This window comes from Pseudomonas sp. Irchel s3a18 (genome assembly GCF_900187535.1).
Lineage (GTDB): Bacteria > Pseudomonadota > Gammaproteobacteria > Pseudomonadales > Pseudomonadaceae > Aquipseudomonas.
In genome coordinates this window covers 168709-395275 of record NZ_FYDV01000002.1, presented here as the reverse complement: position 1 = coordinate 395275, position 226567 = coordinate 168709, and the positions used below count along the sequence as shown (strand labels likewise).

General features: G+C 60.5%; 213 protein-coding genes, 1 tRNA gene and 3 pseudogenes. 120 read left to right on the top strand and 97 right to left on the bottom strand.

All coding sequences use genetic code 11. The features are described from left to right. Positions 1-33 precede the first annotated feature (33 nt). Positions 34-1674 carry a chaperonin GroEL gene (gene groL / locus CKW29_RS04985; protein WP_095145184.1) on the top strand — a complete coding sequence of 547 codons (1641 nt, stop codon included), beginning with the start codon at positions 34-36 and terminating at the stop codon, positions 1672-1674. A gap of 98 nt (positions 1675-1772) precedes the next feature. On the opposite strand, the gene CKW29_RS04980 is transcribed toward groL, so the two are convergent. Next, positions 1773-2516, bottom strand: coding sequence for a phosphatase PAP2 family protein (locus CKW29_RS04980; RefSeq protein ID WP_095145185.1), 744 nt, complete (start codon positions 2514-2516; stop codon positions 1773-1775). A gap of 232 nt (positions 2517-2748) precedes the next feature. On the opposite strand from CKW29_RS04980, the gene colR reads away from it, so the two are divergent. From colR to CKW29_RS04955, 5 genes are all read left to right on the top strand, one after another. After that, a complete protein-coding gene (gene colR, locus CKW29_RS04975; RefSeq protein WP_095145186.1) occupies positions 2749-3432 on the top strand; it encodes a two-component system response regulator ColR in 684 nt (227 codons plus the stop codon). Next, a complete protein-coding gene (locus CKW29_RS04970) occupies positions 3422-4708 on the top strand; it encodes a HAMP domain-containing sensor histidine kinase (RefSeq protein WP_095148007.1) in 1287 nt (428 codons plus the stop codon). Before colR ends, CKW29_RS04970 begins: the two co-directional genes overlap by 11 nt. Before the next feature lie 175 nt (positions 4709-4883). After that, the gene (locus tag CKW29_RS04965; RefSeq protein WP_095145188.1) at positions 4884-5552 is read left to right on the top strand and encodes a class I SAM-dependent methyltransferase; all 669 of its coding nucleotides are present in this window, start codon (positions 4884-4886) and stop codon (positions 5550-5552) included. A 4-nt stretch (positions 5553-5556) separates the two neighbouring features. Then, complete coding sequence (locus CKW29_RS04960; protein ID WP_095145189.1) at positions 5557-6270, top strand: lipopolysaccharide kinase InaA family protein; 714 nt, start codon at positions 5557-5559, stop codon at positions 6268-6270. 2 nt (positions 6271-6272) lie between these two features. Next, on the top strand, positions 6273-6500 hold the full coding sequence (locus tag CKW29_RS04955) for a hypothetical protein (protein ID WP_095145190.1): 228 nt from the start codon (positions 6273-6275) through the stop codon (positions 6498-6500). Positions 6501-6606: 106 nt separating this feature from the next. On the opposite strand, the gene CKW29_RS04950 is transcribed toward CKW29_RS04955, so the two are convergent. The 10 genes from CKW29_RS04950 to CKW29_RS04905 form a co-directional block, all read right to left on the bottom strand. Then, a complete protein-coding gene (locus CKW29_RS04950) occupies positions 6607-9633 on the bottom strand; it encodes a multidrug efflux RND transporter permease subunit (protein ID WP_095145191.1) in 3027 nt (1008 codons plus the stop codon). Between the two features lie 13 nt (positions 9634-9646). Continuing rightward, a complete protein-coding gene (locus CKW29_RS04945) occupies positions 9647-10798 on the bottom strand; it encodes an efflux RND transporter periplasmic adaptor subunit (protein ID WP_095145192.1) in 1152 nt (383 codons plus the stop codon). Between the two features lie 268 nt (positions 10799-11066). After that, the gene (locus tag CKW29_RS04940; protein WP_095145193.1) at positions 11067-12164 is read right to left on the bottom strand and encodes a DUF1513 domain-containing protein; all 1098 of its coding nucleotides are present in this window, start codon (positions 12162-12164) and stop codon (positions 11067-11069) included. A gap of 14 nt (positions 12165-12178) precedes the next feature. Further along, positions 12179-13243, bottom strand: coding sequence for an imelysin family protein (locus CKW29_RS04935; protein ID WP_095145194.1), 1065 nt, complete (start codon positions 13241-13243; stop codon positions 12179-12181). A 45-nt stretch (positions 13244-13288) separates the two neighbouring features. Beyond that, a complete protein-coding gene (locus CKW29_RS04930) occupies positions 13289-14716 on the bottom strand; it encodes a di-heme oxidoredictase family protein (protein WP_095145195.1) in 1428 nt (475 codons plus the stop codon). A gap of 182 nt (positions 14717-14898) precedes the next feature. Beyond that, complete coding sequence (locus tag CKW29_RS04925) at positions 14899-16239, bottom strand: imelysin family protein (RefSeq protein ID WP_095078616.1); 1341 nt, start codon at positions 16237-16239, stop codon at positions 14899-14901. Between the two features lie 149 nt (positions 16240-16388). Continuing rightward, positions 16389-18440: a bifunctional diguanylate cyclase/phosphodiesterase gene (locus CKW29_RS04920; RefSeq protein ID WP_095145196.1), complete on the bottom strand. Its 2052-nt coding sequence runs from the start codon at positions 18438-18440 to the stop codon at positions 16389-16391. Between the two features lie 329 nt (positions 18441-18769). Further along, positions 18770-19366, bottom strand: a complete 597-nt coding sequence (locus CKW29_RS04915; RefSeq protein WP_095078614.1) for a superoxide dismutase — start codon at positions 19364-19366, stop codon at positions 18770-18772. Between the two features lie 175 nt (positions 19367-19541). Beyond that, a complete protein-coding gene (locus CKW29_RS04910; RefSeq protein ID WP_095145197.1) occupies positions 19542-20144 on the bottom strand; it encodes a LysE/ArgO family amino acid transporter in 603 nt (200 codons plus the stop codon). Positions 20145-20149: 5 nt separating this feature from the next. Beyond that, complete coding sequence (locus tag CKW29_RS04905) at positions 20150-20551, bottom strand: ACT domain-containing protein (protein WP_095145198.1); 402 nt, start codon at positions 20549-20551, stop codon at positions 20150-20152. A gap of 96 nt (positions 20552-20647) precedes the next feature. On the opposite strand from CKW29_RS04905, the gene CKW29_RS04900 reads away from it, so the two are divergent. The 4 genes from CKW29_RS04900 to CKW29_RS04885 all read left to right on the top strand — a co-directional run bounded on the left by CKW29_RS04900 (position 20648) and on the right by CKW29_RS04885 (position 24522). After that, positions 20648-21547 (top strand): LysR family transcriptional regulator ArgP, encoded by a 900-nt coding sequence (locus tag CKW29_RS04900; protein WP_095145199.1) that lies wholly within the window; start codon positions 20648-20650, stop codon positions 21545-21547. Positions 21548-21642: 95 nt separating this feature from the next. After that, complete coding sequence (locus CKW29_RS04895; RefSeq protein ID WP_095145200.1) at positions 21643-22647, top strand: NAD(P)-dependent oxidoreductase; 1005 nt, start codon at positions 21643-21645, stop codon at positions 22645-22647. Between the two features lie 93 nt (positions 22648-22740). Further along, on the top strand, positions 22741-23577 hold the full coding sequence (locus tag CKW29_RS04890) for an ATPase (RefSeq protein ID WP_176465310.1): 837 nt from the start codon (positions 22741-22743) through the stop codon (positions 23575-23577). Between the two features lie 96 nt (positions 23578-23673). After that, entirely contained in the window at positions 23674-24522 is an 849-nt protein-coding gene (locus tag CKW29_RS04885) for a cache domain-containing protein (protein WP_095148006.1), read from the top strand. A gap of 66 nt (positions 24523-24588) precedes the next feature. Here CKW29_RS04885 and CKW29_RS04880 read toward each other — a convergent pair whose 3' ends face one another. Both CKW29_RS04880 and pobA read right to left on the bottom strand, forming a co-directional pair. After that, the gene (locus tag CKW29_RS04880) at positions 24589-26106 is read right to left on the bottom strand and encodes an MDR family MFS transporter (protein ID WP_095148005.1); all 1518 of its coding nucleotides are present in this window, start codon (positions 26104-26106) and stop codon (positions 24589-24591) included. A gap of 78 nt (positions 26107-26184) precedes the next feature. Continuing rightward, complete coding sequence (gene pobA, locus CKW29_RS04875; RefSeq protein WP_095148004.1) at positions 26185-27378, bottom strand: 4-hydroxybenzoate 3-monooxygenase; 1194 nt, start codon at positions 27376-27378, stop codon at positions 26185-26187. 177 nt (positions 27379-27555) lie between these two features. Between pobA and CKW29_RS04870 the strand changes: the two genes are divergently transcribed. Continuing rightward, positions 27556-28443 (top strand): helix-turn-helix domain-containing protein, encoded by an 888-nt coding sequence (locus CKW29_RS04870; RefSeq protein ID WP_095145204.1) that lies wholly within the window; start codon positions 27556-27558, stop codon positions 28441-28443. A 9-nt stretch (positions 28444-28452) separates the two neighbouring features. Here CKW29_RS04870 and CKW29_RS25765 read toward each other — a convergent pair whose 3' ends face one another. Both CKW29_RS25765 and CKW29_RS04860 read right to left on the bottom strand, forming a co-directional pair. Further along, a complete protein-coding gene (locus tag CKW29_RS25765; RefSeq protein WP_176465311.1) occupies positions 28453-28629 on the bottom strand; it encodes a hypothetical protein in 177 nt (58 codons plus the stop codon). 138 nt (positions 28630-28767) lie between these two features. After that, positions 28768-29673 carry a LysR family transcriptional regulator gene (locus CKW29_RS04860; protein WP_095148003.1) on the bottom strand — a complete coding sequence of 302 codons (906 nt, stop codon included), beginning with the start codon at positions 29671-29673 and terminating at the stop codon, positions 28768-28770. A gap of 115 nt (positions 29674-29788) precedes the next feature. Between CKW29_RS04860 and CKW29_RS04855 the strand changes: the two genes are divergently transcribed. From CKW29_RS04855 to CKW29_RS04840, 4 genes are all read left to right on the top strand, one after another. Then, on the top strand, positions 29789-30673 hold the full coding sequence (locus CKW29_RS04855; protein ID WP_095148002.1) for an MBL fold metallo-hydrolase: 885 nt from the start codon (positions 29789-29791) through the stop codon (positions 30671-30673). Between the two features lie 95 nt (positions 30674-30768). Then, a complete protein-coding gene (locus tag CKW29_RS04850) occupies positions 30769-31383 on the top strand; it encodes an NAD(P)-dependent oxidoreductase (protein ID WP_095148001.1) in 615 nt (204 codons plus the stop codon). A 373-nt stretch (positions 31384-31756) separates the two neighbouring features. Next, positions 31757-32980, top strand: a complete 1224-nt coding sequence (locus CKW29_RS04845) for an alpha-xenorhabdolysin family binary toxin subunit A (RefSeq protein WP_141234449.1) — start codon at positions 31757-31759, stop codon at positions 32978-32980. A 33-nt stretch (positions 32981-33013) separates the two neighbouring features. Then, on the top strand, positions 33014-34036 hold the full coding sequence (locus CKW29_RS04840) for an alpha-xenorhabdolysin family binary toxin subunit B (RefSeq protein WP_095148000.1): 1023 nt from the start codon (positions 33014-33016) through the stop codon (positions 34034-34036). A 79-nt stretch (positions 34037-34115) separates the two neighbouring features. On the opposite strand, the gene CKW29_RS04835 is transcribed toward CKW29_RS04840, so the two are convergent. Further along, entirely contained in the window at positions 34116-34997 is an 882-nt protein-coding gene (locus CKW29_RS04835) for a LysR substrate-binding domain-containing protein (RefSeq protein WP_095147999.1), read from the bottom strand. Between the two features lie 159 nt (positions 34998-35156). Here CKW29_RS04835 and CKW29_RS04830 point away from each other — a divergent pair, with 159 nt between their 5' ends. The 6 genes from CKW29_RS04830 to CKW29_RS04805 all read left to right on the top strand — a co-directional run bounded on the left by CKW29_RS04830 (position 35157) and on the right by CKW29_RS04805 (position 42592). Continuing rightward, positions 35157-36794, top strand: a complete 1638-nt coding sequence (locus CKW29_RS04830) for a 5-guanidino-2-oxopentanoate decarboxylase (protein ID WP_095145212.1) — start codon at positions 35157-35159, stop codon at positions 36792-36794. Continuing rightward, a complete protein-coding gene (locus CKW29_RS04825; RefSeq protein ID WP_095147998.1) occupies positions 36791-38239 on the top strand; it encodes an aldehyde dehydrogenase family protein in 1449 nt (482 codons plus the stop codon). The genes CKW29_RS04830 and CKW29_RS04825 overlap by 4 nt, the downstream gene beginning before the upstream one ends. Before the next feature lie 217 nt (positions 38240-38456). Next, positions 38457-39560, top strand: coding sequence for an ABC transporter substrate-binding protein (locus tag CKW29_RS04820; RefSeq protein WP_095145214.1), 1104 nt, complete (start codon positions 38457-38459; stop codon positions 39558-39560). A 207-nt stretch (positions 39561-39767) separates the two neighbouring features. Next, positions 39768-40676, top strand: a complete 909-nt coding sequence (locus CKW29_RS04815) for an ABC transporter permease (protein ID WP_095145215.1) — start codon at positions 39768-39770, stop codon at positions 40674-40676. Continuing rightward, on the top strand, positions 40673-41521 hold the full coding sequence (locus tag CKW29_RS04810) for an ABC transporter permease (protein ID WP_095145216.1): 849 nt from the start codon (positions 40673-40675) through the stop codon (positions 41519-41521). Before CKW29_RS04815 ends, CKW29_RS04810 begins: the two co-directional genes overlap by 4 nt. Before the next feature lie 15 nt (positions 41522-41536). Beyond that, the gene (locus tag CKW29_RS04805) at positions 41537-42592 is read left to right on the top strand and encodes an ABC transporter ATP-binding protein (protein ID WP_095145217.1); all 1056 of its coding nucleotides are present in this window, start codon (positions 41537-41539) and stop codon (positions 42590-42592) included. Positions 42593-42642: 50 nt separating this feature from the next. Here CKW29_RS04805 and CKW29_RS04800 read toward each other — a convergent pair whose 3' ends face one another. Continuing rightward, on the bottom strand, positions 42643-43572 hold the full coding sequence (locus tag CKW29_RS04800) for an AraC family transcriptional regulator (protein ID WP_095147997.1): 930 nt from the start codon (positions 43570-43572) through the stop codon (positions 42643-42645). Between the two features lie 335 nt (positions 43573-43907). On the opposite strand from CKW29_RS04800, the gene CKW29_RS04795 reads away from it, so the two are divergent. Together CKW29_RS04795 and CKW29_RS04790 are read left to right on the top strand one after the other, a co-directional pair. Then, positions 43908-44273, top strand: coding sequence for a putative quinol monooxygenase (locus CKW29_RS04795; RefSeq protein WP_095145219.1), 366 nt, complete (start codon positions 43908-43910; stop codon positions 44271-44273). Positions 44274-44282: 9 nt separating this feature from the next. Beyond that, on the top strand, positions 44283-44546 hold the full coding sequence (locus CKW29_RS04790; RefSeq protein ID WP_095078590.1) for a hypothetical protein: 264 nt from the start codon (positions 44283-44285) through the stop codon (positions 44544-44546). On the opposite strand, the gene CKW29_RS04785 is transcribed toward CKW29_RS04790, so the two are convergent. The 6 genes from CKW29_RS04785 to CKW29_RS04760 form a co-directional block, all read right to left on the bottom strand. Further along, positions 44547-45179: a flavin reductase family protein gene (locus CKW29_RS04785; RefSeq protein ID WP_095147996.1), complete on the bottom strand. Its 633-nt coding sequence runs from the start codon at positions 45177-45179 to the stop codon at positions 44547-44549. A gap of 139 nt (positions 45180-45318) precedes the next feature. Next, positions 45319-45654, bottom strand: coding sequence for a hypothetical protein (locus tag CKW29_RS04780; protein WP_095145221.1), 336 nt, complete (start codon positions 45652-45654; stop codon positions 45319-45321). A 399-nt stretch (positions 45655-46053) separates the two neighbouring features. Beyond that, positions 46054-47373: an MFS transporter gene (locus tag CKW29_RS04775; protein WP_095145222.1), complete on the bottom strand. Its 1320-nt coding sequence runs from the start codon at positions 47371-47373 to the stop codon at positions 46054-46056. Positions 47374-47562: 189 nt separating this feature from the next. Continuing rightward, a complete protein-coding gene (locus CKW29_RS04770; RefSeq protein ID WP_095145223.1) occupies positions 47563-48891 on the bottom strand; it encodes a sigma-54 dependent transcriptional regulator in 1329 nt (442 codons plus the stop codon). Further along, entirely contained in the window at positions 48885-50651 is a 1767-nt protein-coding gene (locus CKW29_RS04765) for an ATP-binding protein (RefSeq protein ID WP_095145224.1), read from the bottom strand. Before CKW29_RS04765 ends, CKW29_RS04770 begins: the two co-directional genes overlap by 7 nt. Before the next feature lie 278 nt (positions 50652-50929). Further along, on the bottom strand, positions 50930-52453 hold the full coding sequence (locus CKW29_RS04760; RefSeq protein ID WP_095145225.1) for a fumarate hydratase: 1524 nt from the start codon (positions 52451-52453) through the stop codon (positions 50930-50932). A gap of 312 nt (positions 52454-52765) precedes the next feature. On the opposite strand from CKW29_RS04760, the gene CKW29_RS04755 reads away from it, so the two are divergent. Genes CKW29_RS04755 through CKW29_RS04745 form a run of 3 tightly spaced genes read left to right on the top strand, consistent with a single transcriptional unit; the run spans position 52766 to position 55579 of the window. Then, positions 52766-53872 carry a diguanylate cyclase gene (locus CKW29_RS04755; RefSeq protein ID WP_095145226.1) on the top strand — a complete coding sequence of 369 codons (1107 nt, stop codon included), beginning with the start codon at positions 52766-52768 and terminating at the stop codon, positions 53870-53872. Next, entirely contained in the window at positions 53865-54800 is a 936-nt protein-coding gene (locus tag CKW29_RS04750; protein ID WP_095145227.1) for an iron-sulfur-binding ferredoxin reductase, read from the top strand. The genes CKW29_RS04755 and CKW29_RS04750 overlap by 8 nt, the downstream gene beginning before the upstream one ends. Positions 54801-54829: 29 nt before the next feature. Then, positions 54830-55579: an enoyl-CoA hydratase-related protein gene (locus CKW29_RS04745; RefSeq protein WP_095145228.1), complete on the top strand. Its 750-nt coding sequence runs from the start codon at positions 54830-54832 to the stop codon at positions 55577-55579. 120 nt (positions 55580-55699) lie between these two features. On the opposite strand, the gene pyk is transcribed toward CKW29_RS04745, so the two are convergent. Then, a complete protein-coding gene (gene pyk / locus CKW29_RS04740) occupies positions 55700-57151 on the bottom strand; it encodes a pyruvate kinase (protein WP_095145229.1) in 1452 nt (483 codons plus the stop codon). Between the two features lie 156 nt (positions 57152-57307). Here pyk and CKW29_RS04735 point away from each other — a divergent pair, with 156 nt between their 5' ends. From CKW29_RS04735 to sbcB, 3 genes are all read left to right on the top strand, one after another. Then, positions 57308-57682, top strand: a complete 375-nt coding sequence (locus CKW29_RS04735) for a tol-pal system YbgF family protein (RefSeq protein ID WP_095145230.1) — start codon at positions 57308-57310, stop codon at positions 57680-57682. A 235-nt stretch (positions 57683-57917) separates the two neighbouring features. Next, complete coding sequence (locus CKW29_RS04730; protein WP_095145231.1) at positions 57918-58277, top strand: pilus assembly protein PilZ; 360 nt, start codon at positions 57918-57920, stop codon at positions 58275-58277. Positions 58278-58430: 153 nt separating this feature from the next. Beyond that, the gene (gene sbcB, locus CKW29_RS04725) at positions 58431-59858 is read left to right on the top strand and encodes an exodeoxyribonuclease I (RefSeq protein ID WP_095145232.1); all 1428 of its coding nucleotides are present in this window, start codon (positions 58431-58433) and stop codon (positions 59856-59858) included. Between the two features lie 99 nt (positions 59859-59957). Here sbcB and mvaT read toward each other — a convergent pair whose 3' ends face one another. Next, positions 59958-60332: a histone-like nucleoid-structuring protein MvaT gene (gene mvaT, locus CKW29_RS04720; protein WP_083356977.1), complete on the bottom strand. Its 375-nt coding sequence runs from the start codon at positions 60330-60332 to the stop codon at positions 59958-59960. A 347-nt stretch (positions 60333-60679) separates the two neighbouring features. Here mvaT and purU point away from each other — a divergent pair, with 347 nt between their 5' ends. Continuing rightward, positions 60680-61528 carry a formyltetrahydrofolate deformylase gene (purU, locus tag CKW29_RS04715; protein WP_095145233.1) on the top strand — a complete coding sequence of 283 codons (849 nt, stop codon included), beginning with the start codon at positions 60680-60682 and terminating at the stop codon, positions 61526-61528. A 129-nt stretch (positions 61529-61657) separates the two neighbouring features. Beyond that, entirely contained in the window at positions 61658-61855 is a 198-nt protein-coding gene (locus CKW29_RS04710) for a hypothetical protein (RefSeq protein ID WP_095145234.1), read from the top strand. Positions 61856-61861: 6 nt separating this feature from the next. Here the strand turns inward: CKW29_RS04710 and CKW29_RS04705 are convergent, their stop codons facing one another. Beyond that, the gene (locus CKW29_RS04705) at positions 61862-63751 is read right to left on the bottom strand and encodes a methyl-accepting chemotaxis protein (protein WP_095145235.1); all 1890 of its coding nucleotides are present in this window, start codon (positions 63749-63751) and stop codon (positions 61862-61864) included. A 190-nt stretch (positions 63752-63941) separates the two neighbouring features. Between CKW29_RS04705 and CKW29_RS04700 the strand changes: the two genes are divergently transcribed. Further along, entirely contained in the window at positions 63942-65435 is a 1494-nt protein-coding gene (locus tag CKW29_RS04700; protein WP_095145339.1) for a helicase HerA-like domain-containing protein, read from the top strand. A 56-nt stretch (positions 65436-65491) separates the two neighbouring features. Here CKW29_RS04700 and CKW29_RS04695 read toward each other — a convergent pair whose 3' ends face one another. Next, a complete protein-coding gene (locus CKW29_RS04695; RefSeq protein ID WP_095145236.1) occupies positions 65492-65947 on the bottom strand; it encodes a DUF721 domain-containing protein in 456 nt (151 codons plus the stop codon). 307 nt (positions 65948-66254) lie between these two features. Between CKW29_RS04695 and secA the strand changes: the two genes are divergently transcribed. From secA to CKW29_RS04675, 4 genes are all read left to right on the top strand, one after another. Next, positions 66255-68990 carry a preprotein translocase subunit SecA gene (gene secA, locus CKW29_RS04690; RefSeq protein ID WP_095145237.1) on the top strand — a complete coding sequence of 912 codons (2736 nt, stop codon included), beginning with the start codon at positions 66255-66257 and terminating at the stop codon, positions 68988-68990. A gap of 118 nt (positions 68991-69108) precedes the next feature. Further along, positions 69109-70326: a bifunctional glutamate N-acetyltransferase/amino-acid acetyltransferase ArgJ gene (argJ, locus tag CKW29_RS04685; RefSeq protein WP_095147995.1), complete on the top strand. Its 1218-nt coding sequence runs from the start codon at positions 69109-69111 to the stop codon at positions 70324-70326. A gap of 116 nt (positions 70327-70442) precedes the next feature. Beyond that, positions 70443-71075 (top strand): glutathione S-transferase, encoded by a 633-nt coding sequence (locus tag CKW29_RS04680; protein WP_095145239.1) that lies wholly within the window; start codon positions 70443-70445, stop codon positions 71073-71075. After that, positions 71072-72016, top strand: a complete 945-nt coding sequence (locus CKW29_RS04675; RefSeq protein ID WP_095147994.1) for a Nudix family hydrolase — start codon at positions 71072-71074, stop codon at positions 72014-72016. The genes CKW29_RS04680 and CKW29_RS04675 overlap by 4 nt, the downstream gene beginning before the upstream one ends. 123 nt (positions 72017-72139) lie before the next feature. On the opposite strand, the gene CKW29_RS04670 is transcribed toward CKW29_RS04675, so the two are convergent. From CKW29_RS04670 to CKW29_RS04660, 3 genes are read right to left on the bottom strand one after another with little or no spacing between them, the layout of a single operon-like run. Then, positions 72140-72721: a cob(I)yrinic acid a,c-diamide adenosyltransferase gene (locus CKW29_RS04670; RefSeq protein ID WP_095145241.1), complete on the bottom strand. Its 582-nt coding sequence runs from the start codon at positions 72719-72721 to the stop codon at positions 72140-72142. Positions 72722-72723: 2 nt separating this feature from the next. Continuing rightward, complete coding sequence (locus tag CKW29_RS04665) at positions 72724-74763, bottom strand: HAMP domain-containing sensor histidine kinase (protein ID WP_095147993.1); 2040 nt, start codon at positions 74761-74763, stop codon at positions 72724-72726. A gap of 45 nt (positions 74764-74808) precedes the next feature. After that, positions 74809-75726, bottom strand: coding sequence for a putative 2-dehydropantoate 2-reductase (locus CKW29_RS04660; protein WP_095145243.1), 918 nt, complete (start codon positions 75724-75726; stop codon positions 74809-74811). Positions 75727-75869: 143 nt separating this feature from the next. Here CKW29_RS04660 and CKW29_RS04655 point away from each other — a divergent pair, with 143 nt between their 5' ends. Together CKW29_RS04655 and CKW29_RS04650 are read left to right on the top strand one after the other, a co-directional pair. Beyond that, positions 75870-76355 (top strand): YajQ family cyclic di-GMP-binding protein, encoded by a 486-nt coding sequence (locus CKW29_RS04655; RefSeq protein ID WP_095078564.1) that lies wholly within the window; start codon positions 75870-75872, stop codon positions 76353-76355. A gap of 138 nt (positions 76356-76493) precedes the next feature. Further along, a complete protein-coding gene (locus CKW29_RS04650) occupies positions 76494-77330 on the top strand; it encodes a mechanosensitive ion channel family protein (protein WP_095145244.1) in 837 nt (278 codons plus the stop codon). Positions 77331-77584: 254 nt separating this feature from the next. Here the strand turns inward: CKW29_RS04650 and CKW29_RS04645 are convergent, their stop codons facing one another. Further along, positions 77585-78883: an OprD family porin gene (locus tag CKW29_RS04645; RefSeq protein ID WP_095145245.1), complete on the bottom strand. Its 1299-nt coding sequence runs from the start codon at positions 78881-78883 to the stop codon at positions 77585-77587. Positions 78884-79571: 688 nt separating this feature from the next. Between CKW29_RS04645 and CKW29_RS04640 the strand changes: the two genes are divergently transcribed. From CKW29_RS04640 to CKW29_RS04630, 3 genes are read left to right on the top strand one after another with little or no spacing between them, the layout of a single operon-like run. Then, positions 79572-79790: a hypothetical protein gene (locus CKW29_RS04640; protein WP_095145246.1), complete on the top strand. Its 219-nt coding sequence runs from the start codon at positions 79572-79574 to the stop codon at positions 79788-79790. Positions 79791-79809: 19 nt separating this feature from the next. Then, a complete protein-coding gene (locus CKW29_RS04635) occupies positions 79810-80235 on the top strand; it encodes an HIT domain-containing protein (protein ID WP_095145247.1) in 426 nt (141 codons plus the stop codon). Positions 80236-80238: 3 nt separating this feature from the next. Continuing rightward, positions 80239-80445, top strand: a complete 207-nt coding sequence (locus tag CKW29_RS04630) for a SlyX family protein (RefSeq protein WP_095145248.1) — start codon at positions 80239-80241, stop codon at positions 80443-80445. A 93-nt stretch (positions 80446-80538) separates the two neighbouring features. Here the strand turns inward: CKW29_RS04630 and CKW29_RS26200 are convergent, their stop codons facing one another. After that, the gene (locus CKW29_RS26200) at positions 80539-81144 is read right to left on the bottom strand and encodes a cold-shock protein (protein ID WP_095145249.1); all 606 of its coding nucleotides are present in this window, start codon (positions 81142-81144) and stop codon (positions 80539-80541) included. Between the two features lie 426 nt (positions 81145-81570). On the opposite strand from CKW29_RS26200, the gene CKW29_RS04620 reads away from it, so the two are divergent. From CKW29_RS04620 to nadA, 19 genes are all read left to right on the top strand, one after another. Further along, positions 81571-82044, top strand: coding sequence for a Dps family protein (locus tag CKW29_RS04620; protein WP_095145250.1), 474 nt, complete (start codon positions 81571-81573; stop codon positions 82042-82044). 294 nt (positions 82045-82338) lie between these two features. Further along, positions 82339-82674 carry a ribbon-helix-helix domain-containing protein gene (locus tag CKW29_RS04615; RefSeq protein ID WP_095145340.1) on the top strand — a complete coding sequence of 112 codons (336 nt, stop codon included), beginning with the start codon at positions 82339-82341 and terminating at the stop codon, positions 82672-82674. Between the two features lie 178 nt (positions 82675-82852). Next, positions 82853-83074: an FmdB family zinc ribbon protein gene (locus CKW29_RS04610; protein ID WP_010457489.1), complete on the top strand. Its 222-nt coding sequence runs from the start codon at positions 82853-82855 to the stop codon at positions 83072-83074. A 106-nt stretch (positions 83075-83180) separates the two neighbouring features. Then, positions 83181-84956: an aspartate--tRNA ligase gene (gene aspS / locus CKW29_RS04605; protein ID WP_095145251.1), complete on the top strand. Its 1776-nt coding sequence runs from the start codon at positions 83181-83183 to the stop codon at positions 84954-84956. 117 nt (positions 84957-85073) lie between these two features. Beyond that, entirely contained in the window at positions 85074-85820 is a 747-nt protein-coding gene (locus CKW29_RS04600) for a YebC/PmpR family DNA-binding transcriptional regulator (RefSeq protein WP_095145252.1), read from the top strand. 177 nt (positions 85821-85997) lie between these two features. Beyond that, positions 85998-86522, top strand: coding sequence for a crossover junction endodeoxyribonuclease RuvC (gene ruvC / locus CKW29_RS04595; RefSeq protein ID WP_007897036.1), 525 nt, complete (start codon positions 85998-86000; stop codon positions 86520-86522). Between the two features lie 118 nt (positions 86523-86640). Then, positions 86641-87249, top strand: coding sequence for a Holliday junction branch migration protein RuvA (gene ruvA, locus CKW29_RS04590; RefSeq protein ID WP_095078557.1), 609 nt, complete (start codon positions 86641-86643; stop codon positions 87247-87249). Next, entirely contained in the window at positions 87250-88311 is a 1062-nt protein-coding gene (gene ruvB / locus CKW29_RS04585) for a Holliday junction branch migration DNA helicase RuvB (RefSeq protein ID WP_095145253.1), read from the top strand. Between the two features lie 136 nt (positions 88312-88447). Further along, positions 88448-88915: a tol-pal system-associated acyl-CoA thioesterase gene (gene ybgC, locus CKW29_RS04580; RefSeq protein ID WP_095145254.1), complete on the top strand. Its 468-nt coding sequence runs from the start codon at positions 88448-88450 to the stop codon at positions 88913-88915. Continuing rightward, positions 88905-89600, top strand: a complete 696-nt coding sequence (tolQ, locus tag CKW29_RS04575) for a protein TolQ (RefSeq protein WP_095078554.1) — start codon at positions 88905-88907, stop codon at positions 89598-89600. The genes ybgC and tolQ overlap by 11 nt, the downstream gene beginning before the upstream one ends. A gap of 23 nt (positions 89601-89623) precedes the next feature. Beyond that, positions 89624-90076: a protein TolR gene (gene tolR / locus CKW29_RS04570; protein ID WP_172736453.1), complete on the top strand. Its 453-nt coding sequence runs from the start codon at positions 89624-89626 to the stop codon at positions 90074-90076. After that, on the top strand, positions 90076-91155 hold the full coding sequence (gene tolA / locus CKW29_RS04565; RefSeq protein ID WP_095145255.1) for a cell envelope integrity protein TolA: 1080 nt from the start codon (positions 90076-90078) through the stop codon (positions 91153-91155). Before tolR ends, tolA begins: the two co-directional genes overlap by 1 nt. Positions 91156-91172: 17 nt before the next feature. Further along, positions 91173-92453, top strand: a complete 1281-nt coding sequence (gene tolB / locus CKW29_RS04560) for a Tol-Pal system beta propeller repeat protein TolB (RefSeq protein ID WP_176465312.1) — start codon at positions 91173-91175, stop codon at positions 92451-92453. Between the two features lie 52 nt (positions 92454-92505). Continuing rightward, a complete protein-coding gene (pal, locus tag CKW29_RS04555; protein WP_003178634.1) occupies positions 92506-93003 on the top strand; it encodes a peptidoglycan-associated lipoprotein Pal in 498 nt (165 codons plus the stop codon). 6 nt (positions 93004-93009) lie between these two features. Continuing rightward, positions 93010-93834, top strand: a complete 825-nt coding sequence (gene ybgF, locus CKW29_RS04550) for a tol-pal system protein YbgF (RefSeq protein WP_095145257.1) — start codon at positions 93010-93012, stop codon at positions 93832-93834. Between the two features lie 167 nt (positions 93835-94001). Then, positions 94002-94649, top strand: a complete 648-nt coding sequence (gene queE, locus CKW29_RS04545) for a 7-carboxy-7-deazaguanine synthase QueE (protein WP_095078549.1) — start codon at positions 94002-94004, stop codon at positions 94647-94649. A 1-nt stretch (position 94650) separates the two neighbouring features. Further along, entirely contained in the window at positions 94651-95343 is a 693-nt protein-coding gene (gene queC / locus CKW29_RS04540; RefSeq protein WP_095145258.1) for a 7-cyano-7-deazaguanine synthase QueC, read from the top strand. A 62-nt stretch (positions 95344-95405) separates the two neighbouring features. Continuing rightward, positions 95406-95481, top strand: a tRNA-Lys gene (locus CKW29_RS04535). A gap of 272 nt (positions 95482-95753) precedes the next feature. Beyond that, positions 95754-96812: a quinolinate synthase NadA gene (nadA, locus tag CKW29_RS04530; RefSeq protein ID WP_095078541.1), complete on the top strand. Its 1059-nt coding sequence runs from the start codon at positions 95754-95756 to the stop codon at positions 96810-96812. Positions 96813-96879: 67 nt separating this feature from the next. Here nadA and CKW29_RS04525 read toward each other — a convergent pair whose 3' ends face one another. From CKW29_RS04525 to arcD (CKW29_RS04465), 12 genes are all read right to left on the bottom strand, one after another. Beyond that, on the bottom strand, positions 96880-97368 hold the full coding sequence (locus CKW29_RS04525) for an RDD family protein (protein WP_095145259.1): 489 nt from the start codon (positions 97366-97368) through the stop codon (positions 96880-96882). Positions 97369-97466: 98 nt separating this feature from the next. Continuing rightward, complete coding sequence (locus CKW29_RS04520; protein WP_007931076.1) at positions 97467-97679, bottom strand: cold-shock protein; 213 nt, start codon at positions 97677-97679, stop codon at positions 97467-97469. A 402-nt stretch (positions 97680-98081) separates the two neighbouring features. Next, positions 98082-99206, bottom strand: a complete 1125-nt coding sequence (gene gcvT, locus CKW29_RS04515) for a glycine cleavage system aminomethyltransferase GcvT (RefSeq protein ID WP_095145260.1) — start codon at positions 99204-99206, stop codon at positions 98082-98084. A gap of 41 nt (positions 99207-99247) precedes the next feature. Then, positions 99248-100624 carry an L-serine ammonia-lyase gene (locus CKW29_RS04510; RefSeq protein ID WP_095145261.1) on the bottom strand — a complete coding sequence of 459 codons (1377 nt, stop codon included), beginning with the start codon at positions 100622-100624 and terminating at the stop codon, positions 99248-99250. Between the two features lie 162 nt (positions 100625-100786). After that, positions 100787-103639 carry an aminomethyl-transferring glycine dehydrogenase gene (gcvP, locus tag CKW29_RS04505; protein WP_095145262.1) on the bottom strand — a complete coding sequence of 951 codons (2853 nt, stop codon included), beginning with the start codon at positions 103637-103639 and terminating at the stop codon, positions 100787-100789. Positions 103640-103650: 11 nt separating this feature from the next. Continuing rightward, positions 103651-104034 carry a glycine cleavage system protein GcvH gene (gcvH, locus tag CKW29_RS04500; RefSeq protein WP_095078536.1) on the bottom strand — a complete coding sequence of 128 codons (384 nt, stop codon included), beginning with the start codon at positions 104032-104034 and terminating at the stop codon, positions 103651-103653. A gap of 371 nt (positions 104035-104405) precedes the next feature. After that, positions 104406-105914, bottom strand: coding sequence for a sigma-54-dependent transcriptional regulator (locus tag CKW29_RS04490; protein ID WP_095145263.1), 1509 nt, complete (start codon positions 105912-105914; stop codon positions 104406-104408). Between the two features lie 137 nt (positions 105915-106051). Next, positions 106052-106414 carry a DUF5064 family protein gene (locus tag CKW29_RS04485; protein WP_095145264.1) on the bottom strand — a complete coding sequence of 121 codons (363 nt, stop codon included), beginning with the start codon at positions 106412-106414 and terminating at the stop codon, positions 106052-106054. 12 nt (positions 106415-106426) lie between these two features. Next, the gene (gene arcC, locus CKW29_RS04480; RefSeq protein ID WP_095145265.1) at positions 106427-107356 is read right to left on the bottom strand and encodes a carbamate kinase; all 930 of its coding nucleotides are present in this window, start codon (positions 107354-107356) and stop codon (positions 106427-106429) included. Between the two features lie 59 nt (positions 107357-107415). Further along, positions 107416-108426, bottom strand: a complete 1011-nt coding sequence (locus CKW29_RS04475; protein WP_095145266.1) for an ornithine carbamoyltransferase — start codon at positions 108424-108426, stop codon at positions 107416-107418. Between the two features lie 67 nt (positions 108427-108493). After that, on the bottom strand, positions 108494-109750 hold the full coding sequence (arcA, locus tag CKW29_RS04470) for an arginine deiminase (RefSeq protein WP_095147991.1): 1257 nt from the start codon (positions 109748-109750) through the stop codon (positions 108494-108496). A 36-nt stretch (positions 109751-109786) separates the two neighbouring features. Further along, positions 109787-111214 (bottom strand): arginine-ornithine antiporter, encoded by a 1428-nt coding sequence (gene arcD, locus CKW29_RS04465; RefSeq protein ID WP_095145268.1) that lies wholly within the window; start codon positions 111212-111214, stop codon positions 109787-109789. A gap of 436 nt (positions 111215-111650) precedes the next feature. On the opposite strand from arcD (CKW29_RS04465), the gene arcD (CKW29_RS04460) reads away from it, so the two are divergent. Continuing rightward, positions 111651-113078 carry an arginine-ornithine antiporter gene (gene arcD, locus CKW29_RS04460; protein ID WP_095145269.1) on the top strand — a complete coding sequence of 476 codons (1428 nt, stop codon included), beginning with the start codon at positions 111651-111653 and terminating at the stop codon, positions 113076-113078. Beyond that, positions 113075-113944: a DNA-3-methyladenine glycosylase gene (locus CKW29_RS04455; protein WP_095145270.1), complete on the top strand. Its 870-nt coding sequence runs from the start codon at positions 113075-113077 to the stop codon at positions 113942-113944. The genes arcD (CKW29_RS04460) and CKW29_RS04455 overlap by 4 nt, the downstream gene beginning before the upstream one ends. A gap of 40 nt (positions 113945-113984) precedes the next feature. On the opposite strand, the gene CKW29_RS04450 is transcribed toward CKW29_RS04455, so the two are convergent. The 10 genes and pseudogenes from CKW29_RS04450 to gap all read right to left on the bottom strand — a co-directional run bounded on the left by CKW29_RS04450 (position 113985) and on the right by gap (position 125059). Further along, entirely contained in the window at positions 113985-115331 is a 1347-nt protein-coding gene (locus tag CKW29_RS04450) for a CoA transferase (protein WP_095145271.1), read from the bottom strand. Between the two features lie 86 nt (positions 115332-115417). Beyond that, positions 115418-115948 (bottom strand): annotated as a pseudogene (locus CKW29_RS26250) (methyl-accepting chemotaxis protein); the annotation flags it as partial. A 375-nt stretch (positions 115949-116323) separates the two neighbouring features. Beyond that, positions 116324-117283: pseudogene (locus CKW29_RS26245) on the bottom strand (chemotaxis protein); the annotation flags it as partial. 498 nt (positions 117284-117781) lie between these two features. Then, complete coding sequence (locus CKW29_RS04440; RefSeq protein WP_095145273.1) at positions 117782-118177, bottom strand: YbaN family protein; 396 nt, start codon at positions 118175-118177, stop codon at positions 117782-117784. A 252-nt stretch (positions 118178-118429) separates the two neighbouring features. Then, on the bottom strand, positions 118430-119038 hold the full coding sequence (locus CKW29_RS04435) for a biliverdin-producing heme oxygenase (protein ID WP_095145274.1): 609 nt from the start codon (positions 119036-119038) through the stop codon (positions 118430-118432). A 122-nt stretch (positions 119039-119160) separates the two neighbouring features. Then, positions 119161-121749, bottom strand: a complete 2589-nt coding sequence (locus CKW29_RS04430; RefSeq protein WP_095147990.1) for a TonB-dependent receptor — start codon at positions 121747-121749, stop codon at positions 119161-119163. 135 nt (positions 121750-121884) lie between these two features. After that, positions 121885-122856 carry a FecR domain-containing protein gene (locus tag CKW29_RS04425; protein WP_095147989.1) on the bottom strand — a complete coding sequence of 324 codons (972 nt, stop codon included), beginning with the start codon at positions 122854-122856 and terminating at the stop codon, positions 121885-121887. 119 nt (positions 122857-122975) lie between these two features. After that, the gene (locus CKW29_RS04420) at positions 122976-123494 is read right to left on the bottom strand and encodes an RNA polymerase sigma factor (protein ID WP_095147988.1); all 519 of its coding nucleotides are present in this window, start codon (positions 123492-123494) and stop codon (positions 122976-122978) included. A 75-nt stretch (positions 123495-123569) separates the two neighbouring features. Further along, a complete protein-coding gene (locus CKW29_RS04415; protein WP_095147987.1) occupies positions 123570-124034 on the bottom strand; it encodes a methylglyoxal synthase in 465 nt (154 codons plus the stop codon). 23 nt (positions 124035-124057) lie between these two features. Beyond that, entirely contained in the window at positions 124058-125059 is a 1002-nt protein-coding gene (gene gap, locus CKW29_RS04410; protein ID WP_095145279.1) for a type I glyceraldehyde-3-phosphate dehydrogenase, read from the bottom strand. Between the two features lie 222 nt (positions 125060-125281). Between gap and edd the strand changes: the two genes are divergently transcribed. From edd to CKW29_RS04355, 11 genes are all read left to right on the top strand, one after another. Next, positions 125282-127108: a phosphogluconate dehydratase gene (gene edd / locus CKW29_RS04405; RefSeq protein WP_095147986.1), complete on the top strand. Its 1827-nt coding sequence runs from the start codon at positions 125282-125284 to the stop codon at positions 127106-127108. Further along, complete coding sequence (locus CKW29_RS04400; protein WP_095147985.1) at positions 127105-128058, top strand: glucokinase; 954 nt, start codon at positions 127105-127107, stop codon at positions 128056-128058. Before edd ends, CKW29_RS04400 begins: the two co-directional genes overlap by 4 nt. A gap of 59 nt (positions 128059-128117) precedes the next feature. Then, complete coding sequence (locus tag CKW29_RS04395; RefSeq protein WP_095078514.1) at positions 128118-128849, top strand: response regulator; 732 nt, start codon at positions 128118-128120, stop codon at positions 128847-128849. Positions 128850-128880: 31 nt separating this feature from the next. Next, positions 128881-130308, top strand: a complete 1428-nt coding sequence (locus CKW29_RS04390; RefSeq protein ID WP_218192179.1) for an ATP-binding protein — start codon at positions 128881-128883, stop codon at positions 130306-130308. Positions 130309-130541: 233 nt separating this feature from the next. Then, positions 130542-131801, top strand: coding sequence for an AGE family epimerase/isomerase (locus tag CKW29_RS04385; RefSeq protein WP_095147983.1), 1260 nt, complete (start codon positions 130542-130544; stop codon positions 131799-131801). Between the two features lie 116 nt (positions 131802-131917). Continuing rightward, positions 131918-133210, top strand: a complete 1293-nt coding sequence (locus CKW29_RS04380) for an ABC transporter substrate-binding protein (RefSeq protein WP_095145283.1) — start codon at positions 131918-131920, stop codon at positions 133208-133210. A gap of 122 nt (positions 133211-133332) precedes the next feature. Then, a complete protein-coding gene (locus tag CKW29_RS04375; protein ID WP_095078510.1) occupies positions 133333-134241 on the top strand; it encodes a carbohydrate ABC transporter permease in 909 nt (302 codons plus the stop codon). Beyond that, complete coding sequence (locus tag CKW29_RS04370; RefSeq protein WP_095145284.1) at positions 134234-135079, top strand: carbohydrate ABC transporter permease; 846 nt, start codon at positions 134234-134236, stop codon at positions 135077-135079. The genes CKW29_RS04375 and CKW29_RS04370 overlap by 8 nt, the downstream gene beginning before the upstream one ends. Before the next feature lie 6 nt (positions 135080-135085). Beyond that, positions 135086-136246, top strand: a complete 1161-nt coding sequence (locus CKW29_RS04365) for an ABC transporter ATP-binding protein (RefSeq protein ID WP_095145285.1) — start codon at positions 135086-135088, stop codon at positions 136244-136246. Between the two features lie 221 nt (positions 136247-136467). Then, on the top strand, positions 136468-137817 hold the full coding sequence (locus CKW29_RS04360; RefSeq protein ID WP_095145286.1) for a carbohydrate porin: 1350 nt from the start codon (positions 136468-136470) through the stop codon (positions 137815-137817). A 115-nt stretch (positions 137818-137932) separates the two neighbouring features. Further along, a complete protein-coding gene (locus CKW29_RS04355) occupies positions 137933-138787 on the top strand; it encodes a D-hexose-6-phosphate mutarotase (protein ID WP_095145287.1) in 855 nt (284 codons plus the stop codon). Between the two features lie 40 nt (positions 138788-138827). Here the strand turns inward: CKW29_RS04355 and CKW29_RS04350 are convergent, their stop codons facing one another. Beyond that, positions 138828-139688, bottom strand: coding sequence for a MurR/RpiR family transcriptional regulator (locus CKW29_RS04350; RefSeq protein ID WP_176465316.1), 861 nt, complete (start codon positions 139686-139688; stop codon positions 138828-138830). 249 nt (positions 139689-139937) lie between these two features. Between CKW29_RS04350 and zwf the strand changes: the two genes are divergently transcribed. From zwf to CKW29_RS04335, 3 genes are read left to right on the top strand one after another with little or no spacing between them, the layout of a single operon-like run. Next, complete coding sequence (gene zwf / locus CKW29_RS04345) at positions 139938-141407, top strand: glucose-6-phosphate dehydrogenase (RefSeq protein WP_095147982.1); 1470 nt, start codon at positions 139938-139940, stop codon at positions 141405-141407. Continuing rightward, entirely contained in the window at positions 141394-142107 is a 714-nt protein-coding gene (gene pgl / locus CKW29_RS04340) for a 6-phosphogluconolactonase (protein WP_095147981.1), read from the top strand. The genes zwf and pgl overlap by 14 nt, the downstream gene beginning before the upstream one ends. Positions 142108-142124: 17 nt before the next feature. Beyond that, entirely contained in the window at positions 142125-142790 is a 666-nt protein-coding gene (locus tag CKW29_RS04335; RefSeq protein ID WP_095145291.1) for a bifunctional 4-hydroxy-2-oxoglutarate aldolase/2-dehydro-3-deoxy-phosphogluconate aldolase, read from the top strand. A gap of 133 nt (positions 142791-142923) precedes the next feature. Here the strand turns inward: CKW29_RS04335 and CKW29_RS04330 are convergent, their stop codons facing one another. From CKW29_RS04330 to CKW29_RS04315, 4 genes are all read right to left on the bottom strand, one after another. Next, on the bottom strand, positions 142924-144105 hold the full coding sequence (locus tag CKW29_RS04330; protein WP_095145292.1) for an aminotransferase class V-fold PLP-dependent enzyme: 1182 nt from the start codon (positions 144103-144105) through the stop codon (positions 142924-142926). 28 nt (positions 144106-144133) lie between these two features. Further along, positions 144134-144370 (bottom strand): DUF3820 family protein, encoded by a 237-nt coding sequence (locus CKW29_RS04325; RefSeq protein WP_040070258.1) that lies wholly within the window; start codon positions 144368-144370, stop codon positions 144134-144136. Between the two features lie 258 nt (positions 144371-144628). Next, the gene (locus tag CKW29_RS04320; protein WP_095078500.1) at positions 144629-145099 is read right to left on the bottom strand and encodes a MaoC family dehydratase; all 471 of its coding nucleotides are present in this window, start codon (positions 145097-145099) and stop codon (positions 144629-144631) included. A gap of 42 nt (positions 145100-145141) precedes the next feature. Further along, a complete protein-coding gene (locus CKW29_RS04315; RefSeq protein WP_095145293.1) occupies positions 145142-146086 on the bottom strand; it encodes an alpha/beta hydrolase in 945 nt (314 codons plus the stop codon). Positions 146087-146298: 212 nt separating this feature from the next. On the opposite strand from CKW29_RS04315, the gene fadD2 reads away from it, so the two are divergent. Together fadD2 and fadD1 are read left to right on the top strand one after the other, a co-directional pair. Further along, positions 146299-147987 (top strand): long-chain-fatty-acid--CoA ligase FadD2, encoded by a 1689-nt coding sequence (gene fadD2, locus CKW29_RS04310; protein WP_095145294.1) that lies wholly within the window; start codon positions 146299-146301, stop codon positions 147985-147987. Between the two features lie 331 nt (positions 147988-148318). Next, complete coding sequence (gene fadD1 / locus CKW29_RS04305; protein WP_095147980.1) at positions 148319-150010, top strand: long-chain-fatty-acid--CoA ligase FadD1; 1692 nt, start codon at positions 148319-148321, stop codon at positions 150008-150010. A gap of 83 nt (positions 150011-150093) precedes the next feature. Here fadD1 and CKW29_RS04300 read toward each other — a convergent pair whose 3' ends face one another. Continuing rightward, positions 150094-150471, bottom strand: a complete 378-nt coding sequence (locus CKW29_RS04300; protein WP_095145295.1) for a hypothetical protein — start codon at positions 150469-150471, stop codon at positions 150094-150096. Between the two features lie 364 nt (positions 150472-150835). Between CKW29_RS04300 and CKW29_RS04295 the strand changes: the two genes are divergently transcribed. Both CKW29_RS04295 and def read left to right on the top strand, forming a co-directional pair. Further along, a complete protein-coding gene (locus tag CKW29_RS04295) occupies positions 150836-151783 on the top strand; it encodes a YihY/virulence factor BrkB family protein (protein WP_095145296.1) in 948 nt (315 codons plus the stop codon). A 2-nt stretch (positions 151784-151785) separates the two neighbouring features. After that, the gene (gene def / locus CKW29_RS04290) at positions 151786-152325 is read left to right on the top strand and encodes a peptide deformylase (protein ID WP_095145297.1); all 540 of its coding nucleotides are present in this window, start codon (positions 151786-151788) and stop codon (positions 152323-152325) included. On the opposite strand, the gene CKW29_RS04285 is transcribed toward def, so the two are convergent. After that, entirely contained in the window at positions 152322-152747 is a 426-nt protein-coding gene (locus CKW29_RS04285) for a GNAT family N-acetyltransferase (protein WP_095145298.1), read from the bottom strand. The two genes, def and CKW29_RS04285, sit on opposite strands and share 4 nt — an antisense overlap. 565 nt (positions 152748-153312) lie before the next feature. Here CKW29_RS04285 and CKW29_RS04280 point away from each other — a divergent pair. Beyond that, positions 153313-153528: pseudogene (locus CKW29_RS04280) on the top strand (pili assembly chaperone); the annotation flags it as partial. Between the two features lie 73 nt (positions 153529-153601). On the opposite strand, the gene CKW29_RS04275 reads toward CKW29_RS04280, so the two are convergent. Continuing rightward, positions 153602-154033: a PACE efflux transporter gene (locus tag CKW29_RS04275; RefSeq protein WP_095145341.1), complete on the bottom strand. Its 432-nt coding sequence runs from the start codon at positions 154031-154033 to the stop codon at positions 153602-153604. Positions 154034-154165: 132 nt separating this feature from the next. Between CKW29_RS04275 and CKW29_RS04270 the strand changes: the two genes are divergently transcribed. Continuing rightward, entirely contained in the window at positions 154166-155050 is an 885-nt protein-coding gene (locus CKW29_RS04270; protein ID WP_095145299.1) for a LysR family transcriptional regulator, read from the top strand. A 56-nt stretch (positions 155051-155106) separates the two neighbouring features. On the opposite strand, the gene CKW29_RS04265 is transcribed toward CKW29_RS04270, so the two are convergent. Continuing rightward, positions 155107-156138, bottom strand: coding sequence for a LacI family DNA-binding transcriptional regulator (locus CKW29_RS04265; RefSeq protein ID WP_095078492.1), 1032 nt, complete (start codon positions 156136-156138; stop codon positions 155107-155109). Between the two features lie 215 nt (positions 156139-156353). Here CKW29_RS04265 and CKW29_RS04260 point away from each other — a divergent pair, with 215 nt between their 5' ends. Next, on the top strand, positions 156354-156887 hold the full coding sequence (locus tag CKW29_RS04260; RefSeq protein WP_095145300.1) for a gluconokinase: 534 nt from the start codon (positions 156354-156356) through the stop codon (positions 156885-156887). A gap of 82 nt (positions 156888-156969) precedes the next feature. Beyond that, positions 156970-158322, top strand: a complete 1353-nt coding sequence (locus CKW29_RS04255; RefSeq protein ID WP_095145301.1) for a GntP family permease — start codon at positions 156970-156972, stop codon at positions 158320-158322. Between the two features lie 70 nt (positions 158323-158392). Here the strand turns inward: CKW29_RS04255 and alaC are convergent, their stop codons facing one another. Then, positions 158393-159610, bottom strand: a complete 1218-nt coding sequence (alaC, locus tag CKW29_RS04250) for an alanine transaminase (RefSeq protein WP_095145302.1) — start codon at positions 159608-159610, stop codon at positions 158393-158395. A 230-nt stretch (positions 159611-159840) separates the two neighbouring features. Here alaC and CKW29_RS04245 point away from each other — a divergent pair, with 230 nt between their 5' ends. From CKW29_RS04245 to CKW29_RS04235, 3 genes are all read left to right on the top strand, one after another. Next, positions 159841-160503: a LysE family translocator gene (locus tag CKW29_RS04245; protein WP_095145303.1), complete on the top strand. Its 663-nt coding sequence runs from the start codon at positions 159841-159843 to the stop codon at positions 160501-160503. A 70-nt stretch (positions 160504-160573) separates the two neighbouring features. Beyond that, positions 160574-161062 carry a GyrI-like domain-containing protein gene (locus tag CKW29_RS04240; RefSeq protein ID WP_095145304.1) on the top strand — a complete coding sequence of 163 codons (489 nt, stop codon included), beginning with the start codon at positions 160574-160576 and terminating at the stop codon, positions 161060-161062. Positions 161063-161395: 333 nt separating this feature from the next. After that, positions 161396-161893, top strand: coding sequence for a GNAT family N-acetyltransferase (locus tag CKW29_RS04235; RefSeq protein WP_095145305.1), 498 nt, complete (start codon positions 161396-161398; stop codon positions 161891-161893). Between the two features lie 24 nt (positions 161894-161917). Here the strand turns inward: CKW29_RS04235 and CKW29_RS04230 are convergent, their stop codons facing one another. Continuing rightward, on the bottom strand, positions 161918-162523 hold the full coding sequence (locus CKW29_RS04230) for a pyridoxamine 5'-phosphate oxidase family protein (protein ID WP_095147979.1): 606 nt from the start codon (positions 162521-162523) through the stop codon (positions 161918-161920). 32 nt (positions 162524-162555) lie between these two features. Continuing rightward, entirely contained in the window at positions 162556-163041 is a 486-nt protein-coding gene (locus tag CKW29_RS04225) for an N-acetyltransferase (protein WP_095145307.1), read from the bottom strand. A gap of 141 nt (positions 163042-163182) precedes the next feature. On the opposite strand from CKW29_RS04225, the gene CKW29_RS04220 reads away from it, so the two are divergent. From CKW29_RS04220 to CKW29_RS04205, 4 genes are all read left to right on the top strand, one after another. Next, positions 163183-163617, top strand: a complete 435-nt coding sequence (locus tag CKW29_RS04220; RefSeq protein ID WP_095145308.1) for a nuclear transport factor 2 family protein — start codon at positions 163183-163185, stop codon at positions 163615-163617. Positions 163618-163684: 67 nt separating this feature from the next. Beyond that, positions 163685-164029, top strand: coding sequence for a YciI family protein (locus CKW29_RS04215; RefSeq protein ID WP_095078482.1), 345 nt, complete (start codon positions 163685-163687; stop codon positions 164027-164029). Positions 164030-164068: 39 nt separating this feature from the next. Then, complete coding sequence (locus CKW29_RS04210) at positions 164069-164560, top strand: SRPBCC family protein (RefSeq protein ID WP_095145309.1); 492 nt, start codon at positions 164069-164071, stop codon at positions 164558-164560. Further along, on the top strand, positions 164560-165795 hold the full coding sequence (locus CKW29_RS04205; RefSeq protein ID WP_095145310.1) for an RNA polymerase sigma factor: 1236 nt from the start codon (positions 164560-164562) through the stop codon (positions 165793-165795). Before CKW29_RS04210 ends, CKW29_RS04205 begins: the two co-directional genes overlap by 1 nt. Before the next feature lie 30 nt (positions 165796-165825). Here CKW29_RS04205 and CKW29_RS04200 read toward each other — a convergent pair whose 3' ends face one another. Continuing rightward, the gene (locus tag CKW29_RS04200) at positions 165826-166551 is read right to left on the bottom strand and encodes an SDR family oxidoreductase (protein ID WP_095145311.1); all 726 of its coding nucleotides are present in this window, start codon (positions 166549-166551) and stop codon (positions 165826-165828) included. Positions 166552-166662: 111 nt separating this feature from the next. Here CKW29_RS04200 and CKW29_RS04195 point away from each other — a divergent pair, with 111 nt between their 5' ends. Continuing rightward, on the top strand, positions 166663-167505 hold the full coding sequence (locus CKW29_RS04195; protein WP_095145312.1) for a LysR family transcriptional regulator: 843 nt from the start codon (positions 166663-166665) through the stop codon (positions 167503-167505). Positions 167506-167510: 5 nt separating this feature from the next. Here the strand turns inward: CKW29_RS04195 and CKW29_RS04190 are convergent, their stop codons facing one another. Continuing rightward, positions 167511-168365, bottom strand: coding sequence for a LysR family transcriptional regulator (locus CKW29_RS04190; protein ID WP_095145313.1), 855 nt, complete (start codon positions 168363-168365; stop codon positions 167511-167513). Positions 168366-168453: 88 nt separating this feature from the next. On the opposite strand from CKW29_RS04190, the gene CKW29_RS04185 reads away from it, so the two are divergent. Further along, a complete protein-coding gene (locus CKW29_RS04185) occupies positions 168454-168882 on the top strand; it encodes a multidrug/biocide efflux PACE transporter (RefSeq protein WP_095145314.1) in 429 nt (142 codons plus the stop codon). 94 nt (positions 168883-168976) lie between these two features. On the opposite strand, the gene CKW29_RS04180 is transcribed toward CKW29_RS04185, so the two are convergent. Then, on the bottom strand, positions 168977-170593 hold the full coding sequence (locus CKW29_RS04180; protein ID WP_095145315.1) for an inorganic phosphate transporter: 1617 nt from the start codon (positions 170591-170593) through the stop codon (positions 168977-168979). A 266-nt stretch (positions 170594-170859) separates the two neighbouring features. On the opposite strand from CKW29_RS04180, the gene CKW29_RS04175 reads away from it, so the two are divergent. Further along, positions 170860-172485: a methyl-accepting chemotaxis protein gene (locus CKW29_RS04175; protein ID WP_095147978.1), complete on the top strand. Its 1626-nt coding sequence runs from the start codon at positions 170860-170862 to the stop codon at positions 172483-172485. Between the two features lie 96 nt (positions 172486-172581). Here the strand turns inward: CKW29_RS04175 and CKW29_RS04170 are convergent, their stop codons facing one another. Further along, positions 172582-172899 (bottom strand): PepSY domain-containing protein, encoded by a 318-nt coding sequence (locus CKW29_RS04170; RefSeq protein WP_095145317.1) that lies wholly within the window; start codon positions 172897-172899, stop codon positions 172582-172584. 147 nt (positions 172900-173046) lie between these two features. Next, a complete protein-coding gene (locus CKW29_RS04165) occupies positions 173047-174174 on the bottom strand; it encodes a glycerophosphodiester phosphodiesterase (protein WP_095145318.1) in 1128 nt (375 codons plus the stop codon). Between the two features lie 248 nt (positions 174175-174422). Here CKW29_RS04165 and CKW29_RS04160 point away from each other — a divergent pair, with 248 nt between their 5' ends. Continuing rightward, entirely contained in the window at positions 174423-174749 is a 327-nt protein-coding gene (locus CKW29_RS04160) for a DUF2025 family protein (protein WP_095147977.1), read from the top strand. A 31-nt stretch (positions 174750-174780) separates the two neighbouring features. Here the strand turns inward: CKW29_RS04160 and CKW29_RS04155 are convergent, their stop codons facing one another. Both CKW29_RS04155 and CKW29_RS04150 read right to left on the bottom strand, forming a co-directional pair. Next, positions 174781-175104 carry an antibiotic biosynthesis monooxygenase gene (locus tag CKW29_RS04155; protein WP_095145319.1) on the bottom strand — a complete coding sequence of 108 codons (324 nt, stop codon included), beginning with the start codon at positions 175102-175104 and terminating at the stop codon, positions 174781-174783. Then, complete coding sequence (locus tag CKW29_RS04150; RefSeq protein ID WP_095145320.1) at positions 175104-175811, bottom strand: CTP synthase; 708 nt, start codon at positions 175809-175811, stop codon at positions 175104-175106. Before CKW29_RS04150 ends, CKW29_RS04155 begins: the two co-directional genes overlap by 1 nt. Positions 175812-175826: 15 nt before the next feature. Between CKW29_RS04150 and CKW29_RS04145 the strand changes: the two genes are divergently transcribed. Continuing rightward, positions 175827-176777, top strand: coding sequence for a LysR family transcriptional regulator (locus CKW29_RS04145; protein ID WP_095145321.1), 951 nt, complete (start codon positions 175827-175829; stop codon positions 176775-176777). A gap of 6 nt (positions 176778-176783) precedes the next feature. Here the strand turns inward: CKW29_RS04145 and CKW29_RS04140 are convergent, their stop codons facing one another. Both CKW29_RS04140 and CKW29_RS04135 read right to left on the bottom strand, forming a co-directional pair. Then, positions 176784-177842, bottom strand: a complete 1059-nt coding sequence (locus tag CKW29_RS04140) for a diguanylate cyclase (RefSeq protein ID WP_095145322.1) — start codon at positions 177840-177842, stop codon at positions 176784-176786. Between the two features lie 169 nt (positions 177843-178011). Next, the gene (locus CKW29_RS04135) at positions 178012-178620 is read right to left on the bottom strand and encodes a TetR/AcrR family transcriptional regulator (RefSeq protein WP_095145323.1); all 609 of its coding nucleotides are present in this window, start codon (positions 178618-178620) and stop codon (positions 178012-178014) included. Between the two features lie 204 nt (positions 178621-178824). Between CKW29_RS04135 and CKW29_RS04130 the strand changes: the two genes are divergently transcribed. Further along, positions 178825-179880, top strand: coding sequence for an MBL fold metallo-hydrolase (locus tag CKW29_RS04130; protein ID WP_095145324.1), 1056 nt, complete (start codon positions 178825-178827; stop codon positions 179878-179880). 43 nt (positions 179881-179923) lie between these two features. On the opposite strand, the gene CKW29_RS04125 is transcribed toward CKW29_RS04130, so the two are convergent. The 8 genes from CKW29_RS04125 to CKW29_RS04090 all read right to left on the bottom strand — a co-directional run bounded on the left by CKW29_RS04125 (position 179924) and on the right by CKW29_RS04090 (position 186703). After that, positions 179924-180244: a helix-turn-helix domain-containing protein gene (locus tag CKW29_RS04125; protein ID WP_095145325.1), complete on the bottom strand. Its 321-nt coding sequence runs from the start codon at positions 180242-180244 to the stop codon at positions 179924-179926. After that, positions 180237-180599 (bottom strand): type II toxin-antitoxin system RelE/ParE family toxin, encoded by a 363-nt coding sequence (locus CKW29_RS04120; protein WP_095145326.1) that lies wholly within the window; start codon positions 180597-180599, stop codon positions 180237-180239. Before CKW29_RS04120 ends, CKW29_RS04125 begins: the two co-directional genes overlap by 8 nt. A 46-nt stretch (positions 180600-180645) precedes the next feature. After that, positions 180646-180963: a helix-turn-helix transcriptional regulator gene (locus CKW29_RS04115; protein WP_095145327.1), complete on the bottom strand. Its 318-nt coding sequence runs from the start codon at positions 180961-180963 to the stop codon at positions 180646-180648. 155 nt (positions 180964-181118) lie between these two features. Further along, positions 181119-182075 carry a hypothetical protein gene (locus CKW29_RS04110; RefSeq protein ID WP_095147976.1) on the bottom strand — a complete coding sequence of 319 codons (957 nt, stop codon included), beginning with the start codon at positions 182073-182075 and terminating at the stop codon, positions 181119-181121. A gap of 177 nt (positions 182076-182252) precedes the next feature. Beyond that, entirely contained in the window at positions 182253-182966 is a 714-nt protein-coding gene (locus CKW29_RS04105; protein WP_095145329.1) for an HNH endonuclease signature motif containing protein, read from the bottom strand. Between the two features lie 234 nt (positions 182967-183200). After that, on the bottom strand, positions 183201-184448 hold the full coding sequence (locus tag CKW29_RS04100) for a ribonucleotide-diphosphate reductase subunit beta (protein WP_027619933.1): 1248 nt from the start codon (positions 184446-184448) through the stop codon (positions 183201-183203). A gap of 455 nt (positions 184449-184903) precedes the next feature. Next, positions 184904-185725: an HDOD domain-containing protein gene (locus CKW29_RS04095; protein WP_095145330.1), complete on the bottom strand. Its 822-nt coding sequence runs from the start codon at positions 185723-185725 to the stop codon at positions 184904-184906. Between the two features lie 36 nt (positions 185726-185761). Continuing rightward, positions 185762-186703, bottom strand: coding sequence for a folate-binding protein YgfZ (locus tag CKW29_RS04090; protein ID WP_095145331.1), 942 nt, complete (start codon positions 186701-186703; stop codon positions 185762-185764). Between the two features lie 150 nt (positions 186704-186853). Here CKW29_RS04090 and CKW29_RS04085 point away from each other — a divergent pair, with 150 nt between their 5' ends. Next, positions 186854-187108: a succinate dehydrogenase assembly factor 2 gene (locus tag CKW29_RS04085; protein WP_095145332.1), complete on the top strand. Its 255-nt coding sequence runs from the start codon at positions 186854-186856 to the stop codon at positions 187106-187108. Further along, a complete protein-coding gene (locus CKW29_RS04080; protein ID WP_095147975.1) occupies positions 187092-187544 on the top strand; it encodes a protein YgfX in 453 nt (150 codons plus the stop codon). Before CKW29_RS04085 ends, CKW29_RS04080 begins: the two co-directional genes overlap by 17 nt. On the opposite strand, the gene nadB is transcribed toward CKW29_RS04080, so the two are convergent. Beyond that, entirely contained in the window at positions 187513-189129 is a 1617-nt protein-coding gene (nadB, locus tag CKW29_RS04075) for an L-aspartate oxidase (RefSeq protein ID WP_095147974.1), read from the bottom strand. The genes CKW29_RS04080 and nadB overlap by 32 nt on opposite strands. 557 nt (positions 189130-189686) lie before the next feature. On the opposite strand from nadB, the gene rpoE reads away from it, so the two are divergent. The 4 genes from rpoE to CKW29_RS04055 all read left to right on the top strand — a co-directional run bounded on the left by rpoE (position 189687) and on the right by CKW29_RS04055 (position 193538). Continuing rightward, complete coding sequence (rpoE, locus tag CKW29_RS04070) at positions 189687-190268, top strand: RNA polymerase sigma factor RpoE (RefSeq protein WP_003172477.1); 582 nt, start codon at positions 189687-189689, stop codon at positions 190266-190268. A 30-nt stretch (positions 190269-190298) separates the two neighbouring features. Further along, complete coding sequence (locus CKW29_RS04065; RefSeq protein WP_095078452.1) at positions 190299-190886, top strand: sigma-E factor negative regulatory protein; 588 nt, start codon at positions 190299-190301, stop codon at positions 190884-190886. A gap of 8 nt (positions 190887-190894) precedes the next feature. Next, complete coding sequence (locus CKW29_RS04060) at positions 190895-191854, top strand: MucB/RseB C-terminal domain-containing protein (RefSeq protein WP_095147973.1); 960 nt, start codon at positions 190895-190897, stop codon at positions 191852-191854. Positions 191855-192110: 256 nt separating this feature from the next. Continuing rightward, a complete protein-coding gene (locus CKW29_RS04055; RefSeq protein ID WP_371850784.1) occupies positions 192111-193538 on the top strand; it encodes a DegQ family serine endoprotease in 1428 nt (475 codons plus the stop codon). Positions 193539-193776: 238 nt separating this feature from the next. Here CKW29_RS04055 and CKW29_RS04050 read toward each other — a convergent pair whose 3' ends face one another. Next, a complete protein-coding gene (locus CKW29_RS04050; protein WP_095147971.1) occupies positions 193777-196671 on the bottom strand; it encodes a ribonucleoside-diphosphate reductase subunit alpha in 2895 nt (964 codons plus the stop codon). A 736-nt stretch (positions 196672-197407) separates the two neighbouring features. On the opposite strand from CKW29_RS04050, the gene CKW29_RS04045 reads away from it, so the two are divergent. Together CKW29_RS04045 and CKW29_RS04040 are read left to right on the top strand one after the other, a co-directional pair. Next, positions 197408-198133: a response regulator gene (locus tag CKW29_RS04045; protein ID WP_095144058.1), complete on the top strand. Its 726-nt coding sequence runs from the start codon at positions 197408-197410 to the stop codon at positions 198131-198133. Then, the gene (locus CKW29_RS04040) at positions 198130-199746 is read left to right on the top strand and encodes an ATP-binding protein (protein ID WP_095144057.1); all 1617 of its coding nucleotides are present in this window, start codon (positions 198130-198132) and stop codon (positions 199744-199746) included. The genes CKW29_RS04045 and CKW29_RS04040 overlap by 4 nt, the downstream gene beginning before the upstream one ends. 4 nt (positions 199747-199750) lie before the next feature. Here CKW29_RS04040 and CKW29_RS04035 read toward each other — a convergent pair whose 3' ends face one another. Next, entirely contained in the window at positions 199751-200476 is a 726-nt protein-coding gene (locus tag CKW29_RS04035) for a 4'-phosphopantetheinyl transferase (protein ID WP_095144056.1), read from the bottom strand. Positions 200477-200671: 195 nt separating this feature from the next. On the opposite strand from CKW29_RS04035, the gene CKW29_RS04030 reads away from it, so the two are divergent. From CKW29_RS04030 to CKW29_RS04020, 3 genes are all read left to right on the top strand, one after another. After that, complete coding sequence (locus tag CKW29_RS04030) at positions 200672-201271, top strand: hypothetical protein (protein ID WP_095144055.1); 600 nt, start codon at positions 200672-200674, stop codon at positions 201269-201271. Between the two features lie 113 nt (positions 201272-201384). After that, positions 201385-202062, top strand: a complete 678-nt coding sequence (locus tag CKW29_RS04025) for a response regulator transcription factor (RefSeq protein ID WP_095144054.1) — start codon at positions 201385-201387, stop codon at positions 202060-202062. Continuing rightward, positions 202059-203405 carry an ATP-binding protein gene (locus CKW29_RS04020; protein ID WP_095144053.1) on the top strand — a complete coding sequence of 449 codons (1347 nt, stop codon included), beginning with the start codon at positions 202059-202061 and terminating at the stop codon, positions 203403-203405. The genes CKW29_RS04025 and CKW29_RS04020 overlap by 4 nt, the downstream gene beginning before the upstream one ends. Positions 203406-203441: 36 nt before the next feature. Here the strand turns inward: CKW29_RS04020 and CKW29_RS04015 are convergent, their stop codons facing one another. After that, on the bottom strand, positions 203442-204440 hold the full coding sequence (locus CKW29_RS04015; RefSeq protein ID WP_095144052.1) for an AraC family transcriptional regulator: 999 nt from the start codon (positions 204438-204440) through the stop codon (positions 203442-203444). Between the two features lie 335 nt (positions 204441-204775). Here CKW29_RS04015 and CKW29_RS04005 point away from each other — a divergent pair, with 335 nt between their 5' ends. Continuing rightward, complete coding sequence (locus tag CKW29_RS04005; protein ID WP_095144050.1) at positions 204776-206110, top strand: dicarboxylate/amino acid:cation symporter; 1335 nt, start codon at positions 204776-204778, stop codon at positions 206108-206110. A gap of 146 nt (positions 206111-206256) precedes the next feature. Beyond that, complete coding sequence (locus CKW29_RS04000; RefSeq protein ID WP_095144049.1) at positions 206257-207438, top strand: CaiB/BaiF CoA-transferase family protein; 1182 nt, start codon at positions 206257-206259, stop codon at positions 207436-207438. A gap of 26 nt (positions 207439-207464) precedes the next feature. Here the strand turns inward: CKW29_RS04000 and CKW29_RS03995 are convergent, their stop codons facing one another. Together CKW29_RS03995 and CKW29_RS03990 are read right to left on the bottom strand one after the other, a co-directional pair. Beyond that, complete coding sequence (locus CKW29_RS03995) at positions 207465-207959, bottom strand: SprT family zinc-dependent metalloprotease (protein ID WP_095078439.1); 495 nt, start codon at positions 207957-207959, stop codon at positions 207465-207467. Positions 207960-208142: 183 nt separating this feature from the next. Then, positions 208143-208745 (bottom strand): Yip1 family protein, encoded by a 603-nt coding sequence (locus tag CKW29_RS03990; protein WP_095078438.1) that lies wholly within the window; start codon positions 208743-208745, stop codon positions 208143-208145. A gap of 313 nt (positions 208746-209058) precedes the next feature. On the opposite strand from CKW29_RS03990, the gene ttcA reads away from it, so the two are divergent. Together ttcA and CKW29_RS03980 are read left to right on the top strand one after the other, a co-directional pair. Then, positions 209059-209883, top strand: a complete 825-nt coding sequence (ttcA, locus tag CKW29_RS03985; RefSeq protein WP_095144074.1) for a tRNA 2-thiocytidine(32) synthetase TtcA — start codon at positions 209059-209061, stop codon at positions 209881-209883. Positions 209884-209951: 68 nt separating this feature from the next. Then, positions 209952-210623 carry a DNA-3-methyladenine glycosylase I gene (locus CKW29_RS03980; RefSeq protein WP_095144048.1) on the top strand — a complete coding sequence of 224 codons (672 nt, stop codon included), beginning with the start codon at positions 209952-209954 and terminating at the stop codon, positions 210621-210623. A 111-nt stretch (positions 210624-210734) separates the two neighbouring features. Here CKW29_RS03980 and CKW29_RS03975 read toward each other — a convergent pair whose 3' ends face one another. Genes CKW29_RS03975 through arsC form a run of 3 tightly spaced genes read right to left on the bottom strand, consistent with a single transcriptional unit; the run spans position 210735 to position 212126 of the window. Then, positions 210735-211160 (bottom strand): DUF2069 domain-containing protein, encoded by a 426-nt coding sequence (locus CKW29_RS03975; RefSeq protein WP_095144047.1) that lies wholly within the window; start codon positions 211158-211160, stop codon positions 210735-210737. After that, a complete protein-coding gene (gene wrbA / locus CKW29_RS03970) occupies positions 211153-211776 on the bottom strand; it encodes an NAD(P)H:quinone oxidoreductase (RefSeq protein ID WP_095144046.1) in 624 nt (207 codons plus the stop codon). The genes CKW29_RS03975 and wrbA overlap by 8 nt, the downstream gene beginning before the upstream one ends. Beyond that, complete coding sequence (arsC, locus tag CKW29_RS03965; protein ID WP_095078433.1) at positions 211773-212126, bottom strand: arsenate reductase (glutaredoxin); 354 nt, start codon at positions 212124-212126, stop codon at positions 211773-211775. Before arsC ends, wrbA begins: the two co-directional genes overlap by 4 nt. Positions 212127-212243: 117 nt before the next feature. On the opposite strand from arsC, the gene CKW29_RS03960 reads away from it, so the two are divergent. Further along, complete coding sequence (locus tag CKW29_RS03960) at positions 212244-212711, top strand: TlpA disulfide reductase family protein (protein WP_095144045.1); 468 nt, start codon at positions 212244-212246, stop codon at positions 212709-212711. A 149-nt stretch (positions 212712-212860) separates the two neighbouring features. Here the strand turns inward: CKW29_RS03960 and CKW29_RS03955 are convergent, their stop codons facing one another. The 4 genes from CKW29_RS03955 to CKW29_RS03940 all read right to left on the bottom strand — a co-directional run bounded on the left by CKW29_RS03955 (position 212861) and on the right by CKW29_RS03940 (position 217586). Then, a complete protein-coding gene (locus CKW29_RS03955) occupies positions 212861-213265 on the bottom strand; it encodes an META domain-containing protein (protein ID WP_095078431.1) in 405 nt (134 codons plus the stop codon). Then, entirely contained in the window at positions 213265-213699 is a 435-nt protein-coding gene (locus CKW29_RS03950) for a hypothetical protein (protein ID WP_095144044.1), read from the bottom strand. The genes CKW29_RS03955 and CKW29_RS03950 overlap by 1 nt, the downstream gene beginning before the upstream one ends. 81 nt (positions 213700-213780) lie before the next feature. Beyond that, positions 213781-214770 (bottom strand): 2-hydroxyacid dehydrogenase, encoded by a 990-nt coding sequence (locus CKW29_RS03945; protein WP_095144043.1) that lies wholly within the window; start codon positions 214768-214770, stop codon positions 213781-213783. Between the two features lie 65 nt (positions 214771-214835). Further along, positions 214836-217586, bottom strand: a complete 2751-nt coding sequence (locus tag CKW29_RS03940; RefSeq protein ID WP_095144042.1) for a response regulator — start codon at positions 217584-217586, stop codon at positions 214836-214838. A 218-nt stretch (positions 217587-217804) separates the two neighbouring features. Here CKW29_RS03940 and CKW29_RS03935 point away from each other — a divergent pair, with 218 nt between their 5' ends. The 7 genes from CKW29_RS03935 (at position 217805) to CKW29_RS03905 (ending at position 226200) form a co-directional block, all read left to right on the top strand. Continuing rightward, entirely contained in the window at positions 217805-218527 is a 723-nt protein-coding gene (locus CKW29_RS03935) for a response regulator transcription factor (protein ID WP_095144041.1), read from the top strand. Further along, positions 218514-219878: a sensor histidine kinase gene (locus CKW29_RS03930; RefSeq protein ID WP_095144040.1), complete on the top strand. Its 1365-nt coding sequence runs from the start codon at positions 218514-218516 to the stop codon at positions 219876-219878. Before CKW29_RS03935 ends, CKW29_RS03930 begins: the two co-directional genes overlap by 14 nt. Before the next feature lie 148 nt (positions 219879-220026). Then, complete coding sequence (gene cysM, locus CKW29_RS03925; protein ID WP_095078419.1) at positions 220027-220929, top strand: cysteine synthase CysM; 903 nt, start codon at positions 220027-220029, stop codon at positions 220927-220929. Continuing rightward, positions 220929-222281 carry a 23S rRNA (uracil(1939)-C(5))-methyltransferase RlmD gene (rlmD, locus tag CKW29_RS03920; RefSeq protein WP_095144039.1) on the top strand — a complete coding sequence of 451 codons (1353 nt, stop codon included), beginning with the start codon at positions 220929-220931 and terminating at the stop codon, positions 222279-222281. The genes cysM and rlmD overlap by 1 nt, the downstream gene beginning before the upstream one ends. A gap of 122 nt (positions 222282-222403) precedes the next feature. Continuing rightward, on the top strand, positions 222404-224647 hold the full coding sequence (relA, locus tag CKW29_RS03915) for a GTP diphosphokinase (protein ID WP_095144038.1): 2244 nt from the start codon (positions 222404-222406) through the stop codon (positions 224645-224647). A 152-nt stretch (positions 224648-224799) separates the two neighbouring features. Further along, on the top strand, positions 224800-225633 hold the full coding sequence (mazG, locus tag CKW29_RS03910; protein ID WP_095144037.1) for a nucleoside triphosphate pyrophosphohydrolase: 834 nt from the start codon (positions 224800-224802) through the stop codon (positions 225631-225633). A 24-nt stretch (positions 225634-225657) separates the two neighbouring features. Continuing rightward, entirely contained in the window at positions 225658-226200 is a 543-nt protein-coding gene (locus CKW29_RS03905; RefSeq protein WP_095078415.1) for a DUF2058 domain-containing protein, read from the top strand. A 172-nt stretch (positions 226201-226372) separates the two neighbouring features. Here CKW29_RS03905 and CKW29_RS03900 read toward each other — a convergent pair whose 3' ends face one another. Next, positions 226373-226561, bottom strand: a complete 189-nt coding sequence (locus CKW29_RS03900; protein ID WP_095144036.1) for a hypothetical protein — start codon at positions 226559-226561, stop codon at positions 226373-226375. Positions 226562-226567: the final 6 nt, after the last annotated feature.

Below are 226567 nucleotides of genomic sequence, written 5' to 3'. Positions count from 1 at the left end.
CGCGACTACTCAAGTATTTAAGGAATATCGATCATGGCTGCTAAAGAAGTTAAATTCGGCGATTCCGCCCGTAAGAAAATGCTCGCCGGTGTCAACGTCCTGGCTGACGCAGTAAAAGCGACCCTGGGCCCTAAAGGCCGTAACGTGATCATCGAGAAGAGCTTCGGCGCTCCGACCATCACCAAGGACGGCGTTTCGGTTGCCAAGGAAATCGAGCTGAAAGATCGCTTCGAAAACATGGGCGCGCAACTGGTCAAAGACGTTGCCTCCCGTGCCAACGATGACGCAGGCGACGGCACCACCACCGCTACCGTTCTGGCTCAATCGATCGTCAACGAAGGCCTGAAAGCCGTCGCTGCCGGCATGAACCCGATGGACCTCAAGCGCGGCATCGACAAAGCGACCATCGCTATCGTCAAAGAGCTCAAGGCCCTGTCCAAGCCATGCGCTGACACCAAGGCAATCGCTCAGGTCGGCACCATCTCGGCCAACTCCGACAACTCCATCGGCGACATCATTGCCGAAGCCATGGAAAAAGTCGGTAAAGAAGGCGTGATCACCGTTGAAGAAGGCTCGGGCCTGGAAAACGAACTGTCGGTTGTTGAAGGCATGCAGTTCGACCGTGGCTACCTGTCCCCGTACTTCGTCAACAAGCCAGAGACCATGACTGCCGAGCTGGATGGTCCGCTGATCCTGCTGGTCGACAAAAAGATCTCGAACATCCGCGAAATGCTGCCAGTGCTGGAAGCCGTTGCCAAAGCCGGCCGCCCACTGCTGATCGTGGCTGAAGACGTTGAAGGCGAAGCCCTGGCGACTCTGGTTGTGAACAACATGCGTGGCATCGTCAAAGTCGCAGCCGTCAAGGCTCCAGGCTTCGGCGACCGTCGCAAGGCCATGCTGCAGGACATCGCCGTTCTGACCGGCGGTACCGTTATCTCCGAAGAAATCGGCCTGAGCCTGGAAAGCACCACCCTGGAGCACCTGGGTAGCGCCAAGCGCGTGACCCTGTCCAAGGAAAACACCATCATCGTTGACGGTGCTGGCGTACAAGGCGACATCGAAGCGCGCATCACCCAGATCCGTGCCCAGGTTGCCGAAACCTCCTCGGACTACGACCGTGAAAAACTGCAAGAGCGTCTGGCCAAGCTGTCTGGCGGCGTTGCAGTGATCAAGGTTGGCGCTGGCTCCGAAGTTGAAATGAAAGAGAAGAAAGCCCGCGTTGAAGACGCTCTGCACGCTACCCGTGCAGCTGTTGAAGAAGGCGTGGTACCTGGCGGTGGCGTGGCACTGGTTCGCGCTCTGCAGGCCATCAGCGAGCTGAAAGGCGACAACGATGACCAGAACGTGGGCATCCAGTTGCTGCGTCGCGCTGTTGAAGCGCCACTGCGTCAGATCGTTGCCAACTCCGGTGACGAGCCAAGTGTAGTCGTCGACAAGGTCAAGCAAGGCGCGGGTAACTTCGGTTACAACGCAGCGACCGGCGAATACGGCGACATGATCGAAATGGGTATCCTGGACCCGGCCAAAGTGACTCGTTCGGCTCTGCAAGCGGCTTCGTCGATTGCCAGCCTGATGATCACCACCGAAGCCATGATCGCCGAGATCAAGGAAGACGCTCCAGCTGGCGGCATGCCAGACATGGGCGGTATGGGCGGCATGGGCGGCATGATGTAAGCCAGCCTTACCCTGTACGAAAAAACCCCGCTGGCGTTAAGCTAGCGGGGTTTTTTATTGCCTTCATTCTGGTCTGTCAGGAGAGCGATGGCGTCAGCTCAGGCGCTGACAGATTCTGCCTTGGTCGCTCGCTCAGTTTTGGTCGCCGGCCGATACAGCACGTAGTAGTAAGACCCCAGGCAAATCAGCCAGCAAAACACCGCTGTCCATACGTTGTGCGAAAAGAAGTGCGCACCCTGCATCATCCGGCTGATGGAAAACACCGTGCCCAGACCGAATGCAAGGATGAAGGCTGCGCGGGCCAGTTTCGGCCGCCGGTCACGTAATACGAAGAACAAAGCAAACAAGGCAAAACCCGTGGCCGCATGCCCCCCCGGCCAGCAACGCCCAGGCTTGTCAGTGACGGGACGGGGGCTGAGCAGTTCGCTGTAGGTTTCCTTGCCGCCGAACTCTTTCAGGCTCCATGGGCATTGCACGGCAGTCACCGCTTTGACGGGCGTGACGAACGCGGTTGCCAGCCCCAATGACAGCACCAGGCAGCCCAGCTCACGTTTGAACGGCTTGAGCCGTGTCAGCATGAATGAGCCGATGAAGCCAAGGATGGCAAGCACCGAAAATCCGATAACCACCTGCTTGGCCCGGTCGTGCAGGATATTTTCCAGAAAGTAGCTGTGGCGACCGATGAAGCCTCCGGCCGTTGGATCGTAGAACAGCTGGGCCAAGCTCATGTCCAGCGACGTCAGTTCCAGCAATACCAACGTGACAGCCGTCACGGCGGGAATGCCCAGGCAGATCCAGAAGTTCAGGGGGCGTGAGGCCGGGTGTGAAACAGTGGATGGCATGAGGGAGTCCTGAACGAGGAAGAGAGGGCCAGCGACGGTTCGTGTACTCAAATGGCCGCACTCTGCGCCTGACGCCGTAAGCTGTACGTGAACTCCGGGTGAAAATTTCGTGATGCCTTTCGTGGACGGGTTTGACGGGATTTGGCCCGTCAGACAGCGCTGGCCCTGAGCCAGACTTGGCCTTAAGCTGCGCGAGCCAAGACGGCCGTAACTGTGTACGGAGCAGATGCCCATGCGAATTCTATTGGTTGAAGACAACCGCGATATCCTCGCCAACCTGGCGGATTACCTGGGGCTCAAAGGCTACACCGTGGATTGCGCGCAGGATGGCCTGTCAGGGTTGCACCTGGCGGCCACCGAGCATTACGACCTGATCGTGCTCGATATCATGTTGCCCGGTATCGACGGTTACACGCTTTGCAAACGCCTGCGCGAAGACGCGCGGCGTGATACGCCAGTGATCATGCTGACCGCCCGTGACCAGTTGGATGACCGCTTGCAGGGCTTCAAGTCCGGTGCCGACGATTACCTGATCAAACCCTTTGCGCTGTCGGAACTGGCCGCACGCGTCGAGGCGGTCATGCGTCGTACCCAGGGGGGCGGTCGGCGAGCGTTGCAGGTCGGCGATTTGAGCTATGACCTCGACACCCTGGAAGTGACTCGTGAAGGGCGCCTGCTCAAGCTCAACCCGGTAGGCCTCAAGTTGTTGGCCGTGTTGATGCAGAAGAGTCCGCATGTGCTGCGTCGTGAAATTCTCGAAGAGGCTCTGTGGGGCGATGATTGCCCGGACAGTGACAGCTTGCGCAGCCATGTTCACCAATTGCGCCAGGTGATCGACAAGCCGTTCAACAAGCCGTTGCTGCATACCGTGCATGGCGTTGGTTATCGCTTGGCCGAGGGGCGTGATGGAGTTTAAGCAGAGCCTTGCACAACGGATCATCATCGCCTTTGCGTTGATGAGCGCGTTGGTAGCAGGGGCATTCGCCATGGGCATCGTGGCGACCGTGCACGTGGTTGAAGAGAAGCTGATCTCTGCCGGGCTGGGGGGCGATTTGCAGCGGATGCTGCTGATGGACAACATGTCTGAATGGAGCCACCGGCCAGAGCCTGACCAGCTGTTCTATTTCAGTGGCGGCCCCGGTGACTTCGACTTGCCCAAGGACCTGCGTCATCTGGACTCCGGGTTTCACGAGGTGTTTCGCGAGCAACTGTCGTACCACGCGATGGTCGAGATCGTCGACGGCAGGCGTTACGTGCTGTTGCAGGATCAGAGCGATTTTGAAGAGCGTGAACGGGTGCTGTTTGCCGTGGTGCTGGTGGGGTTTGTGCTGAGCCTCGCATTAGCGGTATTCCTGGGCTGGGTCCTGGCTCGTAAGGTGATGGCGCCGGTGGTCCGGTTGGCACGTCAGGTGCGCCACCGTGACCAGTTGCTCGGTCTGGCCCCCCCTTTGGCTCCAGACTATGCCGCCGATGAAGTGGGTGAACTGGCGGTTGCCTTCGACGCCACCCTGGGCCGCTTGCGCCAGGCTTTGAACCGCGAGCGGCTGTTTACCAGCGACGTCAGTCATGAGTTGCGCACACCCTTGATGGTGCTGGCCAGCTCTTGTGAGTTGCTGCTGGAAAACCCGGGCATCGACCAGCGCGGCCGGGCCCAGGTCGAGCGCATTGCGCGGGCCTGTGTCGAAATGCGCGAGCTGGTGCAGACCTTCCTGATGCTGGCTCGCTCCCAGCGTGACGAAACCAGCGTGGCGCCGCAGATGACCCTGGGGCAGGTGGCGCAGGACCTGATCAGCCTGTGGCGCGCACCGATCGAGGCCAAGGGACTGGAACTGGTTTACAACGCCGGGAACCCGATGGATACGCGTTACAACGCAACATTGCTGCACGCCGTCATGGGCAACCTATTGCGCAATGCATTGCACTACACCGACGGCGGCTTTATCCGGCTGACGCTTCTGCCCAGCGGCTTTCTGGTCGAGGACAGTGGCGTGGGGATCCCCGAGGAGAAGCGCGAGGCCATGTTCGAACCCTTCGTGCGAGGCTCTGAAAATCGCGGTGAGGGCTTGGGGCTTGGCCTGTCGCTGGTACAGCGGATTTGTGAAAACCAGGGGTGGAGCGTCAGCCTCAGCACCATGGAGCCTAGCGGTTGTCGCTTCCATGTCGAATTGTTCCACGAGGGAGGAGAGGCGTAGGTCTGCGGGCTTTCTTGGGACGTTTCCTACGTAGCGGGTTAGGTATGCCCACCCCGAATCTGTAAAATTCTGTAATGGTTTTTGGCTTTTTTCAACGAAATTTTCACAATTGGATGACCTGGAACTCACATTGCGCTCCCTAAGGTAGCTGTCATCAGCTCAGGAGACATTGATAATGGATGACCCGGTCAAACTTGAATTTTCCGAAAAGTACGATGACGAACATGCCAAGCGCTATCTGCTCAAGCATAAGGACGGTCTCGGCCGCCAACTGTCACACAAGCGTGACTTGCAACTGGCACGTACCGCGCTCAAACGCGTAGGTGAGCCGGGTCTGGTGCTGGACCTGCCCTGCGGTGCCGGGCGTTTCTGGCCCATGCTGGCGGAAAAATCCAACCGTGTGATCATCGGGGCAGACAACTCCGCGTCAATGGTGAAGATCGCAACCCAGGCGCAACCTGCCGACGTGGTCAAGCGGGTACGCCCTTTGCAGACCTCTGCATTCGATATCGCGTTGCCTGACAACTCCGTGGACAGCATCTTCTGCATGCGTTTGCTGCACCACATCGGTGAGGCCGAGCATCGACTGGCCATCTTGAAGGAGTTCCAGCGTGTCACCCGCGACAGCGTCATCCTTTCCTTGTGGGTCGACGGCAATTTCAAGGCCTGGAAACGCAAGCGTTTGGAGAAAAATCGTGCGCAACAGGGCTACCAAAACCGCTTTGTATTACCAGCCGCTACGGTAGAAGCAGAGTTTGAGCAGGCGGGTTTCCGCGTTCAGGAATATTTGGACTTCATTCCGCTCTACGCCATGTGGCGCGTATATATTTTGCGAAAGAGGTAACAGCATGGCAGTTGAACAGGTATCGGAAACGCAACACGCGCCCGACGATCGCTTCGAGTATTTCTGGAGCCAGCGTGGCGAATGGGTGGAAGAGCCCAATGTACGTCGTGGCGGAGAAAGTGGCGTACAGCGTATCCATACACCTAGTGGCCAACTGCTGTATGCCAAGCGCCAGACCGGGCATATTTATCGAAGCTGGTTGCACCCGTTCGGCCGTCCGACCGTGTTGCGCGAGCTTGATGCCCTGACCGGCCTGCATGCGTTGAAAGTCCGGGTGCCGGAAATCGTGTTCTGTGGTGCCCAGCCCGATCCAGTACACCAGTGGCGCGCGTTGCTGGTCACCAAGTCTCTGGACGGCTTTACCGAGATTGAAGACTGGTATGCCAGTGGTGGCCGCGAGCGTCATGGCGAGGCCTTGCATGACAGCATGCTCAAGGATCTGGCTGAAAACCTGGCGCGGATGCACAAGGGCCGCTGGCAGCACAGTTGCCTGTACATCAAGCATATCTTTGTGCGGGTCACCGGCGAGGGCGCAGCGGCCAAGGCCGAAGTGGCATTGCTGGACCTGGAGAAGTGCCGCCAGCGGCTGTTGAGCAAGCAGGCGGCAGCGCACGACATGGAGCAATTACGTCGCCATTCGTCGTGGAAGCCGGCAGACTGGGACAAGCTCGTCTATTTTTATAAGACGGCGTTTGGCAGCGCTATCAAAGGTTTATAGCGATGAAACTCGAAGTTGCACGAGGTTTGTTTCTAATAGGAGCCTTGGCAGTTGCTTCATTGGCGGTGGCCGCATGGGAGCAGCCCCGCACGCAAGTCCTCAGTACCGCGCACGGCGACGAGCATTGTTTATTGCCACGGGTTGAGAAATCATCGGTGGCGGCACAGCCTGATCATGATTTGTTGTTGTTCATGTTCAGTATGAGCCAGGGAATGAGACCGCAGAGCTGAAGACATTGAAGCGCAACGAAAAGGCCTCGCACATGCGGGGCCTTTTGTTTTTCAGGCGCAGGCGCGCCTGCGAAAATGGTGTCTCAGGCACGCCGCCTGGCCGTCCTTACGGTTGATCGGATTTGGCCAACACGGTGTAGACACACGGCAACACGAACAGGGTGAACAGCGTCCCGATGGACATCCCGGTGGCGATGACGGTGCCGATATCGAAGCGGCTCACGGCCCCTGCGCCTGTGGCGAGGATCAGCGGCACCATGCCAAACACCATGGCGGCCGTGGTCATCAATACCGGGCGCAAGCGAATGGCGGCGGCTTCTTCCACGGCTTCACGGGCGCTCAGGCCTTTGTCCTTGCGCAGTTGATTGGCAAACTCGACGATCAGGATCCCGTGCTTGCTGATCAGGCCGATCAAGGTCACCAGCCCGACCTGGGTATAGATGTTCATGCTCGACCACCCCAGAAACAGCGGAATCAACGCGCCGCAGATCGACAGCGGTACGGTCACCAGGATCACCAGTGGATCACGGAAACTTTCAAACTGCGCGGCCAGCACCAGGAAGATGATCGCCAGTGCCAGGGCGAAGGTCACCCACAACGCTTGGCCTTCCTGAATGTACTGCCGTGAGGCCCCCGCGTAATCAAAGGCAAAGCCGGGTGGTGCTTCTTCCTCGGCGATCTGGCGCACGGAATCGATCGCTTCGCCCATGCTGACCGTCGGGAAGCCTGAGAGTATCGCCGAGTTCAATTGCTGGAACTGGTTGAGCTGGCGCGGTCGGGCACGGTCGTTGACGGTGATCAAGGTCGACAAGGGCAGCAGTTGCCCTTGGGTGTTTTTCACGTAGTAGTGGCTCAACCAGTCGGGGTTGTCCCGGTAGGCCCGCTCGACCTGGGCGATCACCTTGTAACTGCGGCCTTCGAGGGTGAAGCGGTTGATCTCGGCCTCCGCCAGCAACGTTGCCAGCGTGGTGCCCAGGTCGAGCATCGATACGCCCATCTGCGCGGCCTTGGCGCGGTCGATATCCACCACCACTTCCGGTTTGTCAAAGGCCAGGTCGATGTCGACGAACGCGAACTTGCCAGACTCCAGCGCACGCTTTTTCACCCGGTCGACTACGGCTAGCAGCGCCTCATAGTCATTGGCAGTGTTGATCACGAACTGGAAGGGCAGGCCTTCGCCGGTACCGGGCAGTGAGGGCAGGTTGAAGCCGAAAATCTGCAGCCCGGAGATCGCCGCCAGCCTGGCCTGGACCTCGGGTAGGATTTCCATCTGGGTGCGGCTGCGTTCGTTCCAGGGCTTGAGCAGGAAGCCGCCGATACCCGACTGGACGCCGTTGAAGCCGTTGATCTGGAACGAGGAGTAGTACTCGGGAAATTCCTTGAAGATCGTGATGAACTGATCCGTATAGGAATTCAGGTAATCCAGGTTGGTCGGTTGCGGCGCATTGGCCATCATGAAAATGATGCCCTGGTCCTCATCCGGTGCCAGTTCCGACTTGGTGAACATCAGCAGCACTGGAATCAGGCATAACACGATCGCCGCAAACACCAGCACCACCGGCCGGGTGTTCAGCGTGCCGTGCAGCAGGCGCTGGTAACGCTGCTTGAGGCCTTCGAAAATCAGGTCCAGGCGATGGGCGAGCCCCGTCGGGTTTTCATCGTGGCGCAGGAGCATGGCGCACATCATCGGCGACAGGGTCAGGGCCACGACCCCCGAAATCACCACGGCACCGGCCAGAGTCAGGGCGAACTCCTTGAACAACGCCCCCGTCAGCCCCGTCAGGAAGCCGATAGGCGCGTAAACCGCGGCCAGGGTGATGGTCATCGAGACCACGGGCATGGCAATCTCCTGCGCGCCCTCAAGCGCCGCGTCCAGCGGCGTTTTACCTTCTTCGATGTGGCGGTGAATGTTCTCCACCACCACGATGGCGTCGTCCACCACCAACCCGATGGCCAGCACCATGGCCAGCAGGGTCAGCAGGTTGATCGAGTAGCCCATCAGTTGCATGAAAAACATCACGCCGATCATCGACAGCGGGATCGTGATCACCGGAATGACTACCGAACGCAGTGCGCCCAGGAACAGGAACACCACGACAATCACAATCAGCACCGCTTCGAACAGGGTCTTCACCACCTCGTCGATCGAGGCCTGGATGAACTCCGTGGCGTCATAGGCGATGTCGGCCTTGAGGTTGGGCGGCAGCTGGGATTCCAGCTCCGGCATGAGCTTTCGCACTTCCTTGATCACGTCCAGCGGGTTGGCGCCGGGGGTGGGCCTGATCCCTATGTACACCGAGGGGGTGCCGCCGAATGAGCTGATGGTGTCGTAGTTTTCCGCCCCCATTTCCACGCGAGCGACATCGCTGAGCAGTACTCGGCTGTCGCCATCGACTTTTAGCGGAATCGCGGCAAAGGCTTCGGCGGATTTCAGTTCGGTGTTGGCGTTGACGCTGGTGACGACATACTCGCCTTTTACTTCACCGGCGGCGGAAAGGAAGTTGTACTGGCGTACGGCAGTTGTCACGTCGGCGGCGCTCAAGCCGAAACCTGCGAGCTTTACCGGGTCCAGCCACAGGCGCATGGCAAACACCTGATTGCCGAGGATTTCGGCTTCGGCCATGCCGGGCAGGGTGGCGAGCTTGGGCTGGATCACCCGCGACAGGTAGTCGGTGATCTGCGGATTCTTCAAGTCCTCGCTGAAGAAACTGATGTACATCAGCACCGAGGCGTCAGCCGCCTCTTTGCTCAGAACCGGGTCTTCGGCGTCTTGCGGCAGCTGGTTCTTGACCTCGTTGGCCTTGGCCAGCAACTCGGTGAACAGGCGGTCGGTGTTGGCGCCGATGCGGGCGTAGATCGAGATCACCGAGAAGTTCTGGCGGCTGACCGAGGTCATGTAGTCGATGCCTTCGGCACTCGCCAGGCTTTGTTGCAAGGGCTGGGTGATGTAGCCCTGAATCGTTTCGGCGTTGGCCCCGGGGTAAGCCGTGGTGACGGTGATCAGGGCGTTTTCCATCTGTGGATACTGGCGCAGCTGCAGCTTGCTCCAGGCCTGGAAGCCCAGCAGCACGATCAGCAGGCTGACCACGGTCGCGAGCACCGGGCGGCGGATGAACGGGTCGGTAAAAGCCATGGTGATTCCCTGATCAGTCAGCGTGCGGCTGGCTGTTCTGTTCGGCCGGCAGGTTCTTGTCGGGGCTGATGACGATGTGAGCGCCGTTGTCGAGCTTGATCTGGCCGGCACTGATCACTTGCTCGCCGTTGCTCACGCCTTTGTTGATCAACACCAGACCGTCGCGGCGCTCACCGGTTTCGATGAACCGACGCTCGGCGACCAGCACCGGCTGACCCTGGTCGTCTTTTTCGAGGTTGCCTTGCGCGTCTTTTTTCTGCGCCGCCACATAGAGTGAGTTGCCGTACAGGGTGTAGGTGATCACGCTTTCAGGGACGACGATCTTTGGCTGAGGGTCGGGCAGCAGCACCTGCAGGCTGGCAAACATGCCGGGCAGCAGTTTGCCGTCGGGGTTGGCCAGCGTGGCGCGCACCAGCACGTTGCGGGTAGTGTTTTCGACCTTGGGATTGATGGCGCTGATGGTGCCGGGGAAGTTGAGGGTCGGGTAGGCCGAGACGCTTACCTGCACCGGCTGGCCGAGGGCGATTTTCGGCACCGCCTGTTCCGGAACGTAGAAGTCGACATACAGGCTGCTGAGGTCCTGCAGGGTGGCAATCACGGTGCCGCTGGCCAGGAAGTCGCCGACGTCGGCCTGGCGAATCCCGATGGTGCCGCTGAAGGGGGCAACGATGTGTTTCTTTTCCAGGGAGGCCTTGAGTTGATTGACCGTCGCCTTGCTCTTGGCCAGTTGTGCGGTGAGTCGGTCGAACTCGCCCTTGGAAATGGCCTCGCTGCCCACCAGTTGGCTGCCCCGGCCATAGTCCAGTTGCGCCAGGCCAAGGTCGGCCCGGGCGGTTTCCAGCAGGGCGCTTTCAACGGCGCTGTCGAGCTGGAGGATCGGCTGGCCCGCCTTGACCTTCTGCCCAGACTGGAACTGCACCTCGGTGACGGTGCCAGCGACCTCCAGGCTCAGGTCGACCCCTTGCAACGCCTTGAGGGTGCCGACGCTGGGCAGGCGCACTTGCCAGGGGCGTTCGGTGGCGGTGGCCACGGCAACACTTACCGGTGGTTTCGGCGCAGCGAAGGTCTGCATCACCTGGTAAATGGAAAAGGCCTTGTAGCCTCCCAGCGCCAGGACGATCAGCAGTACACCCCCCAACATGATCAGCATGCGGCGACGCAGCATATTCCACTTCCTTGGAAAAAATCAGGTGAGACAGGCCGCACATTACTCCGAGAGTGCTGGCGTTTCCAATGGATGTTTTGGGGGCTGTCGCAGCAACGGCCTTGAACTCACGAACACCTGCCTGTGGCGAGCGAGCTTGCTCGCGCTGGGCTGCGCAGCAGCCCCTAAAAAAGTGGACGAGGGCTTGCTGAAAGACCGCGGTCGCCTGAATGGGGGCACTGCGCGCCCCAGCGCGAGCAAGCTCGCTCGCCACGGGGCAGCATGACGATCAGACCAGGTGCAGATGGTTATCCCAGAGTCCTGCGGGGAGTTCGAGGGGTTTGGCCACCAACGTTGCCTGGCGACAATCGTAGTAGCGGCAACGGCCTTGACCCGAGGTCACGACAAAACCATCGGCCACCGCGCCAACCCCGGCGCAATCGGGGAGCGGCGCATCGAGTTTTACTTCACCGCTGTCCAGGTCCCAGATGAAAAACCGGTTACCCCGTGGAGCGGTCAACGCCACCAGTCGCAGGTCACTGTGCACCGCGACGCTGGCGGTGTAATGCCCCATGGCTTGCAACTGCTGCTCATCGACCGGGAACGGGACAAAGGGCTGGCCGGGCCGCTTGATCGCCAGCAGTTCGGACGATTCGTGGGCGGCCCCCATGAATTGCTGGCCGGTGACGATGGTGCCGTCGCTGGCAATGCCCATGTGCCGCACGCTGTTCATCTGCTGGGCCAGGGTTTCCTTGCTCAGCAGGCTGCCATCGCGCTGCATCAACACCAGGCTCGGCTCCATGGCATCGAGGTTCATCTCCACCCGGCTTTCGGCCTCGGTGCGGATGCCGCCGTTGGCCACCACCAGGGTTTCACCATCAGGCATCCACGACACCTGATGGGGGCCGATGCCGTGGGTGGAGATTTCACCGTGGTGCACCAGTCGTTCGTTCTCGAAACGGTACACCCCGAGCAGGCCGCGGCCCGGGTCGGTGGTGTCATTTTCCGTGGCGTACAGCCACTCACCGCCTTTGTGAATGACCGCATGGCCATAGAAGTGCCGGTTCGCTTGCGAGGCCAGGGTCTGCAGCAGCGTGCCGTCGCGCAGGTCGAGCAGGTAGCTCTCGGTACCCGGTCGCCGGGCAACGAACAGCGCAATCGGCAGCTCGGGGTGATTGATGATGTCGTGGCAGCGCTGGCCGACCTCGGTGGCGAACACGCGCGTGCCGTCCAGTCGATAGCCGACGGCGTAGTGCTTGCCGTCGCTGTCGTCGCGGGCCGAAAGCAGCAAAGGACCGGTGTCCTTTTGCTTGAACAGCTTCCAGCCGCCCAGTGTCACGGCACCCAGCAACAAACTGCCGAAAGTCAGAGCCTGGCGTCGCAGCATGGAGCTAACCCTCATCAGTCACCGTCGTTGGCGTTGAAGCCCAGTTGAATGCCCAGCGCCTTGGCCAGTTCGCCCTCGTGCAGGCGATGCACGACGTTGAGGCTGTCGTAGAGGTCGTTGAGTTGCTGGCGGCCGGCATCGTCGTTGAGCATTTCGGTCAGTGAACGCTGGCTGCTGTCGAACAGCTTGATCGAGGCGGCATAGGCAGCATCGATCTTGTCGGCCAGTGGCTTCTGCTCGGCGGGCAACAGGCCGCGCAGGCCTTTGTTGTCGACGCCAACCCAGACGGTCCGGGCGGCCGCGAGGCTGGCTTCCAGGCTTTGCAGCGAGGATTGGCTGCGCCAGGCGTCCGCCTGGAAGGGTTGCGGGATACCCTTGCTCTGACGTCCCATCGGCGTACCGAGTTTTTTCTTCAAAGTGTCCAGTGCCGTCACTTGCGCGCGTAGCAAATCGGCGATGGCCTCATGGGAGTCGGCGTAGCGCTGGTTCGGGAACTTGGTCATCTGCGCGAGCATGCCGTCGGTGCTGTTCCAGCTCGCCAGGATTTCTTCGGCCAATTGCTTCTGGCGCTCGCCGATGGCAGTCAGTAGCGGGCAATAACGGGCTTTTTGCGCCGCATCGGCGACGTTGCTCTTCTCGTCGAACAGAATGTACTCATAAGCCGAGAGACCCTGGACGACCACGCTGGACTTGGCCAGGGCCGCGGCATCGATTTGCGGCTGCGCGGTCAGCAATTGTTCGACCTGGCGGCCGACCAGGTTTTTCTTGTCCGGCCAGAACTGGATCTGCCAGGAGCGGTTGCCCTCGGCCAGTGGGCCTACGAGCAGGGGCTGCAGTTCGGCCCAGGCTTTTTGCGCATGCAGGAAGTCGGCACGGGCGGTCGCCAGATCCGACTTGCCTTCGCAGTAAGCCAGCGCACTAACGGCCAGTTGACGGTCGGCGTCGACCCAGCGGCTGTAGGTCGGCAGGATCACTTGCTTGGCAATGGCGGCCGAGGTGACGGCTTGTGGGTCCTGGGGCGAACAGGCGCCGAGGGCGAGGGCGGCAAGGCTGGTGAACAACAGCTTGGGACGGAACATGTCGGGCTCCCTATTGGTCTGGGGCAAGGCGTATGGGAAATGCGTTCAAAGCGAATTCAAAAAGGCCAGCAACGCAGCCCGCTGCTCGGCATTGAAAGCTAAAACCTGTTGCTGCGCCGCCTGGGCTTCACCGCCATGCCAGAGCACAGCTTCAAGCAGGTTGCGGGCGCGGCCGTCATGCAGGAACTGGGTGTGGCCGCTGACTGTTTGCGTCAGGCCTATGCCCCACAACGGCGGCGTGCGCCAGTCGCGGCCAGAGGCCTGGAATTCGCTACGGTGATCAGCCAGGCCTTCGCCCATGTCATGCAGCAGCAGATCGCTGTAGGGGCGAATCACTTGATTGGCCTGTTCAGGTTCGGCGGCATTGGCGGCGGTGGTGAAGGTCGGGGTGTGGCACGACTGGCAGCCGGCCTGGAAAAACAGATTCTTGCCGGCCAGCACTTGCGCACCGTTGACGTCACGGCGGGCGGGCACGGCCAGGTTACGGCTGTAGAACAGCACCAGGCGCAAGATGTTGTCGCTGACTTCCGGCTCGCCATCCGGGCCATTGCCGTTGGGGGCCTGCAGGCAATCGGTCTGGGCCTGGGTGCAGTCATCGACGGGGCTCAGGTGAGTGGTGAGGCCCATATCACCAGAAAACGCGTGAACGTTTTGTTGATTGAGATTCGGTTGCCCGGCTTTCCAGCCAAATCGGCCCAGGACGGTCTTTTGCTGCGCATCATCCCAGACCAGGTTCGGCCGACCGGCAATGCCGTCCTTGTCTTTGTCCAGCGGGTCGGCGTTGGCCAGAATGTCCGCATCGGCAATCGCCTCGAGCAGGCCCAGGCCAATCATCGGCGGGGCGACCCGAGCGGAAAAACGCGTGTCGGGGTGCATTGGTCCGTAGCCCAGCTGGGTGATCTGCAGCTTGGGTTTGCGCAGTTCGACTTCACTGCCGTCGGCAAAGCGCACTAGTACCGGCTCGTAGTCGACGCGAACCTTGCCTTCCGGGGTGACGCCTGGCACCGCCATGTCCTGGAGTTGTCCGCCGTAGACCGGCTCGGGCACCACACCGACTTGCTCGATGAGCTTGGCGTCGGCCGGGGTGTCGGGGATCGACAGGCGCACCAGCATCGACACCGAGTTGTTGGCATCGGGCGCCGGTGGATGGCCGCGACCATCCTTGATGTGGCAGTTCTGGCAGCCGTTGGTGTTGAACAGCGGGCCGAGACCGTCACGGGCGGTGGTGGTCGAGGGGGCCGTTACCCAAGGGCTGCGGAAAAAACTGTTGCCGACGCTGAAGTCCAGCCGTCGGGTCGGCGAGAGGTTGGCCGAAGGCATCGAGAAGGCATTCTGGTCAGTCTTGCGAACCGTTGCGGTGCCACCTGAGCGGGCCTCGCCGGGCTCGGCCTTGGTAAAGCGCGGGGCGTCATCGCAGGCACTCAGGCCCAGGGCCAGAAACAGTGCGGACAGGCGAAGAGACAGCGATGGCATCAGAGATCCTGAAAGACGAGCAAAACAAGGGCGCAAAGTCTAACAGGGCAGGGGAGTTTGAATAAGAGGAATTATCGTTTGCTTGATGTACATCAGCGGATCGTTCCCGCGCGGGGGTGATGGGCGGGGCACAAAAAAAGCGACCCGAAGGTCGCTTTTCTCAATGACTCAGCCAGCGTTGATCAGAACTCGTGATCAGCGTTGTCCGGGTTCAGGTCGCTGATGCCCAGTTTGCCCGCGGCCTGTTCGATCGAGCCGGTCTGCTTGACCAGGGCCGCGATGGCGTCACGCACCACTTGGTTGCCAGCGGTGTTGCCGGCGGCGATCAACTGGTCGTAGTGCTCGCCCTTGGTGGCGTGGTCAACCATGACCTGCAGCTTGGCTTCGGTCGCGGCCAGGTCGGCCTTGAGTGCGGCGTCTGCAGCCGGGTCAGCCTTGGCCACTAGCGACGACAGGCTGGCGCCGGTCATTTTGCTGCCATCGACACGGGTGTATTCGCCCAGGTACACGTTACGAACGCCTTTGGCATCGTAGAAGTGCGAGTAATGGGTGTTGTCGCTGAAGCAGTCCTGTTCGTCTTCTGGAGAATTGGCTTCCAGGGAGACTTTCATGCGCTCGCCTGCCAGTTCGCCCAGCGACAGGCTGCCCATGCCGAAGAGCATTTTGCGCAGGCCGGTATCAACAGGCTCGGCTTCCAGGGTGGCGCGATAGTTGTCGGCCACGTTCGGCTTCCAGTTGCCGACCATTTCTTCCAGGTCGCTGACCAGCAACTGGGTCACGGCTTTGAGGTAGGCACGGCGACGCTCGTTGTGGCCACCGGTAGCGCCTTTGCCTTCCAGGTAGTCGGATGCAGGACGGTTGCCGGCGCCCGGGCCGGTGCCGTTCAGGTCTTGGCCCCACAGCAGGAATTCGATGGCGTGGTAGCCGGTAGCGACGTTGGCTTCGGAACCGCCCAGCTCGTTCAGGCTGGCCAGTTTTTCCGCGGTGATATCTTTCACATCGACTTTGTCTTCGCCGACCTGTACCTGGGTGTTGGCGATGATGTTGGCGCTGGCGCCCGGGTTACCCAGTGCGTGCTCATAGGTCTTGTCGACGTAGTCGATCAGGCCTTCGTCCAGTGGCCAGGCGTTAACCTGACCTTCCCAGTCGTCGATGATGGTGTTGCCGAAGCGGAACACTTCGCTCTGCAGGTAAGGCACGCGTGCCGCTACCCAGGCAGCCTTGGCGGCTTTGAGGGTGTCGGCGTTCGGCTTGGCCAGGAACGCGTCGATCGCAGTCTGCAAGGTTTTCGCGGTGGATTCGGCATCGCTGTAGACGGCGTAGACGATGTCGGCGTAATGCGCGACAACGGCTTTGCCAGCAGCTTCGTCGACTTTACCGGCGGTAGCTGCAGCAGCCGGCGCTGCGGTGCTGGCGGCCGGAGTAGGCGCGGGTGCAGCCGCCTTGTCTTTGCCTTCGCCGCAACCGGCGAGGGAAATAGCGATGGCCAGCAAACTGGCGGTAGCCAGAGGCATACGAATCATGGCGAACATCCTGCTTCGGGAGATGATGGACAGGCGCGGGGTGCGCAAAACCGCAACATAATGCAAATCTTTCGCATTATGTGTAAAGGGCTGTGCTTGTAAATATTTCTTATTAACGGACTCAATGCGTGGGGCCAGGCCCCGACGCATTACAGGATGGCGGCGTTACTGCGTTGCGCCTGCTTGAGGTAGGCGCTCAGTTCGCGTGCCGGCAGCGGTTTGCTGTAGTGGTAACCCTGACCTTCGTGGCAGCCCTCGGAGATGATGTACGCCTCTTGTTCGGCGGTCTCCACGCCTTCGGCGATGACCTGCATGCCCAGGCTTTTGCCCAGCTGGATGATGGCGCGGACGATGGTTGCGTCGTCATCGTCGTCCAGCAGGTCCTGGACGAAGCTCTTGTCGATCTTGATCTTGTCCAGCGGCAGGCTTTTGAGATAACTGAGCGAGGAGTAACCGGTGCCGAAGTCGTCGATGGCGATCAAGGCTCCGGAACGGCGCAGGCTGAGCAGGTGCTGTGCCGCGGTGCTGATGTCTTCCATCAGGCCGGTCTCGGTGACCTCCAGCTCCAGGCTGCGGGGCGGCAGGCGATAGATTTGCAGCAGGTTATTGACCACCCGGGGCAGTTCGGCGTGGTGCAACTGCACGGTAGACAGGTTGACCGCCATGCGCAGGTCGCTGAACCCCTGGTCGTGCCATTCGCGCAGCTGGCGGCAGGCCTGGTCCAGCACCCATTCGCCGATGGCGATGATGGTGCCGTTCTGTTCGGCCAGCGGAATGAACAAGTCCGGTGGAACCAGGCCATGTTCGGGATGTTGCCAGCGAATCAGCGCCTCGACGCCGACGACGCGGTGATCGCGGTAGCTTATCTGCGGCTGGTAGACCAGGTAGAACTGCTCGCGGCCGAGGGCGTCACGCAGGTCTTTTTCCAGTTCGCGGCGCCGGCGCATTTCACTGTCCACGCTGGCGATGTAGAACTGATATCGGTTGCGCGAACGGGTCTTGGCCAGGGTCATGGTCTGTTCGGCTTTTTGCAGCAGCTTTTCGGTGCTGTCGCCATCCTCGGGGAACAGGGTGATGCCGATGGTTGCACGCAGGCGGATCTCCTGATGATCGAGGGCGAAGGCCACTTCCAGGTCGTCAAGAATGCTTTGTGCCAGTTCGGCTGCTTCGTAAGGCTGCTCGATGTCAGCCTGAACCAGTGCGAACTGATCCCCCCCGAGGCGAGCCAGGGCGCCGAGGCGGCCACTGTGGGCGCGCAGGCGATCGGCCAGGGCCAGCAGCAATTGGTCGCCGGTCTGGTAGCTGAATTGCTCGTTGATACCTTTGAAGTCGTCCAGGCCGACGCAGATCACCGCGACCCGACGCTGCAGGCGACCGGCATCCACCAGAATCTTGTCCAGCTGCTGCTGCAATTGCTGACGGTTCGGCAAGCCGGTGAGGAAGTCGTACTGGGCCATGCGCAGCAGGCTGTTTTCGGCCTCGTGGCGCAGGTGGGTATTGCGCTCGATGGACTCCAGCAACTGGTTGGCGGTGTTGATCCAGAGCCCCAGTTCGTTCTTCTCGTGGCCCTTGAGCAGCGGAATCTTGTGTTCGCTGGGACGGTCGGGGTTGATATTGGTCAGGTGCTCGATGATCCGCGACAACGGCTTGGTCAACAGCCAGTGATAGACCAGGTACAGCACCAGCCCCATGGCCATTGCCCTGAGCACACCGGAAATGAAGATGATGACGGAGCTGACAATAAACCCCTGGCCATAGGTGGCGGTGTCAAGGGTGATGCTCAGGTCACCGTAATACTCACTGTAGGGACCACGGCCCACCAGTGGGGTGGTGAAGGTGCGCTCCTTGCCCAGAATCAGGTCAGTCAGCCAGCGACTGTCGGACTGCTGCGGTTCACGGCTCTTTTGCGCGAGCATGGTTTCGTTGGGGTGGCCGATGGAGGCCATGCGCACCGCGTCATCCTGGAACAGGCCTTCGATGACCTGCATACCCATTTCACGGTCGAGGCTATACACCGCCTGGGTCGAGGGGTCGCGAAACATGTCGAGGATGCGGTCGGCATCGTTGGCCACCGCCTGACGGGTTTTATAAGCATCGAAGACAATCTGTGCGCAGCTTAAAACGACACCGACGATCAATGCCGACAAGAGCACGACCCGGAGCAACTTCACCGACAAGCTGTTTTTGAGTTCCAGCTTCAAAGGGTAATTCCTTGTTCCATGCGGGTAACGTCAAGTTGCCAGGAGTATTGGCAATCCTGTGATGGCAGTCAAAGGGACAATCTTAACGCTGTTGTCTGCTGGCTTGACCGCATCGCCCTGTCAGCTGGCAATTGGAGGCCATTGATAATGTGTCGGTAGGCACCTCCTGCAACTTGAGGGGCAGGGGAGAATATTTCCATCTGGTTGATGGTAGACGCCTGTGGCGCTGCGGCAAGGCGTTCTTTGTTTTCAGCCTGTTTGCGGGGACGTTCACCAGGGCCGGGAATAAAAAAACCCGGCGATGCCGGGTTTTTTCACTGCAAGCCGACTCAAGCGGTGAAGGTTTTGCCTTCGAACTGCTCAGCCACGAACTTCCAGTTGACCAGGTTCCAGAACGCTTCGACATACTTTGGACGAACGTTGCGGTAGTCGATGTAGTAAGCGTGTTCCCAGACGTCGCAGGTCAGCAGCGGGGTGTCGCCGCTGGTCAGCGGGTTGCCGGCGCCGATGGTGCTGGCCAGGGCCAGGGAACCGTCAGCCTTTTTCACCAGCCAGCCCCAACCGGAACCGAAGGTGCCGACGGAAGTCTTGGTGAATTCTTCTTTGAACTTGTCGAACGAACCGAATGCCGCGTTGATGGCTTCAGCCAATGCGCCGGTAGGTTGGCCGCCAGCGTTTGGCGCCAGGCAGTTCCAGTAGAAAGTGTGGTTCCAGACCTGAGCGGCGTTGTTGAAGATGCCACCCGAAGAGGTTTTGACGATTTCTTCCAGGGTCTTGCCTTCGAACTCGGTGCCTGGCACCAGGTTGTTCAGGTTCACGACATAGGTGTTGTGGTGCTTGTCGTGGTGGTATTCCAGGGTTTCCTGGGAAATGTGCGGCTGCAGTGCGTCGTATGCGTAAGGCAGTGGCGGCAATTCGAAAGCCATGGTGATTCTCCTAATCAGGTCAGTTGCGGTGGGCGCAAGGCCGATCACGGGCGGCCAGACAAGCGCCGGGGAGTTTGTACTCTTTGCGGCGCAGGTCTCGGATCATAGCACCGGGGGGGCGGCATAACCACGCAACAACTGTGTGGGATAGAGGTTCCAGAGCTGTCGGGAGCAATCAACCGGCCATGATCAGTTGAAAGGCCACCGCGTACATCATCACCGCCACCAACAGGTCGAGTACCCGCCAGGTACTCGGGCGTGCCAGCCAGGGTGCCAGCCATGCCGCGCCGAGGGCCAGGGTGAAGAACCACAGCAGCGATGCACTCGCCGCTCCCACGACATAGGCACCGGGTTCGGTCTGTTGTGCGCCGAGGGAGCCGATCAGCAGCACCGTATCCAGGTACACATGGGGGTTGAGCAGCGTGACCGCCAGGGCGCTGAGCATCACCGCGCGTAATGAGCGAACGGTCTGGTTCTCGCCTTGTTGCAGGCTTTGTCTGGAAAAAGCCCGACGCAGTGCCTGGCTGCCGTACCACAGCAGGAACGCCGCGCCACCCCAGCGGGCAAAGGCCAGCAAGGTCGGGTTCTGGGCCAGCACCGTGGCCAGGCCGAATACCCCGGCGGCGACCAGCAGGGCATCGCAGGTGACGCAGAGTGCGGCCACCGGCAGGTGATGTTCGCGACGCAGACTCTGCGCCAGGACGAACGCGTTTTGCGTGCCGATCGCCATGATCAGCCCCGCAGCGACCAACAGGCCGTTCACATAGCTTTGCCACATAGGAATTACTCCGCGTCTGCCGCCAGTTGCCGTAGCACTGACATGGCACGTTCAGCGTCGGCCAGGCCGACAAACAAATGGTCGTGGTAGTAGCCGGCAATCACGTTGCAGCTGATGCCGGCCTTGCCCAGCGCAGTGGCGAAGGCGGCGGTAAGGCCGACGGCGGAAAGGGCCGAGTGCACCTTGAGGGTGATCCATGCCGCCCGGTAGTCGAAGCTGAAGCCGGCCTTCTCGGCTTCGGATCGCGCAAGGATCAGGGTCAGGCCTTCCTGTTCCCGGAAACTGCCGATGATCTCGCAGCCTTGTGGCAACTGGCCGTCGCGAATCGTGCAGAACACATACTCACCGTCGTTGAGGTGGGGGCTCATGCTGCGCAGCAGGGTGTCGAGTGAGGTTTCGCCAGCCATGACGCTGATCCTTGTCCAAGAGTTCTTGCTGGCTATTCTCCTGTTCCAGGCTGTATAAGAAAAACCAATATTGCTGATCGCTCATTAGGAAAACTGATGTTCGACTATAAATTGCTGTCCGCCCTTGTTGCCGTGGTCGAGCAGGCCGGATTCGAACGCGCGGCACAGGTGCTGGGGTTGTCCCAATCGGCGATTTCCCAGCGCATCAAATTGCTTGAAGCCCGCGTCGGCCAGCCGGTGTTGGTACGGGCCACGCCACCGGCACCCACGGAGATCGGCCGGCGCTTGCTCAACCATGTGCAGCAAGTGCGCTTGCTGGAGCGCGACCTGCAAAGCCTGGTGCCGGCGCTTGACGAAGAAGGCTTGCCCGAGCGTTTGCGCATCGCCCTCAATGCCGACAGCCTGGCCACCTGGTGGGCTGGGGCCGTGGGGGAATTTTGCGCCGAGCAGCATCTGTTGCTCGACCTGGTGGTGGAGGACCAGACGGTCGGCCTCAAACGCATGCGCGCCGGAGAAGTGGCCGCGTGCGTGTGCGCCAGTGAGCGGCCGGTGGCCGGGGCCCGCAGTGTATTGCTGGGGGCGATGCGCTATCGCGCCCTGGCCAGCCCGGCGTTCATCGCCCGGCATTTCCCGGATGGGGTCAAGGCCGACCAGTTGGCCCGCACCCCGGCGCTGGTGTTCGGCCCGGACGATTTCCTGCAGCACCGCTACTTGGCGTCATTGGGCGTCGACGGTGGTTTCGAGCACCATTTGTGTCCGTCTTCCGAAGGCTTTATCCGCCTGACCGAAGCCGGCCTGGGATGGGGGCTGGTGCCGGAACTGCAGGTTCGGGAACAGCTTGAGCGGGGTGTCCTGGTGGAGTTGTTGGCAGATAAACCCATCGATGTGCCGCTGTACTGGCATCATTGGCGCAATGGTGGCCAGCTGCTCGGCTTACTCACTGAACATCTGGTGCGCCTGTCCCGACAGTGGTTGGTGCCGTTGGAGTCGCGGTGAGCGTCAAGCTGCAAGCGGCAGGTGAAGCGCTGGGCACCGTTTTTAACTTGCAGCTTGTGGCTTGAAGCTTGTAACTGCATCTGTAGGAGCAATAAATGAAAATTCTGGTCACCGGCGCAAGCGGTTTCATTGGCGGGCGCTTTGCGCGGTTCGCCCTGGAGCAAGGCCTGGACGTGCGGGTCAACGGGCGCCGGGCCGAAAGCGTCGAACATCTGGTTCGACGCGGAGCACAGTTCGTTCAGGGCGATCTCACCGACGCGCAACGGGTGCGCGACCTGTGCGTGGATGTCGATGCCGTGGTGCATTGCGCCGGAGCTGTGGGGTTATGGGGACGCTATCAGGACTTCCACCAGGGCAACGTGCTGGTCACTGAAAACGTGGTCGAGGCCTGCCTAAAGCAGAACGTCCGGCGCCTGGTGCACTTGTCGTCACCGTCCATCTATTTCGATGGCCGCGATCACCTGGGGTTGACGGAGGAACAGGTGCCCAAGCGCTTCAAACACCCGCATGCCGCCACCAAGTACCTGGCCGAGCAAAAGGTCTTCGGGGCCCAGGAGTTTGGCCTGGAAGTACTGGCTCTGCGCCCGCGATTCGTCACGGGGGCCGGTGACATGAGCATCTTCCCGCGCCTGCTGAAGATGCAGCGCAAGGGCCGCCTGGCGATCATCGGCAATGGTTTGAACAAGGTCGACTTCACCAGCGTGCAGAACCTCAACGAGGCCATGCTCAGTTGCCTGCTGGCGACCGGGTCGGCGCTGGGCAAGGTGTACAACATCAGCAACGGGACGCCCGTGCCGCTGTGGGATGTGATCAATTACGTGATGCGTCAGATGGATGTTCCCCAAGTGACGCGTTATCGTTCCTACGGCCTGGCCTACAGTGTCGCGGCGCTGAACGAAGGGTTTTGCAAGCTCTGGCCTGGGCGTCCCGAACCGACGCTGTCCCGTCTGGGCATGCAAGGGATGCACAAAAACTTCACCCTGGACATCAGCCGCGCCCGGCATTACCTGGACTACGACCCCAAGGTCAGCCTGTGGTCGGCGCTGGATGAATTCTGCGGTTGGTGGAAGGCTCAGGACATCGGTACACGACAGGGGTGAACCGAGTCCAGGGTTCAAGGTCGATCAATGCGGCGGGTTCAGGGTTTATACTCGTCGCATTTAGCCATCACTGTGGTTCAAAAAGGTTGACTCATGTCCATGCGTAACGATGCCAACGACGACTTCGATGATGTACCGAGCCTGCGCGCGGACAGCTTCGATCACGACGACTTCCCGAGCACGGCCGCTGCCCGCGAGCGCACCAGCGTGCATTCGCGCCCGGCGCCGCAGGTCAAGGGGCCGAGTACCGGGCCGTTGTGGGCATTGGTCGGTGCATTGTTCTTTGCATTCATTGGCCTTGCCTGGTGGAGCTTCCAGCAGATTTCGCTGATGGAGCAACAACTGGTGGCCACCCAGGAAAGCTTCGCCCGGATCAGTGAAGAAGCGGCCGGGCGTTTGCAGGACATTTCCGGCAAGGTCGTAGCCAGCCAGTCCCATGTCACCAACGACAGCGAAGCGCTCAAGCTGCAAATCAGGCAACTGGAAAGCAAGTTGCTGGAGCAGGGCCAACAACAGCAAGGCGTGGTGGGGCAGGCGACGGACCTGGACAAGCGCCTGGCGCAGATCGTCGCCCAGAGCGCCGAGCAGCGTGGCGTCAATACTCAGCTGCAAAGCGAGCTCAAGGTCCTGAGTGCTGACGTGGCGACACTCAAGAACACGCCGGCCGACACCAGCAAAGTCGAGGCTGAGCTCAAGAGCCTCAGCGCCGACATTGCGGCCTTGAAGAAACAAGGCAATCCAAGCGCGGCCATCGAGCGCCTGGAGCAAGACTTGATCGTGCTCAAAAGCCAGCAGGACAACCGCCCGACGCCTCAAGGTGGCGCCAATGTCGCCGAGTTCGATGCCTTCCGTGGCCAGGTCACGCGCAATATCACGACCTTGCAGAGCCAGATCAGGAACCTGCAGCAGCAAATCAGCGCGCGACCGTGACACCTGGCCACCGCGTGCCTGGGTTGTCCTGAACAGTCGTACATAGCCTCAAGCCGTCTACGCTCTTGAAACATATACAAGAACGAGGGACGCACAATGAGGTTTGCGCAAAAGATCGCCTTGCTGGGCTGGCTGCTGGTGGTGTGCCTGGGGCAGGCCCAGGCGGCCGGGAAGGCGGAGGCGCAAGACAAGGCCGCGCTGGCCCTGCTGGAAAAAGCCCTGGCCTATTACCACGACAATGGCGACAAGGCGTTTGCCGCGTTCAGCCGCCAGGGCGAGTTTGTGGTCAAGGACATGTATGTCTTTGTGGTCGATACCAACGGCATCATGCTCGCCAGTGGCGGGCCATCCTCGGCACTGATCGGGCGCGACGTGTCCGAGGTGCTGGGGCCGGATTTGCAGAAGGCCTTCAAGAACGCCTTGCTGGTGCCTGAGGGGAACGGCATTCAGCAGGCCGATTACCGTTGGCAGAACTGGTCTGACGGCAGGGTTGAGCGCAAGCATGTGTTCTACCAGCGCATCGGACAGCGGATCCTGGCGGTCGGCTACTACTTGCCGCGGGCTTCGGCCGAGCAGGCCAAAGCGTTGCTCGACAAGGCCGCCGCGGACCTGGGCAAGGACGAAAAGGCCACGCTCAAGGCGATCAATTCGCTGCAGGGCGGCTTTCTACAAGATGACCTCTATGTGTTCGTCGTCGATCTCGACAGCCAGCGTTATCTCGCCCATGGCACCAACCTGCGGTTGATCAATACCGATTTCGGCCGGATCCAGGACCCGGACGGTAAACCCGTCGGTGAGCCGATCCTGGCGCTGATGGCCGGCCAGGATCAGGGCGAATACGATTACCGCTGGAAAAACCCGGTCACCGGCAAGGTGGAAGACAAGCATGCCTACCTGAAAAAGGTCGGTAACCGGCTGGTGGCGGTGGGGTACTACAGCCCTTGAAGCGAGGCAAATCCCTTAAGGATGATTGTTTGTCTTGCTCTCGCCACCCAGGGGAGTGCCGAACACCTACAGGGCCCTGTCTTCCCGACCGCGCAGCAACAGGTTCGGCATGGCGATCGCCGCCGCCAGCCCCAGTAACGAAACCGCCGCACTGACCATCAGCAAATGCCTGAAGGTCAGCAGCAGTTCGCCACGCAAGGCGTCCTGTGCATCGCCCGGGGCCGCGTTCAAACCGTCGAGCAGCACATTCCCGGAGTGGCCTTCTCCGATCAGTGAGGCGCCGGTCAGGTGGGCGAAGCTTGAGTCCTGCAACAGCGCCAGCAGCAACGCCGACATCAAGGCGACCCCCACCGCGCCGCCGAGCGAGCGAAACAGGTTGGTGGTGCTGGTGGCAACGCCGATGTCCCGTTGCGCGACCGAGTTTTGCGTGCCCACCAGGGAGGTCGGGAACTGCATGCCGGCGGCGATACCGCTGAGCAGCATGAACAGGCTGCTGAGGACCACCGCGTGCGGCGAGCTGAAGGCCATGCCGAGGATCGCGAGCGGAGTGAGCGCCGCGCCGGTCAGGATCATCGGTTTGTAGCGACCGGTCACCGACGTCCGGCGCCCGGCATAGTAGGCCCCCATCGGCAAGCCCATCGCCAGGGGCAACAGGTGCAGCGCAGCGCTGTCGGCACCGGCACCGGTGACGCTCTGGAAGCGCAGCGGCATCAGCACGATCAGCGAAATCGCCTGAAAACTGGTGAAGAAAATCGTGCACCAGCACAGGACTGCGTTGCGGTTGGCAAACAGGTGCATGGGCAGCAGCGGCTCGGGAGCCCGACGCTCATGCCCGACGAACAACGCCAGGCCCAGCACCGCGCACAGCAGCAGTGCGAGGACTTCACCGCTGCGCCAGGAATGACCCTGGCCCACCTCGGTGATGCCCAGCAACAAGGCGGTCAGGGCAAGGATCATCAACAGCGTGCCCAGATAGTCGATCACCGGCTTGCGGTGCGGCACTGGCAACCCCACCAGCGTGCGATTGGCCACCAGCCAGGCCCCGACGCCCATCGGCAGGTTGATCAGAAATACCCAGCGCCACGACAGGTACTCGGTCATGTAGCCGCCGAGTACTGGCCCGGCCACGCTGGCCACCGCGTACATGCTGCTGAAGTAACCCTGATAACGTCCGCGCTCACGGGGAGGCACGATGTCACCGATGATCGCCTGGCTGACCGAAATCATCCCGCCGGCCCCGATGCCCTGGATGATTCGCGCCAGTACCAACTGCTCCATGCTCTGGGCGATGCCGCAGAACAGCGAGGCCAGGGTGAATAGCCCCATGCCGAACAGCATGAGCTTGCGCCGGCCATACAGGTCGCCAAGCTTGCCGTAGATCGGTACCGCGACGGTCATCGCCACCATGTAGCCGGAGATCACCCAGGCGAGCAGGCTGACGTCCTTGAATTGCGCGGAAATGGCCGGCATCGACACGGCGACGATGGTCTGGTCCAGCGCCCCGAGAAAGATTGCCAGCATCAAGGCAATCAACACGCTGCGAATGGCCGGTCTGGAGGCGTCGGGCTGGTTCAGATTCGTCACGGGTAAACCTGCGGGCAGTGATTGACCCGCAGGGAGCATGGCGAGCGGGGATGCTCGGCAGTTTAAGTCGGTAGGACGCTATTCGATAGCCTCGTAAGGAAGGCCGACGTAATTTTCGGCGATGGTCTTGCGCCCGGCCTCGGAGTCGATGAAGTATTCCAGTTCCGATTCGCTGATGCGCTGGCTGAAGGCGTCACTGTCTTCGAAGGTATGGAGCATCGAGGTCATCCACCAGGAGAATCGCTCGGCTTTCCACACTCGGCGCAGGCAGACTTCGGAGTACTTTTCCAGCAAGTCGGTACGGCCGTCACGCAATACCTTGAGCAGGATGTTGAACAGGGTGCTGACATCGCTGGCCGCCAGGTTCAGGCCCTTGGCGCCGGTTGGTGGGACGATGTGCGCGGCATCGCCGACCAGGAACATGCGCCCGTACTGCATCGGTTCGACCACAAAGCTGCGCAGCGGCGCGATGCTTTTTTCGATGGACGGCCCGGTGACCAGGCGTTCGGCAAGCGCCGAGGGCAGGCGTGCTTTCAACTCATCCCAGAAGCGCTGGTCGGACCACTCCTCCACTTTTTCCTCGGTCGGCACTTGCACGTAGTAGCGGGTGCGGGTGGGCGAACGCATGCTGCACAAGGCAAAGCCGCGAGCATGTCGGGCATAGACCAGCTCTTCGTGGACGGGCGGGGTGTCGGCGAGGATGCCCAGCCAGCCGAACGGATACACCCGCTCGAAGACCTTCAAACTGTCGGCGGGAATCGATTGACGAGCGACGCCATGGAACCCGTCGCACCCGGCGATGTAGTCGCAATCCACGCGCCAGGTTTCGCCATCCTTTTCAAACGTCAGGAAGGGCTCGTCGGATTTCATGCCGTGGGGCACGACGTTGCGGGTTTCGTACAGGGTTGTGGCCCCGGCGTTCTGACGAGCAATCATCAAGTCGCGGGTGACTTCGGTCTGGCCGTAGATCATCACCGTCTTGCCGCCGGTCAGGGCATGCAGGTCGATGTGTACCTGGCGCTCGCCCAAGGCCAACTGAAAGCCGCCATGCACCAGCCCTTCGGCATCCATGCGCTGGCTGACCCCGGCCTGGCGCAGCAGGTCGACCATGCCTTGTTCCAGGACGCCAGCGCGGATTCGTTGTTGTACGTAGTCAGGTGTCTGGCGTTCGACGATCACGGTGGCGATGCCGGCGTTGTGCAGCAACTGGCCGAGCAGCAGGCCAGAGGGGCCGGCGCCGATAATGGCGACTTGGGTCTTGAGGATTTTCATTGTTGTTATGGCTCGCAAGCTTCACGCGGACAACGCCGGTGAATGGTTATTCAGAATCGAGTGCTTGCATTTTTCGCTTGTGAGTCTGTCAATTGAAGGTGAAAACTGAGCCGATACCTGTACATTTCGCCAATCGGGGCGATTATCGCCCGTTATGCTGAGGCCTGGACTGAAGTTATGAACAAGCCTGCGATTCCTGTGTTCAAGCTCTATGGTGAAAGTCTGGACTGGCCGACCCCGGACTTGCTGCATTGTGAAACCATCTCCAAGCGTAGCCGCGAACACCACTGGGAAATCAAACCCCATCGGCACGCCGATTTATGTCAGTTACTGTTTGTATTCAAAGGCCAGGCAGAGCTGGAGATCGAAGGCCAGCGCACCCAGCTCAACGAGGCCGCGATCCAGATCCTGCCACCACTGTCCGTGCATGGTTTTCGCTTCCATGAAGACGTTGAAGGTTTTGTGGTGACACTGGCGGCACCGCTGGTGGCTCACCTTCAAGCGCAGCTCGGCAACTCGGTGAATGCATTGGCGCAGGCCGCCAGCTACCCTGCCGGCACCGAAGCCGATTACCTGAACAGTCTGTTCAGTGCCTTGCAGAATGAGTACACCGGGCATCAGCCCGCGCGTGAAATGCTCATGCATTCGCTGGTCAGCGTCATCATGGTGTGGGTCAGCCGGCAGGTGATCCAGCGCCGAGCGGCCAACCAGCGGCCCCAGCGCGCGCGGGAGTACCTCAACGGGTACATTCAACTGGTGGAAGAAAACTATCGGCAGCACGTCAAGGTCGAGGATCTGGCGCACCGGCTGGGGATCTCCGTGTCCCATCTCAATGGCACGTGCCGCGAACTGGCGGGGCAGCCGGCGCTGCAGATCATGCACGAGCGCCAGTTGCTGGAGGCCAAGCGTTTGTTGACCTACACCAGCATGACCATTTATGAGATGTCCGATTGGCTGGGCTTTTCCGATCCGACCAATTTCACGCGGCTGTTCCGGCGGCGTGTCGGGATCTCGCCCAAGGCGTTTCGTGATGGCTTGAAGTCCGATCAGGGCAGCGACGATTGAGACGGTCCGTTACCTGAGGGAGTTCAGGGTTGCGTTGTGTGGAATGCACTGGTCAATTCCACAGCTGGCGGCGACTCTGGGTTGCTGGCGGGCTTGTTCGACCCGGTAGGCAGCGGTGCCATACAACGCCAGGGTGGCGGTGCAGGTAATGAAAATGGAGAGGTATCTTCTTGTTCTGATGTTCATGGCGCTGACCTCTGAACGAATACCCGTGGGTATTACTGTCAGCATAGGTCAGGCGCAGGGACTTGCCATGCACGCGGCCCTCGCGTGTAGCCGGGTATTCAGGGTCGTGATGTCGAAAACGATCACTGCCCAAAGCACCTACAGGTTCGCGTCCCATTGCGGAGTTTCCGGGAACCGCGCCACCAGGAAATCCAGCATGCTGCGCAACGCCGTCGGCATGTGTTTACGTGATGCATAGACCGCATACATATTCATCTGCCTGGGCTCGGCATGGGGCAACAGGCGTACCAGCTCGCCGCTGTGAATGTGCACGCCGGCCTGATAACTCGGCAGCATTGCCACCCCGGCACCGGCCATGGCTGCGCGCAGCAAGGTGCTGGCTTCGTTGGCGCTGATGTTGCCCTGCACCGGTACCGACACCTGCTCGCCATCCTGTTCGAAATGCCAGAGGCTTTTGCCGAAGTAGGAGTGGGTCAGGCAATTGTGCAGGCGCAGGTCCTCCACCCGCAGGGGTGTCGGGTGTTCGCGCAGGTAAGCGGGGGAGGCACAGATCACCGAGCGGCAGACGGTCAGGCGCCGGGCGATCAGGTTCGGGTCCAGGTCGTTGCTGGTGCGGATCGCCAGGTCGATGCGCTCGTCCACCAGGTTCACCGTGCGGTCGAGCATCTGCAGGTCAATGCTGACGCCGGGAAAGCGCTTGACGTAGGCGGCCACGGCGTCGGCCAGTTGCGCCTGGCCGAAGGAGGTGCTGACGCTGATGCGCAGCAAGCCCCGTGGTGTATCGTCCGGCTCGCTCACCGCGGCCTGCATGTCACTCGACAAGTCGAGCATCTGCCGACAACGCGGCAGGATTTCGCTGCCGGCCGCGGTCAGGCTCAGTTTGCGCGTGGTGCGGTGCATCAACCGCGCACCGACCCAGTCCTCCAGTTCCGCCAGGTAGCGCGAGACCACCGGACGCGACAGGTCCAGATGATCCGCCGCGGCCGACTGGCTGCCCAGGTCGACCACCGTGACGAACACCCGCATTGCTTGAAGTCGATCCATGATTTGCCCGCTTTCAGAAACAAACTATGTCCAAGCATCGCATTTTTTGTACTGAGTCAGGCAACTAAGCTCTGTCCCATCGCCAGATACGGCCAACGGAACACGGAGCAACACCATGATCGGCTTCACTTCGCTCAAGCGTCTTTTACTCGCCACCGCCACCCTGGGCTTCGCGGCTCATGCGGCCGCCGCCACGCCCGCGCTGACCCTGGATGTCTACAACCCCGGCACCGCCGCGATTTTCCCGGTGACCTCGGTACTGGTCAGCGGTGAGCGCGAAGCGATTCTGGTGGACGCACAGTTTGGTAAATCCCAGGCCGAGCAGGTGGTGGAAAAAATCCGCGCCAGCGGCAAGCAACTGACCACCATTTACATCAGCCACGGCGACCCGGATTACTACTTTGGCCTGGACACGATTACCGCGGCGTTTCCCAAGGCAAAGGTGCTGGCGTCGCAGCCAACGGTCGACCACATCAAGACGACCGTTGCCGGCAAGGTGGCGTTCTGGGGGCCGAAAATGGGCACGGATGTACCGGCCAGAACCATCGTCCCGGGTGTGCTCAAGGGCAATAGCCTGACCCTGGAAGGCAAGCAACTGGAGATCATTGGCCTGGACGGCCAGCAACCGGACCGCAGTTTTGTCTGGATCCCTTCGATCAAGGCCGTGGTCGGCGGCGTGGTGGTGGCAGAAAACATCCATGTCTGGATGGCCGATACTCAAACCTCACAGTCCCATGCGGATTGGCTGACGACCCTGAACACCATCGACCGCCTGAAGCCCGAGACTATCGTTCCCGGCCACTACCTGGGTGACAGCGCCCGGTCGCTGGCAGCCGTGCATTTCACCGCCGACTACATCAAGGCATTCGATGAAGAAACAGCCAACGCCAAGGATTCCGCCGAGCTGATCGGCGCCATGAAAAAACGTTACCCGACCCTGGGCGAAGAAAGCTCCCTGGAGCTGAGCGCAAAAGTCGCCAAGGGCGAGATGAAGTGGTAACTCGTGTTCACCGAGTAACTGAATGATCGTTCCCACGCTCGCGTGGGAATGCCGCCAGTGACGCGCTGCGTCACACCTGAACTGGAGCACTGTTCATGAGCAAGATCGCAATCATTGGTGCCACCGGCCGTGCCGGCAGCCAACTGCTGGAAGAGGCCCTGCGTCGTGGTCACAGCGTCACCGCCATTGCCCGCGACACCTCGAAACTCAGCCCGCGTCCGGGTGTGGTGAGCAAGAACGTGGACGTTCTCGATGCAGCCGCCTTGCAAGCGGCAGTGGCCGGCCATGACCTGGTGATCAGTGCCGCACATTTTGCGACCATCCCCGCCGGCGCCATCACCGCTCCGGTGAAGCAAGCCGGGGTCAAGCGCCTGCTGGTGGTCGGTGGCGCCGGCTCGCTACTGTTGCCCACCGGCAGCAGGGTCATCGATAGCCCGGACTTTCCGGCTGAGTACAAGGCCGAGGCCAGTGCCGGCGCGGTGTTCCTCGACACCTTGCGCCAGGAGCAGGAGCTGGACTGGACCTTCCTCTCGCCGTCCGCGCTGTTCGTTGAAGGCGAGCGCACCGGGACTTTTCGTATCGGCCAGGATGACTTGCTGGTGAGTGCTGAAGGCAAGAGCTGGATCAGCTTCGCCGACTATGCGATTGCGATGCTGGATGAAGTGGAGAGACATGAATATTCCCGGCAGAGATTTACGGTAGGTTACTGAGAAGATGTATGAAAATGGCCACTTCAGTGGTCATTTTTTTTTGCGTGTGCTTTATCGGATTGAGTGTGTTGAGTGCAGTTTGGTGATCTTGTGAATATTTGTTGATGGAGGGTTTTTGAAATGGAGAGTTACGGGTTGGTAGTGAATAAATGTAGGTTGCTTGGCGTGGGAGTTGTTTTTGTTTTTTGATGAGTTTTTTTGCCGACAATGTTAAGGGCGAAGTCCTACATTGTCTGATCCGGGTGGGAGGTTGTGAGTGAGGGGGCAGCGCGATACTGTTACTTGGTATTTGAGGCGTATTCATCGACTCATGATATGAATGAGTAAGTGCTTAAGTGCGGGTTATATGTCCTGGTTATACATCGGAGAATATATGAGGCAAGATTTAGAATTGGCCGCTGAGCAGTTGCAGGCGATAGCGGTGAGCGTTGTTCCAACGCTGAAGGGCGTTGATAATGTGATGGCGGCCTCCTGGTTTGTGCCGGAGCAGTACTTTGGTCAACGGACGAAAAATATTGATGAAGAAACGTTTATCGTCAAGAAAAGCCATGTGCTGTCGATTAAACGCTATGTTGGCGTGGGGCTTGCCTTGCCGCTAGATATCAGAGAGGTTGAATCTTATCTCGGCTACAGTGAGTCGAATTATAAAGAAGTTTCCCCGGAGAGCATACAGCAGTTTCATCAGCGTATTCATCAGCATGCCTTGTCGTGGGCAACGCTGGAGCGTGAAACCAAGAATATTGGAAATCAACTCGATCTGTTTGCCAGTACCTTTTTCAAGTCAGGCTCGGCCATCATCGAGCTTCTGAAGGGCAGCGAAGCCTACAAGCGTGTGCAGGGAGGTGTTGACTCGTTGGACGATGATGAAAAAGCACGCCTGGCAGCTATTCCGCTGAGCAGCACCGATTCAAAACGTGTTGAGAGTCTCAGTAAGGCTTTGGCACGGGCGAAAATTGATATCGCGGTTTTTTACCTGGCTGTTGCCGGCGTCAATGCATTGGCGATTGAATTTTCACGCAAGATATCGAATGAGTTGTTGATTGAGGTTGCCTCCAAGTTAAAAGCTGCTGATGAGGCAGGTCTCGACAAGCATGAAGGGGTTGATGAGCTTCGTGAGCAAATAAGAGCACTTGATGAGGCGATCGCCGAAAAGCAAACAGAGTATGACTATCAGGTGGGCTACGCTTTTACCGGGCTGGTGTTCGGGCCCCTTGGGTTGTTGGTGACCGGTGGTATATTCGGCGCCAAGGCGGAAGAAACCAGGGCGCAGAAAAATGAGTTGTTAAATCGTAAGGAGCGGTTGGTTGAAAAGTTGTCGAAAGCCCGTCTGTCACAGAGCCTGATAATCCTGGCGACCAACTTTACCGAAATGCGCGCATTGATGAAAGACGCTGAGAAAGGTATCAAGTGTCTTGAGGATGTGTTGGGTATTGTCTGGAGTAGTCTGGGTGTGTCTTTGGAGGCGTTTGAAGACAACGCGAGCGAATTGGATTTGATTTTGTTGGTCCTTAATCTTCAGGCCATTTTTGAGCCGTGGAAAACCATTCAAGGGCATGCTCGCGCGCTGTCAGATGTTTTTAATCAGGTTGCGGATTAATTGGAATATCTTAATTCAAGGATGAGTGTGGTCATGAGTGATTATGAGTTTGCGATGGCTGGTCATTACGTAGTACCCGACCCTGCTGTAATGAGGCGCGCCAAGGACCGGCTGAATATGAGTGTGGTAGGTCCGGAATTTGATTTTTTACCCTCATTGCAAGATAAGCTTTCGTATGTCGGTAACGAGATAAATAACGCGGACCAACAGCTGTTTGACGATCTCAAGAAGGTTGCTGCGTCATTGGCCAACACGGGACTCGTCGCGACGTTAACTAGCATTCAGGAGGTCGAAAGTAACACGGGTTTGTCCTCCGAACTGAAAAACGAACAAATAGTCAGACTCCTGAAGCATGGTATTGAACGGGTTGCCGGTTCGCAGGTTGCGTTGGACTCTGCCAATCGCTATCTGGCGCAGGTGACCCAAGAGTTTGACACGATCAGTTTCGCTGAATCGGCCGGTAATTTGCGTCAGACCTTCGGTACTGAGGTGGCGGCTATCGAGCGACGCATGGAGAGCGACAAGGGTGACCTTGAGAAGCTTGCGGCGGAGAAGCGTTTTATCGACGATGCCATTCAGCAATTCAAGGCCCCGGGTTGGTTGGCTATCGTCAAAAGCCTGCTGCCGAGCGCAGAGGAGATTGAGGCCGCGATAAAGCTGGTAACCACCAAAAAACCGGATCAGGACTTCCTGAAAATGGTGCTGAGCAAGCTCCAGGGAAATCTCGAGGGCATAGATCAAGGGCGGCAGTTCACCAATCTGGCAGAAGCCAGGGATGCGGTGCGCGAGCGTATGAGTACCCTTAACGACAGCGCCAAGTCAGATGAGCTGCAAGTACGTGATTTGCGGCGCAAGCTCAATGCATTGGATGAACTGGACGCGTTGGACCCGGTTATCCGTAGCTGGACGGAAGAAGTCTCGAAGGTTGCTGCAGCCTACACGCATTTTCTCCAGGTCAATCACCCTGAGTCGATTGCGGATGTGCCGGCATTGAACGCGACCGCGGCACGTTATGAGGCATTTCTGATCTATTTGAAAGCCATCAAAAAAAGCTGAACCGTGATGTCAGTAGAAGGCCATGCATTGCGCATGGTCTTCTCGGTTGAACAGGCACCACTGCGATACGATCAAGTGATTATCGCGCTTGTGCCTGTAACACCAGCCACTCCATCAACTCACGCAGCTGCGGCGACGGTCCCGGCTTTTGCGGGAACACCAGGTAGTACGCCAGCCCGGTACTGACCTTCAGATCAAAGGGCATGACCAGCCTTCCGGCACTCAGGTCATCGCCGATCAACGACCAGTCACCAATCGCCACGCCCGTACCTTGGGACGCCACAGACATGGCCAAATCCAGGGTTTCGAAATGCTGGCCCTTGCCCAGGGTACTGAGGTTGACGTCCGCCGCTTTCAGCCAGGTTTTCCAGTCCCGTTGATCACGCGTGGGGTGCAGCAGCAGGTGTTTGCCCAGATCGTGCGGGCTGTGCAGCGGCACCGGGCCGTCGAGCAGCGGCCGGGAGCAGACTGGCGTGAGTTGTTCGTCAAACAGGCGCAAGGACGCCAGTGAGCTGTCCGGTGGCGCACCGTACATGACGGCCGCGTCGAACTGTTCGCGGTGAAAGTCCACGCCGTGCTGCACGGTGGTCGTCAGCTCCACCGGCACGTCCGGACGCTCTTTCTGCCATTGCAGCAAACGTGGCAACAGCCAGCGCATGACACAGGTCGGCGCCTTGAGTTGCAAGGTTTCACGGTGCTTGCCGACTTGCTCCACCGCCTCATCGATCAGGCCGAACACCTGCTGGATCCGTGGCAGCCACTCCAGCCCTTCGGCGGTCAGGCTCAACCCGCGCGCCTGACGGTGAAACAGGGCGTAACCCAGATGTTCTTCCAGGCCGGCGATCTGCCGGCTCACCGCGCCTTGGGTGATGTGCAACTGCTCGGCTGCCCGGGTGAAGTTGCAGCATTGGGCCGTGATCAGAAACGTGTGCAGGGCGGGAAGGGGAGGAAGTCGTTTCATGGGACGCCAAGGCATGAGGTGAGGACATGGCGAGTATGACTTTTTATCGATTGTTGCGGCTACCCGCGGACCGTTCCAATAACGCCATGACTGAGCCTCGCCGCGCACACTGGGTTGGCGCGTGGGGCCAGTGTCTCGACAAATAAAAAGGGCAAAGACATGGCGACGTGTGGCGAAGTATTGGTCAAGTTACTCGAAGGCTACGGGGTCGAGCAGGTGTTCGGCATTCCCGGCGTGCATACCGTTGAGTTGTATCGCGGGCTGGCCCGTTCGAGCATCAACCACGTCACCCCCCGTCACGAGCAGGGCGCCGGCTTCATGGCCGACGGCTATGCCCGCACCAGCGGCAAACCGGGGGTGTGTTTCATCATCACCGGCCCTGGCATGACCAATATCACCACCGCCATGGGCCAGGCCTATGCCGATTCGATCCCGATGCTGGTGATCTCCAGTGTGCAATCGCGCAGCCAATTGGGCGGCGGTCGCGGCAAGCTGCATGAGCTGCCGAACCAGGGTGCGCTGGTGGCCGGTGTGGCGGCGTTCTCCCATACGCTGATGTCGGCGGCTGAATTGCCAGGCGTGCTGGCTCGCGCCTTTGCCTTGTTCCAGGCGGGCCGCCCGCGTCCGGTGCACATCGAAATTCCACTGGACGTGCTGGTGGAAGACGCCGATGCACTGTTCGACAGCCAGCCGGTAAACATCACTCGCGCCGGTGCAGCCCCAGCGGCCGTGGCGCAAATGAGCGAATGGCTGGCCAACGCCAAGCGTCCGCTGATCCTAGCCGGTGGCGGTGCGATCGATGCCGCTGCCGAACTGATGCAACTGGCCGAACGGCTCGACGCCCCGGTGGCACTGACCATCAACGCCAAAGGCATGCTGCCCTCGCTGCACCCGCTGCTGATCGGCTCGACCCAGACCCTGGTGGCCACCCGTGCCTTGGTGGCGGACGCGGACGTCGTGCTGGCCATCGGCACCGAACTGGCGGAAACCGACTACGACGTGACCTTTGCCGGTGGCTTCGAGATTCCGGGGGCTTTGTTGCGGGTCGACATCGATCCCGACCAGACCGTGCGCAACTACCCGCCCCAGATAGCGCTGGTGTCCGACGCCCGGAACGCGGCACAGGCGTTGCTCGATGGCGTGGCCAGGCATGTGCTGGCTGAACGCAGCAGCGACTGGGGCCAGGCTCGGGCCGCGACCTTGCGTGCCCAGCTCGACACGACCTGGGATGCGCCAACCCGTGCCCAGACGCTGTTCCTGAAAACCGTGCAGGACACGCTGCCTGAGGCGGTGTTTGTCGGTGATTCGACCCAGCCGGTGTACACCGGCAACCTGACCTTCAACCCGGAACGTCCGCGTCGCTGGTTCAACTCGTCCACCGGTTACGGCACCTTGGGCTACGCCTTGCCAGCCGCCATCGGCGCCTGGCTCGGCGGTGGAACCGAATGCAATTCTCGTCCGCCCGTGGTGTGCCTGATCGGCGATGGCGGCCTGCAATTCACCTTGCCGGAGCTGGCCAGCGCGGTGGAAGCCCGTACCCCGGTGATCGTCCTGCTGTGGAACAACCAGGGCTATGAAGAGATCAAGAAATATATGGTCAACCGCGACATTGAGCCGGTAGGCGTCGACATCTACACCCCGGATTTCATCACCGTGGCCAAAGGCCTGGGCTGCGCGGCGCTGGCTATCAACGGCGTCGAAGAACTGCAGTCAGCCCTGCGGGCGGCGGTTGATCGTCAGGGCCCGACCCTGATCGAAATCGACCAGAGCCAGTGGATGAAGGCGGTGTCGGCATGAGCTTTCCTGTCACGTTGGACGGCCTCTATATCGATGGCCGATGGTCGGCGGGCGACGAACACCTGCGGGTCATCAACCCGGCCACCGAAGCCTTGCTGACCACGGTCAACGGCGGCGATGAACGCGCAGTCCGGCACGCGGTGACCGCGGCCAGCGCGGCGTTTGCCGGTTGGTCGAAAACCACCGGTAGCGAGCGTGGCGCGATCCTGCGTGCCATCGCCAGCGGTGTGCAGACTCGCCGTGAGCGTCTGATGTACTTGCAGTCGATCAACAACGGCAAGCCACAGTTCGAAGCGGGGATCGACGTCGATGACGTGATCGCCACCTTCGACTATTACGCCGGCCTCGCCGAAGCACTGGATGCCGGGCTGGACCGCACGGTCGAGCTGCCGAGCGACGACTTCGCCGCCCGCGTGCGCCGCGAGCCGTGCGGTGTGGTGGGGCTGATCGTGCCCTGGAACTTCCCGATGGTCACTACCGCCTGGAAACTCGCCCCGGCCCTGGCGGCAGGTTGCTGCGTGGTGCTCAAACCGTCGGAAGTCACCCCGCTGGCGGAGTTGGAACTGGCGACGATCATCGCCGAGAGTGGCTTACCCAAGGGCGTGTTCAACCTGGTCTGCGGGACGGGCCTGGCGGTCGGTGCGCCGCTGTCGGGCGACCCACGGGTGGCGAAGATTTCCTTTACCGGCAGTAACGTGGTCGGCGTACAGGTCATGCAGCGCGCGGCGGAAACGGTGAAGGGCGTGAGCCTGGAACTGGGCGGTAAATCCTCGTTGCTGGTGATGGCGGATGCCGACCTCGACCTGGCGGTAGAGCTGGCCAGCGGCGGTGGTTTTTTCAACGCCGGGCAGATGTGTTCCGCCACCAGCCGGGTACTGGTGGCCGATGAACTGGCGGATGAATTCCTGCAGCGGCTGAAGGCCAAGACCGAATCGATTCGGGTGGCCGATCCATTCGACCCGGACGTGGAAATGGGCGCCCTGGTCAATCAGGCGCAGTACCAGCGGGTGCTGGGCCACATTGATCGCGGCCTGAGCGCTGGCGCCCGCCTGGTCTGTGGTGGTGGTCGTCCTGCCGATCTGCCGCGCGGTTATTTTTTGCAGCCCACGGTCTTCACCGACGTGCCCCTGGACAGTGCGCTGTGGTGTGAAGAGATTTTTGGCCCGGTGCTGTGTGTGCGCCGTTTTGCCTCTGAGCAGGAGGCCATCGGGCTGGCCAACGACAGTCAGTTCGGCCTGGTCGCCAGCGTGGTCAGCCGTGATGTCGAGAATGCCGAGCGGGTCGCCAACGCCTTGCAGGCCGGGCTGGTATGGATCAACGCGCCCCAGGTGATCTTCCCGCAGACCGCTTGGGGCGGCTACAAGCAGAGCAGCATCGGCCGCGAATTGGGGCCTTGGGGCTTGCAAGCGTTTCAGGAAATCAAGCACGTGATTCGCGCCGTCTGAGAGCACGAAAACGGGCCACGCATGCCTCGTAACGAGGCATGCGCGCGGGACATGGCACCAATGATTTTTTTTCGATTGTTGCGCGTTTTGCGTGACCTCAGGATGAGCCCGAAGACCCCGCCCAAGCCCTTGTAATTCGGGGGCTTGCCGCAAGTCGAACCGCGCGGTCGCAAGGGATGCAGCCACCTTATACCTACAACAATAAAGGGAGTCCTCCATGGGCGAGCATGATCTGAACAGAAGACAATTCATCAAGACCGTAGGTGTCGCCTCGGTTGCCGCGGCGGCCATGAGCATGCCGTTCATCCGCGCCAGCGCCAGCGATACCCGTTTCCAGGGCAAGACCCTGCGCCTGCTGACCTGGTCCGATGACACCGGGCTTGCCGCGCTGCGCAACATTGCCGCGACCTTTGAAGCCAAGACCGGTGCCAAGGTCATCGCCGACCGCACTGGCAGCACCTCGGAGATGGTCGCCAAGCTCAAGGCAGGGGGGGATCGTCCGCAATACGACATCATCACCCTGGCCGGTGTCGGTGCCGAAGGCCTGGCCGCTGCCGGCCTGCTGGAGAAGCCCGACCTCAACCGCATTCCCAACCTGCTCGACGTACCGGAGAAATACCGCACCGGGGCCAACGGCCACGGCATTGGTTACCTGCTCTGGTGCAACAGCCTGGTCTACAGCACCCGTACCTTGAAAGAAGCCCCGGACAGCTACGCGGCGCTGTGGGACGCCGACATGGCGCCGAACATCTTCCTGCCACCGCCGAACTGGACCGAGGCGATGGACCTGATCATCATCGCGGCGAAACTGGCGGGCGGTGACGAACACAACATCGAACCTGGCTTCAAGAAGCTCGCCGAGCTCAAGGACCGTGTCGTGACCCTGGGTGAAAACCCCAACCAGATCGCCGAACTGTTCCGCACCGGGTCCCTGGACATGGGTGGCCTGTACGCTCCGGCGTTCTTCCCGAAGCAGATCCGTGACCCGGCCTACGGCCTGGGCGCCACGTTCGGGATGAAGGAAGGGTTCTACACCGACCTGATGTTGTCGGTGATGCCCAAGAACCGTCCCGGTGACACTGACCTGGCCTACGCCTTCATCGACCACTCCCTCGACCCGCTGGTGCAGGGCAAGATGGCCGAAGACATCTTCAACGGCCCGGTCAACGCCAAGGCGATCATCTCCGCCGAAGCGCGCAAGAGCCCGTACATCCTGACGCCGGAGCAGATCGCCGAGAAGGCGATCATGCACGACAACGCCTTCCTGGCGAGTGTGCATGACCAATGGATTCGTCGTTACACGGAAATCTTCTCTTCCTGACGCCTGTCGTCTGGAGATCCATTGTGGTGAGGGAACTTGCTGCCGCTCGACTGCGTAGCAGTCGTGAAGCGGGCGGTGCGGTGTGTCAGAGGAACACCGGTCAACAGGTTCTGGGGGGCGCTTTGCGACCCAGCGGGAGCAAGCTCCCTCGCCACGGTTTCTCGTGCGACTCCAGGTTTTTTGTTTTCCATTGACGAGACCCTTGCTATGGAACACCAACCCCTGACCCACCCGGTCGGCGCAGCTGTCGTGCGCCGCCACCTCGGCGTTTCACCGACGCTGCGCGCCTGGTTTCTCCTGACGCCCTCGATGCTGTTTCTCGGTGTGCTGATTGCCGCCAGCCTCTTGGTGCTGCGCATGAGCGTTGGCACCAAAGGCGCGGAGTGGAGCGGTTTCAGCCTGGCCAGCTACGCCCAGTTGCTGGAGCCTTACTACCTCAAGTCCTTGCTGCTGACCCTGCGCCTGGCATTGATCAGCGCGGTGATCGCGGTGCTGCTGGCGATTCCGGTGGCGTACACCATGTCGCGCCTGACTTCACCCTTGCTGCGCCGGGTGTTTCTGGCGGCGGTGCTGTTGCCGTTGCTGGTCAATCTGCTGCTGCAAAGCTATGGCTGGCTGGTGATCCTGGGCCCCGGTGGCATGCTCAACCAGGCCTTGATGGGCCTGGGCCTGATTCAGCGCCCGATCATGCTGCTGTACAACCAGAACGGCGTATTGATGGGGCTGGTGCAAACCGCGTTTCCGTTGGCCGTCCTGCCGATTGCCAGTGCCATGCGCGGCGTTGCCCGGACCTATGAAGAAGCCGCCGCGACCCTCGGCGCCAGCCGCTTGCAGGTGTTCCGCCAGGTCGTGTTGCCCATGAGCCTGCCGGGGATCATCACCGGTGCGACCCTGGTCTTCGCCTACAACGCCAGCAGTTTTGTGGTGCCGTTGCTGCTCGGCGGCCGACGCGTGCCGATGCTGGCGGTGATGGTGCACGACCAGATTGCGCCGCTGATGAACTGGCCGGCCGCGTCCGCGGCAGGCGTGGTGTTGATCGTTACCACCCTGGCCATCATGACCCTGTCCGAATACATCACCGGCCGTCGTCGGCGCATGCTGGAGGCTTCGCAATGAGCACCTTGATCAAGAAGCGCCAGTCGTTGTTGCCCGGCGATACCGGCAGGTTTGCCGGCGTGTTGTCCGGTTTCATCCTGCTGCTGGCGGTGCTGCCGATCCTGACCATGATCGTCATGTCGTTCAGTGGCGCGTCGAACCTCGACTTCCCGCCCAGCAGCTACAGCCTGCAATGGTACAAGGCCGCCTGGCACACCTTCGTTTCGCCGGACGCCAGCGATGTGCTGAGCCTGGGCACGGCCATGAGCACCAGCCTGATGGTGTCATGCCTGACCATGATCTTCGCCACGCTCATCGCGGTGCCGGCTGCCTATGCGCTGACCCGTTGCGAGTTTCGTGGCAAGGCCGTGGCGTTGCAATTGATGTCGCTGCCGCTGGTGTTTCCGATGGTGGTGCTGGGGCTGGCCTTGCTGTTGGTGTTCGACAGCCTGCCATTCCAGATGACCACCTCGCGGCTGGTGATTGCCCACGTGATCCTGGCCCTGCCATTCGTGGTGAAGAACTGCACGGCGGCAATGCTTTCCATTGGCAGCGAAGTCGAAGAAGCAGCGCAGATGCTTGGTGCTTCGCCGACCCGGGCCATTTTCGATGTGGTGGTACCGCTGATGAAGTCGGGGATCCTGGCGGGGATGCTGCTGGCATTCATCGTCTCGTTCAACGAATTCACCGTGACCTACTTCCTCTACACCATCGATGTCATGACCGTGCCGATCTGGATGTACAGCCGCACCGTGTCATCGCTGGACCCCACCGTATTTTCGTTTGCCGTGCTGATCGTGCTGATCGACTTCGTCCTGATCTGGGCGTTGGAGAAGCTGGTCGGTGAAGGTGGCGTTTCCTTTTGATTTGAGGTGAGCAACATGACTGGTCTGATTCTGGAAAACGTCGAGAAACATTACGGCTCGGCTTGCGCGGTAAAAGACGTCAACCTGCATTTGCCCGAGGGCAAGCTGGTGTGTTTTCTCGGGCCCTCGGGCTGCGGTAAAACCACCTTGCTGCGCATGATCGCGGGCCTGGAAACCCTTAGTGGCGGGGAGATTCGCCTGGACGGCGAAGACATTGGTAATACACCCGCGCACCTGCGCAACTTCGGCATGGTGTTTCAATCCCTGGCGCTGTTCCCGCACATGACCGTCGGCGAGAACATCGCCTATCCCTTGAAGCTGCGCGGCGTGAGCAAGAGCGACCAGCAGACGCGGGTCACTGAGCTGCTGCAACTGATTCAGCTGCAGCAGATGGTCGACCGTCCGGTGTCGAAACTGTCCGGCGGCCAGCGTCAACGAGTGGCGATTGCCCGGGCGATTGCCGCGCATCCGAAAATCCTGTTGCTCGATGAGCCGCTGTCAGCACTGGACGCCAAGCTGCGTGAGTCGATGCAGGTGGAAATCCGTCAGTTGCAGCAACGCCTGAACATCACCACCATCCTGGTCACTCACGACCAGCGTGAAGCCATGACCATGGCCGATATCGTGGTGGTACTGGGTGAGCACCGGATCCAGCAGATTGGTACGCCGATCGAGATCTACCGCCACCCGGCCAACGAGTTTGTGGCGGACTTCATCGGTTCGGGCAACATTTTCCCGGCCACCGCATTGGGTGATGGCAAGGTCGGCTTGCCAGGTGGCGATGCCCTGCAGGTGCCGATCTGCAGTAGCATCGTGGTGGGCGAGAAGGTCAAGATGCTGGTGCGTCCCGAGGACTTGCAACTGTCCCATCCTCAGGCGACGGCGGGTAACCGGCTACTGGGCAAAGTGACTTTTGTACGGGATATCGGCGCGACCATCGAAACCACGGTCGAGTGTTCCGGCGTTTCGCTGACTGCCCTGAGCACACCGTGCCAGGACATCGGCCTGAGCATCGGCAATCCGGTGTCGGTGACTATTCCGTCCGAAGCCTGTCGGGTACTGGGCGCCTGAGGTCAGAGGTGGTCACGGGCGGTGTTCCATTTGCCCGCCGAAGATTCTGATTAAACCGATATCCGCAACCGCGCCAGATCCCGCAACGGCGGAGCGCCGAACAGCCTGCTGTATTCACGGCTGAACTGTGAGGGGCTTTCATAGCCGACACGGTAACCGGCGGCGGAGGCGTCGATGCCCTCGGCCAGCATCAGGCGCCGCGCCTCTTGCAGGCGCAGTTGCTTCTGATACTGCAGTGGACTCATGGCCGTCATCGCCTTGAAGCGGTGGTGCAGGGTCGACACACTCAGGTTCACTTCCCGGGCCAGGTCGTCAATGCGCAAGGGTTGCTCGTAGTTGCCGTTGAGCCATTTGATGGCCTGGCTGATGCGATGGCTCTGGCTGTTGGCGATCGCTATTTCATACAACCGGTGGCCTTGGGGGCTGCGCAGCAAACGATAGAGAATCTCCCGGCGCACCAGCGGTGCGAGCATGGCGATGTCTTTCGGTGTGTCGAGCAGGCGTGCCAGGCGCAGCACGGCATCGAGCATCGGTTGATCCAGTTGCTCGACATACAGGCCGCGCCCGACGGGGCGGGTGGGGACGCCGAGGGGGCCAGCGTCGGCGATCAACGCGGTGATCTCCGCGGGGTCGATGTCCAGGCGCAGGGCGAGGATCGGTTCCTGGGGCGAGACATTCACCACCCGTCCGCTCAGCGGCATCGAGACCGAGACCACCAGGTAGTTGAGTGGGTCGTAGTTGAAGACTTCGTCCGCCAGGTGCACCTCTTTGCGGCCTTGGGCCATGATGCACAGCGCAGGTTGCGCGAGCACCGGGGCGAACTCGTGGGACTGGCTGTGGCGCGACAGGAACAACGAACCGATGGCGGTCGCGTAGCTGCCGTCTTCGCAGGTGTTACGGCCGATGATTGCCGAGAGTTCCACGCGTTGTTGTTCCAGGTTGGCGTCCAGCGGGGCGTGGGTGGAATCCAGAGACGTCATGGGCACATCCTCGGCAAGGCTGATGGAATGGGCACAGCTTAAATTTGTGCAAGGCAGGGCGGTAGGCCGATCCTGCGCAAAACTTGCCTGATCCTGCTGTGTCGTCCAGTGAAGCATGGAAAATCTGCCGGGTGCACTGAAAAACTTGCTCGAAACACCCAGTGGCGTTCATTGCTCAGGTGGGGATGGGTGTGGCAGCGATCCCGTGCCGATGCAGGATTGTGCAACAAGCCGGCAGGAATCGACTAACGCCCCTTGAGCCAGGTGCTTAACCTCTGTTCCTGTCGCCGCCTCTCTCAAGGCTGCGGACCGTCGACACCCAGGGAGACTCGAACATGTCCATGCAAATCCCCGTCAGCCATATGGCGTTTGTCCGTGCCCGAGCGGGACGCTCGATGGAGTTGGGTGCGCGCTTGAGCAGCCTGATCGAACCTTCGCGCCAGGCGCGCGGGTGCCTGCACTTCGCCTTGCAGCACTCGTTGTGCGACCCCGATTTGTGGCTGGTGTCTGGCTTCTGGGCCGACCAGCAGGCCATGACTGCCTATTTCGGCAGTCCGGCCATGGCGATATTCGGCGAGTTGGTGCAGGAACTGGTGGTCAATCACCTGGATTTTCACACCTTCAGCGACGTGTCGGCGCAACAGGCGCGCGGTGAGTACCCACAGTTCAACGCCTCGGCCATGCAGCAGTTGGCCTGCTGAGGGTTTAGAATGGCCGACTTTCCATTGGCCAGGATCCGCAACATGGCACGTAAAGAGTTTGCACAATTCGAAGCCGTTTCAGCCGCGGTACGCGCTGAGGAAGGCTACAACGCCGCGATCGCCGTCAAGGCACTGGGTGGCTCGGGCGCCCCGCGCTTTAATAAAGTCCTCATCGAACAGACGTTCAAGACCGCCCTTGAGGCCGATCAGGCCGCCGAGCAGCAACTCGAGCACTTGGCCGACGTCAGCGAAGACGGTGAACTGGTCTGGTAATCACCGCCCGCTTGCCCCCGGACGGAACATTTTGAACAAGGCCTCCGGGCCCACCTGGAAATAGTCCGCCGGGCCGCCGCCGCGCAGAATCGGCTCTGCCGCGGCGGTGTCGTAGACCCCATCCTTGAGCAACCACTTGGCGATATGCACGGCGACCACTTCGCCGAGGACCAGCCAGCTCGGCACCACTTCCTTGTCTGCGCGCTGCAACTGAATGATCTGGGTGACCTTGCACTCGAAGGACACCGGGCTTTGGGCGACGCGCGGTACCTGAATGATCTTCGAGGCCACGGTCGTGAGCCCGGCCAGTTCGAATTCGTTGATGTCGGGCGCCACCATGGCGCAGCTCTGGTTCATCTGCTCTGCCAACGGGCGAGTGGCCAGGTTCCAGGCGAACTCGCCGGTCTGTTCGATGTTGTTCAGGCTGTCTTTGCGACCCACGCTCGAGAACCCGATGATCGGCGGAATGTAGTTGAACGCGTTGAAAAAGCTGTAGGGCGCCAGGTTCAGCCGGCCTTGGGCGTCCTGTGATGAAATCCAGCCGATAGGCCGCGGACCGACGATGGCATTGAACGGGTCATGGGGCAGACCGTGGCCCAGGGCGGGTTCGTAGAAGTGGATATCGTCAGGCATGGGCGCGGTTCCAGGGCGGGGAAAGGGTGCAATAGTGCAAGGCGTGCGCGAATTACTCCAAGGCTTTTTTGCTCGGGTTCCTGCCCCGTAAAAACGACTAAGCCCGGCCGAGGCCGGGCTGTGATGCCGCGTTCAGCTGTCAGCTGATGGAAGCCGAGCCGGTGCGATCGAAGCCGTCAGAGGCGAGAGTGGCGGAGCCGGTGCGGTCAAAACCATCTTGAGCGACGGTGGCGGAACCGGTGCGGTCGTAGCCATCTTCAACCAGGCCTTTTTCTTCCAGGCGATCACGACCACCTTCGGCAACGGTCTGGCCTTGTGGGGTGCGGTCGAAGCCGTCGGCGGCGAGAGTGGCAGCGCCAGTGCGATCGTAACCATCAGCGGCGACAGCAGAACCGGTGCGCTCAAAACCATCGGCGGCAAAGGTGTTGGCGGCCAGTACGGAGAAGGTCAGGGCGAGGATCAGTTTGGTTTTCATGGTGTGTGCTCCAGATGCGTTGACGTGTTGTGCGTTGGGTATGGAATTCATACTACGCGGATGAATTTGATTAAAAAGCGCAAATATTTGCCTTTAAGTATCGATTTATTAGATGTATTCAGTGTCGCAGATTGCTTTCAGGCACGGCTTCCCAGGCCTGCATTCTCTGTACGGACGAGACGTCGATAGGGATTCAGATGGCAGAAGAATGACAACCGGGAATTAACCGATCATTAATCATCGCGGGATGAACGAGTGGTGTCTTTTCGAGGGAGCGGGGGGAGTGCGGCGAGGGGAGATTGCAGGAGCGGTATGTCGAAGATTCACGGGCGAAAGCGGTGTGGCAGGTGTACCCGCCGGCTCCTACAAGGCCTGTAGAAGCCGGCGGATGAGTGGCCGTCAGTCAGTCACGATCCGCGAGTGTTTGCGAGTGTCCTTCATAGTGATGTACACCACCAGCGACACGGCGATGCACGCAGTTACGTACCAGTAGTAGCCGGTTTCCATGCCGATGCTCTTGAACCACAGGGCGATGTACTCGGCGGTGCCGCCGAAGATCGACACGGTCAGCGCGTATGGCAGGCCTACGCCCAGTGCGCGAATTTCGGTCGGGAACAGTTCGGCTTTGACCACGGCATTGATCGAGGTGTAGCCGCTGACGATGATCAGGGCGGCCATGATCAGGAAGAACGCGCCCCACCAGGTCTGGATGGTGTGCAGGGTCATCAGGATCGGCACGGTGAACAGGGTCCCCAGCACACCGAAGGCGATCAGGATCGGGCGACGACCGATTTTATCCGACAAGCCGCCAATGATCGGTTGCAGGCACATGAACAGGAACAGGGTGGCCGCCGAAATGGTGGTGGAGTCGCTGATGCTCATGCCCACCGTGTTCACCAGGTACTTCTGCATGTACGTGGTGTAGGTGTAGAACGCCAGGGTGCCGCCCATGGTCAGGCCGACCACGGTCAGCAACTCCTTGGGGTGACGCATCAGCGTGCGCATGGTGCTTTCTTTGGACTTTTCTTTCTTGGTGAACGACTCGGTTTCTTCCATCCCGCGACGCAAATACAACGCTACCACTGCACACAGGGCGCCGATGGCGAACGGGATACGCCAGCCCCAGGCATACAGCTGTTCGGTGGTCAGGGTGTTTTGCAGCACGATCAGCACGCCCAGTGCGATGAGCTGGCCGGAAATCAGGGTCACGTACTGGAAGCTGGAGAAGAAGCCACGGCGCTCCTTGGTCGCCATTTCGCTGAGGTAAGTGGCTGAGGTGCCATACTCGCCGCCGACCGACAGGCCTTGCAGCAATCGGGCAAAGATCAGCAGGATCGGCGCACCAATACCGATGGTTTCGTAACTAGGGCTCAGGGCGATAAGTAACGAGCCGAAGCACATCAGGTAGACCGAGGCCATCAACGCGGCTTTACGGCCGACACGGTCGGCGTAAATGCCCATCAGCCAGCCACCGATAGGACGCATCAGGAAGCCGACGGCGAAGATCGCTGCGGTATTCATTAACTGTGCAGTGGAAGAGCCGGCAGGGAAGAAGGTTTTTGCAAAGTACAGGGAGAATGCGGCGTAGACGTACCAGTCGTACCACTCGACCATGTTGCCGACGGAACCGCTGAAAATCGATTTGATGCGGCTGGCCGTGGTTCTTACTTTGGCAGGCGAAGCAGCCGACCCAAGAGGCAGGGCTTGTGAGTTATCCATGACGGATCCTTCATTTAATTGTTTTTGTGGAGCGCGCAAAAACGCAGCCTGCAGGGTCTATTGCAGGAGCTGTGCCAAGTTGGAGAGGGCCGGTTTAGAGGGGTGTGGTTGTTTTTGTGAGCGAGATATCGCTCATCACCTGAAATTGATGAGCGGAAATCCGCTTATAGGTGTTGATCGCTCGAGGGTTCAGGGCAGGAACATTTCTCGGGTGAGGCCGTGGCGCTGCATTTTTTCATTGAAGGTGCGGCGCGGCAGGTGCAGCTCTTCGAGGACGGCCTTGATATCGCCATTGTGGCGGGTCAGCGCGGCGCGCAGGCATTGGGCTTCGAAGGCTTCCTGTTGGGCGGCGAGGGACTGGCCGGTCTCGATTGCGGCGGGTTCCGGTTCATCCAGCCCCAGGACCTGACGCTCGGCCACGTTGGCCAGTTCGCGCACGTTACCGGGCCAGTCGTGACTCAGCAGCCGGCTCAATTGCGCACCGCTCAGGGGCCCGTGGCTGCGCCCCAGTCGTTGCGCCGCGGCCTGGGCGAAATGTTCGTACAGCAAGGGAATGTCTTCACGGCGCTCGCGCAACGGCGGCAGGCGCAATTGCGCAACGTTCAGCCGATAGGCCAGGTCTTCGCGAAAACGTCCGGCGCGGGCTTCATCCAGCAGATCGGGTTTGGTCGCGGCGATGATGCGCAGGTCGACATCAATGCTCTGGTTGGCGCCCAGTCGCTCAAGTTTTTTGTCCTGCAGCACTCGCAGCAGTTTGACCTGCTGCGCCAACGGCATGCTTTCGATCTCATCGAGGAACAGGGTGCCGCCATCGGCGTATTCCAGTTTGCCGATGCGTTTGCCCTGAGCGCCGGTGAAGGCGCCGCTTTCGTGACCGAACAGCTCGGCCTCGAACAGTTGCTCGGGGATCGCCGCACAGTTCAGGGCCACAAAGGGTTTATCGGCGCGTGAGCCAAAATCATGCAGGCAACGGGCTACCAGTTCCTTGCCACTGCCGGTTTCGCCGCGGATCAGCACATTCACCGGCAGCGCCGCGAGGTCCAGCACTTGTCGGCGCAGGGTCTGCAAGCCCTGGGAAACACCCAGCAGGCTGGCCTCGAGTCGGCTGCGGTGGTCGGCCTGTTCGTGCAGGGCCCGGTTTTCCAGCACCAGCCGCCGCTTGTCCAGCGCCCGGCGCAGGCTGTTGAGCAAGGTCTCGGGGCTGAAGGGCTTTTCGAGGAAGTCGTAGGCACCCTCGCGCATGGCTTCGACCGCCATCGGCACATCGCCATGACCGGTCAGCAGGATCACCGGTAAGTCCACGTCCTGGTGTTGCAGTTTCGCCAGCAATTCAAGGCCACTCATGCCCGGCATGCGCACATCGCTGAGAATCACCCCGGGGAAGTGGGCCGGCAGGTGCGCCAGGCATTCCTCGGCGCGGCTGAACAGTTTCACGTCGAACCCCGAGAGGCTCAGCCACTGCTCGACCGCGTCGCGGATACTGCGTTCGTCATCAACCAGGATTACCGAGTTCAGCATTGAATGTGCGCCTCCAGATCGATCGGCAGGGTGACGGTGAAGATCGCGCCGTCGCCCTGGTTGTCGGCGCTCAGGCGGCCACCGAGTTCATGGATGATGGCAAAGGATACGGCCAGTCCGAGGCCCAGGCCATCACCCACCGGCTTGGTAGTGAAGAAGGGGTCGAACACATTCGGCAGGTCCTGCTCGGCGATACCGCCACCGCTGTCGGCAACGCTCAGGCGCCACAGTTGATCATCGGCTTGCAGCTGGATGTGCAGCCGCTTGAGCGGTTTGTCACGCATGGCGTCGAGGGCGTTGCGCAGCAGATTGATCATGACCTGTTCCAGCCGGATCGCGTCGCCACGGACCCAGGCCGGGCGAGTCAGTTGCACCACGCAATCGACCTGTTCATCGCGCACGCGGGTATCGAGCAACTGCAAGGATTGATCGACCACTGCCGCCAGGTCCAGCCGCTCGCGCAAGCCGCTGGGGCTTTTGCGGGCGAAGGTTTTCAGGTGGCCGGTGAGGGCCGCCATGCGGGTCAGCATGTCGTCCAAAGGTTTCAATGCTTTGTAGGCATCATCGACCCGCCCATGCTCAAGCAGTAGGCGCAAGGTTGCCAATTGCATGCGCTGAGCGGTCAGCGGCTGGTTGATTTCGTGGGCCAGGGCCGCCGACATCTGCCCCAACGCGGCGAGTTTGGCCGACTGCACCAAGCCGTCCTGCGCGGTGCGCAGGTCACGGGTGCGCTCTTCGACCAGGCGTTCGAGTTCTTCGCGGCTGCGCTGGCGCAACTTGGCCAAGCGCCAGCGCTGACTGAGAAACAACAGCAGGAACACCAGGGTCAGCCACAGTCCGGCGGCGGCCAGCCCCGCGTTACGCAAGTCCTCGAACGTGACCTGGGGGCGGCGCAACAGGTGCAGGGTCCAGCCTTCGGTGCTCAGTGGCAGTGACTCCCACAGGTACTCGGCCGAACCCTGCGGGCTATCGACACGGGCCAGGTAGCTGTTGTCGTCAAACCGCCGGATCATTTGATGGGCCAGCGGGACGAGCGCTTGCTTGTCGTACTGGCGCGTGGCCTTGAGCTCGGCACGATCGGTGTCCGACAGGGTTTCCAGCAGGCGATAGCGCCAGCCCGGCTGGTTGGCGATAAACACGATGCCGCGGGCATCGCTTACCAGCAGCGTGTCGGTGCCCTGGCGCCATTCGCGCTCCAGTTCCGGAAATTCGAGCTTCACCACCATGGCGCCGAGAAACTCGCCGCTATCGTTGGTGACCGCACTCGACAAAAAGTAGCCGGGAATCCCGCTGGTTACACCCACCGCATAGAAGCGCCCGGTACCCTGGCTGCGAGTTTGGCTGAAATAGGGGCGAAAGCCGTAGTTGTGGCCGACGTAGCTGCTGGGCAAGCGCCAGTTGCTGGCGGCCACCGCAAGGCCGGTGCGATCGAGCAACTCGAGGGTGGACGACTCTGCCGCGCCGTTGATTTTTTCGAGTTTGCGGTTCAGTGATTCCTGTTGCTGCGCACTCACCGGGCCATCCAGGGCCGAACGCAGCTCCGGGTCCAGTGCCAGTACGGCGGGCAGGGCGCGGTAACGTTCGATCAGGGTGTGCAGGGAGTTGGCGTACAGCGCCAGTTGCTGATTGGCGCGCTCGGCGTCGTCTTCCTGGGCCTGGCGCTCGGCGTGGCGCATGGCAGCGCTAGCCATCAGGACGGTGCCGGCAACGATGAGCAGGATGTAGAGCGTCAGGCGCAGGGGGCGAAAAAGGGTCGGCATGCTGTTGGCACAGGCTACAGGTTCGGGGTGCGCACGATAGCATGCAGTGCTCCATCAGCACTTGACCGAAGTCGCTGGAGAACCATTCAGAAACCTTTGCCTGGTTGAAAGGCTATTGATGTGTTGGAACGGATTGAGTCCTGAGGTGGGTTTACACCGAAACTGCCTGGGAAAACGCAACAAGACCCTGTGGGGTGACGGGGCTACAGAGGCGCATAAAAAAACCGCGCTGTTTTTGCAAACAACGCGGCTTCCTTGTTCCAGGGGTTAAGTGCTTCTTACTGCACTTCTACCGCCAGGCTTTCACTGATTTTCTGCTGCCAGATGGCCGGGCCGGTGATGTGCACCGACTCGCCCTTGCTGTCGACCGCAACGGTCACTGGCATGTCCTTGACGTCGAACTCGTAGATGGCTTCCATCCCCAGCTCGGCGAACGCGACAACGCGGGACTTCTTGATCGCTTGCGCCACCAGGTAAGCCGCGCCGCCCACGGCCATCAGGTAAACGGCTTTGTGGTCCTTGATCGCCTCGATGGCGGTCGGACCGCGCTCGGATTTGCCGATCATGCCCAGCAGGCCGGTCTGGTCGAGGATCTGGCGGGTGAACTTGTCCATCCGAGTGGCCGTTGTCGGGCCTGCCGGGCCAACCACTTCGTCGCGCACCGGATCAACCGGGCCGACGTAGTAGATGAAGCGACCCTTGAGGTCTACCGGCAGGGTTTCGCCCTTGTTCAGCATCTCGACCATGCGCTTGTGCGCCGCGTCGCGACCGGTGAGCATCTTGCCGTTGAGCAGGACGGTTTCGCCCGGCTTCCAGCTCTGTACTTCTTCCGGGGTCAGGGTGTCGAGGTTGACGCGACGGGCCGACGGGCCGGCTTCCCAGACGATTTCCGGGTAGGCGTCCAGCGGTGGCGCTTCCAGGGACGCCGGGCCGGAACCGTCGAGCACGAAGTGCGCGTGACGGGTCGCGGCGCAGTTCGGGATCATGCACACCGGCAGGGACGCGGCGTGGGTCGGGTAGTCCATGATCTTCACGTCGAGCACGGTGGTCAGGCCACCCAGGCCCTGGGCGCCGATGCCCAACTGGTTGACCTTCTCGAACAGCTCCAGGCGCATTTCTTCAATGCGGTTCTGTGGGCCACGGGCCTTGAGCTCGTGGATGTCGATGGATTCCATCAACACTTCCTTGGCCATGACGGCGGCTTTCTCGGCGGTGCCGCCGATGCCGATGCCGAGCATGCCTGGTGGGCACCAGCCGGCGCCCATTTCCGGGACGGTTTTCAGCACCCAGTCGACGATCGAGTCGGACGGGTTGAGCATGGCCATTTTCGACTTGTTCTCGGAACCGCCGCCCTTGGCCGCCACGTCGACTTCCACGGTGTTACCCGGGACGATCGAGTAGTGGATCACTGCCGGGGTGTTGTCCTTGGTGTTTTTACGAGCGCCCGCCGGGTCGGCGAGGATCGAGGCACGCAGGACGTTTTCCGGCAGGTTGTAAGCGCGACGCACGCCTTCGTTGATCATGTCGTCCAGGCTCATGGTCGCGCCATCCCAGCGCACGTCCATGCCCACGCGGACAAACACGGTGACGATACCTGTGTCCTGGCAGATCGGGCGGTGGCCGGTGGCGCACATGCGCGAGTTGATCAGGATCTGCGCGATCGAATCGCGGGCTGCCGGCGACTCTTCGCGCAGGTAGGCCTCGTGCATCGCCTGGATAAAGTCCACGGGGTGGTAGTAGGAAATGAACTGCAGGGCGTCAGCAACGCTCTGAATCAGGTCGTCTTGCTTGATCACGGTCATGAGTCGCGCTCCTCTAAAAGACGGGAACATTTAATAAAGGTGCTTGCAGTTGGGGTGCATCGGTCGGCTGCAAACACCTTTCAAGGCACGCCGGGGTTGCTGGCGCGACGCTAAAAAGGCGCGGCAGTATACCGCGCATCAAGGCCGGGCACACCCGCCGGCAGTCAAACGAAGGTCGCATGCCTGGATCGCGGGGGCGAGGGGGGGCCTCGAAAATTGAATGGTCATTTTCGAGCAGCAACACTAAAGTGACAGCAGGCCTTTTAGGGTAGGACACTCTTATCAGCCATCCTCTGCACGGTGAGTCAACGATTGGCCCATAACGCGATCCAGAGTCTTTTGCTCAAGCGCTTTATTCTGGCGACGGGCACGTATGCGCTGGCGTTACTGCTGCTGTGGCTGGCCGTTCTCAGCGGGCATTACCAAGGCTCTGTACTGGGCGCGGTGATCGGCACGGTGTTGGTGATGGCCTGTCAGTCGCTGCTGTTTACACTGTTCTATACCGGGCGCAACCTGCGCTTTGCCGATCCCAGCCTGACTGAAGTCCAGGTGCTGCTGGGGATCGGTTGGCAGAGCTGGCTCATCGCCTACCTGGACTCGGCCCGTGGTGCCTTCCTGGTGTTCTACGTCCTGATTCTATTGTTCGGACTGTTCCATTTGCCGCGCCGAACGTTTGTCCGCTGTGCGGCCCTGGTGTTCTTCAGCTTTGCCGGCATCAACCTCTGGGAAGGTTATCACTTTGAGTTGGCGGACCCGACGCTGGCGGCGCTGCAAGTCTGTGTACTGTTTATCGTGCTGGTCTGGCTGGCGCTGTATGCCAGTTATGTTCAGGCCTCGCGCCTGCGCATGCGGCAACGACGATTTGCCTTGCAGGCGCACCAGGACACCTTGCGCGGGATGATGCGCCAGCTCGAAGACCTGGTGGCCACCGATGAGTTGACCGGGTTGTTCAATCGACGGCATTTTCTGCGCCTGGCGACCCGCGAACTGCAGCGCATGGAGCCTGGCGTCGCGCATGGCCTGGCGCTGATTGACCTTGATCATTTCAAACGCATCAATGATCTCCACGGTCATGCGGCCGGCGATCAGGTGTTGCAGGCCTTCGCCGCTGTCGCCACCGCCTGTCTGCGCGATGGCGATGTGGTGGCGCGTTATGGCGGAGAAGAGTTTGTGTTGTTGCTGCCCGATTCTGATCCCGAACGCCTGACGACCTGTTGCGAGCGCCTGCGCGTTGCTTTCACCGGCGTCGAGTTGGTCGGCCTGAACGTGCGGGATTTGAGCCTGTCCGCCGGCATGACCCTGCTTGAGGCGGAGGAGGATCTGGACGACGCGCTGCACCGCGCCGACCAGGCGTTGTATCGCGCCAAGCGCGATGGCCGTAACCGCTGCGCCGCGGCTTGGGAAAGTGCCGATGCCTGAGTTGCGCGTGGGCGAACAGCAATGGACGGTGGCGGCTGGCAGCAACCTGCTCGATGCCTTGAACCGCAACGGGATGCAGGTGCCTTACAGCTGTCGCGCGGGCAGTTGCCATGCCTGCCTGGTGCATTGCCTGCACGGCGAGGTCAGTGATCGCCGACCGGATGCGCTGAGTGCGGATCAGCGCCAGCGAGGCTGGCGGTTGGCCTGCCAGTGCGAGGTGGTCGATGATCTGCAGGTGGCGGTGTTCGATCCCGTGCGCGACGGCTTGCCTGCCGTTGTCCAGGCCGCAGACTGGCTGAGCCCCACCGTCCTGCGCCTGCGCTTGCAACCCGAGCGACCGCTGCGTTATCAGGCCGGGCAGCATCTGGTGCTGTGGGCCGGTCAGGTGGCCAGGCCCTACTCACTGGCCAGCCTGCCGCAGGAAGATCGTTTTCTCGAGTTTCACTTGGATTGCCGCTTGCCGGGGGCCTTCAGCGATGCGGCGCGTTTGCTGAAAATCGGTGACCCGATCCGCCTGGGTGAGCTGCGCGGCGGTGCGCTGCATTACGATCCCGACTGGCAAGCCCGACCACTCTGGCTACTGGCCGCCGGCACAGGACTGGCCCCATTGTTCGGGGTGTTGCGCGAGGCATTGCGCCAGGATCACCAAGGCCCGATCCGGGTCATTCACCTGGCCCATGACGCCAGCGAGCACTACCTGGCCAAACCCTTGGTGGCGCTGGCGGCGAGCCGTGAAAACCTTAGTGTCGAACTGCTGACGACGGCCGAGCAGTCAGCGGCTTTGGCGCAATTGCGCCTTGTTTCCCGGCAGACCCTGGCTTTACTCTGCGGTCACCCTGACAGCGTCGACGCCTTTGCCCGGCGCCTGTACCTGGCGGGGCTACCGCGTAATCAACTGCTGGCCGATGTGTTCCTGCCCCGTGGTTGAACGCTGATTTTCTTTTCATGAGATTCACCATGACCGACGCCATTTTGATAGAGCGCGAGCACGGCCTGCTGACCTTGCGCCTGAACCGCCCGGACAAGAAAAACGCCCTGACCCGTGCGATGTACAGTCAGTTGGGCGAAGCCCTGCAGCAGGCTGACGCCGATCCGCAGATTAAGGCGATACTGATTACCGGCAGCCACGAGTGTTTTACCGCCGGCAACGACATCGCGGACTTCATCCAGGAGCCGCCCAGCGACCTCGACAGCCCGGTGTTCCGGTTCATGCGCAGCCTGCTGGAATGCCGCAAGCCGGTGGTCGCCGCCGTGGCCGGTGCCGCGGTGGGCATTGGCACGACGCTGCTGCTGCATTGCGATCTGGTTTATGTCAGCGCGGATGCCAAGCTGCGCATGCCATTCGTCAACCTGGGGCTGTGCCCCGAGTTTGGCTCAAGTCTGATCCTGCCGCGACTGCTCGGCCAGGCCAAAGCCGCCGAACTGTTGCTGTTGGGTGAAAGTTTCAACGGCGAGCAGGCTGCCGCCTGGGGCATTGCCACCCAGGTATTGCCGAACGCAGAGGCTACCTTCGCCAAGGCCCGCGAGATGGCGTTGCGTTTCGACAAGCTGCCACCGGAAGCGGTGCGCATCAGCAAGCAGCTGATGAAAGCCCCCGACCGCGAACGGCTGCGTGCGGTGGTCGAGGAGGAGGGCAAGTTGTTTGTCCAACGGTTGCGCTCGCCGGAAGCGATTGCCGCGCTGTCGGGGTTTATCAACCGACATTGAGTTTGCGGTGGCTGGACTTGCCCGCGATGAGGCCCGATCAGGCAATCCGTTTGTTGGATCAGAAAGCAAAAAGCCCCGCCATTCTCATGGCGGGGCTTTTGTTTTTCAGCAACCGATCACTCAGACCATCTTGTCGCCAACGTGCAGGATCTTCATGCCGTTGGTGCCGCCGATGGTGTGGTAGCTGTCGCCCTTGGTCAGGATGACCCAGTCGCCTTTCTCGACCACGCCACGTGCCAGCAACTCGTCGATGGCGGCCTGGCTGACTTGCTCAGGCGGCAAGGACGCCGGGTCGAACGGTACGGTGTAGACGCCGCGGAACATGGCCGCGCGGGCCTGGGTTTCGCGGTGCGGGGAGAACGCGTAGATCGGTACCGAAGAGCGGATACGCGACATGATCAGGGGGGTATAGCCACTTTCGGTCAACGCGATGATCGCCTTGACGCCCGGGAAGTGGTTGGCCGTGTACATGGCGGCCAGGGCGATGCTCTGGTCGCAGCTTTCGAACACCTTGCCGATGCGATGGCTGGAGGTTTTGCTGGTCGGGTGCTTTTCGGCGCCGACACAGATGCGCGCCATGGCTTGCACGGCTTCCAGCGGGTACAGGCCCGCGGCACTTTCGGCCGAGAGCATCACGGCGTCGGTGTAGTCGAGCACGGCGTTGGCCACGTCGGACACTTCAGCACGGGTCGGCATCGGGTTCTGGATCATCGACTCCATCATCTGGGTCGCCACGATCACCGCTTTGTTGTGACGGCGTGCGTGCAGGATGATCTTCTTCTGAATGCCCACCAGTTCGGCGTCGCCGATTTCCACGCCCAGGTCACCACGGGCCACCATGACGGCGTCGGACGCTTTGATCAGGCCGTCGAGGGTTTCGTCGTCGGCCACGGCTTCGGCGCGTTCGATCTTGGCCACCAGCCAGGCAGTACCGCCGGCTTCGTCGCGCAGTTGACGGGCGTACTCCATGTCGGCGGCGTCACGCGGGAAAGACACGGCGAGGTAGTCGACCTGCATTTCGGCGGCGAGCTTGATGTCGGCCTTGTCTTTTTCAGTCAGGGCCGGAGCGGTCAGGCCACCACCACGACGGTTGATCCCTTTGTGGTCCGACAGCGGGCCGCCGATGGTCACGGTGCAGTGCAGTTCGGTGGCGGTGGCGGTATCAACGCGCATCACTACGCGGCCGTCGTCGAGCAGCAGCTCATCGCCCACGCCGCAATCCTTGACCAGGTCCGGGTAGTCGATGCCGACCACTTGCTGGTTGCCTTCGGTCAGCGGATGGCTGGTGGAGAAGGTGAACTGATCACCAATCTTCAGCTCGATGCGCTTGTTGGCGAACTTGGCGATGCGGATTTTCGGGCCTTGCAGGTCACCCAGCAGGGCAACGAAGCGGCCGTGCTTGGCGGCGAGGTCACGGACCAGTTGGGCGCGAGCCTTGTGCTCGTCGGGGGTGCCGTGGGAGAAGTTCAGGCGGGCAACGTCCAGGCCAGCCAGGATCAGCTGTTCGAGAACTTCCGGCGAGTTACTGGCTGGGCCAAGGGTGGCGACGATTTTGGTACGACGGACGGACATGCAAAGACTCCTGAGTTCAAGCGCTGAGTGAGGCTACTATGCTGCGAAGTTGTAGTCATTGTTCGTTTGCACTACTTATCGCTTTCTTTATTGAACAAGCCGCACTGAAGATTTTTGACGCCGGGTCGATACAGAGCTCAAGACAGGAGAACCCCCATGCGATTCGTGCTCATAGCTGCCCTTGCCCTCAGTGCCGTGGGTTGCACCCGTTGGTCGATGGACCATCACCTGAACACCGCCTACCGCGCCTATGACGCCGGCAACTGCGAGCGTGTCATGCTCGAACTGTCCCAGGTCGACCGTGACAGCCGCGCGCGGCGTTATATTCAGCCTGAGGTATCGATGCTGCGCGGGCAGTGCCTGGAACGTCAGAAACTGTACGTCGACGCCGCCCATACCTACCAGTTCATCATGGCCCAGTATCCCGGCAACGAGTACGCCTACCGTGCCCGCGCACGGCTGGAGACCCTGCAGTCGTTGGGCTGGTATCCAGCACGAAGCAGTGCCAGGAGCACGCCCGCGCCTCTGTGATGTTGATTATCATTTGAAGGCTGGTCGTGCGCCGTCCTTGAGCTAGTATTCGATCAAGACGTTTGGAGTATTCTCCCTGAATGTCGTTGATACCTGTGAACGGCAGAGGTCATGCGAGCACCTCGATAGCAAGGGTGTTCGCCCCCGGAATCAGGCACAGCGAGCCAGCGATGCGGGCTCGTTGCGAAGCATTAATGCGACCCTGCCCAAGGGTCCTGGCAAAGCGATACCCAGCATGTTCACAGAACGCCGGATCGAGCGGCACCAGTTGCCGTGTTTTCTGAAAGTATTCAACAGCGTCACCGACAAGCCCATGGGCTCTATCGGCAGTGTCTGCGAAGACGGGCTGATGCTCATCAGCCAGTTGCCGATGATGGTGGGCGCGGTGTTTGATTTGCGCTTGAAGATCCCAGTCAGCGACGGCGTCGCGCAGGTGATCGACCTGCGGGCCTGTTGCTTGTGGTGCCATGAAGATGCGACGCCCCATCATTATGATGCCGGGTTCCTGATAGAGCATGTGCCGCCTGAATATGGGCAGCTGGTGAGTGCCTTGCGGCACTATTTCAGCTTTTATCCAGTGTCGGCATCGGTGTGATGTTCAGCTGTCATGAGGGTCGGTTGCTTCGCCCGGGAACGAGATAACTCTGTCTGACAAGGTGTTGGCGATAACGGCTTGAATGACAAGATGACTGGTCGGCGCAGCGCTTGAGCGCCTAGACTTCGCCGGTCTCAAGTTCAGGAACAGCCCGTGACCTCCATCTTCTGGTACGACTACGAAACCACTGGCATCACACCGCGCTGCGACCGACCGCTGCAAGTGGCCGGTATTCGCACCGATTTCGACCTCAATGAGATCGATCAGCCGGTCAACCTCTATTGCCAGCCCAGCGACGACATCCTGCCTCACCCGGCGGCGTGCGTGATCACCGGGATTACCCCGGGCCGGCTGGCCGGTCAGGGGTTGTGTGAAGCCGATTTCATGACCCGGGTTCATGGGCAACTCGCGGCCCCCGGAACCTGTGGCGCTGGTTACAACACCTTGCGCTTTGACGATGAAATGACCCGCTACAGCCTCTACCGCAATTTTTTCGATCCCTATGCGCGAGAGTGGCAGGGCGGTAACAGCCGTTGGGACCTGATCGATGTCGTGCGTGCAGCCTATGCGTTGCGCCCGGACGGTATCGTCTGGCCGCAGGAGGATGGCCGCGTCACGTTGAAACTCGAGCGCCTGACAGCCGCCAATGGCATCGACCATGGTCAGGCCCACGATGCATTGTCCGATGTTCGCGCAACCATTGCCCTGGCGCGGTTGATCCGGGACAAACAGCCCAGACTCTACGACTGGCTGTTCAAGTTGCGCAGCAAGCAGAAAGTCATGGATCAAGTTCGTCTATTGCAGCCGATGGTGCATATTTCCGGACGCTTTTCGGCTGCCCGCAGTTATGTGGGGGTTGTCCTTCCACTGGCCTGGCATCCGCGCAATCGCAATGCCTTGATTGTCTGCGACCTGCATCTGGATCCGCAGGGGTTGCTGGATCTGGACGCCGAGACCTTGCGTAAGCGCCTATATACCCGTCATGAAGACCTTGGCGAGGGTGAGTTGCCGGTGCCGCTCAAGTTGATTCAAATTAACCGTTGTCCGGTGGTGGCACCGTTATCGGTGTTGCGCGACGAGGATCAGCAACGGCTGCAACTGGATATGGCGTTGTATCAGGCACGGGCGCTGCGGCTAAGTGACGCACAGACACTATGGCGAGACAAAGTTTCGGCCATTTATGCCCGTGATGATTTCTCGCCGAGCGAGGATCCCGAGCAACAGTTGTACGACGGCTTCATGGGTGATCGGGATCGACGTTTATGCGAGCAAGTCAGAGCGGCCGATCCGCAGCAATTAGCACAAGAGCAATGGCCGTTCGATGATGAGCGTTTGCCGGAATTATTATTTCGATATCGCGCACGCAACTTCCCCGATACGTTGAGTGCGTCGGAGCAAGAGCGCTGGAAATTATTCTGCCAGCAACGATTGTCGGACGCTCGATGGGGTGCCCCCAATACCTTGCAGGACTTTTATGAAGCGATAGGGCAATGGGCGCTTAGTGCCACGAATACTCAGCGCCAGGTGCTGGATGAGTGGCGTGAGTACGCAGACAAATTATGCAAACGTTTGGGTCTTTGAAAACACGCCATGAAGCCGGCGAATGCCGGCCATAAAAAAACGCCAGCATTCGCTGGCGTTTTTGATGTTCGCAAGTGAACCTGCGATACGTGTCGAGGCTTAGCCCAGCAGGGTCGCCCAGCTTTCAACCACGTCACCGCCCCACTTGGCTTTCCACTCTTTCAACGTTTTGTGGTTGCCACCTTTGGTTTCGATGACTTCGCCGTTGTGCGGGTTTTTGTATTGTTTAACCTTGCGAGCACGTTTGGTGCCGGTAGTTTTGACTGCGCCGCGTGGGGCTTTAACTTTCGATTCCGGATCCAGCAGGGCGATGATGTCGCGCAGGGATTTGGAGTATTCGCCCATCAGGGTGCGCAATTTGCCTTCGAATTCCAGCTCGGTTTGCAGTTTGTCGTCTTGGGACAGGTTCTTCAAACGGGCCTGCAGCTCTTTGATTGCTTCTTCGGTGGCGCGGTATTCGTTGATCAGGGACATGAGGATTACCTTATGTTGGTCGCTGAGTAGCGGGGAGACAGTGGCGCAATAATAATCAGGGTGTTTCATCAAGTAAACATTAAAGCAAACTTTAATTTGCGGTGATTAATGTCAATGGCATGAAAAAATGACTGAGAATTAAACTTCTGTGGGGAGGGTTACAGTTATTCACACAACCATTTTTGTCTGTTTTTCAAAGACGCCGGCATCGGATTCGAGCATGGAAAACCGGCTCGATTAGGCCCGACCACGGGGCGGGCACATCTCGCGATTGTTCGGGAGTACTGCAGTTTTGCTGCGTAATCGCTAGAATGGCGGCCTTTGCGAAGTTCTGGAGTTCTCCCCCCATGCGCACTTTTCGGCTAGTGATTGCTTGCCCGGACCGCGTCGGCATCGTTGCTAAAGTCAGTAACTTTCTGGCGTCACACAATGGCTGGATCACTGAAGCGAGCCATCACTCGGACAATCTCAGTGGCTGGTTCTTCATGCGTCACGAAATTCGTGCCGATTCGCTGCCATTCGGCCTTGAGGCATTCCGCGAGGCGTTTGCGCCGATTGCCGAAGAGTTCTCGATGGACTGGCGCATCACCGACACCGCGCAGAAAAAACGCGTAGTCCTGATGGCCAGTCGTGAGTCCCACTGCCTGGCAGACTTACTGCACCGCTGGCACAGCGACGAACTGGACTGCGAAATCGCCTGCGTGATTTCCAACCATAACGACCTGCGTAGCATGGTCGAGTGGCACGGTATTCCTTATTACCATGTGCCGGTTGACCCGCAGAACAAAGTGCCTGCGTTTACCGAAGTCTCGCGCCTGGTCAAACAGCACGATGCTGAAGTCGTGGTGCTGGCGCGCTACATGCAGATCCTGCCGCCTGAGCTGTGCACTGAATACGCACACAAGGTCATCAACATTCACCACAGCTTCCTGCCGTCGTTTGTGGGGGCCAAGCCTTACCACCAGGCTTCGATGCGTGGCGTGAAGCTGATCGGCGCCACCTGCCACTACGTCACCGAAGAGCTGGATGCCGGCCCTATCATCGAGCAGGACGTGGTTCGCGTCAGCCACAGCGACAGCATTGAAGATATGGTGCGCTTCGGCCGTGACGTCGAGAAGATGGTGCTGGCCCGTGGTTTGCGTTATCACCTGGAAGATCGCGTGCTGGTGCACGGCAACAAGACCGTGGTGTTCTGACCGGACGCGGCGGTTGTAAAGACAAGGGCCTGAGCGTTCAATCGCTTCAGGCCCTGATCGTTCCCTCGCTCTGCGTGGGAATGCAGCCTGTGACGCTCTGCGTCACTCGGTCTGGGGGAGGCAGGGAAAATGACTGATCCACTGGATAAAGCAACCGCCAGGGCACCCTCGACCCTGGGTGAGGGGTGTTTGAGTCGTTACGACCCGGATGAGCTGAGTGTCGAGGACGGCACCGAGTTTCCCGGTGCCGCCGAACTCTGGGAGCAGTTGCAGGAGGTGTCCGCGCCGACGACTGCTGGCACGGACTTGCCGACAAGCAAGCCCTGAAGGGCCTTAAATCCGGAAGCTGCCGACCAACTGCTTGAGTCGCGCCGCCTGTTGTTCCAGGTCGGAGCACGCGCGCAAGGTGGATTGCAGGTTTTCCACGCCTTCCTGATTCAGGGTGTTGATCTCGGTGATGTCCATGTTGATGGACTCCACCACGGCGGTCTGCTCCTCGGTCGCGGTGGCCACCGACTGGTTCATGCCGTCGATCTCGCCGATACGCAACGTGACGCTGTTCAGGCGTTCACCGGCCAGGTTGGCGATCTCTACACTGTCCTGGCTATGCCGCTGACTGTCTCCCATGGTGCTGACCGATTCGCGAGCGCCGACTTGCAACTCCTCGATCATGGTCTGAACCTGTTGTGCCGACTCCTGGGTGCGGTGTGCCAGGTTGCGCACTTCATCGGCCACCACCGCAAACCCGCGTCCGGCTTCACCGGCCCGTGCCGCTTCGATGGCGGCGTTGAGCGCCAGCAGATTGGTTTGCTGGGAAATGCTGGTGATCACTTCGAGAATCTGCCCGATGTTCACGGTTTTGCTGTTCAGCGACTCGATATTGGAGCTGGAGGCGCTGAGCATGTTCGACAGTTGATTCATCGCCGCGATGCTACGGTCGACCACTTGCTGGCCGTCTTCGGCCAGGCTGCGGGCGTCGCTAGCCTGGTGCGAGGCTTGCGCCGCGTTCCGGGCGATTTCCTGGGCGGCGGCGCCCAGCTGATTGATCGCGGCGGCCACGCTGTTGGTACGGCTCGATTGTTCGTCTGAGTTGAGCATCGAGGAGTTGGAGGCGCTGACCACCCGCAAAGCGACTTCGTTGACCTGTTCGGTGGCCGACGAGACTTCGCGGATCGAGCCGTGGATGCGTTCGACAAAACGGTTGAAGGCGTTGCCGAGCTGGCCGAATTCGTCCTGGTTCTGGATGCTCAGGCGGCGGGTCAGGTCGCCTTCACCGTCGGCAATGTCCTGCATGGCGCGGGTCATGACGTGCAGCGGCTGGATCAGGATACGGATCAGCATGCCCAGCAAGGCAATGATGATGGCGACCGCGATCACCGTGGCCACGATCGCCGAGGCGCGGAAATCGTTGAGCATGGCGTAGGCTTTGTCCTTGTCCACCGACAGGCCGATGTACCAGTTGACCGATGGCAGGCCTTTGATGGGGGTGAAGGTGACAATGCGCGTATTGCCATCGACCTCGACTTCGGTGAAGTCGCTGCTGATGCGCGGGGTGTTATGTGGGAAGGCCTCGGTGAGGGACTTCATCACCAGGGCTTTGTCCGGGTGCACCAGGATCTTGCCGTCGGCGCTGACCAGGAAGGCATAGCCCATGCCGTCGAAGTCCAGGGCCTTGAGGTTGTCGATCAGGGTCTGCAGGCTCAGGTCGCCCCCCACGACACCCACGCTTTTACCGGCTTTTTTCGAGGCCGTGGCGATGGAAATAATGGTCTGGCCGGTTGCCGCATCGACATAGGGTTCGGTCAGGGTAGCCATGGGGCTGTTTTCAGCGCCTTTGTACCAGGGGCGAACACGCGGGTCGAAGCCATCCGGCATTTTCACGTCCGGGCGGATGGTGAAGCTGCCACCGGCGTCACCCAGGTAGGACGCCATGAAAGTCGACGTCAGGGCTTTCTGTTCCAGCAGTGCGGCAACCTGGGTGTCTTCGGCGTCGATGGCGATGTTCTGGGCCAGGTTTTCGACCAGAAGAATGCGCCCGGTCAGCCAGGTCTGGATGTTGCTCGCCGTGACATCGCCCATTTCATGCAGGTAATTGTCGAGGTCCTGGCGAATCGCATTGCGCTGCAGGTAGTCGTTGTACAGCGTAAATGTGGCGAACGCGGCAATGACGATGAGGGCGGCGGCAAGCAGGATTTTGTGGCTGAAGCGCAGATTTTTATTCATGGCTTGTGGTGTCCGCTAAGGTCTTATTGTGTGGGGCGTGTTGCGATAAAAAGCGCGCAAAATAGGCGCTGGTTCACGTAAGTTGATATTTCCGTCTTTCCTTAGGGAATTATCGGACCTGATTTTCAGTCTGGTCTCTCGCTTATCTCTATCGGCTGTGTAGGACCAAAGCTTAACCATGGGTGACAAAATGCCTGACTCATTGCAACTCGTTATCGGTGCAGACCTGAAGGGGCAACCGATTGCCCAGGCGATGCGCCTGGCAAATCGCCACGGCCTGGTGGCCGGTGCCACAGGGACCGGGAAAACGGTCACCCTGCAACGCTTGGCTGAGTCCTTCAGTGATGCCGGCGTGGCGGTATTTGCCGCGGACATCAAGGGTGACTTGTGTGGGCTGGGGGCTGCGGGCAATCCACAGGGCAAGGTGGCCGAGCGGATCGCCGGCATGCCGTGGCTCGATTACTCGCCCGCGGCCTATCCGGTCACGCTGTGGGATATCCATGGTCAGTCCGGCCATCCATTGCGCACTACCTTGAGTGAAATGGGGCCGTTGCTGTTGGGCAGCCTGCTGGAGCTGACCGACAGCCAGCAGTCGGCGCTCTATGCCGCGTTCAAGGTGGCGGACCGCGAAGGGTTGTTGTTACTGGACCTCAAGGACCTCAAGGCGCTGCTCAATCACCTCAAGGACAATCCCGAGTTGCTGGGCGATGACGCCGCGCTGATGACCACCGGCTCGAGCCAGGCGCTGTTGCGGCGCCTGGCGACGCTGGAACAGCAGGGCGCCGAAGCGCTGTTCGGTGAGCCTGCGTTGCAACTGCAAGACATTCTGGCGCCCGCCAGCGATGGTCGAGGGCGGATTCACCTGCTCGATGCCAGTCGCCTGGTGCACGAAGCGCCCAAGGTCTACGCGACCTTTCTGCTATGGCTGCTGGCCGAGTTGTTCGAGCAATTGCCGGAGCGCGGCGATGCCGATAAACCGCTGCTGGCGCTGTTCTTCGATGAGGCGCACTTACTGTTCGCCGACACCCCCAAGGCCTTGCAGGAGCGCCTGGAGCAGGTGGTGCGCCTGATCCGCTCCAAAGGCGTCGGCGTGTACTTCGTCACCCAGTCACCGGGCGACTTGCCGGATGACGTGCTGGCGCAACTGGGGTTGCGTATCCAGCACGGCCTGCGGGCATTCACCGCCAAAGAACAGAAATCCCTGAAGGCAGTGGCCGATGGCTTCCGGCCTAACCCGGCATTCAGCGCCCTTGAGGTGCTGACGGAGTTGGGGATTGGCGAGGCACTGGTGGGGACGCTGCAGGACAAAGGCACGCCGGAAATGGTCCAGAGGGTCCTGGTGGCACCGCCGCAATCGCGGATCGGGCCGTTGAGCGAATCCGAGCGCGCGGCCTTGATCACCAGTTCACCGTTGGTCGGACGGTATGACAAACCGATCGATCGAGAGTCGGCGTATGAAGTGCTGATGGGGCGCAAGGGCCTGGCGCCCGACGCTGAGGCCGAGGCCGTTCCGGGCAAGTCGGCTGCGCAGGAGCCGAGTTTCACCGAACAGGCTGGCGAGTTCCTGGGCACGGCGGCCGGGCAGGCGCTGAAATCCGCGATGCGTCAGGCGGCCAACCAGTTGGGGCGGCAACTGGTTCGCGGTTTGATGGGTTCGTTGCTTGGCGGCAGCAAACGCCGTTGACGGCAGGCACGGTCTTCTAGTGTGGGAGCTCGCTCCCACAGTATTGGATTCCGAGATCAGCTTTTGGGTTTGGCGTGAGCCGCCAACCGTTCCAGCGCTGCCCGCAGGCTGGGATCGCTGATGCCGTCGGCGGTGGCCTGGATGGTGGCCGCGGCATCGGTCGACAGATCCATGGTGTGGCCGGCCGCCCCGTGCTGCACGGTAGGCGGTTGAACCTTGAACAGAATCCGCGTCAGGCTGGCGAACTCGTCGAAGGCCTGCAGTTGCCGTTGCAGGCGTTTTTGCTGATAGCGCAGGCGGGTGGCCCAGTGCCCGTCGGTGACGATCAGCAGCAAGCTGCCTTCGCGCCAGGACGCCACATGACAGTGTTCACGGGCGGCCGGTTGCAGTTGGCTTTCGAGCAACCGTTGCAAGTGACCCAAGCGTTGCGCGTGACCAAGGATGGCTTTTAACGGTTTGGCTTCGCGTAGCAGAACGGCGGGTGCTCTGGCCGTAAGAGGGCGAAATGCCATGATCAGACACCTGAAGTAACAGAGCCGCCATGGTAGCAGAAAGCACGGGAAGCACTCGCCCCATTGCTTTGTTGGCGCTTTACTCATTAAATCAATGAGTAACTTCTGCCTTGGGTGGCTTGAAGTTCAGTAAAAAGCCCTTATTTTAAGTGAGCCCCCTCACAGCGCTGTGCCAGCATCGTGGAATAACGCCACTTTCCTCACCACCGTTTCCGGGTAGAATGCTCGTTCGCATGCGGCCATGAGGGCTGCTCGGGCGACTCACGGGGCCGCCCTCCATCCCTTTAGTGTGGAAGATCCTGCCGATATGTTTGCGCCTTTGTTAAAGAAACTTTTTGGAAGCAAGAACGAGCGTGAAGTCAAACGCATGCTCAAGACGGTGCAACTCGTCAATGCCTTCGAAGAGCAAATGGTGGCCCTTTCGGACGATCAATTGCGTGCCAAGACCGACGAATTCAAGGCCCGCATCGCCAAAGGGGAAAGCCTCGACAAGCTGTTGCCAGAAGCCTTTGCGGTAGCCCGCGAAGCCGGCAAGCGCGTCATGGGCATGCGCCACTTCGACGTTCAGTTGATCGGCGGCATGACACTGCACGAAGGCATGATTGCCGAAATGCGTACCGGTGAAGGCAAGACCCTGGTGGCGACACTGGGTGTTTACCTCAACGCGCTGTCGGGCAATGGCGTGCACGTCGTAACCGTGAACGACTACCTGGCTCGTCGTGACGCCAACTGGATGCGCCCGCTCTATGAATTCCTCGGTCTGACGGTCGGCGTGGTCACGCCGTTCCAGCCGCCGGAAGAGAAGCGTGCCGCCTACGCCGCCGACATCACCTACGGCACCAACAACGAATTCGGTTTCGACTACCTGCGCGACAACATGGCGTTCAGCATGGAAGAAAAATTCCAGCGCGAACTCAACTTTGCCGTGATCGACGAAGTCGACTCGATCCTGATCGACGAAGCCCGTACCCCGCTGATCATCTCCGGTCAGGCCGAGGACAGCTCCAAGCTGTATATCGAGATCAACAAGCTGATCCCGCAACTGGAGCTGCACGTCGAGGAAGAGGAAGGCGTCGTCACCAAGGCCGGTCACTACACCGTTGACGAGAAGACCCGTCAGGTCGAGCTCAACGAAGCCGGTCACCAGTACATCGAAGAAGTACTGACCCGCATCGGCCTGCTGGCTGAAGGCGAGAGCCTGTACTCGGCGCACAACCTGAGCCTGCTGACCCACGTCTATGCCGGCCTGCGTGCGCACAAGCTGTTCCATCGCAACATCGAATACATCGTGCAGGACGGTCAGGTAGTGCTGGTCGACGAGCACACCGGGCGTACCATGCCGGGCCGTCGTCTCTCCGAAGGCCTGCACCAGGCCATCGAGGCCAAGGAAAACCTGAACATCCAGGCCGAAAGCCAGACCCTGGCGTCGACCACGTTCCAGAACTACTTCCGCCTGTACAACAAGCTGTCCGGCATGACCGGTACCGCCGACACCGAAGCGTTCGAGTTCCACCAGATCTATGGCCTGCAGGTCATGGTCATTCCACCGAACAAGCCGCTGGCGCGTAAAGACTACAACGACCTGGTGTTCCTCACCGCGGACGAGAAATACGCCGCCATCGTTGCCGACATCAAGGAAAGCATGGCTGCGGGTCGCCCGGTTCTGGTGGGCACCGCGACGATTGAAACGTCGGAGCACATGTCCCGTCTGCTCGAAAAAGAAGGCATCGAGCACAAGGTCCTGAACGCCAAGTTCCACGAAAAAGAAGCCGAGATCATTGCTCAGGCCGGTCGTCCGGGTGCCCTGACCATCGCCACCAACATGGCCGGTCGTGGTACCGACATCCTGTTGGGCGGTAACTGGGAAGTGGAAGTGGCCTCCCTGGAAAACCCGACACCTGAACAGATCGCCCAGATCAAGGCCGATTGGCAGAAGCGTCACCAGCAGGTGCTCGAATCGGGTGGTCTGCAGGTCATCGCTTCCGAGCGTCACGAATCGCGCCGTATCGACAACCAGCTGCGTGGCCGTGCCGGCCGTCAGGGTGACGCCGGTTCCAGCCGCTTCTACCTGTCGCTGGAAGACAGCCTGATGCGCATTTTCGCCTCTGACCGGGTGAAAAACTTCATGAAGGCCTTGGGGATGCAGCCTGGCGAAGCGATCGAGCACCGCATGGTGACCAACGCCATCGAAAAGGCCCAACGCAAGGTTGAAGGCCGTAACTTCGACATTCGCAAGCAACTGCTTGAGTTCGACGACGTCAACAACGAACAGCGTAAAGTGATCTATCACATGCGTAACACGTTGCTGGCCGCCGACAACATCGGTGAAACCATCGCCGACTTCCGTCAGGACGTGCTCAACGCTACCGTCAGCGCACACATTCCTCCGCAATCGTTGCCTGAGCAGTGGGACGTTGCCGGTCTGGAAGCGGCCCTGGAAAGCGACTTCGGGGTGAAGCTGCCCATCCAGCAATGGCTCGACGAAGACGATCACCTCTACGAAGAGACCCTGCGCGAGAAGCTGATGCAGGAGCTCATGGCGGCGTACAACGAGAAAGAAGACCAGGCGGGCGCCGAAGCGCTGCGCACCTTCGAGAAGCAAATCGTTCTGCGCGTGCTGGACGACCTGTGGAAAGACCACCTGTCGACCATGGACCACCTGCGTCACGGCATCCACTTGCGTGGCTATGCCCAGAAAAACCCGAAGCAGGAATACAAGCGCGAGTCGTTCGCCCTGTTCTCCGAGCTGCTGGATTCGATCAAGCGCGACTCGATCCGTGTGCTGTCTCACGTTCAGGTTCGCCGTGAAGATCCGATCGAAGAAGAAGCGCGTCTGCGCCAGGAAGCCGAGGCACTGGCTGCACGCATGCAGTTCCAGCACGACGAAGCCCCTGGCCTGGAGCAACCGGAGTTGATCGGTGAAGAGGTCGATGTTGCCCTCGCCACCGCACCGGTACGTAACGAGCAGAAGCTGGGTCGCAACGAGCTGTGCTACTGCGGTTCGGGCAAGAAATTCAAGCATTGCCACGGGCAGATCCAGTAAAGCCCGTTTCATACGCTGAAATACCCGCGCCGCGACCGGCATCAGCCGTCGCGGCGTTTTACCATTCAAAACACCGTCGTGGCGACGGTGCAGACATCACCTATTGAGGAGCGCATTCATGGCTGTTGGTCTTGGTCCTTTGCCAACGTTGCACCCGGTTGCCGGTTTTGAACTCGGTATCGCCTCGGCTGGCATCAAGCGTCCCGGGCGCAAGGATGTTGTGGTCATGCGCTGTGCTGAAGGCTCGACCGTTGCCGGTGTGTTCACGCTGAACGCCTTTTGCGCGGCACCGGTGATCCTGGCCAGGCAACGCGTGCAAGGCCCGGTGCGCTACCTGTTGACCAACACCGGCAACGCCAATGCTGGTACCGGTGAGTCGGGCCTGGCCGCCGCCGAGCGCACCTGCGCCAAGCTGGCGGAACTGACGGGTGTCGATGCAAGCCTGGTGTTGCCGTACTCCACGGGCGTGATTGGCGAACCGCTGCCGGTCGAGAAGATCGAAGGCGCCCTGCAAGCGGCGCTGGACGACCTGTCGGAAAACAACTGGGAAGCCGCGGCCACCGGGATCATGACCACCGACACCCTGCCCAAGGGGGCGAGCCGCCAGTTCCAGCACGAAGGCGTAACCGTCACCGTGACCGGCATCAGCAAAGGCGCCGGCATGATTCGCCCGAACATGGCGACCATGCTCGGCTACATTGCCACCGACGCCAAGGTCTCCCGCGAGGTGTTGCAGAACCTGATGCTGGACGGCGCGAACAAGTCGTTCAACCGCATCACCATCGACGGCGATACCTCGACCAACGATTGCTGCATGCTGATTGCCACCGGCAAGGCCGCGTTGCCGGAAATCACCACCGCCGAAGGTCCGTTGTTCGCGGCGCTCAAGCAGGCAGTGTTCGAGGTGTGCATGGACGTGGCGCAGGCCATCGTGCGTGACGGCGAAGGTGCCACCAAGTTCGTCACCGTCGAAGTCAACGGCGGCGGTAATCACCAGGAATGCCTGGATGTCGGCTACACCGTGGCACACTCGCCGTTGATCAAGACCGCGCTGTTTGCCTCCGATCCGAACTGGGGCCGCATCCTGGCGGCTGTGGGTCGTGCCGGTGTGCCGAACCTGGACGTGAGCAAGATCGACGTGTTCCTGGGTGAAGTGTGTATTGCCAGCCGAGGTGCCCGTGCGGCGACCTACACGGAGGCCCAAGGCTCGGCCGTGATGCAGCGTGAAGAAATCACCATTCGTATCGAACTGGGTCGCGGTGATTGCAGCGAAACCATCTGGACCACCGACCTGTCCCACGAATACGTGAAAATCAACGCCGAATACCGGACGTAATCACGCTTGGATCGTGTCGCCCCAATCGCGAGCAGACGGAGCGCCGCCTGCTCGCGATGGCGGTTTGTCAGTCGCTAACTAGACTGGCATGTTTCCTACTTCAAAAGGTCCCGAACATGAGTTATCACCTGATCATCGGCGACAAATTGCACTCATCCTGGTCCCTGCGCGCTGCACTGGCCCTGGACCTGGCCGGCGCCAGCTACACCGAAGAGCTGATCAAGCTCAACCAGCCCGATACCCGCGAGCAACTGCTCAAGCATTCGCCAACCGCCAAGGTTCCCTTGCTGAAAACCGAGCACGGCACCATCGCCGACTCGCTGGCCATCGCCGAATACCTGGTCGAACGTTTCCCGAGTGCCAGTCTCTGGCCCAAGGACATCGCCGCCCGTGCCCAGGCGCGTTCAGCCTGTGCGCAAATGCACAGCGGTTTCTTTGCCATGCGCGGCAACATGCCGTTCGACCTGAGTCGCGACGCACCGCTGTCGCCGATGCCGCCTGAAGTGAAGACGGAAATCGAGCGCATGCTGGCACTGTGGGCCGAATGTCGCGCAGCCTCGAGTGAAAGCGGTCCGTTCCTGTTCGGTGAGGTGAGCCTGGCCGATGCCTTCTTCGCACCGATTGCCGTGCGCCTGCGCACCTATCAGGTCGAGTTGCCAGCGGTCGATGCGGCGTATGTCGAGACGATTTACCAATGGCCAGCCTTCAAGGTCTGGCAGAAAGCCGGTCTAGAGGAAGCAGGGCGGTGAAACGAGTTCATGTAGCGGCAGCGGTCATCCGTGATGCCGGTGGCAAGATCCTGATCGCTCGGCGTGCTGATGCCCAGCACCAGGGTGGATTGTGGGAGTTTCCCGGCGGCAAGGTCGAGGAGGGCGAAGCCGTGCAGGTTGCGCTGGCCCGCGAACTGCACGAAGAGCTGGGGATTGTGGTCACGGCAGCACGACCGCTGATCACGGTTCACCATGACTACCCGGACAAGCAGGTGTTGCTGGATGTCTGGGAGGTCTCGGCGTTTACTGGCGAGCCCCACGGCGCTGAAGGCCAGCCATTGGCCTGGGTGACCGGGCGTGAGCTGGGCAGCTACGAGTTTCCGGCTGCCAACCAGCCGATCGTCGCGGCGGCCCGTTTGCCGAGTGAGTACCTGATCACCCCGGATGATCTGGAAACCCCGATGATGCTGCGAGGTATCCAAAAGGCCATTGCTGGTGGGATCAAGCTGATCCAACTGCGCGCGCCCAACGGCTACGATCCCAAGTATCGCGATCTGGCGGTGGATGCGGTGGGGCTGTGTGCCGGCAAGGCGCAACTGATGCTCAAGGGGTCGTTCGAGTGGCTGGGCGACTTCCCGTCCGCGGGTTGGCACATCACGGCGGCTCAGTTGCGCAAGTACGCCAGCGCCGGGCGTCCACTGCCCGCGTCGCGCTGGCTGGCGGCGTCCTGCCACAACGCTGAGGAGTTGAGCCTGGCCGAACAGATGGGAGTGGATTTCGTCACCTTGTCGCCGGTCCAGCCGACCCAGACTCACCCCGATGCAGTACCGCTGGGATGGGAACAGGCCTCACAGCTGATTGCCGGGTTCAGCAAGCCGGTGTTTCTGCTGGGGGGAGTTGGCCCTGCCGAACGGCAAAAGGCTTGGGAGACAGGCGCACAGGGCGTGGCGGGGATCCGGGCGTTCTGGCCTGAGGCTTGAATACGCGGTCTGATCGTTCCCACGCTCCCGCGTGGGAATGCATCCCGTGACGCTCTGCGTCACATCCAAAGCGGACGCGGAGCGTCCGTGGCGGCGTTCCCACGCAGAGCGTGGGAACGATCATCAAGTCTTGGGTTTTGCCGCTGCCTGCCAAAGAATCTCGGCAATGCCTTGGCGCTTGGCAATCAACCGTGCCGCTACAAACAACAAATCCGACAAGCGATTGATGTAGGCCAGTCCCACGCCGGCCAACGGCTCGACAGCATTCAAGTGCTGGCAGCGGCGCTCGGCACTGCGGGCCAGGCTGCGGCAAACATGGGCCTGAGCGATCAGCGCCGAGCCACCGGGCAGAATGAAATTCTCCAACGGCCCCAGCTCTTCGTTCCAGGCATCGATGGCCACTTCCAGGCGTTCGACTTCCGCCGCATTCAGCGCTTGATACACCGGCATCGCCAGTTCGCCGCCCAGGTCGAACAAGCGGTGCTGGCAAGGCTCCAGCACGTCGCAGATCTCTTGCAGGCCGGGATGGGCGCGACGGCTTTCGGCCAGACCGGCCAGCAGCAGCCCCAGTTGGCTGTTCAGTGTGTCGACTTCGCCGATGGCCTCGACCCGTGGATGGTCCTTGGGGACCCGGCGACCATCGCCAAGCCCGGTTTCACCTTTGTCGCCGGTGCGGGTGTAAATCTTCGACAGGCGAAAACCCATGCTTAGCGCTCCAGTTGTCTGAGTTCGTGGGGGGCGAGCGGGGCGCTCGCGACTAATGGCAGGCGCAAGGTAAAGCAGGTGCCCTGGCCCAGGGTCGATTGCACTTCCATCTGACCCTTGTGGTTGTTGGTGATGATGAAGTACGACACCGAAAGCCCGAGGCCCGTGCCCTGGCCGATTTCCTTGGTGGTGAAGAACGGTTCGAAGGTGCGCTTGCGCACGCTCTCGCTCATGCCGATACCGTTGTCCTCGACCTGGATTTCTGCCCACGGCGGGTTCAGCCGCGTGCGCAGGATGATTCGTCCGGGTTCGTGGTCGTCCTCGCGCTGGTGGATCGCCTGGGCCGCATTTTTCAGCAGGTTGAGCAGCACTTGTTCCAGCTCGTTGGCGGTGCCGGGGACAGGGCCCAGTTGCGGGTCGAACTGACGAACGATGGCCTGGCCCTTGAAGTCGAAGCCAATGGTCAGGTCGAAGTCATTGCTGGCGATCTCCACGGCCTGGTCGATCAGCGCCGGCAAGTCGCACGGCGCCATTTGCCGGTTGCTGCGGCGGCTGAAACTGAGCATATGGGTGACGATCTTCGCCGCCCGGGCGCCGGCCTGCTGGATGCCGTCGAGCAATTGCGGCACTTCGCGGCTTTGCAGGTACTGATTGACGCTGTCCAGTTCCAGGCTCAACTGTTCGGCGGTTTCGATGTTCTTGGGCAGGTCGGCGGACAAGCGCCGGCGAATGTTCTGCACGTTGTGCAGGATAGCGCCCAGAGGGTTGTTGATCTCATGGGCCATGCCGGCCGCGAGGCCGCCCACCGAGAGCATTTTCTCCGACTGCACCATCATTTCTTCCAGGGACAGGCGCTGGGTGATGTCGTCGATCCGGATCACCACGCCGCGTCCGGCACCGCCCATCAATGGGTAAAAGGTCAGCGCGTAGTGTCTGGCTTCCTCGTCACGGGTCCAGGTCACGCGTTCGATCTTGACCACGCTGTGCTGTTCGACGGTCTCCCGAAGTTGCGGCAGAAACGGCTTGAGCGGTTCAAAGGCGAGAAAAATCGGCTGGTTCAAGGCCTCATCCAGGCGTGTGCCGGACAGGGCGCTGGCTTCCTGGTTCCACTGGGTCACGTACAGCTGTTCATCCAGGGCAATCAGGGCTGACGGCATCGAGTCGATGATGCTGTTGAGGTAGTTCTGAAAGCCCGTGAGCTTCTTCTCGATCTTGCTGCGCACCTGGACTTCCAGCTCCAGCTTGCGGTTAGTGTGACGGGTTTCTTCAGCCAGACACTGGGCCTGGTCGTAGGCGGCCTGGGAGTCGTCGCGGGCGCGCTTGAGTTGCTGCTCGCGGGCTTCGATGCGCGAGAGCATGGTGTTGAAGGCTTCAGCGAGGCTGCCGATTTCGTCGTGGTTACCGCGAGCGGCACGCAGGGCGTAGTTTTCTTCGCGAGTCACCTGCCGGGACAGTACTTCGAGCTGATGAATCGGTTGGGTAATCAGGCGTTTGATCTGCTGGGCAATCAGCATCCACAGCAGCACGCTGAAAATCAGGATCCCCAGGCTGGCTGTCAGGGTGCCGGTATAGAACGCGACCGGCAACTCACTGCTGGCGACCAGCAGCAGATGGCCGGGGGCCTGGCCCGGGCGTGGCAGTGTGATCAGTTGATTGCTGCGAAACTCCGTGGCCTGCCAGGTTTCGATGTGCCGAAAGTGTCTGGGCAGTTCAAGCGTGTCGCCATGCTGCACCTGGGCCAGGCGCTGGCCTTTGCCGTCGTAAAGGGCCGCTGCCCGTAACGGGGTGTAGCTGTTGAGCTCGTTGAGCAGGTTTTCAGCGTCTTGTGGCGAATTCAATGACTGGCTGGCAAGCGCCGGGTTGGAGACCAGCCGGCCGATGGTCTGCAGGGCTTGCGGTGCCATGCTTTCCTGGGAAATCCAGTAGGCGGCGCTGATAAAGGTCAGGTTGGCCACCAGTAACACGGTGATCAACAGCACCAACAGGGCGGCCAGCAGTTTCTGGCCGACCGGAAGGTTTTCAAGGCGCTGGCGCAAAGGCATGGGGGTCGTCGCTAAAGAAGAACAAGAGGCCAGCGTAGCCGCTGCTCAGTCGCTGGGCAATCCACGGGTGCGCAGGTGCGCAATCAAGCGTTGCTGGAGTTGGTTGAGGTGCGGTAATACCAATTGATGCCGCGAGGCGACAACGCAGGCATAACCCAGCAGGTAGCTGATTTCGGTCCGGCGCTGGTTGGCCACATCCTGGTACATGGATGAGTAATTGGCTGCCGTCGCCAGGATCACCCGCTCGACTTCCTGCTGCAGGTCGTGGGCAGCGGCGGGCTGGCCGCAATGTTCCAGCAACGCGCTCAGCTCGGCGCACAGGGTGGCGACTTCGCAATGGTGCTGTTGCAAGCCGCCGTTGCGGCAATCGTGCAGGACGGTCAGCGGATTGATCGCGCAATTGAGTGCCAGCTTGCGCCAGAGTCGAGTCAGGATGTCCGTGCTCCACTCATGAGGGATGCCCGCCGCGCTCATGTCCTCCAGCCAGACCGGTGCCATCGGTTGACGGGCGTCGCCTAGCCAGGTGTAGCCGTGGCCGGCGAACACCACGCGCCAGTCGCCATCGCGAAAGGCGCCTTCGGTACTCGAGGCAAAAATGCAGCGAGCATGAGGAACGCGCGCGGCCACGGCATCCTGGCTACCCAGGCCGTTCTGCAGCAGGATCAATTCGGCGTCGGGTGTCAGGCGCCTCGCCAATTGCGCCACGGCGCCTTCGGCATCGTAGGCCTTGCAGGCGACCAGCAAGCGATCGATCGGGCCGACGCGCTCGATGGTGGTCGCGGGGATCGCATAGTGCTGCGCTTCACCTTGCTCGACCAGGGTCAATCCACCTGCTGCCTGATAGGCCTGCAATCGCGCGGCATCGCGCAGTATCAATTGCACGGGGAGCCCGGCCCTTGCCAGGCGCGTGGCCCACAGGGTGCCCAGGCTGCCGGCGCCGAGGACGTGCCAGGTAGTCGACATCAGTTTTTTGCTCGGATTGGCAGGCGCATGTGAGGCTCGCAGCGTAGAAGGGGAAAGACCCGTTATAATCAGCGCGGATTTTAACCGCAAGCCAGGCGTGCTCCATCTTTATTGCGCGCGCCCTTTTTTACTGGAGAGACTACATGCCGTCGTTCGACGTGGTATCCGAACTGGACAAACACGAACTCACCAACGCGGTCGAGAACGCCGTCAAGGAACTCGACCGTCGTTATGACCTGAAAGGCAAGGGCAGCTTTGAGTTCAAGGAAAAGGACCTGACCGTCAACCTGACCGCCGAGGCCGGCTTCCAGCTGGAAGCGATGATCGAGATCCTCAAGCTGGCGCTGGTCAAGCGCAAGATCGATGTGCAATGCCTTGAGGTCAAAGAGGCCTACGCTTCCGGCAAGCTGATGAAGCAGGAAGCCGTTCTCAAGGAAGGCATCGACAAGGAGCTGGCGAAGAAGATCGTCGCTCACGTCAAGGATGCCAAGCTCAAGGTCCAGGCCGCCATTCAGGGCGAGCAGGTCCGCATCACCGGCAAGAAGCGCGACGACCTGCAAGAGGCCATCGCGGCCTTGCGCGGCAAGGAATTCGGCATGCCGCTGCAGTTCAACAACTTCCGCGACTGATCAGTCTTCGGGGGAACCTCTCGGCGTTATTGACGTCCGAGGCCCAAGCAACGGCAGAAATGATCGAGCCTCGAGGGGCATGATCTTTCTGCTGCTTGGTTTTTATGTGCCGGGTAGCCGGGAATCAGGAGAGAAAATATGGATTTGAACGCTGAAGTGGACAACCTGGTGAAGGCTTCCCAGGCCTGGATCCCGATGATCATGGAATACGGCAGTCGTGTGCTGCTGGCGGTCGTGACACTGGCCATTGGCTGGTGGCTGATCAACAAGCTGACCCACAAGGTTGGCAAGCTGTTGGCGCTGCGCAATGCCGATCTGGCCCTGCAAGGGTTCATCAGCAGCCTGGCCAACATCGTGCTCAAGGTGCTGTTGGTGGTGAGTGTCGCGTCGATGATCGGCGTTGAAACCACCTCGTTCGTGGCCGCCATCGGTGCCGCGGGTCTGGCCATCGGCCTGGCCTTGCAGGGCAGCCTGGCGAATTTCGCGGGCGGCGTGCTGATTCTGTTGTTCCGTCCGTTCCGCATTGGTGACTGGATTGAAGCCCAGGGCACGGCGGGTACCGTCGACAGCATCCAGATCTTCCACACGATTATTCGCACCGGCGATAACAAGACCGTCATCGTGCCGAACGGCGTGCTGTCCAATGGCATCATCACCAACACCAACCGTCAGCCTACCCGCAAAGTAGTGTTCGACGTTGGCGTGGACTACAACGCCGATTTGCAGAAGGCCCGTGCGGTGCTGCTGGAACTGGCCAATGATGCGCGTGTACTGGCCGACCCTGAGCCAGTGGCGGTGGTTTCTACCCTGGGCGATAGCTCGATTACGCTTTCGCTGCGCGTCTGGGTGAAGACGGCGGACTATTGGGATGTGCTGTTCCACTTCAACGAGCACTCCCGCGATCGCCTGAAAGGGGCGGGTATAGATATTCCGTTTCCACAGCGTGTGATTCGCATGGTTCAGGAAACCGCCTAATACATCGGCTGGGTGCTCGGCGTTGTAGAACGAGTATCAGTGTTTGACTCAAGGGGCCAATTGGCCCCTTGAGTGTTTTTACAAAGCGGGAAGCTTAATAGTGCGCTAACTTATTATTAGCTTGCTACTAAATGTTCCGCGGCACTTCCTTTGTTTGCAACTGTCATCAAACAGTAACAAAAAAGCCCCTCACCTTATTCGGGTGAGGGGCTTTTTAGTTGAGCCAGGCTCTAGACGCTATTGAAAGCCGCTGATTACAAGATGCTCAGAGGGTATTCAACGATGATACGTACGTCGTTGTTGTCAGCCGTGTACTCTTCGTTGTAAGCGGTGTTGGCGCGGTAGATGGCGCTACGCAGACGCAGCGACAGATCCTTGGCCGGACCTTCCTGGAACACGTACTTGGTTTCGAAGTTGAACTCGTGCTCCTTACCTTCGGTACCGGAATCGGTCTCGATGTTGTCACCGTAAACATAACGGCTCATGAAGCTCAGGCCTGGTACGCCGTAGGTGGCCATGTTCAGGTCGTAGCGACCCTGCCAGGATTTCTCTTCACGACCGATAAAGTCGGAGATCTGGATGGAGTTGGCGACGAAGATCGTGCCATTACCGTCAACGCCGTACAGGTAGTTGGTGTCGCCGGACGACTGCTGGTAACCCAGGGTGAACTTGTGTGCGCCGAGGCTGTAGGCAGCTGCCAAGCTCCACAGTTTGTTGTCCTGCGCGCCGTACAGCGCCTGGCCCTGGTCCTTGGTCTTGTACGCGTTCAAGTCGAAGTTCAGCGATTGATCTTCGTTGATCGGCAGGGTGTAGTTGGCGTTGATGTACTGCTTCTTGAAGTAGTCTTCAACGTCGGATGCCGCGATGCCTGCCACGAAGTTGTCGGTGAACTGGTAGGTGGCGCCAGCGATGTTGGCGCTGGTCAGGCCAGGGTTGCCTGCACCGTTGATGCTGTCCTTGCCCATGCCGGTTTGCGAGCTGAGAGCGGTGAAACGACCTGCACTGACTTCCAGGCCTTTGATCTCTTTGCTGGTGAGGTAGGTACCCTCAGCAACTTCTGGCAGCAAGCGGCTGTCGTCGGTCGCGAATACCGGGCTGGCAACGAACTGGCGGCCGTACTTCAGGGTGGTGTCGGAGAGGCGGAACTTGACTGCGGCACCGGATTTGCCTTGTGCGTCTTCAGGTTCGCCAGCGCCGTTGCGGGCGAACATGCCGTTGCCGGAGCGACCTTCACCGCCATCCAGCTTGGCGGTACCCATGACCATTGCGTCCACGCCTACGCCGATGAGGCCTTGAGTGAAACCGGATTCGTAGGTAACCAGTTCGCTGATACCGGTGTCCTGACGATAGCCGCTTTTGTAGCCGCCACCGGACTTGGCAATGTTGCCAGCACCGTTCCTGAAGTCGCGGTTCATGTACTCGATACGAGTCTTGGCATTCAGACTTTGGTCTTCAATAAAGCCTTTGGCTTCGTCCTGAGAGGACGCGATTGCGAACTGCGAGGTGCCTGCTGAAACAGCCAGTGCGATCATGCTCCACTTCATCACGCGCATCGTGATTTGCTCCTTTGGTTTTTTTGAAGAGTTCTGCCGTCCCACCTGATTTATTATCTGGGCGGCTCTTTCTTTTTGTGTCGGCGCAAACTTATATCACGCCGACAATGTTGGCGATACTTGCGCTTTCATCCTTTCTGCATCTGTACGGGCCTGTCGCAAAATGCTCGCTCGAGGTCGTAATTCTGCAAATTCTGTGCATTCGGACCGACAACTTCAGCGTTGTTTGGCAAGGCTTGGGTGTCAGAAAAAAGAGTCCTTGTCCCGCACTTGAATCTCCTTGGGCTACCTTGCCGCTATTTTTTTATGGCCTAAAGGTTTCCACTTCCGGTGGACGCCTTATAGACGATGTGGGAATGAATGCAACAAACGTGCACAAATCGGCTTTTCGTTCCCTGTTTTTTCAGAAACCATTGTCCTAGTGAGCAAACCCTCGTGAATACAGGGCTTTTAAGGCCCAGTTGTTGATGCTTGACTCCCAGGCAGTTCTGGTGTTGCACCAAGATTGGGCAAAGTATTCAGCACAAAATGTTACCGGTTCACCCTTTCAAGTGAGTAAACGGCGGATGCTTGAGGGACTCAGCGTAGACGCATTTCAGATTCGTGCCGCAAAAACTCTGTAAATTTTAATCAGGTCAGCGAGCCAGAGGGCTTGGGCTCGGGCGTTTGCCCGCGATGGACGGGGAGAGTGGTCGACCTGGAGCCTGTACGTCCGTACCGGATTGGTGCGTGGGAAGGTGAAATTGTTCCGTGGTGGGGCGTAGTTGTGCGCGGCTGGTTCCCTCGTGAAGTGACCTTGGTCGAGGGGGTGACATTGGTCGTGAACCGCGCCCGGTTCGCGGGTATGCTGGTCTGGTATGGCATGCGCCGCAGTCTCGAAGGCCGGGCGTTTGGCAAAACTCATTGAATATGCGGGAGTGTGTGCGGTGTTCGCTTTAGATCCACGACTTGAACAAGACACCCTGCCGATCGGGGACTTCCCTCTCTGTCGGTTGTTGTTGTCCAACGATTCGAATTACCCCTGGTTCATCCTGGTGCCGCGACGGGCGGATATCAGCGAGCTGTTTCAACTGGACAGTCAAGACCAGGCGCAGTTGTGGCGAGAAACTACAGGACTTGCCGAGTTGCTCAAGGACTCGTTCGATGCCGACAAGTTGAATGTCGCGACCTTGGGCAATGTGGTCAGTCAGTTGCACATGCATGTCATTGTACGTAAACGCGAGGATGCGGCCTGGCCAGCGCCAGTCTGGGGCAAGCACCCGGCCAAGCCTTACACGGCCGAGCAGGTGGCGGTGATTCGAGAGCGGTTGCGTTTGGTGTTGACCGATGATTTCACGTTTCTGGAGGGTTGAGTCATGAGCCTGGAAGAGCGCGTTATGGATCTTGAAAGTCGTCTGGCTTTCCAGGACGACACCATTGAGGCGATGAACGACGTGCTGGTGGCACAGCAACGGGTCGTGGAGCGCTTGCAGTTGCAGATGACCGCGTTGCTCAAGCGGCAGGAGGAAATGGCGGGGCAGTTTGAGTCCTTTGAGGAGGAAGCTCCGCCGCCGCACTACTGAGTATTGCTGTGTGCCGCCTGTCGGCGGGCAATAAAAAAACCGCGAGCAGCCTGGCTGCTCGCGGTTTTTTTTAGCGTGGTCGCGTGGCTGGAATCAGCGGCGCGGTAACGCTGCGATCACATCCTCGGCTTGCAGGCCTTTATCCCGGTTCATGACCGAGAACTCCACGCGCTGGCCTTCGACCAGGACACGGTGACCTTCGCCGCGAATGGCGCGGAAGTGCACGAAAATATCATCTCCCGAGTCGCGAGAGATGAAGCCGAAGCCCTTGGAGGTATTGAACCACTTGACGGTCCCGGTATCGCGGTTGGTCATGTCATAGTTTTGATGAGTGGCGACTGCTGGCGAGGACTTGTAGAAGCTGACGGCCAGATGCAGTACTACCGCAACCAGGGCGACGATAAGGCTGAACAGGACGGCGGGATGACCGCCAATTTCCGGCATGGGTGCCAGAAGTGTCAGGGTTTGCAGGACGACAGTGAGCACCAGCAAGGCGCTGACCAGATTTTGCAGTTGCTGACGAACGCCTTTGCTCCAGTACGGAATCACCGGCGCGAGGGTCAGGTTGAGCAGGCCGAAGAACGCCAGGTACAGCGCGTCAGGTTGTTGCAGGTAGGGTATGGCTTCGGTTCGCAGGCTAGGGATAAAGGACAACAGCAAGGCTGCTGCGCCCGTTAGCAGGTGGACGATTTTCAACATTTTGATTGACTCACGTTAAGACGGATCGCAAGGAAGAGCTGATTGAGCGCGGTTCGCTTCTGAACAATGGGAGGCGTTGGACACGCGCCCGCTATCAGCCTATGCACGGCACGCCAGAAAAGAGCGGCAGTGACACATCGCCTATTTAACAGCAAAGACCGTACCTTCTCAAATCAGCGCGGGCGGCGTGTGACGAAGGGCGCGGAGCAATCTGCGCGGGAGCTGTACCCAGTGCCGCCTGAACGCTTGTTCTAGAGGGTTTTCCCGGTTTTTGGGGGGCTTGAGCGGAGTGCCGTCAGCCAATCCGGAATAGGGGTGGCAATCTGTCGCGGGAGGGGGCGTGAAGCGAGTCTGCGAGCTGCGGGGGCTCTTGCTACAGTGGTAGCGCACCTGTGGAATGGATTCATCACCATCAAGGGGAAAGGCATGGCCATTGATATCGGTATCAGCGAGGCAGATCGCAAGTCCATCGTTGACGGGCTTTCGCGACTGTTATCGGACACGTATGTACTTTATCTGAAAACCCATAATTTTCACTGGAATGTGACGGGGCCGATGTTTCGCACCCTTCATTTAATGTTTGAAGAGCAATATAACGAGTTGGCACTGGCGGTGGATCTGATTGCCGAGCGTATTCGTGCACTGGGTTTTCCGGCACCGGGCGCATATTCGATCTATGCGCGTCTTTCTTCCATCAAGGAAGAAGAGGGCGTGCCAAGTGCCGAGGACATGATCAAGCAACTTGTCCAGGGGCAGGAAGCGGTCACTCGCACCGCGCGAAGTCTGTTTCCCCTGCTGGATAAAGTCAGTGACGAGCCCACGGCGGACCTGCTGACGCAGCGCATGCATGTTCATGAAAAGACCGCGTGGATGCTACGGTCGCTGTTGGATAATCAGTAGTCGTTCGTTGGCTGATGGCGTCCTGCGGCGCCATCAGTGTTTTCCGCTCTCTGGGGAGGGGGGGCGATCCTGATCGCTTGCAACGCTTTTACGTGCGTGGATATTGAATCTCCCTGCGTGCCTGTTCTGTTTTATAGATGAACTCAGGGCCGTATCTGTATTCCCCTTTCTTTAGTTGGTTTGTCCTACATGTGTGGTTATAAAAGCATCTAGAAATACCGGTCGGCTTGCGCTTATATAAGGGAACGGATTGTTGTTTCTGTTATGGAGCTAAGGCAAGGGAGTGTCGAGGGTATGGCTCGAGTATCGGGGCGGGGTGCAAGTGAGGTTGTCAGGTTTCCAGATATAAGGATTGATCCCTTTGTTCGGGAGTTTGATATGGGGTTGGTGCGCCCGTTGTCGCGATCGGTTCGGTTGAACGGATTCGCGACGTGCTTGAGATTGGAGCAGGTCTACTGGGATATTCTGGCCAATATGGCAAGGCTCAATGATTGTTCGGTAAGCGCACTGCTTTCTTATGTCGATCGGGAGGTGCACCTACGTCATGGCGGTGTGAAGAATTTCAGTGGGTTGGTCCGGGTGGTGTGTGTTGTGCACAGCTTGAGTGAGGACGGCCATCACCCGCGGTGATCGGTGGATTGCCGGTCTGGACGGCTCCGTGCTCAGGCGCCTGCCGGTGGTAGACCCGACTGAGCGCGTGCCCGTACAGCGTTACGGCTGCACAGGCTCGATTTAATGGATATAATCCCGCTCTTTGCCGCGAAACCGAATGTTTACGCGGGAATTATCTGATTGCCGAGACAACCCCATGCCGATGTACGACTATCAATGTGCTTCCTGTGGTCATCAGTTGGAAGCCATTCAGAAGATCAGCGCAGCACCGTTGGTCGACTGCCCTGCCTGCCAGGCACCCGAACTGAAAAAAATGCTGTCGATGCCAGGCTTCCGCCTGAGCGGTACCGGCTGGTACGAAACCGACTTCAAGACCGGTTCGAAGAAAAATCTGGCTGGCGGCGACAAAGCTGACTGAGTTGAACGACACACCGGGCTCTTGCATTATCTGACGCTTCATTCAAATGCAGCGGTCGGCAAGACCTCCCATCGAATTTCGAATTACGAGAAGTGAAACCACTACCATGATGCGCAGCCATTATTGCGGCCAACTGAACGAAAGCCTGGAAGGTCAGGAAATTACCCTTTGCGGATGGGTCCATCGTCGTCGTGACCACGGCGGGGTGATTTTCCTCGATATCCGTGATCGTGAAGGTCTGGCCCAGGTGGTGTTCGATCCGGATCGCGCCGAAACCTTCGCCGCCGCTGACCGCGTGCGCAGTGAATACGTCGTCAAGATCACCGGCAAGGTGCGTCTGCGTCCGGCGGGTGCCGGCAACACCAACATGGCTTCGGGCATGATCGAAGTGTTGGGTTATGAGCTGGAAGTATTGAACGAAGCGGAAACTCCGCCGTTCCCGCTCAACGAGTTCTCCGACGTTGGCGAGGAAACCCGCCTGCGTTATCGCTTCATCGACCTGCGTCGTCCGGAAATGGCCGAGAAGCTGCGCCTGCGTTCGCGCATGACCACCAGCATCCGCCGCTACCTGGACGAGAACGGCTTCCTCGATGTCGAAACGCCGATCCTGACCCGTGCGACGCCTGAAGGCGCACGTGACTACCTGGTGCCGAGCCGTACTCACGCGGGCTCCTTCTTCGCCTTGCCGCAATCGCCGCAGCTGTTCAAGCAACTGCTGATGGTTGCCGGCTTCGATCGTTACTACCAGATCGCCAAGTGCTTCCGCGACGAAGACCTGCGTGCCGACCGCCAGCCGGAATTCACCCAGATCGACATCGAAACCAGCTTCCTTGATGAAAAAGACATCATGGGCCTGACCGAAGGCATGATCCGCAACCTGTTCAAGGAAGTGCTGGGTCTGGAATTCGGCGAATTCCCGCACATGACCTGGGAAGAGGCCATGCGTCGTTACGGTTCCGACAAGCCGGACCTGCGTAACCCGCTAGAACTGGTTGACGTTGCCGACCAACTGAAAGAAGTCGACTTCAAGGTGTTCAGCGGCCCGGCCAACGACCCGAAAAGCCGTATCGCTGCTTTGCGCGTTCCGGGCGGGGCGAGCATGCCGCGCAGCAAGATCGACGACTACACCAAGTTCGTCGGTATCTACGGTGCCAAGGGCCTGGCGTACATCAAGGTCAACGAGCGTGCCAAGGGCGTTGAAGGCCTGCAGTCGCCAATCGTCAAGAACATCCCTGAAGCCAACCTCAATGTGATCCTGGATCGTGTTGGCGCGGTTGATGGCGACATCGTGTTCTTCGGTGCCGACAAGGCCAAGATCGTCAGCGAAGCCCTCGGTGCGCTGCGGATCAAGGTCGGTCACGACCTGAGCCTGCTGACGTGCGAGTGGGCACCGATGTGGGTGGTCGATTTCCCGATGTTCGAAGAGAACGACGACGGCAGCTTCACCGCCTTGCACCACCCGTTCACCGCGCCGAAGTGCACGCCAGAAGAGCTCGAGGCCAATCCGGCAACCGCGCTGTCCCGTGCCTACGACATGGTGCTGAACGGTACTGAGCTGGGTGGCGGTTCGATCCGTATCCACCGCAAGGAAATGCAGCAATCGGTATTCCGCCTGCTGGGTATCAGCGAAGCGGAACAGGAAGAGAAGTTCGGCTTCCTGCTCGACGCCCTGAAATACGGTGCGCCACCGCACGGTGGCCTGGCATTCGGCCTGGACCGTCTGGTGATGCTGATGACCGGCGCCCAGTCGATCCGTGAAGTGATCGCCTTCCCGAAAACCCAGAGCGCGGCTTGTGTCATGACTCAGGCACCGGGTCTGGTGGATGCCAAGGCGTTGCGCGAACTGCACATCCGTTTGCGCGAACAGCCGAAGGCTGAGTAAGGCTTGATCGCCGTGGCGCATCGCTGGATGCACCACGGGGTGTCAGAGCAGATTACGTTGCCCGCTCGCCTTCCAGGGCGTGCGGGCATTGTTTTTTAAGAGAATTCGGAGCGAGTTATGGCAGGTCATTCCAAGTGGGCGAACATCAAGCACCGCAAAGAACGTCAGGATGCCAAGAAGGGCAAGATTTTCACCAAGTGGATTCGTGAGCTGACTGTCGCGGCCCGTCAGGGTGGCGGTGATCCGGGCTCCAACCCGCGCTTGCGGCTGGCGCTGGACAAGGCCCTTGGCGCGAACATGAGCCGCGACATCATCGATCGTGCCGTTGCCCGTGGTGCCGGCGCTGCCGACACCGATGACATGGTCGAGCTGAGCTACGAGGGTTACGGCCCGGGTGGCGTGGCTGTGATGGTCGAGTGCATGACCGACAACCGCAATCGTACCGCTGCAGCAGTACGCCACGCGTTCAGCAAGTGTGGCGGCAATCTGGGGACGGACGGCTCGGTGGCGTACCTGTTCGAGCGCAAGGGGCAGATTTCCTTCGCCCCGGGCATCGATGAGGACGCGCTCATGGAGGCGGCGATGGACGCCGACGCCGATGACGTTGTGACCAACGAAGACGGCTCGATTGATGTGTTCACCTCGTTCGCCGGTTTCTATGCTGTGCGTAACGCGCTGGAAGCAGCGGGTTTCAAGGCCGATGATGCCGAGATCGTGATGTTGCCGACCACCAGTGCCGAACTGGACCTGGAAGGCGCCGAGAAAGTCCTTAAGCTGATCGACATGCTTGAAGACCTGGATGACGTGCAGAACGTCTATTCCAACGCGGACATCCCCGAGTCGGTGGCCCAACAGCTCGGTTGATGCGCCCTTTGTAGAAGCGAGTGTGCTCGCGATGAGCCTGGGAGCGGCGCGCTGATTCAAGTGATCAGCGTTATCGTTAACGACCATCGCGAGCACGCTCGCTCCTACAGGGGAGGCTGGTGTCTTGCTACAGTACTGTGGACTCGAGACGTACTTTTCCTATAACCCGCAGGCGTTATGACTTTAATTCTTGGTATCGACCCCGGTTCACGCATCACCGGTTATGGCGTGGTGCGCGATACTGGTCGTGGCTGCGTGTATGTGGCTTCGGGATGTATTCGTACCGGCAGCGGCGAGTTACATGAGCGGTTGCAAATTGTTTATCGCGGCGTGCGCGAAGTCATCCAGACTTATGGTCCAGTGACCATGGGCATCGAAAAGGTTTTCATGGCGCGTAACGCCGATTCGGCCCTGAAGTTGGGGCAGGCGCGTGGCGCTGCCATTGTCGCCGGGGCGGAAGAAAGCCTGGAAATCGCCGAATACACCGCGACCCAGGTCAAGCAGGCGGTGACCGGGACCGGCGGGGCGAATAAAGAGCAGGTGCAGATGATGGTCATGCACATGCTCAAGCTCACCAGCAAGCCGCAAATCGACGCCTCGGATGCCCTGGCCATCGCCATTTGCCATGCCCACACCCGGTCCAGCCTGTTACCTCATGGCTTGGGCACTGCTCGCAGTCGCGGCGGTCGTCTTCGTCTGTGATCTGATAGCATCGGCGCACGTGTTTTTTTCGTTGAGCGTTTTGCGCCTGTCCCGTCGGCGATCACGCTCACTTTGGTACCCGAAAGCCAGATCTGGCCAACGCTTAAGGATTTGAAACGTGATTGGACGTTTACGCGGCACCTTGGCTGAGAAGCAGCCGCCGCACCTGATTCTGGATGTAAACGGCCTGGGCTATGAGCTGGAAGTGCCGATGACCACCCTGTACCGATTGCCGTCGGTCGGTGAGCCGATCACCTTGCACACCCATTTGGTGGTGCGCGAGGATGCCCAGTTGCTCTATGGTTTTATCGGCAAGCGCGAACGTGACTTCTTCCGTGAGTTGATCCGCCTCAATGGCGTGGGCCCGAAGCTGGCGCTGGCCTTGATGTCGAGCCTTGAGGTCGATGAGTTGGTGCGCTGCGTCCAGGCGCAGGATACCTCGGCGCTGACCAAGGTGCCGGGTGTCGGGAAAAAGACCGCCGAGCGATTACTGGTGGAACTCAAGGATCGCTTCAAGGCCTGGGAGACCGTGCCGAGCATGTTCGCGCTGGTGCCGAACCAGCCGGATGCACCGGCGCCGCTGCACAGTGCTGAAAACGATGCGGTCAGCGCGCTGATTTCCCTGGGTTACAAGCCGCAGGAGGCCAGCAAGGCGATCGCGGGGATCAAGGAGAAAGGCTTGAGCAGCGAAGACCTGATTCGTCGTGCCCTGAAGGGAATGATCTAAGTGATTGAAGCTGATCGTCTGATTGCCGCCACCGGTGGCCCGCGTGAGCGCGAAGAAGTCCAGGACCGGGCGATTCGTCCGGTCAGCCTGGCCGAGTACATCGGCCAGCCAACCGTTCGCGAGCAAATGGAGCTGTTTATCCAGGCTGCCCGCGGGCGTAATGAATCCCTGGACCATACGCTGATCTTCGGACCGCCCGGGCTGGGTAAAACCACGCTGGCCAACATCATCGCCCAGGAAATGGGGGTGTCGATCAAGAGCACCTCCGGGCCGGTGCTAGAGCGGCCGGGCGACCTGGCGGCGCTGTTGACCAACCTGGAGCCTCACGATGTGCTGTTCATCGATGAAATCCATCGCCTGTCGCCCATTGTCGAGGAAGTGCTGTACCCGGCCATGGAGGACTTCCAGCTCGACATCATGATCGGTGAGGGGCCGGCTGCCCGTTCCATCAAGCTCGACCTGCCGCCGTTCACCCTGGTGGGGGCGACCACGCGCGCGGGGATGCTGACCAATCCGTTGCGTGACCGTTTCGGTATCGTCCAGCGTCTGGAGTTCTATAGCACGGCGGACCTGGCGACCATCGTCAGCCGTTCGGCCGGCATTCTCGGGCTGCCGCTGGACCCGGAAGGTTCTTTCGAAATTGCCCGGCGAGCACGTGGCACGCCGCGTATTGCCAACCGCTTGTTGCGTCGGGTGCGCGATTTTGCCGAAGTTCGGGCCAAGGGGCATATCACCAAGCCGATTGCCGACCTGGCGTTGAACCTGCTGGACGTCGACGAGCGTGGCTTCGATCATCAGGACCGGCGCTTGTTGCTGACCATGATCGAGAAGTTCGATGGCGGACCGGTGGGGGTGGACAGCCTCGCGGCGGCGATCAGTGAAGAGCGGCACACCATCGAGGATGTGCTCGAGCCGTACCTGATTCAGCAAGGCTATATCATGCGCACGCCCCGTGGCCGGGTGGTCACGCGGCACGCGTATCTGCATTTTGGATTGAACATTCCGTCGCGCATGGGTGAGATGCCCGTGGCAGACGAGTTTCTGGATGCAGTGGACGATTAATAAACGGTCTGCGCCGATTTTTTCGGGTTTTGCGCTGTCCCAAGTGGCTGCGAGACCCTTCTTTGCCAGGAAAGGCGCAGAAGTATGAAAAACAGTTGCCTGGCGGATTGGCAACCTGAGGAGTAAGCACTAGAGTATGCGCGCGCAAAACGGGCTAGAGCCATTCGCACATCGTTGTCGCGTTTATTACGAGGACACCGATGCCGGCGGCATCGTGTATTACGTTAATTACCTCAAGTTTATGGAACGGGCTCGAACCGAGCGGCTTCGTGAGCTGGGCTTTGCCCAGTCGCAGCTGGCAGGTGAGGACCTGTTGTTTGTCGTGCATTCCAGCGAAGCGCGCTACCACGCGCCGGCGCGACTGGACGACGAGCTTCTGGTAAGTGCGCAAGTAATTGAATTGAACCGCGTCAGCCTGCGCTTTAAACAGCAGGTCAGGCGTGCCGCGGATAATGCACTGCTCTGCGAAGGGCAGTTTTTGGTGGCCTGTGTGCGCACCCATAGTTTGAAACCCCGGGCCATTCCCGAAGCTCTACGCGCGGCTTTTGCCGGCGAGAGCGGCGCGGGTACACACTCAGAGCAGGAGATAAAGCGTGGAAGCTAACGTCGTCGACCATTCCTCCATGTGGAGCCTGGTCAGCAATGCCAGTATCGTTGTGCAACTGGTAATGCTGATCCTGGTAGCCGCATCGGTGACCTCATGGATCATGATCTTTCAGCGCAGCAACTTGCTGCGTGCCGGTCGACGTGCCCTGGAGAGCTTCGAGGAGCGCTTCTGGTCCGGTATCGACCTGTCCAAGCTGTACCGTCAGGCCGGCAGCAATCCGGACCCTGATTCGGGCGTGGAACAAATCTTCCGTGCCGGCTTCAAGGAGTTCTCCCGCCTGCGCCAGCAGCCGGGCGTTGACCCGGAAGCGGTCATGGAAGGTGTGGCCCGTGCCATGCGCGTGGCCATTTCCCGCGAGGAAGAAAAGCTCGAGCAGAGCCTGCCGTTCCTGGCCACCGTCGGTTCCGTGAGCCCGTACATCGGTCTGTTCGGTACGGTCTGGGGCATCATGAACTCGTTCCGCGGCCTGGCCACTGCCCAGCAAGCGACCCTGGCCACCGTGGCTCCAGGCATCGCCGAGGCATTGATCGCCACGGCGATCGGTCTGTTCGCCGCCATCCCGGCCGTTATCGCGTACAACCGTTTTGCGGCGCGCAGCGAAACCCTGACCAGCCGTTACTACACCTTCGCCGATGAGTTCCAGGCGATCCTGCACCGTAAAGTGCACACCAGCGAAGAATAAGCAGGTATTTCCCAATGGCTTTAATCGCTCGAGCTCGCAAAAAGCGCAAGCCGGTTGCCGAGATGAACGTGGTGCCTTACATCGACGTGATGCTGGTACTGCTGGTCATCTTCATGGTGACCGCGCCGATGCTCAATCAGGGCGTGAAGGTTGATCTGCCCAAGGTTTCCAGCGAAGCCTTGCCGCAGGACAACAACACCCAGGTCCTGACCATTTCGATCAAGGCTGACAAGACCTATTACTGGAACCTTGGCAGCGAAGTCGACACCGACAAGCAACAGGACCGGGCAATGACCCTGCCGCAGATGACCGACGCGGTGACCAAGATCATTCGCGCCGGCACCGAAGGCGGCAAGCGCACCCAGGTATTCATTCGCGGCGACAAGACCGTCGACTATGGTTCCGTCATGGGCGCCATGGGTGGGTTGCAGAAAGCCGGGGTCGGTAACGTTGGCCTGATTACCGAGGCGCCCTGATGCAGCAACAGCGAGAGCCAACAGCCTCGGAAAGCTACTTCTGGCCTAGTGTCTGGGCGATTGCCCTGCACATTCTGGTGTTTGGCATGCTGTTCGTCAGTTTTGCCTTTACCCCGGAATTGCCGCCGGCCAAGCCGATCGTCCAGGCGACCCTGTACCAGTTGAAATCGAAAAGTCAGGCGACCACCCAGACCAATCAGAAGATTGCGGGTGAAGCGAAGAAATCCGCTGCGCGCCAGACCGAAGTCGAACAGATGGAGCAGAAGAAGGTCGAGCAGGAAGCGGTGAAGGCTGCGGAACAAAAGAAGGAAGAGGCGGCTCAAAAGGCCGAGGAAGCCAAGCAGGCCGACGAGTCGAAGAAAGCCGAAGAAGCGAAGAAGGCTGATGAAGCCAAAAAAGCCGATGACGCGAAGAAGGCCGCCGAAGCCAAAAAGGCAGAAGAGAAACAATTGGCTGATATAGCCAAGAAGAAGTCCGAAGAAGAAGCCAAGAAAGCCGCTGAAGAAGAGGCCAAGAAAGCGGCCGCTGAAGCAGCGAAGAAAAAGATAGTCGAAGACGCGAAGAAAAAAGCCGCGGAAGACGCCAAGAAGAAAGCTGAAGCTGAAGAGGCGAAGAAGAAAGTCGCCGAAGATGCGAAGAAGAAAGCTGCTGCCGATGCTGCGAAGAAGAAATCGCAGGAAGCGGCACGTAAATCCGCCGAAGAGAAAAAGGCCCAGGCCTTGGCTGATTTGCTTTCCGACACGCCGCAGCGCCAGCAGGCCTTGGCCGATGAGCAGGGCGATGAAGTCGCGGGCAGTTTCGACGATCTGATTCGTGCTCGGGCAGCGGAAGGCTGGGCTCGTCCTCCTTCGGCACGCAAGAACATGACGGTCGTGCTGCAAATTGGCATGTTGCCAGATGGCACGGTGACTTCGGTCAGCGTGGCCAAGTCCAGTGGCGATGGTCCGTTCGACAGCTCGGCTGTGGCGGCGGTCAAAAACATTGGTCGTTTGACGGAAATGCAGGGAATGAAGCCAAGCGACTTCGCTCCCTATCGTTCATTCAAGATGACATTCACACCTGAGGATCTAGCCTTGTGAGAAACCTTCTTCGAGGAATGCTTGTCGTTATTTGCTGCATGGCAGGGATAGCGGCGGCGGATGAAAAAAACATTCTGGTCACCAGCGGTAGTGACCGGGCAACCCCGATTGCAGTCGTGCCGTTTGGCTGGCAGGGCGGTAGCGTCCTGCCGGATGACATGGCGGAAATCATCGGTAACGACCTGCGCAACTCGGGTTACTACTCGCCGATTCCAAAGCAGAACATGATCAGCCAGCCAACCCAGGCCAGCGAAGTCATCTACCGCGACTGGAAGGCCTTGGGCGCCCAGTACATCATGGTCGGCAGCATTGTTCCGGCGGGCGGTCGCCTGCAGGTGCAGTACGCCCTGTTCAACGTCAATACCGAGCAGCAAGTGCTGACCGGTAGCGTGTCGGGCGGTGTCGATCAGCTACGCGACATGGCGCACTACATCTCGGACCAGTCGTTTGAAAAGCTCACCGGCATCAAGGGCGCGTTCTCCACGCGTCTGTTGTACGTCACGGCCGAGCGTTTCTCCGAGAAGAACACCCGCTACACCCTGCAACGTTCGGACTATGACGGTGCTCGCGCGGTGACCCTGCTGCAATCGCGTGAACCGATCCTGTCGCCGCGTTTCGCGCCCGATGGCAAGCGCATCGCTTATGTCTCGTTCGAGCAGAAGCGTCCGCGTATCTTCATGCAGAACATCGACACCGGTCGTCGTGAGCAGATCACCAACTTCGAAGGCCTGAACGGCGCGCCAGCCTGGTCGCCAGACGGTTCTCGCCTGGCGTTCGTGCTGTCCAAGGACGGCAACCCGGACATCTATGTGATGAATCTGGGCTCGCGCCAGATCACTCGTGTCACGGCAGGTCCGGGCATCAACACCGAACCGTTCTGGGGCAAGGATGGTTCGACCATCTACTTCACCTCCGATCGCGGTGGCAAGCCACAGATCTACAAGACCAGTGCCAGTGGCGGCGGTGCCGAACGTGTGACTTTCGTCGGTAACTACAACGCCAACCCGAAACTGTCGGCCGATGAAAAGACCCTGGTGATGATCCATCGTCAGCAAGGCTTCACCAATTTCAAGGTGGCTGCCCAGGATTTGCAGCGCGGTAGTGTAAAGATACTCACTGATAGCACTCTGGACGAGTCGCCTACTGTTGCGCCCAACGGCACCATGGTAATCTACGCCACCCGCCAGCAGGGCCGGGGAGTCTTGATGCTCGTGTCCATCAATGGACGCGTAAGGCTCCCACTTCCTACCGCACAAGGCGAAGTCAGAGAACCTTCCTGGTCCCCTTACCTGAACTGACGCGGCGCAACACGTATTACATAACACATTGGGGTTCATTAGGAGTTTCACGATGGAAATGCTGAAGTTTGGTAAATTTGCTGCGCTGGCTCTGGCCATGGCTGTAGCTGTAGGTTGCTCGTCCAAAGGCGGCGACAATGCCGGTGAAGGCGCAGTAGATCCAAACGCTGGTTACGGTGCTAACACTGGTGCTGTTGACGGTTCCCTGAGCGAAGAAGCTGCTCTGCGCGCAATCACCACCTTCTACTTCGAATACGACAGTTCGGACCTGAAGCCAGAAGCCATGCGCGCTCTGGACGTTCACGCCAAAGACCTGAAAGCAAACGGCGCTCGCGTTGTTCTGGAAGGCAACACCGACGAACGTGGTACTCGTGAGTACAACATGGCACTGGGCGAGCGTCGTGCGAAAGCCGTTCAGCGCTACCTGGTACTGCAAGGCGTTTCCCCAGCTCAGCTGGAACTGGTTTCCTACGGCGAAGAGCGTCCAGTTGCTACCGGCAACGACGAGCAGTCCTGGGCTCAAAACCGTCGCGTCGAACTGCGTAAGTAATTCGTCATGCGAACGTGCCGTCGTGCTGTAACTGTCTTGGCTCTCAGTCTCGCGCCGCTTGCGGCGTGGGCTGCGGTTCCTGTGGTCGATAACGATTCCGGTTATAACAATAGCGGGAGCAGTTATCCGCCTGCAGGTTACGGTACGAGCGGCGCCTATGCCGGGGGAGGGGTTTCGACCCCTGTCTCGGCACAGGGCGAGCTGTTCAACCAACTGCAACAAATGCAGGAACAGATCGCACGCCAACAAGGCGTGATCGAAGTTCTGCAAAACGATGTTGCGCGCATGAAGCAAGAAAGCCTGGAGCGATACCAGGATCTTGATCGGCGTATTGGAACCGGCGGTGCATCCGCTGCGGCTCCTGAAAATTCTCCAGCCGGTGGCGATGCCGCCGGTGCAGCGGCAGGCGCGGGTGCTGCAACCCAGGCGCCAGCGGCCAGCAGTGAACCGGGTGATCCGGCGAAGGAAAAGCTCTATTACGATGCAGCCTTCGACCTGATCAAGGCCAAGGACTTCGACAAGGCCAGCCTGGCGTTTACCGCATTCCTGCGCAAGTACCCCAACAGCCAGTATTCGGGCAACGCCCAGTACTGGTTGGGCGAAGTGAACCTGGCCAAAGGCGACCTGCAAGGTGCTGGCCAGGCATTCGCCAAGGTCTCGCAGTTGTATCCCAAGCACGCCAAGGTGCCGGATTCGCTGTACAAGCTGGCTGATGTAGAGCGCCGCCTGGGTCATACTGACAAGGTCAAGGGCATTCTGCAGCAGGTCGTTTCCCAGTATCCAGGGACTTCCGCCGCTCAGTTGGCCCAGCGCGATCTGCAGCGCATGTAAGGTTGTTTGACCGGCTTTACAAGAAATCCGCGCTTGCCGCGGGTTTTTTCGTTAGAATTCACGCCCTTTTTAGAAACACCGCTTTTTGGGATCTGCGCGTTGGCGGGGTTCCATCAAGTGCCTGACGGAGGCGGACAGCCTGTTTAGCTGTTACGCCCGTGGCGACTATGCAAGACACATTGAGAATTACCGAAGTTTTCTACTCGTTGCAGGGTGAAACGCGGACTGCCGGGCTGCCCACCGTATTCGTGCGCCTGACCGGTTGCCCATTGCGTTGCGGTTACTGCGACAGTGCCTACGCGTTCAGTGGTGGCACGGTTCGATCCCTCGACGACATCCTCGAGCAGGTTGCCGGCTTCAGGCCCCGTTACGTCTGCGTGACCGGCGGCGAACCCCTGGCGCAACCCAATGCCATTCCTTTGCTCAAGCAACTCTGTGATGCCGGCTACGAGGTGTCGCTGGAAACCAGCGGCGCCCTGGATATCAGTGCGGTTGATCCACGGGTCAGTCGCGTCGTCGACCTGAAGACCCCGGGTTCCAAGGAAGCGCACCGTAACCGCTATGAGAACATCGAGCTGCTGACCCCCAACGATCAGGTCAAGTTCGTGATCTGCTCGCGGGAGGATTATGACTGGGCGGTGTCCAAGCTGATCCAGTACGGCCTCGACCAGCGTGCCGGTGAGGTGCTGTTCTCGCCGAGCCATCACGACCTGAATGCACGCGACCTGGCGGACTGGGTTGTCGCGGACAACCTGCCGGTGCGCTTGCAATTGCAGCTGCACAAATATCTTTGGAACGACGAGCCGGGGCGCTGAGATGACTGAACAACTGAATCAAGTAGAAAAACGTGCTGTCATTCTGCTGTCCGGCGGGCTGGACTCGGCGACCGTTGTGGCCATGGCCCGCGCTGAAGGTTACAGCTGCTACACCATGAGCTTCGATTATGGCCAGCGTCACCGTGCCGAGTTGCATGCGGCCGAGCGTGTGGCGCGCGATCTGGGCGCGGTCGAGCATAAAGTGATCGGCCTGAACCTGAACGGCATTGGCGGTTCGGCACTGACTGACAGTTCCATCGACGTCCCTGAGGCGCCGAGCGAAGGCATTCCGGTGACGTATGTGCCGGCCCGCAATACCGTATTCCTTTCGTTGGCGCTGGGCTGGGCCGAAGTGCTCGGTGCGCGGGATATCTTCATTGGCGTCAACGCCGTGGACTACTCCGGTTACCCGGATTGCCGTCCCGAGTTCGTCGAAGCCTTTGAACGCATGGCCAACCTGGCGACCAAGGCCGGGGTGGAAGGGCAGGGCTTCCGTATCCAGGCGCCGCTGCAGAACCTGAGCAAGGCGCAAATCGTTCAGGCCGGCGTCAAGCTCGGCGTCGATTATGGGCTGACCGTATCCTGCTATCAGGCGGACGATAACGGCCGTGCCTGCGGCAAGTGCGACAGCTGCCGCCTGCGCGCGGAAGGCTTCGCGGCGGCCGGGATCAGCGACCCAACACCTTATTTTTGAATTATTTTCAAAAAGGTGTTGAATAGTCCTTAAAAATCAGTATTATACGCGCACCACACAGCGGGTCGTTAGCTCAGTTGGTAGAGCAGTTGGCTTTTAACCAATTGGTCGTAGGTTCGAATCCCACACGACCCACCATATTTGGCGGTTTAGAAAATCCGGAAGGCCCACGCAAGTGAGGATTTCCGGGTTTTTTTTTGCCTGCGATTTGAGCGGATGCCGTCGAAGGTGTTGCGCTGCGTGACTCAGGTCAGAAGGGTCTTTTGCATGTCGGGGATATTCTGTAGCCTTGCCCGGCTTCAATGTTGTCCGTGCCTGATGACTACTCACTCTCCCGGCGGTGCCCCGAAAGGTCCGGAGCCGGGTGTATACTTGACTCTCGCGCGAAAGCGCCCGCAGGTCTTGCGATCATGACGCAAATTTCCGAACGCCTTCTTGTACAAGCTCACCTCGATGCCAAGCAGCCCAAGCCGCTGACCGCCGAAGAGCAAGCCCATTACCGCAGTGCCATCGCCGCCGAGCTCAAGGCTCAGGACGCGGTGCTGGTTGCCCACTTCTATTGTGACCCGATCATTCAGGCCCTGGCCGAAGAAACCGGTGGCTGCGTTTCCGACTCCCTGGAAATGGCCCGCTTCGGCAATGCACACCCGGCCAAGACCGTAGTGGTGGCGGGCGTGAAGTTCATGGGGGAGACGGCGAAAATCCTCAACCCGGAAAAGCGCGTGCTGATGCCGACCCTGGAGGCGACCTGTTCGCTGGACCTGGGGTGCCCGGTAGACGAGTTCTCGGCGTTCTGTGACCAGCATCCGGAGCGGACGGTGGTGGTGTATGCCAACACCTCGGCAGCGGTGAAAGCGCGAGCGGACTGGGTCGTGACCTCCAGTTGCGCGCTGGAAATCGTCGAAAGCCTGATGGACAACGGTGAGACGATCATCTGGGGCCCGGACAAGCACCTGGGCACCTACATTCAGCGCAAGACAGGCGCCGACATGCTGCTTTGGGACGGTGCGTGCATCGTTCATGAAGAGTTCAAGGCCAAGCAGCTGGAAGACATGAAGGCGCTGTACCCGGATGCGGCCATCCTGGTGCACCCGGAGTCGCCAACGGCGGTGATCGAGTTGGCCGACGCGGTGGGTTCCACCAGTCAGTTGATCGCAGCGGCGCAAAGCCTGCCGAACAAGACCCTGATCGTGGCCACCGACCGCGGCATTTTCTACAAGATGCAGCAGCTGTGCCCGGACAAGGTGTTTATCGAGGCGCCTACGGCCGGCAACGGCGCGGCATGCCGCAGTTGCGCGCATTGCCCGTGGATGGCGATGAACACCCTTGAACGCACGCTGCAGTGCCTGCGAGAGGGTTCAGGCGAGATCTTCGTCGAGCCGGCGCTGATCCCCCAGGCGATTCGCCCGCTCAAGCGCATGCTCGACTTCACCGCGGCTGCGCGGATGAAGCTGGCGGGTAACGCCTGATCGTCTACTTTGATCGCCTGGTAAAAAAAACGCCCCGATGGTTCGGGGCGTTTTGGTATCTGGCAGATCACTTTTTCTTCTTCGGAATCCGCACCAGCTGGCTGTTGGAGTACATGTCGTGCCAGCTGCGTTTCTGTTTGTCGAAGAGCATCCAGAAGAAGCCCAGGCCGACGCACAGCAGTGACGCAATCGAGACCACAAAGCGCAGCAGCGCCTGCCACAGGCTGATGGCCGAGCCGTCGGCGTTCTGCACACGGATGCACCAGACCTGCATGCCCAGGGTCTGGCCGGAATAGGTCCAGAACTTGGCGAAGAAACCAAACAACACGAACAGCAAGACGGTGGAGAGCAGAGGATCGCCGTCCAGTGCGCCGGCATCGGTCAGGGCGCGCATCCGCTCTTCGCCGATGATTGCCATCTGGATCATCTTGTACACGCCGCCTGTGACGATCAGCAGGGCGGTGCACAGCAGGAAGTCGTAGAACATCGCTGCCAGGCGACGGCCCAGGCCGGCGATGGGGAATTCACCCTGGGGGCTGAGCAGGTGTTTCGACATGGAATGGCTCTCGACTGATAAAAAGAAGCCATTTTACGGAATTGCGCGCACAAAAAAGCCCCTGATGTCAGCATCAGAGGCTTTTTAGTAACAGAAGATCAGCCTTCTGCTTGAACTTCGTCAGCTTGCATGCCTTTTTGGCCTTGCACAGCGATGAAGGTCACTTTCTGGCCTTCTTTCAGGCTCTTGAAACCGTTGCCCTGGATGGCACGGAAATGTACGAACAGATCCGGGCCGCTTTCTGGAGTGATAAAACCAAAACCTTTTTCGTCGTTAAACCACTTGACGGTGCCGCTCTGACGTTGGGACATTTCTTATTTCCTATGACGCAAAAATTGATGGCAGCCTCTTTCTCATGAAAGAGTACTGGGGCTGGTTGCAGGAAAGTAGAAAGACGTAGAACGGGTGTAGCAAACTTGTTGGCTACTGCCCAGGTCACGATTCCAAGCGACCCATGCAAACACAGTGAACAAACTCTACGCCAACTACGAGAGAAAAAACAAGCCCCCCTGTAAGCCTTGTTCCGCCGGGCTTGTGGCGGGTTCGTCGGGTTTTCGGCGCGGCTTGATCGATGCCGTTGTTCACATGTTTTCGAACGTTATAACGCAAGTTCATTATCGAAGCTTAGAGTCAAACGTTTGCACTGTTTTATGGCGGTTGCGTGACAGATTAGTGCGTTGTTACGCAACCGCGTTACTTATTGGAACAGTCAATCAACCGCGGTAGTAGCGCTGCGGAACAAATGGCATTTTGCTTACAAGCAAAGGCACCTTTTTCCCACGCACGATCGCCCAGACTTGGGTATCGAGTGCGATGTACGCACTGTCCAGGTAACCCATCGCCAAGGGACCACCCAGGGTAGGTCCGAAGCCGCCACTGCAGACGCTGCCGATGATCTCGCCCGCTTCGTTGACGATCTCCGCGCCTTCGCGCACCGGTGTGCGTTCCTGAGGCAGCAGGCCGACGCGTTTGCGGCTGACGCCGTTCTGTTGCTGGGCAAATACGCTTTCAGTCCCCGGGAAGCCGCCGGCACGGGCACCATCGGCACGCCGAGGCTTGGAGATGGCCCACAGCAGGCTCGCTTCGATCGGGGTGGTCTCGGTGTTCATGTCATGGCCGTAGAGGCACAGGCCGGCTTCCAGGCGCAACGAGTCGCGGGCACCCAGGCCAATGGCGGCGACTTCCGGTTCGGCCAGCAGGGCGCGGGCCAGGGCCTCGGCATTGGCGGCGGGTACGGAGATTTCAAAACCATCTTCGCCGGTGTAGCCCGAACGGCTGACAAAGCACTCGACACCCAGCAAGGTCACGCGGGCGAACTGCATGAAGGTCATTTTCGCCACTTCAGGGGCCAGGCGGGCGAGCACGGTCACTGCGGCCGGACCTTGCAGGGCGAGCAGGGCGCGCTCTTCGAACAGCGGCTCGATGCTGCACTGCCCGCCGAGGTATTTGCGCAGGTGCGCAAGGTCCTGGTCCTTGCAGGCGGCGTTAACCACCAGGAACAGTTCGTCGTTACCGAGGTTGGCGACCATCAGGTCGTCGAGGATGCCGCCAGCTTCGTTGGTGAACATGGCATAGCGCTGCATGCCCACGGGCAGGTCGATGATGTCCACCGGCACCAGGGTTTCCAGGGCCTTGGCGGCCTGGGCACCGGTCAGGCGGATCTGGCCCATGTGCGAGACATCGAACAGGCCGGCCTGCTCACGGGTGTGCTGGTGCTCCTTCATCACGCCGAGCGGGTACTGCACCGGCATGTCGTAGCCGGCGAAGGGCACCATGCGGGCGCCGAGTTCGATGTGCAGTGCGTGCAGCGGGGTTTTCGACAAGTTTTCGGTGGACATAGACAACTCCTGGAAAATGTACTGGGGCAGACGGGTATGCCTCAGCACTCGATAATGTTGACCGCCAAACCGCCACGGGCGGTTTCCTTGTATTTGCTTTTCATGTCGGCGCCGGTCTGGCGCATGGTGCGGATGACCTTGTCGAGGGAGACGAAGTGCTGACCGTCGCCACGCAGGGCCATGCGTACCGCGTTGATGGCTTTGACCGAACCCATGGCGTTGCGCTCGATGCAGGGCACTTGCACCAGGCCACCAATCGGGTCGCAGGTCAGGCCAAGGTTGTGTTCCATGCCGATTTCGGCGGCGTTCTCCACTTGCTGGACACTGCCGCCCAGCACCTCGCACAGGGCACCGGCGGCCATGGAGCAGGCCACGCCGACTTCACCCTGGCAGCCGACTTCGGCGCCGGAGATCGAGGCGTTTTCCTTGTACAGGATGCCGATGGCGGCCGCCGTGAGTAGGAAGCGCACTACACCGTCTTCATTGGCGCCGGGGATAAAGCGCATGTAGTAATGCAAGACGGCCGGGATGATCCCCGCTGCACCGTTAGTGGGCGCGGTCACCACGCGCCCGCCGTTGGCGTTTTCTTCGTTGACGGCCAGGGCGTACAGGTTCACCCAGTCCAGCACGGACAGCGGGTCGCGCAGCGAGGACTCCGGGTTCTTGCACAGTTGCCGGTGCAACGCCGCCGCGCGCCGCTTGACCTTCAGGCCACCGGGCAAAATTCCTTCGTTGCGACAGCCGGCGTCGACGCAGTCCTGCATCACTTGCCAGATGTTCAGCAGGCCCGCGCGGGTCTCGGCTTCCGGGCGCCAGGCGCTTTCGTTGGTCAGCATCACCTGGCTGATGGACAAACCGTAGGTGCTGCAATGACCCAGCAGGTCCTTGGCGCTTTTGAACGGGAAGGTCAGGGGCGTGGCGTCTTCGACGATGCGGTCGGCGCCGGCGGCGTCTTCGTCGACCACAAAGCCACCGCCCACCGAGTAGTACTCGCGGCTGCGGATTTGCAGGCCGGCGGTATCAAAGGCGCGAAAGATCATGCCATTGGGGTGATAGGCCAACGGCTTGCGGATCATCGCCAGATGGAGTTTTTCATTGAATTCGATCGGGTGCTCACCGAGCAGGTTCAGGCGCCCATTGCTGCGGATGTCGTGCAGGCGGGCGGCTATGTTCTCGGTGTTCACGGTGTCCGGGTGTTCACCTTCCAGGCCCAGCAATACCGCCTTGTCGCTGCCGTGGCCTTTGCCGGTGGCGCCGAGCGAGCCGTAGAGCTCGACTTTGACGCAGGTGGTGTCCTTGAGCAGGTTCTCCCGACGCAGGCCTTCGACAAAGCGTGCCGCGGCGCGCATCGGGCCAACCGTGTGGGAGCTGGAGGGGCCGATGCCAATCTTGAACAGGTCGAACACGCTTAACGACATGGTTGTTCTCCGGTTTCTTGTTATGAGGATCGACGCAGATCGATCGTTCCCACGCTCCCGCGTGGGAATGCAGCCCGTGACGCTCTGCGTCACAAAGCCGACGCCGAGCGTCCTGAGAGGCATTCCCACGCAGAGCGTGGGAACGATCATTGTGGTGGTGATTTAAGCGTAGCTTTCGATCGACGGGCAGGCGCAGATCAGGTTGCGGTCGCCAAACACGTTGTCGACGCGACCGACCGGTGGCCAGTACTTGCCTTCGATCAAGGACTCCACCGGGTACACCGCCTGTTCACGGCTGTAAGGGTGCGACCACTCGCCAACGATTTCCGCCGCGGTGTGCGGGGCGTTCTTCAGCGGGTTGTCGTCCTTGTCCAGGGTGCCGTTTTCCACCGCACGGATTTCTTCGCGGATGCGGATCATGGCCTCGCAGAAACGGTCCAGTTCTTCCTTGGATTCGCTTTCGGTCGGTTCGATCATCAACGTGCCCGCCACCGGGAACGACATGGTCGGGGCGTGGAAACCGAAGTCGATCAGGCGCTTGGCCACGTCATCGACGCTGATGCCGCTGCTGTCCTTGAGCGGACGCAGGTCGAGGATGCATTCGTGGGCCACCAGGCCGTTGCTGCCGGTGTACAGCACCGGGTAGTGCTCTTCGAGGCGACGGGAGATGTAGTTGGCGTTGAGGATCGCCAGCTGCGAAGCACGCTTGAGACCGGCACCACCCATCATACGAATGTACATCCAGGTGATCGGCAAAATGCTCGCGCTGCCGAACGGTGCTGCGCAGACCGCGCCTTCCTTGCGTTCCATGGCCGCGTGACCCGGCAGGAACGGGGTCAGGTGGGATTTCACGCCAATCGGGCCGACGCCCGGGCCGCCACCGCCGTGAGGGATGCAGAAGGTCTTGTGCAGGTTCAGGTGGGATACGTCGCCGCCGAACTTGCCCGGGGCGCACAGGCCGACCATGGCGTTCATGTTGGCGCCGTCGATGTACACCTGGCCGCCGTTGTCATGAATGATGCCGCAGATTTCGCGGATACCTTCCTCGAACACGCCGTGGGTGGACGGGTAGGTGATCATCAGCGCGGCGAGGTGTTCGCGGTGCTCGATGGCCTTGGCGCGCAAGTCTTCGATGTCGACGTTGCCACGGGCATCGCAAGCGGTGACCACCACGCGCATGCCGGCCATGTTGGCGGTGGCCGGGTTGGTACCGTGGGCCGAGGAGGGAATCAGGCAGATGTCGCGACGGTCTTCGCCACGGCTCTGGTGATAGGCACGAATCGCCAGCAGGCCGGCGTATTCACCCTGGGAGCCTGCGTTCGGTTGCAGCGAGATCGCGTCGTAGCCGGTGGCGGCGCAGAGCATCGCTTCCAGTTCGTCGGTCAGCTGTTGGTAGCCGGCACTTTGCTCGGCCGGGGCGAACGGGTGCAGGGCGCCGAATTCGGCCCAGGTCACGGGGATCATTTCGCTGGCGGCGTTGAGTTTCATGGTGCACGAGCCCAGCGGGATCATAGTGCGATCCAGGGCCAGGTCCTTGTCCGCCAGTTTGCGCAGGTAGCGCATCAACTCGGTTTCCGAGTGATAACGGTTGAACACTGGATGGCTGAGGATCGCCGATTGGCGAATCAGCGACGCCGGGATGCGGCTGTGGATCGAGGCGGCCAGTGCGGCGAAGTCCGGCAGCGACTTGCCGTCGGCCAGCAGGCTCCACAGGGTTTCGATGTCGGCCTGGGTCGTGGTTTCGTCCAGGGACAGACCCAGGCGCTGGTCATCGACCACGCGCAGGTTGATGCGCTGGGCGCGGGCCTTGTCGTGCAGGGCGGCGGTTTGTGCACCCGTGGCCAGGGTCAGGGTGTCGAAGAAGCTGTCTTGCTCGACGTTCAGGCCCAGCGCGCCCAGGCCCTTGGCCAGGATCGCGGTCAGGTGATGAATGCGCGTGGCGATCTGCACCAGGCCTTTGGGGCCGTGGTACACCGCGTACATGCTGGCGATGTTGGCCAGCAGTACCTGGGCGGTGCAGATGTTGCTGGTGGCTTTCTCGCGACGGATATGTTGTTCGCGGGTCTGCATGGCCAGGCGCAGGGCCGGCTTGTCGAAACGGTCTACCGACACACCGACCAGACGGCCCGGCATGTCGCGCTTGAACGCGTCCTTGGTGGCGAAGTAGGCGGCGTGCGGGCCACCGAAGCCCAGCGGCACGCCGAAGCGTTGGGCGCTGCCGATGGCCACGTCGGCGCCGAATTCGCCTGGCGGGGTCAGCAGGGTCAGGGCCAGCAGGTCGGCTGCGACGGCGACCAGGGCATTGGTGGCGTGGAAGCGCTCGGTCAGTTCGCGGTAGTCGAACAGGTCACCGTTGCTGGCCGGGTATTGCAGCAGCGCACCAAAGAACGGGCTGACGTCGGTCAGTTCACGCTCATCGCCCACCACTACGTCGATGCCCAATGGCTCGGCACGGGTGCGCAGCACGTCGAGGGTTTGTGGGTGGCAGTGGCTGGAGGCGAAGAACGCATGGCTGCCCTTGTTCTTGCTCAGGCGCTTGCAGAAGGTCATGGCTTCGGCGGCGGCGGTGGCTTCGTCCAGCAGCGAGGCGTTGGCGATCGGCAGGCCGGACAGGTCGCTGATCAGGGTCTGGAAGTTCAGCAGCGCTTCCAGGCGGCCTTGGGAGATTTCCGGCTGATACGGGGTGTAGGCGGTGTACCAGGCCGGGTTTTCCAGCAGGTTGCGCAGGATCGGCGAAGGTGTATGGCAGTTGTAGTAGCCCTGGCCGATGTAGGTCTTGAACAGCTGGTTCTTGCCGGCGATGGCCTTGATCGAGGCCAGGGCCTCGGCTTCGCTCTGGCCGTCGCCCAGGCCCAGTACGCTGGTGCCCTTGATGCTGTCGGGGATGACGCTGGCGCTCAGGGCTTCCAGGGAATCAAACCCCAGGCTGTTGAGCATGGCTTGCTCGTCGCCCGAACGCGGGCCGATGTGACGCGCGATGAATTCGTTGGCAGTGCTCAGGTTGACTTGAGTCATGTGCGGTCTCCTCAGGCTTCGGCTTGGGCTTTGATCAGGCGGTCGTAGGCGTCCTGGTCCAGCAGTTGGCCGACAGCGCCGGCGTCCGCCGGAATGAAGCGGAAGAACCAGCCTTGGCCCAGCGGGTCTTCGTTGACCAGCTCAGGGTTGCCTTCGAGTGCCGAATTGGTTTCGACGACTTCACCGGTCAACGGCATGTACACGCCGCTGGCGGCCTTTACCGATTCAACGGTGGAGGCTTCGGCGCCTTGCTCGTAGGACTGCAGCTCTGGCAGTTGTACGTAAACAACGTCCCCCAGGGCGTTCTGCGCGAACGCGGTGATGCCGACTGTTACGCTGCCGTCAGCTTCGGTACGCAGCCATTCGTGATCTTCAGTAAAACGCAACTCGCTCATGGAAACTCCTCAGGGGGCCAGACTTGTCTGGTGGACGCGATGGATTGTTCGGGCAAAGCCCTGTTTTATGAGTGGTTACAAAGCAATATCGCGGCCAATGTTTTTAAATTGTTTAAAATCAATAGGTTACGAGTTGTTTTCGGGTGGCGGACGAATGCGCCTGTAGCGAAATCGCTACAGATCAAGGCGTGGAAAAAAGCCTATGGGGATCAAAGCCTTGCGTAGCCGCGCTGAAGGGGGTGTGTAGCGATATCGTTCCGCTGTAGCGCTTTCAGTACAGGTAGAGGTCGCTTTTGGCGCGAAGAATGGGTGCCTTGCGGTCAATTGTGGCGAGGGAGCAAGCTCCCTCGCCACGGGGCCGTTATCGGGGCTCAGGCTTTGCCGGGAATCCCGTACTTGCGTAGCCGATGAGCGATGGCGGTGTGAGAGGTTTGCAGGCGGCTGGCCAGTTGGCGGGTCGAGGGGTAATTGACGTAGAGCTTTTCCAGCAGGGTCTTTTCGAACGACTCCATGGCCTGCTCAAGGCTGTCGACCTCGCTGTCGCCTTGCCGCGCCACGGAAGTGCCGGCGATATCCAGGTCGCCGATGTCCACCAGGCTGCTTTCGCAGATCGCGGCCGCGCGGAAAATCACGTTCTGCAACTGCCGCACATTGCCCGGCCAGCGGTTGCCGAGTAGGGCCGGGTAGGTGCCGGGCGCCAGGCGGCAGACCGGGCGCTGGATCTGCGCACAGGCCTGCTGCATGAAGTAGCGCGCCAGCAACAGAATGTCCTGGCCGCGCTCGCGCAGCGGCGGCACTTCGACGTTGAGCACGTTGAGGCGGTAGAACAGGTCTTCGCGGAACTGGCCCTCGCTGACCATTTTTTCCAGATCACGGTGGGTCGCACTGAGGATCCGTACATTGACCTTGATCTCACGATCACCGCCCACCCGGCGGAAGCTGCCGTCGTTGAGGAAGCGCAGCAACTTGGCCTGCAGGTACGGCGACATCTCGCCGATCTCGTCGAGAAACACCGTGCCCTGGTTCGCCAGCTCCATCAGCCCCGGCTTGCCGCCCCGTTGCGCGCCGGTGAAGGCGCCGGGGGCATAGCCGAACAGCTCGCTTTCGGCGAGGTTTTCCGGCAATGCCGCGCAGTTCAATGCCAGGAATGGCGCGTTGTACCGGGCGCTGATGGCGTGGCAGGCGCGGGCCACCAACTCCTTGCCGGTACCGGTTTCACCCTGGATCAGCAGCGGCGCATCGAGGGCCGCGACCCGTTGCGCACGGGCCTTGAGGGTGCGAATGACCGGGGACTCGCCAAGCAAGGCGTCGAACCCTTCGGCGTGATCGTGGTGCAGTGCCGAGAGTTGTTCGCCAATGCGGTTGGGTTGGTACAGGGTCAACAGGGCGCCGGCATCGGTGATCGGTGTCGCGTCCAGCAGCAAGGTCTGGCCATTGACCGTGATCTCGCGCAGCGCCAGGCGAAAGCCGTGTTCGAGCAGGGCGTCGAGCAACGTTGGGTCGGCAAACAACTCGGTCACGCTTTCCCCGGCCGGCTCACGGCCGTACAGGGCAATCAGTGCCGGGTTGGCCAGCAGGATGTTGCCGGCACTGTCGAGGGCCAGCACCGGGTCGGTCATGGCCGCCAGCAATGCATCGAGTTGCAGGTGCCGACGCTGGCCGGGAAGGATGTCGACCACGGTGACCGCTTGCACGCCGCGCACGCTGAACAGCGCATCGCGCAACTCTTCAAGCACTTGAGGGCTGAGGGTCGGGGCATCGATGTAAACGTTCGGCGGGACCATTTCCACCGCATCCAGGTTGAGATTTCGCCCACCAAGCAAGGCCAGGACTTCCTGGGTAATGCCGACGCGGTCGATGAAGCTGACGTGGATACGCATGGGGCGGTTTTAGGGTCTGCAGTGCGAAGGGGGGCAAGTATGCCTTGGCGCGGGGGGGAAGGTGAAATCTAGTGCAGGACTTCGGGTCAACGCGGATCCCTGAGGGAGCGGTCAAACCGCTCCCTCAGGTCGCTGGGTTATTCGAAATGTTCGGGGTTTACCGGGTCGCCCGATTTCATATTCAACTGCACCCGTATGTCTTCAAACATCAAATCGTAATGTTTGTGAACCGAGCCGATCTGGCTGTGTGTCTTTGGAATGCCGTACTTCTCGGCGATTTTTGTCACGTTGTTGGCGAAATTGTAGGCCTCCTCCTTGGGCAGGAAGAACGACTCGCTCATGTCCTTGCCCTGAATGCTGCCATGCATGGTGAACTGAATGCCTTTTTCGCCCTTGGGGTTCTTGCTGACTTCATAGTCGAGGTGCAGGTTGTAGCTGACATCATCCGGGGTCAGTGCATGACGCTCGATGTGCAAGTGGCCTGGCTCAAACTGTGCCATAGACGTCTCTCCTTACAGGTAAGTAATGCCAGGCTTGGACGTACTGATACGGGTACCGGCCTTGCCCTGGACAATCGCTTCGATGTCCGAGAGTGAACCGATTACCGCGACTTTGCCAGTGTTGCGAGCGAACTCGCAGGCGGCTTGAACCTTGGGCCCCATGGAACCTGCCGCGAAGCCGAGTTTTTCCATTTCGTCCGGGTGTGCCTGGGCGATGGCTTTCTGGGTCGGCTTGCCGAAATCAATGTACGCGGCATTGACGTCGGTGGCGATCACCAGCAAATCACCTTCCAGCTGTTCGGCCAGCAGCGCCGAGCACAGGTCCTTGTCGATCACCGCTTCGATGCCCTTGAGCTTGCGGTTCTCGTCGTACATGGTCGGAATGCCGCCACCGCCGGCGCAGATCACGATGCTGCCCTGGTCCAGCAGCCACTTGATCGGACGGATCTCGAAGATGCGCTTGGGTTTCGGGCTGGCCACCACGCGGCGGAACTTGTCGCCATCGGGGGCAATCGCCCAGCCTTTTTCGGCGGCCAGTGCTTCGGCTTCGGCCTTGGTGTAGACCGGGCCGATCGGCTTGCTCGGGTTCTTGAACGCCGGGTCGTTGGCGTCGACTTCAACCTGGGTCAGGAGGGTCGCGAACGGCACCTCGAAGGCCAGCAGGTTGCCCAGTTCCTGTTCGATGATGTAGCCGATCATGCCTTCGGTTTCGGCACCGAGCACGTCCAGCGGGTAAGGGGAGACGGAGGTGTAGGCCGCAGCTTGCAGCGACAGCAGGCCGACTTGCGGGCCATTACCGTGAGCGATCACCAGCTGATTGCCAGGGTGGATCTTGGCGATCTGCTCAGTGGCGATCCGGATATTGGCGCGTTGATTGTCCGCAGTCATGGGTTCACCACGACGCAGGAGGGCGTTACCGCCCAAGGCAACGACGATACGCATAATTGCAGTCCTTCCCAGAGTGATCGTTCCCACGCAGAGCGTGGGAACGATCGGGTACGTTAAAGATCAGCCAGGGTCGATACCAGGATCGCCTTGATGGTGTGCATGCGGTTTTCCGCTTGCTCAAAGGCGATACAGGCCGGCGATTCGAACACGTCGTCAGTGACTTCGATACCGTTGGCCAGATGCGGGTATTGCTCGGCGATCTGTTTGCCGATCTTGGTGTCGCTGTTGTGGAAGGCCGGCAGGCAGTGCATGAACTTGGTGCGTGGGTTGCCGGTGGCTTTCATCAGTTCAGCGTTGACCTGGTATGGCAGCAATTGCTTGATACGTTCGGCCCAGGCTTCAACCGGTTCGCCCATCGAGACCCAGACGTCGGTGTGGATGAAGTCCACGCCTTTGACCGCGGCTTTCGGGTCTTCGGTCAGGGTGATGCGGGCGCCGCTTTCTTCTGCGTATTGCTTGCAGCGAGCGACCAGGTCGTCCGCCGGCCACAGGGCCTTGGGTGCGCAGATACGTACGTCCATGCCCAGCTTGGCGCCGACCAGCAGCAGCGAGTTACCCATGTTGTTACGCGCGTCGCCCAGGTAGGCGTAGCTGATGTCGTGGATCGGCTTGTCGGCGTGCTCACGCATGGTCAGGACGTCGGCGATCATTTGGGTCGGGTGGTACTCATCGGTCAGGCCGTTGAACACCGGTACACCGGCAAACTTGGCCAGTTCTTCGACGATTTCCTGCTTGAAGCCACGGTATTCGATAGCGTCGTACATGCGCCCCAGAACGCGGGCGGTGTCCTTCATGCTTTCTTTGTGGCCGATCTGCGAGGAGTTCGGGTCGATGTAGGTCACGTTGGCGCCCTGGTCATAGGCCGCGACCTCGAACGCACAGCGGGTGCGGGTCGAGGTCTTTTCGAAGATCAGCGCGATGTTGTTGCCTTTGAGGTGTTGCTGCTCGGTACCGGTGTACTTGGCGCGCTTGAGGTCGCGGGACAGGTCGAGCAGATAGCGCAATTCGCGAGGGGTGTGGTGTTCCAGGCTCAGCAGATTGCGGTTATGAATATTGAAAGCCATTTTGGATCTCCTTGGGTTTCGGTTATCCCCAAGGCCCCGCCGGATAGGCGCGGGCCTTGGCTAAAGGTTAGTAATCGATTGGGTCGCGCACGATCGGGCAGGTCATGCAGTGGCCGCCGCCACGGCCGCGGCCGAGCTCGCTGGCGCTGATGGTGATGACCTCGATCCCGGCCTTGCGCAGCAGGGTATTGGTGTAGGTGTTGCGGTCGTAACCGATCACCACGCCAGGCTCCACGGCCACCACGTTGTTGCCGTCGTCCCACTGCTCGCGTTCGGCGGCGAAGCTGTTGCCACCGGTTTCCACGACGCGCAGGGTCTTGAGGTTGAGGGACTCGGCAACCACTTCGATGAAGGTTTTGTTTTCCCGGCGCACGTCCATACCATAAGGCTTGCTGCTGTCAGGACGAATCACGAACGGCACGATTTCCTTGACCACCTCAGGGAAGACAGTGACCAGGTCGCGGTCGCAGAAGCTGAACACGGTGTCCAGGTGCATCGCCGCGCGGGATTTCGGCAGGCCGGCGACCACGACTTTCTCAACGGCGCCTTTGGCGAACAGCGACTGGGCCAGTTGGGCGATAGCCTGGCGCGAGGTCCGCTCGCCCATGCCGATCAACACTACGCCATTGCCGATAGGCATGACGTCGCCGCCTTCGAGGGTGGCCTGACCGTGATCCTTGTCCGGATCGCCGTACCAGACTTCGAATTCGGCACCGATGAACTCAGGGTGGAATTTGTAGATGGCGGTCGTCAGCAGGGTTTCCTGGCGTCGTGCCGGCCAGTACATCGGGTTGAGTGTCACGCCGCCATAGATCCAGCAGGTGGTGTCGCGGGTGAACTGGGTGTTGGGCAGCGGCGGCAGCAGGAAGCTGGAGTGACCCAGGTAGTCGCGGTACATCTTGATGATGCTGGAACCTTCGCTGTCCGGCAGGTCTTCACCGGCCACACCGCCAATCAGGAACTCGGCCAGCTTGCGTGGCTCAAGGCCTTCGAGCCAGCTGCGCACTTCGTTGCACAGGCCGACACCCACGGTGTCCGGGGTGATCTTGCGGTCCAGAATCCACTTCAGGGCTTCCGGGTTCTGGATGGTCTCGGTCAGCAGGTTGTGCATTTCCAGGACTTCGACACCGCGCTCACGCATCTTGGTCACGAAGTCGAAATGGTCACGCTTGGCCTGGTTGACCCAGATAACGTCATCGAAAAGCAGCTCGTCACAGTTGTTCGGGGTCAGCCGCTGGTGGGCCAGGCCCGGGGAGCAAACCATGACTTTGCGTAGTTTGCCGGCTTCGGAATGTACGCCGTACTTAACTTTTTCCGTGCTCATTACAGTGATCCTCCAGATGACAAAACAAACTTGGTGTTACAGGGTCAGGAAGCCGTCGTAGAGACCGTAGGCTGCCACCAGGGCGCCAACGACCACCATGGCGAAAATCAGCTTCTCGACGTTGGTGAAAACCGGTTTGCCCAACTCGTGCTTGGCCTTGGCGAACAGGATCACGCCAGGGGCATAGAGCAGGGCGGACAGCAGCAGGTACTTCAACCCGCCGGCATAAATCAGCCAGACCGCATAGACCAGGGCGATGCCGCCGATGATCAGGTCCTTCTTGCGCTCGGCCAGGGCGTTCTCGTATGTCTCGCCGCGCACCGCCAGCAGCAGGGCGTAGGCCGCCGACCAGAGGTAAGGCACCAGGATCATCGAGGTGGCGAGGTAGATCAGCGACAGGTAAGTACTGGCCGAAAACAGGGTGATGATCAGGAACACCTGCACCATCACGTTGGTCAGCCACAAGGCATTGACCGGTACGTGGTTGGCGTTTTCCTTTCTCAGGAACTCCGGCATGGTGTGGTCTTTGGCGGCGGCGAACATGATCTCCGCACACAGCAGGACCCACGACAGCAGTGCGCCAAGCAGGGAGATGATCAGGCCGACGCTGATCAGCACCGCACCCCAGTGACCGACCACATGCTCAAGCACGGCGGCCATCGACGGGTTCTGCAGTTTGGCCAGTTCCGGTTGGGTCATGATGCCCAGCGACAGTACGTTCACCAGCACCAGGAACAGCAGCACGGTGATGAAGCCGATCACGGTGGCTTTACCGACGTCAGAACGCTTTTCGGCACGGGCGGAGAAGATGCTCGCGCCTTCGATACCGATGAACACCCAGACGGTGACCAGCATCATGTTGCGCACCTGGTCCATTACGCTGCCCAGGTCAGGGTTTTTCAGGCCCCAAATGTCGGCGGTGAAGATATCCAGCTTGAACGCGAACACCGCGATCAGGACAAACAGCAACAGCGGTACGACCTTGGCGACGGTGGTCACCAGGTTGATGAACGCCGCTTCCTTGATCCCCCGCAAGACGAGGAAATGCACGGCCCACAACAGCACCGAGGCACCGATCACAGCGGCTACGGTATTGCCCTCCCCAAAAATCGGGAAGAAGTAGCCCAAGGTGCTGAACAGCAGCACGAAGTAACCGACGTTCCCCAGCCAGGCACTGATCCAGTAGCCCCAGGCGGAAGAGAAACCCATATAGTCGCCGAAACCGGCCTTGGCGTAGGCGTAGACACCGCCGTCCAGGTCAGGCTTGCGATTGGCCAGTGTCTGGAAGACAAATGCCAGGGTCAACATACCGACAGCGGTGATTGCCCAACCAATCAGGACGGCACCGACATCGGCACTTGCCGCCATGTTTTGTGGCAAAGAGAAGATCCCGCCACCAATCATTGAGCCGACCACCAGCGCGACTAAGGCACCAAGTCGTAGTTTTCCGGGAGATTCAGACATTGCGTGACTCCAATGCAGGAGAAGTGAGACCACAGAGTAGAACTGCTTGCGTTTCCATCAGCTGACGTAGATCAGTTCATTGCGACATTCCATTGTTAATGAGTGACTTATGAATGCTTGCGGAACGGACTGAGAAGCCTCTCCCAGAGGCCTCGGATGGATTGGAACGGGAATTGTTGCTATTGCTGCAGGTTATGAAGCTAGTTCGTTTTCCAGAATCTGCAAATTTTTGGCGTCTGTTTTCAGTACAGCATGGATTTATCTGGAATAAGCCATAAAACTGGCGAAAATACCCAGGCGGCATAGATGAGACAGTTCTAAAAGCGGTCTATTTTTTATCCGTGTCTGATAAACGATATGTCGCGCTGGATAATTAATCGGGTGAACCCTTGTTATGGTTCGCCAACATGACAAACAGTCGATTTGAGAGGTGACGATGTCGCAACCGGCGCAAAAGCTACGACTCAGTGCGTTGATCGCCCTGGTGGTCGGCTCAATGATTGGCGGGGGGATTTTCTCCTTGCCACAGAACATGGCGGCTCGCGCTGACGCCGGGGCGATCCTGATCGGTTGGGCCATCACGGCCGTGGGCATGTTGACCCTGGCGTTTGTCTTCCAGACCCTGGCCAACCGCAAGCCCGAATTGGACTCCGGGGTCTATGCCTACGCCAAGGCCGGCTTTGGCGACTACATGGGGTTTTCATCCGCGTGGGGCTACTGGATCAGTGCCTGGCTGGGGAACGTCGGCTACTTCGTGCTGCTGTTCAGCACCCTGGGCTATTTCTTTCCGGTTTTCGGCCAGGGCAACACGCCGATTGCCATCGGCTGCGCTTCGCTGTTGCTGTGGGCCGTGCATTTTCTGGTGATGCGCGGGATCAAGGAGGCGGCGTTCATCAACCAGGTGACCACCGTGGCCAAGATCGTGCCGCTGGTGATGTTCGTCGTGATTGCCGCGGTGGCGTTCAAGGCGGATGTGTTCACCCGTGACATCTGGGGGCACAGCAACCCGAACTTCGGCAGTGTGATGGATCAGGTGCGCAACATGATGCTGGTCACGGTGTTCGTGTTCATCGGCATCGAGGGCGCAAGCGTCTACTCGGCCCGTGCCGAAAAGCGTTCGGATGTGGGTCGGGCCACGGTCATCGGTTTTATCGGGGTGCTGGCCTTGCTGGTGCTGGTCAACGTGTTGTCGCTGGGCATCATGACCCAGCCGGAACTGGCCAACCTGCAGAACCCGTCGCTGGCGGCGGTGCTGGAGCACATTGTCGGGCCCTGGGGAGCGTTGCTGATCAGCCTCGGCCTGGCGGTTTCCCTGTTAGGCGCTTTGCTATCGTGGGCGTTGCTGTGCGCCGAGATCTTGTTCGCCACGGCCCGGGACAAGACCATGCCGGCATTCCTGAGAAAGGAAAACGCCAACCACGTGCCGGTCAATGCCTTGTGGCTGACCAACGTGATGATCCAGATCTTCCTGCTGATCACCCTGTTTTCCGAAGGCACCTACACCAGCCTGATCTATCTGGCCTCGTCGATGATCCTGGTGCCCTACCTGTGGTCGGCAGCGTATGCGGTGTTGTTGAGCGGGCGTGGCGAAACCTATGAACACGCGTCCGCCGAGCGCACCAAGGACCTGATCATCGGTGCCATCGCACTCAGTTACGCGGTCTGGTTGCTGTACGCCGGCGGGGTCAAGTACCTGCTGTTGTCGGCGCTGCTGTATGCGCCGGGGGTGATTCTGTTCGCCAAGGCCAAGCGGGAGCAGGGCCAGCCACTGTTCACCCACATCGAGAAGGGTATCTTTGCCTGCGTCATCGCGGGCGCCGGGTTGGCGGCCTATGGACTGTACAGTGGTGTGCTGTCGTTGTGAGGCTGCGGCTCGACTATCAGGGGGCCTATGACTGGCCGGCGATGCTGGGGTTTCTAGCGGCCCGGGCGATTGCCGGGCTGGAGACGGTGGTCGATGGCGTGTATTCGCGCAGCATCAGTCTGGATGGTGTGCACGGCACGTTTTCGATCACCCAGGCGCAGGGTGACGCCCTGGACGTCGTGCTGCGGTTTCCTGACATTTTTGCAGTACCGGAAATTGTACGGCGGCTGCGGCGGATGTTCGATCTGGACGCCGACTTGCCCGGGATTCATCGGCACCTGTCGACGGACCCGCTGATGGCGCGGTTGATTGCCAGGCATCCCGGTCTGCGGGTGCCCGGGGCCTGGGATGGCCTGGAGCTGGCGATTCGCGCAGTGCTGGGGCAACAGATCAGCGTCGGCGCGGCGATCAGGCTGGCGGGCAAACTGGTTGCGCAGTATGGCGAGCGTCTGCAGCCGTCATTCGCGCCGCTGACCCATGTCTTTCCGTCGAGCCGGGTGCTGGCCGAGGCGGATCTGGCGGCCCTCGGTATGCCCCGAAGCCGTGGGCGGACCTTGTCGGGGGTGGCGCAGGCATTGCTCGACGATCCCCGGTTGTTCGAGCCCAAAGGTGATTTACCCGCCTGCACCACGCCATTGCTGGCGCTGTGGGGCGTCGGCGACTGGACGGCGCAGTACATCGCCTTGCGGCAGATGCGTGAAGCCGATGCCTTTCCTTCAGGGGATGTGGGCTTGATCAACGCACTGACGGCGCTGGAAGGCGGGCCGGTGACGCCGGGCGGGTTGTTGGCCCGCGCCGAGACCTGGCGGCCGTACCGGGCGTATGCGGCGCAGGTGTTGTGGACGTCGTTGAGTCGAGCCGACTGAGTTTCAAGCGGTCATCGCGAGCACGTTCGTGGAGTGATCCTCACCACTGTGCCCGATGGGCGCCCAGTTCCCCGGCCGGTATTGCCCACTGCAACGGCGTTGCGCTGATCTTCAGCGGTACGTGCAAGCGATGCGCCGGGCCCCAGGCCGTTTGCTCGATCAGCGAGCCCCGATCACGAGCGTCTTCAGCCCGCAGCGGCGCCCCGGTCCCGGGGCCTTGTTCAATCAGCAATTTCGCTGTTCGCGCCAATGACAAGCGTGCCGCAGCCCCTTGTCCGGTTTTCAGGCGCTGGGTCAGTGCCATGATCGCGCTGGCGGCCATCAAGTAGCCGGTGGCGTGGTCGAGTGCTTGAACGGGCAGCGGGGTGGGTGTGCCAGCATGCTTCCAGTGCATGCCGGCCTCAGCGATGCCGCAGCTCATTTGCACCAAGCTGTCGAAGCCCCGACGATGCTGCCACGGGCCGCTCCAGCCGTAGGCATTGAGGCTGATGTCGATCAAGCCCGGGGCGAGTTTCTGTCGTTCGCTGGCGCCGTAACCGAGGCGTTTCAGGGCGTCGGCACGGTAGCCATGCAGCAGGACATCGGCCTCCTTGAGCAGGTGTTCAAATACCTGGCGTTCGCTACTGTCGTGCAGGTTCAGGCGCGCGCAGCGTTTGCCGAGGGTGACTTCCGGAATTACACCGGGTTCGTTCCAGTGCGGTGGATCGATACGCAGCACATCGGCGCCCAGGCCCGCGAGGAATCGGCTGGCAATGGGGCCGGCCAGCACGCGGGTCAGGTCCAGTACCTTGATGCCCGCCAAGGGTTGCGCGACCGAGCCTTGCCAGGCTGGCGAACGTGCGCTGCCAGCGGTTGGGCGATCAATCAGCGGTTCTGCGTTGACCGCTATCCCTTGGGGGTGCGCCTGCCAGGCTTGCCATGAACGCATTTGCGCGGCGCAACCACCGGCTTCGACCACCGCACGCTCCAGATCGTCTTTCGCCCATTGCGCGACCTTGGCGGCCATCGACTTACGGTCGGCACAGGCACCGAGGACCGATTCGGCGGCGGCACGATGGTGCGGGGCGTTGGTGTGCAGGCGGATCCAGCCATCGTGGGCCGCGTAGTCACCCGCGATCGGGTCCCACAGCGGCGGCACGCTCCAGCCCAGTGGGCGCAGCGAGGTGGAAAACCAGAACGAAGCGAGGCGACGGTCGACTTCAAGGGCCGGCAGGCGCCCGGTCTGTTGCCGCAGCAGTTCGCTGACGGCCTGGCCGGCCGCCGCGATGCTGGCGCAGGCCAGGTCGGTGACGGCAAACGCCGAGGGCAGGGCGCCGTCGGCGGTGAACGTGATGGCGGTCGCAGGCAACCCGAGCGCGGCTTGAATGGACGTCAGGAAATCGGTCATCGAAGGCCCTCCGCAAGAGAGGGCTGAGCATAGAGCAATTGTGGCGAGCGAGCCTGCTCCCTCGCCGCAGGGGAGCATTCAGCCTTTTATACCCGGAACTGATCCATCAGTTTCATCTGCTGGGTGGCCAGTGAGTTCAATTGGCTGCTGATCTGCGCCGACTCGGTGGCTTGTTCGGTCAGGGTTTCGGTGACGGTGCGAATCGCCGAGACATTGCGGTTGACCTCTTCGGCCACGGCGCTCTGCTGTTCGGCGGCGCTGGCGATCTGCAGGTTCATGTCGCTGATCACCGTGACCGCTTCGCTGATCTTGCCCAATGCCTGCACAGCTTGCTGGATCTGCCCGGCGTTGCTGTGGGCCTGGGTCTGGCTTGAGTGCATGGTGGCGACCACGCCGCGGGTGCCGCTCTGAATCCGTTCGATCACCAAGCGAATTTCCTCGACCGAGTCCTGGGTACGCTTGGCCAGGTTGCGCACTTCATCGGCCACTACCGCAAAACCACGACCGCTTTCCCCGGCGCGGGCCGCCTCGATGGCGGCGTTGAGGGCCAGCAGGTTGGTCTGTTCAGCGATGCTGCGGATCACCTCCAGTACCGAACCGATCTGCTCGCTGTTCACCGCCAGCGCTTCGACTTCGGTCACGGCCTTGCTGACTTCCTCGGCCAGTTGGTTGATGTCGCGGGTGCTGCGTTCGATGATCGCCATCCCGTCACGGGCCGATTGGTCAGCCCCCTTGGCGGCGTTGGCGGCATTCGAAGCGCTGTTGGCCACGTCATGGGCGGTGGCGCTCATTTCATTGGACGCCGTGGCGACCTGGTCGATTTCGCGGAACTGCACCTGCATGCCTTCGCTGGTCTGGCGTGCGATTTCCGAAGACTGGTCGGCGGTGCCACGGGCGTCGGTGATGCTTTGCTTGATCTGCGCGATGGTGGGTTGCAGCTTGTCGAGGAAACGGTTGAACCAGCTCACCAGTTCGCCCAGTTCGTCTTGCTTGCTGTAGTTCAGGCGTTGGGTCAGGTCACCGTCGCCGCTGGCAATGGCCTTGAGCATGGTCGCGACGCTGTTGATCGGCCGGGTCACGCCGGAGGCGGTCAGCCAGATCAGCAACAGGCCGAGCACCCCGGCACCAATGGCCACGGCCAGGGTTTTGAAGGTGCCGCTGTTTTGGGCGTCGTCGAGCACGGCTTGCAGTTTGACCGAGTCGGCTAGCAGCACCTGCCGTGGCAGGTCGATCACCACGCCCCAGGCCTTGGTGTCGGCAATCGGGCTGACCGGGAACACCGCGCGAATCAGCTCGCCCTGCCTGAGGATGTTCGGGCTACCGGCCGCGAGCTGTTGCAGCACCGCCTTGCCGTCGCTGCCGAGGGTATCGCTGATGCTTTTACCGACGTGTTTGGCGTCGGTGCTGTAGGCGGCCAGTACCCCGCTGCCGGACACGATCAGCATGTGCCCGGCACCGTTGAACAGTGCGTGCTGGGCGTTGACGGCAGCCGCTTGCAACGCGTCGAGGGCGATGTCGATACCGATCACGCCGATGGCTTTGCCATCGACCAGCAGCGGTATGGAAATGGTGGTCATCAACATTTCCTTGCCGTTGACGGTGTCGGCGTAAGGGTCCAGCAGGCAGGTGCGTTTGCTGTCGCGTGGGCAGGTGTACCAACTGTTGTAGGGCGTGCCACTGAGGTTCAGGGTGGTTTTGGTCATGTCGTCTTCGACCATGACCGTGTTGATCCCCTGACCTGCGGCGCGGCTCCAGTAGCTGGCAAAGCGTCCGGCCTCGTTGGACACCCGGGCGGCGTCGTTGGCGAACTCGCTGTCCTTGCCGTCCAGGGCGTTGGGTTCGTAGGCCAGCCAGATACCCAGCACCCCAGTGTTGCGTTCGAAGGCGGTTTTCAGGCTCTGGTTCAACGCCTCACGCAGGGCCCCGGCGTCGAGCGAGCGGTGAGCGGCCATGGCGCGCAGGTCCGCCACTTGATCGGCGAGGGCGGTCACCACCAACAGGCTTTCGCCGAACGTCTTCTGTACCCGTACCGCTTGCTCTGCGGCCCTGGCCTGCAGCAGGTTCTCGACACTGGCGGTCAGCATGCGTGTGCTGGAGGTGCTGACAAGCTCATCGTTCTGATTGGTCTGGTAGATGTTCATACCGACAATCAGCCCGACCACACCCAGCAGGCACAGTCCGGACAACAGCACGATTTTAAGGCGGATGGAAAGAGAGTCGAACATGGGGCGATCTCGCGAATGGATGACTGGTTGGCATCGGGTCGGTGTCGACCTCTTCGCCAAATCCATTCAGCGCCATGTTTGTCACATCGGCTTACTGTTAGCGGGCATGAATTGAAACCGATGAACGGTCATGTGTTTGTCATGAATAGCGGATGTTTTGGCAGGATCAGTGGCTTATCGAGCTGTTTTTAGCGCGTTTTCGTTGAGAAAAATTAACGCGTGATCTCAGGTCGTGGGTGCCAGGGACTCCGGCCGGGACCAGATCCACAGATTGCCCAGGCTCATGCCGGCGATGGCCAGGTAGACCGGCCAGCCATGGTCGAGCATCACCAGCATCAGCCCGGCGCACAGCAACATGCTGACGGTGGCGCTGACTTTGGCCCGGCGGGCGATGATTTTGCCGTTGCGCCAGTTGCTCAGGATCGGTCCGAACAGGCGATGGTTTTCCAGCCACGCACTCAAGCGTGGTGAGCTTTTGGTCGCCGCCCAGGCGGCCAGCAGGATGAACTCGGTGGTGGGCAGGCCGGGGATGACGATGGCCAGCAGACCGATGCCCAGGCTGACGTAGGCCAGCAGGCCGAAGAGGATGCGGGCGAGTTTGGAGGTGGCGAGGTGAGACATGGGACTCATGGTGACGAGTGGGGCGTTCGGTCGGCAAGGGCCGGTTCGGTTGTGCGCGGGGCACCTGTCCCGGTGGGAGCGGGCAAGCCCCAATGCCGGTCAGTTAGGCGAACGCCGACCTTTGTAGGAGCGAGCATGCTCGCGATGAACTCAAGAACAACGCGTTCAATCAGAAAGCACGCGTTATCGTTAACGTCCATCGCGAGCACGCTCGCTCCTACCGGCATTGGGGCAAGCCCGTTCCCTCATGAGTCAGGCCAATTCAGGTGCGGTGGCGTACGCCTGTTCCAGCAGCACGGTGAAACGGTTGAACGCGTCAATCGCGCCTTTCTCTACCGCCGCTTCTTCTTCGGCGCTGAACGCCAGGCCGTCGAGGGTCTTGACGAAGCTCTTCCAGCCTTCGGCGCGACCACCGGCCGGCTCGCCCAGGTGACGGGCACCGAAGGTTTCGCTCAGGCCCAGGCCAACTGCACGCTTGATCAGGAATGCCGCACCGAGTTTCGAACCTTCGGAAACGAAGACCCAGCCCAGGGCCTCGGCCTTGCCCGGGTTTTTCACGGCGCCGGCCACTGGCGCTGGAACCTCGGTTTCCAGGTCGGCCAGGTCAGCCTTGGCCGCCTCGGCGCGGCAGCGTTGCGGCAGGTCGGGCACGATGGCGGTCAGATCCGCATCGTTGTACAGCGACACCAGCTCCGACTGGAACAGGTACTGGGCCACGACGAAACGAGCAAAGTTTGCCTGGGTTTCAAAGGGCGCATGGGCTTTGACCAGGGCATCGAGTTTGGCGTGCGGCTCGTGGGTGATCTGGTTCAGGCGTTGTGAGCGCAGGCTCGCGCATTGGGTGGTGTCGACAGCAGTCATGTAGAAGTCCTTGAGAATGAGATGCGCTTGGTAACTAGACGAACCAGTGAGCGCTGCACAGTAAAAATCCTCACTGCGCCTTGTATAGAAAACGCAGTGAGTGACCTTTCACGGTGTGGTGATCAGATATCCCAGATCAGGTTGATCGCGAAGTTGCGGCCTGGCTCGGTCAGGCGGTCCAGGTTGGCCGGGCTGAGCATGGCGGCCTCACCCACGCTGTCGTAGCCGCGTACGTTGTCCCACTGCCAGTACTTCTTGTCGGCCAGGTTGTACACGCCCGCACTGACTGTCACGTCGTCGGTGACCTTGTAGAAACCGGCCAGGTCGAGCACACCGTAGCCGGGGGTCTTGAACTGGCTGCTGACGCCGTCCGGCGACTTGAAGCTGCTGTCGTCGACCAGGTTTTTCTTCTGCACCAGGGTCCAATTGAGCAAGGCGCCGTAGCTGTCCTGCTCATAACCCAGGCCGAACACGCCGGTCATCGGGTTGATGGAGTTCAGTGGCTCGCCGGTGTCGTCGTTGCGCCCGTGGGCATAGGCAATCGAGCCTTGGGTGTAGAGGCCCTGGGGTGCGCCGAAGACGTCCAGGTTCAGGCGGCCCTTGAGTTCCACACCCTTGATGGTCGCATGCTTGATGTTGTTGCTCTGGAATGTCAGCTCGTTGTAGCCAGGGGTGACGGCGTCTTCGTTGATGAAGTCGCGGTACTTGTTATAGAACACCGCCACATCGAAGTTGCCCGCCTCGAAGTTGCCGCGCAGACCGGTCTCGTAGCTCTGGCTTTTTTCCGGTTCCAGGTCCGGGTTCGGCGCGATGTTGTAGCCGATGGTGCTGTTCTCGAAGCGACCGTACAGCGCCTTGGCCGTTGGGGTGCGGAAGCCTTCGGCGTACTGGCCGTACCAGGTGTAGTTGTCGGTCAGGGCGTAGGTCAGGCCGAACCTGGGCGAGACGCGGTTCCAGGTCTTGTTCTCGTCGCTGACCGTGCCACGTCCGTCGGGGGACACGGTGTTGAGGAACTCCTGGGTGACGTGCGGCTTGAGTTCGGTGTAGTCGTAGCGCAGGCCCGGCAGGAAGGTCCAGTTGTTCCAGCTGATCTGGTCCTGGGCGAACAGGCTGTAGGTGTTGATGGTCGGGTCCGGGAAGTCGCTGGATTTTTTCAGGGTATCGGTGGGGCTGATGGCACCGATGGCGCTGCAGCCACCTCCTACCGCCAGACAGTAGCCGCTACCGCTGCGCGAGCCGGTGACTTTCTCCTGCTTGAGGGTGGTGCCGTAGGTCAGCACGTGGCTGGTTTCGCCAAGGGCAAACGCCTTGTCCAGTTGCGCATCGAATACCCATTGTTTTTCTTCATACAGGGTTTCGCGGGTCCGCATCACGTGGCGGATGATCGGAAAGTAGTTTTCCAGGGTGCTCTGGTCGGTCTTGGCGATCTGATAGTTCAGCGTCCATTTGACGTTGTCGGCCAGCAGGGAGTCGAGGGCGAAGGTGTTTTCCAGGCCATAGCGTTCGCGGGTAATGGTGTCGTTACCGGTGCGCGAGCGGTACATGCCCATTGGCTGGCCGTTGTTGAACGGGCCGCCGATGGCGCTTTGCTGATCGGTGTCGCGGTCGTCCTTGTACTTCTCGTACGTCAGGCCCAGGCGTGCGTCGTCGGCGTAGTTCCAGCCGGCCTTGGCCAGTACGTTGGTGGTGCGCACGTCTTCCGGGTTGGCGGCGGTACGGTCCAGGCCGGTGCCGTTGTAGTGGTCGTAGGACTCGGTTTCATGACCGTCGCGCTGGCTGAAGTGCAGCAAGCCGTCGAACTGCTCGGCGCGACCTGCGACGGTGGCGGATTTCAACCAGCTGTCATCGGCGGAGCTGTAGCCGGTTTTCAGGCGGGCACCGGTGTCCTGGCCTGGCTTGATGATGTCGTCCGGGTCGAGGGTGAAGTAGCTCACCGCACCGCCGATGGCGTTGCTGCCGTACAACACCGAGGCCGGGCCACGCAGGATTTCCACGCGCTTGACGATTTCCGGGTCCACGTAGTTGCGCTGGGTCTTGGCATAGGGGCCGTTGAAGAAACCGTTGGGAATCTCGACACCGTCGACCTGGGTCAGGATCCGGTCGCCGTCGATACCCCGGATGTTGTAGCCGCTGATGCCGCCCCGGGTGCCGGTGCCGCCGACCGAAACACCCGGTTCGTAGCGCACCAGGTCCTTGATGGTATTGACGTTGTTGCGGTCCAGTTCTTCGCGGGTATGCACGGTGACAGTGGCCGGCACGCTGTCGACACTCTGCTCCTGGCGCGTGGCGCTGATGGTCATCTGTTGCAGGGCAACGGTGCCACCGAGGTTGCGCTTCTCCAGCACGATGTTGTTACTGCCCAGCTTGCGATAGCTCAGGTTGGTCCCCGCCAACAGGCGATCCAGGGCTTTTTCCGGTGTCAGTGCGCCCTGAACCCCCGGCGAGGCAACACCTTCGGCCAGCTCAGCCGACAAGCCGACCTGCCAGCCCGTGACGGTGGTGAAGGCGTTGAGGGCCGACACCAGTGGCTGCTGGGCAATGGCGAAGGTGTAGTCGCCCATGTTGCGGCTGGGCTGTTGGGTCGCAGTGGCGGCCATGACAGGCGCCGCTTGCGCCCCGGCCAGCAGGATAGCCGCGGTCAGCAGGGACAGCGTGCAGTGCTGCACGCGAGCGGAAGGTGACGAGGATCGGTGGGTGAGGCGAGGGGACATCGAGAGCGCTCCGTGTCGCACGAATCGTATAGGTGCAGATCGGCATCAATGATGCGAATCAATTGCATTGGCTAAGACGAGACGTACAGGGCTGCGCTATCGAGTAAAAATAATTCTCATTCAGTACGTGGCGGGTTAATTCAGGATCACCAGCGCCGGAAACTCCTGGAGCCTGGCCGAGGTGATGTGGGCCAGCGAGCGGACCACGTCCAGCGGTTGGTCCAGCCGGTAATTGCCGGTCACCGCGACGTTGGCCAGTTGTTCGTTGGTGTTGATGATCCAGCCCGGGTAGTAGCGACGCAGTTCGGCCAGCACCTGGTTCAACGGGCAGTTTTCAAACACCAGTCGCCCCTGGACCCAGGCCAGGTCGGTCGCCGGGTCGAGCCTGGCCGGCTGGTCGAAGCCATTGGGGCCGATCCGGATGCTTTCGCCCGCGCTCAGGCGGACACGGGCGTCGCTGTGGGCACTGCGCAAGTCGACATCGCCCCGTTGCACGCGGACCTGGGCGATACCGTCCAGGTAACGCACGGCAAACGTCGTGTCGCGCACGCTGGCGGTGACAGGCCCTGCATCGATCTCCAGCGGCAGGCCGGGATTGGCGGCGACCTCGAAGTAGGCTTCGCCCTGATACAGGCGGGCAACACGTCGCTGATCGTCGATGGTGCTGGAGAACGCCGAGTTGGTGTTGAGCAGTACTTTTGAACCGTCCTCGAGCTGCAAGCGCTGACGCTCGCCGATCACGGTCAGGTGATCGGCCTGCAGGCGCATCGGCAGGTTGCTGAAGCTGAACAAGCCGAGGATCAGCACCGCCGCCGTGGCCAGCGGTTTCCAGTGCGGGCGCAGGCGCCCGAGCACGCTGACTTTTTGCTTGGCGGTATTGAGGGTCTGGGCGCACTGCGCGACCTGCGGGCCTTCCCAGATGGCCTGGGCCCTGGCGAACGCCTCGGCGTTGCACGGGGCGGCGGCGAGCCACGCCTGGAACTCGCGGGTTTGCGCTTCGCTCGGACTGTCCAGCACGATCAGCCAGTCCAGCGCCTGATCCATCGCGCGGGTACTGGCAGCGTCCCGCGCCGAGGCTGGCGGGTGGGAGGGCGGGGTGTCCGTCACGGGTGTTCCTCGACCGCGTCTGCGCACGGCTGGTTTTTAATTGGGGTGATGCAAGCGTCGGCCAAGGGTAACAAAGCCTGCGTCCTGACGCAGTCGTGCAAAACCATTGTCCGACAGAATCAATGACGGTTATGGCGATCAGCCACGCCGACACAGATTGCCATGATCAGCTTCAGGTCTTTTTGCACGGTGCTCAGAGAGACGCCAAGCTTCTCGGCAATTTCCAGATAGCTGTGGCCGTGCAAGCGGCTGAGGATGAAAATCTGCTGCTGGCGCGGGGTCAACTGGTTGAGGCTGACGTTCAGGCGTTCGAGCATCTGTTCGGCATGGACGGCATCCTCGGCACTGCTTAGTGGTGCGGCGACGTTTTGCACGACCTCCAGCGGAACGTCTTCAACCATGGTTCGCGATTGGATGCGGCGTGCGCGCAAATGGTCCAGCGCCAGGTTGCGGGCGGTTTGAAACACGAACGGTTCCAGGTGTTCGATGGCCCGCTCACTCAGTGCCCGGGTCACGCGCAGGTAGGTTTCCTGCAAGAGGTCCTCGGCGGTGCTGTGGTTGTTGACCATCCGCTCCAGGGTGCGCAGCAGCGAGACGCGCTGAGCGAGGAAGACATGATTGAAGCGCGACTGACTCACAGTAGGACCTGATCCATTTCAAGCGAATGATAATGCTTATCATCTATATGAAAGGTCAAGCTCTACTTTGAGCAATTATCTGCGCCCCTGCAGGTACGCCGGGTAATCGGGAATCCGGTATTCGTGGGGCTGATCCATCAAGGGGCTGCTGAGCAGGTAGTCGGCGCTGCATTCATTGCAGGCCACCGGAATGTTCCACACCGCCGCCACGCGCAACAGCGCCTTGATGTCCGGATCGTGAGGTTGTGGCTCGAACGGGTCCCAGAAGAACACCAGCATGTCCACCCGCTGCTCGGCGATTCGCGCACCGAGCTGTTGATCGCCGCCCAGCGGGCCGCTGATCATGCTTTCAACCGGCAGGTCCAGGCGTTTGCTCAACAACAAACCGGTGGTGCCGGTGGCGACCAGTTCATGTTGCGCGAGTCTGTGCTTCTGGCGTTCGGCCCAGTCGAGCAAGAACACTTTGCAGTGGTCATGGGCGACCAGGGCGATGCGTTTGCGCGCCGCCATGGTGGTGTGGGTAAAACTGATACCAATCATTGGCGGCTCCACGGCAACGGGGTTCATTCGGCGTTGCACAGCGCCAGGCAGTTATCGAGCATGCGGTTGGAGAAGCCCCATTCGTTGTCGTACCAGGCCAGGACCTTGAGCAGCCGGCCACTGCACTTGGTGTGGTTAGCGTCGAAAATCGATGACAGCGGGTTGTGGTTGAAATCGCTGGAGACCAGCGGCAGGGTGTTGTAGCCGAGGACTTTGGAGTGCTGGCTGGCTTCCCTGAGCAGTTCGTTGACCTCATGGGCCGTGACGTCGTGCTTGAGCTGCACGGTCAGGTCCACCAGTGACACGTTGATCACCGGTACGCGCACGGCCATGCCGGTCAGCTTGCCCGCCAGTTCCGGCAGCACCAGGCCCACCGCTTCAGCGGCACCGGTCTTGCTCGGGATCATGTTCTGGGTGGCGGAGCGGGCGCGGTACGGGTCGCTGTGATAGACGTCCGTCAGGTTCTGGTCGTTGGTGTAGGCGTGGATGGTGGTCATCAGGCCGCTCTCGATGCCCAGCTCGCGATGCAGCACCTGGGCCACCGGGGCCAGGCAGTTGGTGGTGCACGATGCATTGGAGATGATCTGGTGCGACTGGCGCAGAATGTCGTGGTTGACCCCGTACACTACCGTGGCATCGGCGCCCTTGGCCGGTGCCGAGATAATCACTTTGCGCGCACCGGCGGTAAGATGCGCGGCCGCTTTGGCACGGTCGGTGAACAGGCCGGTGCATTCGAATACCACGTCGACTCTCTCCGCGGCCCAGGGCAAATCGGCGGGGTTGCGAATGGCGCTGACGGCGATCCGGTCGCCATTGACGGTCAGGCTTTCAAGGTCATGCTGCACATCGGCATCGAAGGTGCCGTGTACGGTGTCGTACTTGAGCAAGTGGGCGTTCATTGCACTGTCGCCCAGATCGTTGATGGCAACGATCTGCAAATCCTGGCGATAACCTTGGGAATACAGGGCGCGCAGGACATTGCGGCCGATACGGCCAAAACCATTGATTGCGATTCGAAGAGTCATTTTTAACTGCGCCGCCGTCGTTTTGTTATTGGAATTACAAGATTATTCGCAAAAAAATAGAAAACAAGCCTTTATAGTGGCAATATTTTGTCTTATCTACAACGAGTGACCTGAATCAACTGGTCCGAGTGGTCAAGAAAACCGTTTGTCATCCCAATCACAACGGCCTTTGATCAGCATAGACAATCAGGTCGCCACATCCGTTAGCCTGGAGTTCTACACATGCATCCCCGCGTCCTTGAGGTCACCGAACGGCTTATCGCCCGCAGCCGCGCCACGCGTGAGGCATACCTTGCACTGATTCGTGGTGCGGCCAGCGACGGTCCCGTGCGCGGCAAGCTGCAGTGCGCCAACTTCGCCCATGGCGTGGCCGGTTGCGGCAGTGAAGACAAGAACAGCCTGCGGATGATGAACGCCGCCAACATTGCGATTGTTTCGTCGTATAACGACATGCTCTCGGCGCATCAGCCTTACGAAGTCTTTCCCGAGCTGATCAAGAAAGCCCTGCGCGAGATCGGCTCGGTCGGCCAGTTCGCCGGCGGCACACCGGCCATGTGCGATGGCGTGACCCAGGGTGAGCCGGGCATGGAGTTGAGCCTGCCAAGCCGCGAAGTGATCGCGCTGTCCACCGCCGTGGCGCTGTCCCACAACATGTTCGATGGCGCGCTGATGCTCGGCATCTGCGACAAGATCGTGCCCGGCCTGATGATGGGCGCGTTGCGCTTCGGTCATCTGCCGACGATTTTCGTCCCGGGCGGGCCGATGGTTTCGGGGATCTCCAACAAGCAGAAAGCCGACGTTCGCCAGCGCTACGCCGAAGGCAAGGCCAGCCGTGAAGAGCTGCTGGAATCGGAAATGAAGTCCTACCACAGCCCTGGCACGTGCACCTTCTACGGCACCGCCAACACCAACCAGCTGTTGATGGAAGTGATGGGCCTGCACTTGCCGGGTGCCTCCTTCGTCAACCCGAACACCCCCCTGCGCGATGCCTTGACCCGTGAGGCGGCGCACCAGGTGACCCGACTGACCAAGCAGAACGGCAACTTCATGCCGATCGGCGAAATTGTCGACGAGCGCGCGCTGGTCAACTCCATCGTGGCCCTGCACGCCACCGGCGGCTCGACCAACCACACGTTGCACATGCCGGCCATCGCCATGGCCGCGGGCATTCAACTGACCTGGCAGGACATGGCCGACCTCTCCGAGGTGGTGCCGACCCTGAGCCACGTCTACCCGAACGGCAAAGCCGACATCAACCACTTCCAGGCCGCTGGCGGCATGTCGTTCCTGATCCGCGAGTTGCTGGATGCCGGGCTGCTGCACGAAAACGTCAACACCGTGCTGGGTCACGGCCTGAGCCGCTACACCCAGGAGCCGTTCCTCGACAACGGTGAGCTGGTGTGGCGCGAAGGCGTGACCGAAAGCCTCGATGAAAGCATCCTGCGCCCCGTTGCCCGTGCGTTCTCCGCCGAAGGTGGCCTGCGGGTGATGGAAGGCAACCTTGGTCGCGGTGTGATGAAGGTCTCGGCGGTGGCGCTGGAAAACCAGATTGTCGAAGCCCCGGCCATGGTGTTCCAGGATCAACAGGACCTGGCCGATGCGTTCAAGGCCGGTTTGCTGGAGAAGGATTTCGTCGCGGTGATGCGCTTCCAGGGCCCGCGCTCCAACGGTATGCCGGAGCTGCACAAGATGACGCCATTCCTCGGTGTGCTGCAGGATCGCGGCTTCAAGGTCGCGTTGGTGACGGACGGGCGCATGTCTGGCGCTTCGGGGAAAATCCCGGCGGCCATTCACGTGAGTCCGGAGGCCTATGTGGGCGGCGCTTTGGCGCGGGTACAAGAGGGCGATATCATCCGCGTCGACGGCGTCAAAGGCACCCTGGAGCTGAAGGTGGACGCCGACGAGTTCGCCGCGCGCGAGCCGGCCAAGTGCCTGTTGGCGGACAACGTCGGCAGCGGTCGCGAACTGTTTGGTTTCATGCGCATGGCCTTCAGCTCGGCAGAGCAGGGCGCCAGCGCCTTTACCTCTGCTCTGGAGAGCCTTAAGTGAAGCTAGCGCTGGTCGGTGACATCGGAGGGACCAACGCGCGGTTTGCGTTGTGGAAGAACCGGCAACTGGAATCGATCCAGGTGCTGGCCACCGCCGACTATGAGTGCCCGGAAGACGCCATTGGCGTTTACCTGGCCGGTCTGGGCCTGGCACCGGGCGCGATTGGCTCGGTGTGCCTGTCGGTGGCCGGCCCCGTCAGTGGTGACGAGTTTCGGTTTACCAACAACCATTGGCGGCTGAGTCGCCGGGGATTTTGCCAGACCTTGCAGGTCGACCGGCTGTTGCTGGTCAATGACTTCTCGGCCATGGCCTTGGGCATGACGCGCCTGCAACCGGGTGAGTTCCGGGTGGTCTGCGAAGGCACTCCCGAGCCGTTGCGCCCGGCGGTGGTGATCGGCCCCGGCACTGGCCTGGGGGTTGGTACCTTGCTTGATCAGGGTGATGGTCGCTGGAGCGCACTGCCGGGGGAGGGCGGGCATGTCGACCTGCCATTGGGCAGTCCGCGTGAAGTCCAGCTGTGGCAGCACCTCTTCAACGAGATTGGCCATGTCAGTGCGGAAACGGCCCTCAGCGGTGGCGGCTTGCCGCGTGTCTATCGGGCGATCTGCGTGGTAGACGGGCATGCGCCAGTACTCGACACGCCCGAGGCGATCACCGCGGCCGCTCTGGCGGGTGATCCGATTGCCCTGCAAGTGCTGGAGCAATTCTGCTGCTGGCTGGGGCGCGTGGCTGGCAACAACGTGCTGACCGCCGGTGCGCGCGGCGGGGTGTACATCGTCGGTGGGGTGATTCCGCGGTTCGCCGAGGTCTTCCTTCAAAGCGGTTTCGCCCGCTGCTTCGCTGATAAAGGCTGCATGAGCGATTACTTCAAGGGCATTCCAGTGTGGCTGGTGACGGCACCGTATTCCGGTTTGACGGGGGCGGGTGTGGCGCTGGAACAGGCACAGTAAAGATCGATCATTGCGTCAGGCATAATCCGCCCCATCCATAACAACAAGGACGCCACCCCGTGAGCTCAGTCAACAAGTCGATTTTGTTGGTCGATGACGATCAAGAGATACGTGAGTTGCTGGATACCTACCTCAGCCGGGCCGGCTTTCAGGTGCGCACCACGCCCGATGGCGCGGGGTTTCGCCAGGCGCTGAACGAGGCGCCGAGCGACCTGGTGATCCTTGATGTGATGCTGCCGGACGAAGACGGCTTCAGCCTGTGTCGCTGGGTACGTCAACACCCGCGCCAGCCCCATGTACCGATCATCATGCTCACCGCCAGTTCCGACGAAGCCGACCGGGTCATTGGCCTGGAGCTGGGGGCCGATGACTACCTGGGCAAACCCTTCAGCCCCCGTGAGCTGCAGGCGCGGATCAAGGCCCTGTTGCGCAGGGCGCAGTTCGGCCAGGACCGCCCAGGCGGTGAGGTGCTGGCCTTCGATGAGTGGCGCCTGGACATGGTCAGTCACCGCCTGTTTCACACCGACGGCGAAGAGGTGATTCTCTCCGGCGCCGATTTCGCCCTGCTCAAACTCTTCCTTGATCATCCGCAGGCAATCCTTGATCGCGACACCATCGGCAATGCCACCCGGGGCCGCGACCTGATGCCCCTGGACCGCATTGTCGACATGGCGGTCAGCCGCTTGCGCCAGCGTCTGCGCGATACCGAGAAACCGCCACGCCTGATTCGCACCGTGCGCGGCAGCGGCTATCAGTTGGCCGCCAGTGTGGTCGCCAGCAATGGCCACTGAGGTCATTACCCGGCTGATCCGCAAGGTGCCGGTGCCGCGTTCGCTGCTTGGGCGCATGCTGTTGCTGACCTTGCTGGCGGTGTTGTTCGCCCAGGCGCTGTCGAGCGTGATCTGGGTGTCGCAATTGCGCGCCACGCAGCTGGAGGGCCTGGTGACGGCCGCCCGCAGCCTGGCCCATTCGATGACCGCCAGTGTCAGCTACTTTCGTTCGTTGCCGGTGGCCTATCGGCCGTTGGTGCTCGATCAACTGCGCAGCATGGGCGGTACCCGGTTCGTGGTGACCCTCAATGACAAGCCGCTGGACATGCAACTGCTGCCGGCGACTGCGCGCAAACAAGCGGTGCTGGCGGCGGTGGATGAGGTGCTGCGCAAGTCGTTGGGAGCCGATACCGATATCTCGGTGCAATTCGTCAGCCCGGACGACCTGCGGATTTTCAACGGCGGCTTGAAGCTCGATGAACTGCCGCGCTCCTGGGCCCATTACGCGCTGACCCTGGAACCGGTCAACCCGCCGGTGCTGGTCACCCAGATCAAGCTGGCCGAGGGGGAGTGGCTGTACATCGCCTCCCTGTTGCCAGAACCCTATACCAGCCTTGAAGAGCAGGGCCTGCCCTCGCAGCAGGTCTGGTTCATTGTGCTCACCAGCGGCTTCTTGCTGTTGTTTATCGGCCTGTTGGTGCACTGGCAAAGCCGGCCGCTCAAGCGCCTGGCGCGGGCGGCGCGTGACATGTCGCTGGGGGCCGAGGTGGAGCCGGTGGCCGAGGGCGGCGGCAGTGAAGTGGTCGAGGTGGGGCGCGCGTTCAATGCGATGCGCGAGCGCATCAGCCGCTACCTGACCGAACGCAGCCAGTTGTTCAGTGCGATTTCCCATGACTTGCGCACGCCCATCACCCGTCTGCGCCTGCGCGTCGAACTGCTGGAAGACGAACAGCTGCAAGCCAAGTTCGGGCGTGACCTGGATGAGCTGGAACTGTTGGTCAAAGGCGCGCTGCAATGCGTCAAGGACACCGACATCCACGAGAACATCGAGCCGGTGGATCTCAATCATGTGCTCGATTGCCTGGTGGAGCCTTACCTGGCACCCAACGGCAATGGCCGCGTGACCCAACAGGGGCGGGCGCTGGCGCCGTATCCCGGCAAGCCGTTGGCGCTCAAGCGTTGCATCGGCAACCTGATCGACAACGCCCTCAAGTACGGGCGGAACGCTCACCTGCACATCGATGACGACGACAGTGCGTTTATCCTGCACGTCGATGACGAAGGGCCGGGCGTGCCTGAGCAGCGCCTGGAGCAGGTGTTCGAACCGCACTTTCGCCTGGCCGGGCAACAGCAGGGGTATGGCCTGGGATTGGGTATCGCCCGCAACATCGCCCATAGCCATGGCGGTGAAGTCAGCTTGCAGAACCTGCGTGAGGGCGGGTTGCGGGTGACCTTGCAGTTGCCGCGCTCTCTTGACTGACTGGCACCGATCCTGTGGCGAAGGAGCTTGCTCCCGTCGGCCGGTCCGCGTTCGGGCGCAACCGTTGATCGTTCCCGCGCGGGAGCGTGGGAACGATCAATCAAGCACCCTCGCCACAAAAGCTCCGAGCATTTGTCACACGTCAGTGACACACCCAGCCCCCTTCGTTACCTGCACCTTCCTCCACGTTGTTTAGACTCCCTCACAGTCATAACAACAAAAACAGGTCCCCCATGAACACCTCCCAACCTGCGTTCAGCAGCTGGCTGAACGCACCTGCCCATCAACAATGGCTGGCCGATGAAGGCCTGCGCCTGCTCGCGTTCGCCAAGGCCTCGAAGCTGCCCGAGGGCTTCGGCAATCTGGACTCCCACGGTCAATTGCCGGCCGATGCCCAGGCCCACACCCTGACTACCGCCCGCATGACCCACTGCTTTGCCATGGCCCATCTCCAGGGGCTGCCGGGGTTTGCCGAACTGGTGGATCATGGGCTCGATGCCCTCATGGGCCCCTTGCGTGACGCCAGGTTCGGTGGCTGGTTCGCCGCGCCCGAGTACCCTGGTGGCCACACGGACAAGGCGGCGTACCTGCACGCATTCGTCGCGCTGGCGGCCAGCTCCGCGGTGGTCGCTCGGCGACCGGGCGCCGAGGCTTTACTCATGGAGGCGGTCAATGTCATCGACCAGCATTTCTGGAGCGAGGAGGAGGGCGCCCTGCGCGAATCCTTCAACCGCGACTGGAGCGTCGAGGAGTCCTATCGCGGTGCCAACAGCAACATGCACGCCACCGAAGCCTTCCTCGCCCTGGCTGATGTCACCCAGGACAATCGCTGGCTGCACCGCGCGTTGCGGATTGTCGAGCGGGTGATCCACGGTCATGCGGCGGCTGACGACTATCGGGTCGTCGAGCATTTTGACCGACAGTGGCAGCCGTTGCGCGAGTACAACCAGGCCTGTCCGGCCGATGGTTTCCGACCCTACGGCACCACGCCAGGCCATGGCTTTGAATGGTCGCGGTTGTTGTTGCACCTTGAGGCGGCGCTGGTTCTGGCGGGCATGCCGGCCCCTGGCTGGCTGGTGGTCGACGCGCAAAGACTGTTTGCCAGCAACTGTCTTCACGCCTGGCACGTCGATGGCGCGCCAGGCCTGGTCTACACCCTCGACTGGGGCAACCAGCCGGTGGTGCGCCAGCGCTTGCATTGGGTTCACTGCGAGGCCAGCGCGGCGGCCAGCGCCTTGCTCAAGCGCACGGGCGAGGCGCAGTACGAAACCTGGTACCGGTGTTTCTGGGAATACAGCGAACGCTACCTGATCGACCGAACCCATGGCAGCTGGCACCACGAACTCGACCCCTTCAATTGCCCGAGCGCCGAGATCTGGGGAGGCAAGCCGGACCTGTATCACGCCTGGCAAGCGGTGTTGATTCCACGCCTGCCGCTGGCGCCGAGCCTGGCCAGTGCATTGGCCCGGGCGTCTATCCCGGCGGCTATGTAACCATATGGTGACATTTTGCCGTCGCTTCGTTACCTGCCGGGCGCGCGACGCTGTTTAAACTCGTTTGCAGCGCAAGCACCAGACTTGCATGCATAACAACAAGAAAGGTACTTCAGATGAATGGGATTTCCCGCCTCGCCACGGTCATTACTCTCGCCTCGTTGTTTCCTCTGAGCGCCCATGCCGCCGATTCCAAAGGTGCCGTGGAAGTCGTGCACTGGTGGACGTCCGGTGGTGAAAAAGCCGCCGTCGATGTCCTCAAGGCGCAAGTCGAAAAAGACGGCTTTACCTGGAAAGACGGTGCGGTCGCCGGTGGCGGTGGCGCTACCGCCATGACCGTCCTCAAGAGCCGCGCGGTAGCGGGCAATCCGCCGGGCGTTGCCCAGATCAAAGGCCCGGACATCCAGGAGTGGGGCAGCACCGGCCTGCTCAGCACCGACGCCCTGAAAGACGTTTCCAAAGCGGAAAACTGGGACGGCATGCTGTCGAAGAAAGTCTCCGACACCGTCAAGTATGAAGGCGACTATGTGGCCGTCCCGGTGAACATTCACCGCGTCAACTGGCTGTGGATCAACCCGCAAGTCTTCAAGCAAGCCGGTATCGACAAGGCCCCGACCACCCTCGAGGAGTTCTACGCCGCTGGCGACAAGCTCAAGGCCGCCGGCTTCATCGCCTTGGCCCACGGCGGTCAGCCATGGCAGGACAGCACCGTGTTTGAAGACGTGGTGCTGTCGGTCATGGGCACGGACGGCTACAAGAAAGCCCTGGTTGACCTGGACCAGAAAACCCTCTCCGGCCCGGAGATGGTCAAGTCTTTCGCCGAACTCAAGAAGCTCACCGGTTACATGGACCCTAACCGTGCGGGCCGTGACTGGAATATCGCCGCCGCCGAAGTGATCAATGGCAAGGCCGGCATGCAGATGATGGGGGACTGGGCCAAGAGCGAATGGACCGCCGCCAACAAGATCGCTGGCAAGGACTACCTGTGCGTACCGTTCCCGGGGACTGAAAAAGCCTTCGCCTACAACATCGACTCCCTGGCGGTGTTCAAGCTCAAGGCTGATCGCAAGGGTGACATCGCGGCTCAGCAGGACCTGGCCCGGGTTGCGCTGGGCAAGGACTTCCAGAAGGTCTTCAGCATCAACAAGGGCTCGATCCCGGTTCGCACCGACATGCTCGGCGACATGAGTGCCCTGGGCTTCGACGCCTGTGCCCAGGCCTCGGCCAAGGACTTCCTGGCAAGCGACAAGTCCGGCGGCCTGCAGCCGAGCATGGCCCACAACATGGCCACGTCCCTGGCCGTGCAAGGTGCGATCTTCGACGTCGTGACCAACTTCATGAACGACAAGGATGCTGACCCAGCCAAGGCCAGCGCCCAACTGGCATCGGCCGTCAAGGCCGCCCAGTAATACCAAGGCCGCCGCGGGCCCGGCCTGCGGCAAACCCCTGATCGTCGTCTCCCTGCACGGGCCATGGTTCGTGTGACGGGGGCGTTCGGCCCGGATTTCATTTCTTCACCTGGATAATCCCGATGAGCTCTGTGGCGGTTTTCAGCAAAGCCTCACCGTTCGACGCACTGCAGCGCTGGCTCCCCAAACTGGTTTTGGCGCCGAGCATGCTGATCGTCCTGGTCGGCTTCTACGGTTACATCCTCTGGACATTCGTCCTGTCCTTTACCAACTCCAGCTTCATGCCGAGCTACAAGTGGGTCGGCCTGCAGCAATACGTGCGCTTGCTGGACAACGACCGTTGGTGGGTCGCCAGCAAGAACCTCGCGGTCTTTGGTGGCATGTTCATCGCCATCAGCCTGGTGCTGGGGGTGTTTCTGGCGGTGCTGCTGGATCAGCGCATCCGCCGGGAAGGCTTCATCCGCACGGTCTACCTGTACCCGATGGCGCTGTCGATGATCGTCACCGGTACTGCCTGGAAGTGGCTGCTCAACCCGGGCCTGGGCCTGGACAAAATGCTCCGTGACTGGGGCTGGGAAGGCTTTCGCCTGGACTGGCTGGTGGATCAGGACCGGGTGATTTACTGCCTGGTGATCGCTGCCGTGTGGCAAGCCTCCGGGTTTGTCATGGCGATGTTCCTGGCGGGGCTGCGCGGTGTCGATCAGTCGATCATCCGTGCCGCCCAGGTCGACGGTGCCAGCCTGCCGACCATCTACCTGAAGATCGTCCTGCCGAGCCTGCGCCCGGTGTTTTTCAGTGCCTTCATGATCCTGGCGCATATCGCGATCAAGAGCTTCGACCTGGTGGCGGCGATGACGGCGGGGGGGCCGGGCTACTCCTCCGACCTGCCGGCGATGTTCATGTACTCCTTCACCTTCAGCCGTGGCCAGATGGGCATCGGTTCGGCCAGCGCGATGATGATGCTTGGTGCGATCCTGGCGATTCTGGTGCCGTACCTGTACTCCGAACTGCGGGGCAAACGCCATGAGTAATCCACTCGCCAGACCCACCCTGAGCTTCAGCCGCATCGCCATCTACGCGACGCTGCTGCTGGCAGCGGCCGTGTACCTGATCCCGCTGGTGGTGATGCTGCTGACCAGCTTCAAGTCCCCGGAAGACATTCGCACCGGCAACCTGTTGAGCTGGCCGCAGGTGATCGACGGCATTGGCTGGATCAAGGCCTGGGACACCGTGGGTGGCTACTTCTGGAACTCGGTGAAAATCACCGTGCCGGCGGTGCTGATCTCCACCTTCGTCGGTGCAATGAACGGCTATGTGCTGTCGATGTGGCGCTTCCGCGGCTCGCAACTGTTCTTCGGCCTGCTGCTGTTCGGCTGCTTCCTGCCGTTCCAGACCGTGCTGCTGCCAGCTTCGTTCACCATCGGTAAGCTGGGCCTGGCCAACACCACGACCGGGCTGGTGCTGGTGCACATCGTCTACGGGCTGGCATTCACCACGCTGTTCTTTCGCAACTACTACGTGAGCATTCCCGATGCACTGGTCAAGGCGGCACGCCTGGATGGCGCGGGCTTCTTCACCATCTTCGGCAAGATCCTGCTGCCGATGTCGATCCCGATCGTGATGGTCTGCCTGATCTGGCAGTTCACCCAGATCTGGAATGACTTCCTGTTCGGTGTGGTCTTCGCCAGCGGCGATGCGCAACCCATCACCGTGGCCTTGAACAACCTGGTCAACACCAGCACCGGGGCCAAGGAATACAACGTTGATATGGCGGCGGCGATGATCGCCGGGTTGCCGACACTGCTGGTCTACATATTCGCTGGCAAGTATTTCCTGCGCGGGCTGACGTCCGGCGCGGTCAAGGGGTAGAACAACATGGCAACGCTCGAATTACGCAACGTCAACAAAACCTACGGCGCCGGCTTGCCGGACACCTTGAAGAACATCGAACTGAAGATCGATGACGGTGAATTCCTGATCCTGGTCGGGCCGTCCGGTTGCGGCAAATCGACCTTGATGAACTGCATCGCCGGCCTTGAGAACATCAGCGGCGGGGCGATCCTGGTGGATGACGCCGACATCAGCGGCATGAGCCCCAAGGATCGCGACATCGCCATGGTGTTCCAGTCCTATGCGCTGTACCCGACCATGAGCGTGCGCGACAACATCGCCTTCGGTTTAAAGATTCGCAAAATGCCCGCCGCCGACATCGACGAAGAAGTGGCGCGGGTGTCCAGGCTGCTGCAAATCGAACACCTGCTCAGCCGCAAGCCGGGTCAGCTCTCGGGGGGGCAGCAACAGCGCGTGGCCATGGGCCGGGCATTGGCGCGGCGGCCGAAGATTTATCTGTTCGATGAACCGCTCTCCAACCTCGACGCCAAGTTGCGGGTCGAGATGCGCACCGAAATGAAACTGATGCACCAGCGCCTGAAAACCACCACGGTCTACGTGACCCACGACCAGATCGAAGCCATGACCCTGGGCGACAAGGTGGCGGTGATGAAGGACGGGATCATTCAGCAGTTCGGCACCCCGAAGCAGATCTACAACGACCCGGCCAACCTGTTTGTGGCCAGCTTCATTGGCTCGCCGCCGATGAACTTCATTCCCCTGCGCCTGCAGCGCAAGGACGGCCGCCTGCTGGCGTTGCTCGACAGTGGCCAGGCGCGCTGCGAGCTGCCGTTGGGCATGCAGGACGCGGGGCTTGAGGATCGAGAAGTGATCCTGGGCATGCGCCCGGAGCAAATCGTGCTGGCGAACGGCGAGGCCAATGGCCTGCCGACTATTCGGGCCGAAGTACAGGTCACCGAGCCCACCGGGCCCGACACCCTGGTGTTCGTCAACCTGAACGGAACCAAGGTCTGCTGCCGCCTGGCGCCGGACGTCGCGCCGGCCGTGGGCGAGACCCTGACGCTGCAATTCGACCCATCGAAAGTGCTGCTGTTCGATGCCAGGACCGGGGAGCGTTTGGGGGCTGCCGGTCAACCACAAACCGAATTGCACACAGCCAACGTCGCCCAATTCAAAGGCCGCTGAAAATCAAAACTGTAGGAGCGAGCTTGCTCGCGATGGACGTTAACGATGACGTGCGCCGTCTGGGTGAACGCGGTGCATTTGAGACCATCGTCGGAACGCCGCCCGGAGCAAGCTCGCTCCTACAAGGGGGATATCCGTGACGGACGGCCTGTCGTCCGACACCACCGTTGTAACCGCGTTAGAAAAAGAAAAGTTAATAACAATAAGACGAGGATGTAGGGATGAAGAAGAACAACACCAGTGCCCGGTTTATCTGCCAGCTGTCAGCGATTGCGGCGATGAGCCTGGCCGGTAGCGTGCATGCCGCTGAGGCGTTCAGTGCAGATTCCAAGTGGATGACGGGCGACTGGGGCGGCGAGCGGACCAGGCTGATCGATCAAGGCATCGACATCAAAATGGACTACGTCGGTGAAGTGGGCGGTAACCTCCACGGCGGTTACAACGACGACAAGACTGCGCGTTACGCCGACCAGTTTGGCCTGGGCGCGGCGCTGGACCTGCAAAAATTGCTCGGCTGGGATAACACCCAGGCCAAGATCCAGCTCACCAACCGTAACGGCGAGAACATCTCCAATGACCGTATCGGCGACCCGCGTGCCGGCACCTTGAGCTCCTCCCAGGAAGTCTACGGCCGTGGCCATATGGTCCGCCTGACCCAGTTGTGGATCCAGCATCAGTTCTTCGACAACAAACTGGACGTCAAGGCCGGTTACTTCGGTGAAGGCGAGGACTTCAACACCTTCCCGTGTGAGTTCCAGAACCTGGCGTTCTGCGGCTCCCAGGTGGGTAACTGGGCTACCAACATCTGGTACAACTGGCCGGTCAGCCAGGCGGCGATCCGCGTGAAGTACAACATCTCGCCCGAGTGGTATGCGCAGATCGGAGCGTACAACCAGAACCCGTCGCAACTGGAACACGGCAACGGCTTCAAACTCAGCGGCAGTGGTACCGAAGGCACTGTCCTGCCGGTCGAACTGGTCTGGTTGCCCAAGCCTGGCAACCTGCCAGGCGAATACCGTGTCGGTTACTACAAAAGTACGGCCAAGGCCGATGACGTCCGTGAGGATGACAACGGTAATGATGCGGCCACCAGCGGCAACGCCTATCGCAGCCACAGCAGCAAGCACGGCTACTGGTTCGTTGCCCAGCAACAACTCACCAGCCACAACGGTGACGCGTCTCGCGGTCTGAACATTGCGGCCAACGCCACTTTCCACGACAAGGACACCAACATCGTCGACAACTACCAGTCGCTGATGTTTGTGTACAAGGGCCCGTTCGATGCACGTCCAAAAGATGACGTCGGCATCGGTTTCGCCCGTATCCACGTCAACGATGACGTGAAGAAAAACGCCGAGCTGACCAACACCGCCAACGGTGTCACCCACTACGAGGATCCGCTGTTCTCGCCGCTGCGTGACACCGAGTACAACTACGAACTCAACTATGGTTTCCACGTTACCAACTGGTTGACCGTGCGTCCTAACCTGCAATACGTCACCCACCCAGGTGGCGTGGATGAAGTCGACAACGCTTTGGTCGCCGGCCTGAAAATTCAGTCGGTGTTCTAACGCTGGTGCGATAAGCTCCTTCCCATGTGCGCATTTTTGCGGACGGCCCAGGCTGTCCGCTTTTTTTTGGGGTGGCGCGCCCCTTGGTGATCGCTGATTTTCAGGACCGTGGCACATGCCAGAGCATCCGCTACAACGTTTCTTCAAGTCCTTGCGCGAGCGTCCGGTATTCGCGTGGGAGCGCTATCAGAAGCGCGACGTGTTGGTGATCGATCATCCGCTGTGCCAGGCGGTGTTCAGTCGCCAGGGCGCGCAGTTGTTGCACTTCCAGCCCACAGGCCAGAAACCCTGGTTGTGGTGCGCGGCGAAGTGGCCGCAGGTCGGCGCCATTCGCGGCGGAGTCCCGGTGTGCTGGCCGTGGTATGGCCGGCATCCGAGTGAAAACGCCTGGCCATCCCATGGCTGGGCACGGCTGCTGGACTGGAAGCTGATCGACAGTCGCAGCGATGACGACGGCGTGCACCTGCACTGGCAGTTACAGCTGTGCGATTGGCAAGTCGAGCTGCACGCGCACTTGGGCGAGCGTATGGAGCTGCGCCTGAGCACCGAGCACCAGGACAGCCTGCCGTGCCAGTTGAGTCATGCTTTGCACGCCTATTGGCGTATTGGTGACGTCGGTGAGGTAGCGCTGTCTGGGCTGGATGGCGCGCAGGGTTATGACCAGCTAAAGCGTGAGGCGTGCGAGCAAAAAGGCGAGTTGCGGGTCGAGGGTGGCTGCCAGCGCGTGTTTCAGCACGAGGGCGAGCTACAGCTCAAGGACCGTGCCTGGCAGCGCCAGTTGTGCATCGATACCGGCGACAGCGCGGACACCGTGGTCTGGCACCCCGGATCGCGCCCGCTGCTGGGGGTGAGCTGGAATGAGGTGAGCGAGTTTGTCTGCGTGGAAGCGGCCAGCGGTGGCACCGACAGCCTGAGCCTGGCCCCGGGGGAGCGGGCGCATTTGAGTTTGCAGGCGTGGGCGGCGGCGTGATGCTCATTCCCACGCAGGGCGTGGAAATGAGCGGGGCGAATCAGTTGAACTCATCTCCCACCGGATAGCGGCTGGCGTTGAGGCTTTCCTTGATTTTGCGCAGGTGCGGCTGGAAGTCGACGCCGCGGCGCAGGGTCATGCCGGTGGCGAGTACGTCGAGCACGGTCAACTGAATGATCCGCGAGGTCATCGGCATGTAGATGTCGGTGTCTTCCGGCAACGGGATGTTCAGGCTCAGGGTGCTGGCCTTGGCCAGTGGCGAGCCTTCGGCCGTCAGGCCAAGTACCGAGGCACCGTTCTCGCGGGCAATGCGCGCCACTTCCACCAGTTCGCGGGTGCGACCGGTGTAGGAAATGATCACGAACAGTTCACCGGTATGGGCCACGGAAGCAATCATGCGCTGCATCAGCACATCGGCGTGGGCGGTGACGGCCAGGTTGAAGCGAAAGAACTTGTGCTGGGCATCCAGCGCGACCGGTGCTGATGCACCGAGACCGAAGAAGTGGATCTGCCGGGCCTGGATCAGCAAGTCCACGGCGCGGCTGACCAGGTTCGGGTCCAGGGCCTGGCAGGCGCTGTCCAGCGAGGCGATGGCGCTGCCAAAGATCTTCTGGGTGTAGGCCTCCGGGTTGTCGTCGGCTTCCACCGCGCGGCTGACATAGGCGGCACCACTGGCCAGGCTTTGGGCCAGCTGCAGCTTGAGCTCCGGGTAACCGCTGACGCCGAACGAGCGGCAGAAACGGTTGACCGTCGGTTCGCTGACCGAGGCGGCCTGGGCGAGGGCGGCGATGCTGAAGCGAGTCGCCTGCTGCGGGTTGAGCAGGATGACTTCGGCGACTTTGCGCTCAGCCTTGTTCAGGTCGGCAAGGCGATTCTGGATCTGTTCCAGTAAATTTCGCACGCGGTCCATAAATGTTTCCTTAGAGCGGCTGCTATGCAAGCAGACTCGCTGCTTGCAAGTAAAGGCTCGGCTATGAAAATCGGGCCTTTGGTAAGGCCCTTTGCGGTGGCCTATCCTACTGGTGGCCCTGACTGACCACCACCGGGAATCTGTATTTTGGAATAATGTTGTGGTTATTACTACATTTTCCCTTGAGTGATGCCTTGAAAAAAGGTATTTGTAGCTTAACTTGATAAAAGAACAAACATCATGCCTTCGATTACGGTTGAACCGTGCACCTTTGCCTTGTTCGGCGCCTTGGGCGATCTGGCCCTGCGCAAGCTGTTTCCTGCCTTGTACCAACTCGATGGTGCAGGCCTGCTGCATGAGGACTCGCGCATTATCGCACTGGCCCGTGAGCCGGGCAGCGCGCAGGAGCACCTGGCCTTCATCGCCCGGGAGCTGCGCCACTATGTGGCTGCCAAGGAACTGGACGAAGCCGTGGTCGATCGCTTCCTGGCGCGGCTGACGTACCTGCATGTCGACTTTCTCAAGACCGATGACTACGTGGCCCTGGCTGAACTGGCCGGCACGACGCAGCGGATGATTGCCTATTTCGCCACGCCGGCGGCGGTCTACGGGGCAATCTGCGAGAATCTGGCGCAGGTTGGCCTGACTGAAAACACCCGCGTGGTGCTGGAAAAACCCATCGGTTCGGACCTGGAATCGTCGCGCAAGGTCAACGACGCCGTGGCTCGGTTTTTCCCGGAAAACCGTACTTACCGTATCGACCACTACCTGGGCAAGGAAACGGTCCAGAACCTGATCGCCCTGCGTTTCGCCAACAGCCTGTTCGAAACCCAGTGGAACCAGAACTACATTTCCCACGTGGAAATTACCGTTGCCGAGAAGGTCGGAATCGAAGGCCGTTGGGGCTATTTCGACAAGGCCGGGCAGTTGCGGGACATGATTCAGAATCACCTGCTGCAGCTGCTGTGCCTGATCGCCATGGACCCTCCGGCGGACCTGTCGGCCGACAGCATCCGCGACGAGAAAGTCAAAGTGCTCAAGGCACTGGCACCGATCAGTCCGGAAGGCCTGAGCACTCAGGTGGTGCGTGGCCAGTACATCGCCGGGCACAGTGAAGGCAAGGCGGTGCCGGGTTACCTGGAGGAAGAAAATTCCAATACCCAGAGCGACACCGAGACCTTCGTCGCCCTGCGCGCCGACATCCGCAACTGGCGTTGGGCCGGTGTGCCGTTTTACCTGCGTACCGGCAAGCGCATGCCGGAAAAGCTGTCGCAGATCGTCATCCACTTCAAGGAACCGTCGCACTACATCTTCGCCCCCGAGCAACGCTTGCAGATCAGCAACAAGTTGATCATTCGCCTGCAGCCGGACGAAGGCATTTCCTTGCGGGTGATGACCAAGGAGCAAGGCCTGGACAAGGGCATGCAGCTGCGCAGCGGGCCGTTGCAGCTGAACTTTTCCGATACCTGGCGCAGTGCGCGGATCCCTGACGCCTACGAGCGGTTGTTGCTGGAAGTGATGCGCGGCAATCAGAACCTGTTTGTTCGCAAAGATGAAATCGAGGCCGCGTGGAAATGGTGCGACCAGTTGATCGCCGGATGGAAGAAATCCGGTGATGCGCCCAAACCGTACGCGGCCGGGTCCTGGGGGCCAATGAGCTCCATTGCATTGATTACGCGGGACGGGAGGTCGTGGTATGGCGATATCTAAATTGAAACTGCCTCAGGGCGTTAGCGCCCATGAGTTCAAAAGCCCGGTGCTGCTGGCCGAAGGCCTGGCACTGAAGGTGGCCAAGCAACTGAGCGATGCGCTCGACGCCACGGGCACGGCAACGCTGGTGGTGTCTGGTGGGCGCAGCCCGGTGGCGTTTTTCCAGCACCTGGCCAAGCAAAAGCTGGACTGGTCGAAGGTGGTGGTCAGCCTGGCTGACGAGCGCTGGGTGCCCGTCGAACACGCCGACAGCAATGCCGGTCTGCTCAAGCGTTACCTGCTGCAAGGCCCAGCGGCCCAGGCGCAATTTCTGAGCCTGTACAGCGCCTGCGCCAACCTGGAACTGGCCGCCGAGCAGGCGGATCGTTTGCTCGCCGAGCTACCAAGGATTGACGTGCTGGTGCTGGGGATGGGCGATGACGGTCACACCGCCTCGCTGTTCCCGGACAGTCCGAATCTTGCGCAAGCGTTGCAGGCCGACGGTACACGCCGTTGCTGGCCAATGCTGGCGCCCACTGTGCCGCATCAGCGCCTGACCATGAGTCGTGCATTGCTGGCGTCGGCGACGCACACCGTTCTATCGATTTCCGGTCAGTCCAAGCTGACCACCTTGAGCGCCGCACTGGCCGGTGACGATGTCGCCGCAATGCCGATTCGCGCGTTTCTGCAACCCACGTTAGAGATTTACTGGTGCCCATGAGCCAAGGATCATCCGCTATGACAACCCCATCCCTTGCCGTTTCCATGGCGGATAAAGTTGCCCTGATCGACAGCCTCTGCGCCAAGGCGCGGATTCTGCCGGTCATCACCATCGCTCGTGAACAGGACGTACTGCCGTTGGCCGATGCCCTGGCAGCGGGTGGCCTGACGGCCCTGGAAGTGACCCTGCGCTCGCAGTTCGGCCTCAAGGCCATCCAGATTCTGCGTGAACAGCGTCCGGAGTTGCTCACCGGTGCCGGCACCGTGCTGGATCGCACCATGCTGGCCGCCGCGGAAGCGGCAGGCTCGCAGTTCATTGTCACGCCAGGCATCACCCGTGACTTGCTCGAAGCCAGCGTGGACAGCCCGATTCCGCTGTTGCCCGGCATCAGCAACGCCTCCGGCATCATGGAGGGCTATGCCCTGGGATACCGCCGCTTCAAGCTGTTCCCGGCGGAGGTCAGCGGTGGCGTGGCGGCGATCAAGGCCCTTGGCGGCCCGTTCGGCGAAGTGAAATTCTGCCCCACCGGTGGCGTGGGCCCGGCCAACATCAAGAGCTACATGGCGTTGAAAAACGTGATGTGCGTGGGTGGCAGCTGGATGCTGGATCCGGAGTGGATCAAGAACGGCGACTGGGCACGCATTCAGGAGTGCACCGCCGAGGCGCTGGCGCTGCTGGACTGACGGGGTTACCCGCAGGGTTTTACGAAGAATTGTAGTAGTTGCGTTCTACGGCTTTTCGGCGCACTTGGTCGGTGCGCCGTTTTTTTTGCCTGGCGAAAAGTGCCGCCCCGTTGCATTCAAGGGGCGGCGGGCCTCAACTCAGTTCGATCAGCGCCTGCGCCATCAGGTGCATGTCCGCTGCCGTGCTGATCAGGCCGGGGGTGATGCGTATGCACGGCCCACAGGCCGAACCGCTGCGGGTCACGGTGAACAGGTTGTAGTCGCTGAGCAGGCGGTCGACCATCGCCTGCTGGTCGGCCTGGCGAGTGAAGCGCATCGAGGTGATGCCGCAATACAGGCGCGGGTCATTCGGAGTCATGACCTCAATGCCTGGCGCGTCTTGAACGGCGTCGACCCACAGATTGCGCAGGTAGTTGAGCCGGGCGCCCTTGGCGGCCGCACCGCCGATGGCGCGATGTTCTTCGAATACCAACGGCAAGGTCAGCAAGGCGGGAATATTCGGCGTGCTGTACGGCGTGCGTGAGCGGGTGTCGGTGGCCGGGAAATGAAACTCGCCCATGTCTGGATCGATGTCGGCCAGGCGTTGCGGGGCGATGTAGAGGAAGCCCAGGGTCAGCGGTGCACCGATCCATTTGTGCAGGTTGTAGCCGGCAAAGCTGATGCCCAGTTCCTCGAGGTCGAATTCGATCTGGCCCAGGGCATGGGCGCCATCGAGGATCACGTCGATCCCGTGCTCACGGGCACAGGCGGCAATGGCCTTGACCGGCATCACGAGGCCGGTGCGGTGGGTGACGTGGGTCAGGGCCATGAGTTTGATTCGCGGGTGCTGCTCGAACGCTGCGCGATAGCTCGCCACCAGGCTGTCGAAGCTGGCGGGGTGGGGGTGCTCGATTTCGATCACCTCGACCCCACGATAGCGTGCCAGCCAGCGCATCGCACTTTTGACCGTGTCGTATTCCAGGTCGCAGATCAGTACCTGATCACCCGGCTGCAAGCGGTTGTAGTTGCGAATCAGCGATTGCAGCGCGTCCGAAGCATTGCGGGTGAGGGCCAGGGCTTGCGCGGGGACTCGCAGCAAGTCCGCCAGTTGCCTGCGAATCTCCACGCTTTCGAGTTTTTCGAAGCGTTGACGCACGTGCACCGAGTTGCTGCTGTTGATCAGTTCGATGTTGCGTTGGTATTCCTCGATGACCGTGCGCGACATGCGGCCGAAGTAACCGTTTTCCAGGTTGATGGGGCCAGGCTGGACATCGTAGCGATCGGCAAAGGTCCGCCAGAAGGCTTCATCATGGGCGCGGAAGGTGTTATCGGGCATGGGGAGAACTCGGTCTGGATTCGGTGGTTCAGTGGCGAGGCTTGGGTTTGCCGTGCTTGGCGCGCAGCGGGTCGAGCAGGTCGGACAAACCGTTGTGATCGATTTCCTGCATCAGGGCCAGCAGGCCACCCAGTTCACCGTGGGGGAAGCCCTGACGGGCGAACCAGTTCAGGTACGGGCCGGGCAGGTCGGCAATGATGCGCCCTTTGTATTTGCCAAAGGGCATTTCTCGGGTGACCAGCAGTTCAAGCGTTTCGGGGTTCATCGGTCAGTCGTCTTGATTCATACAGTCCGGAAAATACAGGCATTGCGCAGGCACGCCAATCGACAGATCCTGCCAATAACCAGCATACAGATGCTTGCGGGTGATGTAGCGGACAGCTCCATGGCGATTGTGCGCTGTTCACGGCGACGTGCGGGCGGCGCAGCCAGGAGCGCGCCCGTTCGCAAGCGTTGAACAATCGTAAAGGGGCTCGGCCTTGTGGCGAGCGAGCGTGCTCCCTCGCCACCGGTGAGCGGTCAATCAGCCGATGCTGATGGTCGGCAAGGTAGGCAGGGTCACGGTCTGTTGCTTGCGGGGCGCGAGGATCTCGGCTTCGCCATCAACCACCAGCTCATCACGCTGGTTGAACACGCGGGTGGCAATGCGCACGCGGAACTTCGGCAGTTTCTCGAGGATTTCCAGGCGCACGGTCAGGGTGTCGCCGATCTTCACCGGCTTCTGGAAACTCATCTGCTGGCCGAGGTAGATGGTCCCGGGCCCAGGCAGCTCGCAGGCGACCGCGGCACTGATCAGTGCGCCACTGAACATGCCATGGGCGATACGCTCCTTGAACATGCTCGCCGCTGCGAATTCGGCATCCAGGTGCACCGGGTTATGGTCGCCGGACATGGCGGCAAACAGCTGAATGTCGCGCTCTTCGACGGATTTGCTGTAGCTGGCGGTCTGGCCGACTTCGAGGGCTTCGTACGGCGTGTTGGTAACCTGGGTCATGTGTCTTGAATCCTGTGACGAGTTAAGTGTAATAACCAAACGTTATTCGGTTCTGGGTGGCCGGCGGTGGCTCAATGCCTGGGCCAGCCAGGTGAGCAGGTCCGCGGTCACTTCATCGCGGTTGCTTTCGTTGAACAGTTCGTGCCGTGCCTGCGGGTAGATCGTCAGTTGCAGGCACTGGTTGCCGGCCTGGCGCAGTGCATCGGCCAACGCCTTGAGACGCTTGCCTTCACTCACCGGATCACATTCTCCGCCAATGACCAGCAACGGCAGGCCCGGATCGATCTGCGCGAGATTGGACGCTTTGCTGATCTGCTGCAAGCCGCCGAGCATATCGATCCACAACTGGTTGGTGCAGCGGTAGCCGCAGAGTGGATCGTTGACGTACTTGTCGACTTCCGCCGGGTCGCGGCTGAGCCAGTCGAACGGGGTGCGGTTGGGTTTGAACGCCTTGTTGAACGAGCCGAACGACAACCACTCGATCAGCGCACTGCGACCAGTCGCGCCTTGGCGCCAGCGTTCGAGGCGGGCAATCAGGCGCGCCATGCGATACAGCGCCACGGGCTGGAAATTCGAGCCGCTGAGTACGGCGCCATACAGGCTGGCGCTGTGGTGCAGCAGATAAGCCTGGGCAATGTAGCTGCCCATGCTGTGGCCCAGCAACACAATCGGCGTGCCCGGATGCTGCTGGCCGATGTGCTGATTCAGGCTGGCCAGGTCACCGACCACTTTGCGCCAGCCATCCTTGTCCGCGTAGTGCCCTAGCACGCCGTTTTCGGCGGTTTTGCCATGGCCGCGCTGGTCCAGCGCATAGACGCCGTACCCTTGGTTACACAATACCTGCGCCAGGCGCTCGTACCTTGCGCTATGTTCCGCCATCCCGTGGGACAGCAGGATCACCGCGTTGAGCGGGCTTTCGGGTAACCACTGGTTGACGAAAAGCTGGCTGTGGTCATTCGCGGTCAACCAGAACGTGTCGTGGATCATGGCGATTCCTTTGCGCTGAGTCGTTGCATTGTATAGCTGATCAAGCGTCTGGCGTCCGATGCGGGCCTCCCAAGGCGGCAAGATTCACACTATCAATGACACTCGTGCTTATATTTGCCTGAATCGCCATAACTGCTAGTGTCCCAGAAGCTCCGCTTCTCAACATCGCAGAGAGGCGGCACGGACTCGCTCAGGTAAAGAGGACAAGAATAATGCAACCTGATTTCTGGAATGATAAACGCCCGGCCGGCGTACCCATTGATATCGATCTGGGTGGCTACAAGTCGGTGATCGAGGTGTTCGAGCGTTCCTGCAAGAAGTTCGCCGACCGTCCAGCGTTCAGCAACATGGGGGTGACCCTGACCTACGCTGACCTGGAACGCTACAGCGCAGCCTTCGCCGGTTATCTGCAAAGCCAGACCGATCTGGTGCCGGGCGATCGCATCGCGGTACAGATGCCCAACGTCCTGCATTATCCGATTGCCGTGTTCGGTGCGCTGCGTGCCGGGCTGATCGTGGTCAACACCAACCCGTTGTACACCGCGCGGGAGATGCGGCATCAGTTCAAGGATTCCGGTGCCCGGGCGCTGGTGTACCTGAACATGTTCGGGCAGAAGGTCCAGGAAGTGCTGCCCGACACCGATATCCAATACCTGATCGAAGCGAAGATGGGCGACCTGATGCCCGCCGCCAAGGGCTGGCTGATCAATACCGTGGTCGACAAGGTCAAGAAGATGGTCCCGGCCTACGACCTGCCACAGGCCACTTCCTTCAAGAGCGCGTTGCGCATGGGGCGTGGCCAGGGCATCAAGCCCTTGCAGGCCGGCCTCGACGACGTCGCCGTGCTGCAATACACCGGCGGCACCACCGGCCTGGCCAAGGGGGCGATGCTGACCCACGGCAACCTGGTGGCCAACATGCAACAGGCCCGCGCCTGCCTCGGCCAACACGGCAAGGATGGCCAGCCACTGCTGCGCGAAGGCCAGGAAGTGATGATCGCGCCGCTGCCGCTGTACCATATCTATGCATTCACGGCGAACTGCATGTGCATGATGGTGACCGGCAACCACAACGTGTTGATCACCAACCCACGGGACATTGCCGGCTTCATCAAGGAGCTGAAGAACTGGCGGTTCTCGGCACTGCTGGGGCTCAACACGCTGTTTGTCGCGCTGATGGATCACCCTGACTTCAAGACCCTGGACTTCTCCAGCCTCAAGCTGACCAACTCCGGCGGCACCGCCCTGGTGAAGGCCACGGCCGAGCGCTGGGAAGCCATGACCGGCTGCCGGATTACCGAAGGCTATGGCCTGACCGAAACCTCGCCGGTCGCCTGCACCAACCCCTACGGCGATCAGTCGCGCATTGGCTCCGTGGGCCTGCCGGTACCCGGTACCACGTTGAAGGTGATCAACGACGACGGTGTCGAACAGCCGCTGGGTGAGCGCGGCGAGCTCTGCATCAAAGGGCCGCAGATCATGAAGGGCTACTGGAACAAACCCGAAGCCACGGCCGAAGTGCTGGATGCCGAGGGCTGGTTCAAGTCCGGTGACATCGCGGTGATCGACCCGGACGGTTTTGTGCGCATCGTCGACCGCAAGAAAGACATGATCATTGTCTCGGGTTTCAACGTGTACCCCAACGAGATCGAGGATGTGGTCATGGCCCACCCGAAAGTGGCCAACTGCGCGGTCATCGGCGTACCGGACGACCGTTCCGGAGAGGCGGTGAAACTGTTCGTGGTGGCGCGCGAAGCGGGGGTCAGCCTTGAAGAATTGAAGGCGTACTGCAAGGAGAACTTCACCGCCTACAAAGTACCCAAGCACATCGTGTTGCGTGAGTCGCTGCCAATGACGCCGGTGGGCAAGATCCTGCGCAGGGAGTTGCGCGACATCGCGTAATGTTTTGTTAGCAGCGCGGTACCAAAAAGGGGCGCCCGAATCTGGGCACCCCTTTTTTTGTCTTGTGAATCTGGTGCGGTGGCCCGATTTAGAGCGTTTAAAGATTGCGTAGAATCTTTACTCTAAAACTGACTATTAAATAGTCTTGAGTCGCTAATGTGACTGTGCGGGCTTTCTTTGGCCCTAGTAGGGCTTTTGCAAAGCTGCTACTCTCGGCGCGCTTTGTGACTTCTCGGCCTTAAAGTTGTAAGCCAGATTCACCAAAAACACACACCAATAATAATCGCATCAAATGCGGTGAAGAATTCGCGTTGCTGAGGAGTGGGCTTCCATGATCGAAGACTTTTGGAAGGATAAGTACCCAGCTGGGATTGCTGCCGACATCAATCCAGACGAGTATCCGAATATTCAGGCAGTGTTGAAGCAGTCCTGCCAACGCTTCGCCAACAAGCCGGCCTTTAGTAACCTCGGCAAGACACTCACCTACGGTGAGCTGTACGAACTGTCGGGTGCATTTGCCGCTTATCTGCAACAGCATACCGATTTGCAGCCCGGTGATCGAATCGCCGTGCAACTGCCGAACCTGTTGCAATACCCGGTCGCCGTATTTGGCGCCATCCGCGCCGGCCTGATCGTGGTCAACACCAACCCGCTGTACACCGCGCGGGAAATGGAACATCAATTCAATGATTCCGGTGCCAAGGCGCTGGTGTGCCTGGCGAACATGGCGCACCTGGCCGAGGCCGTGGTGCCCAAGACGGGCGTCAAGCATGTCATCGTCACTGAAGTGGCCGACCTGCTGCCACCGCTCAAGCGCCTGCTGATCAACAGCGTCATCAAGTACGTGAAGAAGATGGTGCCGGCGTTCAATTTGCCCAAGGCCATCAAGTTCAATGACGTGTTGAGCATAGGACACGGCCAGCCCGTGACCGAAGCCAGCCCGGCCAGCAGCGACGTGGCCGTGCTGCAGTACACCGGCGGCACCACCGGCGTGGCCAAGGGCGCGATGCTGACCCATCGCAACCTGATAGCGAACATGTTGCAGTGCAAGGCGCTGATGGGGTCCAACCTCAATGAGGGTTGCGAGATCCTGATCACGCCGCTGCCGCTGTACCACATCTATGCCTTCACCTTCCATTGCATGGCCATGATGCTGATCGGCAACCACAACATCCTGATCAGTAACCCGCGCGATTTGCCGGCGATGGTCAAGGAACTGTCGAAGTGGAAGTTCAGCGGTTTTGTCGGGTTGAACACGCTGTTCGTGGCGCTGTGCAACAACGAAGGCTTCCGCAAGCTGGACTTCTCGGCCATGAAAGTGACCCTGTCCGGTGGCATGGCCTTGCAACTGGCGGCGGCCGAGCGCTGGAAAGAAGTGACCGGCTGCCCGATCTGCGAAGGTTACGGCATGACTGAAACCAGCCCCGTGGCGACCGTCAACCCGATCCAGAACATCCAGATCGGCACCATCGGCATTCCAGTGCCATCCACCCTGTGCAAGGTCATCGATGACGCCGGCGTTGAACAACCGCTGGGCGCAATCGGCGAACTGTGCGTGAAGGGGCCGCAGGTGATGAAAGGCTACTGGCAGCGTCAGGAAGCCACCGATGAAATGCTCGACAGCGAAGGCTGGTTGAAGACCGGTGACATCGCGCTGATCCAGGAAGATGGCTACCTGCGAATCGTCGATCGCAAGAAAGACATGATTCTGGTCTCCGGTTTCAACGTGTACCCGAACGAACTCGAGGACGTGCTGGCAGCAGTACCGGGCGTGCTGCAATGCGCGGCCATTGGCGTGCCGGACGATAAGTCGGGCGAAGCGATCAAGATGTTCATCGTCGCCAAACCGGGTGTAACACTGACCAAAGAGCAGGTGATGACGCACATGCGCGCCAATGTCACCGGCTATAAGGTGCCCAAGGCCGTCGAGTTCCGCGATGCGTTGCCGACCACCAACGTGGGCAAGATCCTGCGTCGTGAACTGCGCGATGAAGAGTTGAAGAAGCTGGGCGTGAAGAAGTAAGGCGCCGATTACCAAAAAGCCCCGCGGATGCGGGGCTTTTTGTTATTTGCCTGTCAGGCGCGCTTCTGTACAGCCGGATTGGACTACAGGCGAAACTGCGCGAAATTCACATTGGTGCCTGCCGGGCGCATGTCCTGTAGGTACGAGTCCTTGTCGGCGCTCAGTTCCAGGCTCAGGGCCGCCTTGCGCTTGCCTTCGTTGCGCACCACCAGGCCTTCCAGCTTCTCGCGCAGAAACACCGTCGGCACTTTCAGGTGCAGCAGTTCGTCGGTATCGGGTGTGTGCATCAGCAGGTGGATCCACTCATACTGGCCAATGGCCAAGCGCGACACCGGGATATCAAACCACCAGATGTTGCGGTTGCGGTTCAATTCGGTGAAGTGACAGTTGTTCACACCCAGCACTGCACCGCCCAGTTCCTGGTTCCTGCGGGCAATGGCCTGCTTTTTATCGAGTTTCATAACGTTCCTACGGGATTGGTTCTTCAGTGCCATGGCCTGAATACGTGATGCATTCTCCCGGCAAAGCCTGCAAACATAAAGCCCAACCTGCATGGGCGGATGAAATGACCCGGCGAAAACAAATGAAACTCACCCCAGGGTTCGACGGTCAATCGCTGCGCACGGGGTTGACCCTGGATGTTCATCGCACACCACGGTGAGCCGTCCGGGTCATGGACGGATGGCGGTTTTGACGTCGGCTATTGTCTGGTGGTTGCTAGCCTTGAAACTGTTTCAAGGTCGCCAAGTAGGTTACTTTGATGCAACGAACGGCCCTTGAGTCGCCCCCCCTGGCTTCAACCCTGTTGCGGCGAATGGAGACGCTATGTTTTTCCCGGATTTGAAAGGCTTGCCTTTGCACCGCGTGATGATGCGCACCGTCACGGAGTTCATCGCTGACGAGATGTCAACCTATGCCTCGGCGCTGGCCTATCAGATGCTGTTCTCGCTGTTCCCGTTCATCCTGTTCCTGATCGCGCTGATCGGTTTCCTGCACCTGCCGGACTTCTTTTCCTGGCTGCGCCTGCAGTCGGAGCTGGTGTTGCCACCCCAGGCACTGGAGCAGGTCAACCCGGTCATTGACCAGCTCCAGCAATCGAAGGGCGGATTGCTCTCGGTCGGTATCGTCATCGCTTTGTGGACGGCTTCGGCGGGTGTGCGGCTGATGATGAGTGCCATGAATGCGGCGTATGACGTGGTCGAGCGTCGCCCGATCTGGAAGCGCTTCCCGCTGTCGATTATCTACACCGTTGGCATCGCCGGCATGTTGCTGGTGGCTGCGGCCCTGATGGTGCTTGGTCCGCAGGTGATGGAGTGGATCGCCTCGCAGATCGGCATGCAGGAGGTCATTGTCACAATCTGGACGATTTTGCGCTGGCCGGCGATCGTGATTCTGTTGATGGTGGCCGTGGCGCTGACGTACTACGTGATGCCGGATGTGAAGCAGGAATTTCGCTTTATCACCCCCGGCTCCGTGCTGGCGGTGGTGGTGTGGATCATTGCGTCGCTGGGCTTTGGTTTCTACGTGAAAGCCTTCGCCAACTACAATGCCATGTATGGCAGTATCGGTGCGATCATCGTGCTGTTGCTGTACTTCTACATTTCCGCGGCGGTGCTGTTGCTGGGCGCGGAGATGAACGCGGTGATCGATCACATGTCGACCGAGGGCAAGGGGCCTGGCCAAGCGCCCCTCGGTGAACACGACACCCCCAAACAACACGTATCGGGATTGGGTCGGGATCACTCGCTCAAACCGACCTCTGACGAAGCCTGACGATGATCCGTGAAATTCTCAAAATGGGCGATGAGCGCCTGCTGCGTATTGCCCCGCCAGTACCGGACGAGATGTTCGACAGCCCTGAGTTGTGGCAGTTGATCGACGACATGTTCCAGACCATGGAAAGCGTCGGCGGTGTCGGCCTGGCCGCCCCGCAGATTGGCGTTGATCTGCAGCTGGTGATCTTCGGCTTCGAGCGCAGCGAACGTTACCCGGATGCTGAAGCCGTACCGCAGACGATCCTGATCAACCCGCTGATCACGCCCCTGCAGCCCACGCTGGAGGAAGGCTTCGAAGGTTGCCTGTCGGTGCCCGGGTTGCGCGGTGCGGTGGAGCGTTACCAGCACATCCGCTATGAAGGTGTCGATCCCAAGGGGCAACCGATCGTGCGTTTCGCGTCAGGGTTCCATGCCCGTGTCGTGCAACACGAGTGCGATCACCTGATCGGCCGGTTGTACCCGTCGCGAATCAGCGACTTTCGCAAGTTCGGCTTTACCGAGGTGATGTTCCCCGACCTGGACCCCGCGGCAGACGGTTAAGCCGCGTCAGTGACCAGGCCCCGCCCCATTGCAATCATCGGCTTGCTGCGGCTATAGCGCAGCAGGCGCTCGGCCAGTGCATAAGGCAGCTGCGGGCCGGCGGCGAAGCCGTTGCGTTCATAGAATTCGCGCAAGTCCGGGTGGCAGAACAGCCACACCGGGGCACTGATCGGTCGCAGCGCCTCGGCCATCAAGGCGCCCGCAATGCCTTGCCCACGACAGCCCGGGTCGACAAACAAGCCGGTCAGCCAGAACCCGTCCGCAATCGGTCGTAGACAGAGTCCGGCGATGATCTCGTCGCGTTTGCCAACCCACAATTGCGCATCGCGCACGGCCTTCATCGAAGACTGGTGCGTGCGGTAGAACTTGTTCATCAAGGGCCACAGCGGCTCATCGAGCCGGGTGTATCGGGTGTCGGGCATAAAGGGGGTCGCCAGTGCGCAAAGCCGGCGATTATAAAAGAACGCGCGCACCAGGATAGGTGTATACCTGATCTCACATCCCGCAAGAGTGGAGTACGTATCATGGCCAAAGGCATGGATTCAAAGAAAGCTGCGAAAAAAAAGCCGGCGAAAAGCGCCGATGAAAAACGCGCTGACAAGAAGGCCAAAAAGGTCGGGGTGTTCGGTCATTGAGCCTGCTTTGACGGAGCCCGGCAATCGGGCTCCGTTATCACATCCAAGCCAATAAGCATTCGATCTGCAAGATTTCCCTGCACCGTGCTCAGAAGGAGGCAGGGCCAACTTTAGTCTGTTGGCTTGCCCTTGTTCTGAATCGAGCAATGTCCCATTACCTTGATCCACACTTGCGTGGACAAATCGAAACCCTTCTCGCACCGTCACCTTTGTGTTGGCAATCTGTTCCCGGCTGAACCGTTTCTCGTCCAGAAGCGCTCGGTACTGCCCGGATAATGGCCTTGAGCCATCTGTTGTGCTGGCTATGCTCACCTGTAACTAACTATGTTGGCCGTCATGTAAGTGCATGCCGACCGCACAGGGATGTGTGGAAATTGTCGAGGTGGTGCGCAAGAACCACGATTTGTCCTTGAGTGCCGTGTCGAGCATGCAGTCGAGCTTGAGTCGCACCGGGCTGGGCGTGGAGTTGGCCAATGAGGCAGGGGAAGTGATCCTGGAAATCCAGCAGGGCTCACGGCATGTGGTGGATGCCATCAGCCAGTTCAATTCGACGTTGCAACTCAATTAACCCGGCCTGTCGCTAGAAGGCTTCTTGACCCGGCACTGGCGCTGGGTCGAGAAGCCTTTTTTGTGCCTGTCGCTCAGGCCGGGTCAGGCAGCGCCGACGCGGGCAAGCCGAAGGTGCGATCGAACAGCCAGTTGAAGGCAAAGGTATAGCAGGGGATGAAGATGATCAGTGCCAGGTCCAGCAGGAAGGCTTGCACCAGGCTGATGTCCATCCACCAGGCTATCAGGGGAATCAGAAACACGATCAAGGTCAGCTGAAAACCCACGGCGTGGGCGATGCGTCGCTGGACGGTGCGGGTTCGAGATGGTTGGCGGCTTTCCCAGCGCTCGAACAGCGAGGTGTAGATGAAGTTCCAGCTCACCGCGATGGTGGTGATGATCACGGCCAGCGGCCCGGTGCTGCTGGGAGCTGTGCCGGACAGCAGCGCCAGGCCAAGTGCGGAAAATGTCATGCCGATGACTTCGTACAGCGATACATAAACCAGTTTGCGTTTCACGCCTTGCATGGCCATTGCCCCTTCGTTCAGTGAGTGGCACCCGCCCTTTGTGGATCAGGGCTGGCGAAGGCGGCGAAAGATAGCTTCAATAGGCCTGACAGAAAAAGTTGGTAGCTTTCAGGTTTGTTGATAGGTGATGCGATGAGTTTTTCCAGCGACAGTATCGAGTTGTTCCTGGCCGTGATCGAACGCGGCTCCTTTTCGGCGGCCGCCCGCGCCCTTGGCAAGGTGCCGTCGGCGGTCAGCATGGGCATCGCCAATCTGGAGGCAGAACTCGGTTATCCGCTGTTCGACCGCCGTCATCGCGAACCGGTACCTACGGCCATGGCCACGTCGTTGGTGCCCCATGCGCGGCTGGCGGCCGAGCAGCTCAAACAGCTTCGGGTGCATGCCATCGAATTGTCCCTGGGGCTGGAAAGCAAGCTGTCGATCGGGGTGGTGGCGGACATCGACAAGACCCGTTTACTGGCGGCGATCAAGCACATCGCCGAGCGTTATCCGCTACTCGATATCGAGCTGCTCAGCGCCCCGCAGGATGATGTGTTGCAGCTGCTGCACAGTGGCCGGGTCAACGTTTGCCTGGCGTTCGCCGGGCTGAGTGTGAATGTGCTGGAGCGGTTCCAGTTCGTCGGAACCGAGCAGATGATCGCCACCATATCTCCGGTCAACACGGCCTTCCAGGCCCTGGGGGAGGCCCCCTATCTGGAAGACCTGGTGCCGGTGCGGCAGATCATCGTCGCCAGCCGCGACTTGCCGATCAGCGAAACCCGACCACTGCTCGGCGAATCCCATTGGCGCACCGATACCCTGGAAATGGCCCTGGAAATGGTCGAGGCGGGGATTGGCTGGGGCAACTTTCCGTTATCGGTGGTCGAGCCACTGCTGGCGTCCGGGCGGCTCAAGCGTTTGGGCTTCAGGAACATCGAAAATGGACTGGTGCTGCCGGTACATGCGGTGTGGCTCAAAAGCCAGCCGCTGCAAAAGGGCGCCCTGGCGTTTGTCGAATTGATGGCCGGGCAGGCCTGAGTGAGTGAACGGCATTTGTCGTGCCGGTGCCCACAGCCTGCGTCACTGAGCCGCTGTTACGTACTCTCGCGAACCTTGAGCTCGAAGCCCAGGTCGACCACTGGCCTGGCGATCGTGTTGCCGGCCATCAAGGTGAGCATATGCTCGGCCGCGCGGCGGCCAATGGCCTCGCGCGGGGTGCTGATGCTGCTCAGGCGCGGCACCATGTGTGCAGAGGCCGGCAGGTCGTTGAAGCCCAGTACGGCCACTTGTTCGGGGACCTTGATCCCGTGGCGCATGGCTTCGAGCAGGGCACCGTGGGCCAGGTCGTCGTTGCCGAAGAAGATGGCGTCGACCTGCGGGTGGGCCGCCATCATGTGCAGGAACAACTCGCCGCCCAGGCCTACCGAGGAAGGACGCGGTGTCAGCAACTCGAGGGCCGGGTCGTAGAGGTTGGCCTGTTGCAGGGCTCGGCGAAAACCCTCGCCGCGCAGCAAGGTTCGCTGGTCGAGTTGTGCGCCGATGTAGGCCAGGCGCTTGCGGCCTCGCGAAATCAGATGCCGGGCAGCCGTTTCACCGGCACTGAGCTGCGAGAAGCCGACGCAATTCAGACCGGCACCGGGGTCCAGGTCCATCATATAGACGCAGGGGATGTTGCTGGTCTCGACCATGCGTCGGGCACTTTCAGTGCGATCAAAGCCGGTCAGCAACAGGCCACGCGGCTGATAGGCCATGTAGTTGCGCAGCAGGTTTTCTTCTTCATCGCGCGAGTAGTGGTAGTTGCCGATCAACACTTCGAAGCCTTTGGGGCGCAGTACCTGATGAATGGCTTCCAGGGTTTCGATGAACAGCAGGTTCGACAACGACGGCACCAGTACCACGACCGACTGGCTCTGGGCCGAGGCCAGGGCGCGGGCGGCGGGGTTGACCACGTAGTTCAGTTCCAGAGCGGCCTGCTGGACCTTTTCCACCAGTTCGGTGGCAACCGTACTGATGCCGCGCAAGGCCCTGGACGCGGTAATCGGACTGACCCCGGCCAGGCGGGCGACTTCGTTCAGGGTAGGGCGGCCAGTGGTGCGGGTATTTTTATCGTTTTTAGAGGAGGTCATCGGACGGCTTGCCAAACAAAATTCAAGGCACTAAGGTAGCGCTGTCTCGATGCGGCTGCAAATGCTTGAGCAGGGGTTGCCTGATCCCTGCTTTTTGGCGTTGGGAAAGAACCTGCTGCAACCCATAAAAATGACAAGAAGGCGTCGGCAATGCCTGCTTTTGCACGAGAGTTTCCATTGGCAAAGGTAGCGCTGTCTGCGCGCTGAGGTGTTAGATGAGTCAACCAATCACCGCCCTGGTCATCATGGGCGTGGCCGGCTGCGGCAAGTCCAGCGTCAGCGAGGCCCTGTGCCAGCTCAGCGGTGCGACCGGCATTGAAGGCGATAGCTTTCATCCTGCGGCCAATATCGAAAAGATGAGCGCTGGCATTCCCCTGAACGACGACGACCGTGCCGGCTGGCTCGACAGCCTGTGCGAAGAGTTGCGTCGTGTCGATGCCACGGGCGGGCACCCGGTGCTGACCTGTTCGGCGCTCAAGTATATTTACCGCGAACGCCTGCGCAGCGCTCTGCCTGGGCTGGGGTTCGTGTTCCTGGAACTGACCCCGGAAGTCGCCGCCGACCGAGTGTCCCATCGTCCCGGCCACTTCATGCCGTCGACCTTGATCGCCAGCCAGTTCGCAACCCTTGAATCACCCGTCGGGGAGCCGTTGACCCTGGCGCTGGATGCATCGACCCACAGTGTCGATGAATTGGCCGTGCAAGCGCACCACTGGTGGCTGGGCCATGGTTTGAAGCTCGCCATATGAATTTTGCTTTGAAAGGTAGCGCTGTCCTGATGGCTTACGTATTCCCTGCTTTCATAACAACAACAACCAGGAGACACCCCTAATGTTTGGCATGTCCCACGAGACGTTTCTGCTGCTCGATGCAGTGGTCACGGTGATCGGCTTGATTGTCCTGATCACCAAGTTCAAGCTTCACCCCTTTATTGCCCTGATCATCGCCGCCGCTTTCCTCGGGCTGACTTCGGGCATGCCGATCGGCACCATCATCAAGGCATTCCAGGACGGCTTCGGTGGCGTGCTGGGTTTTGTCGGCATCATCCTCGCGCTGGGTACCATGCTCGGCAAAATGATGGCCGAGTCGGGCGGGGCGGATCAGATCGCCCAGACCCTGATCCGCGCTTTCGGCAAGGACAAGGTGCAGTGGGCGATGATGTTCGCCGCGTTCCTGGTGGGCATTCCGCTGTTCTTCGAAATCGGCTTCGTGCTGCTGATTCCGCTGGTATTCATCGTTGCCCGGCGCACTGGAGTGTCGATCATCAAGATCGGTATCCCGCTGCTGGCCGGTCTGTCGGCGGTCCACGGTCTGGTCCCGCCACACCCGGGCCCGCTGCTGGCCATCGGCGTGTTCGGTGCCGACATCGGTAAAACCATTCTCTATGGCCTGATCGTGGCGCTGCCGACGGCCATCATTGCCGGCCCGATCTTCGGTACGTTCATCGCCAAGCACATTCCCGGTCATCCGAATCAGGAGCTGGTGGATCAACTGGTCCGTGAGTCGGATTCAAGCGAACTGCCGAGCTTCGGCATCACCCTGCTCACCGTGCTGTTGCCGGTGTTCCTGATGCTGCTCAAAACCTTTGCTGACGTGGCGCTGCCGGACGGCAACTTCTTCCGCACATGGATGGACATGATCGGCCACCCGATCTCGGCACTGCTGTTGGCGTTGCTGTTGTCGCTGTACACCTTCGGTTACAAGCAGGGCATCGGTTCCAGCCAGATGCTCAAATGGCTGGACGCGAGCCTTGCCCCGACCGCCGCGATCATTCTGATCATCGGTGCTGGTGGTGGCTTCAAGCAGATGCTGGTGACCAGCGGTGTGGGTGATGTGATCGGTCACATGGCGGTGAACGCGCAGATCTCGCCGATCCTGCTGGCCTGGCTGGTGGCGGCGGTGATTCGTATCGCCACCGGTTCGGCGACCGTGGCGACCATTACTGGCGCGGGTATCGTGGTGCCGGTGGTGGGGATGATTCCGGGTGTGAACCGTGAGCTGCTGGTGCTGGCCACCGGTGCCGGCTCGTTGATTCTGTCCCACGTGAACGACGCGGGCTTCTGGCTGGTCAAGCAGTACTTCAACATGACCGTGGCGGAAACCTTCAAGACCTGGACCGCGATGGAAACCATCCTGTCCGTGGTGGCGCTGGGCTTTATCCTGCTGCTGTCGATGTTCGTTTAAGCACCACGCGAAACACCTGTGGGAGAGAGCCGGGCGGCGTTCCGCTTGCCCGCTCCCACGGTGTCTTGTGTCAGGCGTTGGTCTTGCCGACCAACCCATCGGCCCGGAACATCCCGCGAATCCCGCGGACAGCCTGGCGAATCCGGTCCTGGTTCTCGATCAGCGCGAAGCGCACGTGATCATCGCCATACTCGCCAAAGCCAACCCCTGGCGAGACGCAGACCTTGGCTTCGGCCAGCAATTTCTTGGCGAACTCCAGCGAACCCAGGTGGGCATAGGCCTCGGGAATCTTGGCCCAGACGTACATCGAGGCTTTCGGGTTTTCGACCATCCAGCCCAGTTCATGCAAGCCCTTGACCAGCACGTTGCGACGTTGCCGATACTGCTCGGCGATATCCTTGACGCACTGCTGATCACCTTCCAGTGCCGCGATGGCAGCCACTTGTAGCGGGGTGAATGTGCCGTAGTCGTGGTAGCTCTTGATCCGTGCCAGCGCGTTGACCAGCTCCGGGTTACCGACCATGAAACCGATGCGCCAGCCCGCCATGTTGTAACTCTTGGACAGGGTGAAGAACTCCACGGCAATGTCCTTGGCGCCCGGCACCTGCATGATCGACGGGGCTTTCCAGCCGTCATAGACGATGTCGGCGTAGGCCAGGTCGTGGACCACCAGCACGTCGTACTGCTTGGCCAGGGCGATGACGCGCTCGAAGAAGTCCAGTTCCACGCACTGCGCGGTCGGGTTCGACGGGAAGCCGAGGATCATCATTTTCGGCTTGGGGATCGAGCCGCGAATGGCGCGCTCCAGTTCGGCGAAAAAGTCCACGCCAGGAATCAGTGGCACCGACCGCACCTGGGCGCCGGCAATCACGGCACCGTAGATATGGATCGGGTAGCTGGGGTTGGGCACCAGCACGGTGTCGCCCTGGTCCAGGGTGGCGAGCATCAAGTGCGCCAGGCCTTCCTTGGAACCGATGGTGACGATGGCTTCGTTTTCCGGGTCGATGTCGACCTCGTAGCGATCCTTGTACCAGCGCGAAATGGCCCGGCGCAGGCGAGGAATGCCTTTGGACGTGGAGTAGCCGTGGGTGTCTTCGCGCTGGGCGACCGTGACCATTTTTTCAACGATGTGCGGCGGGGTCGCGCCATCGGGGTTGCCCATGCTCAAGTCGATGATGTCTTCGCCACGACGACGGGCGGCCATCTTCAGCTCGGCAGTGATATTGAATACGTAAGGGGGGAGTCGATCTATGCGCGCAAAGCGGCGCGGCGAACCTTGGTCTGCCATTGTTGCCTCTGGAGTACGTAAGCGCCCGGAACCGTCCGAGCGACGCTGGCCACTGCGGTGGCCTGGACGCAAGATAAGGGCGCCGATGACGGCTTGTCCAGTAGCGAAGATCAACTTTTTTCGACGACACTGGCCCGCTCGCAGCGGATTGTTGCGGACAAAACACGTTCTTGCCTGCTTCTTGCATAGCTACGCGCCACTGACTCAACCACCTTCGAACGGGATGAAACATGGAGTTTTCCAGCGGCTTTTTGCTGAGCCTTTCACTGTGCCTGGACATCGGCGTGGCCAACATCGCGATGATCACCCTGGCCATGCAACGTGGGTATTTTCAGGGCTTCGCACTGGGGCTCGGGACCTGTGTTGGTGACCTGGTTTACGCGGTACTGGCGCTGGCCGGCATGACCGTGCTGTTGCAGTACTCGGCGGTGCGCTGGGTGTTGTGGGTCGGTGGCTCGGCGTTGTTGCTCTATTTCGCCGCCAGGATGATTTACTCGGCGATCCATCACAGTGTCGTGCTGGCGGAGGCGGGCGAGGTGAGTAGCGGTTCCCATCGTCGTGAGTTCTTTCGTGGGATCTTTCTGGCCATGTCCTCACCCAGCGCCATTCTCTGGTTCGCGGCCGTGGGCGGTACGCTGATCGCCCGTTCCGGGGGCGGCAGCCTGGCCAGCGCCGGGTTGTTCCTGGCGGGGTTCTTTTGTGCCGGGCTACTCTGGTGCGTTGCCTTGTGCCTGGCGGCGACCCAGGGAGGCAAGTTATTGGGCGATAAGCTGCTGCGGTATTCCTATATGGCATCTGCGGCGATCTTCTGCTATTTCGCGGTCTACGTGATCGTTTCTGGCTATCAGGAGTTCATTGGCTCGACGGGAGCCGCAGAACTTCCCGGGCTCTGATGGGGGGAGAATCCGGTTTGCCTTCTATACTCTCTGGCTGAACCCACCTTTGAGCGGCAGGAGTTGATTCATGGATGATCCAAAAAAGGGCGTCGTTGCCGAACCGCGCCTCGAAAAAGGGCATTTCTTGTTGATCGCCGGGCTAGGCGAACGGTTTACCCAGGAGACCACCGAAGGCATTCCCGCACTCTGGGATAAATTCATCCCCCATATCGGCAAGGTGCCTGGGCAAATGGGCGATGTGACCTACGGCATCTGCTGCAATCCAGATGGCAAAGGTGCTTTTGAGTACATCGCCGGTGTCGAGATCAGCAAGCTCGATGACCTGCCTGAACTGTACCGCTGGATCGAAGTGCAGCCCCAGCACTATGCGGTGTTCGAGCACAAAGGCTCGCTGGGCGACTTGCCCCGGACCTTTCAATACATCTGGAAAACCTGGCTGCCAGCCTCGGGCCGTGAGGCGGCGGACGCCCCGGAGTTCGAACGCTACAGCGCCGACTTCAATCCGCAGACGGGGGAAGGTGTGCTGGAAATCTGGTTGCCGCTCAAGGCTGACTGAATGGCGCGAGAGGCGGCGCAGTCAGCTGCCTCGCCTCTTTACCCTTACCGTTTGCCCTTGCTGGTACGGCGCGCTCTGATCACATCGATCATCAGGGAAATGAAGCCAAAAGCACTGATGGTGAACAGCATCAGCAGGCCAGCCTGAACGCTCGTCATGGTGAGATTCCCTGTGTGTGGTGAGAGACAGGGATTACCAATAGCCCGAAACCAGGGCGATATAAAGCCGCGATGCAAAGGCTATACGAAGGCTTTACGGCCGCGCGTATGATCGATATGCGGTGCTTATTCATTTATGATTCGCCCCCTCTTTTCTCGCTGATCGGGTCACGCCATGAACACCTCCACGACTGTCATACGCCAGGTCACGCCGGATGACCTTGATCGCTGTTTCACCATTGAAACCGAGGCGTATGAAGGCGATGAGGCGGCCACTCGCGAGAAAATCGCCACGCGCATCGATACCTGGCCAGAGGGGTTTATCGTGGCCGAGGTCGACGGTGTCGTGGCCGGGTTTATCAACTCGGGTGCGGCGTATCAGGTAGAGATGGCCGATGAGGCCTTCAAGGAAATGATCGGTCACGACCCGGACGGCCCACAGGTGGTGATCATGTCCGTGGTGGTGCACCCGGACTATCAGGGGCAAGGCCTGGCCAAACAGTTGATGACCGAGTTCATCGAGCGCATGCGGGAGATGGGCAAGATCCGTATCAACCTGATGTGCCGGGAACAGCACGTTGCCTGGTACGCCAGTTTTGGCTTTGCCTACCTCAAGGCCTCCGAGTCAGACCATGGCGGCTTGGCCTGGCACGAAATGGCCCTGGACCTGTAAGCCTCCCCGCCAGCAATAGGGGGCTCAATACAGGCTGTCGCGTAACCTCGCAGGCGCCTCCTGATCATAACGTTCGGCATCGAACCGGCCATCGTTCAGGCGCTTGTGAAAGGCGCCCGCGGTGGGCAGTGCCGAGCGGTCCAGGTACTTCTGCGGGTTCCATAAGTCCGAACGCACGATCGCCTTTGAACAGTGGAAAAACGCCGCTTCCACCTTCACCACCATCACTGTTCGCGCCGGTTTGCCATTCACGGCAAAGCTTTGCAGCAGTTGCGGCTCGGCGCTGATGGTTGCCGTGCCGTTGACCCGCAAGGTCTCGCCGATACCCGGAATGATGAACAGCAACGAGATCCGCGAATCGAGGACGATATTGCGCAGCGTGTCGATCCGGTTGTTGCCCGGGCGGTCGGGGATCGCCAGGGTCCGTTCGTCAATGATCCGCACGAATCCCGGTGCATCGCCACGGGGTGAACAGTCCATGCCGTGCGGCCCGACCGAGCCGATGATCACCAGTGGCGAGGCTTGCACCATCGCTTGATAGTCGAGGTTCAGGCTGGGGATCTGCTTGTTGACGGCGCGGTTGTGGGGCAGGCCGTAGAGGGCTTCCAGTTGTTCGATGGTCGTGAGCATCGCTTGTATCATCCGTGACAGTGGGCGGGGAGTCAGAAGTCCAGGGTCATGCGCCGTTCATGGCCGATCCGGCCTTTATAGGCATGGCCGCTGTCGACCCAGCCTTGCTTGAGGTAGAGCCCCAGCGCCGCTTCGTTGTGCGCATCCACCGACAATTCCAGGCCCTTGATGTCCGGCCAGGCCTGGCGCGCGACTTCCGGCAAGGCTTGCAGGCAGGCGGTGCCGTAGCCCAGGCCCTGGCAGCGGTGGTCCACCTGCAGGGCGTGCAGGGTGGCGGTGTCTTCGTGGGCCCAGTCCGGCAGGAACGGTGGGCGCTTGAGCAGCAGGAAGGCGACAGGCCTCTCGTCCGCGATCAGGGCAAAGCCCCTGATGGCGTCGCCTGCGGTCGCGCTGAGCGAGTGCAGGGCACCGTGAATATCCCCGGAGAATGACTTCTGCGCCGGGTGGATCTCGATGTCTTGCACGCGCTCGCGCTGGCGGGGCGAAAGCTGTTCATAAGGAACGAGTTGAGTGGTCACCGACGGTGTCCGTATTCCGGCAAATGTGAGGTTCGGATTCTAGCCAGTTTGCCGCTTCGAGATTTTTTTATTTCGGCTGTCGATTTGCTTTTTGGTCAGTCGACTAAGGGTGTCCTCACACAAAACACTCGGAGTTGCGTCATGAATGCACACACAGAAAACACCGATATCCAGAACCTGATCGAGACGTACCGGCAGTTGGTGATCGCCAAGGACATTGACCGGCTCATGGGGCTGTACGCCGACAACATTGTCTCGTTCGATGCCGTCAAGGCGCTGCAGTTCAAGGGCAAGGCGGCCTACCGCGCGCACTGGGAAGAGTGCATGACGATGTGCCCTGGCCCGGACCTCTTCGAGTTTCATCAGGTCAACGTCCTGCGTGCTCAAGACATAGCGTTTGCCCACTGGCTGGCTCACTGCGGCGGTACCGACGACAAGGGTGAGACCAAAGGTTGCTGGATGCGTGTGACCGCCGGCTATCAACGGGGCGGTGAGCACTGGCGAATCGTTCACGAGCACTGGTCGGCCCCCTTCGACATGACCAGTGGCGCCGCGTTGTTCGAGTTGCAGCCCTGATCGTCGGGTTTTTCGCCAAACCCTCGATCTGCAGCCATAGTTGATCAGCCTGATGTTGGAGAGCCTTATGAAATACCTATGTCTGGTCTACAGCGACGAGCGCGTGCTGCACAGCTCGCCCGACAGCCCTGAAGACGCCGAGTGCATGGCCTATGCCGAGTCTGTCCAGGGCAGCGGCCGGATGCTCGCCGCCGAGGCGTTGCAGTCCGTGCAGACCGCGACCACGGTGCGCATGCGCGCCGGCAAACTGTCGATTACCGATGGTCCGTTCGCTGAGACCAAGGAGCAGTTGGCAGGCTTTTATCTGATTCAGGCTAAGGACCTGAACGAAGCCATCCAGGTCGCCGGCAAGATCCCGGCGGCCCGGGTCGGCAGTGTGGAAGTGCGTCCGATACGTGAGTTGAATCCCTGATAACCACGACAAATAACAACGATAAACAGGAGGTTGTTCATGACCACTCATCACGCTGGCCGCCAGCCGGCCGAGTTCGAGTTATCCATCAGCCGCTTGATTGATGCGCCGCGCAATAAGGTGTTCCGCGCCTGGACCGAGCCGCAATGGCTCACCCAGTGGTGGGGGCCGCACGGCATGACCACGCCGGAGTGCGAAATGGACCTGTGGGTCGGCGGTCAATTCCGCACACTGATGCGCGCGCCGGACGGCAGCGAGTACCCAACCAGCGGGGTGTTCCTGGAGATTCATGCGCCCCGGCGGCTGGTCTTCACCGATGCGTTCACCCCAGGCTGGACGCCCTCGGGTAAACCCTTCATGACCGCTGAAGTGACCTTCGACGACGTCGATGGCAAGACCTTGTACACCGCCCGTGCCATGCACTGGAGTGCAGAGGATCGCAAGGCGCATGAGGCCATGGGGTTTCATGACGGTTGGGGGCAGAGCCTGGACCGGCTGGTCACTCTGGTCACCACGGGCATGCCGGACTGATGCCGGGCGAGACGGTCAAGGCGCTGGTCGAGACGGTGTATCGCAACGACTCGCGGCGCATCCTCGCCACCCTGATTCGCTTGCTGGGGGATTTCGACCTGGCCGAAGAGGCGCTGCATGAAGCCTTCTTTGTCGCGGTCGAGCGCTGGCAGCGCGATGGCGTGCCCGACAATCCTCGCGCTTGGCTGGTGTCGACCGGGCGCTTCAAGGCGATTGACGGTTTGCGCCGCCGGGCACGATTTGTCGCCTCGCAGGCGTTGTTGGTGGCGCAACTCGAAGCGCTGGAAGAGGCCGAGTGGAGTGTCGAAGACGTGGAAGATGATCGCCTGCGGCTGATCTTCACCTGTTGTCACCCGGCCCTGGCAGCCGATGCGCAAGTACCGTTGACCTTGCGTGAAGTCTGCGACCTGACCACTGAAGAAATCGCCCGGGCGTTTCTCGCCACACCGGCGACCATTGCCCAGCGAATCGTGCGCGCCAAGGCAAAGATTCGCGACGCCGCCATCCCGTATCAAGTGCCGTCGATAGCCGAGTTGCCCGAGCGCCTCGACAGTGTGCTGCGGGTGATCTACCTGGTGTTCAACGAAGGCTATTCGGCGTCGGTAGGCAGTGAGTTGACCCGTGAAGACCTGACCCGCGAGGCGATTCGTCTTGGCCGTTTGCTGATGGAGCTATTACCGGAGCCCGAGGTGATGGGGTTGCTGGCACTGATGCTGCTCAATGAGTCGCGACGTCCGGCCAGGACCTCGGCTGCGGGTGAGTTGATTGTGCTCGATGAGCAGGATCGTTCGCTGTGGGATGCCGACATGATTGCCGAAGGCAGTGCCCTGGTCGAGCGGGCGCTGGGTACCCGGGGGTTCGGGCCTTACTGCCTGCAAGCGGCAATCTCGGCCGTGCATGCCGAAGCGAAGGTGGCCGAGGACACCGACTGGCCACAGATTGTCGGCCTGTACGACGTCTTGTTGCAGGCCATGCCTTCGCCGGTGATCGAGCTCAATCGCGCGGCGGCACTGTCCCGGCGCGACGGGCCGTTGGCGGCGCTGAACCTGGTCGAGGGGATATTGAACCGGGGAGAACTGCTCGACTATCACTTGGCCCATTCGGCGCGAGCCGAATTCTGTCGGCAATTGGGCCGTGTGGAGGAAGCCAAGGCGGCCTATCGGCGTGCGCTGGAGCTGACTCGGCAAGCGCCGGAACGACGGTTTATCGAGCGGCGATTGGCGGAGTTGAGTTAGTGGCGAGGGCGCGCACGCCCTCGCCGCGACTCAGGCTTGTTGGCGTGTCGCGGCCAACACGATTTCGCGGATGCACACGTTCTGCGGTTGCGCATAGGCGTATTGAATCGCCGATGCGACGTCTTGCGCGCTCAGCACGGTGCCGCCCATATCCTGCTTCCAGGCGTGGTAGCCGCTCTTGATCGCTTCATCCGTGGTGTGGCTCAGCAACTCGGTTTCCACGGCTCCCGGTGCGATGGTGATGACCCGCACGTTATGTGGCGAAAGTTCTTCGCGCAGGTTTTCGGAGAGACCGTGTACCGCGAACTTGGTGCCCACGTAGGCCACGTGGTTGGGGAAGGTCTTGCGCCCGGCCACGGAGCTGACATTGATGATCGTGCCATGCTTGCGCTCGGTCATGCCGGCCACCACGGCATGAACGCCGTTGAGCAGGCCTTTTACATTGACGTCGAGCATCTGCTCCCACTGTGCCGGGTCCTGGGTCGTGATGTCCCCCAGCAGCATGACGCCGGCATTATTGATCAGGGCGTCGGCCGGGCCGAACTGTGTTTCGGCGTCTTTGACCGCTTGAATCAGGGCCGTACGGTCGGTGATGTCGACGCCACGGCTCAACGTGTCGGGTAGGGCCAGGGCTTCCAGGCGCTCAATGCGTCGGGCCAGTAGCAGCAAAGGGTGGCCGGCTGCCGAAAACAGACGGGCACAGGCCTCGCCAATGCCAGAACTGGCACCGGTGATGATGATCAATGGCTTGCTCATGGAATGGCTCCTGAAATAATAAAAATGGATAGCTGATCTTGGATCTCAGTATATTTACGAGTATCTCGGCTGAAAAATGCCTTATTTCTCTGTCTGCCATCGGGATAGCCTATGGATATTCGTCACCTCAAGGCGTTTCTCGCGGTCTTCGAGGAGCGCAACATCACCAGCGCGGCGCAGCGGCTGTTCATCAGCCAGCCAACCCTGTCGGTCACCATCAAGCAGCTTGAAGAAGACCTGGGGGCGGCGCTGTTTACTCGTCAGCCGCGCGGTGTGGAAGTCACGGACCAGGCGCGAGTGCTCTATCCGCAGGCACGTCGGATGGTGCTTGAGGCCGACGCTCTGCGGCGCTTGTTTCGTGGTGGTGAAGACCGTGCATCGTTGGAACTGGGCGTGGAGGGTGATATTGCCGACAGCCAGGTCGAGGGGGTTGTCCGCATGATCCATCAGGCATTGCCCAACCTGTTGCTGACCTTGCAGGAAGGTTGTCAGGGCGATGCGCGACTGGCAGTGGAAGAGCTGTGCTGCGAGGACGAGTTGTTTCTGCCGCTCTGGGAAGAACCCTACGTCATGGCATTGCCTCTTGGGCATCCCATGGCCCGGATCGACTCAGGAGAAAATTACACCCCCATCGAGGACTGGATCACCTGCCCGCAACACGTTTCCCATCAGCGCTTGATGGCGCTCTACGGGCGCTCGCCGGAAGCGGTGGCCGGGCATGCGGGGTCACTGATGCAGGCGCTGCGCATGGTGGCTGCAGGCGTTGGCGTGGCCATGTTGCCGCAGTCGTTGGTGGATGGGCATCCGCGGGTCGTCTCCCGGGCCTTGCACGGGCCTGCGCCGACGCGCCGGGTTGGGCTGTGCTACGCCGCCCAGGCACTTGAATTGCCCACGGTGCGCGTCCTGCACGAGTACTGCCAGACCAACCGGCCGCCCTCTGTCGGGGAAGCTTGAAAGCCTCACTCCAATATCCTGGCCAGCAACCAGCTCCCCGCCGGCCCTGGCGGGTGTAGCCGTGACCAGAGCGCGTGAACCGATACGGATTTTGGCCAGCCGCGCACCTTGAGTTCCTGCACTGTCCCGGCGCCAAAGCGTGCAACCACCCAGCGCGGCAAGGGCGCCCAACCGTAACCCCCCTGGGCCATTTCCAGCAGCATCAGATAGCTGGGGGTTGACCACACCCGTCCCTTGGCGCGGGTTTCGTAGGGGTTGATGATGGTCGCCAGGCGCAGCTCGCGATGCTGCGCCAGGGTTTGTTTGTCGACCGTGTGCAGCGCCGCCAGCGGGTGCCGTGGCGATATGAACAAGGCGATCTCCGTGCGTTCGTCGAGGGTCGCGCAGTCCAGGTCGGCGGGGTAGCTGTCCTTCATCTCGGCCAGGGCGATATGCGCGCGGCCACTTTGCACCAGGGCGACCAAGTCATCGCACTCGGCAATCAGGCATTCGAGCTCAAGGTCCGGGTAGCGCTGTTCGAAGCTGCTCAGTGCCGCATCGAACCGGTCGGAATGATAGGTATCGGAAAGCGCCACCGTCAGCTTGGCCTCTACACCCTGTGACAGTTGGGCGGCGGTCATTTTCAGGCGGCTGGTGGCTGCCAGGATCTCTTCGGCTCGTTGCAACATGACATGCCCGGCCGACGTCAGGCCGGGTTTGCGGCTGCTGCGGTCGAACAGTGTCACGTTCAGGTCGATTTCCAGGCTGGCGACGGCGGCACTGATGGTGGACTGGCTCTTGCCCAGTTTGCGCGCCGCGGCGGAAAACGAGCCTTGGGTCGCCGCTTGTACGAACGCCAGCAGCACTTCATGGGAGGGCATGAACTATCGCCTTGATCGATGGTTATTGATTATGAAGTATCGTCTTGGTGAGGGATCATGGCAACCACACTTACCAAGGAGCTTGATGATGAGCACCCATAAATCCTTCACTGAACGTGTTTTTCAAGCCATTGGATTCGAAGTGCTCGCGATCATGCTGTGTACTCCGCTGCTGGCTTGGCTGATGGACAAACCGATGGTCGACATGGGCGTGGTCACGCTTGGCATTGGCCTGATCGCCCTGGGCTGGAACGTGGTGTTCAACGGCCTGTTCGATCGGCTGCTCAAGCGTCTGGCGCTGGTCCCCAGTGCCGGGACCCGGGTCTTGCACGCACTGATGTTTGAAGGTGGCCTGGTGGCGATCAGTATCCCGCTGATTGCCTGGTGGCTGAAGGTCAGCCTGATGGAGGCGCTGATTCTGGACATCGGGGTACTGCTGTTCTTCCTGCCGTACACCTACATCTACCACTGGGCCTACGACGTGCTGCGTGAGCGGATGGTATTGGCCAGGGCGTAGTTGCCACCCGGTGAAAGAACAGTTGCGGTTGACCAATTGCCGGCCGAGCCGATGGGTGTTCCCATCGGCTCGGTCGGCTGCAGCCGGTGGTTGCTCAGAACAACCGGGTGAACAACCAGTACAGACTGCCCGATAACACAATCGCCGCGGGCAGGGTCAGTACCCAGGCCATCAACAGGTTGCGGATGGTCTTCATCTGTAGCCCACCCCCATTGGCCACCATGGTCCCGGCCACCCCCGACGACAGCACATGGGTGGTCGAGACCGGCAGGCCGAACATATCGGCAGCGCCGATGGTCAGCATGGCCACGGTTTCGGCGGAGGCGCCCTGGGCATAGGTCAGGTGCGTCTTGCCGATCTTCTCGCCGACGGTCACCACGATGCGTTTCCAGCCGACCATGGTGCCCAGTCCCAGTGCAATCGCCACGGCGATTTTCACCCACAACGGAATGAAGCGCGTGGCGCTGTCGATCTGTTGCTTGAACAGTTGCAGCTTGCCGGTAGTGTCGGCATCGAAATGGCCGACGTTGTTCTTGTCCATCAGGCGAATGGTTTCGCTGGCCAGGTACATGTCATTGCGCACGTTGCCCATGGCTTCGGCCGGCACCTTGGCCAGCGAGCCGTAGCCCTTCACTTCGTTGCCGATGTGACCGGCCAGCGCGGCAAGGGCCGGGACCAGTTCGGGCGTGGCCTGCTTGCTGCGCACGTAATCGGTGAGTGTCGAACGAGGATCGGCGAGGGCGAGTCGTGGCGCACCCTTGACCAGCGCCTGCTGGGTCACCTCGGCCACGGCGGCGAACTGCAACGCTTGATCGGCGGGCATGGTGCGGTTCAGTGCATAGGCCATCGGCAGGGTGCCGACCAGAATCAGCATGATCAGGCCCATGCCTTTCTGGCCGTCGTTGGAGCCGTGGGCGAAGGACACGCCGGTGCAGGTCAGGATCAGCATCCCGCGGATCCACCATGGCGGCGGGGTGTTGCCGGTCGGAGCCTGGTACAGGGCGCGGTTCTTGACGAAGGCGCGCAGGGCCAGGAGCAACAGCGCGGCGAACCCGAAGCCGACCAGCGGTGACAGCAGCAACGCATAGCCGATTTTGGTGGCCTGGGCCCAATCGACGCCACTGGTGCCATCGCGCCCGTGCATCAGGGCATTGGCAACGCCGACGCCGATGATCGAGCCGATCAGGGTGTGCGAGGAGGATGCCGGCAGGCCCAGCCACCAGGTGCCGAGGTTCCACAGAATCGCCGCAATCAGCAGGGCGAAGATCATCGCGAACCCGGCCGAGGAGCCGGCTTGCAGAATCAGCTCCACCGGTAGCAGGGCGATGATGCCGAAGGCCACGGCGCCGCTGGACAGCAGCACCCCGAGGAAGTTGAAGAAGCCCGACCAGACCACTGCGAATTGTGGCGGCAGCGAGTGGGTGTAGATCACTGTTGCCACGGCGTTGGCGGTGTCATGGAAACCGTTGACGAACTCAAAGCCCAGGGCAATCAGCAGCGCCACGCCCAGCAGCAAGAACGGGGTCCAGGTGGTCATCGTGGTGCCGACACGATTGATGTCATGCATCAGGCTGTAGGCCGTGAACAACAGCCCCATGGCCAGTACGGAAAAGAACACCACGACGGTCAGTACGCTGGGTTTTTTGTCGACGTTGGGGCTGACGCCGCGTGTAGAGGTGGGGGGGGCGGCAGTCGAGAGGGGAGTAGCCATTGCCGGACAATCCTGTGGAGAGGAGGGGTGTTCGTCATGATCGGTGCTAAACATTGCGCAAACGCTGCGGTGGGTCAGTGTTTTGGATGTTTGCAGATCCGTTGACCCGCTTGGTCTCGACAGGGGCGGAGAAGGTAGCGGTTGCCCGCAAACGGCTCTGTGCCACTGGTCGGAGCCGCTCAAGAAATCCACGGCGGCGCCGATGATGCCTAGGCTGGTTTGCGCACCCCGGTGCCCGCCTTATTCCTGTCGTGAGATATCCCTCGATGTTTTTGCACAAGTCCCTGAGAGCTCAAATCCTTGCACTGCTGAGTGGCAGCCTGTTTGCGATGTTGCTGATCGCGCTGGCCAGCTTTCACTTCCTCTCCAATGGGGTGCAGAATTATCGCAACCTGATCGAAGGCCCGTTGCACACCTCGCAACTGATCGATGAGGCCAACCTGCAGTTCAAGGCGCAGGTACAGGAGTGGAAAAACGTCCTGCTGCGCGGCAAGCAGCCGGCCGACCTGAACAAGTACTGGAAGCAATTCGAGGACCGTCAGGGCGATGTGCAGAACATCCTCGGCGAGTTGACCCGTCAACCGGCAATCGACACGTCGCTCAAGGCCCGAATCGAACGCTTGCGTGAAGAGCATCGGATGCTGGGCATGGCCTATCAAAAAGGGCGTGACGCGTACCTGGCCGCCGGGGGCGATCCGGCTGTGGGTGACAATGCGGTCAAAGGCGTGGACCGCGCGACCAGCGAGCAGATGAGCGAGTTGGTCAATGCGTTGCGCAAGCAGGGTGACGAGCAGTCTAGGCTGATCAGTGCCAGCGCCGATCGCACCGTGCTGGCGGGTATTGTGGTGATGCTGCTCTCGGGGCTGTTGATTGGCCTGCTGAGCTCGTGGCTGGTCAACCGTCAACTGGTGGAGCCGATTCGCCGGCTGATCGGCTACGTTGCCGAATTGAGCCAGGGACGCTTCGCCGAGCGCGTGGCCAGCGATCGTCAGGACGAGTTGGGCCGGTTGGCGGTGGCGGCCAATACCTTGCGCGATTTTTTGGCCGAAACCTTCGGCCGCCTGCAACGCAGCGCCTCGGATCTGGACAGCGCCAGTGGCGAGCTCAATTCCATTGCCACCTTGATGTCCCACGGCACCAGCGAACAGTTCAGCCGCACGGATCAAGTGGCGACGGCGATGAACGAAATGTCGGCCACGGCCCAGGAGGTCGCGCGTCATGCCGCCGATGCGGCGCGGGCGGCCGACGATGCCGACCAGTCGGCCCAGCAGGGCGAAAAGGTGATGCACAATACGATTCATGCGATCACGCAAATGCGCGGGGAAATCGCCAATACAGCGACCGTGATCCGTCGCCTGGAAACCGACAGCGGCCGGATTGGCAAGGTGCTGGAGGTGATTCGCGGTATTGCCGAGCAGACCAATCTGCTGGCGCTCAATGCCGCCATCGAAGCGGCGCGGGCCGGGGAAGCCGGGCGCGGGTTTGCGGTGGTGGCCGATGAAGTGCGCAGCCTGGCCCAGCGCACGGCGGCGTCGATCATCGAGATCAATCAGATCATCCAGAGCGTGCAAATGAGTGCCGTGGATGCGGCGCAGGCGATTGAAAGCGGTCAGTCGCGCAGCGAGGAGAGTGTCGAGCAGGTGACTGAGGCCGGTGCCATGCTTGAGCGCATCACCGAATCGGTGGAAGCGATTCGCGACATGAACCGCCAGATCGCCACCGCGGCGGAAGAACAGACCTCGGTGGCCGAGGACATTTCGCGCAACCTGACCGAGATCACCAGTATCGCCAGTACCAACCTGGACAACGTGCAGCGTACGGAAGCGGCGAGCAACAACCTGCACGACCTGTCGGGTCAGCTCAATGCAGTGACCGCGCGCCTGAGTGCATAGGGGTAGCACGGCGAGACCTTAAGGGTGTCGCGCTTGCTTCGCAGACGCAAAAAAGCCGCACGGCCCTGAGGCGGTGCGGCTGTTGACGTCTACGGATCAAGTGTCCTGTTTGTTGCTCAGCACGGCGCCCGTCTTGGCGTCCAGTTTCACGTCCCACTTCACGTTCTTGGCGTCACGAATTTCGACTTCGTAGACATAGGCGCCCGCGGTGGTGTGATCCAGTTCAGTGTCGACGATGTTCGCCGCGGTGCTGCCCGGGTGCTGAGCCAATGCAGCCTGATTGAGTTTTTCCATGTCCATGATGGTGCCAGCCTTGAGCAGACCCGGGATCAGGTCCGGGCGCACGTCGGCCATGGCGAAACCGGCGGTCAGGGTCAGGGCGGCGGCAGTGAACAGGGTGGTCAACTTCTTCATGGGGGCATTCCTTGGTGAGCTGTTTAAGTGGGGGCAGGTTAACCGGCGCAACTTAATTGATCCTTAATTCCCCCGAGTGGATGTCCAGCAGCCGGATCGTTCCCGCGCGGTACGCGGCAACGATCTTGCACACTAGCAGATGACGACTCAGTAGCCGTTGACCTCAAGCAACTGCGCAACGCTGCCCGTCATCGGGCGCTTGTAGTACTTGAGCAGCTCGCTGGCGCGGTTAGTGAAGATGCCGTCCACACCGGCGTCCATCACCTTCTTGTAATCCACGTCATCGTCGATGGTGTAGACATGCACCAACAGCCCCTTGTCGTGGGTGTACTGGTTCATCCATGGCTTCACCAGGTCCGAATAACTCTGATCGCCGAGTTGGGTCAGGGTGGCCGAAGGGCCGGTGCCGATTGCGCCCTGGGCCTTGGCGTAGTCGACCCATTGTTCGAAGGCGGCGTTGTCCTTGGGTTCCTGCCTGGCGTAGTAGGTGGCTTTGTCCTTGTCGCCAGACTCGGCAAAGCTCAGGTTGGACTTGGCGTCGATACCGCCGGCGCCGACCCACAGCAGCAGGATCTTCGGCACTTGCGGCATTTCTTTGTGCAGCATTTCCAGGCTGCCCTTGTCGAAGGTCTGCAGGACGACTTTGCCTTTGCCCTGGCCAACGCTCAGTTCACTTTTGGCCAGCTTGGAGCCAATCGGGCTCAGCCAGCCACGGTCTTGCAGCTTGTCCTTGAGGTCGCGCTCGATCCCCGGAAACTGCTTCGGCTCTTTGGTCTCGATGTACAGGCCGGGTTTGTGCAACGGGTTGCCCTGGGCAATGTCGATGACTTCGTCCAGGGTCAGGATTTTCAGGCCCGCGTAGTGGGCGCGTGCACGATCCGGGTAGGCGGTGTTGAACCAGCTGCCGGCGTCCAGGGTCTTGAGTTCGGCGAGGGTGAACGCGTTGGCCGGGCTGTCCTTGCGCTCTGGAAACTTGATGGCGACGTCGGTGGTGCGTTGCAGGTTGTCGTCGTGCAGGGCAAACAGCACGCCGTCCTTGCTGCGTTGCAGGTCAAGTTCCAGGTAGTCGGCCCCCAAGTCGCGTGCCAGCTTGTAGGCGGCGGCGGTGGATTCCGGTGCATCGAAGGACGCACCACGGTGGGCGATCACGGCCGGATGCGGGATTCCGTTGGCCGTGGCCAGTGCGGTCGGGCTCTGTTGGCCGGTAGCCTGTGCCTGGCCGAGGCCGAGCATCAGGCTCAGCAGCAGGGCGCTTTGAGTGAAGGTAACAGGCATGGTCGAGGTCCTTTCGTAAGATGCAATTGCAAAAGAGTACCTTTTAACAATTGAGCGCAGGATGTGCTATCGCCAGACCGACATAAACATCCATGAGGGCGATTTTTCCCGCGCATTTGTGCGGTCCTTTGCAGTACGATCCGCTTCAGCCATTTCCCCGTCAGAGGGAAACCCGCAACAGTCTTCAGCCCGCCCTGCGTGTAAACCATCGTTCAGCTGTCCTTCGGGACGCACCTGTGAGGTTTACCATGCGCATCACGTCCGAGCTCATCTGCCAGGCCGCCGACCAACTCAACGGTTTCGTCGGTTTCAATCGCAAGACGGCTCACTACATCGTCCGCTTCAGCGAAGACTCGTTCGGCATGGATGTCGCCGACGATGCAATCATCCCGGCCAGCGAGTTCGTCTGGGCGTGCGAAGACGGCCAGATCATGACCCTCAAGCGTGAGTTGATCCGCTTGCTGCTGGAGCAGAATATCGATGACCGGATCAACATCACCGAACCGTTGCGGGTGTACATGCGTCGTGAGGATCTGCCGGAAATCTCGGCGGTGAGGAGTCTGGTGCAGGGCTGAGGGTTTCAAGGCGCCTGAGGCGTGCTGCAACTTACCGCTCGAAGCCGTACGCGCGCTCAACCTTGCACACCCGGGTGTGAAACGCTTCGTACCAGATCGAGCGTCCTTGCTCGCGGATGGCGCTGTGTTCGGCGTGATGCTTCCAGGCGAGGATTGCCGCCTCGCTGGCCCAGTAGGACACGGTGATCCCCAACCCGTCATCGCCCCGCGCCGATTCCACGCCGAGAAACCCCGGTTGATCGCGGGCCAGGTCGAGCATGCGTTGCGCGGCCTGGCCATAGCCTTGATCCCCGGCGGTGCGCAGCGAAGTGAAGATGACCGCGTAGTAAGGCGCCGCGGGTGTGTTGGCGATCATCAGCGGTGCCTCGCGCAGGCCTGGACAAAGGCGTCGACCAAGGGCACGTGTTTGCCGGCGAGCGCTGCGCGTTCGGGTTGAAACAAGGTCGCGACGAAAAACGGATGATCGTGCAACTCCACGGTTCGCACCTCTCCCGCCGCGTCGTGGCCGGTGGCATGCAGGTCCTGATTGAGCAGCGCGCGCTCGAACTCGGGATTGACCCCGTAGCGGCACCGGTAACCTTCCTGGATGTCGCGGCTGGCGTAGGCACGGGCGATCAGCGAGCCCTCGATCAAGTGAATGCGGTCGACGGCCTCGACCAGTGAACAGGCCAGTGGCGAGAGCACGGCGCGAGCGGCGTCCGGCGAGGTTTCAGCATGCTCGGCATCGGCCCAGCCCAGCACGTTACGGGCGTACTCAAGCACCGCATGCTGAAAACCACCGCATGTGCCGAGGAACGGCCGGCGTTGTTCACGGGCATATCGAATCGCCCGCAGCGCGCCGTCGGTGTGGCGATAAGGGCTGGCGGGCACGCACCAGAAACCATCGAAGTCAGTGAAACGGGTACCGGCGTCGATATGCTCGGTGGCCAGCCAGTGAAACCGAACATCAAGGTCGGCATGTTGCGCGGCCCGGTTCAACGCCACAGGAATGGCCTGGTGGGCGGTGACCTGTGGGTCGTAGTCACCGATCAGCGCGATGCGCAGGTGAGGGGTCGTTTGCATGGAGGCTCCCGAGGCTTGTTGATTCCCGGAGGCCACTATAAATTGGCGTTCACGCAATCAATATTGGCGTTTACCCAAGTGATCAATGCATCACTGCACTATCGACTGGACTACCCTGACCTGGCCCTGATTCTTGCCTTGGTGCGCGGCGGCTCTCTGGCCCGGGCGGCGGCCCTGTTGAAGGTCGATGTGTCCACGGTGTTTCGTGCGGTGCGGCGCCTGGAAGCCGCGTTGGGCCAGGTGCTGTTCGACAAGAGCCGCGCCGGCTACTTGCCGACCACCTTGGCTCGTACCCTCGCTGAACAAGCCGAGCGTGCCGAGCAGGCGTTGGAAGCGGCGCGTATTGGGGTGGAGCAGGGCGGTGAGGTCATCAGTGGCACCGTGCGCCTGACCTGCACCGACTCAGTGCTGCATGCTTTGCTGCTGCCCGCCCTGGCGCAGTTCATGCCGTCATACCCGGCGTTGACCCTGGAGCTGAGTACCTCCAACGATTTCGCCAACCTCAGCCGCCGTGATGCCGATATCGCCTTGCGCCTGACCCGTTCTCCCCCGGAGCATCTGGTAGGGCGGCGATTGGGGGCGGTGTCATACAGGGTGTGCGCCAGTACCGCCTATTTGCAGGCGGTGGATCAGGGTGATTGGTCACGCCTGAGCTGGATCGCGCCGGATGACTTTCTGCCCGACCATCCGACGGTCATCTGGCGTCGTCAGCAACTGCCTGGCGTGATCCCGGGTTATCGCTGCAACAGCATGCTCGCCGTGACCGAGTTGGTGCGCGCCGGGCTGGGTGTGGCAGCGCTGCCGGACTTTCTGATCGATCCCGCGCAAGGCGTGCAACCCTTGAGCGACCCCCTGCAAGGCTACGACACCAGCCTGTGGTTACTGACCCGGCCGGACTGTCGCGCATTGCGTTCGGTGGTGACCTTGTTTGATCAATTGGCGCGGGCCATTCGCCTGCCGCACTGACGCCCTTCACGCGATTGAGGGCGTGAACCGGCCGGCGCTGCTGATTCTGTCGCGGCCATTACTCTTGGCGCTGTACAGCGCCTTGTCTGCGGCATCCAGCCAGCTGGCGGCGTCGGCGAAGTGTGGCTGGCAGGTGGCCAGGCCGATACTCAGGCTGACCCTGAGTCCGGGTATTTGCGGATGGCGATAATTGCCGAACACTTCACGCAGGCGCTCCATGACTGCGGTGGCATGTTCCAGCGGCAGATCGGGCAGAATCACGCAGAACTCATCCCCTCCATAACGTCCCGCCAGATCGTTTTCCCGCAGGTTGCGTTTTAGCTCGAGGCTGAGTTGACGTAGCACGGTATCGCCAACGATATGCCCGTAGTTGTCATTGATGAGTTTGAAATGATCGATGTCGATCAAGCCAACGGTGGCCTGGGTCTGTTGCTGCTGGCACTGCTGGAACGTGATCTGCAGCAGGTCTTTCCAGGCACCGTGATTGAGCAACCCGGTCAGGCTGTCGGTACGGCTCAAGGCACTGAGGGTGCGTTTGTGCTCGGACAGTTTGATCGCCAATTGATAACAGACCATGCCAACCGCCAAGGGGTAGAGCGTCAGCATCGGCAGGCAAGCGTAGACCTGAAGCTGACTGACCGTCGGCGAGAAGGCCGCACCGAGCAGCAACCATGAAACCGCTACACCTGTCAGTTGCGCCAGGCTGCCCTGCACGAGCAGGCGCACGCCACCGGCTGCCACGTTGTTCATCGTCATCATTGAAAGGATGGTCACGGTGCTCAGCGGGTTGAACTGCATGCTGGCGGCCCAGAAGCCGCCCAGCAGCGAATCGAACAGCAGATTGTGGTGTTCGGCCTTGTACGGAAACGGCGAGCGTGTCGACAGCAGATATGCAAGGTGTGGCCAGACCACGGCGTTGAACAGCAGCGCGGCCCAGACCCAGGCGGGAACCGGTAGCGGATAGAGTGCCGCTGCTACGCTGAGGGCGCCAATGCTCAGGCCGATGATGCGGGGTTTGTAGATGCGCTTGGCAAACGACAGCCCTTTGCCGCGTTGGTTTTCCATAAGTCCCTGTGCCCGGTTCGCGCTGAAATACTTTGTTGTGTTTTATTCAGGGCGTTCATCCAGCGGATGCCACTCATCAATAGTGTCATTTATTGCACGCGCGTTCATCAACTCCCTCGCCAGCCAGTCGCTGGTGGAGGGGGCATCAGTTGTCAGGATAGTCCAGAGTTCAGCGCTGGTAGCAGGCCAGGAACATGTCCAGCGCCGACTCTATGACTTGTGTCTGCATCTTGGGAGACAACGCCGGTTCGTTCATGGAAATCTGCGGCCAAAAGGCGAAGGCCTTGAGCATCCCGTGCATTTGCTGGGCGGCGAAGCCGGGATCCACGGGCTTGAGCTTGCCGTCAGCTTGAGCGGCGCGAATCCAGGCGCTGAGTACTTCTTCACGTTCGCCCATGCGCAGGACCATGTCCCGGACCCGCTCCGGAGAATGGATGGTGGCGGCAATGGCCACGCGTGCCAGATCCAGGAAACTGTTGTCTGCCAGCAGTGTCAATTTACAGTGAAGCAACTGGCTGAGCTGCTCGCGAATCGGCAGGTCAGGGTTGTAGACGGTGTCTTCCTGCGCGGTGACGTTGGTCCACAATCGTTGCAGAATTTCCGCGAACAGCTCTTCTTTACTGGGGAAGTGGTTGTACACGGTGCGCTTGGACACGCCTGCCGTCGCAGCGATCTTGTCCATGCTGGTGATGTCGAAACCGTGGGTGCGGAATTCGGCAATCGCCGCCTGAACGATGGCTTCGCGTTTACGGTCGGTCAGGCGCTGTAGAGCTGTCATAAATCCGCTTCGGCAAGGTAAATGGGTAATTACACTCCACAGTTTACTTAGTCCCGGCTTTGATGCAATCTTGAAACTACACCGTACAGTGTAATTGTGCGGCAAAAAAAATTAGAGTTTGCGGCTGACGCGTGCGTGCATTGGCCATTTATCGTCCGAAAAGAAAATCCTCAGCCTCAATGGTTTTTCTGGAGTCCCACCAACATGGCCACGTTCTCTTACCAGGCAGATACCGCCAAGGAACTGAAAAGCTCCCTACAGGAACAGGGGCGCTATCTCAACCATGCGGTCGTCCGTCAACTGGGCTTGCGCAAGAGCTTGCGGGTTTTCTGGAACATGCTGTTCCACAAACCTGCCAATACACGGCCAACGGGTGCCGTGCCGGTTCAGGGGTTGACCCGTCAACAGCTGCTGGACGCTCCCAATCACAGCGTGTTTCGCCTAGGGCATTCCACCGTCCTGCTAAAACTGCGCGACAAATTCTGGCTGACCGATCCGGTGTTTGCCGAGCGTGCCTCCCCGGTGCAATGGGCCGGCCCCAAACGGTTCCACCAGCCACCGATCAGCCTCGATGAACTGCCGGAAATCGAAGCGGTGATCCTGTCCCATGACCACTACGATCACCTGGACCATCAGTCCATCTTGAAGATCGCCGACAAAACCCGGTACTTCCTCACCCCGTTGGGTGTCGGCGATACCTTGATCAAGTGGGGCGTTGATGGCAACAAAGTGCGCCAACTGGATTGGTGGGAGGGCACCCAGGTCGACGGGATTCATTTCATTGCCACCCCTTCGCAGCACTTCTCCGGTCGCGGACTGTTCGATGGCAACAGCACGCTCTGGGCTTCCTGGGTGATCATCGACGCCGACCGGCGCATTTTCTTCAGCGGTGATACCGGCTACTTCGACGGCTTCAAGCGAATCGGCGAACAGTTCGGGCCCTTCGACCTGACCTTGATGGAAACCGGAGCCTACAACGTCGACTGGCCACTGATTCACATGCAGCCGGAACAAACCCTGCAAGCCCACATCGATCTCAAGGGGCGCTGGCTGCTACCCATTCACAACGGCACCTTCGACCTGTCGATGCACGCCTGGCACGAACCCTTCGATCGCATCCTGGCCCTGGCCTGGGAGCGCAATGTATCCATTGCCACGCCGCAGATGGGTGAGGCTTTCAACCTGAGTCAACCGCAACGGGGCGAAGCCTGGTGGCTGGAGGTTGAAGGGGAGGTCGAGCCGGTGGTTGTCAGCGGCTAGAGAGGCGGGCGGAAGTCGTTGGTTCTTCCGCCATGGTCAGTGATCAGGCAAAGACCACTTCAATCCGCCCTTCGCGCCTTGATCTCGGCACGGTCTTGACGACGATTTGTATATCGCGGCCAAGACGGGAAAGACATTCCATCATCTTGGCCTCACTGACGCCTCGAAATTTTCCACGGAGCATTTCGGAAAGCTTGGGCTGTGATAATCCCAGGATATCGGCAGCCTGAACCTGGGTCAGGTGACGAGCTTTGATGATTTCACCGATCTTGGTGGCGAGTTGCGCTTTAACCCGCATTTCGTTGGCATCGGCCCCACCCAGGTCTTCGTAAACGTTGCCTGTGCTTTCTTCGATATCAATCATGTCCTGATCCCTTTGCGTGATTCTGGGCCGCTAGCAGCCTTGTTTTGATCAGTTCGATATCGCACTGGGCGGTTTCGATACCCTTGGTCGATTTCTTCTGAAAGCAGTGGAGAACGTAAATCGCAGTCTTAAAACGAACGGTATAAACGGCTCGATACGTATTGGTATTGAAGTCTTCAACGACCTCAAGTACACCCGCGCCACCAAAACCTTTCAATGGTTTCGCTTGAGGATGCTTTGCACCATCCTGTGCCAAGTGGAGGGCGAACCCAAAAACGTCCTGTATGCCTTCAGGCATCTGTTTCAGGTCTTTTTTACTGCTACCGACCCACAAGAGTGGCTTCCCTGTACTCATGTGAAATATACCTATTTAGGGATAATCGTCAAGCTATGAAACGCGATCACTCAATCATCGCGTAATCCGCTCGTCCCACCGGGTCGGGGGTCGATCCCCGGACACTCATGGCTCTGCCCGGCGCAAAGCCCGGGAAGAACACCAGGCCCTCTGCTTCCAGTCGATAGGCGAGGGCCAGACGGGTGACGTCGAGCACTTCAGCGCCGGCCTCGAACCGTTGTATCGCTTCAACGCTGACCCCGGCCTCCCGGGACAAAACCTCCAGAGACCAACCCAGCAGCGCACGGGCCTGTGCGCTGTGTTTGGGGGTGAACTGGAACAGAGCGATACGTTCCAGGGTGATTTTCATCGCAAGAGAGGCCATGGTTTTTCTCCGGGCTCGAGAGTGGCAAATCAATAAGTACTGTGTTTTTGTACAGTTGTTTTGCGTCCGGATCAAACTCAATTTTTTGATGGGTGGCGTCGCAGCCCTGCGCGGCGGGGGATCGGCGGTGGTGAAGCAATGGGGCTATTGGGCGCTCAGCTCTCCAACCCCGGTACCTCCCGAATGATGAAGTGATCCAGATTCTCGATATCACCACTGAATACCCCGAACGTCTGCTCAGGGTTTTTCTTGCTCGGCACCTGCTTCAACTCCGGCGTTACACCATAGAAAAAGCAAAACAACTCCCGCTCGCTGCCAATGGCGCTCTTGATCTCCTCCAGGAAGGCTTTGCGCTTGCGGTAGTTCTCGACCAGGCTTTTGCTCAGGTAAACGTTCACCGAGTAGGGCTTCTTGTCGAGCCAGACCTTCTTTTCGAAATCGATGCGGAAACTGGTGTTGTAGTCCTTGATCGCCTTGATCTTGCCCCAGTAAATCAGCCCCTTGTTGTCCTGCAGGTATTCGATCTTCTTGAAGAATGCACCGTAAGACGCCGTGTGCTCGCCGATCTTCAGCGGCATGCGCTTGAGCAGGTCCTTGTTATCGAAGTTCGAAACGAAGCACTCCACGGGATGGGCAAAGACACTGGTCTTGTCCGGTGCCGAATCCTGGGTTGGGTGCTCGATGTGGCGGGCGGATGAAGGCGTTTCCGACTGAGCCTGCCCCCCATCTGTCGCCGTCGTCGGACTGGGCGGCTTACGCACATACTGACGCCGGGTCAGCAGTAACTCCGACGGAAAATGCTCCTCCGGCCCATCGTCCGTTTCCGCCCCTTCGGAACCTGGTGTCTTGAGGCTGGCATAAGGACAACCTTCAATGTGCCGGGTGCTGGGCACGTTCTTGAAGTGCGGCGTCCTGATGTAGTTCACGTTCTTGGCATTGAACGTCCCCAACACATTGGCCTCATCCAACGCCGCCCGACAGGCATCGTTGGGGCACTGGAAGTGCTCCTGGGCGGAATCGAACGCCATCGTCTCGTCGAAATTCAGATCGCGCACGTCATAGATCGACAGCTTGGCGTCGAGGCTGAGGCAGTAGGCGAGGTCGAATTTCATGGCGGGCTCGGGTCCTTGAGGGGGAGGGGTATTAATAGCGGGAGGTTGGATGGGTTGCACTTTCTGTTATTACTACAGAGCAAACCAGCAGGGCCCTACCTGTGGCGAGGGAGCAAGCTCGCGCTGGGCTGCGAAGCAGCCCCAATCTCGACAGGTGAGTTCTGTAAGGCGCCCCAGTTACTCAGGCTGCAATCGCTCCACTCTTTTGTAAAGTGAAGCAGTGAATTCATCCTTGTCGCTGGAGTGGTGGCAGCGCCGATGACAATTCGGGCACAGCGCTACAGCATTGCTGGTTCGATCAGATCCTTTCTGTGCCAAGTGTTTAACGTGATGAACCTCGAGAAACGGCCTGCCGTCCTTTTCGAAGGGGGAGGGTTGACCACAACCTTCGCAAGTACCGTTAGCCGCTTTGCGTACCCAGGCTCTTACCTCTGGATCACGCACGTAAGCATTGCCCGAGGTAGGCGCTTGTTGTGGTTTCATGATCCCTTTCGGTTCACCCTTGAGCGGTTGCTTCTCAAGTTTGGCGGCACGCCGCTCTAGTGTTGCCTCATCAGCGGTCGGGGCAAAGTCATCAGGCGTCAACGTGCTTGGCGTGTTCAGTGCTTCACGAATGCTACGGGTAACATTCGCGCCGACATTCTTGGCAGGCTTGTATCCCTTAATGCGATCTCGCCCGAGTTCGACCAGCACGGTAGAAATGTTCTGCATCCGAAACTCAACCGAGCCTTTGGTGCGAACAGCTAGGGCACCCTCGCGCAAGACGCGATTCTCATGAGCTTTATTGATCTTCTGACCGTTTTGCTCGCGTGACAGCATGCTGAGATAGGCATCAACCGCAGCCTGAATCTCCATGTCACTCCAATCGCTATTGCTCTTTTCAGTGTCCATACAATCGCCGAGGGTTGAATACCTTCGGACGATACTGAGTGGCCATCATGGCTGTCTACGAAATTTCCTACAGGCTGAGGTGTTGCTACCGTCAAAGAGTCAGGCTATGTCTTTCGGAAGTAATCCCGTAGCCAAGAAAGCAGGCTTTTTATCTCGGCCACAAAAAAGCCCTGGGCACATCACATGCTCAGGGCTTTCGTAGGTCGTTGACTCAGTAGAGATGAGCCCCAGGAATCAATCCCAGCTCAAAGCCCCACCTGTCTGATACTCAATCACTCGCGTCTCAAAGAAGTTCTTCTCTTTCTTCAAGTCCATGATCTCGCTCATCCACGGGAACGGGTTGGTCGTCCCTGGGTATTCTTCCTTCAAGCCGATCTGCGACAGGCGACGGTTGGCGATGAACTTGAGGTAGTCCTCCATCATCGCTGCGTTCATGCCCAGTACGCCGCGAGGCATGGTGTCGCGGGCGTATTCGATTTCCAGCTGGGTGCCTTGCAGGATCATCTGCGAGGCTTCTTCCTTCATTTCGGCGTCCCACAGGTGCGGGTTTTCGATTTTGATCTGGTTGATCACGTCGATGCCGAAGTTCAGGTGCATGGATTCGTCGCGCAGGATGTACTGGAACTGCTCGGCGACGCCGGTCATTTTGTTGCGGCGGCCCATGGAGAGGATCTGGGTGAAGCCGCAGTAGAAGAAGATGCCTTCCAGAACGCAGTAGTAGGCGATCAGGTTGCGCAGCAACTCCTTGTCAGTTTCGACGGTACCGGTTTCGAACTTCGGATCGGAGATCGAACGGGTGTACTTCAGGCCCCAGGTGGCTTTTTTAGCGACCGACGGGATCTCGTGGTACATGTTGAAGATCTCGCCTTCATCCATGGCCAGCGATTCGATGCAGTACTGGTAGGCGTGGGTGTGGATCGCCTCTTCGAACGCCTGGCGCAGGATGTACTGGCGGCATTCCGGGTTGGTGATCAGGCGGTACACGGCCAGTACCAGGTTGTTGGCAACCAGGGAGTCGGCGGTGGAGAAGAAGCCCAGGTTGCGCATCACGATGCGGCGCTCGTCGTCGGTCAGGCCTTCCGGGTTTTTCCAGAGGGCGATGTCGGCGGTCATGTTGACTTCTTGCGGCATCCAGTGGTTTGCGCAACCGTCCAGGTACTTCTGCCAGGCCCAGTCGTACTTGAACGGGACGAGTTGGTTGAGGTCGGCGCGGCAGTTGATCATGCGCTTCTCATCGACCGCAACGCGGGCGGAGGCACCTTCGAGTTCGGCCAGGCCTTCGGCGATGTCGAGTTTGTCGAGGGCGGCCTTGGCGCGAATGATCGCGGCCGAGTCGGTGGCGGTTACGGCGCGCGCTTCAAGCGCTGCAGCACCACCGGCGCTGTCGAGGCGGTCCATGTTGGCTTCTGTAGCGTGGCCAGCATTGGCGCCCTTGGCGACAACTTCGCCGTCTTCTTTGTCGAATTCGTCCCAGCTCAGCATGACGTGTCGTCTCCTGCGTGAGGGCCAGATGCCCGTGTGACAACTCTGATGGTCGGTTGTTCACACGGCGTGGTGGCCGCGATGGATCTAAAGGAATCGTTTTGTTGCAGCAGAACGCAGGCAAAAAACAGAAATGTCTACGGGTGTCCTGAAGTCGCTGAAGGGCGGAATCGACAGGGTCAGTTCCGGTGGTGGCTTCAGCATGGCTTTCACTCTCATGTAAGGAGGTGTTGCAGGCCCGATTTACCGGCGCATTATAGGTGTTTTTTTGTGCTTGTGGTGCGACGAAATCGCCTAGCAAGCGGCCATTGAGGGCGCATCTCAAGACGGAGCGAGCATTTATGGGGCTTTGGCCGGTGTGGATTTTTTTTACCGGGGATCGGGAATTTTTTGCAGGGTTGGGAAGGGGCTGTCGAGAGGCTCATGCAAACCCTCCCCCCTGCGGGAGCGCCCGCTCAATAAAACATCGACTGTGAGTCTTCCAGGTCGTTGCACAGCAGCGGGTTGTTCGGGTCGAGACCGAGTCGCTTGAAGGCTGGTAGGCCGGTGATATCAATCTGTGTCAGCGGATGATCAGTGTCTTGGTGGCCGTAGACGGTTGCCATTTGCACGAGGTCGACATAATCGACCCGCTGGGGCTGACGCTTGAGGTCCAGGTACTGTCCCGGCAGCTTGGCCAGCATTTCCGGAAACTCCCAGACCTGCAGCAGTTTGTCGCCGAGCAGGGGATGAATGTGCTCGATCACGTGGTTGAGGCTCACTGGGTCGGACAACAGTTCGTAGTGGTCTTCGGCGTAGGTCAGGATCGGCAGTACGCCGATCTGGTGCACCAGCCCGCCCAGTGCGGCCTGGTCCGGTTTCAGTTGGGTGTGGCTGCGGCATAGGGCGTAGCTGATGCCGGCGATTTGCAGGCTCTTGCGCCAGACATCGCGCATCTTCTGTTCCACCACCTCGGACCGGGCATGGAAAATCTGCTCCATGACCAGTCCGATAGCCAGGTTGCTGCTGTAGTTGACGCCCAGTCGGGTGATGGCCGCGTGCAGGTCGGTCACTTCCTGGGTGGCGCGCAGCATGGGGCTGTTGACCACTTTGATCAGGCGCGCCGACAAGGCGGTGTCACGGCCGATGACTTTACTCAGGGTGGTGACGCTGACGTCCGGGTCTTCAGCGGCCCGGCGAATCTGTAGGGCCACTTCCGGTAACGTTGGCAGAACCAGGTCATCGTTATCGATGGCCTCAACCAAGTCCTGTTGGATCTTTTCCGCCAGCTTGCTCATTTCGTTTCTCTAGGTGTTGCCAAAAGGTGCTGCTTATTAACGCTGGATCTCAAGATCGCGATCCAGTTGGTAAGGCAGGTCGAGCAGGTGCAGGGCGGGCCCTTCAAGCGCGCCCAGGTGCAGGTCGGCGCTGTCGACGGCTTCGGCTTGCAGCACGGCGAGCAGTTCAATGCTCTGGCCGGCGTGGGCGGCGATCACCACTTCACCGATGGAGCTGCCGTGGGTCGGGGAGAACAGGGCGGTGCCGGGCTCGGGCAGTTCGCTGGTGTCCAGTTGCAGGCGATACAGGCGGCGCTTGAGTTTGCCCAGGTACTGCATGCGCGCGACGATTTCCTGGCCGGTGTAGCAGCCTTTCTTGAAGCTGACGCCGCCCACGGCTTGCAGGTTGAGCATTTGCGGGATGAACAGCTCGCGGGTGCCTGGCATGACCTGGCCGATGCCGGCGCGGACCTGGCCCAGCAGCCAATCGTTGAGCGTACCCTGGGCCAGTGTTGGCGAGAGTTTTTCGGTCAGGGATTGCGCCTGGTCGGCGGCGGCCCAGAGTTCGGTGCGGCCAGGGGACACGCGAATGGCGATCAAGCCGTTGTGACGCACTACTGAGTCGGTTTCCACGGGCACGTCGAGCCCGAGCGTCGCCAGTGCTGCGTCGGCATCGGCCAGGCCAAAGCGAACCCAGGCAGCGCTTTCATCGGTGAGCCTGGATTTGGAGAACACGGCGTATTTTTTCAGGTCCGCCAGTTGTGGCTCCAGTAACTCGCTGGCCATTGCCATCACCACCCCGTCACCTTCCAGCAGGATGCGAAAGCTCGACTGCATGCGGCCTTTCTGGGTGCAGCGCGCACCGAGGCTGGCCCGGGTGTCGCTCAGGTAGTTGAGGTTGCAGGTCAATTGCCCTTGAAGAAACTTGCTGGCGTCAGAGCCACGGACGGCGAGAACGCCTTCATGGGACAAGGTGCAGAAAAAAGCGGAATCGGCCATGGGTCATCGCAGGGTAAAAAAGTCTGGGGGACATCATAAGGGGGCGCTGTTGAAATGGGTAGTTCACAAAGGATCGTGGGTGACCGACCAAAGCCGACTGTTCGACCGGGGCAGGGGCTGTATACTTGCGCTCTATTTGAGGAGCGCTCCATGGTCGAAGATGTTGAACTCAATCGCCTCTACTGGCACAGCCGCCGCGGCATGCTTGAACTTGACGTGTTGCTGGTGCCGTTTGTCAAAGAGGTTTATGCGCACCTGAATCAGGTTGATCGCGAGTGCTATGTCAGGCTGCTTGAATGCGAAGACCAGGACATGTTCGGCTGGTTCATGGAGCGTTCCGAATCGGAAGATCCTGAACTGCAGCGCATGGTTCGCATGATCCTGGATCGTGTCCAGCCCAAGTAATTCGTTTGAATGCCGCTGGCATGCCTCACGGCAATTGCTGGCGGCTTATCTCCTCGCCCAGCTGTTCGCGCTGGGTTCGCTGTTGATCCTCGATGTTCCCTGGTGGGCAAGCGTGCCCGGCGCCTTGCTGTGTCTGATCCATGGGGCGTGGGCGCTGCCACGGCAGATTCTGCTGACTCACCCCGGTGCAATTCGTGGTCTGCGCCGCGATGCCGATGGCTGGCAGCTGTGGAGTCAGGCCTGCGGTTGGCAAGCGGTGCAACTGCGCCCTGACAGCCTGGCCTTGCCATTGATCGTGGTGTTGCGCTTTCGGCTGCGTGGGGAGCTGCGGGTGCGCTCGATCTGCGTGCCGCGCGACGCGCAGGCGGCGGATGTCCATCGGCGCCTGCGGGTGCGGCTCAAGTTCAGTCGGCGTAGGTGGGTGGCACCAGAATAGTGTCCAGTGCTTGCGGCAACAGGTCCGGGTAGTCGAGGGTGTAGTGCAGGCCCCGGCTTTCCTTGCGCTCCATGGCTGAGCGAATCATCAGCTCGGCCACCTGGGCCAGGTTGCGCAGTTCGATCAAGTCCCGGCTGACCTTGTAGTTACTGTAGAACTCGTCGATCTCGTCCAGCAGCAGGCGCACGCGGTGCTGGGCCCGCTGCAGGCGCTTGTTGGTGCGCACGATGCCGACGTAGTCCCACATGAAGCGCCGCAGTTCGTCCCAGTTGTGCGCAATGATCACATCTTCGTCGGAGTCGGTGACCTGGCTGGCGTCCCAGGCGGGCAGGGCGTTGGGGATTGCAATGTGCGGCAACTGCTCAAGGATGTCGGCAGCCGCCGAGCGGGCGTAGACGAAACACTCCAGCAGCGAGTTGCTGGCCATGCGGTTGGCGCCGTGCAGGCCGGTGAAGCTGGTTTCGCCAATGGCGTACAGCCCGGGTACGTCCGTGCGCCCCTGTTGATCGACCATGACCCCGCCACAGGTGTAGTGCGCGGCCGGAACCACCGGGATCGGCTGTTTGGTGATGTCGATGGAGAATTCCAGGCAGCGCTCGTACATGGTCGGGAAGTGCGACTTGATGAACGCTTCAGGCTTGTGGCTGATGTCCAGGTAGACGCAGTCGATACCCAAGCGCTTCATCTCGTGGTCGATGGCTCGGGCGACGATATCGCGCGGGGCCAGTTCGGCACGGGGGTCGAAGCGCTGCATGAAACGCTCGCCGTTCGGCAGTTTCAGGTGAGCGCCTTCGCCCCGCAGGGCCTCGGTGATCAGGAAGCTTTTGGCTTGCGGGTGATAGAGGCACGTGGGGTGGAACTGGTTGAACTCCAGGTTCGCGACCCGGCAGCCCGAGCGCCAGGCCATGGCAATGCCATCACCGCAGGCGCCATCGGGGTTGCTGGTATAGAGGTAGACTTTTGCCGCGCCGCCAGAGGCGAGGATTACAAAGCGCGCGCCGTAGGTGTCGACTTCGCCGGTACCGCGATTGAGGACGTAGGCGCCAAGGCAGCGATCGCCTGCCAGGCCCAGGCGCTTCTCGGTGATCAGGTCGACGGCGACCCGCTGCTCCAGCAGTTCGATGTTCGGGCGCAGCCGCGCTTGTGCCAACAGGGTGTTGAAGATGGCGGCACCCGTGGCATCGGCGGCGTGGATGATGCGTCGATGACTGTGGCCGCCCTCGCGGGTCAGGTGGAATTCGAAACCGCCGTCCTCTGTCCCGGACTGTTCGTCGCGGGTGAAGGGGACGCCCTGATCGATCAGCCACTGAATGGCTTCGCGGCTGTGTTCGACGGTAAACCGCACGGCGTCTTCGTGGCACAGGCCGCCGCCAGCGTTGAGGGTGTCATCAACGTGGGATTCAACGGTATCGGTGTCATCCAGGACGGCCGCGACGCCACCCTGGGCCCAATAGGTCGAACCGTTGGCGAGGTTGCCTTTGCTCAATACGGCAATGCGCAAATGGTCGGGCAGCGTTAGCGCCAGACTCAAACCGGCAGCGCCGCTGCCAATCACCAGAACATCGTGTTGAAACTGTTGGCTCATTTCAGGATTCCGCTCAAAGCGACCCGGGTCGGGGTTGGCGCAAGACACCTGATTCGGCGAGTCAAGGCAGCCACACAGCCTACTAGTATATAGAGGGGTGGATCGGCACAATAGTCAGGCCTTCGTGGCAATGTGAGACTACCGTGATGGAAAAGCCTGAAGGTCGTGTCAGGTGATTTACCTGTTGAAAGGCCGTCAAGCGTGCTTTATCGCGGACAAAGCGCGCATGTTCGCTTCACGGTTATACATTGTCCGTTTGGTTCGACGATAAAACATGGGAACTTTTGCACCGCGCTCAAGCTCAATAGACGGTTGCCTGAAACAAGGGACAGCGTCGGTTTGCGCAGGATCCGTGTTTCGGTCCTTGCGAATGGATTCGACGACAAGATTATTGGCGCAGCCGGCCAAGCCGGTGCTGCGCTTTTCGTGTGTGCCAAATCAGAGCACGCAGGAAACTTGCCTGGAGGGGGAGAACTTTTGCGAAAAGCACGAGTCTATGTTTGCAAGCCTGATCGATTAGTGATGCAAGCCTCCTCCGAGCTTATCGAGGAGTGTTCATGCTAACCCAGGAAGAGGATCAGCAGCTGGTCGAGCGCGTTCAGCGTGGCGACAAGCGTGCGTTCGATCTGCTAGTGCTGAAATACCAGCACAAAATTCTCGGGTTGATCGTGCGTTTCGTGCACGACACCCATGAAGCCCAGGATGTCGCACAGGAAGCTTTTATCAAGGCTTACCGTGCACTTGGTAATTTTCGCGGGGACAGCGCGTTTTATACGTGGCTTTACCGTATCGCCATCAACACGGCGAAAAACTATCTGGTTTCACGCGGCCGTCGGCCGCCGGATAGCGATGTCAGTTCCGAGGATGCAGAGTTCTACGATGGCGATCACGGCCTCAAGGACCTCGAATCGCCCGAGCGGGCATTGCTACGCGATGAGATCGAAGGCACCGTCCATCGAACCATCCAGCAACTGCCAGAAGATTTGCGTACGGCTTTAACTTTACGTGAATTCGACGGTCTGAGTTACGAGGACATTGCGAGCGTCATGCAGTGTCCGGTGGGTACCGTGCGCTCCCGGATTTTCCGCGCCCGGGAGGCCATCGATAAAGCCCTGCAGCCGTTGTTGCAGGAAAACTGAGACAGCGGCGACAGCCAAGAGAGGAACGCCATGAGTCGTGAAGCCCTGCAGGAATCGCTGTCCGCAGTGATGGATAACGAAGCGGACGAACTGGAATTGCGTCGGGTATTGAATGCCTTTGACGATGTTGAAACCCGCGAAACCTGGGCTCGCTACCAGATCGCTCGTGCCGTCATGCACAAGGACTTGCTGATCCCGCGTCTTGACCTTGCCTCGGCCGTTTCGGCCGCGCTGGCTGACGAAGCCGTACCGGCAAAAGCCAGTCGCGGACCTTGGCGCAGCCTGGGTCGTCTGGCGGTAGCCGCTTCGGTGACTCTTGCTGTCTTGGCGGGTGTGCGCCTGTACAACCAGGACGAGATCGCCGGTGTCGAACTGGCCCAGCAATCGACCCAACCCGGCCTGAGCGTTCCTCAAGTCAAGGGCCCCGCCGTATTGGCAGGCTACAATGAAGGTTCGCAAGCCACAGGTCCCATGGCCAATGGCGTATTGCAAGGTCAGCCAGGCTGGCACGATCAGCGTCTGCCAGGCTATTTGCGTCAACATGCTCAACAAGCTGCACTCAAAGGCACTGAAAGTGCCCTGCCTTACGCTCGTGCAGCGAGCCTGGAAAACCGTTAAGGAGGATCATGCGCGCCATACCTCTACTTACGCTGTTGCTTAGCGGCTGGTTTGTTGTTCCAGCCCATGCCGATGAGGCTCAGGAATGGTTGACCCGTCTGAGCCAGGCCGAGCAGCAGCAAAGCTTTCAAGGCACTTTCGTTTACGAGCGTAACGGTAGTTTTTCTACCCACAACATCTGGCATCGTGTCCAGGAAGGCAAAGTCCTCGAGCGTTTGCTTCAGCTCGACGGCTCGGCCCAGGAAGTCGTACGCATTGATGGGCGTACTCAATGCGTCAGCGGCAGCCTGGTGGCGGGGCTGGGGGATGCGCCCGATACCTCCGCTCGTGTATTGGACTCGCAAAAGCTCAAGAATTGGTACGACCTTGCCGTCATCGGCAAGTCGCGCGTGGCCGGGCGGCCAGCGGTGATTGTTTCGCTGACGCCCCGTGACCAGCATCGCTATGGTTTCGAACTGCACCTGGATCGCGAAACCGGCCTGCCATTGAAGTCATTGTTGCTGAATGAAAAAGGGCAGTTGCTGGAGCGATTCCAGTTCACTCGCCTGGATACGGCCGACGTACCGACCGATCACGATCTGCAGGCCACTGCCGAGTGCAAGCCCGTGGTGCTCGAAGGCGACAAGGCGTCTGCTGTCAAAACCGCTCAGGACTGGCATTCCGACTGGTTGCCGCCGGGCTTTGAGCTGACCGCCAGTGGCGCACACAAGGATCCGCAGACCAAGGCTCAAGTCAGCAGCCTGATGTATGACGATGGCCTGGCACGCTTTTCGGTATTCCTTGAGCCGCTCAATGGCGCAGCGGTCACCGATACCCGTACTCAGCTGGGGCCAACCGTTGCCGTTTCCCGGCGCCTGACCACTCCCAAAGGCGAGATCATGGTCACGGTAGTGGGGGAAATCCCCATCGGTACCGCTGAACGGATTGCGCTCTCCATGCGCACCGACGCCGCTACGGTCAAGCAGTAAGTCGATCCGGTGACGCTCATCGAACGACGGCTCGTTTGTGCACAAGGTCAGTCAATGTCCACGTCACAATCGAGATGTCGAAATGTTTGGTGAGCATTTCAATTTGCAAAAAACCTTAAATTTTTTTATAGGTCAGGGTCCCTCGGCTCTGGCCTTGTATAGTTGTTCCCGGAACAAAAGTACCGGTGCATGTTTCCCCGGTGTTTCTTGCTCCATATCGCTTAACCATGCTCGTCGTAACGGGAGCCGTATGTCGATACCACGTTTGAAATCCTGCCTGACCATTTTTGCCACTGTGCTGGTGCTGGGTCAGGCCGTCACTGCCCAGGCAGCCGAGCTGCCTGACTTTACACAGCTGGTTGAGCAGGCCTCACCCGCGGTGGTGAATATCAGTACCACCCAGAAATTGCCCGATCGCAAGGTATCCAGCCAGCAGATGCCTGACCTGGAAGGTTTGCCGCCGATGCTGCGCGAGTTTTTCGAGCGAGGCATGCCGCCTCAGACGCGCCCCCCTCGTGGTGATCGCCAGCGTGAAGCGCAATCCCTCGGTTCGGGGTTCATCATCTCGCCTGATGGCTACGTCCTGACCAACAACCATGTGATCGCCGATGCGGATGAAATTATCGTGCGCCTGGCGGACCGTAGTGAGCTCAAGGCCAAAGTGATTGGCGCTGACCCGCGTTCCGACGTGGCGTTGCTGAAGGTCGAAGGCAAGGATCTGCCGGTCCTGAAATTGGGCAAGTCCCAGGACCTGAAAGCCGGGCAATGGGTCGTGGCCATCGGTTCGCCGTTCGGCTTTGACCACACCGTGACGCAAGGCATCGTCAGCGCCATCGGGCGCAGCCTGCCGAACGAGAACTATGTACCGTTCATCCAGACCGACGTGCCGATCAACCCGGGTAACTCCGGTGGTCCGCTGTTCAACCTGGCGGGCGAAGTGGTGGGGATCAACTCGCAGATCTACACCCGCTCCGGTGGCTTCATGGGCGTTTCGTTCGCCATCCCGATCGACGTTGCCATGGATGTTTCCAATCAGCTGAAAGCCGGTGGCAAGGTGAGCCGTGGCTGGTTGGGCGTGGTCATCCAGGAAGTCAACAAGGACCTCGCCGAGTCCTTTGGCCTGGACAAGCCTGCCGGTGCGCTGGTGGCCCAGATTCAGGACGATGGTCCGGCCGCCAAGGGTGGCTTGCAGGTTGGTGACGTGATTCTGACCATGAACGATCAGCCGATTGTTATGTCGGCGGACCTGCCTCACCTGGTGGGCGCGCTGAAGGCTGGCGCCAAGGCCAATCTTGAAGTGATTCGCGACGGTAAGCGCAAAAACGTCGAACTGACCGTGGGGGCGATTCCGGAAGAAGGCAAAGAGCTCGATGCCCTTGCTAATAAATCCGGTGTCGAGCGCAGCAGCAATCGCCTGGGCGTTGCCGTGGTCGAGCTCAGCGATGAGCAAAAGAAAGCGTTCGACCTCAAGAGCGGCGTTGTGATCAAGGAAGTGCTGGAGGGTCCTGCCGCGCTGATTGGCTTGCAGCCAGGCGATGTGATCACTCACCTGAACAACCAGGCCATCGGTTCGGCCAAGGAGTTCACGGAGATCGCCAAGGCGTTGCCGAAGAACCGTTCGGTGTCGATGCGGGTTCTGCGTCAGGGGCGTGCCAGCTTCATTACCTTCAAGCTGGCTGAGTAACCCGGTTACTCGCTTGTAAAAGAAACGCCTCGCAAGAGGCGTTTTTTTTCGTCTGCACAAAGCCTCTGGAGGCTGTGTGGCCGTCGGTTGGAGGGGGGGCGATACCTGCTGGTCCGGTTTGCGTGGCGGCTGGTGGTGGCTGTCAGTGCTTTTCCCGGGGCAAAAGAAAACCCCCGATAAACCCAGGGGGGCTATCGGGGGTTTCAGGCAGGCGCCTTGCGGCGCCTGCCGGCTCAGCTTATTGGCAAGCTTCGCAATCCGGCTCGTCGATGGCGCAAGCCTTCGGCACTGGAGCAGGGCCGGCTGGGGCAGCCAGGACCGAGTCGTCACCGTGGTTGCCGCCGCTGGAAACAGCGTTCAGCTTACCGGTGTTGATGGTCGACTTCTCGGTGCTGGTCGCGGCCAGGGCGCGGAGGTAGTAAGTGGTTTTCAGGCCACGGTACCAGGCCATGCGGTAGGTCACGTCCAGCTTCTTGCCCGAAGCGCCAGCGATGTACAGGTTCAGGGACTGAGCCTGGTCGATCCACTTCTGACGACGGCTGGCCGCGTCGACGATCCACTTGGTGTCCACTTCGAAGGCTGTCGCGTAGAGCTCTTTGAGTTCTTGCGGGATGCGCTCGATCTGCTGCACCGAACCGTCGTAGTACTTCAGGTCGTTGATCATGACCGAGTCCCACAGGCCGCGAGCCTTGAGGTCGCGAACCAGGTACGGGTTGATCACGGTGAATTCGCCCGACAGGTTCGATTTCACATAGAGGTTCTGGTAGGTCGGTTCGATCGACTGCGACACGCCAGTGATGTTGGCGATGGTGGCGGTCGGTGCGATGGCCATGATGTTGGAGTTACGAATACCTTTCTGCACACGGGCGCGTACCGGCGCCCAGTCCAGGGTTTCGTTCAGGTCAACGTCGATGTACTTCTGGCCGCGGGCCTCGATCAGGATCTGTTGCGAGTCCAGCGGCAGGATGCCTTTGGACCACAGCGAACCCTGGAACGTCTCGTAGGCGCCACGCTCGTCAGCCAGGTCGCAGGAAGCCTGGATCGCGTAGTAGCTGACCGCTTCCATCGACTTGTCGGCGAACTCGACGGCCGCGTCGGAGCCGTAAGGGATGTGCTGCAGGTACAGAGCGTCCTGGAAGCCCATGATGCCCAGGCCGACCGGACGGTGCTTGAAGTTGGAGTTCTTCGCTTGCGGCACCGAGTAGTAGTTGATGTCGATCACGTTGTCGAGCATGCGCACGGCAGTGTTGACGGTGCGCTCCAGCTTGGCGGTGTCGAGCTTGCCGCCCACGATGTGGTTCGGCAGGTTGATCGAACCCAGGTTGCAAACGGCGATCTCGTCCTTGTTGGTGTTCAAGGTGATCTCGGTGCACAGGTTCGAGCTGTGGACCACGCCCACGTGCTGCTGCGGGCTGCGCAGGTTGCATGGGTCCTTGAAGGTCAGCCATGGGTGGCCGGTTTCAAACAGCATGGACAGCATTTTGCGCCACAGGTCTTTGGCCTGGATGGTCTTGAACAGCTTGACCTTGCCCGGGTACTCGGTCAGGGCTTCGTAGTACTCGTAGCGCTCTTCGAAGGCCTTGCCGGTCAGGTCGTGCAGGTCCGGTACTTCGGACGGCGAGAACAGGGTCCACTTGCCGTCATCGAAGACGCGCTTCATGAACAGGTCAGGGATCCAGTTGGCGGTGTTCATGTCGTGGGTACGACGACGATCATCACCGGTGTTCTTGCGCAGCTCGATGAACTCTTCGATGTCCATGTGCCAGGTTTCCAGGTAGGCACAGACAGCGCCCTTGCGCTTGCCACCCTGGTTAACCGCTACGGCGGTGTCGTTCACTACTTTCAGGAATGGAACCACGCCTTGCGACTTGCCGTTGGTGCCCTTGATGTACGAACCCAGCGCGCGAACCGGAGTCCAGTCGTTGCCCAGGCCGCCGGCGAATTTCGACAGCATGGCGTTGTCGTGGATCGCGTGGTAGATGCCCGACAGGTCGTCCGGCACGGTGGTCAGGTAGCAGCTCGACAGCTGTGGACGCAGGGTGCCGGCGTTGAACAGGGTCGGGGTCGAGGACATGTAGTCGAAGGACGACAACAGGTTGTAGAACTCGATCGCACGGTCTTCTTTGTTCTTTTCTTCGATTGCCAGGCCCATGGCCACGCGCATGAAGAAGATCTGCGGCAGTTCGAAGCGCACGCCATCCTTGTGGATGAAGTAACGGTCGTACAGGGTTTGCAGGCCCAGGTAGGTGAACTGCTGGTCGCGCTCGTGGTTGATCGCCTTGCCGAGTTTTTCCAGGTCGAAGGACGCCAGGACCGGGTTCAGCAATTCGAATTCGATCCCTTTCGCGATATAGGCGGGTAGCGCCTTGGCGTACAGGTCGACCATTTCGTGGTGAGTGGCGCTCTCGGCGACGCCGAGGAAGCCCAGGCCTTCGGCACGCAGGGTGTCCATCAGCAGGCGAGCGGTCACGAACGAGTAGTTTGGCTCACGTTCGACCAGGGTACGGGCGGTCATCACCAGGGCGGTGTTGACGTCGGTCAGGGCCACGCCGTCGTACAGGTTTTTCAGGGTTTCGCGCTGGATCAGGTCGCCATCGACTTCTTCCAGGCCTTCACAGGCTTCGGTCACGATGGTGTTCAGGCGGCCCATGTCCAGTGGCGCCAGGGAGCCATCGGCACGGGTGATGCGGATCGACGGGTGAGCCTGTACCGCTTCCTCGGCAGGGGCGCGCACGGCGCGCTCCTTGGAGCGGGCGTCACGGTAGATCACGTAGTCGCGCGCCACTTTCTGCTCGCCGGCACGCATCAGGGCCAGTTCGACCTGGTCCTGGATTTCTTCGATGTGGATGGTGCCGCCCGATGGCATGCGACGCTTGAAGGTCGCGCTGACCTGTTCGGTCAGGCGGGCAACGGTGTCGTGGATTCGCGACGAGGCGGCAGCGGTGCCGCCTTCAACTGCGAGAAACGCTTTGGTGATAGCGACGGTGATTTTGTCATCGGTGTAAGGAACGACAGTGCCGTTACGCTTGATCACACGCAATTGGCCAGGCGCGGTGGCGGACAGATCCGAATTCGAATCAGCGCCCTGCGGCAAGGTGCCTTGCGGGTTCTCGCGAGTTGTGTCGGTTTGCATGGGGGGGTGTCTCCACATTCTCTATGTTTGTTTGGGCACCATCACGGTGCCCACCGTTCCGTCCTGAAGCACTACAACCGGCAAGCGCCGGGCATAACAACTTCGGGACAGTAGGAAGGGGCTGTCGTGCGCCGCTTCCATGCCGAAGTCTTTGGTTTCAAGCCAGGGGCTGAAAACCGAATTCCGTTTGGGTGACAGTAAATGACTGCAACACCCGTACCGTTTTCGCTGTTTTGAGTTGGAAAACGGTCGCCATCCGCGGGAGCGGTTTGGGCTTCTGAAAAAGCGTTTGGTTCAACCAAAAACATGCAAGAAAAGCACTTGAGTTTCTTGTCTGATTTGTGTTTGGTTTTCAGCTCGAAACCCTACATCTAGGGGTTTTTTTAGCGTGAGCTACAAGATAATGCGTTTTAGGGGGTGATTGCAACGTACTACCTGTGGATAAAGCTGTGCGTAAAATGTGTATGAAACGGCCGATCGTCGTGTAGGCCGCGACCTTGCTGGGGTAGACCGTTTGTCACTGTTTTTTACCCTGGAAAATAGCCTTGGGCGGATTTTTGCGGGCGCGAACCCTACCACAAAAAAACGCAGTTACCGAGCGCATTTGCCAGCTTGTGTTCTCGAGGGGAGGCGTTGCTACAATCGGCTGCTGCCCATGCAGTTTTATCCACTCCAATCATTACAAAAAGACGTGTGGATTCTTCCTTAATAGTGTTCTGGCAAGCAGAGGTCACCCGTGGAGCAAGAAGCCTGGCAGGTATTGATTGTCGAGGACGACCAGCGCCTGGCTGAGTTGACTCGTGAGTACCTGGAAAGCAATGGACTGCGTGTTGCCATCGAAGGCAATGGCGCGTTGGCGGCGGCACGGATTATCGCCGAGCAACCGGACCTGGTGATCCTTGACCTGATGCTGCCCGGCGAAGATGGTTTGACGATTTGCCGCAAGGCCCGCGATCGCTACGACGGACCGATCCTGATGCTCACCGCACGTACCGACGACATGGACCAGATCCAGGGCCTGGACATGGGGGCCGACGACTACGTGTGCAAACCGGTACGACCACGCTTGTTGCTGGCGCGTATCCAGGCGTTGCTGCGGCGCAGCGAGACGCCCGAGCCGGCGGCTCCCGAAAAGCTCCGTCGTTTGCAGTTTGGCCCGTTGGTGGTCGACCACGCGTTGCGCGAGGCCTGGCTACATGGCAATGGCATCGAGCTGACCAGTGCCGAGTTCGACCTGCTGTGGCTGCTGGTAGCCAACGCCGGGCGGATTCTGTCCCGCGAAGAGATTTTTACCGCCCTGCGCGGCATTGGATATGACGGCCAGGACCGCTCCATCGATGTACGCATTTCCAGGATCCGCCCGAAAATAGGCGATGACCCGGAACATCCGCGCCTGATCAAGACCATTCGCAGCAAGGGCTACCTGTTCGTTCCCGAAGCCTGTGCAGACCAGCCCCTGTGAACTCGATCTTCCTGCGCATCTACGGCGGCATGTGTGCTGCTCTGATACTGGTGGCTGTGCTCGGGGTGCTGGCCTTGCACTTGCTTAATGAGGTGCGCAGCGAGCAATACCGGGAACGGCTGGCCCATGGCACGTTTTCGCTGATGGCCGACAACCTGCGGCCGATGAACGAGACCGAGCGACATCGGGCGCTGCTGGTGTGGGAGCGTTTGCTGGGCATTCCGTTGAGTGTGCAGACCTTCAGCCAGACGAATCTCGACCTGGGTCAGCGTACCCGCGTGCTGCGCGGCCAGGCGCTGGTGGAGCAGACAGGCCCGCACGCGGCCAAGGTCTACCGTCTGGTCAGCGACAAGGAGCAACTGGTGCTCACCGGGGAGGTGCAGCAGATCAGCGAGCAACTGGCGCGGGCGACTATTTACCTGCTGGCCGATGAGTTGGTGCGCTACCCGGTGGCTGAGCAGCCCAAGCGCCTGGAGGCCTTGAAGAAGGACAAGGGGTTCGGCTTCGAGCTGAACCTGGTCACGGTGGACCAGGCCGACATGGACGAGGACCAGCGACGTCGTGTGTCCGAGGGCGACACGGTGATGGCGTTGGGCAAGGGCGGCGATTCGATCCGGGTATTTGCCGGGATGGTGGGCACGCCGTGGGTACTGGAAATCGGCCCTCTGTATCAAATGAACCCTTATCCGCCGGAGTGGCTGATCTTGATCGCGGTGCTGGGGCTGTGCCTGATCGGCTTGATCGTCTATTTGTTGGTGCGACAACTGGAGCGTCGACTCAGTGGCCTGGAGTCGGCCGCGACGCGAATCGCCAAGGGCAGCCTGGAGACCCGGGTGCCGACACGAGGGGCGGACTCGGTCGGGCGTCTGGCGGCCGCCTTCAACGGGATGGCCGAACACCTGCAGCAACTGCTGGCGATTCAGCGCGAGCTGGTGCGCGCGGTGTCCCATGAACTGCGCACGCCCGTTGCGCGATTGCGTTTTGGCCTGGAAATGATCAGTTCGGCGACCACGCCACAGGCGCGCGACAAGTACCTCGAAGGCATGGATCACGACATCCAGGACCTGGACGGTCTGGTGGACGAAATGCTCACTTATGCACGACTGGAGCAGGGCTCGCCGGCACTGAACTTCCAGCGGGTGGACCTGGATGCCCTGGTCAATCAGGTGATCAGCGAGCTGGCGCCGCTGCGGGCCAACGTGACGGTGCAGCGCGGCTTGTGCCTGTCGGCGGCCGATTGTGATGGTGCCTGGGTCGAAGCCGAACCCCGCTACCTGCATCGTGCGCTGCAGAACCTGGTGGGCAACGCCATGCGTCATGCCCAGGCGCAGGTCTCGATCAGTTATCAGGTGGGCCAGCAACGGTGTCGCGTCGACGTCGAGGACGACGGCCCGGGCGTGCCGGAAAGTGCCTGGGAAAAAATCTTCACACCGTTTTTGCGTCTGGATGACAGTCGCACCCGAGCCTCGGGTGGCCACGGCCTTGGATTGTCTATCGTGCGCCGAATCGTGCATTGGCACGGTGGCCGGGCATTGATCAGCAGGAGCAAAAACCTGGGCGGGGCGTGTTTCAGCCTGAGCTGGCCGCGCAATCAGGAAAAGGCCGAACGCTGAGGGTTCAGGCCTTGATGCTGACCAGGCTCAGCAACTGCCCGTCCTTCATCCCGAACTGTGCGTCCAGTTCCTTGCCGTTATGCCACTCACTGGACAGGTCCGTCAGCAGGCGCAGGCGTACGTGGCCGTCTTCGGTCCACTCCAGCACCTGTGCATGCTCGAAGTAGAAGCGTTTTTGCACGATGGGGTAGAGCGCCTTGAACAGGCTTTCCTTGACTGAAAAGGTCAGGGTCACCCACAACGCCAATTGATCCCGGCTACCTGCCGCCATGCGCTCGAGTTCGCCTGGGGTGAGAATCTCACCGGCCAGGCGCTCGGCGCGTTCGGTGCTGAGCAGGTTTTCCAGGTCCATGCCCAGGCCTCGCCACTGCGCCTTGTGGGCAACGATCGCGGCGGCCCGGCCGGTGGTGTGGGTGATCGAGCCGCACAGGTGCGCTGGCCAGACCGGTGCACGATCCTCGCCAATGGCCGGTACACAGTCCAGCCCTGCCAGTTGCTGCAGCGCGGCGCGCGCGCACACCCGCCCGGCGAGAAACTCGGCCTGACGCTTGGCGACCGAGCGCTGGATGCTGGGGGGCGGCTCGATGGTGCAGCGGCGGAAATCCTCGTATTCCAGTCGGGCGGGATCGAACCGGGTACTGAGCAACACCGTGCCGGGCAGTGCATCAGGCAACGGCCAGTGGGCGTCGAGGGGCGTGCAGCAAGCGGGAATAGGGGGGGGCGAGTTCATACCGGCATTTTGCCGGGTTGGCCTGGGGCTGGATAGTCCTGGTGTGCGTGATCCTTCGGCAAGGACCCGCGCAGTGGATTCATCGCCGTCGAACTCGTTCAGCCGAGGTTCAGCGCGTGTTCAGGAGGAGTTCAGTGGCGGGTGGTTAACCTGCACGCATCCCCCAACAGCACGATGCGAACGAGGAAACACACTATGACTACTTTCAAGAAACTGATCCTGGCCATGACCGTACTGGGCGCCAGTGCCGCTGTTCAAGCCGCTGACGAAAACTTCGCCAGCCTGACCCTGGGCCAGACCAGCGACAAGGTCAGCAAATCCAGTGCACTGAACAAGAACCTGAATCACCCGAACACCGATGGCGTGATCGGCAAGGACACCACCTGGGGTGTGCGTCTGGGCCAGCAAAACGATGAGCGTCGGTACTATGCGACCTATGACAACGTCTCCGGCAGTCATAATGGCATCAAGTTGCGTCAGGAAAACCTCCTGGGCAGCTACGATATGTTCCTGCCAGTAACCAGCACCACCAAACTGTTTGGCGGCGGCACCGCCGGCCTGACCAAGCTGACTCAGGACTCGCCGGGCTACAGCCGCGACAGCGACATCGGTTATGCCATGGGCGTCCAGGCCGGTATCCTGCAACAGGTTTCGAAGAATGCCTCGGTAGAGCTGGGTTACCGTTACCTGCGCAGCAATGCCAGCACCGAAATGAGCGCCCAAGGCAGCAAGCAGGGCTCGTTGAGCCTGACCAGCAGCGCACAAACCTATCTGTCCGCCAACTACGCTTTCTGATATCCGGGTACCATCGAACCGCGCCGGATCAACCTTTGGGTGATCTGGCGCGGGTGTGTCAGCAAACTGGGTGCGGGCACCCGTGGAGACGTTGATTTGCCTGGGAGAGCGTTATGAAACTACTGGTCGTCGAAGACGAGGCGCTGTTGCGTCATCACCTGCACACGCGCCTGACCGAAAATGGCCACGTGGTGGAGCCTGTTGCCAACGCCGAAGAGGCCTTGTACCAGTCCGGTCAGTTCAACCATGACCTGGCGGTGATCGACCTGGGCCTGCCGGGCATGAGTGGGCTGGATCTGATTCGCCAATTGCGGTCTCAGGGCAAGACCTTCCCGATCCTGATCCTCACCGCGCGCGGCAACTGGCAGGATAAGGTTGAAGGCCTGGCCGCCGGAGCCGACGATTACGTGGTCAAGCCGTTCCAGTTCGAAGAGCTGGATGCGCGGCTGAATGCGCTGCTGCGCCGCTCCAGTGGCTTCACCCAGTCGACCATCATCGCCGGGCCGTTGCTGCTGGACCTCAATCGCAAGCAGGCGAGTCTCGACGACCAGCCGTTGGCACTCACCGCCTATGAGTATCGAATCCTCGAGTACCTGATGCGCCACCATCAGCAGGTGGTCGCCAAGGATCGCTTGATGGAGCAACTCTACCCGAATGACGACGAGCGCGATCCGAATGTGATCGAGGTGCTGGTAGGTCGCTTGCGGCGCAAGCTGGAAGCGCCGACCGGATTCAAACCGATCGAGACCGTGCGGGGCCTTGGCTACCTGTTCAATGAGCGCTGCAAGTGATTCGTTCGCTTCGGCTACGGCTGATGCTGGCCGCCACCACCTTGGCCGTGTTGTTCATGCTGGCGCTGTTGCCGGCCATGCAAGGCGCCTTCAGCCTGGCGCTGCAAGACTCGATCGAGCAGCGCCTGGCGTCGGACGTCACCACGCTTATCTCTGCGGCACGGGTTGAAAACAACCAGTTGAAGATGCCCTCGCAGCTGCCGGATGAGCGCTTCAATCTCGCCGACACTCGCTTGCTGGGCTACATCTATGACCGCGAAGGTCATCTGGTCTGGCGTTCGCGTGCGACTCAGGACGAGAGCATCAATTACAAGCCGCGTTACGACGGGCGCGGCAACGAGTTCGCGCGGATTCGCGAGGGCAACGGCCAGGAGTTCTTCGTCTATGACGTCGAAATCAAACTGCTGGGCGGCAAGAGTGCGGCGTTCAGCATCGTTGCGCTGCAACCGGTGCGTGAATACCAGCAGACCCTCGAAGGGGTGCGGGAGAATCTCTACCTGGGCTTTGGCGCAGCGTTGCTGGTACTGCTCGCCTTGCTCTGGATCGGCCTTACCTGGGGCTTGAACTCATTGCGGCGCTTGAGCCAGGAGCTGGATCAGATCGAAAGCGGTGAGCGCGAAAGCCTCAGCGAGGAACATCCGCGGGAACTGCTACGCCTGACCGGCTCCCTGAACCGGTTGCTAAGCAGTGAGCGGGAACAACGCAGCCGCTACCGCGACTCTCTGGACGATCTGGCCCACAGCCTGAAAACCCCGTTGGCGGTGCTGCAAGGGGTCAGTGAAGACATGGCCCAGCGACCTGAAGACCGGGAGCAGGCGTGGGTGCTGCAATCGCAGATCGAACGCATGAGCCAGCAAATCAGTTACCAGTTGCAGCGCGCCAGCTTGCGTAAAAGTGGTCTGGTGCGTCATCAGGTCCAGTTGCAGCCGGTGCTCAAGAGCCTGTGCGATACGCTGGACAAGGTCTACCGCGATAAGCGGGTCAAGGCCTCATTTGACCTGCCGGCCTCGTGCCATGTACCCATTGAGCAGGGCGCCTTGCTGGAAATGCTCGGCAACCTGTTGGAAAACGCCTATCGCCTGTGCCTGAGCGAAGTACATGTCAGCCTGCGCCAGACATTGGCAGGGATTGAGTTGTGCGTGGAAGACGATGGTCCGGGTGTTCCAGTGGATCAGCGAGCACGGATTCTCCAGCGCGGCGAACGGCTGGACCGTCAGCATCCGGGGCAGGGTATTGGTCTGGCGGTGGTCAAGGACATCATCGAAAGCTATGGCGCGCAGTTGACGCTGGGGGATTCTGACCTGGGTGGCGCGGCGTTCCGGATTCATTTCCCGGTACTGTGAAGCCTCTCTCGCCACGGAAGGGGCTCATGTTCACACTTAGCTCTCCTGCGCCCGATAGGCGCCTGGCGTTAACCCGGTCCACTTTTTGAACGCCCGGTGAAACGCCGAGGGCTCTGAAAAGCCCAGCTGCTCGGCGATCTGTTGCAATGACAGATCGGCGCGGCTCAGGTGATAAATCGCGATGTCGCGACGTAGCTGATCCTTCAACTCCTGAAAACTCGAACCCTCCTCACGCAAATGCCGACGCAATGTTTGCGGGCTGATGTGCAGGTGTGCGGCAACGGCCTCCAGATCCGGCCAGCGAGCGCTGTCGCGGCTGAGCAGGCGTCGTAGCTGGCTGCTCAAACTGTCGCCGTCATCCGGTCGCGAGAGCAGGTCGGCTGGCGAGTGCTCAAGGAAGTGCTTGAGGGTCCGTTCGTCCTGGAGCAAGGGCATGGACAGGTAGCGGCTGTGAAACAGCAGGCCGCTGTGTTCAGCGTCGAACGCCAGCGGGCAGGGAAACAGCAGGTCGTATTCGGCACCGTGCCCGGGTTTCGGGTAGCTGAAGCAGGCTTGCTCCAGGCGAATGCGCTGGCCGATCAGCCAGCTGCCCAGGCGATGCCAGATCACCAGCAGGCTTTCAGTGAGAAAGTGATCCGGATCCAGAAGCTGTGAATCATCCAGGCTCAAGCGCACCCAGTCGCCTTCACGGCTCAGGGTCAGGCTCGGAGCGTCGGGGAACAGGCTGTAGAACAACAGGCCGCGCTCCAGTGCTTTTTCCAGATTGCGGCAGTGGATCAGGGCGTGACACATCATGGCGAAGGTGCCGCGCTTGCTTGGGCGGCGGGCGAGCCCCAGGTACTCGTCGTCCAGCGCCAGCCACAGGCCTTGCAGCAGGGCCGTGAACTGCTCCGGTGCGATCCGGGCACGGGGTTCGTCGAGCAGTTCGGCGCTGATCCCGAGCCTGTGCAGCAGGCTTGAACAGTCGTAACCAACCCGACGCGCGCCATCGGTGGCCGCACGAGCAAAATGACTGGCAATGGTGCGTTCGCGCATGGGGGATGGTCCGTCCATTGAGTGGCGGATCTTAGCCATCACCCCGGGGTGGGGCAAGGCGGATATCCGCCAAATTGTAGGACGGGATTCGGTGGGTGGGCGGGAATCCGCCATCGGAAACGGCCCTCTCGGCAAGGGCGGATTCGCTGCGGCCCTTGTAGCAAAAGGCTTTCAGTGGATTTTTGAAAGGTGGCACGGGGTTTGCGATAGAGGCGAGAGGTCTGCCAGCGTGCAGCTCGACACAACAAATCCCTCCAGTGCAGGAGGGTTCGCACGGTAGGCGTCGCTTGCATCAGATGGATGATTGCAGCGCGGTGCTCTTGAGGAACTTTGCAATGACGACTCGTCAGCCACTGTACAAATCCCTGTATTTCCAGGTGATCGTTGCCATCGTTATCGGCATTTTGCTCGGTCACTTCTATCCGCAGACCGGGGTGGCGCTCAAGCCACTGGGTGACGGGTTCATCAAACTGATCAAGATGGTCATCGCACCGATCATCTTCTGTACCGTCGTCAGCGGTATCGCGGGCATGCAGAACATGAAGTCGGTCGGTAAAACCGGCGGCTACGCGTTGCTGTACTTCGAAATCGTTTCCACCATCGCGCTGTTGATCGGCCTGGTTGTGGTCAACGTCGTGCAGCCGGGCAACGGCATGCACATCGATGTATCGACGCTCGATGCCTCCAAGGTCGCCGCCTACGTCACTGCCGGTAAGGACCAGAGCATTGTCGGCTTTATCCTCAATGTGATCCCGAACACCATCGTTGGTGCCTTTGCCAACGGCGACATCCTGCAAGTGCTGATGTTCTCGGTGATCTTCGGTTTCGCCCTGCATCGCCTGGGTGCCTATGGCAAGCCAGTGCTGGACTTCATCGATCGCTTTGCCCACGTGATGTTCAACATCATCAACATGATCATGAAGCTGGCGCCCATCGGTGCGCTGGGTGCCATGGCCTTCACCATCGGCGCCTACGGTGTCGGCTCGCTGGTGCAGCTGGGGCAACTGATGATCTGCTTCTACATCACCTGCATCCTGTTCGTGGTGGTGGTACTGGGCGGCATCTGCCGTGCTCACGGTTTCAGCGTACTGAAACTGATCCGCTACATCCGTGAAGAGCTGCTGATCGTGCTGGGCACTTCCTCGTCCGAGTCCGCACTGCCGCGCATGCTGATCAAGATGGAGCGCCTGGGCGCACAGAAATCGGTGGTGGGCCTGGTGATCCCGACGGGTTATTCGTTCAACCTCGACGGCACGTCGATCTACCTGACCATGGCGGCGGTGTTCATCGCTCAGGCGACCGACACTCACATGGACATCACCCACCAGATCACCTTGCTGCTGGTGTTGTTGCTGTCTTCCAAAGGTGCTGCGGGCGTGACCGGTAGCGGCTTCATCGTGCTGGCCGCCACCCTGTCCGCCGTAGGCCACCTGCCGGTTGCCGGCCTGGCGCTGATCCTGGGTATCGACCGCTTCATGTCCGAAGCCCGCGCCCTGACGAACCTGGTGGGCAACGCGGTTGCCACCCTGGTCGTGGCCAAGTGGGTCAAGGAGCTGGACGAAGACAAGCTGCAGGTCGAGCTGGCTTCCGGTGGTCGCGGTATCTCCGACACCCGTGAAGTCGACGACCTGGGCGTGGCTGAAGGCCCAACCCCGACTTCCGTGAAGTAATTCACCCAAGTCGATGAAAAACCCGCTACGGCGGGTTTTTTCTTGCCCCGGATTTGAGCGCAACGGTCACTCGCGCTGATGCTTAAGGTGATTGCCGCCGGGCCATCGTCTGCCTAGGCTTGAGGTATCGCTCAAGGAGAAGGTTTATGCAGGGTCCATTGGCATCACTCAAGGTTCTGGATTTCTCGACGCTGTTGCCAGGGCCGTTTGCCTCGCTGTTGCTGGCGGACATGGGCGCCGAGGTAGTGCGCATCGAGTCGCCGACCCGCATGGACTTGTTGCGGGTATTGCCGCCCCACGACCAGGGCATCTCGGCCAGCCACGCCTACCTCAATCGCAACAAGCGCAGCCTGGCGCTGGATCTCAAGCAGCCCGAGGCGCTGGAGGTGGTCAAGCAGTTGCTGCAAGACCATGACATTGTCCTTGAGCAATTTCGCCCGGGCGTGATGGAGCGCCTGGGGCTGGGCTATGAGGCATTGAGGGCGATCAATCCGCGGCTGATTTACGTGTCGATCACCGGCTATGGCCAGACCGGTCCGTACAAGGATCGCGCCGGGCACGACATCAATTATCTGGCGCTGGCGGGAGTGGCCAGTTACACCGGGCGCAAGGACAGCGGGCCATTGCCGCTGGGGATTCAGGCGGCGGACATCGCCGGCGGATCATTGCATGGTGTCATCGGCTTGCTGGCAGCGGTGATTGCCCGCCAGCACAGCGGGCAGGGCCAGCACCTGGATGTGAGCATGACCGATTGCGCGTTCAGCCTGAATGCGATGGCGGGCGCGGGTTACCTGGCGTGCGGCGTGACGCCGGGGCGCGAGGACCAGGTGCTCAACGGTGGTAGCTTCTACGACTACTACAGCACGCGCGACGGACGCTGGTTGTCGGTGGGCAGCCTGGAGCCCGACTTCATGCAGCAATTGTGTACGGCGCTAGGCCAGCCGCACTTGGCGGCGCAGGGGCTGTCGCCCAGGCCCGAAGAGCAAAAGGCACTGAAGCTGGCGTTGCAGATCGAGTTCGAGAAACACGACTTCGCCGAGCTGTGCCAGTTGTTCACCGGGGTCGATGCGTGCGTCGAACCGGTGTTGAACCTGGCCGAAGCGGTGGAACATCCCCAGCTTAAAGCGAGGGAACTGGTGACTCAGGTTCCTCGCAGTGACGGCAGCACACAGGCGCAGATGGCCTGCCCGTTGAAATTCTCCGAGGGGCTGCCTGAACCTCGACATATCGGTGCGGCACTGGGGGCGCATACCGATCAGGTACTGAGTGAATTGGGGTACAGCCTGGAGCAGATTGCAGAGCTACGCCGCGCCAGGGTGGTTGTTTAGCGCCGATGCAGAGGCTGCCTATCCGGCTATTCAACTCGCATCTCGCCGCTGAACACCAGTGTGCCGCGGCACTGGCGGCACAGATAGCGTCGCCCTTGGCGCACCAGGCTGTGGCGCTGGGCTGAAAATGGGAAGTCGCTGCGGGCACACGGGCAGCGGTAGATGTAGCGGGTTACGCTGCGGCGTTTGACGGCGTAGGTGTGGCAGCGGTTGGGCGGCAGTTCATAGACGCCGCGCATGATCAGTTGCCACTCCTCGCCGTGTGGAGCAATGCGCTCACCGAACAATTGGTGGGCGATCAGGTGGGCGACTTCGTGGGCCACGGTCTGCTTGAGGAAGTCTTCGGTGTTTTCCCGATACAGTTGCGGATTGAAGCGCAGCAGATTCTCATGCAGATGGGCAACGCCGGCCTTCTGGCCACGCAACTTGAGGCTGACCACCGGGCGCTTGAAGGGGCGTTTGAAAAAGGATTCGGCTTGTTGGAAACAGTCTTCGACGCGGGTATTGAGTTGCTCGGGCATGCTTGGCGGTTCTCCAGAGGCGTCGAGTATGCTGCAAACCGCGTGCATTGCGAATCGCTCAGGTACCGAGTGGTCGTGGTCCAATCAAAAGGCCGCCTTGCGGCGGCCTGTGATGGCAGATCCTGATTTGTATTATCGGCGGCATCCCTGGCTCGCTCCAGTTGCCCGCGGTGATCGCCCGTTTTAGTTGGTATAGACCGGACCGACGCCCAGGCCCCAGACAATCACGGTGAATGCCATGATCGCAACCAGCACCACCAGCCCTACGGCGAGCACTGAACTTGAAAACAGAAAACCCTCGTCAGATGGAATGTTCATGAAGGTCGGCAACCCCACGTACAGCAGGTAAACCGTGTAGCAGATCGCTGCGGTGCCGACGATCATGCCCAGCCACATGTGTGGATAGAGCGCCGCCAGGCCCCCGATGAACAGCGGTGTGGCGGTGTAGGTGGCAAACGCGACGCAGCGTGCCAGGCTTGGGCTGGCGTCATAGGTGCGGGCCATCCAGTGGATGAACGCGCCCATCACCGCGACCCCGCCAAGCATCGCCAGGTACGACATGATGGTCATCCACAGTGCGCTTTCCATGGTCAGCATGACCGGGGCGCGACTGCCAATGACCCAGCCCACCTGGGTTGTACCGATAAACGCGGAAATTGCCGGTATCGCCGCCAGAATCAGCGTGTGAGTGAGGTACATGTGGCTGATGCTTTCCTCTTGGTCGCCACGAATCTCTTTCCATTCTTGATCTGGGTGGGTGAAAAGCCCCACGACGTGATGGATCATAATCAGTCACTCCTTCGTGATTGCTATCGCCCCCCAACGGAGCGCCTACAGGCCATTGGCCAAGTCAGTAAAGGTCTTCAGGTGCATGCGACCTTATGTCGCAGTATAGAAAGGACTGGATAGGGCGGGAGCAGGGCCTTTAGAGCAAATTGCGCTGTAAACCCGGGGGTTAATCGCTGCACTGCATGACAGCACACCAGGTAGTGGCCTACCTGATATCAGTGGCGAGTCAGGACGCGTGGAACTCTTCGCCCACTCAGTATTTTTGCGTAAAATGCGCACCTTTCGTCACACCTCGCGGATTTCAAGCGCCATGGGCACTCTTACGGTCAACCAGAACAAACTGCAGAAACGTCTACGCCGGCTGGCCGGTGAAGCCGTTGCCGACTTCAACATGATCGAAGACGGTGACAAGGTCATGGTCTGCCTGTCCGGTGGCAAGGACAGCTACACCATGCTCGACGTGCTGATGCACCTGCAGAAGGTGGCACCGATCAAGTTCGACATCGTCGCGGTGAACATGGACCAGAAGCAGCCGGGCTTCCCTGAGGATGTGCTGCCGGCCTACCTCAAGGCGCTGGGCGTGGAGTACCACATCGTCGAAAAAGACACCTATTCGGTGGTCAAGGAGCTGGTGCCGGAAGGCAAGACCACGTGCTCGCTGTGCTCGCGCCTGCGCCGTGGCACGCTCTACACCTTCGCCGACGAAATCGGCGCGACCAAGATGGCCCTCGGTCACCACCGCGACGATATTGTCGAGACCTTCTTCCTGAACATGTTCTTCAACGGTTCGCTCAAGGCCATGCCGCCGAAACTGCGTGCCGATGACGGGCGCAACGTGGTGATTCGTCCGTTGGCCTACTGCAACGAGAAAGACATTCAAGCCTATTCGGACTTCAAGCAATTCCCGATCATTCCGTGCAACCTCTGTGGTTCCCAGGAAAACCTGCAACGCCAGGTGGTCAAGGAAATGCTTCAGGAGTGGGAACGCAAGACCCCCGGCCGTACCGAAAGCATTTTCCGCAGCCTGCAGAACGTGATTCCGTCGCAGTTGGCGGACCGCAACCTGTTCGACTTCACCAGCCTGCGCATCGACGAAACGGCGGCGTCGCGGTTCGTGAATGTGGTCAACCTCTGATTGAATGGGCGGTTACGATCTGACGGCGCTCACGGGCGCCGTTTTTATTTCTTTGCTCAGGAGAGGGCATGCGCGATTACAAGTGGCTGCACGAATACTGTCTGAACCGGTTTGGCTCGGCGGCCGAACTGGAAGCCCACCTGCCCGTGCCCAAGACGGCGGCACAACTGCGCCAGATCAGCGATGACCGCTATTTGTCGACCCTGGCCCTGCGTGTGTTCCGTGCCGGGCTCAAGCACAGCCTGGTGGACGCCAAGTGGCCGGCGTTCGAAGAGGTGTTCTTCCAGTTCGACCCGCAGAAGGTGGTGTTGATGGGCGCCGAACACCTGGAGCGGCTGATGCAGGATGCGCGGATCATCCGCCACCTGGGCAAGCTCAAGAGCGTGCCACGCAATGCACAGCTGGTGCTGGACGTCGCGAAAGAGAAGGGCAGCTTTGGTGAACTGATTGCCGAGTGGCCGGTGACGGATATCGTAGGCCTGTGGAAATACCTGGCCAGGCATGGGCATCAGTTGGGTGGTCTGTCGGCGCCGCGCTTTCTGCGGATGGTGGGCAAGGATACCTTTGTGCCGACCTTTGACGTGGTCGCGGCACTGAACGCCCAAGGGATCATCGACAAGGCGCCTACCAGCCAGCGGGACCTGGCGACGGTGCAGAATGCGTTCAACCAGTGGCATGCCGAGAGTGGCCGGCCGATGTGCCAGATTTCGATGATGCTGGCGTATACCGTCAATCATTGAGACCGCGCCGCCTTCATCGTGAGCCCGCTCGCTCCCGCAGGGTGATCGAGTGTTCACACAGGGTGTGCCCACTGCAGAACCGTATGGGAGCAAGCGTGCTCTGGCGTCAGGTCAGGCGACTGCAGGCTCGCCTTCGCCCGCCAGCTTGCGGTTGAGCTGGAAGCGCCAGCGCACGTACAGCAGCGCCGAGCAGAACACCGCCAGGCTGGCGGCCATTTCCAGCAGGCCGAACAGCTGGCGATTGGGGTCGAACGCGGCAATCGCGCCCTTGATGAAGTACAGGTTCACCACAAAGCACATCCACGAATGCCCGCGGGCACTGCCACTGATCATGCCAGGTGCCAGCAGCACCAGCGGCACCAGCTCGATCAGCAGGATGACCCATGGCCGGGCGCCATGCAGGTCGGCAAACATCAGGTAGTAGGCGCACAGCAGGCCAACCAGGCCGAAAAAGCACAGCAGGCTGGCGGCACGGCTGAACCGCACGCGGGGTTCCAGCCACTCGATGGAGGGCAGGATCTTGGGCTTTTTAGCCACGGTTGCTCTCCATTGTCTGACGGCTCTCCAGCTTTTGCGCGGTTTTCGCCAGGCGCAGGCCCAGGGCCCGGCATAAGGCGACTTCGTGTTGATCCAGACCGCTTTTACCGTCGGCTCCGGCGTGATGACTGGCACCATACGGCGTGCCGCCACCCTGGGTTTCCAGCAAGGCCGATTCGCTGTACGGCAGGCCGGTGATCAGCATGCCGTGGTGCAGCAAGGGCAGCATCATCGACAGCAGGGTGGTTTCCTGGCCGCCATGCAAGCTGGCGGTGGAGGTGAAGACGCCTGCCGGTTTACCGACCAGCGCGCCCGTCAGCCACAGGTTGCTGGTGCCATCGAGGAAGTATTTGAGCGGTGCGGCCATGTTGCCGAAGCGGGTCGGGCTGCCGAGGGCCAGGCCCGAGCAGTTTTTCAGGTCGTCGAGGCTGGCGTATAGCGCACCTTCGTCGGGAATGTCCGGCGACACGGCTTCGCATTCGGTGGAGATTGCCGGGACGGTGCGCAGGCGCGCTTCCATGCCGGTCTGCTCGATGCCCCGGGCGATCTGGCGGGCCATTTCATTGGTCGAGCCACTGCGGCTGTAATACAGCACCAGAATGTACGGCGCGCTCACGGCACCAACTCCAGCACGCTCTCGGGCGGACGGCCAATGATGGCTTTGTCACCGACCTCGAGGATCGGTCGCTCCATGAGCTTGGGGTGTTCGGCGATGGCGGCGATCAATTGCGCCTCGCTCAGGCTGCTGTCGGCCAGGTTCAGGGTCTTGTACTCGTCTTCACCGGTGCGCAGCAATTGCCGGGCACTGATCCCCAGTTTTCCCAGCAGGCTTTGCAGCTGCGCGGCATTGAGCGGGGTTTCCAGGTAGCGGACCACGGTCGGCGTCAGCCCACGGGCTTCCAGCAGTTCCAGCGCACCGCGGGATTTCGAGCAGCGCGGGTTGTGATAAAGCGTCAGATCGGTCATGAGCGGGTCGCTTCTTGCGTAAGGTGGCGGCTATTCTACCCGTGCGGCGAGCAGTCCTGAACCTTCGGTGGCAACGGGTCGCAAGCAGTACCTATTTTTTGAGTAAGGATCAACCCGATGACAAGGCGATTGACGGCAGCATTGGCACTTTGCACAACCTTGCTGCTCAGCGGTTGTGGTTACGATTATGGTACCGATCAACTGGGGCAGAAGGTGGCGTCCGAACGTCTGGATGGCCAATGGCTGGTGCTCAATTACTGGGCCGAATGGTGTGGCCCGTGCCGCACGGAGATCCCTGAGCTCAATGCGCTGGCCGAACAGCTCAAGGGGCAGAAGATTGATGTCTTCGGGGTCAATTTCGACAATGTGCAGGGCGAGGAGCTCAAGAGCGCCAGCAGCAAGCTCGGTATCGCCTTCACGGTCCTAGCACAGGACCCGGCCGAGCGGTTTGAGCTACCGCGCAGCGAAGCGTTGCCTGTGACCTACATCATCGACGACAAGGGCAAGGTGCGTGAGCAACTGATGGGTGAGCAGACAGCGGCGGGGGTGATGGAGAAGCTCAAGGCATTGCAGGCGAAGAACTGAGTGTGGCGCTGAGGTCGTACCTGTAGGCGCGAGCGTGCTCGCGATGAACTCAAGAACAACGCGTTTAATCAGAAAGTACGCGTTGTCGTTAACGTCCATCGCGAGCACTCGAGCGTCGACCGGCTGCTGTTACAAGGGGCGGCGTTCGCTTAACCCTCTTCAGGCCACCAGCGCAGCGGTTTGCCTTCGGCCGGCCAGAAGCGCAGTTGCTCGATCGGCGAGATGTCCCAGCGTTGCACGGTTTCCAACGCTTGCAGGAAGCGTTTTTCCTGCTCCATCAGGGCCGGAGCACACAGCTTGCGGGTGCTGCCAACCTTACCGAAACTCAGCTTGTCACCCTCCAGGGTATAGGGGGCGAACCAGTGGTTGCAGCCGCCGTTGCCATAGGCCCGGCCGTCTTCACCCAGGGTGATGGTCAGGTGGCTGTAATCGATCAGCGGACGCTCACCGATCCACTCCAGGATGTAGCTGCGATCCTGCTGCAGTTTTACCGGTTCAGCGGCACAACCCAACAAGCCCGCGCCTGCCATACCGGCCAGAACGAGGTGTTTCATCACGCCGGCTCCTGGCATTTCGGGCAGCGGTGCTTTTCACCGGCAGTGGTCCAGCCCAGCTCGGCGATGCGTGCAGTGGCGGCCGGCTTTTCGGCCTTGTTGCCCAGCTTGGCGTCGACCGCGAATTCGAAGCTCAGCTCCTTGGCGCAGCTGTCGCAGTTCACCTGCCAAGTGTGAATGGCCAGTTCGCCAAACACCGGACCGCTGGCCACGGCCACCCACTGACCCATTGGCTTGAGCAGGTGACGGACGTTTTCGACGGTCAGGCGCATGGACAAATCCTTGCTGCCCTTGAGGGTGACCAGCAACACGTCATCGGCGCGAATCGAGCCACCGTTGCCGGTGACCTGATAGCGTCCCGGTGTCAGTGCGCGGCATTCGGTCAGGGTGTGCTGCGGGTTCATCAGGTTGTAGCGGAAATCGTGTTCGACCATGGGTCCTCCAAATATGGCCGATATGCTAGCACGCGAAGGCGTGGCGCATGGTCCACGGATGCGACCTTCGATCAGTCCGGCTTAACCCTCGACCCGGTTGTGCGGGGTGCCTGCCGCCCAGTCACTGATGTTGCTCAGGGTCGTGGCGGCAATGGCAGCCAGGGCTTCTCGGGTCAGGAAAGCCTGGTGGGCGGTGACGATCACGTTGGGGAACGTCAGCAGGCGCGCCAACACATCGTCCTGCAAGGGCAGGTCGGAGCGGTCCTCGAAGAACAGCTGGGCTTCTTCTTCGTAGACATCCAGCCCCAGATAGCCCAGTTGACCGCTTTTCAAGGCCTCGATCAGCGCCGGGGTGTCCACCAGCGCGCCGCGCCCGGTATTGATCAGCATGGCGCCGGGTTGCAGGCGGGCCAGTGACTGACGGTTGATCAGGTGTTTGCTTTCGCTGGTCAGCGGGCAGTGCAGGCTGATGATTTGCGCTTCGGCCAGCAGTTGCGGCAGTGGCAGGTAACGGGCTCCGAGGGCCTGGACTTCAGGGTTGGGGTAAGGATCGTAAGCCAGGAGCTGACAGCCAAACCCGGCCATGATTCTGGCGAACGTGGCGCCGATCTGCCCGGTACCGACTACCCCCACGGTCTTGCCGTGCAGGTCGAAACCGGTCAAGCCGTGCAGGCTGAAATCACCTTCGCGGGTGCGGTTGTAGGCGCGGTGCAGGCGCCGGTTCAGCGCCAGAATCAAGGCCACGGCATGCTCGGCAACGGCGTGGGGGGAGTAGGCTGGCACGCGCACGACGCTCAAGCCCAGGCGTTTCGCCGCCGCCAGGTCGACGTGGTTGTAGCCGGCCGAGCGCAGGGCAATCAGCCGCGTACCGCCGGCGGCCAGCTGTTCCAGTACGGGCGCACTGAGGTCGTCATTGATAAAGGCGCAGACCACCTCGAATCGCTCGGCCAGGGCCGCGGTGTCCAGGCACAGGCGTGCGGGCTGAAAGTGCAGTTCGATACCGGCGTGCGCGGGAGCGGCAAGAAAACTGTCGCGGTCATAGGTCTGGCTGCTGAAGAGAATCGTGCGCATGGTTGGGTCCTGGTTCTGAATGCCCTGAGTTTAACGGCCAATGAGCGCAGCGCCATTGCGCTGGGTCAGGCGCTGATACGTGCTTGCGTGGCCAGGCGATTGATCGCCCGTTCCAGATCATCCAGCGCCGCTTGGGCCTTGGGGTCGTGCTGCTTGAGCAGGGTTTCGCTGCGTTGGCACGCCGCGCGCAATTGGGGAACCCCGCAATAGCGGGTCGCTCCGTGCAGGCGATGGACGCGCTCGATCAGGGCGTTGTGATCACGGCTGTCGCGGGCCACGCGAATGGCCTCGCGGTCGGAGTCCAGCGACGCCAGCAACATGGCCAGCATGTCGGCCGCGAGGTCAGCCTTGCCGGCCGCCAGTCGCAGGCCCTCATCGGGGTCGAGTACCAGCAGGTCGCTGTTGGAGCCGTGGGCGTCGGCCCGTTCCGGAAGGTGGTTGTGCAGCGCCAGCCCGGTCCATTTCAACACCACTTGTGCCAGTTGGCGCTCGCTGATGGGTTTGGTCAGGTAGTCGTCCATGCCGCTTTGCAGCAAGGCGCGTTTCTCGTTGGCCATGGCGTGGGCGGTGAGGGCGACAATGGGCAGTGGCGTACAAGGCCGTTCGCTTTCCCATTGGCGAATCGCTTCGGTGCTCTGGCGTCCATCCATGCCGGGCATCTGTACGTCCATCAACACCAGGTCGAAGGTTTCGTTCTGCACGGCCTTGATCGCGGCGTAACCACTTTCGACGGCCAGCACCTTGCCTCCCATGTCTTCGAGCAAGGTCTGCACCAACAGCAGGTTGGCCGGGTTGTCGTCTACACACAGCACTTTGGGCGCGCGGCTGGACACCGGTTCGCCTGGGTCGTTGCGTACCTGGCGCGGGTTGACCAGGTCGGAGAGTGCCCGGCGCAGCTTGCGGGTGCAGGCGGGTTTGGCCTGCAACTGGCTGTGGGGGTTGGGCACGGAAAGGTGGAACAGTGTCTGTTCGGTCGTCGGGCACAGCACCAGCACCTTGCAGCCCAGGTGCTCGAGGTCCCAGATGTGCTGGTTGAGCCGCTCCGGCGGCATGTCATTAGAGGTGATGCCCAGCACCGCCAGGTCGATGCCCTGATCGGTCTGGTGAGCACTGGTGACGCCGTTGCTCAGGCTTTCCAAGGTATTGAAGGTCGTGACCGCCAGGCCACAGTCTTCCAGTTGATGTTGCAAGGCCTGGCGTGCCAATTCGTGGTTTTCCAGCACCGCGATGCGCCGCCCGAGCAGTGGCAAGGCAGGCAGGTCCTCGGCATCGTCGCGGGCTTTGGGCAGGCTCAGGCTGATCCAGAACTCCGAGCCTTCGCCCGGTGTACTGTCGACACCGATCTCGCCACCCATCTGCTCGATCAGGCGCTTGGAAATCACCAGCCCCAGGCCGGTGCCGCCGGGTTGTCGGGACAAGGAGTTGTCGGCCTGGCTAAAGGCCTGGAACAGTGCGCGGACGTCCTGGTTCGACAGGCCGATACCGGTGTCCTGGATGCTGATGCGCAACTGCACGCTGTCTTCGTGTTCATCTTCGAGCATGGCGCGGGCAACGATGGTGCCTTCGCGGGTGAACTTGATCGCGTTGCTCACCAGGTTGGTGAGGATCTGCTTGAGGCGCAGCGGATCGCCCACCAGCGACAGCGGTGTATCGCGGTAGACCAGGCTGACCAGTTCCAGCTGTTTGGCGTGAGCGGCGGGGGCGAGGATGGTCAGGGTGTCCTGCAGCAGGTCGCGCAGGTTGAACGGAATGCTGTCGAGCACCAGCTTGCCGGCCTCGATCTTCGAGAAGTCGAGAATTTCGTTGATGATGCCCAGCAGGCTGTCGGCAGACTTTTCGATGGTGCCCAGGTAGTCGAGCTGGCGCGGTGTCAGTTCGCTTTTTTGCAGCAGGTGGGTGAAGCCGAGGATGCCATTGAGCGGCGTGCGAATCTCGTGGCTCATATTGGCCAGGAATTCGGACTTGATCCGGCTCGCTTCCAGGGCCTCCTTGCGGGCCAGGTCCAGCTCGATGTTCTGGATTTCGATGGTTTCCAGGTTCTGGCGTACGTCTTCGGTGGCCTGGTCGATGCTGTGTTGCAACTCTTCCTGGGCATTTTGCAGGGTGCTGGCCATGCGGTTGATGCCCGAGGCCAGTTCGTCCAGCTCCTGGCTGCCGAGCGGCGGCAAGCGGGTTTCGAGATGACCTTCCTTGAGCAGGGCCACGGCCTGCTTGATGCTGTGGAGCGGGGTATTGATCGTTTTGCCCATGCGCAAGGCGAGCAGTGCGGTACAGATCAAGCCGGCGACAATCAACAGCAGGCTGGCGAACAGGCTGCGATAACCGCGCAGCAACATGCCGCTATGGGAAAGCTCCAGCTCGACCCAGCCCAGCAACCGTTCGGCTTCATCCGGGATCACGTCGCCGGCCAGGTTGCGATGCTTGCCGAACACCGGCAGCAGGTAGCGGGTGGCGTCGTTGCCGGTCCGTTGACGCATGTGCGAGCCGTCACCGCTCGGTGCCGGGTTGAGCATCAACGGGCCGGCGTGGGCCACCAGTGTGCGGTCCGGGGCGAGAAATGACACGGCGCGTACGTCGGGATGCTCCAGTGCCTGCGTGGCGATGCGCTCCAGTAACTCTTCATCCTGGTGGCTCATGGCCGGGGCCACCAGGGGCGCCAGTTGTTCGGCGATCATTTCACCCCGTTGCAGCAGCTGGGTCTGCAGATCGGACAGTTGCATCCAGGTGAAATAGCCGCCCAGGACCAGGGCCATCAGGCTGGTCGGCAACAAGGTCAGCAAGAACACGCGACCTTTGATCCCCAGTTTTTTCAGCACGCCACTCTCCTGCTATCACGCTGCTCATCAATGACCGATGCGTGCATCCGGCACGCCGCACCTGCGCAGTGTAGCGATTTGCCGGCGGGCAATCTCTGCAAAATATCCAAGACGTTGTCGCCCTTTGATCGCCTTTGGCAACCAAGACTAAAGGAGCGGGTTGCTCGCGGCGGGGCAATCTTGAATAATCGGCGATTGAGAATGACTTGCAGAAGCTAATGACTCCCGTATCTGTTGGCTGCCCACGTATCCTGGCGATCGAAGACGACCTCGTGCTCGGTGCTTATGTGCATGAGCATCTGGGGCGCTGCGGTTTTCAGGTCACCTGGTGCCAGAACGGCAAGGACGGCCTGGCGATGGCTCGCGCCCAGGCCTTCGACGTGGTGCTGATGGACATTCTGTTGCCGGGCATGGACGGGCTGTCCGTATTGACCGACCTGCGCACCCGTGACTCGACGCCCGTGCTGCTGATGTCGGCGCTGGGTGCTGAAGCGGACCGCATCAGCGGCTTTCGCCTGGGCGCCGATGACTATCTACCCAAGCCCTTCAGCATGGCCGAGTTGCGGGTGCGCATTGAAGCCATTCTGCGGCGTGTCGCCCTGGATCGTCGGCATGTACCGCCGGTGGTCAACACCCAAGCCCACAGCCTGCGCTACGACGACGAACTGTGCGACGTCCACTACGGCGAGCAGTGGGCGGGCCTGACCCGCAGCGAGTACCGCTTGCTTGAAACCCTGCATCGCAACGGCGACGAAGTGCTCAGCAAAGCCTTCCTTTATCAGCACGTATTGCAGCGCGGCTACGCGCCCCATGATCGCAGCCTGGACATGCACATCAGCCAGATCCGCCGCAAACTCAAGGCCATTGGCTACAGTGAGCGCGAAGTGCGGACGGTGTGGGGCAAAGGTTATGTCTTGAGTGCCCTCGATGAAGTGGCCTGACGTTCCGGGCAAGCATTCGCTGTTCTGGAAACTGGCTTTTTTACTGGTTGCCTTCTGCCTGCTGATGATCTGGCTCAGCTGGTCGTGGGGCCACTATATGGAAAAGCAGAACCAGTTCCTGTCGGATGAGGCGCGGGGCAGCCTGACGCGTTATGCCGCCGAGGCCGAGCAGGCGTGGTTGCAGCGACAGAGCGCCGGCGTCGATGACTGGCTGCAGCGCATGCATCAGCGCGAAGCCGGTTGGGTGGGGGTCATTGGTGGCGACCTGCAGTCCTTGAGCAGCCAGGCGCTGACGGACAAGGAAATACAGCGCCTGACCTTTTTGCGCGGCCTGGATTGGCCCATCCATAACAAAGGCCTGCCGTGGCTACGGGTGCCGTTTCCCGGCGACTCCTCCGTCGGCAGCCTGGTGATCGAACTGCCCCAGCGGTTCATGCCAGGGCGCTACAAGGTATTCTGGCGCGTGATCACCAATGGCGTGATTCCGGGGCTGTTCACCTTGCTGCTGTGCGTCGGACTGTATCGGTTGCTGGTTGTCCCGCTCAACAGCCTGCGTGAACAGGCCAACGCCTGGCGTGCCGATCAGTTGGGCGTGCGCCTGTCGAGCCAGACGACTAATCGCCTGGATGAACTGGGTGAGTTGGGTCGAGCATTCGATCACATGTCCGAGCGCCTGCAAGGGATGGTGGCCTTGCAACAACAATTGTTACGCGACTTGTCTCACGAACTGCGCACACCGCTCAGCCGCCTGCGGGTAGCCAGCGAGAGTGAGCAGGACCTGGCGCGGTTGCGCGAACGCATTGGCCGTGAAGTCGATGGTATGCAGCGGCTGGTCGAAGACACCCTGCAACTGGCCTGGCTGGACACTGAACGGGCACCGCTGCCGAATGAGGACATCCAGATTCAGGCCTTGTGGGAAATGCTCACGGAAAATGCCTGCTACGAAAGTGGCTGGCCCGCCGGGCAACTGCACTGCAGCGTGGATGCCTCGTGCTGGGTCCGCGGCAACCTCAATACCTTGGCCCAGGCCCTGGAAAACCTCTTGCGCAACGCCATTCGTCACTCTCCGGCAGGCGGTATTGTCAGCCTCGACGGGCGGCGTGACGGTGATTACTGGCTGTTGAAGCTAGAGGATCAGGGCGGTGGTGTCGCCGAACGGGACCTGGAGCGCATCTTTGATCCGTTCACCCGGCTCGACGGCTCACGGCCGGGTAACGGCGGGTTTGGCCTGGGCCTGAGCATTGCGCGCAATGCCGTGCAACGACAGGGCGGGCGTCTGTGGGCACAAAACACCGGGCAGGGACTGCGGCTCACTATGCGCTTGTTGGCGGGGGCCGGCAGCAACGGTTGAGCCGCCTGCCTGTCTTTGAGCAGCCTTCCCCACCCGCACGCGGCAATGCTTATTCCTACAAAGCATAAGCTTCGCACTTTGCGTGATATGGGCTGCCGAGGTTTGCCGGTATGATGGTCACCCCCGCAGTCTGGATTGCGAATACGCCATGACCTTGCAGTACCCCACCATCGCCGATTGCGTCGGCAACACTCCGCTGGTTCGTTTGCAGCGCCTACCCGGTGCCACCAGCAATACCCTGCTGCTCAAGCTCGAGGGCAACAACCCGGCGGGTTCGGTCAAGGACCGTCCGGCGCTGTCGATGATCACCCGCGCCGAGTTGCGCGGGCAGATCCATGCCGGCGACACCCTGATCGAGGCGACCTCCGGCAATACCGGGATTGCCCTGGCCATGGCTGCGGCGATCAAGGGTTACAAGATGATCCTGATCATGCCCGACAACTCCAGCGCCGAGCGCAAGGCCGCGATGACGGCCTATGGTGCCGAGTTGATTCTGGTCAGCCAGGAAGAGGGCATGGAAGGTGCCCGCGACCTCGCTCAACGCATGGAGGCCGAAGGTTGTGGCAAGGTGCTGGACCAGTTCGCCAACGGTGATAATCCCGAGGCGCACTACACCACCACCGGCCCGGAAATCTGGCGCCAGACCCAGGGCAGCATCACCCACTTCGTCAGTTCCATGGGCACCACCGGTACCATCATGGGCGTCTCGCGCTATTTGAAAGAGCAGAACGAGAACGTACAGATCATCGGTCTGCAACCGATGGAAGGCTCGGCGATTCCGGGCATCCGTCGCTGGCCCCAGGAGTACCTGCCGAAGATCTACCAGGCTGATCGCGTGGACCGGATCGTCGACATGGCCCAGAGCGAAGCCGAAGACGTGACCCGTCGACTGGCCCGTGAAGAAGGCATCTTCTGCGGCGTGTCCTCGGGCGGTGCCGTGGCAGCCATGCTGCGTCTGTCAAAGGAAGTTGAAAATGCGGTAATCGTCGCGATTATCTGTGACCGTGGCGACCGTTACCTGTCGACCGGCATTTTCGACGCGCCCAACTGATGGCCAAGCAACAGAGAGGCCTGCGCTTCCAACCCGCTGGCGGCAGCAAGGCCCCACAAGTCCCGACCGGGAAAAAGCAGCGCTTGATCATCGAGCGCCTGGCCAATGACGGTCGCGGTATCGCGTTTTTCGAAGGTCGCACCTGGTTTGTCATCGGTGCCCTGGCCGGTGAAGAGGTCGAGGCGCGGGTGCTGGGTGCTCACGGCAAAGTGGTCGAGGCGCGCACCGAGCGTGTCTTCGTCGCCAGTGACTTGCGTCGCCCGGCACCGTGCGCCCATGCCGGGCGCTGCGGCGGCTGCAGCGTGCAGCATCTGCCCCACGGCGAACAACTCGCCCTGAAGCAGCGCATGCTCGCCGAGCAGTTGTCACGGGTGGCCGGTGTTGAACCTGATGAGTGGGCAGCGCCTTTGAGCGGGCCGGAATTCGCCTACCGGCGTCGCGCCCGGGTGGCGGTGCGCTGGGACATCAAGGCCAAGGTCCTCGAAGTCGGTTTCCGTGCAGCGGGCAGCCAGGACATTGTTGGCATCAACGATTGCCCGGTGCTGGTCCAGCCCCTGCAACCGATCATGAGCCGCTTGCCCGAGATGCTCCGGCGTTTGAGCAAACCTCAGGCCTTGGGTCATGTCGAGTTGTTTGCCGGTTCGTCATTGGCGCTGTTGCTGCGGCACATGGCACCGCTGTCCGAAGCTGACCTGACTATCCTCAAGGAATTCTGCGCCTTCCATGACGCCCAATTGTGGTTGCATGGCGAAGGTGAGCCGCAACCGGTGCAGGCGGATCAGGCGCTGGGCTACCGCCTCGAGCAATGGAACCTGGAGTTGGCATATCGTCCGGGGGATTTCATCCAGGTCAATGCCGGGGTCAATGAAGCGATGGTTGCCCAGGCACTGGAATGGCTGAAACCTGCGGCAGACGAGCGCGTTCTCGATCTGTTCTGTGGCCTGGGCAACTTCGCCTTGCCGCTGGCGCAACAGGTTCGCGAGGTGGTCGCGGTGGAAGGCGTGCAAGCCATGGTCGAGCGTGCCGCAGCGAATGCCGCAAGCAACAATCTGCATAACGCGAAGTTTTTTCAGGCCGATTTATCCCAGCCTTTGGCTGATGCCGAATGGGCAGGCGAGGGCTTTTCTGCGGTACTCTTGGACCCACCGCGTGATGGCGCTTTCGAGGCGGTGCGCACGCTCGCCTCCCTGGGCGCCAAGCGGTTGGTCTATGTGTCGTGCAACCCGGCAACGCTGGCGCGCGACACGGTCGAACTGATCAGGCAGGGCTACCGGTTAAAACGTGCCGGGATCCTCGATATGTTTCCTCAGACGGCACATGTCGAGGCCATGGCGTTATTCGAAGCGAGCTAGGATGCTCGTCTGGTCCGACTGGACCGCCCCTGCACCCATCGCATCAGCCCAGCGGCGGTGCATGGGCAGTAAAGTTCAGCGAATTGACGCATTGAATCTGCGTCGTAGGGAAGGTAAGCAAGATGGTACAGGTGAGAGCACACCAGCCGATCAACACCGACGGCAGTATCAATCTCGAGGCTTGGCTCGATCATGCGGTCAGTGTCGATCCGGCACTGGAGCGCGAAGCCTTGAAGGAAGCCTGCGAGTTCGCTCGCCAGGCCGAACAGCAAGACAATGCGGCGAAGAATCTCTGGTCCGAAGGGACGTCGAGTTTTCGTACCGGCCTTGAGATCGCGGAAATTCTCGCCGACCTCAAGCTCGACCAGGATTCGCTGGTGGCGGCGATCCTGTACCGTGGCGTGCGCGAAGGTCAGATCCAGCTGCCGGCAGTCAGCCAGCGCTTCGGTCCGGTCGTCGCCAAGTTGATCGACGGCGTGCTGCGCATGGCCGCGATCAGTGCCAGCCTGAGCCCCCGTCAGTCGATGGTGCTGGGGACCCAGGGCCAGGTGGAGAACCTGCGCAAGATGCTGGTGGCCATGGTCGACGACGTTCGCGTTGCCTTGATCAAGCTGGCCGAGCGCACCTGTGCCATTCGTGCGGTCAAGACCGCCGATGACGAAAAACGCAACCGGGTCGCCCGGGAAGTGTTCGACATCTATGCCCCATTGGCCCATCGCCTGGGCATCGGCCATATCAAGTGGGAGCTGGAGGACCTGTCCTTCCGTTACCTGGAGCCGGAGCAATACAAGCAGATCGCCAAGTTGCTGCATGAGCGGCGTCTTGATCGCGAGCGCTTCATCAGCGACGTCATGAGCCAGCTCAAAAGCGAGCTGCAGGCCACCGGCGTCGATGCCGACATCAGCGGCCGGGCCAAGCACATCTATTCGATCTGGCGCAAAATGCAGCGCAAGGGCCTGGAATTCAGCCAGATCTACGATGTACGCGCTGTGCGCGTGCTGGTGCCGGAAATGCGCGACTGCTACACCGCGCTGGGCATCGTCCACACCCTGTGGCGGCATATTCCCAAGGAGTTCGACGACTACATCGCCAACCCGAAAGAGAACGGCTACCGCTCGTTGCACACGGCGGTGATCGGTCCTGAGGGCAAGGTACTGGAAGTGCAGATCCGCACCCACGCCATGCACGAAGAGGCCGAGCTGGGGGTTTGCGCGCACTGGAAGTACAAAGGCACCGACGTCAAGTCCGGCTCCAACCACTACGAAGAGAAAATCTCCTGGCTGCGTCAGGTGCTCGAGTGGCACGAGGAGCTGGGAGATATCGGCGGCCTGGCGGAACAGTTGCGGGTCGATATCGAGCCGGACCGGGTGTACATCTTCACCCCGGACGGCCATGCCATCGACTTGCCCAAGGGCGCGACGCCGCTGGACTTCGCTTACCGCGTGCACACCGAGATCGGTCACAACTGCCGTGGCGCGAAGATCAACGGGCGCATCGTCCCGCTCAACTACAGCCTGCAAACCGGTGAACAGGTCGAGATCATCACCAGCAAGCACGGCACGCCGAGTCGCGACTGGCTGAACCCGAACCTGGGCTACATCACCACCTCGCGGGCACGGGCGAAGATCGTTCACTGGTTCAAGCTGCAGGCGCGCGATCAGAACGTTGCCGCCGGCAAGACCCTGCTCGAGCGCGAGCTCAATCGCCTCGGCTTGCCGCAGGTGGACTTCGAGAAGCTGGCCGACAAGGCCAACATGAAAACCGCCGAAGACATGTTTGCCGCGTTGGGTGCGGGCGATTTGCGCCTGGCGCAACTGGTCAACCTGGCGCAGCAATTGGTCGAGCCGGAGCGGGGCAACGAACAGCTGGAGCTGATCCCGCGCAAAGCCACCGGCTACAAGCCGGGCAAGCGTGGCGACATTCAGATCCAGGGTGTGGGCAACCTGATGACCCAAATGGCCGGCTGCTGCCAACCGTTGCCGGGCGATGCGATCGTCGGTTACATCACCCAGGGTCGTGGCGTGAGCATTCACCGCCAGGACTGTGCCTCGGTGCTGCAACTGAGCGGGCGTGAGCCCGAGCGGATCATCCAGGTCAGCTGGGGGCCGGTGCCGGTGCTCACCTACCCGGTGGATATCGTCATTCGCGCCTACGACCGTTCCGGTCTGCTGCGCGACGTTTCACAAGTGCTGCTCAACGAGCGGATCAACGTGCTGGCGGTCAATACCCGCTCGAACAAAGAGGACAACACCGCGTTGATGTCCCTGACCATCGAGATTCCGGGGCTGGACGCGTTGGGGCGGTTGCTGGGGCGGATTTCCCAGTTGCCGAACATCATTGAAACCCGGCGTAACCGTACGCCATAAGACGCAAGAGCTTTTTTGTAGGAGCGGGCGCCCGCTTGCGGCTTGCTCGCGAAGAACCTGAGGGCGTCGCATTTATTCAGATAGCGCGCGTCATCGTTAACGTTCATCGCGAGCAAGTTCGCTCCTGCAGAAAGCGGGCAGAGACTGTTTTGATGTATTCACTTGAAGATTTGCTGCACCTGATGAACCGCCTGCGCGACCCGCAGTACGGTTGTCCGTGGGACATCAAGCAAACGTACAGGACCATCGTCCCCCATACCCTGGAGGAAGCCTACGAAGTGGCGGACGCCATTGAGCGCGGTGACTTCGATCACTTGCAGGGTGAACTGGGCGATTTGCTGTTCCAGGTGGTTTATTACAGCCAGTTGGCCAGGGAAGAAGGGCGCTTCGAGTTTGAGGGCGTGGTCGACAGCATCACCCGCAAGCTGATTCGCCGTCATCCCCACGTGTTTCCCACCGGCGATCTGTATGCGCCGCTGGATGTCCCGCGCCTGAGTGAAGAACAGGTCAAGCAGCGCTGGGAAGAGATCAAGGCCGAGGAGCGCGCAGAGAAATCCTCGGCGCCCGAACAGCTGTCGTTGCTCGATGACGTGCCCGGCGCATTGCCTGCGTTGTCACGTTCGGCGAAATTGCAGAAGCGGGCAGGGCAGGTCGGCTTCGACTGGCCGGACGCCTTGCCGGTGCTGGACAAGGTGCGCGAAGAACTCGACGAAGTGCTCGAAGCCATGTCCGAGAATGATCCGCAAGCGGTAGCCGACGAGGTCGGTGACCTGTTGTTTTCCGTGGTCAATCTGGCGCGTCACCTCAAGGTTGATCCGGAAACCGCGTTGCGCGGCGCCAACAGCAAGTTTGAGAGACGTTTCCGATTTATCGAACAGGCATTGCGCGACACCCACCGTCCCATAGAAGATTGCACCCTCGAAGAGTTGGACGCCTTGTGGGGCGAAGCCAAACGTCAGGAAAAGAATTTGCCCAGCTGCGGTTGAGCAGTTGCCTAAGTGAGTAAGCACATGAGCATTTCCCTTCGCGACCAGTTGCTCAAAGCAGGGCTGGTCAATCAAAAGCAGGCCAAGCAGGTCGGCAAAGACAAGCAGAAGCAACAACGCCTGGCCCACAAAGGCCAGATCGAACTCGATGACACCCAGCAGCGTCTGGCACAAGAGGCCATGGCCGAGAAGGTCAAGCGCGACCAGGAACTCAACCGCCAGCAGCAGGAGAAGGCCGAGCAGAAAGCCCGTGCCGCACAGATCAAGCAATTGATCGAAGTCTCTCGCCTGCCGAAGCTGAACACCGAGGACTACTACAACTTCGTCGACGACAAGAAGGTCAAGCGCCTGTCGGTCAACACCCTGATGCGCAACAAGCTCAGCAGTGGTTCGCTGGCCATTGTCCATCACGCCGGCGGCTATGAAGTCATCCCGCGTGAGGCGGCGCTGAAGATCCAGGAGCGCGACCCACAACGTATCGTGCAGATGAATGTGCAGACCGAAGAGGTCGATGCCGAGGACGATCCGTACGCGGCCTATCAGATCCCTGACGATCTGATGTGGTAACCCGCTAGCGCTCCATCTTCGACAAACCCCGCTCATGGCGGCAGTGCTGTTCAGTTAAGGGGGTGAAACCGCCGTTGTAGGAGCGAGCGCGCTCGCTCCTACCAAAGGTCGGCGTTTGCTTAATTGAACAGCATTGCGCTCATGGCGGGGGTTGTCGTTTTCAATGCTGTCGTTATGCGCAGCGGCTTTCTCGTTGCTGCTCCAGTGTTTCCAGTTCGATCCTGTAGCTGTGGGCATCGTTCTCAGAGTGGAACATCCCCACCAGCATGTCTTGTTGATGGACATCCCAGATCCGGATACCGGCGGCCAGTCCTTCATGGGACATCTGTGAATCGTCGCGTTCAGTTACTTTTACAGTCATCTGCTA

Excerpts from the sequence above, each read along its gene's own strand:
- groL (WP_095145184.1), top strand. The coding sequence starts at position 34 with ATGGCTGCTAAAGAAGTTAAATTCGGCGATTCCGCCCGTAAGAAAATG.
- CKW29_RS04980 (WP_095145185.1), bottom strand. The coding sequence starts at position 2,516 with ATGCCATCCACTGTTTCACACCCGGCCTCACGCCCCCTGAACTTCTGG.
- colR (WP_095145186.1), top strand. The coding sequence starts at position 2,749 with ATGCGAATTCTATTGGTTGAAGACAACCGCGATATCCTCGCCAACCTG.
- CKW29_RS04970 (WP_095148007.1), top strand. The coding sequence starts at position 3,422 with ATGGAGTTTAAGCAGAGCCTTGCACAACGGATCATCATCGCCTTTGCG.
- CKW29_RS04965 (WP_095145188.1), top strand. The coding sequence starts at position 4,884 with ATGGATGACCCGGTCAAACTTGAATTTTCCGAAAAGTACGATGACGAA.
- CKW29_RS04960 (WP_095145189.1), top strand. The coding sequence starts at position 5,557 with ATGGCAGTTGAACAGGTATCGGAAACGCAACACGCGCCCGACGATCGC.
- CKW29_RS04955 (WP_095145190.1), top strand. The coding sequence starts at position 6,273 with ATGAAACTCGAAGTTGCACGAGGTTTGTTTCTAATAGGAGCCTTGGCA.
- CKW29_RS04950 (WP_095145191.1), bottom strand. The coding sequence starts at position 9,633 with ATGGCTTTTACCGACCCGTTCATCCGCCGCCCGGTGCTCGCGACCGTG.
- CKW29_RS04945 (WP_095145192.1), bottom strand. The coding sequence starts at position 10,798 with ATGCTGCGTCGCCGCATGCTGATCATGTTGGGGGGTGTACTGCTGATC.
- CKW29_RS04940 (WP_095145193.1), bottom strand. The coding sequence starts at position 12,164 with ATGCTGCGACGCCAGGCTCTGACTTTCGGCAGTTTGTTGCTGGGTGCC.
- CKW29_RS04935 (WP_095145194.1), bottom strand. The coding sequence starts at position 13,243 with ATGTTCCGTCCCAAGCTGTTGTTCACCAGCCTTGCCGCCCTCGCCCTC.
- CKW29_RS04930 (WP_095145195.1), bottom strand. The coding sequence starts at position 14,716 with ATGCCATCGCTGTCTCTTCGCCTGTCCGCACTGTTTCTGGCCCTGGGC.
- CKW29_RS04925 (WP_095078616.1), bottom strand. The coding sequence starts at position 16,239 with ATGATTCGTATGCCTCTGGCTACCGCCAGTTTGCTGGCCATCGCTATT.
- CKW29_RS04915 (WP_095078614.1), bottom strand. The coding sequence starts at position 19,366 with ATGGCTTTCGAATTGCCGCCACTGCCTTACGCATACGACGCACTGCAG.
- CKW29_RS04910 (WP_095145197.1), bottom strand. The coding sequence starts at position 20,144 with ATGTGGCAAAGCTATGTGAACGGCCTGTTGGTCGCTGCGGGGCTGATC.
- CKW29_RS04905 (WP_095145198.1), bottom strand. The coding sequence starts at position 20,551 with ATGGCTGGCGAAACCTCACTCGACACCCTGCTGCGCAGCATGAGCCCC.
- CKW29_RS04900 (WP_095145199.1), top strand. The coding sequence starts at position 20,648 with ATGTTCGACTATAAATTGCTGTCCGCCCTTGTTGCCGTGGTCGAGCAG.
- CKW29_RS04895 (WP_095145200.1), top strand. The coding sequence starts at position 21,643 with ATGAAAATTCTGGTCACCGGCGCAAGCGGTTTCATTGGCGGGCGCTTT.
- CKW29_RS04890 (WP_176465310.1), top strand. The coding sequence starts at position 22,741 with ATGTCCATGCGTAACGATGCCAACGACGACTTCGATGATGTACCGAGC.
- CKW29_RS04885 (WP_095148006.1), top strand. The coding sequence starts at position 23,674 with ATGAGGTTTGCGCAAAAGATCGCCTTGCTGGGCTGGCTGCTGGTGGTG.
- pobA (WP_095148004.1), bottom strand. The coding sequence starts at position 27,378 with ATGAAAATCCTCAAGACCCAAGTCGCCATTATCGGCGCCGGCCCCTCT.
- CKW29_RS04870 (WP_095145204.1), top strand. The coding sequence starts at position 27,556 with ATGAACAAGCCTGCGATTCCTGTGTTCAAGCTCTATGGTGAAAGTCTG.
- CKW29_RS25765 (WP_176465311.1), bottom strand. The coding sequence starts at position 28,629 with ATGAACATCAGAACAAGAAGATACCTCTCCATTTTCATTACCTGCACC.
- CKW29_RS04860 (WP_095148003.1), bottom strand. The coding sequence starts at position 29,673 with ATGGATCGACTTCAAGCAATGCGGGTGTTCGTCACGGTGGTCGACCTG.
- CKW29_RS04855 (WP_095148002.1), top strand. The coding sequence starts at position 29,789 with ATGATCGGCTTCACTTCGCTCAAGCGTCTTTTACTCGCCACCGCCACC.
- CKW29_RS04850 (WP_095148001.1), top strand. The coding sequence starts at position 30,769 with ATGAGCAAGATCGCAATCATTGGTGCCACCGGCCGTGCCGGCAGCCAA.
- CKW29_RS04845 (WP_141234449.1), top strand. The coding sequence starts at position 31,757 with ATGAGGCAAGATTTAGAATTGGCCGCTGAGCAGTTGCAGGCGATAGCG.
- CKW29_RS04840 (WP_095148000.1), top strand. The coding sequence starts at position 33,014 with ATGAGTGATTATGAGTTTGCGATGGCTGGTCATTACGTAGTACCCGAC.
- CKW29_RS04835 (WP_095147999.1), bottom strand. The coding sequence starts at position 34,997 with ATGAAACGACTTCCTCCCCTTCCCGCCCTGCACACGTTTCTGATCACG.
- CKW29_RS04830 (WP_095145212.1), top strand. The coding sequence starts at position 35,157 with ATGGCGACGTGTGGCGAAGTATTGGTCAAGTTACTCGAAGGCTACGGG.
- CKW29_RS04825 (WP_095147998.1), top strand. The coding sequence starts at position 36,791 with ATGAGCTTTCCTGTCACGTTGGACGGCCTCTATATCGATGGCCGATGG.
- CKW29_RS04820 (WP_095145214.1), top strand. The coding sequence starts at position 38,457 with ATGGGCGAGCATGATCTGAACAGAAGACAATTCATCAAGACCGTAGGT.
- CKW29_RS04815 (WP_095145215.1), top strand. The coding sequence starts at position 39,768 with ATGGAACACCAACCCCTGACCCACCCGGTCGGCGCAGCTGTCGTGCGC.
- CKW29_RS04810 (WP_095145216.1), top strand. The coding sequence starts at position 40,673 with ATGAGCACCTTGATCAAGAAGCGCCAGTCGTTGTTGCCCGGCGATACC.
- CKW29_RS04805 (WP_095145217.1), top strand. The coding sequence starts at position 41,537 with ATGACTGGTCTGATTCTGGAAAACGTCGAGAAACATTACGGCTCGGCT.
- CKW29_RS04800 (WP_095147997.1), bottom strand. The coding sequence starts at position 43,572 with ATGACGTCTCTGGATTCCACCCACGCCCCGCTGGACGCCAACCTGGAA.
- CKW29_RS04795 (WP_095145219.1), top strand. The coding sequence starts at position 43,908 with ATGTCCATGCAAATCCCCGTCAGCCATATGGCGTTTGTCCGTGCCCGA.
- CKW29_RS04790 (WP_095078590.1), top strand. The coding sequence starts at position 44,283 with ATGGCCGACTTTCCATTGGCCAGGATCCGCAACATGGCACGTAAAGAG.
- CKW29_RS04785 (WP_095147996.1), bottom strand. The coding sequence starts at position 45,179 with ATGCCTGACGATATCCACTTCTACGAACCCGCCCTGGGCCACGGTCTG.
- CKW29_RS04780 (WP_095145221.1), bottom strand. The coding sequence starts at position 45,654 with ATGAAAACCAAACTGATCCTCGCCCTGACCTTCTCCGTACTGGCCGCC.
- CKW29_RS04775 (WP_095145222.1), bottom strand. The coding sequence starts at position 47,373 with ATGGATAACTCACAAGCCCTGCCTCTTGGGTCGGCTGCTTCGCCTGCC.
- CKW29_RS04770 (WP_095145223.1), bottom strand. The coding sequence starts at position 48,891 with ATGCTGAACTCGGTAATCCTGGTTGATGACGAACGCAGTATCCGCGAC.
- CKW29_RS04765 (WP_095145224.1), bottom strand. The coding sequence starts at position 50,651 with ATGCCGACCCTTTTTCGCCCCCTGCGCCTGACGCTCTACATCCTGCTC.
- CKW29_RS04760 (WP_095145225.1), bottom strand. The coding sequence starts at position 52,453 with ATGACCGTGATCAAGCAAGACGACCTGATTCAGAGCGTTGCTGACGCC.
- CKW29_RS04750 (WP_095145227.1), top strand. The coding sequence starts at position 53,865 with ATGCCTGAGTTGCGCGTGGGCGAACAGCAATGGACGGTGGCGGCTGGC.
- CKW29_RS04745 (WP_095145228.1), top strand. The coding sequence starts at position 54,830 with ATGACCGACGCCATTTTGATAGAGCGCGAGCACGGCCTGCTGACCTTG.
- pyk (WP_095145229.1), bottom strand. The coding sequence starts at position 57,151 with ATGTCCGTCCGTCGTACCAAAATCGTCGCCACCCTTGGCCCAGCCAGT.
- CKW29_RS04735 (WP_095145230.1), top strand. The coding sequence starts at position 57,308 with ATGCGATTCGTGCTCATAGCTGCCCTTGCCCTCAGTGCCGTGGGTTGC.
- CKW29_RS04730 (WP_095145231.1), top strand. The coding sequence starts at position 57,918 with ATGTTCACAGAACGCCGGATCGAGCGGCACCAGTTGCCGTGTTTTCTG.
- mvaT (WP_083356977.1), bottom strand. The coding sequence starts at position 60,332 with ATGTCCCTGATCAACGAATACCGCGCCACCGAAGAAGCAATCAAAGAG.
- purU (WP_095145233.1), top strand. The coding sequence starts at position 60,680 with ATGCGCACTTTTCGGCTAGTGATTGCTTGCCCGGACCGCGTCGGCATC.
- CKW29_RS04710 (WP_095145234.1), top strand. The coding sequence starts at position 61,658 with ATGACTGATCCACTGGATAAAGCAACCGCCAGGGCACCCTCGACCCTG.
- CKW29_RS04705 (WP_095145235.1), bottom strand. The coding sequence starts at position 63,751 with ATGAATAAAAATCTGCGCTTCAGCCACAAAATCCTGCTTGCCGCCGCC.
- CKW29_RS04700 (WP_095145339.1), top strand. The coding sequence starts at position 63,942 with ATGCCTGACTCATTGCAACTCGTTATCGGTGCAGACCTGAAGGGGCAA.
- CKW29_RS04695 (WP_095145236.1), bottom strand. The coding sequence starts at position 65,947 with ATGGCATTTCGCCCTCTTACGGCCAGAGCACCCGCCGTTCTGCTACGC.
- secA (WP_095145237.1), top strand. The coding sequence starts at position 66,255 with ATGTTTGCGCCTTTGTTAAAGAAACTTTTTGGAAGCAAGAACGAGCGT.
- argJ (WP_095147995.1), top strand. The coding sequence starts at position 69,109 with ATGGCTGTTGGTCTTGGTCCTTTGCCAACGTTGCACCCGGTTGCCGGT.
- CKW29_RS04680 (WP_095145239.1), top strand. The coding sequence starts at position 70,443 with ATGAGTTATCACCTGATCATCGGCGACAAATTGCACTCATCCTGGTCC.
- CKW29_RS04670 (WP_095145241.1), bottom strand. The coding sequence starts at position 72,721 with ATGGGTTTTCGCCTGTCGAAGATTTACACCCGCACCGGCGACAAAGGT.
- CKW29_RS04665 (WP_095147993.1), bottom strand. The coding sequence starts at position 74,763 with ATGCCTTTGCGCCAGCGCCTTGAAAACCTTCCGGTCGGCCAGAAACTG.
- CKW29_RS04660 (WP_095145243.1), bottom strand. The coding sequence starts at position 75,726 with ATGTCGACTACCTGGCACGTCCTCGGCGCCGGCAGCCTGGGCACCCTG.
- CKW29_RS04655 (WP_095078564.1), top strand. The coding sequence starts at position 75,870 with ATGCCGTCGTTCGACGTGGTATCCGAACTGGACAAACACGAACTCACC.
- CKW29_RS04650 (WP_095145244.1), top strand. The coding sequence starts at position 76,494 with ATGGATTTGAACGCTGAAGTGGACAACCTGGTGAAGGCTTCCCAGGCC.
- CKW29_RS04645 (WP_095145245.1), bottom strand. The coding sequence starts at position 78,883 with ATGCGCGTGATGAAGTGGAGCATGATCGCACTGGCTGTTTCAGCAGGC.
- CKW29_RS04630 (WP_095145248.1), top strand. The coding sequence starts at position 80,239 with ATGAGCCTGGAAGAGCGCGTTATGGATCTTGAAAGTCGTCTGGCTTTC.
- CKW29_RS26200 (WP_095145249.1), bottom strand. The coding sequence starts at position 81,144 with ATGTTGAAAATCGTCCACCTGCTAACGGGCGCAGCAGCCTTGCTGTTG.
- CKW29_RS04620 (WP_095145250.1), top strand. The coding sequence starts at position 81,571 with ATGGCCATTGATATCGGTATCAGCGAGGCAGATCGCAAGTCCATCGTT.
- CKW29_RS04615 (WP_095145340.1), top strand. The coding sequence starts at position 82,339 with ATGGCTCGAGTATCGGGGCGGGGTGCAAGTGAGGTTGTCAGGTTTCCA.
- CKW29_RS04610 (WP_010457489.1), top strand. The coding sequence starts at position 82,853 with ATGCCGATGTACGACTATCAATGTGCTTCCTGTGGTCATCAGTTGGAA.
- aspS (WP_095145251.1), top strand. The coding sequence starts at position 83,181 with ATGATGCGCAGCCATTATTGCGGCCAACTGAACGAAAGCCTGGAAGGT.
- CKW29_RS04600 (WP_095145252.1), top strand. The coding sequence starts at position 85,074 with ATGGCAGGTCATTCCAAGTGGGCGAACATCAAGCACCGCAAAGAACGT.
- ruvC (WP_007897036.1), top strand. The coding sequence starts at position 85,998 with ATGACTTTAATTCTTGGTATCGACCCCGGTTCACGCATCACCGGTTAT.
- ybgC (WP_095145254.1), top strand. The coding sequence starts at position 88,448 with ATGCGCGCGCAAAACGGGCTAGAGCCATTCGCACATCGTTGTCGCGTT.
- tolA (WP_095145255.1), top strand. The coding sequence starts at position 90,076 with ATGCAGCAACAGCGAGAGCCAACAGCCTCGGAAAGCTACTTCTGGCCT.
- tolB (WP_176465312.1), top strand. The coding sequence starts at position 91,173 with ATGCTTGTCGTTATTTGCTGCATGGCAGGGATAGCGGCGGCGGATGAA.
- pal (WP_003178634.1), top strand. The coding sequence starts at position 92,506 with ATGGAAATGCTGAAGTTTGGTAAATTTGCTGCGCTGGCTCTGGCCATG.
- ybgF (WP_095145257.1), top strand. The coding sequence starts at position 93,010 with ATGCGAACGTGCCGTCGTGCTGTAACTGTCTTGGCTCTCAGTCTCGCG.
- queE (WP_095078549.1), top strand. The coding sequence starts at position 94,002 with ATGCAAGACACATTGAGAATTACCGAAGTTTTCTACTCGTTGCAGGGT.
- queC (WP_095145258.1), top strand. The coding sequence starts at position 94,651 with ATGACTGAACAACTGAATCAAGTAGAAAAACGTGCTGTCATTCTGCTG.
- nadA (WP_095078541.1), top strand. The coding sequence starts at position 95,754 with ATGACGCAAATTTCCGAACGCCTTCTTGTACAAGCTCACCTCGATGCC.
- CKW29_RS04525 (WP_095145259.1), bottom strand. The coding sequence starts at position 97,368 with ATGTCGAAACACCTGCTCAGCCCCCAGGGTGAATTCCCCATCGCCGGC.
- CKW29_RS04520 (WP_007931076.1), bottom strand. The coding sequence starts at position 97,679 with ATGTCCCAACGTCAGAGCGGCACCGTCAAGTGGTTTAACGACGAAAAA.
- gcvT (WP_095145260.1), bottom strand. The coding sequence starts at position 99,206 with ATGTCCACCGAAAACTTGTCGAAAACCCCGCTGCACGCACTGCACATC.
- CKW29_RS04510 (WP_095145261.1), bottom strand. The coding sequence starts at position 100,624 with ATGTCGTTAAGCGTGTTCGACCTGTTCAAGATTGGCATCGGCCCCTCC.
- gcvP (WP_095145262.1), bottom strand. The coding sequence starts at position 103,639 with ATGACTCAAGTCAACCTGAGCACTGCCAACGAATTCATCGCGCGTCAC.
- gcvH (WP_095078536.1), bottom strand. The coding sequence starts at position 104,034 with ATGAGCGAGTTGCGTTTTACTGAAGATCACGAATGGCTGCGTACCGAA.
- CKW29_RS04490 (WP_095145263.1), bottom strand. The coding sequence starts at position 105,914 with ATGCGTATCCACGTCAGCTTCATCGACCGCGTCGGCATTACCCAGGAA.
- CKW29_RS04485 (WP_095145264.1), bottom strand. The coding sequence starts at position 106,414 with ATGGCACAGTTTGAGCCAGGCCACTTGCACATCGAGCGTCATGCACTG.
- arcC (WP_095145265.1), bottom strand. The coding sequence starts at position 107,356 with ATGCGTATCGTCGTTGCCTTGGGCGGTAACGCCCTCCTGCGTCGTGGT.
- CKW29_RS04475 (WP_095145266.1), bottom strand. The coding sequence starts at position 108,426 with ATGGCTTTCAATATTCATAACCGCAATCTGCTGAGCCTGGAACACCAC.
- arcA (WP_095147991.1), bottom strand. The coding sequence starts at position 109,750 with ATGAGCACGGAAAAAGTTAAGTACGGCGTACATTCCGAAGCCGGCAAA.
- arcD (WP_095145268.1), bottom strand. The coding sequence starts at position 111,214 with ATGTCTGAATCTCCCGGAAAACTACGACTTGGTGCCTTAGTCGCGCTG.
- arcD (WP_095145269.1), top strand. The coding sequence starts at position 111,651 with ATGTCGCAACCGGCGCAAAAGCTACGACTCAGTGCGTTGATCGCCCTG.
- CKW29_RS04450 (WP_095145271.1), bottom strand. The coding sequence starts at position 115,331 with ATGACCGATTTCCTGACGTCCATTCAAGCCGCGCTCGGGTTGCCTGCG.
- CKW29_RS04440 (WP_095145273.1), bottom strand. The coding sequence starts at position 118,177 with ATGTCTCACCTCGCCACCTCCAAACTCGCCCGCATCCTCTTCGGCCTG.
- CKW29_RS04435 (WP_095145274.1), bottom strand. The coding sequence starts at position 119,038 with ATGACTGCTGTCGACACCACCCAATGCGCGAGCCTGCGCTCACAACGC.
- CKW29_RS04430 (WP_095147990.1), bottom strand. The coding sequence starts at position 121,749 with ATGTCCCCTCGCCTCACCCACCGATCCTCGTCACCTTCCGCTCGCGTG.
- CKW29_RS04415 (WP_095147987.1), bottom strand. The coding sequence starts at position 124,034 with ATGATTGGTATCAGTTTTACCCACACCACCATGGCGGCGCGCAAACGC.
- gap (WP_095145279.1), bottom strand. The coding sequence starts at position 125,059 with ATGACTCTTCGAATCGCAATCAATGGTTTTGGCCGTATCGGCCGCAAT.
- edd (WP_095147986.1), top strand. The coding sequence starts at position 125,282 with ATGCATCCCCGCGTCCTTGAGGTCACCGAACGGCTTATCGCCCGCAGC.
- CKW29_RS04385 (WP_095147983.1), top strand. The coding sequence starts at position 130,542 with ATGAACACCTCCCAACCTGCGTTCAGCAGCTGGCTGAACGCACCTGCC.
- CKW29_RS04380 (WP_095145283.1), top strand. The coding sequence starts at position 131,918 with ATGAATGGGATTTCCCGCCTCGCCACGGTCATTACTCTCGCCTCGTTG.
- CKW29_RS04375 (WP_095078510.1), top strand. The coding sequence starts at position 133,333 with ATGAGCTCTGTGGCGGTTTTCAGCAAAGCCTCACCGTTCGACGCACTG.
- CKW29_RS04370 (WP_095145284.1), top strand. The coding sequence starts at position 134,234 with ATGAGTAATCCACTCGCCAGACCCACCCTGAGCTTCAGCCGCATCGCC.
- CKW29_RS04365 (WP_095145285.1), top strand. The coding sequence starts at position 135,086 with ATGGCAACGCTCGAATTACGCAACGTCAACAAAACCTACGGCGCCGGC.
- CKW29_RS04360 (WP_095145286.1), top strand. The coding sequence starts at position 136,468 with ATGAAGAAGAACAACACCAGTGCCCGGTTTATCTGCCAGCTGTCAGCG.
- CKW29_RS04355 (WP_095145287.1), top strand. The coding sequence starts at position 137,933 with ATGCCAGAGCATCCGCTACAACGTTTCTTCAAGTCCTTGCGCGAGCGT.
- zwf (WP_095147982.1), top strand. The coding sequence starts at position 139,938 with ATGCCTTCGATTACGGTTGAACCGTGCACCTTTGCCTTGTTCGGCGCC.
- pgl (WP_095147981.1), top strand. The coding sequence starts at position 141,394 with ATGGCGATATCTAAATTGAAACTGCCTCAGGGCGTTAGCGCCCATGAG.
- CKW29_RS04335 (WP_095145291.1), top strand. The coding sequence starts at position 142,125 with ATGACAACCCCATCCCTTGCCGTTTCCATGGCGGATAAAGTTGCCCTG.
- CKW29_RS04330 (WP_095145292.1), bottom strand. The coding sequence starts at position 144,105 with ATGCCCGATAACACCTTCCGCGCCCATGATGAAGCCTTCTGGCGGACC.
- CKW29_RS04325 (WP_040070258.1), bottom strand. The coding sequence starts at position 144,370 with ATGAACCCCGAAACGCTTGAACTGCTGGTCACCCGAGAAATGCCCTTT.
- CKW29_RS04320 (WP_095078500.1), bottom strand. The coding sequence starts at position 145,099 with ATGACCCAGGTTACCAACACGCCGTACGAAGCCCTCGAAGTCGGCCAG.
- CKW29_RS04315 (WP_095145293.1), bottom strand. The coding sequence starts at position 146,086 with ATGATCCACGACACGTTCTGGTTGACCGCGAATGACCACAGCCAGCTT.
- fadD2 (WP_095145294.1), top strand. The coding sequence starts at position 146,299 with ATGCAACCTGATTTCTGGAATGATAAACGCCCGGCCGGCGTACCCATT.
- fadD1 (WP_095147980.1), top strand. The coding sequence starts at position 148,319 with ATGATCGAAGACTTTTGGAAGGATAAGTACCCAGCTGGGATTGCTGCC.
- CKW29_RS04300 (WP_095145295.1), bottom strand. The coding sequence starts at position 150,471 with ATGAAACTCGATAAAAAGCAGGCCATTGCCCGCAGGAACCAGGAACTG.
- CKW29_RS04295 (WP_095145296.1), top strand. The coding sequence starts at position 150,836 with ATGTTTTTCCCGGATTTGAAAGGCTTGCCTTTGCACCGCGTGATGATG.
- def (WP_095145297.1), top strand. The coding sequence starts at position 151,786 with ATGATCCGTGAAATTCTCAAAATGGGCGATGAGCGCCTGCTGCGTATT.
- CKW29_RS04285 (WP_095145298.1), bottom strand. The coding sequence starts at position 152,747 with ATGCCCGACACCCGATACACCCGGCTCGATGAGCCGCTGTGGCCCTTG.
- CKW29_RS04275 (WP_095145341.1), bottom strand. The coding sequence starts at position 154,033 with ATGCAAGGCGTGAAACGCAAACTGGTTTATGTATCGCTGTACGAAGTC.
- CKW29_RS04270 (WP_095145299.1), top strand. The coding sequence starts at position 154,166 with ATGAGTTTTTCCAGCGACAGTATCGAGTTGTTCCTGGCCGTGATCGAA.
- CKW29_RS04265 (WP_095078492.1), bottom strand. The coding sequence starts at position 156,138 with ATGACCTCCTCTAAAAACGATAAAAATACCCGCACCACTGGCCGCCCT.
- CKW29_RS04260 (WP_095145300.1), top strand. The coding sequence starts at position 156,354 with ATGAGTCAACCAATCACCGCCCTGGTCATCATGGGCGTGGCCGGCTGC.
- CKW29_RS04255 (WP_095145301.1), top strand. The coding sequence starts at position 156,970 with ATGTTTGGCATGTCCCACGAGACGTTTCTGCTGCTCGATGCAGTGGTC.
- alaC (WP_095145302.1), bottom strand. The coding sequence starts at position 159,610 with ATGGCAGACCAAGGTTCGCCGCGCCGCTTTGCGCGCATAGATCGACTC.
- CKW29_RS04245 (WP_095145303.1), top strand. The coding sequence starts at position 159,841 with ATGGAGTTTTCCAGCGGCTTTTTGCTGAGCCTTTCACTGTGCCTGGAC.
- CKW29_RS04240 (WP_095145304.1), top strand. The coding sequence starts at position 160,574 with ATGGATGATCCAAAAAAGGGCGTCGTTGCCGAACCGCGCCTCGAAAAA.
- CKW29_RS04235 (WP_095145305.1), top strand. The coding sequence starts at position 161,396 with ATGAACACCTCCACGACTGTCATACGCCAGGTCACGCCGGATGACCTT.
- CKW29_RS04230 (WP_095147979.1), bottom strand. The coding sequence starts at position 162,523 with ATGCTCACGACCATCGAACAACTGGAAGCCCTCTACGGCCTGCCCCAC.
- CKW29_RS04220 (WP_095145308.1), top strand. The coding sequence starts at position 163,183 with ATGAATGCACACACAGAAAACACCGATATCCAGAACCTGATCGAGACG.
- CKW29_RS04215 (WP_095078482.1), top strand. The coding sequence starts at position 163,685 with ATGAAATACCTATGTCTGGTCTACAGCGACGAGCGCGTGCTGCACAGC.
- CKW29_RS04210 (WP_095145309.1), top strand. The coding sequence starts at position 164,069 with ATGACCACTCATCACGCTGGCCGCCAGCCGGCCGAGTTCGAGTTATCC.
- CKW29_RS04205 (WP_095145310.1), top strand. The coding sequence starts at position 164,560 with ATGCCGGGCGAGACGGTCAAGGCGCTGGTCGAGACGGTGTATCGCAAC.
- CKW29_RS04200 (WP_095145311.1), bottom strand. The coding sequence starts at position 166,551 with ATGAGCAAGCCATTGATCATCATCACCGGTGCCAGTTCTGGCATTGGC.
- CKW29_RS04195 (WP_095145312.1), top strand. The coding sequence starts at position 166,663 with ATGGATATTCGTCACCTCAAGGCGTTTCTCGCGGTCTTCGAGGAGCGC.
- CKW29_RS04190 (WP_095145313.1), bottom strand. The coding sequence starts at position 168,365 with ATGCCCTCCCATGAAGTGCTGCTGGCGTTCGTACAAGCGGCGACCCAA.
- CKW29_RS04185 (WP_095145314.1), top strand. The coding sequence starts at position 168,454 with ATGAGCACCCATAAATCCTTCACTGAACGTGTTTTTCAAGCCATTGGA.
- CKW29_RS04180 (WP_095145315.1), bottom strand. The coding sequence starts at position 170,593 with ATGGCTACTCCCCTCTCGACTGCCGCCCCCCCCACCTCTACACGCGGC.
- CKW29_RS04175 (WP_095147978.1), top strand. The coding sequence starts at position 170,860 with ATGTTTTTGCACAAGTCCCTGAGAGCTCAAATCCTTGCACTGCTGAGT.
- CKW29_RS04170 (WP_095145317.1), bottom strand. The coding sequence starts at position 172,899 with ATGAAGAAGTTGACCACCCTGTTCACTGCCGCCGCCCTGACCCTGACC.
- CKW29_RS04165 (WP_095145318.1), bottom strand. The coding sequence starts at position 174,174 with ATGCCTGTTACCTTCACTCAAAGCGCCCTGCTGCTGAGCCTGATGCTC.
- CKW29_RS04160 (WP_095147977.1), top strand. The coding sequence starts at position 174,423 with ATGCGCATCACGTCCGAGCTCATCTGCCAGGCCGCCGACCAACTCAAC.
- CKW29_RS04155 (WP_095145319.1), bottom strand. The coding sequence starts at position 175,104 with ATGATCGCCAACACACCCGCGGCGCCTTACTACGCGGTCATCTTCACT.
- CKW29_RS04150 (WP_095145320.1), bottom strand. The coding sequence starts at position 175,811 with ATGCAAACGACCCCTCACCTGCGCATCGCGCTGATCGGTGACTACGAC.
- CKW29_RS04140 (WP_095145322.1), bottom strand. The coding sequence starts at position 177,842 with ATGGAAAACCAACGCGGCAAAGGGCTGTCGTTTGCCAAGCGCATCTAC.
- CKW29_RS04135 (WP_095145323.1), bottom strand. The coding sequence starts at position 178,620 with ATGACAGCTCTACAGCGCCTGACCGACCGTAAACGCGAAGCCATCGTT.
- CKW29_RS04130 (WP_095145324.1), top strand. The coding sequence starts at position 178,825 with ATGGCCACGTTCTCTTACCAGGCAGATACCGCCAAGGAACTGAAAAGC.
- CKW29_RS04125 (WP_095145325.1), bottom strand. The coding sequence starts at position 180,244 with ATGATTGATATCGAAGAAAGCACAGGCAACGTTTACGAAGACCTGGGT.
- CKW29_RS04120 (WP_095145326.1), bottom strand. The coding sequence starts at position 180,599 with ATGAGTACAGGGAAGCCACTCTTGTGGGTCGGTAGCAGTAAAAAAGAC.
- CKW29_RS04115 (WP_095145327.1), bottom strand. The coding sequence starts at position 180,963 with ATGGCCTCTCTTGCGATGAAAATCACCCTGGAACGTATCGCTCTGTTC.
- CKW29_RS04110 (WP_095147976.1), bottom strand. The coding sequence starts at position 182,075 with ATGAAATTCGACCTCGCCTACTGCCTCAGCCTCGACGCCAAGCTGTCG.
- CKW29_RS04105 (WP_095145329.1), bottom strand. The coding sequence starts at position 182,966 with ATGGACACTGAAAAGAGCAATAGCGATTGGAGTGACATGGAGATTCAG.
- CKW29_RS04100 (WP_027619933.1), bottom strand. The coding sequence starts at position 184,448 with ATGCTGAGCTGGGACGAATTCGACAAAGAAGACGGCGAAGTTGTCGCC.
- CKW29_RS04095 (WP_095145330.1), bottom strand. The coding sequence starts at position 185,725 with ATGAGCAAGCTGGCGGAAAAGATCCAACAGGACTTGGTTGAGGCCATC.
- CKW29_RS04090 (WP_095145331.1), bottom strand. The coding sequence starts at position 186,703 with ATGGCCGATTCCGCTTTTTTCTGCACCTTGTCCCATGAAGGCGTTCTC.
- CKW29_RS04085 (WP_095145332.1), top strand. The coding sequence starts at position 186,854 with ATGGTCGAAGATGTTGAACTCAATCGCCTCTACTGGCACAGCCGCCGC.
- nadB (WP_095147974.1), bottom strand. The coding sequence starts at position 189,129 with ATGAGCCAACAGTTTCAACACGATGTTCTGGTGATTGGCAGCGGCGCT.
- rpoE (WP_003172477.1), top strand. The coding sequence starts at position 189,687 with ATGCTAACCCAGGAAGAGGATCAGCAGCTGGTCGAGCGCGTTCAGCGT.
- CKW29_RS04065 (WP_095078452.1), top strand. The coding sequence starts at position 190,299 with ATGAGTCGTGAAGCCCTGCAGGAATCGCTGTCCGCAGTGATGGATAAC.
- CKW29_RS04060 (WP_095147973.1), top strand. The coding sequence starts at position 190,895 with ATGCGCGCCATACCTCTACTTACGCTGTTGCTTAGCGGCTGGTTTGTT.
- CKW29_RS04050 (WP_095147971.1), bottom strand. The coding sequence starts at position 196,671 with ATGCAAACCGACACAACTCGCGAGAACCCGCAAGGCACCTTGCCGCAG.
- CKW29_RS04035 (WP_095144056.1), bottom strand. The coding sequence starts at position 200,476 with ATGAACTCGCCCCCCCCTATTCCCGCTTGCTGCACGCCCCTCGACGCC.
- CKW29_RS04030 (WP_095144055.1), top strand. The coding sequence starts at position 200,672 with ATGACTACTTTCAAGAAACTGATCCTGGCCATGACCGTACTGGGCGCC.
- CKW29_RS04025 (WP_095144054.1), top strand. The coding sequence starts at position 201,385 with ATGAAACTACTGGTCGTCGAAGACGAGGCGCTGTTGCGTCATCACCTG.
- CKW29_RS04015 (WP_095144052.1), bottom strand. The coding sequence starts at position 204,440 with ATGCGCGAACGCACCATTGCCAGTCATTTTGCTCGTGCGGCCACCGAT.
- CKW29_RS04005 (WP_095144050.1), top strand. The coding sequence starts at position 204,776 with ATGACGACTCGTCAGCCACTGTACAAATCCCTGTATTTCCAGGTGATC.
- CKW29_RS04000 (WP_095144049.1), top strand. The coding sequence starts at position 206,257 with ATGCAGGGTCCATTGGCATCACTCAAGGTTCTGGATTTCTCGACGCTG.
- CKW29_RS03995 (WP_095078439.1), bottom strand. The coding sequence starts at position 207,959 with ATGCCCGAGCAACTCAATACCCGCGTCGAAGACTGTTTCCAACAAGCC.
- CKW29_RS03990 (WP_095078438.1), bottom strand. The coding sequence starts at position 208,745 with ATGATCCATCACGTCGTGGGGCTTTTCACCCACCCAGATCAAGAATGG.
- ttcA (WP_095144074.1), top strand. The coding sequence starts at position 209,059 with ATGGGCACTCTTACGGTCAACCAGAACAAACTGCAGAAACGTCTACGC.
- CKW29_RS03980 (WP_095144048.1), top strand. The coding sequence starts at position 209,952 with ATGCGCGATTACAAGTGGCTGCACGAATACTGTCTGAACCGGTTTGGC.
- arsC (WP_095078433.1), bottom strand. The coding sequence starts at position 212,126 with ATGACCGATCTGACGCTTTATCACAACCCGCGCTGCTCGAAATCCCGC.
- CKW29_RS03960 (WP_095144045.1), top strand. The coding sequence starts at position 212,244 with ATGACAAGGCGATTGACGGCAGCATTGGCACTTTGCACAACCTTGCTG.
- CKW29_RS03955 (WP_095078431.1), bottom strand. The coding sequence starts at position 213,265 with ATGAAACACCTCGTTCTGGCCGGTATGGCAGGCGCGGGCTTGTTGGGT.
- CKW29_RS03950 (WP_095144044.1), bottom strand. The coding sequence starts at position 213,699 with ATGGTCGAACACGATTTCCGCTACAACCTGATGAACCCGCAGCACACC.
- CKW29_RS03945 (WP_095144043.1), bottom strand. The coding sequence starts at position 214,770 with ATGCGCACGATTCTCTTCAGCAGCCAGACCTATGACCGCGACAGTTTT.
- CKW29_RS03935 (WP_095144041.1), top strand. The coding sequence starts at position 217,805 with ATGACTCCCGTATCTGTTGGCTGCCCACGTATCCTGGCGATCGAAGAC.
- CKW29_RS03930 (WP_095144040.1), top strand. The coding sequence starts at position 218,514 with ATGAAGTGGCCTGACGTTCCGGGCAAGCATTCGCTGTTCTGGAAACTG.
- cysM (WP_095078419.1), top strand. The coding sequence starts at position 220,027 with ATGACCTTGCAGTACCCCACCATCGCCGATTGCGTCGGCAACACTCCG.
- rlmD (WP_095144039.1), top strand. The coding sequence starts at position 220,929 with ATGGCCAAGCAACAGAGAGGCCTGCGCTTCCAACCCGCTGGCGGCAGC.
- relA (WP_095144038.1), top strand. The coding sequence starts at position 222,404 with ATGGTACAGGTGAGAGCACACCAGCCGATCAACACCGACGGCAGTATC.
- mazG (WP_095144037.1), top strand. The coding sequence starts at position 224,800 with ATGTATTCACTTGAAGATTTGCTGCACCTGATGAACCGCCTGCGCGAC.
- CKW29_RS03905 (WP_095078415.1), top strand. The coding sequence starts at position 225,658 with ATGAGCATTTCCCTTCGCGACCAGTTGCTCAAAGCAGGGCTGGTCAAT.
- CKW29_RS03900 (WP_095144036.1), bottom strand. The coding sequence starts at position 226,561 with ATGACTGTAAAAGTAACTGAACGCGACGATTCACAGATGTCCCATGAA.